The organism is Bacillus sp. S14(2024), assembly GCF_050473785.1.
GTDB classification, from domain to species: Bacteria; Bacillota; Bacilli; order Bacillales; family Bacillaceae_G; genus Bacillus_A; species Bacillus_A yunxiaonensis.
Genome location: NZ_JBFLUP010000006.1, coordinates 1,479,748 through 1,710,433, shown reverse-complemented (window position 1 = coordinate 1,710,433; position 230,686 = coordinate 1,479,748). Strand labels below are relative to the sequence as shown.

211 protein-coding genes, 6 pseudogenes, 1 riboswitch and 4 other annotated features (2 of these 222 running past the window's edge) are annotated in these 230,686 nt (G+C 36.9%); of the genes and pseudogenes, 22 read left to right on the top strand and 195 right to left on the bottom strand.

The genetic code is table 11. The annotated features are described in order from the left end of the window. The 3 genes and pseudogenes from AB1279_RS09080 to AB1279_RS09070 all read left to right on the top strand — a co-directional run. Nucleotides 1–383, top strand: the end of a protein-coding gene (locus AB1279_RS09080; protein WP_429758476.1) for an IS4 family transposase. Its footprint begins 1,048 nt before the window's first position; only the last 383 of its 1,431 coding nucleotides appear in the window; its start codon lies off the left edge, out of view; the stop codon is at nt 381–383. A 140-nt stretch (nt 384–523) separates the two neighbouring features. Further along, nucleotides 524–724, top strand: a pseudogene (locus AB1279_RS09075) (IS6 family transposase); the annotation flags it as partial. A gap of 140 nt (nt 725–864) precedes the next feature. Next, on the top strand, nt 865–963 hold the full coding sequence (locus AB1279_RS09070; RefSeq protein ID WP_350495082.1) for an IS3 family transposase: 99 nt from the start codon (nt 865–867) through the stop codon (nt 961–963). Nucleotides 964–1,010: 47 nt separating this feature from the next. Here AB1279_RS09070 and AB1279_RS09065 read toward each other — a convergent pair whose 3' ends face one another. From AB1279_RS09065 to AB1279_RS09045, 5 genes are all read right to left on the bottom strand, one after another. Continuing rightward, the gene (locus tag AB1279_RS09065; protein WP_429758475.1) at nt 1,011–2,837 is read right to left on the bottom strand and encodes an alpha/beta fold hydrolase; all 1,827 of its coding nucleotides are present in this window, start codon (nt 2,835–2,837) and stop codon (nt 1,011–1,013) included. 59 nt (nt 2,838–2,896) lie between these two features. Then, complete coding sequence (locus AB1279_RS09060) at nt 2,897–3,481, bottom strand: TetR/AcrR family transcriptional regulator (RefSeq protein ID WP_028402269.1); 585 nt, start codon at nt 3,479–3,481, stop codon at nt 2,897–2,899. A 397-nt stretch (nt 3,482–3,878) separates the two neighbouring features. Next, nucleotides 3,879–4,103 (bottom strand): hypothetical protein, encoded by a 225-nt coding sequence (locus AB1279_RS09055; RefSeq protein WP_028402268.1) that lies wholly within the window; start codon nt 4,101–4,103, stop codon nt 3,879–3,881. A 419-nt stretch (nt 4,104–4,522) separates the two neighbouring features. Next, complete coding sequence (locus AB1279_RS09050) at nt 4,523–5,665, bottom strand: MFS transporter (RefSeq protein WP_429758474.1); 1,143 nt, start codon at nt 5,663–5,665, stop codon at nt 4,523–4,525. 62 nt (nt 5,666–5,727) lie between these two features. Continuing rightward, nucleotides 5,728–6,324 (bottom strand): TetR/AcrR family transcriptional regulator, encoded by a 597-nt coding sequence (locus tag AB1279_RS09045; protein ID WP_429758473.1) that lies wholly within the window; start codon nt 6,322–6,324, stop codon nt 5,728–5,730. Nucleotides 6,325–6,765: 441 nt separating this feature from the next. Here AB1279_RS09045 and AB1279_RS09040 point away from each other — a divergent pair, with 441 nt between their 5' ends. Further along, nucleotides 6,766–8,196: an IS4 family transposase gene (locus tag AB1279_RS09040; RefSeq protein WP_429758472.1), complete on the top strand. Its 1,431-nt coding sequence runs from the start codon at nt 6,766–6,768 to the stop codon at nt 8,194–8,196. 888 nt (nt 8,197–9,084) lie between these two features. On the opposite strand, the gene AB1279_RS09035 is transcribed toward AB1279_RS09040, so the two are convergent. The 6 genes from AB1279_RS09035 to ald form a co-directional block, all read right to left on the bottom strand. Further along, nucleotides 9,085–9,525 carry a hypothetical protein gene (locus AB1279_RS09035; protein ID WP_429754450.1) on the bottom strand — a complete coding sequence of 147 codons (441 nt, stop codon included), beginning with the start codon at nt 9,523–9,525 and terminating at the stop codon, nt 9,085–9,087. Between the two features lie 18 nt (nt 9,526–9,543). Further along, the gene (locus tag AB1279_RS09030; RefSeq protein WP_016115601.1) at nt 9,544–9,894 is read right to left on the bottom strand and encodes an ASCH domain-containing protein; all 351 of its coding nucleotides are present in this window, start codon (nt 9,892–9,894) and stop codon (nt 9,544–9,546) included. Nucleotides 9,895–10,064: 170 nt separating this feature from the next. After that, nucleotides 10,065–11,297 carry a peptidase T gene (gene pepT / locus AB1279_RS09025; RefSeq protein ID WP_429758471.1) on the bottom strand — a complete coding sequence of 411 codons (1,233 nt, stop codon included), beginning with the start codon at nt 11,295–11,297 and terminating at the stop codon, nt 10,065–10,067. A gap of 147 nt (nt 11,298–11,444) precedes the next feature. Then, entirely contained in the window at nt 11,445–12,164 is a 720-nt protein-coding gene (locus AB1279_RS09020; RefSeq protein WP_429754259.1) for a YebC/PmpR family DNA-binding transcriptional regulator, read from the bottom strand. A 336-nt stretch (nt 12,165–12,500) separates the two neighbouring features. Then, the gene (tdcB, locus tag AB1279_RS09015) at nt 12,501–13,499 is read right to left on the bottom strand and encodes a bifunctional threonine ammonia-lyase/L-serine ammonia-lyase TdcB (RefSeq protein ID WP_429758469.1); all 999 of its coding nucleotides are present in this window, start codon (nt 13,497–13,499) and stop codon (nt 12,501–12,503) included. Beyond that, a complete protein-coding gene (ald, locus tag AB1279_RS09010; protein WP_429758468.1) occupies nt 13,496–14,608 on the bottom strand; it encodes an alanine dehydrogenase in 1,113 nt (370 codons plus the stop codon). The genes tdcB and ald overlap by 4 nt, the downstream gene beginning before the upstream one ends. A gap of 501 nt (nt 14,609–15,109) precedes the next feature. On the opposite strand from ald, the gene AB1279_RS09005 reads away from it, so the two are divergent. Both AB1279_RS09005 and AB1279_RS09000 read left to right on the top strand, forming a co-directional pair. Next, on the top strand, nt 15,110–16,459 hold the full coding sequence (locus AB1279_RS09005; RefSeq protein WP_429758467.1) for an APC family permease: 1,350 nt from the start codon (nt 15,110–15,112) through the stop codon (nt 16,457–16,459). A gap of 729 nt (nt 16,460–17,188) precedes the next feature. Next, on the top strand, nt 17,189–17,584 hold the full coding sequence (locus AB1279_RS09000; RefSeq protein WP_429758466.1) for a hypothetical protein: 396 nt from the start codon (nt 17,189–17,191) through the stop codon (nt 17,582–17,584). A 250-nt stretch (nt 17,585–17,834) separates the two neighbouring features. Here AB1279_RS09000 and AB1279_RS08995 read toward each other — a convergent pair whose 3' ends face one another. The 5 genes and pseudogenes from AB1279_RS08995 to AB1279_RS08975 all read right to left on the bottom strand — a co-directional run bounded on the left by AB1279_RS08995 (nt 17,835) and on the right by AB1279_RS08975 (nt 22,318). Next, entirely contained in the window at nt 17,835–18,218 is a 384-nt protein-coding gene (locus tag AB1279_RS08995; protein ID WP_429761327.1) for a methyl-accepting chemotaxis protein, read from the bottom strand. 153 nt (nt 18,219–18,371) lie between these two features. Continuing rightward, nucleotides 18,372–18,695, bottom strand: a pseudogene (locus tag AB1279_RS08990) (PAS domain-containing protein); the annotation flags it as partial. Nucleotides 18,696–18,973: 278 nt separating this feature from the next. Next, nucleotides 18,974–19,549 (bottom strand): DinB family protein, encoded by a 576-nt coding sequence (locus AB1279_RS08985; protein ID WP_429758465.1) that lies wholly within the window; start codon nt 19,547–19,549, stop codon nt 18,974–18,976. A 504-nt stretch (nt 19,550–20,053) separates the two neighbouring features. After that, a pseudogene (locus AB1279_RS08980) lies at nt 20,054–21,306 on the bottom strand (ATP-binding protein). A gap of 439 nt (nt 21,307–21,745) precedes the next feature. Next, nucleotides 21,746–22,318, bottom strand: a complete 573-nt coding sequence (locus tag AB1279_RS08975; RefSeq protein ID WP_429758464.1) for a hypothetical protein — start codon at nt 22,316–22,318, stop codon at nt 21,746–21,748. Between the two features lie 162 nt (nt 22,319–22,480). On the opposite strand from AB1279_RS08975, the gene AB1279_RS08970 reads away from it, so the two are divergent. Continuing rightward, complete coding sequence (locus AB1279_RS08970; protein WP_429758463.1) at nt 22,481–22,609, top strand: hypothetical protein; 129 nt, start codon at nt 22,481–22,483, stop codon at nt 22,607–22,609. A 59-nt stretch (nt 22,610–22,668) separates the two neighbouring features. On the opposite strand, the gene AB1279_RS08965 is transcribed toward AB1279_RS08970, so the two are convergent. The 6 genes and pseudogenes from AB1279_RS08965 to AB1279_RS08940 form a co-directional block, all read right to left on the bottom strand. Further along, the gene (locus AB1279_RS08965; protein WP_429758462.1) at nt 22,669–23,265 is read right to left on the bottom strand and encodes a hypothetical protein; all 597 of its coding nucleotides are present in this window, start codon (nt 23,263–23,265) and stop codon (nt 22,669–22,671) included. A gap of 344 nt (nt 23,266–23,609) precedes the next feature. Then, nucleotides 23,610–23,873 carry a hypothetical protein gene (locus AB1279_RS08960; RefSeq protein ID WP_429754249.1) on the bottom strand — a complete coding sequence of 88 codons (264 nt, stop codon included), beginning with the start codon at nt 23,871–23,873 and terminating at the stop codon, nt 23,610–23,612. 447 nt (nt 23,874–24,320) lie between these two features. Continuing rightward, the gene (locus AB1279_RS08955; RefSeq protein ID WP_429758461.1) at nt 24,321–25,523 is read right to left on the bottom strand and encodes an L-lactate MFS transporter; all 1,203 of its coding nucleotides are present in this window, start codon (nt 25,521–25,523) and stop codon (nt 24,321–24,323) included. Between the two features lie 137 nt (nt 25,524–25,660). Beyond that, on the bottom strand, nt 25,661–26,401 hold the full coding sequence (locus tag AB1279_RS08950; protein ID WP_429754449.1) for a LytR/AlgR family response regulator transcription factor: 741 nt from the start codon (nt 26,399–26,401) through the stop codon (nt 25,661–25,663). Continuing rightward, entirely contained in the window at nt 26,376–28,145 is a 1,770-nt protein-coding gene (locus tag AB1279_RS08945; protein WP_429758460.1) for a LytS/YhcK type 5TM receptor domain-containing protein, read from the bottom strand. Before AB1279_RS08945 ends, AB1279_RS08950 begins: the two co-directional genes overlap by 26 nt. Nucleotides 28,146–28,318: 173 nt before the next feature. Then, nucleotides 28,319–28,504 (bottom strand): annotated as a pseudogene (locus AB1279_RS08940) (transposase domain-containing protein); the annotation flags it as partial. A 415-nt stretch (nt 28,505–28,919) separates the two neighbouring features. On the opposite strand from AB1279_RS08940, the gene AB1279_RS08935 reads away from it, so the two are divergent. Further along, nucleotides 28,920–29,297, top strand: coding sequence for an enoyl-CoA hydratase (locus AB1279_RS08935; protein ID WP_336483061.1), 378 nt, complete (start codon nt 28,920–28,922; stop codon nt 29,295–29,297). Between the two features lie 230 nt (nt 29,298–29,527). Here the strand turns inward: AB1279_RS08935 and AB1279_RS08930 are convergent, their stop codons facing one another. From AB1279_RS08930 to AB1279_RS08880, 11 genes and pseudogenes are all read right to left on the bottom strand, one after another. After that, a complete protein-coding gene (locus tag AB1279_RS08930; protein ID WP_429758459.1) occupies nt 29,528–31,246 on the bottom strand; it encodes an NAD-dependent malic enzyme in 1,719 nt (572 codons plus the stop codon). Nucleotides 31,247–31,472: 226 nt separating this feature from the next. Next, entirely contained in the window at nt 31,473–32,441 is a 969-nt protein-coding gene (locus AB1279_RS08925; protein WP_377884013.1) for a 2-keto-3-deoxygluconate permease, read from the bottom strand. A gap of 253 nt (nt 32,442–32,694) precedes the next feature. Next, entirely contained in the window at nt 32,695–33,402 is a 708-nt protein-coding gene (locus AB1279_RS08920; RefSeq protein ID WP_429758458.1) for a response regulator, read from the bottom strand. Next, a complete protein-coding gene (dcuS, locus tag AB1279_RS08915) occupies nt 33,399–35,000 on the bottom strand; it encodes a DcuS/MalK family sensor histidine kinase (RefSeq protein ID WP_429758457.1) in 1,602 nt (533 codons plus the stop codon). The genes AB1279_RS08920 and dcuS overlap by 4 nt, the downstream gene beginning before the upstream one ends. A 904-nt stretch (nt 35,001–35,904) precedes the next feature. Beyond that, entirely contained in the window at nt 35,905–36,060 is a 156-nt protein-coding gene (locus tag AB1279_RS08910; RefSeq protein WP_429758456.1) for a hypothetical protein, read from the bottom strand. 815 nt (nt 36,061–36,875) lie between these two features. After that, a complete protein-coding gene (gene wrbA / locus AB1279_RS08905) occupies nt 36,876–37,487 on the bottom strand; it encodes an NAD(P)H:quinone oxidoreductase (protein ID WP_429758455.1) in 612 nt (203 codons plus the stop codon). Between the two features lie 118 nt (nt 37,488–37,605). Beyond that, nucleotides 37,606–38,217 (bottom strand): alpha/beta hydrolase, encoded by a 612-nt coding sequence (locus AB1279_RS08900; RefSeq protein WP_429758454.1) that lies wholly within the window; start codon nt 38,215–38,217, stop codon nt 37,606–37,608. Beyond that, nucleotides 38,217–39,164: a ring-cleaving dioxygenase gene (locus AB1279_RS08895; RefSeq protein WP_429758453.1), complete on the bottom strand. Its 948-nt coding sequence runs from the start codon at nt 39,162–39,164 to the stop codon at nt 38,217–38,219. Before AB1279_RS08895 ends, AB1279_RS08900 begins: the two co-directional genes overlap by 1 nt. A gap of 37 nt (nt 39,165–39,201) precedes the next feature. Further along, a pseudogene (locus tag AB1279_RS08890) lies at nt 39,202–39,801 on the bottom strand (flavin reductase family protein). 27 nt (nt 39,802–39,828) lie between these two features. After that, nucleotides 39,829–40,767 carry a ring-cleaving dioxygenase gene (locus AB1279_RS08885; protein ID WP_429758452.1) on the bottom strand — a complete coding sequence of 313 codons (939 nt, stop codon included), beginning with the start codon at nt 40,765–40,767 and terminating at the stop codon, nt 39,829–39,831. 302 nt (nt 40,768–41,069) lie between these two features. After that, complete coding sequence (locus tag AB1279_RS08880; RefSeq protein WP_253630182.1) at nt 41,070–41,513, bottom strand: MarR family winged helix-turn-helix transcriptional regulator; 444 nt, start codon at nt 41,511–41,513, stop codon at nt 41,070–41,072. 469 nt (nt 41,514–41,982) lie between these two features. Between AB1279_RS08880 and AB1279_RS08875 the strand changes: the two genes are divergently transcribed. Further along, entirely contained in the window at nt 41,983–42,423 is a 441-nt protein-coding gene (locus AB1279_RS08875; RefSeq protein ID WP_429758451.1) for a YaiI/YqxD family protein, read from the top strand. A gap of 250 nt (nt 42,424–42,673) precedes the next feature. Here AB1279_RS08875 and AB1279_RS08870 read toward each other — a convergent pair whose 3' ends face one another. Then, nucleotides 42,674–43,525 carry a helix-turn-helix transcriptional regulator gene (locus AB1279_RS08870; RefSeq protein WP_429758450.1) on the bottom strand — a complete coding sequence of 284 codons (852 nt, stop codon included), beginning with the start codon at nt 43,523–43,525 and terminating at the stop codon, nt 42,674–42,676. Between the two features lie 121 nt (nt 43,526–43,646). Between AB1279_RS08870 and fabF the strand changes: the two genes are divergently transcribed. Further along, nucleotides 43,647–44,882 (top strand): beta-ketoacyl-ACP synthase II, encoded by a 1,236-nt coding sequence (gene fabF / locus AB1279_RS08865; RefSeq protein WP_429758449.1) that lies wholly within the window; start codon nt 43,647–43,649, stop codon nt 44,880–44,882. Between the two features lie 583 nt (nt 44,883–45,465). Here fabF and mutL read toward each other — a convergent pair. From mutL to AB1279_RS08425, 88 genes are all read right to left on the bottom strand, one after another. After that, nucleotides 45,466–47,385 carry a DNA mismatch repair endonuclease MutL gene (gene mutL / locus AB1279_RS08860; protein ID WP_429758448.1) on the bottom strand — a complete coding sequence of 640 codons (1,920 nt, stop codon included), beginning with the start codon at nt 47,383–47,385 and terminating at the stop codon, nt 45,466–45,468. Between the two features lie 8 nt (nt 47,386–47,393). After that, a complete protein-coding gene (mutS, locus tag AB1279_RS08855; RefSeq protein ID WP_429758447.1) occupies nt 47,394–50,063 on the bottom strand; it encodes a DNA mismatch repair protein MutS in 2,670 nt (889 codons plus the stop codon). A 128-nt stretch (nt 50,064–50,191) separates the two neighbouring features. Beyond that, nucleotides 50,192–50,758 (bottom strand): outer spore coat protein CotE, encoded by a 567-nt coding sequence (gene cotE / locus AB1279_RS08850; protein WP_429754243.1) that lies wholly within the window; start codon nt 50,756–50,758, stop codon nt 50,192–50,194. Nucleotides 50,759–50,943: 185 nt separating this feature from the next. Further along, nucleotides 50,944–51,375, bottom strand: coding sequence for a RicAFT regulatory complex protein RicA family protein (locus tag AB1279_RS08845; protein WP_377884002.1), 432 nt, complete (start codon nt 51,373–51,375; stop codon nt 50,944–50,946). A 3-nt stretch (nt 51,376–51,378) separates the two neighbouring features. After that, a complete protein-coding gene (gene miaB, locus AB1279_RS08840; RefSeq protein WP_429758446.1) occupies nt 51,379–52,908 on the bottom strand; it encodes a tRNA (N6-isopentenyl adenosine(37)-C2)-methylthiotransferase MiaB in 1,530 nt (509 codons plus the stop codon). A 330-nt stretch (nt 52,909–53,238) separates the two neighbouring features. Continuing rightward, nucleotides 53,239–54,105, bottom strand: coding sequence for a 2-oxoacid:ferredoxin oxidoreductase subunit beta (locus AB1279_RS08835; protein WP_429758445.1), 867 nt, complete (start codon nt 54,103–54,105; stop codon nt 53,239–53,241). After that, nucleotides 54,092–55,849, bottom strand: a complete 1,758-nt coding sequence (locus AB1279_RS08830) for a 2-oxoacid:acceptor oxidoreductase subunit alpha (protein ID WP_429758444.1) — start codon at nt 55,847–55,849, stop codon at nt 54,092–54,094. The genes AB1279_RS08835 and AB1279_RS08830 overlap by 14 nt, the downstream gene beginning before the upstream one ends. A gap of 258 nt (nt 55,850–56,107) precedes the next feature. After that, nucleotides 56,108–57,031 carry a dipeptidase gene (locus AB1279_RS08825; protein WP_429758443.1) on the bottom strand — a complete coding sequence of 308 codons (924 nt, stop codon included), beginning with the start codon at nt 57,029–57,031 and terminating at the stop codon, nt 56,108–56,110. A 177-nt stretch (nt 57,032–57,208) separates the two neighbouring features. After that, on the bottom strand, nt 57,209–57,469 hold the full coding sequence (gene spoVS, locus AB1279_RS08820) for a stage V sporulation protein SpoVS (RefSeq protein ID WP_020059065.1): 261 nt from the start codon (nt 57,467–57,469) through the stop codon (nt 57,209–57,211). Between the two features lie 151 nt (nt 57,470–57,620). After that, nucleotides 57,621–58,415: a TIGR00282 family metallophosphoesterase gene (locus AB1279_RS08815; protein ID WP_429754238.1), complete on the bottom strand. Its 795-nt coding sequence runs from the start codon at nt 58,413–58,415 to the stop codon at nt 57,621–57,623. Between the two features lie 183 nt (nt 58,416–58,598). After that, nucleotides 58,599–60,161 (bottom strand): ribonuclease Y, encoded by a 1,563-nt coding sequence (gene rny, locus AB1279_RS08810; RefSeq protein ID WP_429758442.1) that lies wholly within the window; start codon nt 60,159–60,161, stop codon nt 58,599–58,601. A 318-nt stretch (nt 60,162–60,479) separates the two neighbouring features. Next, nucleotides 60,480–61,514, bottom strand: coding sequence for a recombinase RecA (recA, locus tag AB1279_RS08805; RefSeq protein ID WP_429758441.1), 1,035 nt, complete (start codon nt 61,512–61,514; stop codon nt 60,480–60,482). Between the two features lie 152 nt (nt 61,515–61,666). Further along, the gene (locus AB1279_RS08800; protein ID WP_429758440.1) at nt 61,667–62,905 is read right to left on the bottom strand and encodes a competence/damage-inducible protein A; all 1,239 of its coding nucleotides are present in this window, start codon (nt 62,903–62,905) and stop codon (nt 61,667–61,669) included. Nucleotides 62,906–62,926: 21 nt separating this feature from the next. Beyond that, a complete protein-coding gene (pgsA, locus tag AB1279_RS08795) occupies nt 62,927–63,505 on the bottom strand; it encodes a CDP-diacylglycerol--glycerol-3-phosphate 3-phosphatidyltransferase (protein WP_429754235.1) in 579 nt (192 codons plus the stop codon). 64 nt (nt 63,506–63,569) lie between these two features. Then, complete coding sequence (locus AB1279_RS08790; RefSeq protein ID WP_429758439.1) at nt 63,570–64,448, bottom strand: helix-turn-helix domain-containing protein; 879 nt, start codon at nt 64,446–64,448, stop codon at nt 63,570–63,572. A 21-nt stretch (nt 64,449–64,469) separates the two neighbouring features. Continuing rightward, nucleotides 64,470–65,255 (bottom strand): DUF3388 domain-containing protein, encoded by a 786-nt coding sequence (locus AB1279_RS08785; RefSeq protein ID WP_336483086.1) that lies wholly within the window; start codon nt 65,253–65,255, stop codon nt 64,470–64,472. Nucleotides 65,256–65,402: 147 nt separating this feature from the next. Continuing rightward, on the bottom strand, nt 65,403–65,651 hold the full coding sequence (locus AB1279_RS08780) for a DUF3243 domain-containing protein (protein ID WP_429754233.1): 249 nt from the start codon (nt 65,649–65,651) through the stop codon (nt 65,403–65,405). Between the two features lie 110 nt (nt 65,652–65,761). Continuing rightward, the gene (gene ymfI, locus AB1279_RS08775; RefSeq protein ID WP_429758438.1) at nt 65,762–66,475 is read right to left on the bottom strand and encodes an elongation factor P 5-aminopentanone reductase; all 714 of its coding nucleotides are present in this window, start codon (nt 66,473–66,475) and stop codon (nt 65,762–65,764) included. 21 nt (nt 66,476–66,496) lie between these two features. Continuing rightward, nucleotides 66,497–67,783, bottom strand: a complete 1,287-nt coding sequence (yfmH, locus tag AB1279_RS08770; protein WP_429758437.1) for an EF-P 5-aminopentanol modification-associated protein YfmH — start codon at nt 67,781–67,783, stop codon at nt 66,497–66,499. Nucleotide 67,784: 1 nt separating this feature from the next. Further along, complete coding sequence (gene yfmF, locus AB1279_RS08765; RefSeq protein WP_429758436.1) at nt 67,785–69,059, bottom strand: EF-P 5-aminopentanol modification-associated protein YfmF; 1,275 nt, start codon at nt 69,057–69,059, stop codon at nt 67,785–67,787. 124 nt (nt 69,060–69,183) lie between these two features. Next, complete coding sequence (locus AB1279_RS08760; RefSeq protein WP_429758435.1) at nt 69,184–70,143, bottom strand: ABC transporter permease; 960 nt, start codon at nt 70,141–70,143, stop codon at nt 69,184–69,186. Next, nucleotides 70,144–71,202: an ABC transporter permease gene (locus AB1279_RS08755; RefSeq protein ID WP_429758434.1), complete on the bottom strand. Its 1,059-nt coding sequence runs from the start codon at nt 71,200–71,202 to the stop codon at nt 70,144–70,146. Beyond that, complete coding sequence (locus AB1279_RS08750; RefSeq protein WP_429758433.1) at nt 71,195–72,727, bottom strand: ABC transporter ATP-binding protein; 1,533 nt, start codon at nt 72,725–72,727, stop codon at nt 71,195–71,197. The genes AB1279_RS08755 and AB1279_RS08750 overlap by 8 nt, the downstream gene beginning before the upstream one ends. Before the next feature lie 81 nt (nt 72,728–72,808). After that, a complete protein-coding gene (locus AB1279_RS08745; protein ID WP_429758432.1) occupies nt 72,809–73,891 on the bottom strand; it encodes a BMP family lipoprotein in 1,083 nt (360 codons plus the stop codon). Between the two features lie 87 nt (nt 73,892–73,978). Then, on the bottom strand, nt 73,979–74,704 hold the full coding sequence (locus tag AB1279_RS08740) for a GntR family transcriptional regulator (protein WP_429758431.1): 726 nt from the start codon (nt 74,702–74,704) through the stop codon (nt 73,979–73,981). Nucleotides 74,705–74,940: 236 nt separating this feature from the next. Beyond that, nucleotides 74,941–75,043: riboswitch (purine riboswitch) on the bottom strand. A gap of 369 nt (nt 75,044–75,412) precedes the next feature. Beyond that, nucleotides 75,413–77,782, bottom strand: a complete 2,370-nt coding sequence (locus AB1279_RS08735) for a DNA translocase FtsK (protein ID WP_429758430.1) — start codon at nt 77,780–77,782, stop codon at nt 75,413–75,415. Between the two features lie 359 nt (nt 77,783–78,141). Then, nucleotides 78,142–78,348 (bottom strand): YlzJ-like family protein, encoded by a 207-nt coding sequence (locus AB1279_RS08730; protein WP_429754226.1) that lies wholly within the window; start codon nt 78,346–78,348, stop codon nt 78,142–78,144. After that, complete coding sequence (locus tag AB1279_RS08725) at nt 78,345–79,094, bottom strand: ClpP family protease (protein ID WP_429754225.1); 750 nt, start codon at nt 79,092–79,094, stop codon at nt 78,345–78,347. Before AB1279_RS08725 ends, AB1279_RS08730 begins: the two co-directional genes overlap by 4 nt. A gap of 103 nt (nt 79,095–79,197) precedes the next feature. Further along, nucleotides 79,198–80,868: a ribonuclease J gene (locus AB1279_RS08720; protein ID WP_429754224.1), complete on the bottom strand. Its 1,671-nt coding sequence runs from the start codon at nt 80,866–80,868 to the stop codon at nt 79,198–79,200. A 498-nt stretch (nt 80,869–81,366) separates the two neighbouring features. Further along, on the bottom strand, nt 81,367–82,245 hold the full coding sequence (gene dapA / locus AB1279_RS08715; RefSeq protein WP_429754223.1) for a 4-hydroxy-tetrahydrodipicolinate synthase: 879 nt from the start codon (nt 82,243–82,245) through the stop codon (nt 81,367–81,369). A gap of 11 nt (nt 82,246–82,256) precedes the next feature. Further along, entirely contained in the window at nt 82,257–83,489 is a 1,233-nt protein-coding gene (gene dapG, locus AB1279_RS08710) for an aspartate kinase (protein ID WP_429758429.1), read from the bottom strand. Nucleotides 83,490–83,511: 22 nt separating this feature from the next. Further along, the gene (gene asd, locus AB1279_RS08705) at nt 83,512–84,558 is read right to left on the bottom strand and encodes an aspartate-semialdehyde dehydrogenase (protein WP_429758428.1); all 1,047 of its coding nucleotides are present in this window, start codon (nt 84,556–84,558) and stop codon (nt 83,512–83,514) included. A gap of 149 nt (nt 84,559–84,707) precedes the next feature. Beyond that, nucleotides 84,708–85,307: a dipicolinate synthase subunit B gene (locus AB1279_RS08700; RefSeq protein WP_429758427.1), complete on the bottom strand. Its 600-nt coding sequence runs from the start codon at nt 85,305–85,307 to the stop codon at nt 84,708–84,710. Continuing rightward, a complete protein-coding gene (gene dpaA / locus AB1279_RS08695) occupies nt 85,304–86,206 on the bottom strand; it encodes a dipicolinic acid synthetase subunit A (RefSeq protein WP_429754219.1) in 903 nt (300 codons plus the stop codon). The genes AB1279_RS08700 and dpaA overlap by 4 nt, the downstream gene beginning before the upstream one ends. 170 nt (nt 86,207–86,376) lie before the next feature. Beyond that, nucleotides 86,377–86,628: a YlmC/YmxH family sporulation protein gene (locus tag AB1279_RS08690; RefSeq protein WP_336483104.1), complete on the bottom strand. Its 252-nt coding sequence runs from the start codon at nt 86,626–86,628 to the stop codon at nt 86,377–86,379. 279 nt (nt 86,629–86,907) lie between these two features. Beyond that, the gene (locus AB1279_RS08685; RefSeq protein WP_429754218.1) at nt 86,908–88,152 is read right to left on the bottom strand and encodes a M16 family metallopeptidase; all 1,245 of its coding nucleotides are present in this window, start codon (nt 88,150–88,152) and stop codon (nt 86,908–86,910) included. An 88-nt stretch (nt 88,153–88,240) separates the two neighbouring features. Beyond that, nucleotides 88,241–89,140: a polysaccharide deacetylase family protein gene (locus tag AB1279_RS08680; RefSeq protein WP_429758426.1), complete on the bottom strand. Its 900-nt coding sequence runs from the start codon at nt 89,138–89,140 to the stop codon at nt 88,241–88,243. A gap of 273 nt (nt 89,141–89,413) precedes the next feature. Beyond that, nucleotides 89,414–91,564: a polyribonucleotide nucleotidyltransferase gene (gene pnp / locus AB1279_RS08675; RefSeq protein WP_429758425.1), complete on the bottom strand. Its 2,151-nt coding sequence runs from the start codon at nt 91,562–91,564 to the stop codon at nt 89,414–89,416. Between the two features lie 160 nt (nt 91,565–91,724). After that, the gene (rpsO, locus tag AB1279_RS08670) at nt 91,725–91,994 is read right to left on the bottom strand and encodes a 30S ribosomal protein S15 (RefSeq protein ID WP_090912790.1); all 270 of its coding nucleotides are present in this window, start codon (nt 91,992–91,994) and stop codon (nt 91,725–91,727) included. A 100-nt stretch (nt 91,995–92,094) separates the two neighbouring features. Continuing rightward, nucleotides 92,095–93,066 carry a bifunctional riboflavin kinase/FAD synthetase gene (ribF, locus tag AB1279_RS08665; protein ID WP_429758424.1) on the bottom strand — a complete coding sequence of 324 codons (972 nt, stop codon included), beginning with the start codon at nt 93,064–93,066 and terminating at the stop codon, nt 92,095–92,097. A 43-nt stretch (nt 93,067–93,109) separates the two neighbouring features. After that, entirely contained in the window at nt 93,110–94,033 is a 924-nt protein-coding gene (gene truB, locus AB1279_RS08660; RefSeq protein WP_429758423.1) for a tRNA pseudouridine(55) synthase TruB, read from the bottom strand. 77 nt (nt 94,034–94,110) lie between these two features. Then, on the bottom strand, nt 94,111–94,467 hold the full coding sequence (gene rbfA / locus AB1279_RS08655; RefSeq protein ID WP_429758422.1) for a 30S ribosome-binding factor RbfA: 357 nt from the start codon (nt 94,465–94,467) through the stop codon (nt 94,111–94,113). A 16-nt stretch (nt 94,468–94,483) separates the two neighbouring features. Then, complete coding sequence (locus AB1279_RS08650) at nt 94,484–94,765, bottom strand: DUF503 domain-containing protein (protein WP_429758421.1); 282 nt, start codon at nt 94,763–94,765, stop codon at nt 94,484–94,486. Further along, entirely contained in the window at nt 94,762–96,828 is a 2,067-nt protein-coding gene (infB, locus tag AB1279_RS08645) for a translation initiation factor IF-2 (protein ID WP_429758420.1), read from the bottom strand. Before infB ends, AB1279_RS08650 begins: the two co-directional genes overlap by 4 nt. Nucleotides 96,829–96,832: 4 nt before the next feature. Continuing rightward, nucleotides 96,833–97,144, bottom strand: coding sequence for a YlxQ family RNA-binding protein (locus AB1279_RS08640; RefSeq protein WP_020059149.1), 312 nt, complete (start codon nt 97,142–97,144; stop codon nt 96,833–96,835). Further along, the gene (gene rnpM, locus AB1279_RS08635; protein ID WP_020059150.1) at nt 97,145–97,417 is read right to left on the bottom strand and encodes an RNase P modulator RnpM; all 273 of its coding nucleotides are present in this window, start codon (nt 97,415–97,417) and stop codon (nt 97,145–97,147) included. 11 nt (nt 97,418–97,428) lie between these two features. Continuing rightward, nucleotides 97,429–98,529 carry a transcription termination factor NusA gene (gene nusA, locus AB1279_RS08630; protein WP_429754212.1) on the bottom strand — a complete coding sequence of 367 codons (1,101 nt, stop codon included), beginning with the start codon at nt 98,527–98,529 and terminating at the stop codon, nt 97,429–97,431. Nucleotides 98,530–98,546: 17 nt separating this feature from the next. Next, complete coding sequence (rimP, locus tag AB1279_RS08625; RefSeq protein WP_429758419.1) at nt 98,547–99,017, bottom strand: ribosome maturation factor RimP; 471 nt, start codon at nt 99,015–99,017, stop codon at nt 98,547–98,549. Between the two features lie 341 nt (nt 99,018–99,358). Next, nucleotides 99,359–103,660 (bottom strand): PolC-type DNA polymerase III, encoded by a 4,302-nt coding sequence (locus tag AB1279_RS08620; RefSeq protein WP_429758418.1) that lies wholly within the window; start codon nt 103,658–103,660, stop codon nt 99,359–99,361. Between the two features lie 82 nt (nt 103,661–103,742). After that, the gene (locus AB1279_RS08615; protein ID WP_429758417.1) at nt 103,743–105,440 is read right to left on the bottom strand and encodes a proline--tRNA ligase; all 1,698 of its coding nucleotides are present in this window, start codon (nt 105,438–105,440) and stop codon (nt 103,743–103,745) included. A gap of 15 nt (nt 105,441–105,455) precedes the next feature. Then, nucleotides 105,456–106,712, bottom strand: coding sequence for an RIP metalloprotease RseP (gene rseP / locus AB1279_RS08610; RefSeq protein ID WP_429758416.1), 1,257 nt, complete (start codon nt 106,710–106,712; stop codon nt 105,456–105,458). Nucleotides 106,713–106,730: 18 nt separating this feature from the next. After that, on the bottom strand, nt 106,731–107,873 hold the full coding sequence (gene dxr / locus AB1279_RS08605) for a 1-deoxy-D-xylulose-5-phosphate reductoisomerase (RefSeq protein ID WP_429758415.1): 1,143 nt from the start codon (nt 107,871–107,873) through the stop codon (nt 106,731–106,733). A gap of 23 nt (nt 107,874–107,896) precedes the next feature. Further along, a complete protein-coding gene (locus AB1279_RS08600; protein ID WP_429754206.1) occupies nt 107,897–108,685 on the bottom strand; it encodes a phosphatidate cytidylyltransferase in 789 nt (262 codons plus the stop codon). Nucleotides 108,686–108,702: 17 nt separating this feature from the next. Next, a complete protein-coding gene (locus AB1279_RS08595; protein WP_429758413.1) occupies nt 108,703–109,479 on the bottom strand; it encodes an isoprenyl transferase in 777 nt (258 codons plus the stop codon). A gap of 85 nt (nt 109,480–109,564) precedes the next feature. Next, nucleotides 109,565–110,122 (bottom strand): ribosome recycling factor, encoded by a 558-nt coding sequence (gene frr / locus AB1279_RS08590; protein WP_429754204.1) that lies wholly within the window; start codon nt 110,120–110,122, stop codon nt 109,565–109,567. 2 nt (nt 110,123–110,124) lie between these two features. Next, on the bottom strand, nt 110,125–110,847 hold the full coding sequence (gene pyrH, locus AB1279_RS08585) for a UMP kinase (RefSeq protein ID WP_154711805.1): 723 nt from the start codon (nt 110,845–110,847) through the stop codon (nt 110,125–110,127). Nucleotides 110,848–110,912: 65 nt separating this feature from the next. Next, on the bottom strand, nt 110,913–111,800 hold the full coding sequence (gene tsf, locus AB1279_RS08580; RefSeq protein WP_429754203.1) for a translation elongation factor Ts: 888 nt from the start codon (nt 111,798–111,800) through the stop codon (nt 110,913–110,915). Nucleotides 111,801–111,882: 82 nt separating this feature from the next. Next, nucleotides 111,883–112,584, bottom strand: a complete 702-nt coding sequence (gene rpsB, locus AB1279_RS08575; protein ID WP_090912758.1) for a 30S ribosomal protein S2 — start codon at nt 112,582–112,584, stop codon at nt 111,883–111,885. Nucleotides 112,585–112,934: 350 nt separating this feature from the next. Beyond that, the gene (gene codY / locus AB1279_RS08570) at nt 112,935–113,714 is read right to left on the bottom strand and encodes a GTP-sensing pleiotropic transcriptional regulator CodY (protein WP_020059163.1); all 780 of its coding nucleotides are present in this window, start codon (nt 113,712–113,714) and stop codon (nt 112,935–112,937) included. Between the two features lie 76 nt (nt 113,715–113,790). Then, nucleotides 113,791–115,188, bottom strand: a complete 1,398-nt coding sequence (gene hslU / locus AB1279_RS08565) for an ATP-dependent protease ATPase subunit HslU (RefSeq protein ID WP_429754202.1) — start codon at nt 115,186–115,188, stop codon at nt 113,791–113,793. 22 nt (nt 115,189–115,210) lie between these two features. After that, the gene (hslV, locus tag AB1279_RS08560) at nt 115,211–115,753 is read right to left on the bottom strand and encodes an ATP-dependent protease subunit HslV (RefSeq protein ID WP_336483120.1); all 543 of its coding nucleotides are present in this window, start codon (nt 115,751–115,753) and stop codon (nt 115,211–115,213) included. Nucleotides 115,754–115,796: 43 nt separating this feature from the next. Continuing rightward, nucleotides 115,797–116,702, bottom strand: coding sequence for a tyrosine recombinase XerC (gene xerC, locus AB1279_RS08555; protein WP_429758412.1), 906 nt, complete (start codon nt 116,700–116,702; stop codon nt 115,797–115,799). Nucleotides 116,703–116,767: 65 nt separating this feature from the next. Further along, nucleotides 116,768–118,072, bottom strand: a complete 1,305-nt coding sequence (gene trmFO / locus AB1279_RS08550) for an FADH(2)-oxidizing methylenetetrahydrofolate--tRNA-(uracil(54)-C(5))-methyltransferase TrmFO (protein WP_429758411.1) — start codon at nt 118,070–118,072, stop codon at nt 116,768–116,770. A 51-nt stretch (nt 118,073–118,123) separates the two neighbouring features. Continuing rightward, nucleotides 118,124–120,202, bottom strand: coding sequence for a type I DNA topoisomerase (gene topA, locus AB1279_RS08545; protein WP_429754199.1), 2,079 nt, complete (start codon nt 120,200–120,202; stop codon nt 118,124–118,126). 201 nt (nt 120,203–120,403) lie between these two features. Beyond that, nucleotides 120,404–121,276, bottom strand: a complete 873-nt coding sequence (gene dprA / locus AB1279_RS08540) for a DNA-processing protein DprA (RefSeq protein ID WP_429758410.1) — start codon at nt 121,274–121,276, stop codon at nt 120,404–120,406. 89 nt (nt 121,277–121,365) lie between these two features. Further along, nucleotides 121,366–122,268, bottom strand: coding sequence for a succinate--CoA ligase subunit alpha (sucD, locus tag AB1279_RS08535; protein ID WP_377883949.1), 903 nt, complete (start codon nt 122,266–122,268; stop codon nt 121,366–121,368). A 20-nt stretch (nt 122,269–122,288) separates the two neighbouring features. Then, the gene (gene sucC, locus AB1279_RS08530; protein ID WP_253630209.1) at nt 122,289–123,449 is read right to left on the bottom strand and encodes an ADP-forming succinate--CoA ligase subunit beta; all 1,161 of its coding nucleotides are present in this window, start codon (nt 123,447–123,449) and stop codon (nt 122,289–122,291) included. A gap of 192 nt (nt 123,450–123,641) precedes the next feature. After that, a complete protein-coding gene (locus tag AB1279_RS08525; RefSeq protein WP_429754195.1) occupies nt 123,642–124,418 on the bottom strand; it encodes a ribonuclease HII in 777 nt (258 codons plus the stop codon). Between the two features lie 307 nt (nt 124,419–124,725). After that, complete coding sequence (gene ylqF, locus AB1279_RS08520) at nt 124,726–125,589, bottom strand: ribosome biogenesis GTPase YlqF (protein ID WP_429754194.1); 864 nt, start codon at nt 125,587–125,589, stop codon at nt 124,726–124,728. Between the two features lie 22 nt (nt 125,590–125,611). Beyond that, nucleotides 125,612–126,163 (bottom strand): signal peptidase I, encoded by a 552-nt coding sequence (gene lepB / locus AB1279_RS08515; protein WP_429754193.1) that lies wholly within the window; start codon nt 126,161–126,163, stop codon nt 125,612–125,614. Nucleotides 126,164–126,261: 98 nt separating this feature from the next. Beyond that, nucleotides 126,262–126,606 carry a 50S ribosomal protein L19 gene (gene rplS, locus AB1279_RS08510; protein ID WP_035428999.1) on the bottom strand — a complete coding sequence of 115 codons (345 nt, stop codon included), beginning with the start codon at nt 126,604–126,606 and terminating at the stop codon, nt 126,262–126,264. A 142-nt stretch (nt 126,607–126,748) separates the two neighbouring features. Beyond that, nucleotides 126,749–127,483, bottom strand: coding sequence for a tRNA (guanosine(37)-N1)-methyltransferase TrmD (gene trmD, locus AB1279_RS08505; RefSeq protein WP_429758409.1), 735 nt, complete (start codon nt 127,481–127,483; stop codon nt 126,749–126,751). Beyond that, entirely contained in the window at nt 127,483–127,998 is a 516-nt protein-coding gene (gene rimM, locus AB1279_RS08500) for a ribosome maturation factor RimM (protein ID WP_336483129.1), read from the bottom strand. The genes trmD and rimM overlap by 1 nt, the downstream gene beginning before the upstream one ends. A 120-nt stretch (nt 127,999–128,118) precedes the next feature. Then, nucleotides 128,119–128,346 carry a KH domain-containing protein gene (locus AB1279_RS08495; protein WP_336483130.1) on the bottom strand — a complete coding sequence of 76 codons (228 nt, stop codon included), beginning with the start codon at nt 128,344–128,346 and terminating at the stop codon, nt 128,119–128,121. Nucleotides 128,347–128,360: 14 nt separating this feature from the next. Next, the gene (gene rpsP / locus AB1279_RS08490; RefSeq protein ID WP_090912726.1) at nt 128,361–128,633 is read right to left on the bottom strand and encodes a 30S ribosomal protein S16; all 273 of its coding nucleotides are present in this window, start codon (nt 128,631–128,633) and stop codon (nt 128,361–128,363) included. Nucleotides 128,634–128,734: 101 nt separating this feature from the next. Then, nucleotides 128,735–130,084, bottom strand: a complete 1,350-nt coding sequence (ffh, locus tag AB1279_RS08485) for a signal recognition particle protein (RefSeq protein WP_429754190.1) — start codon at nt 130,082–130,084, stop codon at nt 128,735–128,737. 12 nt (nt 130,085–130,096) lie between these two features. Beyond that, nucleotides 130,097–130,429, bottom strand: a complete 333-nt coding sequence (locus AB1279_RS08480; RefSeq protein WP_154711789.1) for a putative DNA-binding protein — start codon at nt 130,427–130,429, stop codon at nt 130,097–130,099. A 246-nt stretch (nt 130,430–130,675) separates the two neighbouring features. After that, nucleotides 130,676–131,665 carry a signal recognition particle-docking protein FtsY gene (gene ftsY, locus AB1279_RS08475; protein ID WP_429754189.1) on the bottom strand — a complete coding sequence of 330 codons (990 nt, stop codon included), beginning with the start codon at nt 131,663–131,665 and terminating at the stop codon, nt 130,676–130,678. A gap of 15 nt (nt 131,666–131,680) precedes the next feature. After that, on the bottom strand, nt 131,681–135,250 hold the full coding sequence (gene smc, locus AB1279_RS08470; protein ID WP_429758408.1) for a chromosome segregation protein SMC: 3,570 nt from the start codon (nt 135,248–135,250) through the stop codon (nt 131,681–131,683). A 54-nt stretch (nt 135,251–135,304) separates the two neighbouring features. Further along, nucleotides 135,305–136,042, bottom strand: a complete 738-nt coding sequence (rnc, locus tag AB1279_RS08465; RefSeq protein WP_429754187.1) for a ribonuclease III — start codon at nt 136,040–136,042, stop codon at nt 135,305–135,307. 60 nt (nt 136,043–136,102) lie between these two features. Beyond that, on the bottom strand, nt 136,103–136,336 hold the full coding sequence (acpP, locus tag AB1279_RS08460) for an acyl carrier protein (protein WP_098309669.1): 234 nt from the start codon (nt 136,334–136,336) through the stop codon (nt 136,103–136,105). A 154-nt stretch (nt 136,337–136,490) separates the two neighbouring features. Then, a complete protein-coding gene (fabG, locus tag AB1279_RS08455; RefSeq protein ID WP_429754186.1) occupies nt 136,491–137,234 on the bottom strand; it encodes a 3-oxoacyl-[acyl-carrier-protein] reductase in 744 nt (247 codons plus the stop codon). Beyond that, nucleotides 137,234–138,178 (bottom strand): ACP S-malonyltransferase, encoded by a 945-nt coding sequence (fabD, locus tag AB1279_RS08450; protein WP_336483136.1) that lies wholly within the window; start codon nt 138,176–138,178, stop codon nt 137,234–137,236. Before fabD ends, fabG begins: the two co-directional genes overlap by 1 nt. 15 nt (nt 138,179–138,193) lie before the next feature. Continuing rightward, entirely contained in the window at nt 138,194–139,186 is a 993-nt protein-coding gene (plsX, locus tag AB1279_RS08445; RefSeq protein ID WP_429758407.1) for a phosphate acyltransferase PlsX, read from the bottom strand. Beyond that, nucleotides 139,183–139,773, bottom strand: a complete 591-nt coding sequence (gene fapR, locus AB1279_RS08440) for a transcription factor FapR (RefSeq protein WP_336483138.1) — start codon at nt 139,771–139,773, stop codon at nt 139,183–139,185. The genes plsX and fapR overlap by 4 nt, the downstream gene beginning before the upstream one ends. Nucleotides 139,774–139,860: 87 nt before the next feature. Then, nucleotides 139,861–141,909: an ATP-dependent DNA helicase RecG gene (recG, locus tag AB1279_RS08435; RefSeq protein WP_429758406.1), complete on the bottom strand. Its 2,049-nt coding sequence runs from the start codon at nt 141,907–141,909 to the stop codon at nt 139,861–139,863. A gap of 738 nt (nt 141,910–142,647) precedes the next feature. Next, nucleotides 142,648–144,324, bottom strand: a complete 1,677-nt coding sequence (locus AB1279_RS08430; protein ID WP_429754183.1) for a DAK2 domain-containing protein — start codon at nt 144,322–144,324, stop codon at nt 142,648–142,650. A 22-nt stretch (nt 144,325–144,346) separates the two neighbouring features. Next, nucleotides 144,347–144,709, bottom strand: coding sequence for an Asp23/Gls24 family envelope stress response protein (locus AB1279_RS08425; protein ID WP_336483141.1), 363 nt, complete (start codon nt 144,707–144,709; stop codon nt 144,347–144,349). A 373-nt stretch (nt 144,710–145,082) separates the two neighbouring features. Here AB1279_RS08425 and rpmB point away from each other — a divergent pair, with 373 nt between their 5' ends. Further along, entirely contained in the window at nt 145,083–145,271 is a 189-nt protein-coding gene (rpmB, locus tag AB1279_RS08420; RefSeq protein ID WP_012094952.1) for a 50S ribosomal protein L28, read from the top strand. Between the two features lie 73 nt (nt 145,272–145,344). Here rpmB and spoVM read toward each other — a convergent pair whose 3' ends face one another. From spoVM to AB1279_RS08335, 17 genes are all read right to left on the bottom strand, one after another. Further along, entirely contained in the window at nt 145,345–145,425 is an 81-nt protein-coding gene (gene spoVM / locus AB1279_RS08415; protein WP_098309662.1) for a stage V sporulation protein SpoVM, read from the bottom strand. 65 nt (nt 145,426–145,490) lie between these two features. Continuing rightward, the gene (locus AB1279_RS08410; protein WP_429758405.1) at nt 145,491–146,132 is read right to left on the bottom strand and encodes a thiamine diphosphokinase; all 642 of its coding nucleotides are present in this window, start codon (nt 146,130–146,132) and stop codon (nt 145,491–145,493) included. A gap of 139 nt (nt 146,133–146,271) precedes the next feature. Continuing rightward, the gene (gene rpe / locus AB1279_RS08405) at nt 146,272–146,916 is read right to left on the bottom strand and encodes a ribulose-phosphate 3-epimerase (RefSeq protein WP_429761326.1); all 645 of its coding nucleotides are present in this window, start codon (nt 146,914–146,916) and stop codon (nt 146,272–146,274) included. 2 nt (nt 146,917–146,918) lie between these two features. Then, nucleotides 146,919–147,800, bottom strand: coding sequence for a ribosome small subunit-dependent GTPase A (gene rsgA, locus AB1279_RS08400; protein WP_429754180.1), 882 nt, complete (start codon nt 147,798–147,800; stop codon nt 146,919–146,921). A gap of 131 nt (nt 147,801–147,931) precedes the next feature. After that, entirely contained in the window at nt 147,932–149,902 is a 1,971-nt protein-coding gene (pknB, locus tag AB1279_RS08395; protein ID WP_429758404.1) for a Stk1 family PASTA domain-containing Ser/Thr kinase, read from the bottom strand. 8 nt (nt 149,903–149,910) lie between these two features. Next, nucleotides 149,911–150,663 carry a Stp1/IreP family PP2C-type Ser/Thr phosphatase gene (locus tag AB1279_RS08390; protein ID WP_429754177.1) on the bottom strand — a complete coding sequence of 251 codons (753 nt, stop codon included), beginning with the start codon at nt 150,661–150,663 and terminating at the stop codon, nt 149,911–149,913. A gap of 4 nt (nt 150,664–150,667) precedes the next feature. After that, nucleotides 150,668–151,756, bottom strand: a complete 1,089-nt coding sequence (gene rlmN / locus AB1279_RS08385) for a 23S rRNA (adenine(2503)-C(2))-methyltransferase RlmN (protein WP_429758403.1) — start codon at nt 151,754–151,756, stop codon at nt 150,668–150,670. Nucleotides 151,757–151,760: 4 nt separating this feature from the next. Continuing rightward, entirely contained in the window at nt 151,761–153,095 is a 1,335-nt protein-coding gene (rsmB, locus tag AB1279_RS08380) for a 16S rRNA (cytosine(967)-C(5))-methyltransferase RsmB (protein ID WP_429758402.1), read from the bottom strand. After that, a complete protein-coding gene (gene fmt, locus AB1279_RS08375) occupies nt 153,092–154,036 on the bottom strand; it encodes a methionyl-tRNA formyltransferase (protein ID WP_429758401.1) in 945 nt (314 codons plus the stop codon). Before fmt ends, rsmB begins: the two co-directional genes overlap by 4 nt. A 16-nt stretch (nt 154,037–154,052) precedes the next feature. After that, on the bottom strand, nt 154,053–154,529 hold the full coding sequence (def, locus tag AB1279_RS08370) for a peptide deformylase (protein ID WP_090912690.1): 477 nt from the start codon (nt 154,527–154,529) through the stop codon (nt 154,053–154,055). A 173-nt stretch (nt 154,530–154,702) separates the two neighbouring features. Beyond that, nucleotides 154,703–157,108 (bottom strand): primosomal protein N', encoded by a 2,406-nt coding sequence (priA, locus tag AB1279_RS08365; protein ID WP_429758400.1) that lies wholly within the window; start codon nt 157,106–157,108, stop codon nt 154,703–154,705. Continuing rightward, nucleotides 157,105–158,310, bottom strand: coding sequence for a bifunctional phosphopantothenoylcysteine decarboxylase/phosphopantothenate--cysteine ligase CoaBC (coaBC, locus tag AB1279_RS08360; protein WP_429758399.1), 1,206 nt, complete (start codon nt 158,308–158,310; stop codon nt 157,105–157,107). The genes priA and coaBC overlap by 4 nt, the downstream gene beginning before the upstream one ends. Before the next feature lie 469 nt (nt 158,311–158,779). Beyond that, the gene (gene rpoZ / locus AB1279_RS08355) at nt 158,780–158,992 is read right to left on the bottom strand and encodes a DNA-directed RNA polymerase subunit omega (protein ID WP_429754171.1); all 213 of its coding nucleotides are present in this window, start codon (nt 158,990–158,992) and stop codon (nt 158,780–158,782) included. A 1-nt stretch (nt 158,993) separates the two neighbouring features. Further along, nucleotides 158,994–159,611, bottom strand: a complete 618-nt coding sequence (gmk, locus tag AB1279_RS08350) for a guanylate kinase (RefSeq protein ID WP_377883924.1) — start codon at nt 159,609–159,611, stop codon at nt 158,994–158,996. Nucleotides 159,612–159,624: 13 nt separating this feature from the next. Continuing rightward, entirely contained in the window at nt 159,625–159,888 is a 264-nt protein-coding gene (gene remA / locus AB1279_RS08345; protein ID WP_020059206.1) for an extracellular matrix/biofilm regulator RemA, read from the bottom strand. 66 nt (nt 159,889–159,954) lie between these two features. Further along, nucleotides 159,955–160,830: a YicC/YloC family endoribonuclease gene (locus tag AB1279_RS08340; protein WP_429758398.1), complete on the bottom strand. Its 876-nt coding sequence runs from the start codon at nt 160,828–160,830 to the stop codon at nt 159,955–159,957. 97 nt (nt 160,831–160,927) lie between these two features. After that, nucleotides 160,928–163,648 carry a calcium-translocating P-type ATPase, SERCA-type gene (locus AB1279_RS08335; RefSeq protein WP_429758397.1) on the bottom strand — a complete coding sequence of 907 codons (2,721 nt, stop codon included), beginning with the start codon at nt 163,646–163,648 and terminating at the stop codon, nt 160,928–160,930. Between the two features lie 104 nt (nt 163,649–163,752). Here AB1279_RS08335 and AB1279_RS08330 point away from each other — a divergent pair, with 104 nt between their 5' ends. Both AB1279_RS08330 and AB1279_RS08325 read left to right on the top strand, forming a co-directional pair. Beyond that, nucleotides 163,753–165,462, top strand: a complete 1,710-nt coding sequence (locus AB1279_RS08330) for an Rqc2 family fibronectin-binding protein (RefSeq protein WP_429758396.1) — start codon at nt 163,753–163,755, stop codon at nt 165,460–165,462. A gap of 408 nt (nt 165,463–165,870) precedes the next feature. Next, the gene (locus tag AB1279_RS08325; RefSeq protein ID WP_429758395.1) at nt 165,871–166,938 is read left to right on the top strand and encodes a M24 family metallopeptidase; all 1,068 of its coding nucleotides are present in this window, start codon (nt 165,871–165,873) and stop codon (nt 166,936–166,938) included. A 262-nt stretch (nt 166,939–167,200) separates the two neighbouring features. On the opposite strand, the gene AB1279_RS08320 is transcribed toward AB1279_RS08325, so the two are convergent. Further along, nucleotides 167,201–167,713, bottom strand: coding sequence for a DinB family protein (locus tag AB1279_RS08320; RefSeq protein WP_429758394.1), 513 nt, complete (start codon nt 167,711–167,713; stop codon nt 167,201–167,203). Nucleotides 167,714–167,761: 48 nt separating this feature from the next. Continuing rightward, complete coding sequence (locus tag AB1279_RS08315) at nt 167,762–168,730, bottom strand: aldo/keto reductase (protein ID WP_429754165.1); 969 nt, start codon at nt 168,728–168,730, stop codon at nt 167,762–167,764. 150 nt (nt 168,731–168,880) lie between these two features. On the opposite strand from AB1279_RS08315, the gene AB1279_RS08310 reads away from it, so the two are divergent. Both AB1279_RS08310 and AB1279_RS08305 read left to right on the top strand, forming a co-directional pair. Next, nucleotides 168,881–169,546, top strand: a complete 666-nt coding sequence (locus AB1279_RS08310) for a TetR/AcrR family transcriptional regulator (protein ID WP_429758393.1) — start codon at nt 168,881–168,883, stop codon at nt 169,544–169,546. Nucleotides 169,547–169,832: 286 nt separating this feature from the next. Beyond that, nucleotides 169,833–170,363, top strand: a complete 531-nt coding sequence (locus AB1279_RS08305; RefSeq protein WP_429758392.1) for a DinB family protein — start codon at nt 169,833–169,835, stop codon at nt 170,361–170,363. 346 nt (nt 170,364–170,709) lie between these two features. Here the strand turns inward: AB1279_RS08305 and AB1279_RS08300 are convergent, their stop codons facing one another. Then, the gene (locus AB1279_RS08300) at nt 170,710–172,074 is read right to left on the bottom strand and encodes an amino acid permease (protein ID WP_429754161.1); all 1,365 of its coding nucleotides are present in this window, start codon (nt 172,072–172,074) and stop codon (nt 170,710–170,712) included. 236 nt (nt 172,075–172,310) lie between these two features. Further along, nucleotides 172,311–172,535: a binding site (T-box leader), on the bottom strand. A 47-nt stretch (nt 172,536–172,582) separates the two neighbouring features. Then, nucleotides 172,583–172,807, bottom strand: a binding site (T-box leader). A 47-nt stretch (nt 172,808–172,854) separates the two neighbouring features. Further along, nucleotides 172,855–173,079 (bottom strand) — a binding site (T-box leader). 263 nt (nt 173,080–173,342) lie between these two features. On the opposite strand from AB1279_RS08300, the gene AB1279_RS08295 reads away from it, so the two are divergent. The 3 genes from AB1279_RS08295 to AB1279_RS08285 are packed head-to-tail and all read left to right on the top strand — an operon-like array spanning nt 173,343 to nt 175,013. After that, nucleotides 173,343–174,017, top strand: a complete 675-nt coding sequence (locus AB1279_RS08295; protein ID WP_429754160.1) for an MOSC domain-containing protein — start codon at nt 173,343–173,345, stop codon at nt 174,015–174,017. 27 nt (nt 174,018–174,044) lie between these two features. Beyond that, a complete protein-coding gene (locus AB1279_RS08290; protein ID WP_429758391.1) occupies nt 174,045–174,299 on the top strand; it encodes a YbeF family protein in 255 nt (84 codons plus the stop codon). 33 nt (nt 174,300–174,332) lie between these two features. Further along, a complete protein-coding gene (locus AB1279_RS08285; RefSeq protein ID WP_429758390.1) occupies nt 174,333–175,013 on the top strand; it encodes an HAD family hydrolase in 681 nt (226 codons plus the stop codon). 45 nt (nt 175,014–175,058) lie between these two features. Here the strand turns inward: AB1279_RS08285 and pyrE are convergent, their stop codons facing one another. The 40 genes and pseudogenes from pyrE to AB1279_RS08085 form a co-directional block, all read right to left on the bottom strand. Beyond that, nucleotides 175,059–175,691: an orotate phosphoribosyltransferase gene (pyrE, locus tag AB1279_RS08280; RefSeq protein WP_429754158.1), complete on the bottom strand. Its 633-nt coding sequence runs from the start codon at nt 175,689–175,691 to the stop codon at nt 175,059–175,061. Continuing rightward, nucleotides 175,688–176,404 carry an orotidine-5'-phosphate decarboxylase gene (pyrF, locus tag AB1279_RS08275; RefSeq protein ID WP_429758389.1) on the bottom strand — a complete coding sequence of 239 codons (717 nt, stop codon included), beginning with the start codon at nt 176,402–176,404 and terminating at the stop codon, nt 175,688–175,690. Before pyrF ends, pyrE begins: the two co-directional genes overlap by 4 nt. After that, nucleotides 176,389–177,318, bottom strand: coding sequence for a dihydroorotate oxidase B catalytic subunit (pyrD, locus tag AB1279_RS08270; protein WP_429758388.1), 930 nt, complete (start codon nt 177,316–177,318; stop codon nt 176,389–176,391). The genes pyrF and pyrD overlap by 16 nt, the downstream gene beginning before the upstream one ends. Beyond that, on the bottom strand, nt 177,315–178,094 hold the full coding sequence (gene pyrK, locus AB1279_RS08265; RefSeq protein ID WP_429758387.1) for a dihydroorotate oxidase B electron transfer subunit: 780 nt from the start codon (nt 178,092–178,094) through the stop codon (nt 177,315–177,317). The genes pyrD and pyrK overlap by 4 nt, the downstream gene beginning before the upstream one ends. Continuing rightward, nucleotides 178,091–181,309, bottom strand: a complete 3,219-nt coding sequence (gene carB / locus AB1279_RS08260) for a carbamoyl-phosphate synthase large subunit (RefSeq protein ID WP_429758386.1) — start codon at nt 181,307–181,309, stop codon at nt 178,091–178,093. The genes pyrK and carB overlap by 4 nt, the downstream gene beginning before the upstream one ends. Next, nucleotides 181,294–182,391 carry a carbamoyl phosphate synthase small subunit gene (locus AB1279_RS08255; protein WP_429758385.1) on the bottom strand — a complete coding sequence of 366 codons (1,098 nt, stop codon included), beginning with the start codon at nt 182,389–182,391 and terminating at the stop codon, nt 181,294–181,296. Before AB1279_RS08255 ends, carB begins: the two co-directional genes overlap by 16 nt. After that, complete coding sequence (gene pyrC / locus AB1279_RS08250; protein WP_429758384.1) at nt 182,388–183,674, bottom strand: dihydroorotase; 1,287 nt, start codon at nt 183,672–183,674, stop codon at nt 182,388–182,390. Before pyrC ends, AB1279_RS08255 begins: the two co-directional genes overlap by 4 nt. Beyond that, nucleotides 183,658–184,572, bottom strand: a complete 915-nt coding sequence (gene pyrB, locus AB1279_RS08245) for an aspartate carbamoyltransferase (protein WP_429758383.1) — start codon at nt 184,570–184,572, stop codon at nt 183,658–183,660. Before pyrB ends, pyrC begins: the two co-directional genes overlap by 17 nt. A gap of 148 nt (nt 184,573–184,720) precedes the next feature. Beyond that, nucleotides 184,721–186,010 (bottom strand): solute carrier family 23 protein, encoded by a 1,290-nt coding sequence (locus tag AB1279_RS08240; protein WP_429758382.1) that lies wholly within the window; start codon nt 186,008–186,010, stop codon nt 184,721–184,723. 148 nt (nt 186,011–186,158) lie between these two features. Then, nucleotides 186,159–186,701, bottom strand: a complete 543-nt coding sequence (gene pyrR / locus AB1279_RS08235) for a bifunctional pyrimidine operon transcriptional regulator/uracil phosphoribosyltransferase (RefSeq protein WP_336483174.1) — start codon at nt 186,699–186,701, stop codon at nt 186,159–186,161. 199 nt (nt 186,702–186,900) lie between these two features. Further along, a complete protein-coding gene (locus tag AB1279_RS08230; protein WP_429758381.1) occupies nt 186,901–187,809 on the bottom strand; it encodes an RluA family pseudouridine synthase in 909 nt (302 codons plus the stop codon). A 3-nt stretch (nt 187,810–187,812) separates the two neighbouring features. Beyond that, nucleotides 187,813–188,271, bottom strand: coding sequence for a signal peptidase II (lspA, locus tag AB1279_RS08225; protein ID WP_336483176.1), 459 nt, complete (start codon nt 188,269–188,271; stop codon nt 187,813–187,815). Between the two features lie 121 nt (nt 188,272–188,392). Further along, nucleotides 188,393–188,725 carry a molecular chaperone DnaK gene (locus AB1279_RS08220; RefSeq protein ID WP_429758380.1) on the bottom strand — a complete coding sequence of 111 codons (333 nt, stop codon included), beginning with the start codon at nt 188,723–188,725 and terminating at the stop codon, nt 188,393–188,395. Between the two features lie 129 nt (nt 188,726–188,854). Continuing rightward, nucleotides 188,855–191,620, bottom strand: a complete 2,766-nt coding sequence (ileS, locus tag AB1279_RS08215; protein WP_429758379.1) for an isoleucine--tRNA ligase — start codon at nt 191,618–191,620, stop codon at nt 188,855–188,857. Between the two features lie 79 nt (nt 191,621–191,699). Further along, nucleotides 191,700–191,919, bottom strand: a binding site (T-box leader). 51 nt (nt 191,920–191,970) lie between these two features. Further along, nucleotides 191,971–192,477 (bottom strand): septum site-determining protein DivIVA, encoded by a 507-nt coding sequence (gene divIVA / locus AB1279_RS08210; protein WP_098305536.1) that lies wholly within the window; start codon nt 192,475–192,477, stop codon nt 191,971–191,973. Between the two features lie 93 nt (nt 192,478–192,570). Then, nucleotides 192,571–193,344, bottom strand: a complete 774-nt coding sequence (locus AB1279_RS08205) for an RNA-binding protein (RefSeq protein WP_429758378.1) — start codon at nt 193,342–193,344, stop codon at nt 192,571–192,573. Nucleotides 193,345–193,356: 12 nt separating this feature from the next. Beyond that, nucleotides 193,357–193,623: a YggT family protein gene (locus AB1279_RS08200; protein ID WP_336483181.1), complete on the bottom strand. Its 267-nt coding sequence runs from the start codon at nt 193,621–193,623 to the stop codon at nt 193,357–193,359. 6 nt (nt 193,624–193,629) lie between these two features. Next, the gene (locus tag AB1279_RS08195; protein WP_429754146.1) at nt 193,630–194,097 is read right to left on the bottom strand and encodes a cell division protein SepF; all 468 of its coding nucleotides are present in this window, start codon (nt 194,095–194,097) and stop codon (nt 193,630–193,632) included. Between the two features lie 19 nt (nt 194,098–194,116). Then, nucleotides 194,117–194,791: a YggS family pyridoxal phosphate-dependent enzyme gene (locus AB1279_RS08190; protein ID WP_429754145.1), complete on the bottom strand. Its 675-nt coding sequence runs from the start codon at nt 194,789–194,791 to the stop codon at nt 194,117–194,119. Between the two features lie 5 nt (nt 194,792–194,796). Beyond that, the gene (gene pgeF, locus AB1279_RS08185; protein ID WP_429758377.1) at nt 194,797–195,606 is read right to left on the bottom strand and encodes a peptidoglycan editing factor PgeF; all 810 of its coding nucleotides are present in this window, start codon (nt 195,604–195,606) and stop codon (nt 194,797–194,799) included. Nucleotides 195,607–195,721: 115 nt separating this feature from the next. Next, complete coding sequence (locus AB1279_RS08180; protein WP_429754143.1) at nt 195,722–196,000, bottom strand: YlmC/YmxH family sporulation protein; 279 nt, start codon at nt 195,998–196,000, stop codon at nt 195,722–195,724. A 191-nt stretch (nt 196,001–196,191) separates the two neighbouring features. Beyond that, nucleotides 196,192–196,971: an RNA polymerase sporulation sigma factor SigG gene (gene sigG, locus AB1279_RS08175; RefSeq protein WP_090914402.1), complete on the bottom strand. Its 780-nt coding sequence runs from the start codon at nt 196,969–196,971 to the stop codon at nt 196,192–196,194. A 194-nt stretch (nt 196,972–197,165) separates the two neighbouring features. Then, nucleotides 197,166–197,885 carry an RNA polymerase sporulation sigma factor SigE gene (sigE, locus tag AB1279_RS08170; protein WP_098305552.1) on the bottom strand — a complete coding sequence of 240 codons (720 nt, stop codon included), beginning with the start codon at nt 197,883–197,885 and terminating at the stop codon, nt 197,166–197,168. Between the two features lie 19 nt (nt 197,886–197,904). Further along, nucleotides 197,905–198,822: a sigma-E processing peptidase SpoIIGA gene (gene spoIIGA / locus AB1279_RS08165; protein ID WP_429758376.1), complete on the bottom strand. Its 918-nt coding sequence runs from the start codon at nt 198,820–198,822 to the stop codon at nt 197,905–197,907. Nucleotides 198,823–199,079: 257 nt separating this feature from the next. After that, nucleotides 199,080–200,228, bottom strand: coding sequence for a cell division protein FtsZ (gene ftsZ / locus AB1279_RS08160; RefSeq protein ID WP_098305556.1), 1,149 nt, complete (start codon nt 200,226–200,228; stop codon nt 199,080–199,082). A 39-nt stretch (nt 200,229–200,267) separates the two neighbouring features. Continuing rightward, the gene (ftsA, locus tag AB1279_RS08155; RefSeq protein ID WP_429754141.1) at nt 200,268–201,578 is read right to left on the bottom strand and encodes a cell division protein FtsA; all 1,311 of its coding nucleotides are present in this window, start codon (nt 201,576–201,578) and stop codon (nt 200,268–200,270) included. 150 nt (nt 201,579–201,728) lie between these two features. Beyond that, a pseudogene (locus AB1279_RS08150) lies at nt 201,729–201,892 on the bottom strand (DUF1290 domain-containing protein); the annotation flags it as partial. 91 nt (nt 201,893–201,983) lie between these two features. Beyond that, nucleotides 201,984–202,730, bottom strand: coding sequence for a cell division protein FtsQ/DivIB (locus AB1279_RS08145; protein ID WP_429754140.1), 747 nt, complete (start codon nt 202,728–202,730; stop codon nt 201,984–201,986). Nucleotides 202,731–202,828: 98 nt separating this feature from the next. Next, nucleotides 202,829–203,734, bottom strand: a complete 906-nt coding sequence (gene murB / locus AB1279_RS08140) for a UDP-N-acetylmuramate dehydrogenase (protein ID WP_429758375.1) — start codon at nt 203,732–203,734, stop codon at nt 202,829–202,831. Nucleotides 203,735–203,784: 50 nt separating this feature from the next. Beyond that, a complete protein-coding gene (murG, locus tag AB1279_RS08135; RefSeq protein ID WP_429758374.1) occupies nt 203,785–204,888 on the bottom strand; it encodes an undecaprenyldiphospho-muramoylpentapeptide beta-N-acetylglucosaminyltransferase in 1,104 nt (367 codons plus the stop codon). Between the two features lie 171 nt (nt 204,889–205,059). Then, on the bottom strand, nt 205,060–206,157 hold the full coding sequence (gene spoVE, locus AB1279_RS08130; protein WP_429754137.1) for a stage V sporulation protein E: 1,098 nt from the start codon (nt 206,155–206,157) through the stop codon (nt 205,060–205,062). A 271-nt stretch (nt 206,158–206,428) separates the two neighbouring features. Beyond that, nucleotides 206,429–207,781, bottom strand: coding sequence for a UDP-N-acetylmuramoyl-L-alanine--D-glutamate ligase (murD, locus tag AB1279_RS08125; protein WP_429758373.1), 1,353 nt, complete (start codon nt 207,779–207,781; stop codon nt 206,429–206,431). Next, nucleotides 207,782–208,753 carry a phospho-N-acetylmuramoyl-pentapeptide-transferase gene (gene mraY, locus AB1279_RS08120; RefSeq protein WP_336483194.1) on the bottom strand — a complete coding sequence of 324 codons (972 nt, stop codon included), beginning with the start codon at nt 208,751–208,753 and terminating at the stop codon, nt 207,782–207,784. It lies immediately after the preceding gene. A gap of 22 nt (nt 208,754–208,775) precedes the next feature. Continuing rightward, nucleotides 208,776–210,251 carry a UDP-N-acetylmuramoyl-L-alanyl-D-glutamate--2,6-diaminopimelate ligase gene (locus AB1279_RS08115; protein WP_429758372.1) on the bottom strand — a complete coding sequence of 492 codons (1,476 nt, stop codon included), beginning with the start codon at nt 210,249–210,251 and terminating at the stop codon, nt 208,776–208,778. Between the two features lie 162 nt (nt 210,252–210,413). Then, on the bottom strand, nt 210,414–212,327 hold the full coding sequence (locus tag AB1279_RS08110; RefSeq protein ID WP_429754134.1) for a stage V sporulation protein D: 1,914 nt from the start codon (nt 212,325–212,327) through the stop codon (nt 210,414–210,416). Between the two features lie 83 nt (nt 212,328–212,410). After that, nucleotides 212,411–214,573, bottom strand: a complete 2,163-nt coding sequence (locus tag AB1279_RS08105) for a penicillin-binding protein (protein ID WP_429758371.1) — start codon at nt 214,571–214,573, stop codon at nt 212,411–212,413. Nucleotides 214,574–214,594: 21 nt separating this feature from the next. Continuing rightward, a complete protein-coding gene (gene ftsL, locus AB1279_RS08100; RefSeq protein WP_429758370.1) occupies nt 214,595–214,951 on the bottom strand; it encodes a cell division protein FtsL in 357 nt (118 codons plus the stop codon). Nucleotides 214,952–214,966: 15 nt separating this feature from the next. Continuing rightward, nucleotides 214,967–215,899, bottom strand: a complete 933-nt coding sequence (gene rsmH, locus AB1279_RS08095) for a 16S rRNA (cytosine(1402)-N(4))-methyltransferase RsmH (RefSeq protein WP_336483249.1) — start codon at nt 215,897–215,899, stop codon at nt 214,967–214,969. 386 nt (nt 215,900–216,285) lie between these two features. Then, complete coding sequence (bshC, locus tag AB1279_RS08090) at nt 216,286–217,902, bottom strand: bacillithiol biosynthesis cysteine-adding enzyme BshC (RefSeq protein ID WP_429758369.1); 1,617 nt, start codon at nt 217,900–217,902, stop codon at nt 216,286–216,288. A gap of 78 nt (nt 217,903–217,980) precedes the next feature. Continuing rightward, nucleotides 217,981–218,862 carry a 2-dehydropantoate 2-reductase gene (locus tag AB1279_RS08085; protein WP_429758368.1) on the bottom strand — a complete coding sequence of 294 codons (882 nt, stop codon included), beginning with the start codon at nt 218,860–218,862 and terminating at the stop codon, nt 217,981–217,983. 316 nt (nt 218,863–219,178) lie between these two features. Between AB1279_RS08085 and AB1279_RS08080 the strand changes: the two genes are divergently transcribed. Further along, a complete protein-coding gene (locus AB1279_RS08080; protein WP_336483201.1) occupies nt 219,179–219,649 on the top strand; it encodes an N-acetyltransferase in 471 nt (156 codons plus the stop codon). A 29-nt stretch (nt 219,650–219,678) separates the two neighbouring features. Here the strand turns inward: AB1279_RS08080 and AB1279_RS08075 are convergent, their stop codons facing one another. From AB1279_RS08075 to AB1279_RS08065, 3 genes are all read right to left on the bottom strand, one after another. Further along, nucleotides 219,679–220,200, bottom strand: coding sequence for an RsfA family transcriptional regulator (locus tag AB1279_RS08075; RefSeq protein ID WP_429754129.1), 522 nt, complete (start codon nt 220,198–220,200; stop codon nt 219,679–219,681). A 130-nt stretch (nt 220,201–220,330) separates the two neighbouring features. Further along, on the bottom strand, nt 220,331–220,504 hold the full coding sequence (gene rpmF / locus AB1279_RS08070; protein WP_001984764.1) for a 50S ribosomal protein L32: 174 nt from the start codon (nt 220,502–220,504) through the stop codon (nt 220,331–220,333). Nucleotides 220,505–220,565: 61 nt separating this feature from the next. Next, the gene (locus AB1279_RS08065) at nt 220,566–221,066 is read right to left on the bottom strand and encodes a YceD family protein (RefSeq protein ID WP_429758367.1); all 501 of its coding nucleotides are present in this window, start codon (nt 221,064–221,066) and stop codon (nt 220,566–220,568) included. Nucleotides 221,067–221,219: 153 nt separating this feature from the next. Between AB1279_RS08065 and AB1279_RS08060 the strand changes: the two genes are divergently transcribed. Continuing rightward, nucleotides 221,220–222,461, top strand: a complete 1,242-nt coding sequence (locus tag AB1279_RS08060) for a nucleotidyltransferase (RefSeq protein ID WP_429761325.1) — start codon at nt 221,220–221,222, stop codon at nt 222,459–222,461. A 75-nt stretch (nt 222,462–222,536) separates the two neighbouring features. Here AB1279_RS08060 and AB1279_RS08055 read toward each other — a convergent pair whose 3' ends face one another. Together AB1279_RS08055 and AB1279_RS08050 are read right to left on the bottom strand one after the other, a co-directional pair. Continuing rightward, nucleotides 222,537–223,562 (bottom strand): SepM family pheromone-processing serine protease, encoded by a 1,026-nt coding sequence (locus tag AB1279_RS08055; protein WP_429754127.1) that lies wholly within the window; start codon nt 223,560–223,562, stop codon nt 222,537–222,539. Next, complete coding sequence (locus tag AB1279_RS08050; RefSeq protein ID WP_429758366.1) at nt 223,555–224,346, bottom strand: patatin-like phospholipase family protein; 792 nt, start codon at nt 224,344–224,346, stop codon at nt 223,555–223,557. The genes AB1279_RS08055 and AB1279_RS08050 overlap by 8 nt, the downstream gene beginning before the upstream one ends. A 107-nt stretch (nt 224,347–224,453) precedes the next feature. Here AB1279_RS08050 and ylbJ point away from each other — a divergent pair, with 107 nt between their 5' ends. Beyond that, nucleotides 224,454–225,686, top strand: a complete 1,233-nt coding sequence (ylbJ, locus tag AB1279_RS08045) for a sporulation integral membrane protein YlbJ (protein WP_429758365.1) — start codon at nt 224,454–224,456, stop codon at nt 225,684–225,686. Here ylbJ and coaD read toward each other — a convergent pair. Next, nucleotides 225,681–226,169: a pantetheine-phosphate adenylyltransferase gene (coaD, locus tag AB1279_RS08040; protein ID WP_336483207.1), complete on the bottom strand. Its 489-nt coding sequence runs from the start codon at nt 226,167–226,169 to the stop codon at nt 225,681–225,683. The two genes, ylbJ and coaD, sit on opposite strands and share 6 nt — an antisense overlap. Next, entirely contained in the window at nt 226,157–226,732 is a 576-nt protein-coding gene (gene rsmD, locus AB1279_RS08035) for a 16S rRNA (guanine(966)-N(2))-methyltransferase RsmD (protein WP_429754125.1), read from the bottom strand. Before rsmD ends, coaD begins: the two co-directional genes overlap by 13 nt. Nucleotides 226,733–227,170: 438 nt before the next feature. Between rsmD and AB1279_RS08030 the strand changes: the two genes are divergently transcribed. Further along, nucleotides 227,171–227,560, top strand: a complete 390-nt coding sequence (locus AB1279_RS08030) for a DUF7147 family protein (RefSeq protein WP_336483209.1) — start codon at nt 227,171–227,173, stop codon at nt 227,558–227,560. 80 nt (nt 227,561–227,640) lie between these two features. Here the strand turns inward: AB1279_RS08030 and AB1279_RS08025 are convergent, their stop codons facing one another. The 6 genes from AB1279_RS08025 to AB1279_RS08000 all read right to left on the bottom strand — a co-directional run. Continuing rightward, the gene (locus AB1279_RS08025; protein ID WP_154710709.1) at nt 227,641–227,916 is read right to left on the bottom strand and encodes a YlbG family protein; all 276 of its coding nucleotides are present in this window, start codon (nt 227,914–227,916) and stop codon (nt 227,641–227,643) included. A gap of 158 nt (nt 227,917–228,074) precedes the next feature. Continuing rightward, a complete protein-coding gene (locus AB1279_RS08020) occupies nt 228,075–228,527 on the bottom strand; it encodes a YlbF family regulator (RefSeq protein WP_429754124.1) in 453 nt (150 codons plus the stop codon). Between the two features lie 76 nt (nt 228,528–228,603). Then, nucleotides 228,604–229,176 (bottom strand): histidine phosphatase family protein, encoded by a 573-nt coding sequence (locus AB1279_RS08015; protein WP_429758364.1) that lies wholly within the window; start codon nt 229,174–229,176, stop codon nt 228,604–228,606. A gap of 85 nt (nt 229,177–229,261) precedes the next feature. Further along, nucleotides 229,262–229,507 (bottom strand): YlbE-like family protein, encoded by a 246-nt coding sequence (locus AB1279_RS08010; RefSeq protein WP_336483212.1) that lies wholly within the window; start codon nt 229,505–229,507, stop codon nt 229,262–229,264. A gap of 11 nt (nt 229,508–229,518) precedes the next feature. After that, complete coding sequence (locus tag AB1279_RS08005) at nt 229,519–229,932, bottom strand: YlbD family protein (RefSeq protein WP_336483213.1); 414 nt, start codon at nt 229,930–229,932, stop codon at nt 229,519–229,521. Nucleotides 229,933–230,019: 87 nt separating this feature from the next. Further along, nucleotides 230,020–230,686, bottom strand: the 3' portion of a protein-coding gene (locus AB1279_RS08000) for a CAP domain-containing protein (RefSeq protein WP_429758363.1). It continues 365 nt past the right edge of the window; only the last 667 of its 1,032 coding nucleotides appear in the window; the start codon falls outside the window, past its right edge; it ends in the stop codon at nt 230,020–230,022.

Below are 230,686 nucleotides of genomic sequence, written 5' to 3'. Positions count from 1 at the left end.
TTCTGTTTAAAACGTGGAAATCCCTCTTTGCCATTCATATGTGTAAAGAAGTGAAGCTGGAGCGTTTAGAGTGCCATATTTATGGGCAGCTCATACGTATTCTTATTTGTTCTTCCACTATGTTTCAAATGCGGGAGTTGCTCCTACGAAAAAAGAAAAAGGAGCTGAGCGAATATAAGGCGGTGTATATGATAAAAGACTATCTTCTTCTCTTACACAAAGCCATACAGCAAGATGCCGAGCATCTCACAAAGGTACTCCTTCGACTCTACTCACTTCTAGACAAGAACGGTCGAAAGTCTCACAGATATGAAAAGAAAACGGTCTTTGACATTTTTGGAATTGTGTACGAACGAAACGAGAAGATGAAACAAGTTGCATAATTTTTGAAAAGCACCAGATCTGGGGCTTTTTTGGTATGCTTATTTTTAGGAGGAATCAGGAATCTTATCTAAACATGAGCTTTTTAATTGTTGAATTATCCCCCAGTGGGTATAAAAGATATTCTTAGGTTGATGGGCATGTGGTGCTACCCCAGAAAGATATTATTTTAGTAGCTGTCGGCTACTACTGCCGTTTTTCTTTAGGTTATCGTGATGTATCTGAAATCCTGAAAGAACGTGGTATTTCAGTGCACCCAACAACCATCATGCGATGGATTCATGAATATGGCAATCCCATCTATCAAATTTGGAAAGTAAAAAATAAATCTGCACCTTATGAAACCATTCATGCCCTATATAAACAAAGGCGAAGTCTTCAAAGAGACTCCGCCTTTTCAACGTACAATGAACTTCAACAATTACTAGCTACTTCCTAAACATTGTTCTTCATTTACCAACCTGTTTATGCTTTTTTCAAACTTTGCAACAGAACCAGTTTAACCATCATCGTGTTCATGGAACTTTAGGTTATTTAAGTCCAGTTGAGTTCAGAAAACGAGCCCTTAAAAAAGCAGTCTGAATTTGTGTTGACAATCCACACCTCCATCAATACTATCAAAAGAACCTTTATACTGTTACAGCTTGAGAAATCCATTGAGCAGTTAGTTCAGGAGATTCAACAGGAAACTGATGACCGTACTGAATACGTGTAATATCCAAGTGTTCAAACTGCTTTGGGACATGATGATCTTTGTCCAAAGCTCCCCATAGTATCTTAATTTTCCTCTTATCCCATGTCTCGGGATTTAACTGAATGGATTTTGATATAGTTAAGCAAGACATGACCGTAGCGTTAGTTTTGCGTATACGGGGGGATTTTAAATCACGGACCACAGAATGAGCGTAATTACTCAATAACTGACTGGATGTTCTGAAGCTATTGGCTTGAAGTAGCTCTTTTTCCAAACGGGCGGGCTCCATATATTTTAGAACGAAACTTGTAATACGTCGAAATCTATATTTAGGTTGGATAGGATGCAGTACTGGCTGCAATAAAATGAGTTGTTTGATCAGTGAGGGCAGCCGTTCCATCACTTGAGCCGCAATCAATCCGCCAAATGAATGCCCCACTAATATAACGGGTCTGTTCAACTCAGTGATCATAGTGGAAATGCTCTCTACATAGCCTTCTAGCACAGAAGGATTATGGTGATAAGGGGTACGCCCAAATCCAGGTAAATCTACGAACCAAGTATTTAAACTGCTTAAAAATTGTGAGAGGGGCAAAAGGGCATCGGCATTGCTGAACGTCCCATGAAGAAAAATAATAGGCGTTTCATTCCTATCTTTCTCTAGCGAAACTAAGTTAGCCCTTCTTCGTTGACTAAAATCTTTCTGCTCATTTTGATTCAGGCCTAAATGATTTAACCGATAATCCAAATCACTAATGATAAAAGGGAGCGTGGACGGAACTACGAATGAATTTCTGCCGTTCCTTTGTTCTATTTCTAATTTACTGTAAACAGGGAATTCCGACTTAACAAGAAAACTCATGGATTCTTTAGGAATACCAAGCATCTTACCAGCACCCATTCTAAGTACAGTTTTCAATAACGGAAGCGGTATAGTTCCTAACGGCTTTGTTGTCTGCAATTCGTGTGCCATGAGTTTGATGAAAGTTCGGATCGACGGACTCTCTTGCTTAGAATCTAAAAGATAGTAGGTATTGCTTGATAACCCTTCTGTATTAGCAAGTTTTGAAATAAACGAAGCCACATGATCAATATGAACCATTGGTAACCAATAATCGTCGCCGCCTGGAACAAGCGGCATAAGATTTCGCCTTACGGCATCGACTAAGATACTAAGGCCTCCAATCTGTTCTGTTTTCCCTGAGAAGGAGTCTCCGACGATTACACTAGGATTAACAGTAGATAAGGGAATGCTCATGTTATGAAGAGATTTTCGTATATAAGAGTCGGCTAAAAACTTCATTTTTTCATAAGGCGGTTGATTGTCCAGCAAATGATCTAGATCCAACAATGCATTTTGTTCATGATAGGGACTCATAAAGCCTGCGACATGGATAAAATGCTTTAATTCTTTTGCAGCGTGGATATCCTGTGCTAGCCGAGCAAGGGATTTTGCAGGGGCGAGGAAAGACTGCTCAGCTTCACTGAGGTTCAACTCAATATTCATTGGACCTCCTGCATGAATAATTAGATCAGTTGCAAGTAATTGCTTGTAGCTGTCATCACTTAAACCTAATCGAGGCTGCGTTAGATCACCGATAACAGGAACAATGTTGTTCTGTTGATCGGGTGCCAGTTGATTGATGATGGTAAGAAGACGATTTTTTTGACGTACAAGTGCATAAATCTGATGCTGAGAAGCTAACTCAGCGATTAAATGACGTCCAATATAACCAGTTCCGCCGGTCATGAAGATATTCATAATAAAAACACTCCTTTATTATTTTATAGTACTAATTAGTACTAATATATCTAAAAATATTACTTTAGCATGGAAGCTAAAGCAGGAAATAAATTTTTGATCATATCTTGGTTGTTAGAAGCTTGAGCCAAGAAGAGAGCACCCTCAATAGAGGAGACAATCAACATAGCTGTTTGTTTAACGGGCAGCTCTTCCTTTAGTTCTTGTCGTGCAATCCCTTGGGCTAAAATCAATTCAACACCATGCAGCTGTTTTTCAAAAAAACTCTTGATTCTATCTCTAATTTCAACCGCGTCAATAGGCGTCTGTGTATACAGAGTCAGGAAAGGACAACCGCCAAGGTAGTTATTTTGTTCAATAGTATCGCTTAAAATGTGGAGTACCGCTTCTAATTTCTCCTGAACGGTGAGCTCAGTTTGAGACACAATATAATTAATTCGCTGCTCGTAATGTGCTATCAACTGATTAACAATAGCGAGCAGCAGCTCCTCCTTGCTCTTAAAATAATAATAAATGTTCGTTTTTGAAACTTTGCTACGTGCGACTATGTCGTCCATGCTTGTTGCCAGAAAACCTTTAGTAAGAAACAATGTAAAAGCGGATTGCAGAGCAATATCTTTATTACTAAGTGTATTTTTTTTCATATTAGTACTATACAGTACTACAAATGGAGAGTCAAGGGAATGATTGATGAAATGCATACAAATATAAAAATCACTATGGAGGTATCAATACTCCTAAAGAATTCCCCATAGAAGTACGAGCCTGGATAAATACTCAATCCGAATATATTGTGACCGAACTAAAAATTAGAGGCTTCCAGTCAAGTGTCACTTTAGGAAATAGATTTGATATTTCAATTTTCCGGTTAACAGACATAACCGGAAAACCATTATTCAGAGTACAAAGGGCATCGCCAGCATTTTAGAAAACCCCCACGCTAAGCAAAGAATAAAATAAGTCAGCTCATTTACATAATTATCGTTAGCGGAAGTTATTGCAAACCCTTCTCTTTATTTAGAAAGGGACTTACATCATTACTTATGTACAGCAATATGTAGCATCACTTACTGCATCTTTAGGAATATACAATTTACCGTCTTTTATTTCATATGGAATGTTATTTCTTTTTAGTTTAGTTGTGTCAACACTATTAGCAGTATCACCCCACTGTACTAACTTACCGCTATATTCTTTTTGACAAGCTACTAACATTAGGAGAATAACAAAACAGAAAAATAGATTTCTAAAACGATGTTTCTCCATAATAACCCTCCTCCCCTACGTATTTTACCATTGAAAATAAACAATTTCTGTAAAAAATGAATGTATATCGTATTCATGCTTGGTTAACATAACGTATCATTATCAACAGTAACCAAATCTCAGAAAGCCATTCATACCAAGAGTTTGCCAACTTTCTGTTCCCTTCTCTGTATGCAAGGTTTCATACATTACTGTCACAATAGCATTTGACAGTTCAGATTGTTCTCGTAGTCTGCATGAAATCCTGCATATCTTTAGCGTATAAAATCCGCGTTTTGCCGTCAGTACCCCATGCCCATCAAGCTAAAGTTTTATTACACCCCCAAAACGAAAAAACTTATTTATCGTTTTGGGGGTGACCTGTTTTCTTAGGTTGATGGGCATGTATGGTGACCCCATATAAAGAGATTTTAAACATCTTAATCTGCCTTTCCATTATGTAAATATGGGAATAATGAAATTACCCCAAGGATAGCTAAACAAGCTCCAATCCATAGCGGAGATACAAAACCATATCCTTTACTGATCCCAAGACCACCTAGTGACGAACCAATAACAATACCTAGCGTAATAAAAGAACTATGAACGGTATTTATCATTATTCCATTACTAGCTGTTTTCATCACCCTCGCAACCATAGCTGGATTCAATGCTACACCAGTTAAACCAATAAAAATCGTAGAAATAACTGCAATGTATTTATTCTCTGCACTTAAAGCAAATAAAGACAACGCTATGATTAATATAATTAATCCACCCATAAGTATTTTCATTGTAAATTTATCAGCGAACTTGCCAATTATTATATTCCCAATTACCGTCGCACTACCATAGAGAGCAAGTAAATATGGAATACTTGCACTTGAAAAGCCTGTGACATTTGTAAAGATAGGAGTGAAATAACTAAATGCTGCAAACGTACCACCAATAATGAACATACTTGTTACGTACGCTGCCCAAAGATGAATATTCTTAAATCGCAGAAGTTCGTCTTTCCAATTTAATTGCTCTTTATTTGAAGATGATGGTAACAACCGTTGAATCATAATCCCTGATATTAGCACAAGAACAGAAACAGCCCCAAAACTAATACGCCAGCCAAAATATTGCGAAATAACGGTTGTTATAGGTAAACCTAATACAGTTGCGAACATTAAACCTGCAAGTACAATTGATGCAGCTTTTCCCCTTGAATCAGAGTGAACCAATGTTGCAGAAAAGGAAATCGCAACTCCAAAAGCTGAAGCTGAAGCAATACCAGTTATAATACGTGAAATCATCATAATATCATAGTTCCAAGCAATAGCTCCGAGCGATTGACCAATTAAAAATACGAACATTAAAAACAATAATGCTTGTTTGCTGCGCATTCGTAAGAGGATTGCAGTTAAAATGGGGCCTCCTATTACCATTGCTCCTGCATAAGCTGAAATTAAATACCCAATAGATGATACAGAAACCTGGAATGCAAGAGCAAGTTCATTCATCATACCTGCAACCATAAATTCTGATGTAGTCATACAAAAGATTGCTAAAGCTAATAAATAAATAATCGATGGCATAAAAACACTCCTTATTCATTATTGTAATGATCGGTACAAAAATAGTGCGAAAAAAGAGCGCACTAAGCGCCACAAATAGACTCCATTGTTCCTTTGATAACTTGTTCAGATAACATCCGATTTTGCATCGATACATTAAGAACACGGAATCCGTAATAACTGCTTAAAAGCAGACTAGCTAATTCCTCAGCTGATTGCTTCTTTGAAATTTCACCTGTTTGCAATCCTTCCTCCATCACTGTTTCAATAGCTTTTTTAAGAAGTTCAACATGCTTCGAGAAAATTTCTTGTACCATTAAATCGTTTTTAGCACGTTCTATACTGGCATTAATCAATAAACATCCTTTTTGATCAATATTCTCAAAGTCTTCTTTCAATGCCCATTCAAAAAAATTACTTAATCGTTCTTTAACTGGAATTGGAGTATCTAACAATTTCTTTTGTTCCCTAATCCCAATTTCATGGTAGCGTTCTAATACTTGTTTATACAGTTCATGTTTACTACCGAAAGTATTGTATAAACTTCCTTTTCCAAGTCCTGTATCACTGCATAAATCTTGTGTAGAACACCCCTCATATCCTCTTAACCAAAATGTTTTCATTGCAACATCTACAATTGAGGAATAATCAAACTCTCGGGGTCTGCCGCGTTTATTCAATCGTATCCTCCTCTCATTTTAAAGATAACATTAATAGAATACTCTTTTTTGTACCGCGTGGTCAATAATTTTGTTTTATTGTTACTGTAAAATAAAATTTGATTATTTTAGATTACGAATAATTAAAAATAGCTCCCTTATTCAAATACAAGTCTTATTTGAATTAACAATTTCATCAATCTTTATTATTGATTATCAAACTTTGTTATAAATGATCAATCTATTTTACAAAGCCACAAAAAGACAAAATATAAATTGTTTAATTATTTGTTTTTCTACGTTTCCATAGGAAAAGTCGGGGAGCGAAACTCAGCCAAGGAGAAGTCGTTGGTCTAATTGGGGTTACCATACATCGCTATCAATCTAAGGTAAATTTGTATCCATATAACAAAAAAAACGCTATTCTTTTTGTAGAAAAATACAGAAAGGATGGCGTTTTGTATGACTCTATCGATTCAAGATGAGTTTCATTTATTCGCTGAAGAATTACAGCGATATCTATCCCCAAGCATCCTTCAACAGTTCGCACAGGAGACGGGTTTCGTAAAACGTAAAAGTAAATATGGCGCACGTGATTTGGCCGCTTTATGTATTTGGATTAGTCAACACGTAGCAAGCGATTCTCTTACTCGATTATGCAGTCAGCTTTATACAAATACAGCTACACTCATGAGCCCAGAAAGACTGAATCAACGCTTTAATCCAGCAGCTGTCGCATTTCTTCGAGAAGTGTTTACTTCCCTTCTCACACAAAAACTCTGTTCAAATCACTCACTTTCTACACACGTGATCTCTACTTTCAATCGTATCCGTATTCTAGATGCAACAGTGTTTCAACTACCTGATCAATTCGCTACTGACTATCAAGGTTCAGGTGGGAGTAGTAATAAGGCAGGCGTGAAAATCCAATTGGAATATGATTTACTTAGTGGTCAATTTCTTAACGTGCAGCTTGGACCGGGAAAGAATAATGATAAAACATACGGTACCATTTGCCTTGAAACCGTAGAAGCAGGCGATTTGTATTTACGTGATCTTGGTTACTTCGATTTAGGAGACTTACAAACCATTCATGATAAAGAGGCTTACTATATCTCACGGTTGAAGCTGAATACACGCATTTATACCAAGAACCCTGAACCAGAATACTTCAACAATGATACGTTAAAAAAGCAGACAGAATACATCCAGCTTGATATGACACAAATGATGTCTGATCTAATCCCTGGTGAAATGATAGAAATCCCTAAGGCATACATTGGCCAAAATCAGAAACTTCCAGCACGTGTTATTATCCATCGTTTAACCGATGATCAAACGCAAACACGTCTGAAAAACCAAGCGATACGTGAAAAGAAGAAAGGCATTGTCATGAAGGATAAAAGTAAACGTTTAATGGGCATGAATGTATATATCACGAACACGTCGCTAGAAGAAGTACCGACGAACTACGTGCATCCATTATATTCACTTCGTTGGCAGATTGAAATTTTGTTTAAAACGTGGAAGTCACTCTTTAAAATTGATGAATGTCAAAATATAAAAAGAGAACGCCTAGAGTGCCATTTATATGGACAACTCATCGGCATTCTCCTCTGTTCTTCTACGATGTTTCAAATGCGTCAGTTTCTGCTTGAAAAGAAAAAACAGGAGCTGAGTGAATACAAAGCGATTTATATGATTAAAGATTACTTTCCATTACTGTTTCAAGCGATAGCCGTTGGCACAGAAAAACTTTTAAAAATTCTGCATCGCCTTTATCAGCTGCTCAAAAAGAACGGTCGTAAATGTCATAGGTATAAGAAGGTGACCGTCTTTGATATTCTAGGGATTGTGTATAAAACGACGGTGAAGCATAGACAAGTTGCCTAGCGAAAAAATCACGTTTTAATAGGCTTCTTTAGCATGCCTACCTTTCTATAAATTACCAGATATGAAACAAGGATCGTTTCATATCTAGTAATTTACTTGGTTAGCTTGATGGGTATGCGTCAGTACCCCTTATTACGCTGTTAATACCTATGTTACAACCATTGCAAAAGGTAAGTATTGCTTTTCAAGAATACATCATATGCTTAATTGGAAATGAAATTGTATTGAAGGGAGTCATACCGTTATGCAGCGGATAAAATTTATGATTAAACAATTCCTAAAAGAGCCTTTGTGGTTTAAAATACTAATTTCTACAACTTTGCTTATTTCAATTATTTTTAGCAGTTCACTTTTTTCGAATAATGGTTATTTTCAAAGCTGTTCAAAATTAGCTGCGGCAATCTTTTTTTGTACATATGCTATTAAATTTAGGAGAAGTCTTGTAACTTCTGTCATCTTATTTACTTCAGCAGTTATATGTATTTTTCTATCCATCCTGGCAATATATAAGTGATTAATGTGGCGTTTGTTCAATAAGCCAATGTATAATAAACGCTCAGAGCTTTTATGCCCTGAGCAATTTTAATGCCAATTATTGTGTATCTTGTTAATTCAAAAGCTATGTTGTTGTAAACACCCTTTTTTGAAATTGTTGTTGTTGTATATGAGGTCATAGAGGAGTCTATATAATAAAAAAGTACATCACTCTTATTGAGCAATGTACCAATACATATATATAATGTGTAACATTATATATGACCTCTTATCTTTATGAATAAAGATAGATAATATCACTTATTTATTTTACAGAGTAGGCTTGTCCTTGTTCCATGTCGCCCGGCGAATTCAAACGGCAATCACACAAAACCGCTATTCGCCCTAGATTCATCACCCCTGCCACAACGCAGGCTTTGTCACCATGAACCATAACATCGCCATTAAAAGAACAATGTAAATCCAAACAGAACGCCGCAACAATTGAATCAAGGCGTCCTTGTCTTGGCCCGTTTCGCTGAATTTCCGAATGGTCGGCGAAAAGGCGCGGGCCAGGAAAAATAATGAACTCGCCATGAGAATAAGAGTCATCACTATCCAAGGGGTCTTCCAAGTCCAAGGGCCCGCCAGTACAAGCAGAACCCCGGATGCAACCAGCACATGCCCGGCATGCTTGGCCAGCCTGACCGAAAATCGGAATACATCCAGATAAGCCTGCCGCGCGTGGGTCTCTGAAGCCCGCAGTTTTTTGATGAGCGGAAGCAATACAAAAAACGGGCCGATGGATAAGATTACACTGAAAATATGTACATACAGAAGCAGTCGATACAACATGTCCATCCTTATATCACATTAACCTTCGATGGGACGGAACTCATGAACCCAAACTCTCATATTTGGCAGCCATGGCATGCCAGGGTGAAGAGACAGGATAGATTGCTTATATTCCTCCACATTCGCATAACCTTCTTGACGGGCATGCTCATCAGTCAATTCGCCAAGTGACTGCGAATAGACCTTCTCCACAACATACCGGTGACCTTGAAGCTCCATCACTTCCCCGACATCTGCATATCTCCCGTTGCGTCGAGTAGCCGTTTTCTGTCCTGCAAGCACTTTTTCAATGTCCTCCTGAATCGTGATAAGACGTTCAATCGTACATGTTTTTGGCGGTAAAGCGTTCGTTTCATTTTGGTTTGTCATCTGGGGCACTCTCCTTTTTTTATTTAAACATAGGCCTACTTTATCATATAAAGAAATTATTCTATATAGCAAGTTTCTACTTAATAGGGATAACAAACTTTCATACAATGTTTATACGATAAACACCAATAATTAATGGGAAAAAGCATTACTATCCGGGTTTATTTCTTTTAAGCTTTCTCTTCAAATAACCGTGCAATTTCGATAATAACTTGAACAGCTTTTTCCATATTATCTACAGAAATATATTCAAATTTACCGTGGTAATTTTCTCCGCCCGTAAAAATATTTGGTGTCGGCAGACCCATATATGATAATTGAGAACCATCTGTTCCACCGCGAATTGGTTGGATATTCGGCTCGATATCTAGATTTTTCATTGCTTCATAAGCAATATCAACAATTTCTTTCACTGGTTCAATTTTTTCAAGCATATTGTAATACTGATCATTCATCTCAAGAATGATATTTTCCTCACCATACTTCTCTTGCATCTGTTTTGTAATAGCTGTTATATTCTCTTTTCTAGTATTAAAATGAGCGCGGTCAAAATCACGAATAATATAGTTAGATTGACTTCGCTCAACATCACCATTTAGAGAAATAAGATGGTAGAAACCTTCATACCCCTCAGTATGTTCTGGTGCTTCTTCTACTGGTAGTTGTCTATGGAATTCCATTGCCAATTTGGTTGCATTGACCATTTTATTTTTAGCTGTACCAGGATGAGTGCTATTCCCTTTAAAAATTAGCTTAGCACCAGCAGCGTTAAAGCTTTCATATTCTAATCCACCTAGTGGACCTCCATCCATTGTATAAGCAAATGCAGCTCCGAAAGCCTCCACATCAAAGTGAGATGGACCACGACCAATCTCTTCATCAGGCGTAAATGCCACTCTAATTTTCCCGTGTTTAATTTGTGGGTTATGTAATAAATAATTCATTGCTGTCATAATTTCTGTAATTCCTGCTTTGTCATCTGCACCAAGAAGTGTTGTTCCATCAGTTGTAATTAATGTATGTCCTTTGTAAGATGGAAGCTCTGGGAATAATTCCGGCGTTAAAACAACACCAAGTTCCTTATTTAACGTAATTGCCTTACCATCAAAATTTTCATGAATTTGCGGCTTAATATTTTTCCCTGTAAAATCTGTAGCTGTATCCAAATGAGCTAAAAAACCGATTACAGGAACCTGCTTGTCCGTGTTAGCAGGAAGCGTTGCCATTACGTAGCCATTCTCATCCATCGTTACTTCTGATAATCCAATCGACTTCAACTCTTCTACTAGTTGTTTTGCAAACTCAATTTGGCCAGGTGTTGATGGTACAGTATGGCTTTCTGCATCAGATTGTGTATCCACCTGAACATATCTTGTAAAGCGCTCTATAATTTCCTGTTTCATTCTACTACACTCCTTTTTTATCCATCTTTATTTATTATAAGCCTTTATTACAAATTTTTTTATTTCTTTTGGCTTTATCTTTTATATTTCAATGAACACTCAAAAAAAGCAGACCTTTGTTATAAAAACAAGGTCTGCTTTCCTATATTATTCACCTAAATCAACATTGTGGTACACTTGTTGAACATCTTCTAAATCTTCTAATGCATCAATCATTTTCTCAAATTTCACTTGTGCATCTTCTGGAAGTGTTACTTCACTTTGTGCAAGCATTGTTAGTTCTGCAACTGTAAATTCAGTTATACCAGCATTTTTGAATGCCTCTTGCACTGCATGGAACTGGTCTGGCTCCGCATAAACGATAACAGATTCCTCTTCTTCTAAAATATCACGCACATCTACATCTGCTTCCATTAAGATTTCAAGTGCTTCGTCTGCTGTTTTACCTTCAAGACCAATTACAGCTGTTGCATCAAACATATACGCTACTGATCCGTTTACGCCCATGTTACCAGCATTTTTACTAAATGCAGCACGTACATCTGCTGCAGTACGATTTACGTTATTTGTTAATGTATCTACAATTACCATTGATCCATTTGGTCCGAATCCTTCATAACGAAGTTCATCATAATTTTCTTCTGAACCACCTTTTGCTTTTTCAATCGCACGATCAATAATTGTTTTCGGTACGTTATACGTTTTTGCACGCTCAAGTACCACTCTTAAAGTCTGATTGGATTCTGGATCTGGTTCACCTTGTTTTGCTGCTACATAAATTTCACGTCCAAATTTTGCATAGACGCGGCTTGTATTTGCATCTTTTGACGCTTTCTTGTCTTTAATATTGTTCCATTTACGGCCCATATTTCTTTCACTCTCTTTCAGCTTTGAATCTACATAAAAATAGTAATATGAAATATGCTACTTCTTCAACACTTTTTCAAACTAAATATAAAAAGTTCGTTATATTTCACATTACCGACAAACAATATGCATTGAAGAAGTCCTATTTATTTACCATATTGTATTATACCTCATTACAAGTTTAATAATCAAAAAAAGACAAATAGTTCTCATCCATAAATGTAAAAATATTGAACTATTACAACTACTATCGGTATATCCTTTTACGTAAAAGAGCTAAGAGATTCTCTCTTAGCTCTTCTCATATTCTATGAGCCTATCGCTCAGTTTCATTTTTTATTTTACTTCATTTGCAAAGAAATGCTCACATACACTAGAAATACGAGTTAAATCAACATTTCCACCAGAAATAATCGCTGCTACTTTTTTCCCTTTTATATATGGATCAACTTTACCTGCAAGAAGAGCAGCTGTCGCTAATGCTCCAGCACCTTCTACAACAGCTTTTCCACGTTGTAATAAATCTTTCATTGCTACTTCTAATTCATCTTCTGATACAGTTACAATGTCATCCACTAACCCTTCCACAATTTCAAAAGTTAAAGTTCCTGGAATTTTTACTGCGCATCCATCAGCGATAGTAGGTGCTTCATAATGCTCTACGATTTCACCTTTATCATACGAAGCTTTCATTCCATGAACATTATCAGCTTGCACACCAATTATATTGATAGAAGGATTAAAGGATTTAAGTGCTACCGCGATTCCGGCAATAATTCCGCCACCGCCAATTGGTACAAGGACTGTATCAACATCCCACATATCATCAAGAATGTCTAAGCCAATTGTTCCTTGACCTGCCATTACTTCTACATCATCATATGGATGTAAATATGTTTCTCCCGTTTCTTTTATAATTTCTTCACATTTTGCTTTTGCATCATCAAACGTATCACCATATAAAATGACTTCTGAACCATATCCTTTCGTTGCTTCAACTTTTGCTTTTGGAGCAGAAGTTGGCATCACAATTTTACTTTTAATTCCTAGTAAATGTGAAGATAGTGCAACACCTTGTGCATGATTTCCAGCTGAACAAGCAATAACTCCGCGAGCTTTTTCCTCATCTGTTAAATTAGAAATTTTATTAAATGCCCCGCGAAATTTAAACGATCCTGTTAATTGCATATTTTCTAATTTTAAATATATTTCCCCGCCTGTTTTGCTTGTTAAATAAAAAGATTTAACAAGGGGTGTTTTTCGAGCATTTCTATCAAGAACTTGTTTGGCTTTTTTTATATCAACAATGTTTAGCGGCAAGGTTTCGGTAATCATACTAACACCTCTTTCAATTGTTTATAATCTAATCCTAACGTTGTTCCTAAATTTTCATAGGTAATGGTTCCTTTATAAATATTGATACCGTGTACTAATGCCGGTTTATTTTGTAGAGTCTCTTCTAAACCATCGTTAGCAATCGCTAATAAATAATCGATGTTTCCATTCGCTAACGCCATAGTAGAAGTACGCGGTGTCGCTCCAGGCATATTTGGCACAGCATAGTGTATGACATCATGCTTAATAAATATAGGATCATTATGTGTTGTATAGTGATCAATCGTTTCAACCGTCCCGCCTTGATCGATTGCAATATCAACGATAACACTTCCTGGTTTCATAGACTGAACCATATACTCTTTCACAATTTTTGGTGGTCTAGACCCCGGAATTAAAATGGTTGAAATAAATAGGTCTGCATTTTTAATTGTTTTCTCTAAGTTTTCAGTATTAGATTCCATGATTTCAACTGGAGCATTTGCATATTTTTCTTGTAAATAAGTAATCTGTGCTTTGTTTAACTCTAAAATCGTTACATGGCAACCAATTCCAACAGCCATATCACAAGCATTAATTGCTGCATTACCGCCACCCAAAATGACAACATTACCAGCAGGAATACCATCTATTCCTGATAATAAAATACCTTCTCCTTGATGTTGTTTTTCTAAATAGTAAGCTCCCATAAATACTGCCCGGCGTCCAGCAATTGCACTCATCGGTTTTAATAACGTTAAAACTCCATTTTCACTAATTGTTTCTCCAGCAATAGCGGTTGTTCCCGCTTTTCTCATCGCTTCAACACACTCTTTTGAAGCTGCTAGATGTAAAAACCCCCAAACAATTAAATCTTTCTTAAAATATTTATACTCTTCCGCTAAAGGTTCTTTTACTTTTACTACCATATCAACATCCCAAGCTTGCTCTTGATTTACTAAAGTAGCACCTGCATTCGTATATTCTTCATTTGTATAACCTGATCCTACACCAGCATCTTTTTCTACTAAAACTTCATGTCCAGCTTTAATTAATTTCTGGGCATTTTCTGGTGTCATCCCAACACGTGCTTCACCTTTTTTAATCTCTTTTACTACGCCTATTTTCATGTTGACACATCCTTTTAAATGTAATATTCATTACATTATTTGTTATACGATCCAAATAAAATTGCGGAATATATTAAACGTTTCTATATTTCCTTATTTGTCTGAATCGCCTGTTTACACCTACAAGATAGCACTCAGAAAAATAATGAGTCAACATTTTGTGAAATAGTTCACAAAATGTTTTTATTTATTTTGAAATAATTTTTTTCGTTCAAATAAGCATTGAATCCGTTTTCAGCTTGTGCTAGACTTTGTCACGAGTAACATCTCTTTTGAATTCAAATGAAATGCAATTTTATTTTTTTACTTACTTTTGTGATTTTTTTCACATATGAACGTAGAAATACTTTGTAGTGATTTTTGTGAATTATATCACAAATAAAATTAAATTTTATCAATATAAAGCACTATTAAAAAAATGAGAGGATATACTATTTAAAATTGAGATAAAAATGAATTCATCAGAGAGTGCATGTATTTTTCCAAACAGGAGTGATAATTATGTCACAAGAACAACTAAAAAAAGAAATCGGCTTCTTTGCTGCATTAACCACTGTTATTGGTACCGTTATTGGAGCAGGTGTATTTTTTAAGCCTACTGCCTTATACGGTGTAACTGGAACAGCGAGTTTAGGCTTACTTGCATGGGTAATAGGTGGAATACTAACTGTTTGCGCAGGTTTAACTGCTGCTGAATTATCGGCAGCTATTCCTGAAACTGGTGGAATGATGGCATATTTAAAGCGTACTTATGGAAACTTAACTGCTTTCCTACTAGGCTGGGCACAAACAGTCATTTACTTCCCAGCTAATATTGCAGCACTTGCTATTATTTTTGGAACACAAGCAGTTAGTTTATTTGGATTAAATGCAAATGAACATAAAATGATGATTATTGGAATTGCTGTTGTTACCGCAACATTCGTAACCTTGATGAACTTCTTAGGCGCGAAAGCAGCCGGAGGAATTCAAACTGTATCGACTATATGTAAACTATTGCCTTTAGCCTTACTTATTATTTTTGGATTATTCCACAAAGGCGACGTAACTCTACAACTGTTTCCAGTTGAAGCAGGACCAGGTAAATCACTTATATCTGCACTTGGATCGGGCTTACTTGCAACAATGTTTGCTTATGATGGATGGATTCATGTAGGGAATATCGCTGGAGAAATGAAAAATCCCAAAAAAGACTTACCTAAAGCAATCGTAATCGGATTATCTACTGTCATGGTTGTTTACTTACTTATTAATATTGCTTTCCTTATGGTTATGTCTGCAACAGCACTTGCAGGAACTGATACACCTGCATCTGAAGTAGCGACAATTCTGTTTGGAGCAATGGGAGGAAAATTAGTTACAATCGGTATTTTAATTTCCGTATTTGGAACAATCAATGGATATATCATGACAGGAATGCGTATCCCTTATGCAATGGCATTAGAAAACAAACTACCTTTTAGTAAATGGTTTGCGACATTATCTAAAAATAGTCGAATCCCTTATAATTCTGGGTTATTTATCTTATTTGTTTCTATCATTATGATGGTTATCGGTGGATTCAATACCTTAACAGATATGTTAGTGTTTGTTATATGGATATTCTATACAATGACATTTATAGCGGTATTCATTTTACGTAAAAGGGAACCAGAACTTGTGCGTCCTTACAAAGTACCTCTATACCCTATTATACCAATGATATCTATTATAGGCGGATCATTTATCGTTATTAATACACTTTTCACACAAACGTTGCTAGCATTATGTGGTATCGGCTTAACTGCATTAGGTCTTCCGATTTATTTTGCAATGCGGAATAAACATGTTCAAATTAAAAATAGTAATTAGTAATAACTCAATAGTTCACTATTATATCAATTGTTTCTTATAGTGCAGACGTGTATTAGATTCTTACTCTAAATAGATGATGGATCTTAATACACGTTTCTTTTTTGTATATACAGTTAATTTTTTTATAAAAAATCCCCCACCTATGCAAATAATACAAACTCCTAATTCATATAACTATCATTCCATAATAGTGACACGGTATCCGATACCCATCAAATTAACATTTTAAAGTACCTCTAAATTATAAGTTTACTCCTGCTTCGGTTACCTATAAAAATCTAGTTCGTTTTTTCGTTTAGAGAACAAAGAATTTTTTAATTTGATGAGGACAGATATTGCTAATATTTGAACCAAAACATGCACTACATCTTATTTTTTATTCTTATAAAAATATTAAATTGGTCTGAATGAAATCTGAAAGTTTGTAAAGTCCTCCTAAATACATTTCAGTTCAACTCCAAAATATGCCATTTCATTTTCAGCTAATTTTCAGTTTCAATTCAGGTTCATCTCAGTTTTACATTCCATAATAGCCTCATAGAAATTCAAATAAACAATAGAGATTCTGAATACTAAAAAACTAATTTATATATGAAAATCAATATCCATTCAAAGATAACAGTGTTCTGAATGCTTAAACATTGTATAAACAGTGCACGAATAGAAAATAACCCTTAGAAATATTTAACTTAGCTAGACCTAAAAAAGAGAGGAGTAGAATGAATAATGAGTAGACATAACAAATATGCAATTTACAAAGGGAAAGAATATAGAATTGTTAAAATGGATGGTCACTTAAGATTAATTTCTAAAGATAAACAAGATGTCGAGAATGGGTTTCTTCCTTTTAAACTAAATTCAGATTTATACTATAAAAAAGTAAAAACAACCGATTTAGAAACAGCATATGATGTTATACCATTTGCACAGTATAAAGGAATTGAATTTCAAATAATAAGGGTAAATGAAGAAGAAGGAACCGTTTTACTATATTCCATTGATTCTAAAATAGGGCGTGAATTTGGAATGCACTCACATGTTGGGGAGAAATTCGAAAAATATGTGAAAACAGAAGAAGTTGTATTAGTCGAAAAGAAAAAAAAGATTTTGGGATTTATATGAACCATATAAAACAACTTAAATTAGGAAGTAGTACCCTATTCCAGTTTGAAATAACAGCTGAATTTTACTTAAAATTGAAAATTCAGCTTATCTTATAAAAATAGAGATAATACTAATTGGATGTTAGGATTACATTTTTCGTACAGCTAAATCGACTCTTTGCAAAATAGAAGTAATGCATCAACTATTTTAAATACCATCATTGCCCCAAAATAAATCTTAGCTCAATTACTTATCAAATTAAAATTTATTATAAAATTTCTACGAATTGCTTAGCCTGCCGATCTAGAGAACTTACCGATTCAGAAATAGATTCAAATTCATTAACTGTTTCATCAAGTAGCATTTTTCCTTCTTTCACACTTAACGAAACAGCCTCTATACGCTTTGACATTCGATTAATTTCTAATGTAATGCCTTCAACAGTGTTTTTAACTTCACCAATGGAAAGTGAAACTTTATCAGAAAGACTCCGTACTTCCTTAGCGACAACATTGAATCCTCTACCATACTCTCCTGCACGCGCCGCCTCAATTGCTGCATTTAAAGCCAACATATTTGTTTGTGCTGCAATATCTTGAATAGTTTTAACGATTCCTGATATTAAATTTGCTTGTTCATGAAGTTGAGACAAATTCGTTACGTTTTCATCAGATTCATGATTAATTTGCTGAATCTTACTGAGCAGAGCCAAACTTCTCTCTTTTCCAACTTCAGATTTTTGAGAAAGTGTTTCCGATAAAAATTGGACTTCCTTAGCTATACGTAAAATACTATTTTGTCTATTCGTTATATTTGTAGCAATTTTCGAAACTCCCGCCACTGTTTTCCCCTCATCCTTAAAAATAGGCATATATGTAGCTTCCAACCAAATTCGATTTCCTGCTGCATCCATACGTTCAATTTTATCTTGATAACTTTTTCCGTTTAACAAATCACGCCAAAACTCTTCATAACTAGGACTGTTAGTAAACTCAGGGAAGCAAAATTCTTTATGCAATTTTCCAACCATTTCAGTTGGTGAGTATCCCATCGTTCTTGCAAAAAGATCGTTAACATAAGCAACTCGACGATTAACGTTAAAGCGAATAATCGCAAGGTTTCGCTCCATCGCTTTCATAACTAAGCGATCTGATACCTCATCAGTGGATAAATTCTGTCTATCATTTATATCATTCATAATATACTCCCTTTCTCTTTTAGCCATAAGTCTCCTTGCGAAAAACCCTATCTTTATATAATCGTTATATCAAAAAAACACAATACCGTCTATAAATCTCCATGCCAATCAATTTAAGAATTCAACTAAAATGTATTTCTGTCTCATTGTTCTCCAGCAAGATAAACTATAACCTTTTCCTTTTCAAATATCAGCAATAAAAATATCTTCTATCTTGCACCCTCAGTAGCAAACTCTTTCATTATGTTACTATAATAGCTTTCAATGATTTTATAATGGTGTTCTTCATGTATTGCTAAAAGCTGAATAGCCTGAATTAAGTTAGGATAGTTGGCCATTGGATCAAAAAACACAAGATGTCCAGCAATGTCTTCTTCAATATTTATAACTAACTCTCTCAATTTATCCGTTTCATTTAACAGCAATCTCTTTAACTCTTCTTTATCCATAGTATGAATCACTTTTTTCGGTGGCACTAAAATGAAAGGCGCTTTCATCCCTCTTCCATGCTTTTCTTTATATTCTGCATAAATATCATGTATTTGATTAGCAAATGCTGTCTTCCTTCTCATTTTTGCATACGGAATAAGAACAAAAGAAAATTTTGTTGCAACTTTAACCATTCTTAAAATTAAATATAGATGATAAATATGCTCACCAATAGACCATTTTCCTTCTTTTTGATCCCATAGTTTATCATTTGAAATAAATTGTACTTTTTGAAAAAAACAATGCCGTTGCTGTCTTAATGTTTGGAAATGGTGTGTCATACTTTCAGATTTCATCTATTAACTCCCCCACTTTATTTCATAAAAATTACTCTAATGAAATCTATCTAAAAAGTAATTTTCTTATTTTTTCATTATTTTCATCAATGAAAAGTACATATGCAACATCTACTCTTTTCATATACACTTATACCAATAACCGATACTACTTATTCAACAATCCGGTCCGTTTGTTGAATAAGTATCTTCATAATCTCATGAATATTTTAACATAAATTTCCTAATCTCCATTATCTTTTACTCTTAATATCTAAATTAATAACATAAATCACATTTTAAATGTAAATATGACAACAGAAATCGTTAACGTGTTAACAGCACTACTATTTCGAATACTATTTTAATAGTTGAAATGCAATACACCCTTATAAAAATATAAAAATCGAGTATAAAATCTATGCGATTTCACACTCAATTTTCTATGCTATTTAGATTGTTTCTCTACTCTACGCTATAAAACAAAAATACTAATTGGTAACATTTCATCAACTTACTTTTGTATTAGCAAGGTATAATGATAGAAAAATGTGTTCCCATTCCTTTTTTACTCTTTATTTCTATATCTCCGTTTAATTCTTTAATGATGCTATAAGCGATCATAGTGCCAAGTCCTGTTCCTTTTTCTTTAGTTGAATAAAATGGCATTGCAATTCTTTTCATTTCTTGAGAAGACATTCCTACTCCTGAATCAATAATATCAATTACAATATTATTTTTTATTTTTTTTATATTAATTTGTAATACTCCACCATTTTGCATAGCTTCAATTCCGTTTTGTGCAATGTTGATTAAACATTGTTTTAGCTTTTCTGGATCAGAATTTATATATAGGGAATTTTCAATGTTACTTTTTATTTCAACATTGTGTGAAAGTGCAAATGGTAAAATTATATTTTTTACTTGATGAAAAAGCTGCTTAATATGTATTGATTCGTTTACTATGTTTTGCGGCTTTGTTAAAGATAAATAATTATTAATAATAAATTGTACTTTTTCCAGTTCAACTAACATAATTTCCGAGTAATTATTCTGAGTTGCTTTTGTGAGTTCATTTTTATGAAATAATTGAGTGAATCCATATACAGTAGTGATTGGATTATAGATTTCATGTGCAATAGATGCGGCCAAGTCGCTAATTAGACAAAATTTCTCTGCTCTTTGAATTTTTTCTTTCATCTTAAACTTTTCTATCATTCCTTCTACTAAATAAATAGATAATAATCCTGTGAAAATATTAATTATTATATAATTAGCTAATAATTTAATAAAACCAACTTCTATTTTACCAATTATTTCAATCTGATTTATTACAGCAAAAACTGAAAGAAAACTGGTACAAATTAAAATAAGTAGTATGTTGAATACTATTTTTTTCTTTCGAAATGAATGAGGAAAAACTTATGAAATATTGTAATAGTAATTATAATAATACCGTATATAACAACTGATGAAAAAAAACCAGTTCCACCTAAGTAAAATCTATATGAAAAATATACAATACTGATAAAAATTAGACTTCCTGTGTTTCCATATAGTACAACTAAAAGAATAGGAATAAAGCGCAGATCATAAATATACCCAGCGTGAAAATGAATCGGGAAGGTCATACAAAGAATAATTGCAATGGATGAAAGAAAAGAAATTAATATATTGTTACATGCTTTTTTTTCAGTTTTGTCTAACCAAAACACTTGATAACCAAGGATACAAATTATAATAATGAATGTATTTAATAGTAGTGTAGAGATCCACATCTTTTATCCCTCCCTAATTCTTTGTAAAAAAATGAAAGAAAAGGTAAAAAAGCACTTTTTCAAGTGCTTTTTTACTGCTTATTTAGAGTTGATGGTAAAAAACATTCTTTAAAGGGAAATACAAGAAGAAAGTAAATAACAATAACGACTCACAATTATACATTTTTGAATATTCTGTTAATTTTTAAAAGATATCACCACCTTTTGTGTGATTGCTTTTATACTAACATGAAAATCGTCATATTGCAACAAAAAATCTGAAAATTTAATATTTTTAGTCGTTTTTTGTATTAAATTGTAGAAAATTTCATTTTCTATATTTTTATATAGATTAACTACCGATAGCATTAATTTTGTAAATTAAAAGTCCCTTTATTTCTAAAAGGACTTTTCTAGGTTATTACAATTCTTGTTCGTTTAAAAAGATTTCTAACCAAATTTAAGACAACACCTGACACAACCTATTTATGAATATTCTACAAAGCTCTGCGAATATCCAACAGTAAAGAAAACTTAATATAAATATGAATGCAATAACCTTTGGATCCATAGTTGTATCAACCGTAGGACCTAAAACTGGAAAACGGAATACGTACAGATTTATCATAATCCCCACAAGTAAACATGCTGCTGAAAAAGAAACAACTGCAATTCTCCTCTTCAATTGTAAAAAAGCTACACTCAGCGCTACTCCTAATAAACCTGTTGTAAAGGGAAAGATAATAAGTTCACTCGGCTGGATAATAAATAAGAGGAAAATCGTAAGGATATAAGAAAGGATTCCTTGACGGATTGAAAAGTAAGTGGCTAAAAAAATGGGTAATGTTGCTAGACAACTAATCAGAAACCCTATCCCTGGCATAATACCCCCTGCTGATTGAAACATGGCAGCAAGTGTACTCAATAAGGCTGTGATTACCAACTGGGTTGCAAGTGCCATCTTTCTTACATGAAGAGAATCTGAACCTGTCTCTATTATCAGTTTACACCAATAACGAACAAACCGTTTCATGGAAACCCCTCCTCAAAATATCCCATTTGCCACTTCCTATAATATTCACTGCCTTATGTTTTATGCAGTATTACCTACTAGTCATGCTTTTCAATCACTTGGAATGAAAACTACTCTTCTATGAATAATTAAAAATAGAAGCTTTTTCTAAGGGGGGATACGATGTATCGTACTGATACAATTAAAAGAATTATTAAACCAGAAGATATTTTAGTCCCACCAGGATATAAAATCGAAGTGGTTGCTGAAAAGCTTACAACTCCTATTAATATAACGTTCACAGATCAATGAAGATAAACATCAATCTCTTAGGTTTAAAATCATTTATTAATTAAGGTGATAATCACTAACTAGTTTCTTATATTACTTGAAGGTTTTTCTCCATCACTAATTGCTTGAATCGATTCAATTTTTACATTGATTCTATTTGGTGATTCTATAATGTTACCAGTCGAATTACTATTCACTGTAACATTTTGCCCACTAATCGTAACTAGATCTTTGCCGATATGCATTATAAAACCTTTAATATGGATTTGATTTAAAAATAATGTGATACGTAAATGGACTAACTGGTAATCATATAAAAGTTCTCTAATTTCATTTGTTATTTCTTTCATATCACTAGACGAACTTTTTGGATAATGAGAAGATTCTTCAGTTAATACCAACTGTGAATTATCTTTTGTCAATATAAATCTTCGAGATTCTAATGAATCACCAAAAAGCTTTGGTAATTTTAATAAAACATTAGAAGCTTTTGGGGATTCTAATGGGTCACCAAAAGGCTTTGGTGGTTTTGATAATTCATTGGGGGATTTTTGAAATTCTAATGAATCATCAAAAGATGTTTGGGGTTCTAATGAAACAATAAGAGGAATAGGGTTTATGTCAAACAATCTAAATCTAGGTTTACTATTTTCTTGATTTGAGCATAACAGACACACTTAAACACCCCCTATAATGAAAAGGTTGTATTATATAATAAACACAAGCTGTGAAAAAGTGACAATAAAAGTATAAAAAAAACACCTAAAAATTGTGTACCATATTTATTACATGTAATAAAAAGTACTATTAATAGGTTGATTCATATATAATTTTATATTTTCTATTTAAATCAAGGTTTTATACTGTATTCATGTAAAGTTAAACTTCCATCAGCGGGGGTCTTACTGCCCATTAATATGGAATAAAATTTATGCTTTTTTATTTTGCATTTTCCTTAAACCACAAAAAAATGCACTGAGTGTTTAATAATCCCAGTGCATTTTTTGACGTTTATTTGCTATTATGCTCCTCGATCATCACTAACTGATAGAATGTCGCTAATTTTTACGCTAATTTGGTTTGGATTTTCAAGTGTTATACCAGAATCATTGCTTTCTACTTCAACGCCCTCTCCATTACCACGACGAAGAGTAACAAAGTTTTTTTCAATTCGAGTAATAAAACCTTCTACATGGAACGATGGTAAAAATAGTACCACCCTTGCTCCTACTAATTGAAATGCCCGTAACAATTCACGGATTTCATCTTCATGACGCTCTCCCATTTACAACTTCCTTTCTTTTATAAATTTAAAAAGTAGTGAAAAAGTCTTTGTAACTCAATTTATCACTACTCTTTACGATAGAATATGTTTAGGATTTAAAAATGGTAATGGACAATTTGGCAATTTGTTCTAGCACTATCGAATTTTATTGAAATCAGGTAATGAGCCATAGAGGGAGCAATCGTGCCGTAAAGCACAAAATAACTTACGGAAAATATAATAATATAGGTAATTTCATATAATTAAAGTAATCATTTTAATAGGTACACTTTACACTTCCTAACAAAAATACTTCTCCTATCCTATATAAAAATTCATTAATATATTAAATAAAAAAACAGATAGTTGCTCTTCAGCAATTATCTGTTTTTAATAGAACATTATTTAAATCATATTTTTGGAGTTACTTTACGTTTACTTTTAGAATGTAATAAAAATTTAAAATGCTCACGCTACGCTGCGATAATTTTCTTGTTTTTCTTTTTGCTGACTAGGTGGTCGAATTAAAATAGCGATAATAAATGATACGACACACAATGCGCCAATCACCATAAAAGTTGGTTTAAATCCACCTAGAAGTGCACCGATAAAGGAACCTGCGAGTGCTCCAAAACCAAAGCCTTGATACACGATTCCGTAGTTTTTACTATGATTTTTTAGACCGAAGAAATCACCAACAATGGCTGGGAAAATCGTGATATTTCCACCAAAACAAAAAGCAACACTTGCTACACAGGCGAAATAAATGCCATAATTTAACTTCATAAAACTAAGAACAAAGACAGACATAGCTATAACGACAAACGTTGCGGTAACAATTTTCAAACGGCCGATTTTATCTGACAACGGTCCCAAAATGATTCGGCCAAGCGTATTAAAAATCGCAACCATAGCGACCGCATTAGCTGCTGTTGCTGCGCTAAGTCCTACGAGTTGAACACCGATATCTTTAACCATCCCAATTAAGTATAAGCCACTCATACATGATGTAAATAGCATGCTAAATAACAGATAAACTTGTTTTGTACCTAGCATTTCTCTTGTTGTAAAGTCATGACTTTTTGTTTCATGAACTGTATCTTCTTCAGCGGCTTGATGAATAAGACAAGCGCCTACCACTATCATAACTGCAACAATTAAGCCCCAATATAAAAACGCTTGTGATACACCAACTGAAGCAATGAACTTTGCGTTAATGTATTTAAAAATTAGGCTACCCGTGCCATATGCGGAGACAGAAATACCAGCAATTAAACCTTTACGCTCTGGAAACCACTTTATTAAATTGGATAGTGAAGTAATATAGGCTGTACCATCTGCGTAACCTACAACAACTCCTGCTAGTACATAAAGCATTGGTAATGAGGACACTTGCGAACTAAGCATCAAGCCAATTCCTAAGGCTAATCCGGCTATCATAATGAGTTTACGAAGTCCCAATTTCTCTTGTAATTTACCCGCAAACAAAGTTGAAAATGCTAAAGAAAAGCTAGTGATTGAGAAGGTTATCGCAACAGCGTTAAGACTCCAGCCGTATTTACTCACTAAAGGTTGATTGAATAAGCTCCATGTATATATCGTTCCAAGTCCCATTTGGACAATGACTGTACCGAGGACAACAAGCCATGGATTAATAGATGAACGTTTCATACTATCCTTCCACCTCTTTCGATTTGATAGCTTTATTGTATAGGATGTAAATGATTGCGTAAGCACTTACAACACAGAGCGTCAAATATATGAAATCAGTTACAGAAAAAGAAGGATGAAATGCAAAAAGCTGCTTGTTAAATACGAAGCAGCTTCTTTAATTCTTTTGCATAAGTACGGCTTACAGGCACTTTTGAATCCTCTTTCATAATTAAATTATACGTAGAGTTAAACCACGGCTGGATTTCAGAAATATGATTTACATTTACGATAAAACTGCGATGTACACGCATAAAATTCATTTGTGGCAATTTCTTTTCTAATATAGCAAGCGTATCGTACGTCACATACGTATCACAAATCGTTTTCACAATTACTTTTCCGTCCAACAATCCAGCATATACGATATCTTCTATATTCACTAATACAATCGATTCATCAATCGGCAGCGCTAATTTTTCCATTCTGCTAGATACATCCGGCACATGTACTTCTTGTTTCTCCGCCATTTCATGCTGTTTTCGTTTTTTAAATTTCTTAATCGTTTGGACAATGCGCTCTTCGTCAAACGGCTTTAAAATATAATCTAAAGCATCTACTTCAAATGCCTGAATGGCATATTGATCATAGGCCGTTGCAAATACAATAGCAGGTGGCTTTTTCATCTTCTTTAGTATATTAGCAATTTCAAATCCATTATCATCCGACAACTGAATATCTAAAAAAACAAGATCCGGTTTACTTTCCATCAACTTCTCTAACGCTTCTTCTACGCTGTCTGCCTCATCGATTATATCGACCTCTTTCGTTCGATATAATAAATATTTTAATTCGTCCCGCGCCAACATTTCATCATCGACTACTAATATTTTCAATATCGCTGCCTCCTTTTCTTTGAATTGGAATCGTGAAGGAAACCTCCGTCCCTGTTTCCAGTTCACTGACGATATAAAGCGTTGTACCTTTTCCAAACAACCCTATTAACCGTTCATTAATATTATATAATGCTGTTCCCGTCCCTTTTTTTGACGATACAATTGCTTTTCCTAACCGCTCTAATCGCTTCGGCTCAATCCCTTGACCGTTATCTTTTACTTTGAAATGCACGCTGTTTTTCTTGGCATAAACATGAATTTCAACTTGGCATAGAGGCTGTTTTTTAGGAAATGCATGACGAAGAGCATTTTCTACTAATAATTGCAGCACAAACGGTGGCAGCAGAATAGTATGCAGTTCGTCTTCAATATACATTTTCACTTCATATTTATTCGGAAATCTTGCTTGTTCTAACGACAAATACGCATGCACATGATTTAATTCTTGTTCTAACGGAATGAGAAGCTGCCTTGCACCTTGTAAATTGCAGCGAAAATACACGCTTAGCTGTAACAATAATTTCCTTGCTTTCTCTACATCTGTACGACATAAAGCAGAGACTGTATTAATCGCATTAAAGAGAAAATGAGGGTTAATTTGCGCTTGCAGCGCTTTTATTTCCGCATCTTGCAATAATTTACTTTGCAGTTCTGCTTCTCCAAGTTCAAGCTGCGTTGAAAAGATTTTCGCTAATCCTTCTGCCAGCTCTTCCTCTACGGGACTTAATGAATTGGGATTTTTAAAATAAAGCTTTAACGTACCGATGGTCTTTCCACGAGATGTGAGTGGAATCACGATTGCCGCTTGTAATAAACACCCTTCATGCTGACAATTAATCCCTTCGCGCGACTTTGCTTTCATAATTTTCCCGGTCTTTAACACCTCTTTTGACAATTCAGTAATTAAGCTATGGGAAGGAATATGATGATCAGATCCTAATCCAACATGTGCTAATATTTTTTCTGTATCTGTTAAAGATACTGCATCTGTTCCTGTAAAGCGATGGATAATTTGTGCCACCTGCGTACATGATTCTTCCGTTAATCCTTGGCGAAAATACGGAAGCGTTTTATCAGCAATGCGCAATACTTTATGCGTTTGTAATGCCTTCGCATGTTCTTCTTGTCGTAAAATGGACTGAATCATTGACAATAGAATAAAACTTCCAAAACCATTTACGAGAATCATTGGGAGTGCAATTGTTTTCACAATGCTCCAGCCGTCATCAATTATGAAAAGAATCATAAGCATTTCCAGCGATACCATACAGATGCTAAGCACTGCAGAAAACTTAGGGGTTACAACGCGATTCTGTTTTTGATATAAATAGCCAATATAACCTGTCACAATCCCAGCTAAAATAGAAGAGATTGCACAGCTTACTGCAGTCGTTCCCCCTAGCACAAAACGATGAATACCAGCTATAAATCCTACTCCTATTCCAACAATTGGACCTCCAAGTAACCCGCTAATTCCAATTCCCATAATACGCGTATTCGCAATCGTACTAGAAGAAGAGACACCCTGTAGCCAGTTATCATTCATAATCGTATTACCAGAAATCTCAATCCCTGTGTAGTTGCTTACAATTGTAAACAATGAAAATATGCCAATTAACATAAAGCTACCTTTATAGCCATCTTGCTTATGTAGCAGCCAACGGAACGTCTTAATATGCGAAAGTAAATATCCTAAAATAACGATTAAACCAACGCGTTCAATCATCATCAATAATAAATCTCCCATTTTATGTCCATCCTTCATGTATTCACTTTATTTCATTCAATATATTACATGATTATGTTTAGACCGTAAATGTTAATAGAATCCAAAAAAAATACTATAAAGATTGATTTTAGAGTTACCTTTTGTTTACTTCACTTTTTTCGGTCTTTGCAACTAGATGGTAGATCCATTGGCTACAACAAGACTTTATCAATTTCCTCTTTATTATTTAAATCGATATTGGGGAGCGCTTCAAACAAATAACGAAGATAATGATAGGAGCTTAAATTGTTCTCTTTTGCGGTTTCAACCACACTATACATGATGGCACTTCCCCTAGCACCTCGTGGTGTATTTGAAAACATCCATTTTTTTCTCCCACCGATTTTTCGTTGAACAAATTGGATGCTTTTCTCTGATTAAACTTTCATTTTTCAAAGCGGATTACCATTTAAATTGACAGGTGTAAAAAGATAAAAAAAATTGTTTACTGAATAAAAAAGTTCTTTACTATATAGTAAAATCCTATGAAAGCTTAATGTAGATTTAAATAAAGTTGCGACGTTTTTCTTATTTAATAAACGGAATATAATAATTGAATTGCGCTACAAAAAAGAACGTCTGTATTATAGATTTATAATAAAATTTGATTAGAAATATTGGATAAGGTGGTTTGAATTATCTTCTTTTATAATGTCTCTGTATAATAAATACAAGAATACTTCGATGTTAGTTAACTGTGTATTCCAACTGTAAAATTAAGTGAATCATAAAATGTTTTGAGGAGGGGTATGGATGGAATTGCAAGTAGGCGAAAAAATCACCTTTGAGCGAACATTTACAAAAGAAGATGTTGTCTTATTTACAAAGGTATCTAAGGATCAGGGGATTCATCATGTTACACCAGATGAACAAGGACGATTTGTTGTACAAGGACTTTTAACATCAACACTCCCTACGAAAGTTGGCGGTGATTATAATGTATTGGCTCGTAAGATGGATTTTGAATTCTTACGCCCCGTCTTTAGTGGTGATACGATCCGTTGTGACGTAATTATTGAACAATTTGAACTGGATGAAAAAAATCGCACAAAAATTACTGCGGCATTTACATGTATGAATCAACTTGAAAAAGAAGTATTAAAAGGAAGTTTCTCAGGCATAATTCTTTAATCATTTATAAAAATATGTAGTATAACTTTTGACAGGGTTGAAAAATCAAATAAGATAAATGTGCAATTTTGTACTATAGAAACTTAAACAATCGATGTAATAATTCATGGAAGATTTCCCAAAAAAGGATTGGCCCATTTAATCTAGTTGATTACAAAAAATGCCTGTCACTGCCTGGAATACCGAAAGTTCGATCAATTACCAGAAGTACAGGCATTTTATTTAACTATTTAATATGCATAGGAATTAATCTTTGTCCAAATACCTACACTCTTAATTTCTTTATACTCAGGTTCCCACATAGCATCTTCAATAGCATTTTCAACATCTTGAATATCTATTCTTGCAATTCCTTCGTGTATTGCAGCATGGGCTACTTCAATGGCTACGTATTTTGAGACTTCATGAAGCTTTTCAATGGATGGCAGCAGGGATGCGCCTAATGTGCTGGTATCTGACATTTTGGCAACTGCATTTGCTGCTGCTGCGAACATTCCTTTTGAGATGATTTCAGCTTTTGCAACAATTGCTCCAAGTCCAAGCCCCGGGAATACAAATGCGTTGTTTGACTGACCGATTTCATAGGAAACACCTTTGTATTCTACATCGGCAAAGGGGCTGCCAGTCGCAATTAACGCCTTGCCATCTGTCCATTTGATTAGGTTTTCTGGCACTGCTTCAGCCAGCGCAGTCGGGTTGGACATTGGCATGATGATTGGACGTTCAACGTGCTTGGCCATCTCTTTTATAATATCCTCAGTGAAGGCACCAGCTTGTCCGGAAGTACCAATCAGAATGGTTGGTTTCACCCTTTGAACTACTTCCATTAATGAAATGATCCCTTCCTCATTCTTATCCCAGTCTTTAACTTCATCCACCTTTCTTATATAAGGCTTCTGGAAGTTCAGAACATCTGGTGTTTCATCTGTTAGTAGACCCCGATAGTCTACAGCCCAGAAACGATCATTGGCTTCTTCTCTGGTCGAGCCTTCTAGAACCATGGCATCTGCCATTTGGTCTGCGTTACCGATGCCGGCAGCCCCTGGTCCAAAGACAACAATGCGCTGGTCCTTCAGGGATTCTCCTGTTACTTTCAAAGCAGACATAATAGCAGCAAGAGTAACAGCACCTGTCCCCTGGATGTCATCGTTGAAGGTAAGGATTTTGTCACCGTATTTATCCAAGATTTTTCGCGCATTGACGTTGCCAAGGTCCTCCCAGTGAATGAGAACCTCTGGAAAGAACTTTCTTGCAGTCTGAATGAATAAATCAATGAATTGATCATAACGATCACCGCGGACACGTGCGAATTTGTTGCCGATATACATAGGATCTGCAATCAAAGCCTGATTGTTCGTGCCAACATCCATCACGATTGGCAGAACACGGCTTGGATCAATACCAGCTGCAGCCGTGTACACGGCAAGTTTACCAATCGCAATATTAATACCGCCTATCCCTTGGTCCCCAATACCAAGAATGCTTTCAGAGTCGGTAACGACGATTAAATCAATACCATTTTGGGGCTTTCCTAGATTATAAAATGCCTTTTCAATGCCCTCAGGATTATCAATGGAAAGATATAAGCCACCTGGGTGACGGTAGCTATGGGAGTATGACTGGATTGCATCACCGACAGTAGGAGTGTAGATGATAGGGAGCATTTCTGCCAGGTGTTCTTTCAAAAGACGATAAAACAAGATAACATTGCGGTTATATAAATCATAAAGCAGCCCGTTTTTAAACAGATTCGTCGTCTGCATCGAATATTGTTCATAGACCCTATTAACTTGTTCATCAAGGGTGAGTACTTGTGGCGGTAACAGACCTTCAAGTCCAAGGTCTTCTCTTTCCTCTTTCGTAAAAGCTGTTCCTTTATTCAAAAAAGGATTGGAGAGAACTTCCTTTCCTTTTATTGTAGTTATAATAACATTCTCAGGTACATTCATGGTGTTTCCTTCCTTCCATCTTAAAATAGCTATTCCGACAATACCGCAACCATGTTAATAAAATTTTCCTTATCCCACTAGTTTTTTTAACTTAATGGCCCTTTTTTGTAACTAAACAAAGCAGACAGTGAAACCGCTGACTGCTTTGTCTTTGTTTCTTTTTCAAATTGGCTTAAAAGCTTCAGAAGCATGATGGCTAGGATAACAGTAGATTTTTACTTTATTGTCATGCTGCCCCTGCAATTGGTTTTTTAGCTTTTTTCTTTTCGGACATTTTAAATGCATAATTAACAATAATCGGACAGACTATTGCAGATATTACACATGCAGCTGCAACTTGTGCAGTAGCTCCTGGTGCTATGTGAGCTAAGGATGGATCTGCTGCTGCAACAACAGCTGGTGTAGCTACAGCGTTCCCTGCTGTTGACCCTGTTGCTAAACCAACGATAGGATTTTCTTTAAATAACTTCAAAAGTAAGTAAGCTCCAATCCCAGTGAATGCGGCTATTAATCCTAGTAATATGCCAGGACCTCCCGCTTTTATAATAGTTGAAAGATTCATTCCTGCACCTAATGGGAATGAGAAGAATGGGATTAATAATAATTTACTGCTTCCAAGGAACTTTCTCATATCAGGATCAATATTTCCTAAAATCATTCCTATTACGATTGGAATTAATACTCCTACAAGTGTTTGAAAAGGAATTGTGGCAAGTCCGGATGCACCTAATGCAACTAATGTAAAAAATGGACCATCTTTTAAAGAAAATAAAGCATATGCGCCTACATCAGTTTCGTCACCATACGATGAAGCAAGAGATGCATATAATCCACCATTAGCATTTAATAACGCTGCAAGGATGGCTAATGGTGATAATCCTAGTACTCCGGCAGGCCCAAAAATCGCTGCTACAGTTAAACCTATACCAGCACCCACTATAAATTTTCCTGTTAATAATATTGCACCTTTTTTTATTGCCTTTGGTGCTAATTTAAAATTAATTTGTGAACCAATTAAAAACATGAAACATGCCAAAATGGTAGATGATGCTTCTTTACTAAATAATGCCGTTGTAAAACTTCCAATTTTTAAAAGTTGCGGGAAAAAGGTATTCGTTAATACTCCTAAAAAAAGTGGAACAACCATCATACCACCTGGAATTTTATCAAGCGTTTTCTTAATTGGAATTTGCATTTTTAACCCTCCTAAAGTAGTTTTTATAATCTCGAAAGGAATCCGTTATTTTACCAATTATTCCAATAATTAAAGAAAACGGTTCCAATAATTGAAGAAAACGGTTCCAATTTTCTTGCATCTTGTACTATGTTTTAATCTCCCTTTGTTTTGTTACATGTCTATCATATTCGGAAGGAACGCGTTTTCATAGTTTATGAAAGTTTAATAATCCTTTTTGTAAATAAAAAAAGTAAGCAGTTTCAAAAACTGCTTACAAAAAGTTTTTTATTAGGTGTTCCTTATATTGGTTATATTCATGCTGATACACAGGCCGTCCGATTGTTCCATAGATGACTTTGACTTCAAGTATTCCTAAGTCCTTTAGGAAGTTAAGGTACTTTCTTGCTGAAACCTTTGAAATGCCTACAACATTAGCTACTTCATCAGTGGAAAAAGGCCCCCGCTTCAACTCTTGAACCGCATCCCATATCTGCTTTAAGGTATCCTTGGTTAATCCCTTTGGGAGTTCCTCTGCGATTACGGCTTCTTCTCTGTGCAAAAGTAAGTGATCGAGCTCCTGCTGACTTACCGAATCCTGTTTATGAATTAACCGAGTTTGCTCAAGGTAGGCAGCAAGTGCAGCGTTAAACCGATCAAACTCGAAAGGCTTAATTAAATAGTCGACAACACCATACCTTAATGCCCTCTTAATTCGTTCAAGATCTGAGGCCGCTGAAATAATGATGACATCACTTTCAAGATCATTTTTCCGAAGGTACGATAACAGCTCCAGGCCCTGTTTTCCCGGCATAAAAATATCCAGAAGAATGAGCTGAATATCATTCTTTTCTAAAAGTTGGATGGCTTCAGCAACTGAATTGACTATTGCAACTAAACGGAACCCGTCAATTTTAGAAAGGTACTGCTTATTGATTTTCGCTACCATTGGGTCATCTTCAACAATCATTACATTAATCATTTCCATACATCCTCTTCTTTATAAGGTATATATACAGCAAAATTCGTTCCCTTTCCAGGCTTGGACGAAATAATCAGGTCCCCCTCCAGTCTTTCAATTGCCTGCGCCAACAGGTATAATCCGAACCCACGGTGATTTCCTTTCGTTGAAAATCCTTTATTCAATATTTTGTTTTGGAGTGAATTCGTCATTCCCACTCCTGTGTCTTTAACCTCTATTGTTAAAATATCCTCTGCGTAATCCAGTATAAGGTCGATTTTTTTGTTTGGACTGTCTGCAATTGCCTCCATTGCGTTATCGACGAGATTTCCAATTATCGTTATTAAATCATGTGTAATTTCCGAGTTGGCAGGCTTGGGAAGTGTATTTGCGCTATCAAATGAAAGTAAGGCCCCTGATTCTCTTGCAAAGCTTAGCTTGCCAATCAGAAACCCGGCAAGAACCGGATCTTGGACTTTTTTCGTTACAAAGCCCACTTCCGTTTCACGGTGGTTAACGACTTCACTTACATAGTTAGCAAGTGCATCGTATTGTTCAGTACGAACCAGACCAAGAATGACATGAAGTTTATTCATGAATTCATGAGTCTGAGCACGAAGAGCTTCCGCATAATTGCGTACACCTGTAAGCTGTTCAGCCAAAACTTGAACCTCGGTTTTATCACGGAATGTTGCGATTGCTCCCACCGGCTGATTTTGCACAATCACTGGTACCCTGTTTACCAGAATGGTAACCCCATGCACGTTCTGTTCTTGATCGAGCTCTGTCTCACCCGATTTGATAATGCGACTTAACCGGGTCTCTGGCAAATAATCTTCAATGTTCTTCCCTATAGGATTCTCTCCAAGTCCGGCTTTTTTAAAAAGCTTACTGGCTGTCCTGTTTACAAGTGTGATTTTCCCTTCTTGGTCGATGGCTATGATTCCCTCACGCACAGACTGAAGCATGGAACTACGTTCTTCAAGCAGCTTAGCAATAGCGATCGGTTCGAGTCCTAAAAGGATTTTTTTGATGTATCTTGCTAGGCACACTGCACCGATTACACCTATTAGGATTCCGATTAACGTTCCTATAACGACCGCCAGTCGTCCTTTCTGTACCGCCTTTGTAACGTTCTCTAAAGTAATTCCTACAGCAACCGCACCCACTTGTTTTCCCTGTGAATTTTTTATTGGAGTAAATGCCCGCATGGATCGACCGAGAGTCCCCTTTGAAATGGACACATACTCCTTTCCTTTAAGAACTGGCCCTTCATCTCCTCCCATGAAGGGCTTTCCAACCAATTCGGGGTCCGGATGGGATTGACGGATTCCTTTCATGTTCATAACAACAACGAAGTTGACATTGATCTTTTCTCTAATTTGATTACTAAAAACTTGGACATTTTTCTTGTTCGCTTTCCCTTCAAGGGCTTCAATCACTTGCGGACTAAGGGCTACCATCTTTGCAACATTGAGGGCCTTTTCTTTTTCTGTTTCTTCCACACTGGAAGTAATTCTTTTGCTTATTATTAAATCAGTTATTCCAAGTGATAATACGACGACAATGCAAACAAATATAATAATAATGGCTTGTAAACTAAGTTTGCCCTTTTTCATAATCTCCTCCAGGTATTATTAAAATTATAGTATGTATAAGACTTATCCCAAAAATGACAAAAGGCCGCTAAGCTCATAAAAAAGCTGTAAGCAGCCTTTATCATTAATCATTGAATTAGCAAAATGGCACCTGCCATAATTAAGGTGAGAACCGTTGCATTTTTTAAAATTGACAGTTGAACATCCTCCGCTCCCAATAAACCCCAGTAATAACATAGTAGGTGTGAAATTCAAAGATGTCGCCCCCGAACACACTTTCACTTCATAAAAAGAAATTTATCCAATTATATTGTAGTACTGGAAAATGGCAGGACACTTTTTGTAATTAAAAAAAGTGTTTGGGCAGGGAAATAAAACCAGTTTTCAAAAGCAAGGAATAGCTAAAAAAATTATAAAGTTTTTACTTGAGAACTTCCTTTCACTCCCTGATAAAACATCCCGCTATCACGGAAAACTCTCAAATTCCTTTTTCAAGTCCTGAAACAGAGGACCGCGTACTTTCACTTTCTTTTAAAATAGGTAAACAAGACGTTTTCTTCTGCCATCACAAAAACATAAGATGCTAGAAGGAGTGGTAATGAAATACTCAAAAAGTATAATTGGAGAGTGATTCAATGGAGTTAAGACCAGAACTTATAGTGGAAGTAGTTCCATTTGGTCCAGACCAAGAAACTATAAATTAATTAAGAACTATCTGTGGCAATCATCCTTCTATCCAATCATTTTTACGGGGAACCAGGCATCTGTTGCTCTCATTGGAATTGCTTGATCATGAGGATATTCCTGGGAACCAAGCCATAAACAGTCCAAAAAATTCTCAATCTAGACCTCCTAGTAATTTTCTAGCCACATACTATGACTACACCAATAATTGTACAGTATTAGCAACTGGATCCATTTATGATCAAGGACGCATCAGAAGTAAATCTTCAATTGTAATTCTCTCCATATTAGTTACTTTGTACTCGCTTATATAATCAGCAATGGATTGTTTTTCACTTTTAATATAACCATCTTCGATAGCCATTCCAATTAACAACGAATCAATTGACTTAGCCATTGAAAAGATGTATTAATAGTGCCCTTGTCATATCCGTTGTAATATTCTTCTATCACTACCTTATCATCGTGGACAATGATAAAAGACGTGGTGTTTGTTTCCTTTAGTAAGGTATCCAATGGCTTTGTTCTGCCTTTTCCTCTATACATATAGTCTATTGGCATGGTTTTTAAGGATTCATCCAGGTTGTATGTGTAATATTTATGGTACGGTTCGCCACCCTTGATACTAAATTTGCTCCTCAACAATCTGGCCCTTTAGTGGAGTAACTTTTTGCTACTCAACAGTTCCTTAATCCGCCTTTCAGTTCCGATCTTCTTTTCACCTTTCACTATAAATCCCCCCTTTTAGATAAACAGATTCAAAGGGGCAAAACATCGCATCTTTTTTATAAACACCGTGACTATATTTAAAAACGACACATAAATTTGATGATGAAGGTTGCTATACAGCAAAAGATAAAAAAGATCTTTACTCATTCGAGAATGTAATGATTAAGCAGTTTGCTAGTAAAGAACTTTTTTATATAAAGACAACACTGTGTTCAGGGAAAATTTATTTTGACTGGGAATTATTGATTTAATTCATTTTCAAACGCAGTCTAGATAATTTTTACCTTCAAAATTTTACCTATTTTTTATCTTTTAATTCCCCCATGTGTATATTATTTTTAATTTAAAATGCTATTAAATTATTTAAAATCATAATAGAAATTATACTAAATACCTTTAAATGTAGAGTGACAATAAAGTTGTTGCATTATAGAGAATTAAACTAAAAAAGCACCAATCTTAATTCTTGATTGGTGCTTTTTCTTATTGATTTGCTTTTTTAACCATATCGGCAACAGTTACTGTACGTTTTGCTTGATGTTTCACGGCTGCTTGTACATCTTCAATCATTTTTCCATCTTGACCAACAGTAACACTAGTACCATATGGGTTTCCACCTGCACCAAATGTTACTGGATCCGTATATCCAGGTGCAGCCACAATTGCTCCCCAATGATACATAGAAGTATATAATGATAAAATTGTTGCTTCTTGTCCACCATGAGAGTTTTGTGCAGAAGTCATCGCACTAACAACTTTATTTACAAGCTTCCCATTAAACCATAATCCACCTGTTGTATCTAAAAATTGTTTCATTTGTGCAGGCATATTCCCAAAACGAGTTGGTACACTGAAAATAATCGCATCTGCCCATTCTAAATCATTTAATGTTACCTCTGGTACATCCTTTGTTGCTTCAATATGAGATTTCCAAACCGGATTTCCTTCTATTACAGATTGTGGAGCTAATTCTGGTACTTTTAATACTTTTACTTCTGCACCAACTTCTTTTGCACCTTCCTCAGCCCACTTTGCTAGTTGATAGTTTGTTCCACCCATGCTGTAATAAATCACTGCTAATTTTACATTTTCCATTGTTTTCTTCTCCTTTATTGATGAATTTCCAAATAACTTGGATAAAATCCCCATTTCATTACACCTACCTATTTTTTCACTTTTTTCAAATTATACTCCATACCATAAAATCTTTTTATCACGCATTTAGAAAAGTACGATACCACTGAGCTGCTGCTTCTACTTCACTCGCAGTCAACTGATGCCCTCTATTTTCCCAATGTAATGATACATTTGCATTCGCCTTTTCTAATAACGTTTGTAATTCTGCCGATTCCATAGGTGAACAGATTGGATCATTTGTCCCAGCTACAATAAATACAGATTTATCTGATAAATCAGGAAGCTCTATTCCTCTTCTAGGTACCATAGGGTGATGAAGAATGGCACCTTTCAGTGCATTTTGATAATGGAATAATAAACTTGCTGCTATATTTGCGCCATTAGAATAACCAATTGCTACTATATTTTCTCTATCAAAGTCATATGTTTTTGCTGCTTCATCAAGAAATTCGTTTAATTCTTTAGTACGGAAAACAAGATCCTCTTCATCAAAAACGCCCTCTGCTAATCTTCGGAAGAAACGAGGCATTCCATTCTCCAATACATTTCCACGAACACTTAATACAGAAGCTTCTTCATCAATTCTGCCCGCAAGTGGTAATAAATCTAACTCATTCCCACCAGTACCATGAAGTAATAATAATGTTGGTTTTGTTAAATCCTTCCCTTTATGAAAAAAATGTTTCATTATTTATCCCCTTCCAAAACCCGCACCTCAATAGGAGGTAAGAGTTCTTCTAATTCTTCTCGTTTTTGGTCGAGCCAAGATGGTAACATAAGCCTTTCACCCAAATCCTCTTTCGATTCATCCACTGTAAAACCCGGTGGATCTGTTGCTATTTCGAATAAAATACCGCCTGCTTCATGAAAATAAAGAGCCTTAAAATAATTACGATCAAGAATTTCAGTCGGATAATATCCTTTTTCTTTAAGAATAGACCACCACTCTTGATGTTCTTCTTCATTTTTTGCACGCCATGCAATATGATGAACCGTTCCCGCTCCCATTAGCCCTCGGACTGAAGCACTTAATTTAATATCAATTGTATTTCCAATCTCTGCTTTTGACTGAAATCGTAAGAATTCATTCTCTTGTCCGATGTATTCTAATCCAAATACGTGCTCCAGCAATTGAGCTGTTTTATGCGGTTGTGCAGAATATAAAGTAGCGCCACTAAATCCCATAATCGCGTTTTCTATTCCAACTCCCCCAAAACTCCATGTATTTTGCGGACCACCATCTCGCTCCACAAGCTCAATTTGAAGGCCGTCCGGATCCTGAAATTGCAAACATGTTTCTCCAAAACGAACAGATGAAACATATTCAATATTGAATTTCCGCAAACGAGTCTCCCAAAATGACATAGACCCATTTGGTATCATATAACCGGTTACTCCAACCTGTCCTGTTCCAATTCGTCCTTTTAACTGTTTGGGCCATGGGAAGAATGTGATGACAGTTCCCGGTTCACCAGATTCATTCCCAAAGTACAAATGATACACTTCTGGTCGATCAAAATTGATTGTCTTTTTTACAAGTCTTAGCCCTAGAATGCCTGCATAAAAATCAATTGTCCGCTGTGCATCATTTACCATTGCAGAAATATGATGAATACCTGCTATTTTATTGGACATTATTCTCTCTCCATTTCATTATTAAGCTATATTCAAATTACTGAGGTCTTTCAATGGAAAAAATCTCACCTATTTTCGCATAATTATGGCCTGCTAATCGACTCACCGCTCCCAATCGCTTTGGATTGATTCTTCCCTTTTCATAAATTTCATTTTCAACATGAAATTGAACCACTTTTCCTATAATCAAATCACATCCAAGAGAATCAGAATCGCCTAATTCTAAAGAATGCTCTAATACACATTCCATTCGAACTTTAGCCTCTTGTATTCCTGGTACAGAAATCTTTTCACTTGCAATTGAAGTAAAACTTGCAAGTTCAATTTCACTTTGAGTAGGAGGCAGATTAGCAGCTGTTTTATTCACTCTATCTACATTTTATTCATCCACAATATGAACAACAAATTCCTTACTATCGAGAATATTTTTTGCTGTATCTTTTTGTCTCCCCTCTGACCGTTGAATCGCTAATGAAATCATTGATGGATTAGAGGAAACGATATTAAAGTAACTAAAAGGTGCACCATTCAAAATATGTTCCTTTGAAATTGTCGTAACAAAGGCAATCGGTCTTGGAATAATACTTCCTATAAGAAATTTATAATTTTCTCTTTCCGTATTTTTGGATGGATCGATAGCAAAGAAATCGTTCCCTTCGTGAAATTAGTCTAATTCTCTTACTTCAAACGGCAATAATACTTGTTCAATCTGTTTCCTATTCGGCTCATATTGTTCAGGTAACATGAGTTTCTCACCCATTGTTTCTTGTGATTCATCATGTGCGAATCCTGGAGGATCCGTTGCAATTTCAAATAAGATTTCGCCATGCTCTCTAAAGTAAATTGCATTAAAATAATTTCTATCTCTCACAGGTGTCACACCATATCCATAGCGTGAAACGTGTTCTCTCCAATCCAATTGATCTTGATCATCACTAGCTCTCCATGCGATATGGTGAACTGTACCTACACCCATTTGTCCACGTCCAATAGAAGTTAGTTTTAAATCAATGATATTTCCAATCTCAGCTGAGGAACGGAAGCGAACAAAATCTCCTTCTTCTCCAATTCGTTCTAATCCCATTACGTGTTCTAATAACTCTGCAGTTTTGCTAGGTTGAGCAGATAGCAGAATTGCTCCACCAAATCCCTTAATCGCAACTTCTGGTTTTACGTCTCCAAAAGTCCAATTATTTACTTCTCCTTCTTCTCTTTCAACAATCTCTAAATGCAAGCCGTGAGGATCGTCAAATTCTAAATACTGTTCTCCAAAGCGCTCCATTTTTGTATACGGAATATTGAACTTTTCCAATCTCTTTTCCCAAAACTCCATTGCACCTTTCGGAACAACGTAAGTAGTTACCCCTACTTGACCATCTCCAATGATTCCCTGACGAGCACCTGCCCACGGGAAAAATGTAATAATAGTCCCTGGTTTTCCTCCTTCATCACCAAAGTAAAGATGATATGTCCCTGGATCATCAAAGTTTACCGTTTGTTTTACTAAGCGTAACCCTAAAACCCCAGCATAAAAATCTACATTTTCTTGTGGGTGACCTACGATTGCTGTAATATGGTGAATCCCCATTGTTTTCTTATTCATTTTGTATACTCCTTTTTTATTTAGATATTTAAAAACTCTTTTAATGATTAAACATGGGTTATTTCCTTATTCCTTTTTATTCGTTACATTTAATCTTGGTTACAAGGCATAGTTAAATTCATATTGTAGATATTTATCTTCAATTCAATTATCTTTAATTCGAGATAATTAGCAGTAAAAATTCCAGTTACCTCTTAATTATATTAACCATTCAGACGAGTTATAAAAAGAATAACAATATATCCCCTTTATAGCTTGCTTAAACGTAATTTATCTCGAATTAGAGATAAATTACAAAAAAATTATAGCTTTTGAGCATAGTATCCTAGTTTTTTTAGCTGTTCAATCATTATCCTTTTTTCTTCAGGACTCAAACCGCCAAATATTTGTTGAATCGCCTCTTTGTGCTTAGGGAATATCCCTTCCATTAGTTTAATTCCTTCTAACGTAATGGCAGCATACGTAACACGGCGATCTTTAGGGCAAGGTCTTCGTACTAAAAGTTGTTTTTTTTCCAACTTATCAACAACGTACGTAATACTGCTACTTGCAAGTAATATTTTGTCACCAATTTTTTGTATAGGTTGATCCCCTTTACTAAATAGTAACTCAAGAACTGCAAATTCAGTAGGATTAAGTCCATAGCTTTTTATATCTTCTTCAATACGTTTTGTGACTGATTGCCCTGCACGTGAAAAAGTAACAAATAACTTGAGAGATAAATCTTCATTATTAATCCTATCCATAACATCAATTCCTTTTTAATTATCTCGAATTCGAGATAATATTATAACACTCAATGTTGGTTGTCAACCTTTTTTGATTTTTTCATAAAAATATTCATTTTCACCTGAATTGATAAAATACCGTATTAAAATATCACATTATTTTTCTTCTAAAGAAACTATTTTTAGGAAAAGATTATTCAAAACTCATTTAGAATTCTTTGATAGAAACGTCGCGACTTTATTATAAACATCACATCTTTTTTCAAAACATCGTGACTTTATTACAAAGCAACAGCTTTTTTCTATATTCAATTGAATCATCCTTTTATAAAAAAGTTTGATATTTTTTGTGTTCCTTGCTCAGTTAAAGCGCCCTTTAATAGAACAACTGTTTTTTAATGATTTTAGGTAAACCATCTTTATCGTTTGACAAAGGCTAAATTTGCCATTATCATCAACTCAAACTTATTTACGGGGAGAGGTTAAGATGAAAATTTATGTTGATGCAGATGCTTGTCCGGTAAAAGATATCATAATCTCTGAAGGTACGAATGCTGAAATTCCTGTTATCCTTGTTACTAGTTTTTCTCATTTTTCTAATGCGGAACAACCATCAGGAGTGGAAACCATTTATGTTGATTCTGGAGCAGATGCTGCGGATTATCGGATTATGAAATTAGCAGAAAAAGGAGATATAATCGTTACGCAAGATTATGGTCTTGCTTCGCTAGGTTTAGCAAAAGGGTGTGCGGTACTTCACCATAATGGGGCTAGCTATACAAATGAAAACATTGACCAATTATTACAAATACGTTATTTGAGTGCAATGGCTCGAAAAAGCGGAAAGCGTACAAAGGGGCCAAAACCATTTACATCAGAAGATAGGGAGAAATTTAAGGGGCTTTTTAAAAGAGCGATTTCACATTAAAAAAGAACCGTTCACTTTTAAGAAAAGCAACAGGTCAAGATAGGTGTAACCTTGGAATAAAGTTTGATTAAATTAACTTAATAAACCTTAATAAAAGAGGCAAATAGAAAAAGCGTGTTTTGAAAAATAGATTGATTAAAACACGCTTTTTCTATATTCAATTGAATTATCCTTTTATAAAAAAGTTTGATAATTTTTGTGTTCCTTGCTCAATTAAAGCGCCCTATAATGGAATAACGAAATTACTTTATTAATTTTTAACCGAAACCCTTTTCATTAATCGCTTTAATTTATTTTCTGTATCCGTTTCCTCTACTGGTGTATAGATACTGCACCGTAAATCCATATCACCTTGAACCTGAAGAGAAGTTAAATTAAACAACATTTTGCCTGCTTTAGCATGTCTGAATTCAATTATCATTTCTGGAGCCTTACTTACTTGACTTTCTTGCCATAAATCCTGAAATTCTGAATGTGAATAACTCATTTCTTTAATAAATTGGTTGTACCATTTATCGCCTAAATAATGTCCGTAATAGGTACGGAAAATAGCAAGAAAACCTTTAGCAAAATGTTCCCAATTGACGGCCAATGTTTTAAATTCTTTTCTTGTGAACACTAAACGAATCAAATTTCTTTGATCATTCGGTATTTGTTCAAAATCTAAAAAAACATGAGCAGCTGCAGGATTCCAGCCCACTATATGGCAATGTCGATCTGTAATGATAGTCGGACAATAGGTTAATTCAGTTAGTATTCGCTTTAAAGAAGGGCTAAGCTCTGATTGATTCTTTTTTTGATTTGTAATTTCTGATTTTGTCTCTAATGCCAGGTCATATAAGTAGTCTCTTTCATCATTATTTAATTGTAGAGCTGTAGAAATACAATCAAGTACGATTGAAGAAACTTTAATATCTCTTCCTTGCTCTAGCCATGTATACCAAGTGGTACTTACACCTGCTAATTGTGCAACCTCTTCTCTTCGTAATCCAGGTGTCCTTCTCCGGGTTCCGACAGGTAAACCAATAGACTCAGGCTTAATTTGGGCACGCTTAGCTTTTAAGAATGTCGACAAAGCTTCAAGCCTAGTTTTATTATTCATTTTTAAACTCCTTATCTTATCCATTTAACCTAGTAGTAATTATACCAGGATAAACTATCCCTTGTAATAGGATAAAAGAAATGTAAAATACAAGTAAATTATTGATTTGGAGGGATGAAAAATGGAAAGAGTTGTGATTACCGGTATGGGGGTAGTGTCTCCTATAGGAAACAACATCAAAACATTTTGGAACAATTTGATTAACGGGAAATCTGGTATATCCACTATTGATACATTTGATGTTACTAATCATAAGACAAAAATTGCAGGTATTGCCAAAGATTTTGATGCAGATGAAGTTTTAGGAAAGAACGAAGCTAGACGTTTAGATCGTTTTTCTCAATTTGCTTTGGCTGCAGCTGAACAAGCTTGGGTAGATTCTAAGTTAGACCTCGATCGTATAGATGTAGAAAGATTAGGCGTATATGTAGGTTCAGGTATAGGGGGAATTGAAACCTTGATTGAAAATATTGATGTGCTTAGACAGAAGGGGCCTAGAAGAGTTAGCCCGACCCTAGTACCTGCCATGATTTCTAATGCTGCTGCAGCACAAATTAGTATCAAGTGGAACGCAATGGGACCTTCTTTGTCGCCCGTTTCTGCTTGTGCAATTGGAAATACAGCTATTGGTGAAGCCTTTAGACTAATTCGTTCTGAAGAAGTTGACATTGTGTTCGCAGGTGGAACAGAGGCAGCTATAACAGACTTATCAATAGCAAGCTTTGGTAATGCTACAGCATTATCAAGAAGAAACGATGATCCCACTAAAGCTAGTCGTCCATTTGATGAAAATCGAGATGGATTTGTCATGTCAGAAGGATCTGGAATTCTAATCTTAGAATCTTTATCTCATGCTTTACGTAGAGAGGCAAAGATTTATGCAGAAGTCATTGGATATGGTGCAAGTTCAGACGCACACCATATCGTAGCTACGCATCCGGAAGGTAAAGGAGCCTATCTTGCAATGAAATCAGCTTTAAAAAATGCAAATATATCGCCTGAAGAAATTGATGTTATTAGTGCCCATGCAACAAGTACAAAAGTGGGAGACATCTCCGAAACGATGGCTATTAAGCAGCTGTTTGGTAAACAAGCTTATCAGATTCCAGTAACAGCTAATAAATCTATGCTCGGTCATATGTTAGGGGCAGCAGGCGGGGTTGAAGCAATTGCTTTAGCAATGAGTTTAAAGGAAGGTATAATTCCTCCAACAATTAACTTAAGAAATCCTGATCCATTATGTGATCTCGATTATGTACCATCTATTGCTCGCCAAGTGAAAATAAATACGGGTCTGTCTAACTCATTCGGTTTCGGAGGTCATAATGCGGCTATTGTTTTAAGGAAATACGAGTGAATAAACTATCTCTCGTAAATCTAACCGTTTCTTAAGGAAACGGTTAGATTTATTCCGTTAAATGGCCCGATTGTTGAATAAAGAAATACTCTACAAAATGGATCTTTTTATCAAACTTTTTTACAAATTATCAATCTTTATTTTAAATCAACAATAGGGTAGCTGAAGCAACTGTGATGTGAAATACAAAGTGACCAATTCAGGTAAGAAACGTTTATAAACCCCGTAGCGTATAAAAAAGCTTAAATGTGAACTGTTTTTATATAAGTTTTTTTATTTATAAAATACAATATTTAAAATTATATTTATTCAGTTAAAAAAGCCCCTATAACGGTGCTAATTATTTTACAAAATATTGATCTAATTCTGCTGCTAATCTATCGATTAACAAGAAAATATACTATTTTAATGAACTACATGCTACCCCTAACACAAAAAGAAGCGATTTGTTTTATCGCTTCTTTTTCTCTACCTAATATTTTATCAAAATAACAAGAAGAGAAATCTATTATGATATCTCCATTCTATTTTCCTTACTTATTTTCATTTCAGTAAAGATAATTTTTCCCCAAACACAAAAATCCTACATCACCCGCTTAAACATCTTCTCCAGTTCATACGTCGAATGGTGCACAAGTATAGGTCTACCGTGCGGACATGTATATGGATTTGTTGTTGTTCGCAATTCTTCTAGCAATGCAAAGATTTGATCGTTCGTTAAATATTGATTTGCTTTAATTGATGCCTTACAGCTCATCATAATAGCTGCTTCTTCGCGCAGTTTTTTGATATCAACTTTTTTCAATTTCAATACTTGCTGCATCATTTCATCAATGATTTCCATCTCTTGCCCTTTTGGAAACCATGTTGGATGTGAGCGTACAATGAACGATTGATGACCGAATTGTTCTAGGAATAATCCTACTTTTTTCAGTTCTTCTAGTTGTTCCTCTACTCGTAAAAATTCATTGAGTGATAGGTCAATTCTATATGGAACGAGTAATTCTTGTACCTCTGGTGCAACTTGTCCTACTTTGTCACGGAAATATTCATAATTGATACGCTCCTGAGCGGCATGTTGATCAATCATATATAACCCTTTATCATTTTGAGCAAAAATGTACGTACCGTGCATTTGTCCAATTGGATACAGGGGTGGTAAATCGTTTCCGTTCATTTCGATTTCTTGCATTTCTTCCAGTTCTTCTAACTCAAAGTCTTCCTTATTCTCTTCCCACTCATTCTCTTGTGGAAGTGGTTCTTCTACAATCGGCTTGGACGGTTGCCAATTATTTTCTTCTTTTACAAGAGATTGTGGCGGCTGCCATTCTTGTTTTGGTGGATTCCAAAGCAGCGGCTGTGACTTCGGTTTTTCCTCTGGCTCATCCATTCCACTTGGCAAAACGATATTTGGCATCAATGGTTCTTTCGTTTTTGTATGCTCAAACTGAAACTGTTCTTGGACACTTTCATCTTTTTCTTTTTTCTTTGTCGTAACACCGGCATCAGGAATGAGTTGAATTTTTTTAAATGCATCTTGTAATGCTTTTTCAATAAGTTGCAATAGTTCCTGTTCTTTACTAAAGCGAACCTCTAGTTTTGCCGGATGAACGTTCACATCAACTAACATTGGATCCATTTCAATTGATAAAAAGCCAATTGGATAACGTCCAACAGGTAACAATGTATGATAGCCTTGTTGCACTGCCTTCATTAGAACAAAATTCCGAACGTAACGACCATTTACAATTGTTGACATATAGTTACGAGATGCACGTGTTACTTCTGGTAACGTTACATAACCACGAATAATAAAGTCTAGCGATTCTGCTTCAATTGGAATTAGTTTTTTCGCAACTTGAATGCTGTAAATTGCAGCAAGAACTTGTCTTACATCACCATTTCCTGATGTATGAAGCAATTTTTTCTCATTGTGAAACAAACGCAATGAGACTTCTGGATGTGACAATGCAATGCGATATACAATATCCGTAATGTTTCCAAGCTCTGTATGAATTGTTTTCATGTATTTTAAGCGTGCTGGTGTGTTAAAAAACAAGTTTTGAACCGTTATATCTGTTCCTTTACGGCTCGCTGTTTTTTCTTGTTTCAAAATCTCGCCACCTTTAATAACAAGGTGTGTTCCTGGTGCATCCCCTGTACTCGTGATTAACTCTAATTCACTAACAGATGCAATACTCGGCAATGCCTCACCGCGAAAACCAAGCGTCCGAATACGAAACAAATCATTTTCATCTTTAATTTTACTTGTTGCATGTCGTTCAAAGGCAACGATACAATCTTCTTCAGCAATGCCATCTCCATTATCGATGATGCGAATTTTCGATAATCCAGCTTCTTCCAAGTGGATTTCAATAGATGTACTATTCGCATCGATGGAATTTTCGACAAGTTCTTTTACAACCGAAGCAGGTCGTTCTACTACTTCCCCTGCCGCAATTAAGTTAGAAAGTTGATCATCGAGTTTGCGAATTTTCCCCATCTACTTACTCATCCTTTCTTCAACTTTTTCTGTAAACGGTACAGTTCATTTAACGCTTCTAACGGTGTCATATCAAGTAAGTCAATTTTTTTAATTTGTGTTAATACCGCTGTTTCTTTTGAATCAAGTACAGGTTTGTCTTCTTTTTTCACTGGTTGTTCCGCTGCAAAGAAGGATAGCTGTGATTCTTCTTCCACTTCTTCTTGCGGCAGTGCCTCTAGTTCTTCTTTCACGACTACAGGTTCTTGTACGATTTCTTCTGGAACCTTGACTTCCGTTCGTTTCGGAATCGTAATTTCCTCTTGTCCTTCAAGCTGTGCTAATACTTCTTTAGCACGAGCGATTAAGCTATCTGGCAGCTCTGCAAGCTGAGCAACGTGAATACCGTAGCTCTTATCTGCTGCTCCTTCTTGAATTTTATGCAAGAACACAACTTTGCCGTTTTCCTCAATTGCTGAAACATGTACATTTTTAAGCTGATCTAAACTTTCTTCTAACACTGTTAATTCATGATAATGTGTTGAAAATAACGTTTTTGCACCAATTTGATCATGAATATGCTCAATGATTGCTTGCGCTAATGCCATACCGTCATACGTAGATGTACCACGGCCAATTTCATCAAATAAAATTAAGCTTCTTTCCGATGCATTCGCAATCGCGTTTTTTGCTTCTAACATTTCGACCATAAACGTACTTTGGCCTGAAATCAAATCATCAGCTGCCCCAATTCTCGTAAAAATTTGGTCAAACACAGGAAGTACAGCTTCTGCTGCTGGTACAAAACAACCGATTTGCGACATAACAGTAATCAATGCTAATTGACGCATATACGTACTTTTACCAGACATATTTGGACCAGTAATTAAAAAAACATCCATATTTTCAGGCATTATACAGTCATTTGGAACATATAACTTGCCGTTTAATACTTTTTCTACAACTGGATGACGACCATCTTTAATAAAGATTTCTCGTTTACTTGTTAATGTTGGTTTTACAAATTGCTCTTCTTCACTTACAGTTGCAAAGCTTTGAAGTACATCTAGCTCACTAATAATTTTTGCTAATTGCTGCAATTTCGGAATAAACACTTTTACTTCTTCGCGAAGAGCCGTGAATAAATCATATTCTAACTGAACGATTTTTTCCTCTGCTTCTAAAATCAACGTTTCTTTTTCTTTTAACTCATCTGTAATAAACCGCTCTGCATTCGCAAGTGTTTGTTTCCGTTCATAACGTCCTTCTGGAAGTGCAGCAAGGTTTGCTCTCGTAACCTCAATATAGTAACCAAAAATACGGTTGTAACCAATCTTTAATGATTTAATTCCTGTTATGTCACGCTCACGTTTTTCAAGCTCTGCAATCCACGTTTTTCCGTTTTTACTTACATAGCGATATTGGTCTAATTTCTCGCTATAACCGTCTTTTATAATGTCACCATCTTTTATAGAAAGCGGTGGATTTTCTTGAATACTTCTCTCTAATAACACTGTTAAACTTTCACATGGATCGGCACCTTGAATTAAGTTTGCAGCATAGGAATTATCTAAAAGACTAACTGCCTCTAAAATAGCCGGAACTTGCAATAAGGAACGCTTTAATTGCAGTAAATCACGCGCATTGACACTACCATATGCAACTTTTCCTGCTAAACGTTCTAAATCATACACTTCTTTTAGCTTTTCTTTCAAATCTTCACGTAAGAAGTAGTCATTCACAAATGTTTCAACCATTTCTAAACGTTCTTCAATTTTTTCTTTTTGGATGAGCGGACGTTCCATCCACTGTTTTAGCATGCGTCCCCCCATCGCTGTTTTCGTCTTATCTAACAACCATAATAAGGAACCTGTTTTTTCTTTTGTTCGAATGGTTTCCGTTAACTCTAAGTTACGTTTAGAGTGGACATCAATCTTCATAAATTGATTTGTATAATAAATTTCAACCGGTTGCAGGTGATCTAGTGAACGTTTTTGTGTTCGTAAAACATAGCTAAATAAACGTCCAACTGCTGCAATTAATTTTGTTTGCGTTACATTTTGAACGAGGTGCATAAGACTCTCTGGAACTTTCGTTTCTTCCTCATATGAAACTGTCATTTTCAATGTTGCTAACATCTTGTCCAATTCTTCCTTAGAGAACGTGGAAGATACGACAATTTCTTTCGCACCTGTTGCGTATACTTCTAGTAATACATCTTCAAGTGTTCCGGTTAACAATGTTACTGTATTTTGACCTGTCGTTAAGTCATTACAAGCCAATGCATATGAACCATCTTCAAAATGTGCTAGTGCTGCAAGAAAATTATTTTCCTTTTCATCTATTGTACGACCTTCCATCATCGTTCCTGGTGTAATTAACTGAACAACTTCGCGGCGCACAACACCTTTTGCTGTTTTTGGGTCTTCAACTTGTTCACAAATTGCTACTTTATATCCTTTTTCAATCAATTGTTCAATGTAGTTTTTCGCAGCGTGATACGGTACACCGCACATCGGAATCCGTTCGCTCCCGCCCCCATCGCGACTCGTTAATGTAATTTCAAGTTCATGTGCTGCTTTTACAGCATCCTCGAAGAACATTTCATAAAAATCGCCTAATCGAAAAAATAAAAAGGCATCTTGATAATCTGCCTTGATCTTTAAATATTGCTGCATCATCGGCGTGTACTGTGCCATTTTGATCCTCCATACGTCTTTCTTTTTCACTTTAAAAATATATTATAACACAATTATACACGAATGATTTTGAACCATCATCTGAAACACATAGAAAAAGCTAGGAAGAGGTTCTCCCTAGCTTCAACTCATTCTTCTTCCGCTTCTACGATAAAGTTCGGATCAAGTTCTTCAAACTCTTCATCATTCACTTCAATTTCATCTTCAACTTCAGCTTCAAATTGATCATCATCTTCTTGACAGCCCTCTGGATTCACACTCACACAAATTTTTGTTTCGCCCACGACTTCGGTTACAAATTCCCGTTCCACAGTGACAGCCATTTTATTTCCATTTGGTGAAATAACAGCTTCTAAACAATTTGGATGTTGTATGACACGTGCAATAATTTCTTGATCTTCCCCAGAAAAATTCTTATCACGATAGCCGATGTTCACATCATCTGTGTAATGTACGCGTTCTGTCACAACTTCTGTTTTCGTATTTTCTTCATACGAATACCATGTGTTAATATCGTAGAATCCTTCGATTTCTACATACTTCCCATTTTTCCTTGCTTCATATGCGTGGTTAATAACCCAGCACCCCAAAATACTTGTCGGGGGATGATTCGGTGCAACAGTGTGAGTTTCTTTCATATACTTACGGCCTTTGCCCACAACTGCTTTCGTAATAATCTCTCTAAATTCAGGCATACGAACCCCTCCTCAATGAATGTTCAATTCATTATATGCGGGACAAATGCGGAATGTGTTATTCTTTTTTTAAAATGACCTGTCCTGCTCATTATGTAACATGAGGCTTCTATTTTTCAGAAGAATAGAATACATAATTACCTGTTAAAATGAAACAAAAAGAGATGTCGAATCCGACATCTCTTTTAACAACCACACGTGCCTTTTTTATTCGCTACTTCAGCACCTGTTTCTCCTTTTAACACATCTCCACCAGTTGAAATTAAAATTTCATCTGTGACTGTGTTTGAAATTGTACTTGCAACAAGCTGCAATAAATCATTTACATATGTTTGAGAAGATTTGAACTGCTGTACAACTGGAATTTCATCCAGTTTATCTTGCAACGCATCAATTTCTGATTCTACTTTTTTTAGAGCTTCCCATTTCCCATAATGTTGTAGATTCACTGCTTGTTTTTGCAAAGCTTTAATTTCATCAATCGTACGCTTCACATTCTCATTTTTATGAATTTGCGCTTCTGCACGTTTAAAGAAATCTACTTCTTCTGTTTCAGAAATCATTTTTGCTAATTCTTTCGCTTGCTCTACAATTTCATCTTTTGTAAAGATTTTCATCTATTATTTCACCTCGATTGGCTCCTCAACCAATTCCCCGTTTAGAGACCAAGTTTTTGCTTCTGTTATTTTCACTTTTACAAGCTGACCGATTACAGATTTTGGAGCTACGAAGTTTACAAGCTTATTGGCACGTGTATAACCTGCAAGTACTTCAGGATTATTTTTACTTTCTCCATCAACAAGCACTTCAACAATTTGTCCTTCATACGTTTTATTCTTCTTCGCAGAAAATTCATTTACTAACGCATTTAAACGTTGCAAGCGTTCCTTTTTCACTTCCATCGGTACATTATCTACCATTTTTGCAGCTGGTGTACCTTCACGTGGTGAATAAATAAATGTATATGCGCTATCGAAACCTACTTCGCGATATAACGACATCGTTTCTTCAAATTGTTCATCTGTTTCATTTGGGAAACCGACAATAATATCAGTCGTTAATACTACATTTGGAATCGCTTCTTTAATTTTACGTACAAGTTCTAAATAATGCTCACGTGAATATTTACGTGCCATAATTTTCAACATATCCGTACTTCCAGATTGCACTGGTAAGTGAATGTGTTCAACTAAATTGCCGCCTTTTCCAAGTACTTCAATTAAATGGTCATCAAAGTCACGCGGATGACTTGTTGTAAAACGAATACGTGCTACGTCAATCTTACGAAGTTCATCCATAAGATTTCCTAAACCATATTCCATATCTTCAAAGTCTTTTCCGTATGCATTTACGTTTTGACCTAGTAGCGTAATTTCTTTATAACCATTTGCCGCTAAATGACGTACTTCTTTAATAATATCTTCAGGACGGCGGCTTCGCTCTTTACCACGAGTATACGGTACAATACAGTACGTGCAGAATTTGTCGCATCCGTACATAATGTTTACCCACGCTTTAATATCCCCGCGGCGTACTTTTGGAAGATTCTCAATGACATCTCCTTCTTTTGACCATACCTCAACAACTGTCGCTTTCGAGAACATAGCATCTTTTAAAATGTATGGTAAACGGTGAATGTTATGTGTACCAAATACCATATCTACATGCTGATGTTTTTGCATAATTTTGTTTACGACAGATTCCTCTTGTGACATACAACCGCATACACCAACTAAAAGATCAGGATTTCTTTGTTTTAAGGATTTTAAATGACCAAGTTCCCCGAATACTTTATTTTCAGCATTTTCACGAATAGCACATGTATTTAATAGAATCACATCTGCATCTTCTGTAGAGAATGTTGGTTCATATCCAAGAGCTGTAAAGATACCAGCCATTACTTCTGTGTCATGTTCATTCATTTGACATCCATAAGTACGGATATAAAACTTTCTTCCTGCACCAAAATTGCGAAACTCTTCTGGTAAGCCAAAATCACGTTCAATTTTAACTTCTTCTTTTCCGCGTTTTTTCGCATCCTTTAAAGAAGGTGGCTGATATACACTTTCAAAATATTTACTATAATCTTTTTCTGCTTTTTTAGTAGTTGAAGTTGCTTGTTGCCCTGCTAATCGTTGCTCTTCGTTCATGAATAATCTCCTTTCAACCTTACATATACACAGTTTTGATTTTTAGTTGTTGTTTATTTTGTCCTTATAAAAAAGCTTATCGCTTCATTCCTATACACATTATTATAGTATAAAGCGTTCAGTCAAATTAAACAATAGAGAGACCTTGCATTCATGAACGATTTTACTTGATACTAAAAGGAAGGGAAGAGCTCATATTTAATGTAACTCTTGTTTATTATTTTATCATTCTGAATTTTCTTAGTAAAGAAAGTATACCCCATCACGCAATCACTTTATCATAATTGTGCATTAGAAAAGGCTATCGAAATTTCGATAGCCTTTCATATATTACATAAACTCTGCTACAAGTTCATCAAACATTTTTTGGTCCATTTGCAAATCAGCATGAACTAATGGTTTTTCACTATATCCTTTTACAAGCTCTTGGTAAGAAGGCTGCTCTGTATTTTGATAAATTAAACCTGTTACTAAACCTTTGTTTTGCATTAATGTTTGCATAGCAACCATACGATTAGATGGATCATATCCTTCTACTTCGCTAAGTTTTGTTAAATTCTCTTTGAACCAATCATACGTATTTACCTTGTTGTATGTTACACATGGGCTAAATACGTTAATAAGTGAGAACCCTTTATGTTGAATACCAGCTTCAATTAGCTGTGTTAATTCTTTTAAATCACTAGAGAAACTTTGTGCCACAAACGTTGCCCCAGCAGTTAATGCCATTTCCATTACAGATAGCGCTGGCTCAATCGATCCTTGCGGCGTACTTTTCGTTTTAAAGCCCGCTTCACTACGTGGTGAAGTTTGCCCTTTCGTTAAACCGTAAATTTGGTTATCCATAACAATGTACGTAATATCAATATTACGACGAATAGAATGAATTGTATGTCCCATACCGATTGCAAAACCATCACCGTCACCACCAGATGCGATAACTGTTAAATCACGATTTGCCATTTTTACACCTTGTGCAATTGGAAGGGCACGTCCATGAATACTATGAACACCGTAAGAGTTAATATAACCAGAGATACGACCAGAGCAACCGATACCAGAAATCACCGCTAGTTCATCAGGATTTAAACCTACATTTGCAGCAGCACGCTGAATTGCTGCTTGTACTGAGAAGTCACCGCAACCTGGACACCAGTTTGGTTTTACACTATTCCGAAAGTCCTTAAATGTTGCCATTTAAAACAACCCCTTTTTTGCATTCGTTGTAAATTTCTTTTGGCAAGAATGGGTTTCCGTCATATTTCAACAGACTAGAAATTTTTTCACCATAGCCAAGATTCATCTTCATAATATTAGCAAGCTGTCCAGTTGCATTGTTTTCTACAACGACAACACGTTTTGCATCTTTCACAAGCGGCAGCATTTCAGCCGTTGGGAACGGATGAATTAAGCGAACATGAGCATGATTTACTTTTAATCCTTCTTGCTCTAAACGTTCCATCGCTTCTTCAATTGCACCACGAGTTGAGTTAAAGCCTACTAATAATACATCAGCGTCATCATATTTTGCATTTTTGTATACAGGGGTATTAAACTTGATATTCTCCATTTTACGGAAACGTTTGTCCATTTGTGCATTTCGGTTAAGTGCCGACTCAGATGGTTTACCTGTTTCATCGTGTTCTACTCCTGTTACATGGTGAATACCATTTTTCATACCAGGTACAACACGTTGTGAAATCCCATCTTCTGTTACTTCATAACGTTTGAAGTATGCTTTATTTTCACGCTCTGGCAACTCCGCCTGTAAATCAAGTTTACCGCGGCGAATTTCAACTTTTTCTAATTGAAGCGGTTCTACTGTTTGTTTACCTAAAGAAAGTTGTAAATCTGTTAAAAAGATTACAGGGACTTGATATTCTTCCGCTAAGTTAAATGCTTCTACAATATCATAGAACGCCTCTTCAGCAGTACTTGGTGCCATAACGATTTTCGGAATCTCACCATGCGTTCCGTAAATCATTGCCATTAAATCAGATTGTTCTTGTTTTGTTGGTAACCCTGTACTTGGTCCACCACGCTGTGTATCAACAATTACAAGAGGTGTTTCTGTAATTCCAGCTAATCCAATTGCTTCCATCATGAGTGATAAACCAGGACCTGCTGAAGCTGTTAATGTACGTACACCAGCATAGTTTGCACCAATTGCCATCGTACAAGCAGCAATTTCATCCTCAGTTTGAATTACAGTTCCTCCTACTTTTGGAAGCTTCTTAATTAAATATTCCATAATCTCAGAAGCAGGTGTAATTGGATAAGCAGACATAAAACGAGCACCGCCAGCTACTGCACCAAATGCGATTGCATCATTCCCAATCATAAACATACGTTTTTTTCCATCTGCTTTTTCAAGTTGCATCATATTTACTTTTTCACCGAGCAACTCTTTCATATATTGAGAGCCACGTTGAATTGCTTCCATGTTCTTCTGAACAACTTGCTCTCCTTTACGACCGAAAATTTCATCTACAACTTCTAAATACACTTTTTCATCTAGCCCTAATACCGCACTAGATGCTCCAACCGCAACCATGTTTTTCATTAAAGATGTACCTAGCTCAGAAGCGATATCCGTAAATGGAATTGCATATAAAAGTACATCCGTTCCTTCAGGAATGCTTGGATTGAATTTTGCATCTGCAACAACAATTCCACCAGGACGTAGTTCGTGGAAATTAAAATCAATAGTTTCTTGATCAAATGCAATTAAAATATCTAAATCATCTGATATCGCACGTACCTCTGTTGTACTTACGCGAATTTTATTGTTTGTATGCCCACCTTTAATTCGTGATGAAAAATGGCGATAACCATATAAATAATAACCTAGTCGGTTTAATGCAATACAGAAGATTTCTCCTGTACTTTCAATTCCTTCACCTTGTTGGCCCCCAACTTTCCATGAAAGTTGACTAATCATTTCCTACACCCCTTTAACTGCATACATTGTAGTGTATTTTTTTACAGTACTAGTTTAGCACTTTTTAAGACAAGAAACTACAATGGACACAAATTATACCTCTTCTGATTTCAGTAAATGTTTTGTATAATATTAATTCGTTTACAATTCTAGCTCTACCACAGTAAAATTGCAAGAATTTGATACAATTTTATTGTGTATTTTTCAAATTTTCTAATATTTATTCTTTCCTTCTATAATCTTTTATATAATAAAAACTTAGAATGAAATATGATGTATAAAATTACGATATATGAAATTGTTCACTTGCTCTTCTTTATATCGTTTTAATAGTTCATTTATGACATATTCATAATGTTCATACCGTTCTACATGTACCACTGTTTCTGTTATTCCATCAAAATCTGATCCAAATCCAACATTCTTTTCTCCACCAAGCATACATACATGCTCAACATGGCATAATATATCATCCACACAAACAGACTTGTTTGCTGCTAAAAACATCGGTACAAATGTTATCCCAATCATTCCATCTTTTTGGATCAATGCTTTTATTTGTTCATTCGTTAAGTTTCTTGGATGCGGACATAACTCGTAGCTATTCGAATGAGAAGCAACGGGATGATTTGCAAGTTCCATCACGTCCCAAAACCCTTTCTCTGACAGATGAGAAACATCTGTCCATATCTTGTAACGATTTAAATCTTCCACTACTTTTTCTCCAAACAGTGTTAGACCACCAGCTCGAGACTCTAACGCTCCAGCAGCAACTAAATTCGCGTAATTCCAAGTAAGTCCAATAGAACGAACACCCAGATAGTACAGCGTTTGTAGCTTTGTTAATTCTTTTCCAATTGCATCGCATCCTTCTAAAGTTAAAAGCGCTCCTATATCATCTGTACCTAATTGCTGAATATCTTCTTTTGTCCGAATCCATTTTATATTCGGCAGTGTCAAAATTTGTTCGTGAAATATATTTGCCATCTCTAATGCAACTGCAAATCGCTGTCCATATGGCACTTCTTCCGGCACATAAATGGCAAAACACTGAACACTGCCGGCCTTTTGTTTTAACTGATTGTACGTAATATGTAAAGAAGATTCATTTTGAAAGTTTTTTTTCCCTTTCCCCATCCATAACTGCCATAATACATCACAATGCGCATCAAAAATTTTCAAGATTCGTCATCCTTCCTTCTTGAGGTGGCATTATTTCCTATTATATTTTTACAGTTGGAAGTAAATCTCTTCTCACAAAAAATAATAAAGTGAAACTTCCATCAGTGAAGGAGCTTACTCCGCCCGTTAATATAGGATAAAAATGACCTGTTTGCAAATGCAAACAGGTCATCCAATTTAACGAGGCTCTACAATTAATTTAATTGCTGTGCGTTCTTCACCATCAATCATAATATCTGTGAAAGCTGGGATACAAATCAAGTCCACACCACTCGGCGCTACAAATCCTCTCGCAATTGCTACTGCCTTCACGGCTTGATTCAATGCACCTGCGCCGATTGCTTGCATTTCTGCTGAGCCACGCTCACGAATAACTCCAGCAAGTGCACCAGCTACAGAGTTAGGTACCGAAGTTGCTTTAACTTTTAATATTTCCATTGCACGTTTCCTCCTCGTTTCTTTAAAAAAGTATTAGCGATTGAATTCACTTTTAACTTATATTCACGAGCAATGGTTCATATTCCTGCTAAAACCCTGTGATTTTTCTAAAAAATTAAAATATATTTTCTTTTCTAATTTTTCTTGTTTTTTATTCAAAAAATGGCTGATCATCATTAATTAAGATACGATCAATTTTCTTAGCTTTTCCTGTATTTGGATCCACGTCAATTAAAACGGCACTTAACTGTGTTCTTCCATTCGTCACTTCAAATCGTACTGGAAGGTTTGTTAAAAATTTCTTCAGCACAGCTTCGCGTTCCATCCCTAAAATCCCATCATATGGACCTGTCATGCCAACATCTGTAATATAAGCTGTTCCCTCTGGCAAGATACGATTATCAGCAGTCGGAACATGTGTATGCGTTCCAACAACTGCTGTAGCGCGTCCATCTACATACCAGCCAAGTGCTTGTTTTTCACTCGTTGTTTCAGCATGAAAATCAACAAAAATAATGTTTGTACGCTTTTTCGCAATCTTAATCAATTCATCGACTTTACGGAATGGACAATCGATTGGCGGAAGGAATGTGCGGCCTTGTAAATTAATCACTGCAACTTCTATACCATTACAGTTTACAAAAATAAGTCCTTTTCCTGGTGTTCCTTCTGGAAAATTTGCTGGCCTTGCAAGATACTTTGCATCATCGATAAATTCAAAAACTTCGCGGTTATCCCATGCATGGTTTCCAAGTGTAACAGCCTGTGCACCGCACTCTAAAAAGTTACGATAAATTTTCTCTGTAATTCCACGTCCACCTGCAGCATTTTCTCCGTTAATAATTGTAACTGTAGGTGTATACTTTTTCTTTAATGCAGGCACGTAATCTTGAATCATTTTTCTTCCTGGTGAGCCTACTACATCCCCAACAAATAAAATTCTCATATTTCTTACCCTTTCTATCTATACATTCTTCGTAGTTTATGTTCCTAAGCTGTAAACTCAATTTATAAAAAATACAGATGTACTCTCATTATCTTTTTTCATAAATTGTTTCCGATTCTACAGGCTTTTCTATATTGTGTCCATTCCCGGCACAAAAAAATAAAGTGGTGTAACACCACCACTTTATTTTGCGTATTCAACTGCACGTGTTTCACGAATAACAGTAACTTTAATATGCCCTGGATAATCTAGTTCATTTTCAATACGTTTTCGAATGTCACGCGCTAAACGATGAGCCTCTAAATCATCAATTGTATCTGGTTTCACTAGGATACGAACTTCACGTCCAGCTTGAATTGCATAGGATTTCTCAACACCTTCATAAGACTCAGAAATCTCTTCAAGCTTTTCAAGACGACGAATGTAATTTTCAAGCGTCTCACTTCGTGCCCCAGGTCTTGCTGCTGACAGTGCATCCGCCGCTGCCACAAGAACTGCGATGATAGAAGTCGGTTCCGTATCACCATGATGAGATGCAATACTATTGATAACAACAGGATGCTCTTTATATTTTGTCGCAAGCTCAACACCAATTTCAACGTGGCTGCCTTCAACCTCATGGTCGATTGCTTTTCCGATGTCATGTAATAAGCCAGCACGACGAGCAAGTTTTTCGTCTTCACCTAGTTCAGCTGCCATTAGTCCAGCTAAATAAGCAACTTCCATAGAATGCTTTAAGACATTTTGACCGTAGCTTGTTCTAAATTTCAAACGACCTAAAATCTTAATTAAATCTGGATGTAACCCGTGTACTCCTACTTCAAAAGTCGTTTGTTCTCCAACTTCACGAATATACTCATCCACTTCACGTCTTGATTTTTCAACCATTTCTTCAATACGTGCCGGGTGAATACGTCCATCTTGTACAAGTTTATCAAGAGCAATACGAGCAGTTTCACGACGAATTGGGTCAAAGCCTGATAAGATTACCGCTTCTGGTGTATCATCGATGATTAAATCAATACCTGTTAACGTTTCTAGCGTACGAATATTACGACCTTCACGTCCGATAATACGTCCCTTCATCTCGTCATTTGGAAGATTTACAACTGAAACCGTAGTTTCAGCAACGTGATCAGCAGCACATCTTTGCATAGCTAAAGATAAAATCTCTTTCGCTTTCTTATCTGCTTCTTCTTTTGCACGTACTTCAGTTTCTTTTACCATAACAGCGATTTCATGCGAAATTTCATTTTCAACTTTTTCTAGGATAATGGCTCTTGCTTGCTCACGTGTTAGGCTAGAAATACGCTCTAATTCATCTTGCTGTTTTTGTACTAACTCTCCCACTTTGCTTTCCAAATCTTCAATCTGCTGTTGTCTTACTACAAGAGATTCCTCTTTCTTCTCTAACAATTGTTGACTTTTCTCAAGCGATTCGTCTTTTCGATCAAGGTTCTCTTCTTTTTGCATTAAACGATTTTCTTGTTTTTGTAACTCGCTTCTTCGGTCACGAATTTCTAATTCCGCTTCTGTACGAAGTGTATGAATTTCATCCTTTGCTTCTAACAGCGCTTCTTTTTTCAGTGCTTCTGCTTGACGATTTGCATCTTCTACAATACGCTTCGCTTCATTGGCCGCACCGTTAATCTTCGCTTCTGCAATGGACTTTCGAACAAAAAATCCAACAACTGCACTGACGATGGCCAGCAAAATGGAGATGAGTATCCAAACTACATTACTCATAATTTCACCTCCTCTTGCTATGAATGAAAAAAGACTGCATGGATGTACATTGTTTGCACTTGCAACGTACAGCAATGACTGTCGTCCCGCCTTTTCAAGGGACTTTCTTCATTTCACAATTAAAATAGACATATGCTTATTTCGGAAAGTATAAGTCCTATCCGAATGTTACTTCTCTTCTTGAGAAGAGTGTATCGTATATATTACAAGAAAAAATATACATTATCATTGTATCTACCGCTATTTTCATTGTCAAGCGTTGTCTACTTTTACTTTCTTTACCTCTGTAAAAAAATAAAAGACACGAAACCGTGTCTTTTAACCATCAAGAAGATTCATATCTTCTCCGCTTCCAGATGCCGCTTCTTCACCAATGCCATGATGCTCACGAATAAAGAATGCAATTTCATCTGTAACTTCTGGATTTTCTTTTAAAAATTGCTTCGCATTTTCACGCCCTTGTCCTAAGCGTTCTTCATTATAAGAGTACCAAGCTCCGCTCTTTTGAACGATATCAAGTTCAGAAGCCATATCTAAAATTTCGCCTTCTCTTGAAATTCCTTCTCCGTACATAATATCAACTTCTGCTACACGGAAAGGAGGTGCTACTTTATTTTTTACTACTTTCACTTTTGTTTTATTACCAACAATGTCATTGCCTTGCTTTAACTGCTCAGCACGACGCACTTCAAGACGTACTGTTGAATAGAATTTCAACGCACGACCACCTGGAGTTGTTTCTGGATTTCCAAACATAACTCCAACTTTTTCACGAATTTGGTTAATAAAGATTGCAATTGTTTTTGACTTATTAATCGCACCAGATAATTTACGAAGAGCTTGTGACATTAAACGCGCTTGTAAACCGACGTGAGAGTCACCCATTTCTCCCTCAATCTCCGCTTTTGGAACAAGTGCTGCTACAGAGTCAATAACAATAATATCAATTGCACCGCTTCGCACTAATGCCTCTGCAATTTCTAATCCTTGTTCTCCCGTGTCTGGCTGAGATAATAATAATTCATCAATATTAACACCTAGTTTTTGTGCATAAACAGGATCCATTGCATGTTCTGCATCAATAAACGCTGCTTGTCCACCTTGGCGTTGTACCTCTGCAATCGCATGTAAGGAAACTGTCGTTTTACCTGAACTTTCAGGTCCATAAATTTCAATAATACGGCCACGTGGATAACCACCCACTCCAAGGGCAACATCAAGTGCTAACGAACCACTTGGTACAGTAGAAATCTTTCGTTCCGCTTGCTCTCCTAGTTTCATAATAGAGCCTTTACCGAATTGTTTTTCTATTTGTTTTAACGCCATATCTAATGCCGCTTGACGATCACTCATTCAAAAATTCCTCCTTAACTTAAATGCTAATCTTATTATAATATCTTCTTTCCATTATGCCAACAAAAATCGAACGTTTATTCGATTTTTTTATTTTCCAGTAGACGAAAACCTGTATTCCTCCATATAAAATAATAGAAGCTAGAAGAGATTTATATCTCTTCTAGCTTCTTATACAGATGATAAAATCCATATTTGACAGTTCGTTCACGAATTTGCTGGCGACTTCCACTTAATGTAAGCGGTATAACAATCGTCGGCTGTTCATCCATTGCTAATCCAATAAATACTGTCCCAGGCTCTTTTCCTTCAGACGCCTCTGGCCCTGCTACTCCAGTAAAGCTAATTCCGATATTCGCTTGCATAAGTTTTTTTACATTTTCAGCAAGATAGCGAGCACATGATTCACTAACAGCTCCATCCGTTTGTAAAATCTCTTCTGGGACATGTAAAATATGTTGCTTTACGTTATTGCTGTAACAAATTACGCCTCCAGTAAACACAGAAGACGCACCAGCAACTTCAGTAATACGCTCACCAAATAATCCGCCTGTTAAACTTTCAGCACATGCAACCATCAAACCTTTTTGTTTTAACAACGTAATTGCTTTTTTATGAAGAAGATCTTGATTATATCCATAAAAAAATTGTCCTACCCTTTGTAAAATCAATTTTTCTATATCATTTATTAGCGTTTCAGCCTCTTTTGCATCATGATGCTTTGCAGTTAAACGAAGCGTTACTTCTCCTTCAGAAGCAAGGGGAGCAATCGTTGGATTCGTTTGAGCATCTATTAAGTCTTGAATCGTTGCCTCTAATTGTGATTCCCCAATTCCAAAGAATCGAAGAGTACGAGAATATAGATTCTCACCAGATGTAAAAGGAAGTAGCCAAGTTTCTACATAACTTGTATACATTGGATTCATTTCTTTAGGTGGTCCCGGAAGTAAAATATACACCTTGCTATCTTTGCATAATCCCATCCCTGGAGCCATTCCATGATCATTGGCAAACACAGTTGAGCCCTTTAAAACAAGAGCTTGTTTTTTATTATTTTCCGTAAACTCTCTTCCTGTTCGTTTATAATAGTCCGCAATTGAAGCGAGCGCTACTTCATCATATACAAGCTCTTCCTGCAGAGAAGAAGCAATTGTTTCTTTCGTTAAATCGTCTTTTGTTGGTCCTAATCCACCTGTAAAAATCAATATATCTGCACGTTTTTGAGCAATTTCAATTGCTTGACGCAAGCGATTATTGTTATCTCCTACAACAGTGTGATAGTATACATCAATTCCGATAGCTGCCAGCTTTTCTGATAAAAATTTGGCATTCGTATTCGCAATTTGTCCAAGCAATAACTCTGTACCAACCGCGATAATCTCTGCATTCATCTGCTATTCCCCCATAAGCCGTTATTTCGAATTGACAAAAACCTCTCTATTTTTCCAGAAATAATCCCATCCTGAAATAATCGTAAAAATAAGCGCAATCCATATTGAAATTTCTGCAATTGGAATATGAATTAAATTGAATGGAACATCATGCAACAAGTACGCAGAAATTGCAATGACTTGCATCCACATTTTAATTTTCCCAGGCATTTTTGCAGCCGACACTTCCCCAGTGCCAGCTAATACGAGACGCAAGCCTGTAACGGCAAATTCTCTACTAATAATAACAACTGCTATCCAAGTTGATACAAAATGTAAATCTACAAGCGTAATTAATGCTGCAGATACCAATAATTTATCCGCCAAAGGATCTAAAAATTTCCCTAGGTTCGTTACAAGATTATGTTTTCTTGCTAAATGCCCATCAATCCAATCTGTAGCAGAAGCAATAATAAAAACGATAGCTCCAGCTAAGTGTTGAATTGGCAATTCTACATCTCCAATTGTGTATGCACCCCAATCAAATGGAACGAGCATAATAATTAAAAATATAGGAATTAAGCAAATTCTTGATACAGTAATTTTATTTGGTAAATTCACAGCTATTCCTCCATCATGTCAAAAACGGTTTGTGCATTGAAAAAAGTCATCGGAACGATGACTATTATTGCGCAGGTTGTTCTCCTAAGTTTTTAATCACCCAAATTTGATGATACGTGTCTTCTGGCTTAATTGGGTAAGCAACAACTTGCCCATTAATTTTAATGTCAACATTTGGAGCACTACCAATGTTTAACCGCACAACATTTTTTGACCATAAATCCTGTTGTTGAGTTTGCCCTTCTGTTAAAGTACCCTTATAAAGTACATTATTATTTTCATCTTTAATATCTACATAACTTGTACCTTTTGCAGTAACTTCTAATTTGAATGCTTTGTTATTGCGAAGTTCCAATGTAGATACGTTATCTTTTGTCTCAACAAATTTAACCTCTTCTTGACCCGTAGCTGGTTGTTGTTGCTTCGGCTGTTGTTGCGTTTGTTGAGTTTCCCCTTCTTTCTTTTGATCAAGAGGTGAATTTTTCGCTTTCTCTACTTCTGTTTGTGCACTTTGCGCTTGTTTTACTTGGCCGCTGTCTTTGTTTGATACAAATCGGAAAACAAACCAAATTGCAACACCAATTGCAATGATAAGCACTGTAATTAAAATTTTAGGCATATGATCTGCAATCGGTGATGAAGTTGCTCTTTGTACAGTTTCCTGCGTTTTTTGTCCTCTTGAAATTTGCGGAACATCTTGAGAAGCTGACTGCGGTATCTCATGTTTATACTCTTCTAATACTGCCTCTCCATTAAGACCGACCGCTTCTGCATATTGCTTTATAAAGGCACGCGCGTAAAAATCCCCAGGCAATATACTGAAATTTCCTTCTTCGATACTAATCAAATAACGTTTTTGAATTTTCGTAACTTCTTGCAGCTGATCGATGGAAAAACCTTTCTGTTCTCGTGCTTCTTTCAGCTTTTGTCCTAATTCCGTCAATGCTAACACCTCAATATTTCTTTAAAAGTCAAACATGGAAAAATTATTTTGATTTCCTTGTTCAATTTCATCTACTAGGTTGTATTGAATTTCTTCATCGTAATCATTTCGTAACTCAATAATGTAATCAAAATCCTCAAGGGTATATTCTGACTGACTCACAAATATATCTGGATGCTCTACAACCTTTGTCGCTGGCAATCTCATAATTTCGCGAACAAGCTGCCAGTGCCGTTCATTTGCGCGCTTCGTTGAAACGATTCCATCTAAAATAAAGATATTATTATCATTATATTCATCTTCAATTAATTGACTACGCACCGTCTGTTTAATGAGAGTCGATGATACAAAAAGCCACCGTTTATTCGCACAAACACTCGCCGCAACAATAGACTCTGTTTTTCCAACACGCGGCATTCCGCGAATTCCAATTAATTTATGGCCTTCTTTTTTCATGAGTTCCGCCATAAAATCCACAAGCAAGCCTAGTTCATCACGAACGAAACGAAATGTTTTCTTATCATCCGCATCTCGCTGTATATACCTTCCATGTCGAACTGCTAACCGATCACGAAGCTTCGGTGAACGATATTTCGTTACGGTTATATTATCCATCGTATTTAGAATTGATTCAAGTCTAGAAATTTGTTCTTGATTATCACACATTAACAATAGTCCACGCCTAGCGTTGTCTACCCCATTAATTGTTACGATATTAATACCAAGCATACCGATTAACGAAGAAACGTCACCAAGCAAGCCAGGTCGGTTTTTATGTATTTCATACTCAAAATACCATTCAATCATTTGATGACACTCCCCTTGCTTACTTTACACCTACGTACTATATTATATGATTTTCCTCTAATAGGAAAGCGAAATGTATAATAGAACTCGATTTAATCTAGAGATTTTCAACATCGACAAAAAAGGGAGGATTCCTCCTCCCTTTTCTTACTTATGGTTTACCATTTTCACCATTAAGTTTGCGATTGTATGTTGCTCTTGCTCATCTGCAACTTTCCAAAGCTCCGCCAATAATTTTTCTTGGTCATTACGCGCTTCTACTTCATTTGCTAAATAATCACCAATGCGATAAGCCATGTCATTAATCGCTCCGCCATCTAGCCCTTTTCCTTGCGCTTGTTCTAAACGCTCTCCTAAAAAGCCTTTCCATTGTTCAAAGTTTTCTAATACTGACATTATTAAGCACCTCACTATAAAGTAATGGAGTCATGTTTACTATTTGCTATTATGTTCTTTTTTATGTATGAACAAAAAGCACAATACAATATTCCTCACTTTAGTAATTGTTAACAATGCCAGCCCCCATTAACCCCAATAATTTGACCTGTTATATAAGATGCTTGTGGAGAAATGACAAACGCTACCGTATTTGCAACTTCTTCTGCCATTCCTAATCGCCCAAGCGGAATTTCTTCTGCAATATCTTTCTTTTCCTCATCCGAAAACACACATAGCATCTCCGTTTCAATTGCACCAGGAGCAACAGCATTCACTCGTACACCGCTTAGTGCAACTTCTTTTGCCAAAGCTTTTACATACGAATTTTGCGCTCCTTTTACCATAGAATATAATACTTCACATGAAGCACCTATTTGTCCCCATATGGAGGAGATAATGACAATATTTCCACTTCGATTTCGAATCATTGAAGGCAGTGCAGATGAAACAAGTTTATATACATTTTTCACTTGCAGCTCCACCATCTCATTTAATTGTTCATTTGTAATGTCGGTCGTTAATCCAAAGATACTTTTTCCAGCTGCATATACTATAGTATCAATTGGATGATGAATTTGAGACCATAGACGCTCAGCACCATCCGCTTCTGATAAATTAGCTTGAATTGGAATAATACCTTCTAGTTCAAGCTGTAGCTCCAGAGCTTTATTTTCACTTCGGTTATAATGGACATATACCGTATACCCATCTTTCACTAACCGCCTTACAATTGCAGAACCGATTCCTCCGCTTCCCCCGGTAACTACTGCATATTTCTTCATTCTTTTCCTCTCTCTACTACATCATTTTTTCGGAAGAACTTGGCAAACACTTAACCGTTCTTCTTTTAAAAAGTCCTTCGCGACTGTTTGTAAATCTTCAACTGATAAACTTTCCAAAACAGATAATGCATCAAATAAACTGGAGCCATTAAATGCATAGCGTGTAAATTGATTTGCTATATATTCAGGTGAATTTAACGAACGTAAAAAACCACCTATTTTTTTCTTTTTCACACGTTCTAACGTTTCATCGCATAACTCATCATAATTTGTTTGCAATAAAATATTCGTGATTTGCTTTGCTAATTCATCCGGTTGTTTCGTATCTCCGCCAATCATTGCAAAACCGAAACTGCTTTCTTCTGTATAATCATACGAAAATGTATCATCAATTAAACCTTTATTATATAATGCTTCATAATGAGTAGAACCTTTTCCAAATAAATAATCTAACAGCAGGGTTAAAGCAATTTCTTGTTTCAGCAAATCTTTTCCTTCTTGCTTTAAGTCCTGTGTTTTCACACCAACTAAACATTTTGGTGTTTGTACTGGCATTGTAATAACCATTTTTTTCTCATTTACTTGTTCTGGCTCTTCATCAAAAGACCGAACAATTTCAGATTGAGCGGTATAATTTTTCTTCGCTTGATTCTCACGTACTAAATTCATTGTCTTCTCTGGATCAATAGAACCGACAATAAATAATAACATATTGCTCGGGTGATAAAATGTATGATAGCACTCATACAGTAAATCTTTCGTAATTTTGCTAATAGAATCAATTGTTCCTGCGATATCAATCTTTACAGGATGTTTTCTATATAAGCTGTCAATTAATCCAAAATATAAACGCCAATCAGCATTATCTTGGTACATTTGAATTTCTTGGCCAATAATTCCCTTTTCTTTCTCAACCGTTTGTTCAGAAAAGTACGGTTCTTGCACAAAATCCAATAATGTCTCTAGGTTTGTTTCAACGTTTGATGTGCAAGAAAATAAATATGCAGTTCTTGTAAAAGATGTGAATGCGTTTGAAGAAGCCCCTTGTTTACTAAATAATTGAAACGCATCATGGTCCTCTTTTTCAAATAATTTATGCTCTAAAAAATGTGCAATTCCATCCGGTACACGGAGCATCTCATCTTTTCCAAGCGGCACAAACATATTATCAATAGAACCATACTTTGTCGTAAATGTTGCATACGTTTTATTAAAACCTTGCTTCGGAAGGATATATACTTCTAAACCATTCGATAGTTTTTCGTAATATAACGTTTCTTTTAATTGTTCGTATACGATTTTTTCCATCTTAAACACCCTCCGTTCCATGTAAGAAGTAAATTGTATCTAGCTGAATATTATTAGCCACTTTAACGATTGCATCTTTCGTTACTCGTTCAATCCCTGTTAACCATTCTCCTACAGGGCGTTCATAATTTGCAATCACTTCATGATATAGAAGTTCTACAAGACCGCGCGGTGTATCAATTGTCTCTAAAATTTGATTTTTAATTACACTTTTTGTTTGTACGATTTCCTCATCAGTAAAATCACCATTTTGCATCGCTGTCATTTGTTCTTTAATGATCGTAACAGCTTTTTCATAATTTTTACCCTCAATTCCAGACATCACGAACAGAAGTCCTTTGTGACTTTCATAACGAGAAGCAGCATAGTATGCCAAACTGTTTTTCTCACGTACATTAACAAATAATTTTGAATGTGAAAAACCACCAAACAAACCATTGAATAACTGCAATGCAAAATAGTCTTCGTCACGATACGTAATATATGTGCGGTATCCAACATTTAATTTACTTTGTTTTAGTTCTTGTTTTTCTACAACTTCTTGTTCTTCTTCATTTTTCTTATGCAACAGTATATTTCTTTCTTTCACCTCACGTTTAGAAATAGAGAAATACTGTTTCACAAGGTCAAGAGCCCCCTCTTCAATATCACCTATAATATATAAATCCATTTCATCTTCTTCTAACACTTTTTTATAATATTGATACAGCGTTTCACTTGTAATAGCAGAAACACGTTCTTTTTGACCATTCGCACTTAATCGATATGGCTCTACTTTACACATCTCTTCAATAAGGCGTTCATTAGCATAACGCATTTTATCATCAAACGTAGATTCAATACGCTGCACAAGCGCACGTTTCTCACTTTCCACAACCGTTTGTAAAAAACCATTTCCTTCTGTTGCTGGTCTTAGTAAAATATCAGCAAGCATAGCAAGCGCTTTTTCAAAGAGCGGCGGCGCTTCTTGTAAATACGTTTCATTGGCAATGTCTATATAAATAGAAATAACATGATCTTCACCTTTTTTACTTACGTCTACTGCTAATGAAGAGCCATATAACTCCTCTAAATATTGACGAACACGAATAACAGATGGGTGTGTTTCTGTAGCACTTTGTAATACATAAGGAAGTAATGCCCGCTCTGTTACCGTTTCTTCGCATAACGGCGCCTTCAAACGCAATATAAATGTATTCGTTTTATACTTGTCTGTTGGAATCATATGTACGCGTAATCCACCTAATTCATGTGTTTCTTGTTTTATAAGTTCCATTGGTAAACCTCCTCTAAAAAGGAATTTTCTTCTTCAATATACAGTTTTCACAAAAGAAATTGCAACTTTTCTCCTGTATTAACGTTATTGTATGTAAAAAAACTCGCACTAATGTGCGAGCTTTTTATCGTTTTCCCTTTACATATGGTGTTCCAAGCGCTTTCGGTGCTTCAGAACGCCCAACAAAACCGACAAGTGCAAAAATTGTTAAAACATATGGTAATATCGTTAAAAAGACACTTGGAATTTGGTCTAAACCTGGGATTGTACCACCTGTAACGCCAAGTGACTGTGCAAATCCAAAAAATAACGCTGCACCTAGAGCCCCAATTGGATTCCATTTCCCAAAAATCATTGCTGCTAACGCTAAAAACCCTTGTCCTGTAATTGTAGCACCCGAAAAGTTATTTGAAATAGATGTTGCGAATACAGCACCGCCGACACCGGCAAACATACCTGATATACAAACTGCAACATAGCGCATTTTATATACGTTAATTCCCATTGTATCAGCTGCCATCGGATGCTCTCCAACTGCACGTAATCGCAATCCAAATGGCGTCTTATAAATGACGTACCAAACAACGAATGCTAAAATAATTGCAATATAAGAAGTTAATGGTACATCAGAAAAGAAAATTTTACCAATAACTGGAATGTCAGAAAGACCAGGAAGATCAATTTTTTCAATGCGGTATTTGATAAAATCAGTTTGACCTTTTCCGAAAATCTTTTTAATTGCAAACACTGTTACTCCTAATGATAAAAAGTTAATCGCTACTCCACTAACAACTTGATCGGCACGGAATGTAATCGATGCAACCGCATGAAGAAGTGCAAATACCCCTCCGCCAATTGCTGCAAAAATAAGCGCAATCCACGGCGTCATCGCTCCCCATGTATCCCCCATTAATAAAGTTGTAACAACACCAATAAATGCTCCAAACAACATTAAACCTTCTAATGCAATGTTAACAACCCCGGAACGCTCACTAAACACGCCGCCAAGCGCTGTAAAAATAAGAGGGGCTGCCGTATATAACGTACCTGTGACAAGAATGGCTAGAATATCTAGGAAACTCATTTATTTCCCCTCCTTGCTAAAACGAGAAAGTGCCCACCGTAAAACGTAGCTGCATGCTACAAAGAAAATAATACAAGCAACAATAACATTAATAAGTTCAGATGGAACATTCGCTTCAAAGTTCATTTGCGGTGCTGCACTTTTCAGCCCGCCAAATAAAAGCGCAGCTAATAGAATACCAAATGCATTATTTGCACCAAGAAGAGCAACAGCAATACCATCAAATCCTATTCCTGTAAAAGAAGACATCGCTGTCATACTTTGGAATGTTCCAAGTCCTTCCATCGCACCGCCAATTCCAGCAAACGCACCAGCAATTGTCATTGACAAAATAACATTACGCGACACTTTCATCCCTGCATATTTGGAGGCATGTTGGTTAAATCCAACTGATTTAAGCTCGTAACCTAATGTTGTACGATCTAATATAAACCACATAATAAATGCTACAACAATCGCGACAACGATTCCCCAGTGCAGGCGAGAACCGCCTGTTAAAGATGATAACCAAGAAGAAGCTAGAGACGCACTCGCTTGTATATCATACGACTTTTCATTTCCTTCATGTAAAAAACGTTTAATAATATCATAAGTTACATAAAGCGCGATATAGTTCATCATAATTGTAACGATAACTTCGTTCACCTTGTATTTCCCTTTTAAATATCCAGGAATAAACCCCCACAGTCCACCAGCAAGGGCTGCAACTAATATCGATAATGGAATATGTAGAAAGGCTGGCAGAGAAACAGCATAACCGAACCAAACAGCAGCGAGCCACCCAACTAATAATTGTCCTTCTACCCCGATATTAAACAAACCTGTACGAAACGCAAATGCTACCGATAAACCCGCAAGAACAAGTGGAATCATCGTTCGCAGTGTTTCTCCTATCGCACGTGGATTTCCAACCATTCCATCCCATAATGCAGCATAGCCGGCGATTGGATCGTATCCGGTCGTAATCATAACAATGGCTCCAACAAGTAAACCAAAAATAACGGATAATACAGGTACTAAAATATTAATCGTTCTCTCCGTTAAAAACTTTTTAGCCATTTGTATTCACCTTCTCTTTCTTCTTTCCCCCAGCCATTAATAGACCTAGCTGTTGTTCATTTGTTTCCTTCGCATTCACAATGTCCACAATTTTCCCTTCATAAATAACAGCGATGCGGTCACTTACATTTAAAATTTCGTCAAGCTCTAGCGAGAGTAATAGAACTGCTTTTCCTTTATCACGCTGTTCAATTAGCTTTTTATGAATAAATTCAATTGCCCCGACATCTAAACCGCGTGTTGGCTGTGCAGCAATCAATAAATCCGGATCACGGTCCACCTCACGAGCAATAATTGCCTTTTGCTGATTTCCTCCAGATAACGCCCGTGCCGGTGTATGCTCACTCGGTGTACGAACATCAAACTGTTGAATTAACGACTTTGCTTTTTCATATACCTTCGAAAAATTCAAAACACCTTTTTTGGAATATGGATTTTTATAATATGTTTGAAGTACCATATTATCTCCAATAGAAAAATCAAGAACGAGCCCATGTTTATGACGATCTTCTGGAATATGTCCAACGCCTTCTTCTGTAATGCGCCTAACCGGCCAATTCGTCACGTCCTTCTCTCTTAGCGTAATAGAGCCTGACTCAACTTTTCGTAAACCAGTAATCGCTTCTATTAATTCACTTTGTCCATTTCCATCGATTCCTGCAATACCAACAATCTCTCCTGCACGAACAGTTAAGTCAAGTCCTTTTACGGTAGGTAACTGACGTGCATCGTGCACAACAAGATTAGAAATCTTAAGTACATCTTCACGTGGTTTGGCGTCTGACTTTTCAGTTTTAAAACTCACTTGACGTCCGACCATCAATTCTGCAAGCTTGTTTTCATCTGTATTTGCAACGTCTACCGTACCAATTCCTTTTCCCTTACGAATAATTGTACAACGATTACACACTTCCATAATTTCTTTCAACTTATGTGTAATAAGAATAATAGATTTCCCTTCTTGTACAAGCTTTTTCATAATATGAATAAGCTCTTGAATCTCCTGCGGTGTTAATACAGCTGTAGGTTCATCAAAAATTAAAATCTCCGCCCCGCGATAGAGCGTTTTCAAAATTTCTACACGTTGTTGCATTCCAACAGAAATATCTTCTATTTTCGCATATGGGTCTACCGCTAATCCGTATTGCTCAGATAATTTTTTAATTTCTTTCGCCGCTTCATCAATAGCAATTTTACCGTTTTTCTTCGGTTCATTTCCTAGAATAATATTTTCTGTGACTGTAAAATTATGAACAAGCATAAAGTGCTGATGTACCATTCCAATCCCGAGGTCATTCGCCACATTCGGATTTGTAATTTTCACAGGCTGCCCTTTAATTTTAATTTCTCCTTGTTCTGGTTGATACAATCCAAACAAAACATTCATAAGTGTCGATTTTCCAGCACCATTTTCTCCAAGTAAAGCATGAATTTCTCCCTGTTTCACTTGCAGCGTGATATTATCATTCGCTACAATCCCCGGGAATACTTTTGTAATATTGTTCATTTCAATTACGTATTCCATACTATTCCTCCTTGACAGGACAAAGTTCTTTATATATACAAAGGTTAGTTCTAAGAACTAACCTTTGCTATTTCTCTAACATTATTTTTTAAGAGAAGCCTCGTATGTTTTATACTCTTCTGGAGTAGATGGTACTTTAATTTCACCGTTTATGATTTTCTTTTTATACTCTTCTACTTTTGTTAAAATCTCTGGATTTACTTTTTTCACGTTATCAGTTGTTTTTGCAATCCCGATACCGTCATCTTTTAAACCAAACTCTTCTGTTTTACCGCCTGTTAACTTGCCATCTTTTGCCTCTTGTGAAACTTTTTCTACTGCAACATCAACACGTTTTACCATTGAAGTTAATGTTACATTTTCTGGCATACCTTCTTGGTTTTGGTCACGGTCAACACCGATTACCCAAACATTTTCACCTTTTTTCTTACGGTTTTTCGCTTCTGTGAATACACCGTTACCAGTTGCACCAGATGCATGATAAATTACGTCAACGCCTTGGCCATACATTGCAGAAGCTAATACAGATCCTTTTTCTGGTTTATCAAATGCTTCAGCATATTGAGATACAACTTCAATGTTTGGATTTACAGCTTTCACTCCAGCTTTAAAACCAGTTTCAAACTTTTCAATTAACGGACTTTTTACACCACCGATAAAACCAACTTTATTTGATTTCGTTGTCATTGCTGCAACTACCCCAACAAGGAAAGAACCTTCATGGTCTTTAAATACAATGCTCGTTACATTCTTTTTATCCGCTACCGCATCAACAAGTGCGAATTGATTTTTCGGAAATTGGTCTGCTACTTTTTCAATTGATTTTTGCATTAAGAATCCAATTCCGAATGTTAAGTTGTAATTTGTTTCTGCAAACTTTGTTAAGTTAGGGATATAATCAGATTCCTTAGCAGATTGTAGGTAACGATACCCTTCGTTTTCTTTCAATTTACTATCTTTACCAAACTTCGTTAAACCTTCCCAAGCGGATTGGTTAAATGATTTATCATCTACTCCACCAACGTCTGTAACCATACCAACCTTAAAGTTCTTATTTTCTTTTCCCTCTTTTTTGTCACTTTCCTTATTCGTGTTACCACAAGCTCCTAAAATTGTGCTTGCTGCTAATGTTAATGATAATAAAATTCCAGCTTTTTTCTTCATAGTAAAATCCCCTCCCAAAATATGTATCTTTCATTTATATAACCATGTCCCCGTTCCCTTGCTGTCACCTCCCTAAAAGGAAACACTTTACATTCGTTTTCTTAACACATGAAAGCTAAATTTATCTGCTCGGAAATAGTTAATAGAATATAAAATCGGTTCATCATTTTGATCATAGTGCATTTGCTTTAGTACAAGTAGTGCTGTTTCTGGTTCACACTCTAAAATCGGTGATATTTTCGGATGATAACCAAGCGGTTCAATATGAGCAACAGCATACGTAATGCGTTTATTTGTGTTGTTATGAATAACCGTAAGCAATGATTCTTCTTTGTATTCTGATAAATCAGGAAGAACCTCTTTCGGCAGCTTATCAACACAATATACAACAGGTTCCCCATCTGCTGTACGAACGCGTTCAATCATAACTGTTTCAAAATCATCTTCACTATGAAATTTCTCTTTTTCTTCTTCTGTTAAATTACCTATTGATGATGATAAAAATACTGTACCTGGCGTTTTCCCTGCACTAGTAATCATATCTGTAATACTAGATAATTGTTCAATACCTGAAGAAAACAAAGGCTTTGCATTTACAAACGTCCCTACACCGTGCCTACGAATAACAACATTTTCTTCTTCTAAGATTCGAAGTGCTTCTCGCAATGTCGCTCTACTGACGCCTAACTCTTTTGCTAGATCAAATTCGGATGGTAGCTTTTGCTTCTCTTTATACACCCCGTTTTTAATCTTTTCTTTAATGTGGTCAATCACTCGTAAATACAAATGTCGACTATCTGACTTTACTGACATAAGACTCCCCTCGCACTTCACTTATTCGACCTCTGATGTAAGACCTCTTTTCTCTTTTTTCCACAATTACTATATCATGGATGCTCCTAAATAAAAATAAGAAAATTGAAATTTGTCGAATAAATTCTAATAGTTTTTTTAGGTGAAATTTTCTTTCTTCAACCTATAAAAAAAACTTTGTACACCTACATTTCTCATATGCTGAAAAAGTCAGGGACAAAGTTATAGTACACCTTGTATTTACACTTTTTCCTCATAGTCTAGCTAATTTATGGTTGCTAGGTAGAAACTTATGGACCTTATTTCCAAGATTATATGAGGTTTATTTTAATTCCGAAGTAATCGTACCACTTGATATGATTGCTGTCAATACAATCCAACAAAAAAATCGAACGTTGGAATTAAATAATATATAACCATTCGTATTCTCATCAAAACACGCCATCGGTAAGCGTTATCATTTTTATTTAATAAAGAAACCGACTAGAAGTATTTCTAATCGGTTTCTTTATCTCACATGAACAGGCAATTATCCCCCATTCATGGAATTTTCACTTTCCCCCGCACTAACTGGCAGTAAGCCCCCATCTCAAGATTTAGAGAAAACGAAGAAAATAGATGGAGAATAACTGCCCATAAGAGCCCGATTGGGCGGGCTTTCCATCAACGGGGAATAAAACCTTCCCTACTGATAGAAGTTTCACTTTATTACGAACTTTTCTCTTGAATATCTTTTACTAATACTTCACGGGGCTTACTTCCTTCATACGGCCCGACAACACCATTTATTTCCATCGCGTCAATTAAACGTGCTGCCCTTGTATACCCAATACGGAACCTCCGCTGCAACATCGAAACTGATGCTGTCTGCATATCGACAACAAGCTGAACTGCTTCATCATATAAGCTATCCTCTACTTCTTGTGTCGTTTCTGGTACATCTTGCGGGATCATATCCTCTTGGTACTGCGCTTTTTGCTGTGTAACAACATATTCTACTACTTTCTCTACTTCCTCATCCGATAGAAACGCTCCTTGCACACGAACCGGTTTAGAAGCACCAATTGGTACAAACAGCATATCACCGCGTCCTAATAATTTCTCTGCTCCCCCTGTATCAAGAATCGTTCTTGAATCAATTTGAGAAGAAACTGCAAAAGCAATTCGCGATGGAATATTCGCTTTAATAACACCAGTAATAACATCAACAGATGGACGCTGCGTTGCAATAATTAAATGAATACCTGCTGCACGCGCCATTTGTGCAAGACGCATAATCGCATCTTCTACATCTGAAGAAGCAACCATCATTAAATCCGCCAACTCGTCCACGATAACAACAATATATGGAAGCTCGGGTTGCTTCGCTTCGGATTGTTCGTTATGTTGCTTTATATACTCGTTATAGCCTTCAATATTACGCGTTCCACTATGAGCAAATAATTCGTAGCGACGTTCCATTTCACTGACAACTTTTTTTAGCGCCTGTGACGCTTTCTTCGGATCTGTTACAACAGGCGTTAATAAATGCGGAACACCATTGTATACATTTAACTCTACCATTTTCGGATCAATCATCATTAGTTTCACTTCGTGCGGCTTAGCACGCATTAAGATACTCGTAATAATTCCGTTTATACATACACTCTTTCCGCTACCAGTTGCTCCCGCTACAAGTAAATGAGGCATTTTATTCAGACGAGCTAGTACAGCTTCTCCTGTAATGTCACGCCCAAGTCCAATTAATAACTTTTCTTCTGGATGATTATTTGCTTTTGAATCTAACACTTCTCTTAACGTAACGATTGCAACTTCTGAATTTGGCACTTCAATCCCGATAGCTGATTTCCCCGGAATTGGGGCTTCAATTCGAATATCTTTTGCCGCTAAAGCTAATGCCAAATCATCACTTAAACTAACAATTTTACTTACTTTAACTCCCATGTCAGGATACACTTCATATTTTGTAACAGCTGGTCCTCTATGAACCTTTGTTACTTTCGCTTTCACACCGAAGCTTTGGAATGTTCGTTCCAACTTACGTGCATTTTCATAAATCGTTTCATTTTCATTGGTCACTTGCTTATTCTTCGGAAATTTTAATAGCTCTAAAGAAGGCAATTTATAATCTTTATTTTCAACATCTGAAAAATGCATTGGCGGTGCTGCTGTCTCTCCAGCAAGAGACTCAACAATTTTCCCGCCTTTCTTCTGCTTCGGCTGCTCCTCTTGCATAGGCAGAGATTCTTCTAGATTTGTTTCAGAAATAAGCGATTCATTTCTTATTGGATCTGGTGTTGCATAGTTTTCAGTAAAGTTTGATATAATTGGCGGCACTACATCAACCTCTTCTACACTCTCTTCTAACTCCGGTATTTCTTGCACATGACGTTCACTTCGCGTACGAGCAATCTTTTTCTTTTCTGTTTTTTCAGCAGCACGTTTTGTTTGCCACTCTTTGTAATCGCCTTGCATCGTTTCAAATTGCCCTCTGAGTATACGCCCAATCGGTGCAAGCACCTCGCCTATATGTTTATTTGTAATACATAGTACACCAAGTAAAATGAGAATCATTCCAATTATGTATGCGCCAACCTCATCAAATAAAAAGTAACATGTCGCAAACATAATAGCCCCAAACATTCCCCCGCCTAAATGAACCGTGTCGACTCCTTTTTTCATTTCATGAAAAAACAAATCTTTCGTAGTCACAATAACAGATGAACTTTGTACCGCTCCATCTTTTGTTAGGAGGTTGACTAGTGTAATATGACTAAACATGAGCACAGCTAATGTGATTAAATATATACCAATCAATCGTTTGTGCAATAAATTTGGCCACCCTCGTTTTATAACAAACGCTATAGAAAGAGCAATAACTCCGAGTACTCCAAGTATGTACCATTCCCCAAAGAAAAAGCGAAAAAATAGCACGAATGCTTTTCCGACAACACCTAGCTGCATAATTGTAATGATGGAGAGCGCAAAAAGAGTCAAACCGACGATTTCGTAGTACAAAGTTGGCTTTATGGTACGTCTTGCTTTTGTTTTCGTCCCTCTTTGCTTTTGTTTTGCCATTTCTTCACCTCAAATTCCAATTCAAAATATAACTTTTTGTAAAACAAGTGTAGTTTCCATCCCGCTCTATTGGCTGTAAATCTTCTTCACGTTATCTTACCAATGGATAATTTTAAACCAAATACAAATAAAGTAAAATCTCCATGAATGCAAGGTTTCATCCCTCACATCGTTAGCCCGAACAATCGAGATTTCACTGGAAATTATCCCGCTCCTATCTTCTTTGTTTTCTTAGAATCCTGAGGTAGATGATAATTTCACGCGAATAGCGGGATAAATTGAAGAAAGCAGCCTATACATGGCTGCTCCACCTTCTTGTTTTTTATATTATACCATAGCTCATAAACAAAATCCTGCTTTTACGAAAAGGATATTTTCTGCCCTGGCTCATATTGTAAAAAATGCTGGGGATCTGTACTTAATACACGTACAACAGAATAATCATTTTCATTCCCCATTTCAACAACCATATCAATACCATCTACATGTACAAGTTTCTGCCTTGTAAATTCTGTATGATCCATCGGATATATGAGTTGTTCTGGCATAATAGTATACAAAATCATTGTAATAACGCCCCGCTTTGTTCAGCTGATGCTTTTGCATCAATTAATTCATTTAATTTTTTGACCGCTTGACCAATTCCTCCAACATCATCAATTAAACCATACTTCACCGCATCTCCACCTACAACATTTGTACCAATATCTCTAGTCAAATTCCCTTTCGCAAACATTAACTCCTTAAAACGATCTTCCGTTACTTTTGAATGCTTTGTTACAAAACGAATGACACGCTCTTGCATCTTATCTAAATACTCAAATGTTTGCGGAACACCTATCACAAGGCCTGTAAGACGAATAGGATGAATCGTCATTGTTGCTGTTTCTGCAATGAATGAATAATCTGTTGATACAGCAATCGGCACACCAATTGAATGACCTCCACCAAGAACAATCGATACTGTTGGTTTTGAAAGAGAAGCAATCATTTCAGAAATCGCTAGACCCGCTTCTACATCTCCTCCAACTGTATTTAACAAAATTAATAGCCCCTCAATTTTAGGATTTTGTTCAATCGCTACAATTTGAGGAATTACATGTTCGTATTTCGTTGTTTTATTTTGCGGTGGCAATTGTACATGCCCTTCAATTTGCCCTACAATTGTTAAACAATGAATACGCGATTCATTTAATTGCGGAACATTTGTCTGTCCAAGTTGCTGAATTTTCTCTAACACAGACGCTTCTTTCGTTTCTTCTTTTGTCTCGGCCTCTTTTTCTTCATTTTTCATTTCATCACGCTCTACCATATCGAATCCCCTTTCTCACGTATACAACTATTATTTGTTAAGTTGTAAATTTCATTCGACAGAGGACAAAAGAAAAAGCCGCCTACAAATAGGCAGCCATCTCTTATACTTCCATGATAATTGGTAAAATCATCGGTTTTCTCTTTGTTTTTTCAAATAAAAATTGTCCGAGTAACTCACGAATATTTTGTTTTAACGTTGACCATTCAATAGAATATTCTTTAATAGATTGTTCTACAATTGTGCGTACAATATCAGTTGATTTTTCAATTAAAGCTTCTGACTCACGAACATAAACAAATCCTCGTGAAATGATTTCTGGGCCAGAAATAATCTTTTTCTCATCTTTTCCAAGCGTTACAACAACGACTAAAATACCATCTTGTGATAACATTTTACGATCACGTAAAACGATGTTTCCAACATCACCAACGCCTAATCCATCAATCAGCACATTTCCCGCTGGAACCTTACCGGCAGGTTTTGCCTCTCCAGCTGTGAAGGAAATCACTTCACCTTTTTCCGTGATAAAAATACGGTCTGAGTGAATACCAACATCTTGAGCTAAACGGGCATGCGCCTTTTGCATGCGGAATTCACCATGTACAGGCAAGAAATATTTCGGCTTCATTAAGTTCAACATTAGTTTCAATTCTTCTTGACTACCATGACCTGATACATGAACTTTCTTTTCACCGTAATACACTACATCAGCACCTGCTCTAAACAATAAATCAATTGTCCTTGAGACAGATGTTTCATTCCCTGGAATCGGCGATGCAGCAATAATAACCGTATCACCTTTACGAATTGCAATTTGTTTATGGGCTTGTCTTGCCATTCTAGAAAGAGCTGCCATTGGCTCACCTTGGCTACCAGTCGTTAAAATTGCTACCTTTTTCTCAGGATAATTATCAACATCCTGTAGTGAAATTAACATACCTTCTGGAATATTTAAATACCCTAGATTATTCGCAATATCAACAACTTTTACCATACTTCGTCCAACTACTGCTACTTTACGCCCAGTTTCATACGCTGCATCAAAAACTTGTTGAATACGATGAACGTTAGAAGCAAATGAAGCTACAATAATACGGCCCTCTGAATTATAAAATACTTTAGAAATCTCCAAACCAACTTCTCTCTCGGATCCAGTATAGCCAGGACGTTCTGCATTGGTACTATCAGATAATAAGCAAAGCACACCTTCATTTCCGATTTGCGCCATCTTCCCAATATCTGAACCATTATTTCCAATAGGAGTTTGGTCAAATTTAAAATCACCAGTATATACAATTGCACCTTGCGAAGTATGGAAGCAAACCCCTACTGCATCTGGAATACTGTGTGTCGTTTTAAAGAAGGAAACGGTCGTTGTGTCAAATTCTACCGTAGTATTAGAATCGATCGTTTTTAAATCCACACGACCTAACATACCCGCTTCTCCTAATTTTTCTTTCACAAGGCCATTCGTTAGCTTAGTTCCATAAACTGGAATATCCAATTTTCTTAACACATAGACAATACCACCAATATGATCTTCATGACCGTGTGTTAAAAATAGTCCTTTAACTCGCTCTTTATTTTCCACTAAATATGTAATATCAGGAATAACAATATCTATTCCAAACATCTCTTCTTCCGGAAACATAAGTCCCGCATCCACAATAAAAATTTCAGAATCAATTTCAACGCAGTACATATTTTTTCCTATTTCGCCCACTCCACCGAGAGCGAATACTTTTACAGTATCTATCTCTTTTTTCTTCATGTTGTTGCCTGGTTTAAAAATGTTGTAAAAACTGATCCCACTAACATTGTAGAGAAACCAGGGGAAACTCCACCATCATTTTTCAGCATCTAAAACGAAGGTCTTATCGCTATGCGATATCACGTTTTTTCGTTTTTAAACCAGGTTCCACCTCTCTTTCATTATATAAATCAAATATTTTATGTAATTTCATTTAAAATCCGATAATCCGTAAAGTTTTCCCATTTTTGCTAAGTGTACCCGTACAAAGCTACTTAGCCATATTATAACTGATACAAGAAATAGAACACAAGCTAAATTATAAGAAAGAAAAGAGAAGAATATGTATCAGATGATAAACTGAAGTCATTTCATCACTTCCTCTAAGTAATAAAGCGAAACTTTCATCTGTGGAGATTTTCTCTGTAGATAGGGGATTTTACACTGCCCTAAAGTAGTGAGATGGAGTAGGAAACATAAAAAAGTGACTTAGTACATTCCACTAAGCCACTTTTTCTATTAACGAGGAATAGATTGTATAACTTCAAGTAATTGCATTCTTTCTGCTTCAGTTAATGGTAGAAGAGGTAAACGAACAGAACCAACGTCTAATCCTACGATTTGCAGTGCCGTTTTGACAGGAGTCGGACTTGGTGCCATAAAGAGCGCATTCGTCACTCTTACTAACAATTGATGAAGCGTTTGTGCTGTTTTCATATCACCAGTTTGGAATGCTGCAATCATGTCTTGCATCTCATTACCAATTACATGCGATGCAACAGATACAATACCTTTCGCTCCAATCGCCATCGCTGGCAATGTTAAGCCATCATCGCCGCTGTATACAGCAAAACTATCATCAGTCTTTTCAATGATTTCTGTCATTGTTAATACATCGCCGCCTGCATCCTTAATTGCAACAATGTTTGGAATTTGCGATAAACGAACAACTGTGTCAACAGAAATTTGTACAATAGATCGGCCTGGAACATTGTATAACATAACCGGCAGTTTTGTACTTTCAGCAATTGTTTTAAAGTGCTGATACATACCTTCTTGGCTTGGTTTATTGTAATACGGTGCAACTAGCATAATTGCATCTACACCTACTTCTTCTGCTTTTTTCGTAAGCTCCGTAGAAGCATGTGTATTGTTGCTACCAGTTCCAGCAATTACAGGCACTCTTTTATCGACAACAGATACGACATGGCGATATAACGCTACCTTTTCTTCAGATGTTAATGTAGGAGACTCACCTGTTGTTCCACCTACAACAATCGCTGTTGTGCCGTTATCAATTAAATAATTTACCATTTTTGTTGTCTTTACAAAATCGATATTTCCATTTTTATCAAATGGTGTGACCATCGCCGTTGCAATTGTCCCAAAATCTATCATGGTCTCACTCCTTATAATTCCAGTTGCTTTTCTTTTGAAAGCTCAAATGCGCGATGAAGCGCATTTACAGCATCTACAAGTTTCTCTTCTTTAACAAGCACCCATATTGTTGTATGGCTATCTGCAGATTGTAATATTTGAACACCATTTTCAGCTAACGCTGTTACAATTTTTGCAGTAACTCCCGGAACACCTGCGATACCAGCTCCAACAATGGATACCTTCGCGCAGTGCTCAGTTACAATTGGATGATATCCAAGCTTATGCAGCACTTCAACAGCGCGACCTGCAACATCATCACTAACTGTGTACGCTACACCAGTAGGAGAAATGTTGATTAAATCTACGCTAATCTTTTCTTTTGCCATTTCTTTGAACACTTCTGTTTGTAAATCGTATGCCCCGTCCTTCGCCAACACTTTAATTTGCGTTACATTGGAAACATGAGCAATACCAGTTACAGGACGCTCTTGTACATCGCGACCTTTTGTTGCGCCATCATACGCTGCAATTAAAGTTCCTTCGCTATCAGAATATGTTGAACGCACACGCAGAGGTACTTTCGCATGCATCGCAATTTCAACTGCACGCGGATGAACAACTTTTGCACCTTGATATGCCATATTACAAATTTCATTATATGTTACATTTTCAAGGTGACGCGCATCTTTTACAATACGTGGATCAGCAGTCATCACACCTTCTACATCTGTAAAAATGTCAATATACTCAGCATGAAGTGCAACACCTAACGCTGACGCTGATGTATCACTACCCCCGCGCCCAAGTGTTGTCGTATCGCCCTCATTCGTTTGCCCTTGGAAACCCGTTACAACAATTACATCAAATTTTTCTAATTCCTTCAAAATACGCTGACAATCCATTTCAATAATCTTTGCATTTGTAAAGTCATCATTTGTAATGAATCCAGCTTGTGCACCGTTAAACGCTGCGGCCTTTACGCCATTTTCATTTAACATATTTGAAAACACAATTGCCGAAATTAACTCACCGCAAGATAATAGTAAGTCCTGTTCACGTTTTGAAATGAACGATTGTTTTTCATTTACAAGACTTAATAATGTATCCGTCGCATAAGGCTCACCTTTGCGGCCCATAGCAGATACAACAACTACAGATTTATAGCCTTCTTTTAATGATTTTTGAATGTGATGAAGAGCATGCTTTCGACCACTTTCATCACGCACAGATGTACCACCGAATTTTTGGACAATAATTTTCATTTTTGCACCTTCTTTTAGCCGTTTACACTAATTGTAATTTCACTAATCGTTCTGCAATTTGAACAGAGTTCCATGCAGCACCTTTTAATAAGTTATCAGATACGACCCAAAGATGGAATCCTTTATCATTGTTTAAATCTTTACGAATACGACCAACGAATACTTCGTTTTTACCAACTGCAGTTGCTGGCATTGGGTATACTTGTTCTGCTGGGTTATCTTGCAGTACAATTCCTTCTGCGTTCGCTAACAAATTACGCAGTTCTTCTACCGTTACACCTTCTTTTTCTACTTCAATGTAAACAGATTCAGAGTGACCTGATACAACTGGTAATCGTACACATGTTGCCGCTACTTCAAGTTCTGGCATATGCATAATTTTCTTCGTTTCATTAATCATTTTCATTTCTTCAAATGTAAAGCCATTATCTTCGAACTTATCAATTTGCGGAATCGCATTGAATGCAATCTGATAATGTTTTTCATCACCTTTTACAGGTAAAACATTTGCTTTTACTTCTTCACCGTTTAAAATAGCTTGTGATTGTTCATGAAGCTCTTCAATTGCAGCAGCACCTGCACCTGATACAGCTTGATATGTGGAAACGATTACTCGTTTTAAACCAAAGTGCTGACGAACTGGTTCGAGAGCAACTACCATTTGAATTGTAGAACAATTCGGATTTGCAATGATTCCGTTATGTTCTAATAAATCTTTTTCGTTTACTTCTGGTACAACAAGCGGAACATTTTCTGTCATGCGGAACGCACTAGTATTATCAACGACGATTGCACCGCGCTTTGCTGCTTCTGGTGCTAATTGTTTTGATACAGATCCACCCGCACTAAAGAGCGCAATATCCACTCCTTCAAAGCTTTCAGGAGTAGCCTCTTGCACGATTACTTCTTCTCCTTTAAATAAAAGCGTTTTGCCTGCAGAACGTTTAGATGAAAGTAACGTTAATTTTCCAATTGGAAAATCACGTTTCTCTAAAGTATTTAACATTTGTTCACCAACTGCGCCGGTTGCTCCAACTACAGCGACATGAAAAGATTTTTTCTTTTCCATCACTATGCCCCTTTCTAGGTACCAATCTTTCTATAGTTAGAATAAAAAGGAGTAACAAATACTCCTTCTAATTCTTAATAGAATTAATTTTATCATATTCTGAGATAAGAGTGATGGTTTCATGAAAAAAATTGTCTGTTTTTTGTTTGTTAATTCATGTATCTGAATTTTTCTACAACTACAGGTTGCAGTTGTTTCCCTTCCATCGCTTCAATCATTGTATCCTGCAACAATTCCATACGCGCTACCATAGAATTCGGTTTATTATGCGGTGCATCTTGCCCAAACGGTACAAAATAAATATTTTTTGTTGCCATCAGACGCATCATATTCACTCCGTTTAATCCGAGAGCATCATTTGTCGAAATAGCTAATACAACAGGTTTACCATTTCTTAATGTCGCTTTCGCTGCCATTAGTACAGGAGAATCTGTCATTGCATTTGCAAATTTACTCATCGTATTCCCTGTTAACGGCGCTATAACCATACAGTCCAGCGGAATTTTCGGACCAAGCGGCTCTGCTTTTACAATAGAGTCAATTACTTTATGACCTGTAATAGTTTCTATCTTTTCAATCCACTCTGCCCCTTCACCAAACCTCGTATTTGTCGTTTGCAATGTATACGATACAACAGGTAACACTTCAGCTCCTTCCGCAACAAGCTTCTCTAAATACGGCATAACTTCTGCATACGTACAATGCGAACCTGTTAATCCAAAACCAATTCGTTTGCCTTTCACACTCATTTTTTATTCTCCTTTCTCACTTCTATATCTGCCTTTAATAAATTAGAAAGGACATTCGCAAGAATTTGCCCGGCTGTTTTTGGTGCAACAATTCCTGGCAGTCCAGGTGCTAACAACGCTTTAATGCCTCGCTTTTCAGCATAGCGGAAATCTGTTCCGCCTGGTTTAGAAGCTAGATCGATAATTAATGTATGAGCTGGCATTTTTGAAATTACACTTGCCGTTACAATAAGGTGCGGAATTGTATTAATCACAATATCGACATCTTGCACCTCTTGATCTATATCTCGCATTTGAAATGGCGTAAATGTCATCTCTGAGATACGAGCGATATGTTCAGAGCGCCGGGCACCTACCTTCACTTTCGCTCCTAGCGACTGAAATGCTCTTGCTACGCTCATTCCAGTTCTCCCAAATCCCAATACCATTACCTTAGAGCCATGAATTGTATAATCTGTATGTTGAATGACCATCATAATAGTCCCTTCAACCGTTGGAATTGAATTATAAATTGCCACATCATCACGATCAAACAATTTGATAAGTTTTCGATTCGTAGAAGAAGCAATCGTATCTAAGTAAGTATTACTAATACCTGAATATATCGTAAAATGTGCTGGTGTTTTTTCAATTTGTTCTTTCGTAATAATTACTTTTTTATTAGAAAAAATTGTATCGATTTGTCCGTTTGCATCAGTTCCAGCTACTGGTAAAATGATGGCATCTAAAGAAGTAAAATCGAGATTCTGCATACTCTCTTTTGCTGCTCCTGTAAATCCATGATCAAGTTGATCAAAGCCTACTAATGAGAGTTTTGCATCAAGCTCAACTAGCTTACGAATAACTTCAAGCTGCCGTGCATCTCCTCCTATGACAGCAATATGGATATCAGTCAACATCCTTTACTTCACCTTCTTTTTCTCTCATTATAAGAAAAGCGCCTACTTTTTTCATTTTCCTCCACATCATATGTAATATACGAGTATAAGGTGATTGAAAAACAAAAAGTACGGATGATTTACATCTATGGATTCCTACAATAAAAAAAGACAACCATAATGGTCATCTTTTAAACAGAATCAGAATAATTAGCAAGATCAAAAATAATCATATCCTGCCCCACTTTTTTTATTCTACTCCACTCCACTCGTACTTCTTGTTGCCCTCGTTTGAATCCTCCCCATTTCCCGACAGGAATAATGAGCGCTTGAACCTTACCATCTTTCTCATCAATCTCTAAATCCGCATGTCCAAGTACTCCCATTCTTTCCGCACGTTGTAAATCAACAATTTCTTTCCCGCTTAGTTCACTTAATCGCATTCCATCCTCTCCTTATGTAGCATTCTAATTAAAAGGTTTCTTTTATCCGCTACTTTTGGGCAGTATGACTCCCCATCTCAAGATTAAGAGAAAGCAAAGAAGGTAGGTGAGGGATAACTGCTAGCCTTTCCATTAGTGGAGGATGAAGCCCCCTACTGATGGAAGTTTCACTTTATATTAAGTACCTATTCTAGTCTTGCAAAAAAAATGCCCACAAGTTTTGCCACCTTGTATAAAAAAACCGTTTCTCCTTAATAAGAAACGGTTTCATAGATATATTTATTTTGTTCTTATCCCTTTTGGAAGTTCTCCATTTGGACTAATAAGCGCTGCTGAAAACTCGTCTGTAAACATATTACGAATTAGCGTGTCTACATCCGCTTTTGTAACACTGTTTACACTTTCAATAATTTCATCTAAAGAGCGGTGTTTTTTCAACAGCAACTCATTTTTACCATTGCGGCTCATACGACTATTCGTACTTTCTAAGCTTAACATAAGATTTCCTTTTAGTTGCTCTTTACTGTTAAGTAACTCTTTTTCTGTGATTCCTTTATCTTTTAGTGCATCTAGTGTTTGTTGAATGGTTTCATATAATGTATCCAGCTGCTGACTACCCGTTCCTCCGTAAATTGTTAACATCCCTGTATCTTCATAAGAAGAATGATAAGAAAAGACAGAGTATGCTAACCCTCGTTGCTCACGTACTTCTTGGAACAGGCGGCTACTCATGCTGCCACCTAAAATATTATTTAATACAATTAAATTATAAATACTTTCGTCACCCATCTGTAATCCTTTAAATCCTAAACATAAATGCGCTTGTTCTGTTTCTTTTTTGCGCGCTACTTTATTTGGGTGAAAAATAGGGTTATGTACTTGTTCGCGATTTGTCGTTCCTTCATAATTCCCAAAATATTGTTCGACGATTTGAACAAAGGATTCGTCAATATTACCAGCGATGGAAACAACGACATTTTCTGGCGTATAATGATCTTTTATATATTGACGAAGCGTATCACCTGTAAATGTATCAAGGGTTTGTTCTGTTCCTAAAATCGGATATGCTAGCGGATGTGTTTCATACGTCGCTTTCGTTAGCATATCATGAACAATATCATCCGGTGTATCTTCATACATTTTAATTTCTTCGAGCACAACGTTCTTTTCTTTTTTCAATTCCTCTTCAACAAACGTTGAATTAAAGAACATATCCGCTAAAATATCAAGCGCATATTTCGCATGCTCATCTAATACTTTCGCATAGTAACATGTATATTCCTTTGATGTAAACGCATTAACCTGTCCGCCAATGCTATCGAAGGATTCTGCAATTTCTCTAGCACTACGTGTTTTCGTTCCTTTAAAAAACATGTGTTCTAAAAAGTGAGAAATCCCATTATTCTTTACATTTTCATTTCGTGATCCCGCATGAATCCATACTCCAATTGCAACAGAACGTACTGTTGGAATATTTTCCATTACGATTCTTACTCCATTTTTACACGTATATTTTTTGATCAAATGCCTTCCTCCTATTGACAAATTCTCTGTAAAAAGATTCTATTATATAATCATAACAAGTTTAACAGCGATTGTCATGCAAATGTGTTTAATCAATACGCTTTTCGTCTACTAAAGCAGATACGTCCCCTACCGTATACCCTTTCTCTTTCAGCTTTGAAATCAATGTATCCAGTGATTCTGCTGAAGAAGAAGTAGGATGCATTAAAATAATGGCACCAGGATGTACTTTACTTAACACTCGTTGTAGCAATACGTGCGGTTCTGGCCGTTTCCAATCAATTGTATCTACCGTCCACATAATGGTTCCCATTTTTAATTTTGCAGCAGTATGCACAACATCATCGCGAAAACTCCCACTTGGCGGTGCAAACCAGCGTACCTTTTGATTCGTTGCTGCTTCAATGACTTGATTTGTTTTTTGTAATTGTTCATAAATCGCATCAACCGATAAAGTTTTCATATCAGGATGCGTATATGAGTGATTTCCCACTTCCTGATTTGCATCTGCAATCATTTTTGCAAAACGTAAATTTTCCTTTACCCATCTTCCCTCAAGAAAAAAAGTTGCTTTAACTTGATGTTTTTGCAGTACTTCTAACATCCGAGAAAGATATTCGTTCCCCCAAGCAACATTAATAGTAAGGGCAACCATTTTTTTGCTTGGATTTCCTCTATAAATAGGAGCAGGAGATAAATCTGTTAAATGTACTTGAGGTGATACTTCCCGATATACCAACTGTTTCTCATCGAAACTCCCCTTCCTCTTCATGTTATCATAGGAAGCTCTTATATCTACTTCTTTTCCATTGTAACCTGGCGTTGCTTTCCATATTTTATCAATACATGCATTTTGTGCTGGAATCTTATACCCTTCAGCTTTTTCTTCAATTTCTTCGTACAAACGGTCTTTTGCATATGATATATGGGAAACATGCTGAGCAGAGAACAATAATATAACGATAAGTAAAATAATGCGAGTTTTCATAAAAATACCCTCCAATAAAATGAAACTTCTATCATTAGGCGTGACCTACATCCGCCACTGCTATTTAGCCCGATCTCACTTCTTCTCTTCCCCTAAATACTGAGACGGATTTACTTCTCGTTAAAGCAGAATAGTAAAAATCTCCTTTTTCTTTTCATTGTTAATTTAAACGTTCTCGCTAAAACTATACTCTGTTATATACAAAAAAACCTTGAGATATATCTCAAGGCTTTATACATAGTAAAAAAGCCAAGGAGTTCCTTGGCTTTTCGTTTATTCTTGTTCCTGTTCTTGTTTTTGCTCTTGTTCTTGCTTTGCCGCTTCTTTTTCTTGCTCTTCTTTAAGCAGTACTTTTCTAGACAAGTTTACACGACCTTGTTTGTCAATCTCGATAACTTTTACTGAAATCTCATCACCGATTTTCACAACATCTTCTACTTTGCCTACACGCTCAAGTGCTAGTTCAGAGATATGAACAAGACCGTCTTTACCACTAAATAATTCAACAAAAGCACCGAATTTTTCAATTCGTTTTACTTTTCCTAAGTAAATTTCACCTACTTGTACTTCACGAACGATATCTTCAATAATTTTCTTCGCTTTTTCGTTCATTTCTTGATCAACAGATGAAATAAAGACTGTACCATCTTGTTCAATATCAATTTTCACGCCTGTTTCTTCAATAATCTTGTTAATTTGTTTACCACTTGGTCCAATAACATCACGGATTTTATCCGGATTAATTGTCATTGTAATAATTTTTGGAGCATACGCAGATAACTCAGTACGCGGCTCAGCAATAACAGATAGCATATGATCTAGAATATGCATGCGTCCAACTTTTGCTTGTTGCAATGCTTCTTCTAAAATTTCACGAGATAAGCCTTCAATTTTAATATCCATTTGAAGTGCTGTTACACCTTTAGCTGTACCTGCTACTTTAAAGTCCATATCACCTAAGTGATCTTCCATACCTTGAATATCTGTTAAAATTGTGTAGTGTTCACCAGACTTCACAAGTCCCATTGCAATACCAGCAACTGGCGCTTTCAGTGGTACACCAGCATCCATCATCGCTAAAGTACTACCACAAATACTTGCTTGTGAAGTAGAACCATTCGATTCTAAAACTTCAGATACAAGACGAACTGTATACGGGAAGTCCTTTTCAGATGGAATAACAGGTTCAAGAGCACGTTCACCTAATGCACCGTGACCGATTTCACGACGACCTGGTCCACGCATTGGTCTTGTTTCTCCAACACTAAAGGACGGGAAGTTATAATGATGCATAAAACGTTTTGATTCTTCTACACCAAGACCATCTAAAATTTGCACATCGCCTAATGCACCTAATGTACAAATACTTAATGCTTGTGTTTGTCCACGTGTAAATAGACCTGAACCGTGCGTACGAGATAAAATACCTACCTCTGATGCTAAAGGACGAATTTCATCACCTTTACGTCCATCTGGGCGGATTTTTTCAACTGTAATAAGACGACGTACTTCTTCTTTTACAATTTTATATAAAATCTCATTTACTTGTCCTAATGTTTCAGCATCAGCTTCTTGTGCCTCATAATGCTCAATAACACGTTTTTTCACTTTATTAATTGCATCTTCACGTGCATGTTTTTCGTGCACTTGAATTGCTGAATGCATATCTTGTTCTGCCATTTCACGTACAACTTGATCAAGTTCAGCATCCACTTCATAAAGTTGTACTTCTGTTTTCTCTTTACCTACAGCTTGTACAATCTCTTCTTGGAAAGCAATTAGACGTTTAATTTCTTCATGACCAAACATAATTGCTTCTAACATCGTTTCTTCAGGCACTTGATCTGCCCCTGCTTCTACCATGTTAATTGCGTCTTTCGTACCAGCTACAACAAGATGGATATCACTTTTCTCTTGTTGTTCTACTGTTGGATTAATAATGAATTCGCCGTCAATACGACCAACTGTTGCACCCGCGATTGGACCTTCAAATGGGATATCTGAAATCGATAACGCTAATGAAGAACCAAGCATAGCTGCCATCTCAGAAGAACAATCTTGATCAACACTCATTACAATGCTGACAACTTGTACTTCATTACGGAAACCATCTGCGAAAAGCGGACGAATTGGTCGGTCAATTAAACGACTTGCTAAAATTGCTTTTTCGCTCGGACGGCCTTCACGTTTAATAAAACCGCCTGGAATTTTCCCTACTGCATATAAACGCTCTTCATAGTTTACTGTAAGTGGAAAAAAGTCTACATTTTTTGCCTCTTTTGATGCAGTTGCTGTAGATAGAACCGCTGTATCGCCATATCTTACTAATACTGCTCCGTTCGCTTGTTTTGCAAGCTGACCTGTTTCAATTGTTAGCTGACGACCAGCCAAATCTATCGAGAAGACTTGCTTTTCGTGACTCATTTAAGTACCCCTCTCAATTTAAAATATTCAGTTCTTCTATGTAAATGAATAATATATCACAATATCCTTCCTCTAGTATTACCGAAAATTCAGTAAGCTATCAAGAGTCAAAGATATATTTTTACCTAACAAAAAAGCGGGAATATTCCCGCTTTTTTGACTATCGACGTAATCCAAGCTTTGTGATTAGTTCACGGTAGCGAGTGATGTCTGTGTTACGAAGGTAAGTAAGTAAGTTACGACGTTTACCAACCATCTTTAAAAGACCGCGACGTGAATGATGATCTTTCTTGTGAGTACGTAAGTGCTCATTTAGAGTGTTAATTTGCTCTGTTAGGACAGCAACTTGAACCTCTGGAGAACCAGTATCAGTCTCATGAGTTCTAAATTGTGCAATGATTTCATTTTTACGCTCTTGTGTTAAAGCCATCCTATTTCACCTCCTAAGTAATATATCCCCAATTACCTAGCAAACGTCGGTGAGTCGTAATGCCAAGCAATGGTTATTTTAAAGTACATAAGATAGAATACTACTTTTCATTCGAAAAAGCAAGTATATTATTTGCACGGTTAAAATAATCTTCTGCTACTTTTTTATCTTTTGCAATTTGTGCAACTAATTCATCAATACCATTAAATTTCTTTTCTTCGCGAATTCGCATATGCCACTCTACAACAACAGACTCATCATATATATCACGCTGAAATTCAAATAGATGTACTTCAATAGAAAGCTGCTTTTCACTTTCCTTAAAAGTCGGTTTATATCCGATATTACATACACCTTCATGCCACTCATCACTTACTTTCATTCGAACGGCGTATACACCAACAGGTGGCAAAAGATAGTCATCATTTAGAGCAATATTTGCTGTCGGAAAACCAATTTGGCGTCCGCGCTTATCTCCATGAACAACTGTTCCTTCAACAGTATATGGTCTGCCTAAAATAGATGGTATTTGTTCCATTTCTCCATTGCGAATATGTTTTCGCAATAATGTGGAACTTACTTTTTCTTCTTGAAATTCTACTTTTTCAATCACGGTTTGTGTAAACTCCCCTCTTGCATGAAATGGCAAAGTTTCCATCGTCCCTTTTCCTAAACGTCCATACGAATAATCAAAGCCTGCTACAACATGCTGTACATTCAGCCCAATGATATAATCATCTACAAATTGTTGTGGCAATAAATTTGCAAATGCTTCGTCAAATTTCACAACATATAAAATATCAATTCCTAAACTTGCAATTACTTTTTCTTTACTTCGTAAAGGCGTAATATACTCTACATGCGCTTCCTTTTTCCCTAATACAACAGACGGATGCGGATGAAAAGTCATAACAGCACTTTTAAACCCTCGTTCTTCCGCTACCTTTTTTGCAGTATGAATGACACGTTGATGACCTAAGTGAATACCATCAAAATACCCTAATGCCATTACAGTAGGCTCTATTTCCGCTTTGTTTAATGCATGAGGATGAGTTAAATGAATGAGTTTCACGCTTGAATTCACCTTTTTCTATAATAATCCTTCTAATTATTCATTATAGCTGTAATTCTTGATTATTCACAAGTACTTTCATCGGTTTCAACATCCCTGGACGTTTTGGATGATGCTCATAAATCGCTAAACAGCGGTTATTTTCATCAAAGACTGTAATAAATGGCGCTGTCAATTGCTCTTTATTTGGTAAGAACATACCATTCTTTACTTTTTCTGCTTGTTCTTCATTAACAATTATTTTCGGAAACTTATGTAATGCTTCATCAATGGAAATAAAGATAGATTCCACTGTTCCATTTTGCACGTGTTGCTCAATTTCTTCAAATGATATGCAATCATCTAAGTGAAACTCTCCTGATGCTGTTCGTACAAGATCTGACATATGCGCCGGGAATCCAAGCTTTTCACCAATCATCACAGCTAATGTTCTTACGTATGTGCCTTTACTACAAGTCACTCGAAAACGGAAGGAAATTGTTGCCCCCTCAAACACTTCACGGTCATCAAGTAATGTGAATTCATGAATCGTAATGGTACGAACCGGACGCTCTACTTCTATTCCTGCCCTTGCGTATTCATATAATTTCTTTCCATTTACTTTTACAGCAGAGTACATCGGTGGTACTTGTTCAAGTGTTCCTGTTAAATTCTCCAATACGGATTCTACTTCTTTACGTGTAATCATACGATTTACATCCTGTTTTTCTACAATTTCACCCGAAGCATCTTCTGTAGTCGTCGAAAAGCCCAGCGTAACTTCGCCCTCATATGTTTTTGTTTCACTCGTTAAAAACTGAGCGATTTTTGTAGCACGTCCTACACAAATCGGTAATACACCTGTCACATCCGGATCTAAAGTTCCTGTATGCCCTATGCGTTTCTCTCTTAATATTTTTCTTAACTTAAATACGCAATCATGCGATGTCATTCCTTTTGGTTTATGTAATAACACTACACCTTCCATATGTTCACCTCATTGTTATACTTTTGTATGTCAAATTTACTTCAGATTGAAAAAATGGATAGACAAATGTCTATCCATTATTCTTCACGTTTATCTTCTTTATTAATTTCATGTAAAAGCGTATCAATTCGATGACCATATCCAATCGATTCATCAAATTCAAAGGAGATTTCAGGTGTTTTACGAAGACGAATACGTTGTCCAATTTCGGAACGAATAAAACCTTTCGCCTTTGCTAAGCCTTTTAACGTATTTTCCCTCTGCTCTTCGTCTCCTAAAACAGAAATATATACTTTAGCAATTTGTAAATCTCCACTTACTTGTACATCTGTTACTGTCACAAATCCAACACGTGGGTCTTTAATTTTACGACTAATAATGTCGCCTAATTCTTTTTTCATTTGTTCGCCCACACGGTTTGCACGTAATTTCATAACCATTTCACCTCATTCAATACCATTCCACTTGTGTTATCGTACGCTCAATTTCAGGAAATGAATCAATATACTCAAGTACGCGATTTATTTCTTTTTCGCAGATAACACGATTTGAGGATACGGAAACAATCGCAATTTCTGCACGTTGCCATACATCCTGGTGTCCCACTTCTGAAACAGATACATTGTAACGCTGTTTCACACGAGTTAAAACACGCTGTAAAATTGCTCGTTTCTCTTTTAAAGAATGCACATCATAAATCATACATTCGAATGAGAGTGAAGCGATAATCATCGCTTCACTTCTTCCATAATGTACGCTTCAATAATGTCCCCTTCTTTAAGATCATTATACTTCTCAATTGTAATACCGCACTCATAGTTTTGTGCAACTTCTTTTACATCATCTTTAAAACGTTTTAACGTATCAAGTTGTCCTTCATAAATTACTACGCCATCACGAATAATACGTACACCGCTATCACGTGTAATTTTACCGTCTGTTACATAACATCCTGCAATTGTTCCAACTTTTGTTACTTTAAACGTTTGACGAACTTCAGCTTGACCAATTACTTTTTCTACGAATTCAGGATCTAGCATACCTTGCATTGCTGCCTCAATCTCTTCAATCACTTTATAAATGATGCGGTGTAAACGAATATCAACATTTTCTAATTCAGCTGTACGTTTCGCGTTTACATCAGGACGTACGTTAAATCCGATTACAATTGCATTTGATGCAGAAGCTAAAATAATATCAGATTCTGTAATTGCACCTACGCCAGTATGGATGATTTTCACTTTTACGCCTTCAACATCAATTTTACGAAGTGATGCTGCCATTGCTTCTACAGAACCTTGTACGTCCGCTTTCACAATTAGGTTAATTTCTTTTACATCGCCTTCTTGAATTTGTTGGAATAAATCTTCAAGGCTTAGTTTAGATTTTTCACCGCGCTGTGCAAGCAATGCTTGTTGTGCACGTGATTCACCAATTTGACGTGCTTTCTTCTCGTCAGCAAATGCCATAAAGCGATCGCCAGCTTGTGGTACTTCGTTTAAGCCTGTAATTTCAACAGGAGTAGACGGACCAGCAACTTTTACACGACGACCAATATCATTTACCATCGCACGAACACGGCCGAATGATGTACCAACAACGATTGGGTCTCCTACTCGAAGTGTACCGTTTTGAACAAGTAATGTCGCGATTGTTCCTTTACCTTTATCAAGCTGTGCTTCGATTACTGTACCAGTTGCATAGCGATTTGGATTTGCCTTATATTCTTCTACTTCACTTACAAGAAGAATCATTTCTAATAAGTTGTCAATTCCTTCGCCTTTAATCGCAGCAATCGGTACGAAAATTGTATCGCCGCCCCAAGCTTCTGGAACTAACTCATATTCAGTTAACTCTTGCATTACACGGTCTGGATTTGCTGATGGTTTATCCATTTTATTCACAGCAACGATAATTGGTACTCCCGCTGCTTTTGCGTGGTTAATCGCTTCAACTGTTTGTGGCATAACACCGTCATCAGCTGCTACAACTAGAATTGTAATATCCGTAACTTGCGCACCGCGTGCACGCATTGTTGTAAACGCTGCGTGACCTGGTGTATCTAGGAACGTAATTTTTTTGTCGTTTACTTCAACTTGGTATGCACCAATATGCTGTGTAATTCCGCCCGCTTCACCAGCAGTTACTTTTGAATTACGAATAGAGTCAAGTAATGTTGTTTTACCATGGTCAACGTGTCCCATAATTGTAACAACAGCCGGACGTTCTTTTAAGTTTTCTTCATCGTCTTGCTCATCCATAAATGTTTCAAATTCTGTTTCACTAACAATTACTTCTTCTTCTACTTCAATACCGTAATCACCAGCAATTAGCTCAATTGTATCTTTGTCTAAATCTTGGTTAATTGTTGCCATGATTCCAAGCATAAAGAGCTTTTTAATAATTTCAGACGGCTCTTTGCTTAATTTTTTTGCAAGTTCGCTTACAGTAAGCGAACCAGAGAAAGTAACTTTATCTGGCGTTTCTACCGTTTGCGTTTGTTGTCTTCCAGCAAAGTTCTCTTGACGTTTGTCTTGATTCCCTTTACCTTTTTTCTTATTCTTATTGCTGTTCTTTTTGCTACGAACAACTTTTTCCTCTACTTCAAACTCATCTGCAACAGAAGTTTTTTCTGCTCCATCATTATATTGATTATCTAACTTGTTTACTACTTCATCATCTAACATCGCCATATGATTAGAAACCTCGATATTCATTTCTTTTAGTTTTGTAATAATATCTTTACTTGAGATATTGTGTTTTTTTGCATATTCATATACTCGAATTTTACTCATACCTTCACCCCCGGTAAGTTGTATCGAGCATGCTAAGCAGCTTCTTAGCAAAGCCGTCATCTAACACCGCTACAACGACTCGTTCTTCTCTCCCAATCGCATGCCCTAACTCTTGTCGATTTTCGACTTTTCTCATTGGTACGTTGTAGAACGTTGTTTTGTCCGTAATACGCTTTGTTGTATTTGCTGACGCATCTTCAGAAAGCAATACGAGCTTTGCTTTACCGCCTCGAACTTCTTTTAAAACAAGCTCTTCACCCGATATAATCTTTCGAGCCCGATTAGCTAGCCCTAAAAACGATTTCCAATTGGACACTTACTTCGACTCCTTCTCAACAAGCTCGATTAGCTCTTCATAAAGAGAGTCATCAATTTTCGCTTTTAGGTGATGTTCCAAGACATTCTTCTTTTTCGCCTGAGAAATACATTCTTTATCTTTCGATAAGTATGCACCGCGTCCTGACTGTTTGCCTGTTAAATCAATAGACACGACTCCCTCTTTGGAACGAACAATGCGAATGAGCTCGCGTTTTGATTTCATCTCTTGTGTTACAACACATTTTCGTAACGGAACTTTTCGATTGCTCACGTTCATCACCTCTATTCGATTTCGTCTTCAGGAGAATCGAATGCGATCATCATATCTTCTTCTGTTAAAAGTCCTATTTGTTTCGCATCAGACTCACTTTTAATATCAATTTTCCAGCCAGTTAACTTCGCTGCAAGTCGTGCATTTTGACCACGCTTACCAATCGCTAAAGAAAGTTGATGATCTGGAACAATGACAGTAGTTGCCTTTTCTTCTTCGTTTACAAGCACTTTTACAACTTGTGATGGGCTCAATGCATTTGCTACATATTCAACTGGATCATTTGACCAGCGAACAATATCAATTTTTTCACCTTTTAGCTCATCTACGATGCGTTGTACACGCTGTCCTTTCGGCCCTACACAAGAGCCTACTGGATCTACATCTATGTTTTCAGAGTACACAGAGATTTTAGAACGATCTCCAGCTTCACGTGCTACAGAACGAATTTCTACAGTTCCATCATAAATCTCTGGCACTTCAATTTCAAACAGACGCTTTAAAAGACCTGGATGTGTGCGAGATACATAAATTTGCGGTCCTTTTGTTGTTTTCTCTACTTTTGTAATGAAAACACGAATGCGATCATGCGGTTTATATTGTTCGTTTGGCATTTGCTCACTTACAGGTAAAAGTGCTTCTACTTTTCCTAAACTTACATAAATAAAGCGAGCATCTTGACGTTGTACAATACCAACCATAATGTCTTCTTCACGATCGCTAAACTCAGAATAAATAACGCCACGCTCTGCCTCGCGTACACGTTGCGTTACAACTTGTTTTGCTGTTTGCGCTGCAATGCGTCCGAAATCTTTTGGCGTAACTTCAATTTCTAGTACGTCGCCCTCTTGATAGTTCGGATTAATTTGTCTTGCTTTTTCAACAGAAATTTCAAGACGTGGATCAAATACATTTTCCACTACATCTTTACGCGCTAGTACTTGAATAGATCCAACTTCAGGATTGAAGCTAACGCGAACATTTTGCGCTTGGTTAAAATTTCGTTTATAAGCAGAGATTAAAGCTGCTTCAATAGCATCAATAATAATATCTTTGCTTATACCTTTTTCTTGTTCTAATACGAGCAAAGCATCTAACAACTCAGTGCTCATGAAGATCCCCCTTCTTACTAAAACGTAACTGCAAGTCGCGCATTGGCAACTTTATCCATCGGAATTTGGATTTCTTTTTTACGTGTTTTAATTGTTAATAGTAATGTGATTGTTGTTCCATCGTACGCGAGTAGTTTTCCTTCAAACATTTTCTCACCATCGATTGGCTCATACGTTTTAATCGCAACTTGTTTTCCAACTGCTTGCTGAAAATCTTTTTCTTTCTTTAATGGACGTTCCGCTCCTGGAGAGGATACATCTAAAAAGTAAAGATGAGGAATTGGATCCTCTTTATCTAAAGCTTCACTTAATCGCTCACTTACCGCACCGCATTCCTCAATATCTACTCCTGAATCAGAGTCAATGGATACGCGTAAAAACCAATCTTTTCCTTCTTTCACATACTCTACATCTACAAGCTCAAGACCAAGCTCTTCGACAATTGGCTGCGCAAGTGCTTCAACAACTTCTGTAACTTTCTTATCCATAAACAGCCTCCTTTCTGCCGCCATGTACCGTTTGAAAGATTTCACTCTGCGTATAGTTAACCAACGCAGCTTGTATATTCTTTCTCGTTAGCTAACAAAAGCCCTTGCCAATAAGCAGGGAATATCTGTCTTAGTATTACCAAATTTAAGAAGTAAAACTTGTAACAAAATATGTATATACGACAGAAGCGCCTCATCTATCGTCTTGGCGCAGAAACATAGATAGTAACACGAAAGAGTGGGTTTCCCCACTCTTTTTTTAAAAAAATATACATGACATGGTTATCTCGCTTACTAGTATATCATAGCAACCATGGTTTTGCAAAGACTTTTCCTACCTATTAGAACAGTGACAGCTGGTTTTGATCTGGTAGTTCTCCTAAACAACCTTGACTGTCTAAATACTCAATAATTGTTTTTGAAATCTTACTGCGCTGCTGTAAATCCTCTTTGGATAAGAATTCACCATTTTCACGTGCTGCTACGATATTTAGCGCAGCATTTGTACCGAGGCCAGGTATTGCATTAAATGGTGGAATTAATGTATTCCCATCAATAATAAAATCAGTTGCACTAGAGCGATATAAATCAACCTTTTGGAATGAATAACCACGTTCACACATTTCTAATGTCATCTCTAATACTGTTAGTAAACTTTTCTCTTTCGGCGATGCATCTAATCCTTTTTGCGTAATTTCATCAATTTTAGCACGAATGGACGCTGAACCTTTTACCATCGCATCTAAATCAAAATCGTCTGCACGAACAGTAAAATATGCTGCGTAGAATAAGAGTGCGAAATGCACTTTGAAATATGCGATACGTACAGCCATTAGGACATATGCCGCCGCATGGGCTTTTGGGAACATGTACTTAATCTTTTTACATGAATCAATATACCATCCCGGCACATTATTATTGCGCATTTCCTCTTCCCACTCCGGAGGCACACCTTTCCCCTTACGTACAGATTCCATAATTTTAAACGCTAAAGATGGTTCTAAACCTTGGTAAATTAAATATACCATAATATCATCACGACAACCGATTACTTCACTCAGTGTACATGTACCATCATAGATTAACTCATTTGCGTTTCCAAGCCATACATCTGTACCGTGAGATAATCCGGAAATTTGGACAAGCTCGGAGAATGTCGTTGGCTTCGTTTCTTCTAACATTTGACGAACGAATTTTGTACCGAATTCCGGGATACCAAGTGTCCCTGTTTTACAGTTAATTTGCTCTTCTGTTACGCCAAGCGATTCTGTACCTGAGAAAATTTTCATTACTTCTGGATCATCAGTCGGTATTGTCTTTGGATCAACTCCACTCAAATCTTGCAACATACGGATTACTGTCGGATCGTCGTGTCCAAGTATATCAAGTTTTAATAAGTTATCATGGATGGAATGAAAGTCAAAATGTGTTGTTCTCCATTCCGCATCTAAAGAATCTGCTGGATATTGAATAGGTGTAAAATCAAAGACGTCCATGTAATCTGGTACTACAATAATACCACCTGGATGCTGTCCTGTCGTCCGCTTAACACCCGTACAACCCGCTACAAGGCGATCAACTTCTGCGCCTCGAATCGTTAAATTATGATCTGATGCATAGCCTTTCACATAACCATACGCTGTTTTTTCAGCAACTGTACCAATTGTTCCGGCACGATATACATTATCTTCACCAAACAGCACTTTCGTATAGTTATGAGCGCGAGGCTGATATTCTCCCGAGAAGTTTAAATCAATATCGGGAACTTTATCTCCTTTAAAACCTAGGAACGTTTCGAACGGAATATCATGACCATCTTTTTTATATGCAGTTCCGCAGTTTGGACAATCTTTATCAGGTAAATCAAATCCAGAACCGACCGACCCATCATTAAAAAACTGTGAATGTTTACAATTTGGACAAACATAATGCGGTGGCAAAGGATTTACCTCTGTGATCTCCATCATTGTCGCAACAAATGACGAACCAACCGAACCACGTGAACCAACAAGATAGCCATCAACAAGAGATTTCTTTACTAACTTATGTGAAATTAAATAAATAACAGCAAATCCATGTCCAATGATACTTTTCAATTCTTTTTCCAAACGGGCTTCTACAATTTCTGGGAGCTCATCCCCGTAAATACTCCGCGCCATTTCGTAACTCATATCCCGCGTTTCATCGTCTGCACCTTCAATTTTTGGAGTGTAAAGGTCATCTTTTACAGGCTTTACTTCACCGATCATCGATGCAACTTTTTGCGTATTTGTTACAACAATTTCTTTTGCTTTCTCTTCTCCTAAGAAGGAGAAGCAATCTAGCATTTCATCTGTTGTTCGGAAATACACAGGCGGTAATGAATGGCGATTCAATGGATTTGCTCCACCTTGCGAACTTACTAAAATTTTACGATACATTGCATCTTCAGGATTTAGATAATGTACATTTCCTGTTGCAACAACAGGCTTGTCTAACGTCTCTCCTAACTTTACTAGGTTAGAAATAATTGTCTTTAATTGACCCTCATCACGAACGAGCTCAAGCTCCACCAAATGTCGTAACACTTCTGGAGGCATAACCTCAATGTAGTCATAAAACTGTGCAACTTCCTCTACTTCTTCTGGTGCCTTTTGCATCATTGCTTCAAATACTTCACCTTTATCGCAAGCTGTACCAACTAATATACCTTCACGATACTTCTTTAATAAAGAGCGCGGAATACGCGGTACACGGTAGAAGTATTGAAGATGCGCGTAAGAAACAAGTTTATATAAGTTCTTCAGCCCTTCATCCGACGTTGCAAGTAGTGTCACATGACTTGGACGTCCACGTTTATACGCATCACCTTGTCCCATACTGTCATTTAACTGATCGTGATATTCAAATCCCTTTTCGATTACACTTTTTAGCATTTTCACAAGCAAATAACCAGTTGCTTCTGTATCATAAATGGCACGGTGATGTTGCGTTAATTCAATATCCAGCTTTTTACACAACGTATTTAAACGATGATTTTTCATCTCTGGAAATAAGAAACGAGCTAACTCTAACGTATCGATAACTGGGTTTTTCGTTTTTTCTAAACCGCTTTTCTTAAACCCAACATTTAAGAATCCCATATCAAAGCTCGCATTATGGGCTACAAGTGTATGATTACCAATCCATTGTTCAAACTTTTTAAACACTTCTTCTACTTCTGGTGCATCCGTTAGCATATCATCTGTTATACCCGTTAATTCAATGATTGTTGCTGATAACGGCTGATGTGGATTTGCAAAGGATTCAAAACGATCGATAATTTCTCCGCCTTTTATTTTCACAGCAGCAAGCTCAATAACCGTATCATATACAGCTGATAACCCTGTCGTCTCAACGTCGAATACAACATATGTCTCATCAGCAAGTAGTCGATGTTCTTCATTATACGCAATTGGTACACCATCATTAACAAGGTTCGCCTCTACACCAAAAATCACTTTAATTCCTGCTTTTTTCCCAGCAGAATACGCTTCAGGAAAAGATTGCGCAACAGCATGGTCTGTCACGGCTACTGCTTCATGTCCCCATTTTGCCGCTTGACTCACAAGTGTAGATGCAGATGTTACAGCATCCATTTGGCTCATAGGCGTATGCATATGAAGCTCTACCCTTTTTTCTCCTTCAGGTGCTTTATCTTTCCGAGACGGTCCTGTTATTTCATTAATATCGTTTGCAATCATGACTAAATCTCGAACAAATGTATCATTTTGAACAGATCCACGCGCTTTTACCCACATTCCTTTTTTCAACGATTGTAGAAGCGGAATATCTTCTTTATCGCGTGAGAACATTTTAATCATAATGGAATCGGTATAATCAGTTATCTTTAATGTCAATAACGTACGTCCGCTTCGCAGTTCTTTCGTTTCAACATCAAATACATAACCTTGTACTGTTTTTCTTCTTTCCTCATCTTGAATTTCACGAAGCGATGTAATTTCTTCATCAGGCTTAATGAGATAACCGAGTACAATCGGCCCCTCGTGTACAACATCACTTTCTTCCGCTTGTTTCTTGGCCATTTCTTCCATGGCTTGTATAACACGCTGTCGATCCTCTTGCTGTGTTTGTTCACGAAACTTTTGAACTTCCTCTTCATTTTGTTTTATATTTGTTTCTAGCTGAAAACGAGGAAATCCAAAAACTTCATATTGGTCTCCGACTGACTTCGCAATATTTTTCTTTAGCGCCGTAGATTCTAAATCATTATTCACATCAAGTAACAACTTCACTCCGTTTACATGTGGAAGTTGCTTTTTTAAATACGCAAACATAGGCGAGAAAGTAATTCGATCTGTACAGATCGGCCAATACGCCTTGACCTCTTCTTCCGTAAATTGCTTATTCTCTGTTTCTAGTGAAAATGACGTTTTTGCAATATGAGAAAATGACTGCTTAAGCTGTGTTTCAAGCAATTCATATAATTCTGTTGGTAAAATACGTGGTACTTGTAGATCAAAATGCCAACTCTTATTTGCTTTATCAACAACTAACCTTTGAATGCCACCACCTTGTAAATATTGATTAATAAGGTCTTCAGGCATTTGTAACTGTTGGAGCAAAATTTGAAATCGCTCTTGTTGTTCATTTGTTAATGACATAAGCAACCTCCTTCCATCTGCTATTATAAATTGAAACGTTCCACAAAGAAAGAGAAGGTACCTCACCTGGAGGTACCTCTTCTTATTTTAAAATATTAGCAATGTATGTGTGAAGTTCTTCCACTTTCACTTCTGCAGATTCATTTGTTGCACGTACTTTTACTTCAACAATGCCTTCATCGGCTTTTTTACCAACTGTTACTCGAACTGGAAGACCGAATAAATCTGCATCAGCAAATTTTACGCCTGCACGTTCCGCACGGTCATCTAATAATACTTCATATCCTTGCTCTTGTAATGAATTGTAGATATTTTCACCGACTTCACGCTGTGCATCAGATTTCATATTTACCGGAATCACATGTACATGAAATGGCGCAACTGCCTTTGGCCAAACTAAGCCATTCTCATCGTTAAATTGCTCAGCAATCGCCGCAACTGTACGAGATACACCAATTCCGTAGCAACCCATAATGATCGGTTGTGTTTTACCGTTTTCGTCCAAGAATGTCGCATTCATAGATTCACTATAGCGTGTACCAAGTTTAAATACATGTCCCACTTCAATACCGCGAGCAAAGCGAATTGTTCCCTTGCCATCTGGAGAAAGATCTCCTTCTTGGATGAAGCGTAAATCTGTATATTGGCTTACTTTAAAGTCACGTTCTGGGTTTACATTCACGTAATGGAAGCCTTCTTCATTTGCTCCGCAACATCCATTTACGATAGCTTGTACAGCATGATCAGCAATTACTTCTACTCCTGTTACATCAATTGGACCTAAAGAACCGACTTCACAGTTTAATAATTTTTTTACTTCTTCATGAGATGCAAGTTCGACAACAGAAGCACCGTATAGGTTTTTCACCTTAACATCGTTCACTTCATGGTCTCCGCGAACAAGAACAACAATAAATTTCTCGTCTGCTTTAAAGACCATAGACTTAATACAATTTGATGCCTCGATATTTAAGAACGCAGATACTTCTTCAATTGATTTTTGATCTGGCGTTGCAACTTTTTCAAGTGTTTTTTCTACCTCATCGCTCTTTTCATAAGAAGCAATAACAGGTGCCATCTCAATATTTGCAGCATAATCAGATGTATCAGAATATGCAATTGTATCTTCTCCTACATCTGATAACACCATAAATTCATGTGTATCTTTTCCACCCATTGCTCCAGAGTCAGCGATAACAGCACGGAAGTTTAAACCACAGCGCACAAAAATATTAGAGTAAGCTTGGAAAAGACGGTTATACACTTCATCTAAACTCTCTTGCGTTGCATGGAAGGAATATGCATCCTTCATTAAAAACTCTCTTCCGCGTAACAAACCAAAACGCGGCCTTTGTTCATCGCGGAATTTTGTTTGAATTTGATAAAGTGTTAAAGGTAATTTTTTATATGACTTAATTTCGTCACGTACAAGATCAGTAATAACTTCTTCATGTGTTGCTCCTAGAGCGAACTCACGATTATTTCGATCGTTCATACGCATTAATTCTGAACCATATGAATACCAGCGTCCAGATTCTTGCCATAATTCAGCTGCCTGAAGAGCTGGCATTAATAATTCTACAGCACCAGCTTTCTCCATTTCTTCACGAACAATACGTTCTACTTTATGCAACACTTTCAGACCAAGCGGCAAAAAGCTATATATACCTGAAGCATTTTGACGCATAAATCCTGCGCGTAGTAGAAGCTGATGGCTTTTAATTTCCGCATCAGCTGGTACTTCACGCAATGTAGGACTAAATATTATACTTTGTTTCATTCTATAGCACCTCTTTTATAAGAAAAACTTCCGTATATCGTTCCATGTTACGACTAACATCAGTAACATTAATAAAGCAAAACCAATAAAGTGAACCATTCCTTCTTTTTGACGGTCAATCGGTTTCCCGCGGAGCGCTTCAATTAAGAAGAAGAAAAGGCGTCCTCCATCTAATGCAGGAACAGGTAATAAGTTAAACAAACCAAGATTTATACTTAGAACAGCTGTTAAGCTAAGAACACGAATCGTACCATATTCTACAACTTGGCCTGTTAAGTTGTAAATCCCTACTGGGCCAGATAAGTCGTTAATCGAAAAATGTCCTGTAACGAGCTGAACAAGGGAAACAAAAATAAGTTTTGTCCATCTGTATGTTTCATCAAATCCCGCTTTAATAGAACCAAACAGGGACTTCTCAACAGGCGATTGTACCCCGAGTCTACCAACCGTAACATTGCCCTCTTTTTCAGCAGCAGGCGTAACTTGTATCGTCATTTTTTTACTATCACGAGTTACATCCATCTTAATTTCTTTTCCTGGATTTTCACGAACGATATTTACTACATCTTGCCAACTATTTGTCGGTTTATTATTAATTGACGAAATTTTATCATCTTCATGTAATCCAGCTTTCTGTGCCACGCTACCAGATACCACTTTTCCAATTATCGGTTTATCCACAGGAATCCCTTGTATAAAACCAATCATAACAAATATAACGAAAGCAAGAACAAAGTTCATTGCAGGACCTGCAAAAATAGCAAGCGCTCGTTGTCCTAACGTTTTTGAGCCAAATTGTCGATTATACGGCGCAATCTGCGTTTCCTCTCCTGCTGAAACATAACGAGCTTTCTCGTGAATCCGAAATGTTTGTAAATCTTCTTCGTACTCTTCATATCCAGATATGATTAACTTGTGTTCCAAGTCAGCTTGTTCCACTTCAATAACACGAACATTTGGATATTTTTCACGATTATCCAAAACAATTTTCGTAACCTCTTCTTTTTCGTTTAAAACAAGTCCAACTTTTGTACCAGGTTTTAGTTCAATGGTTTCTGGATCCTCCCCAGCCATTCGTACATAACCACCAAGCGGAAGTAAACGAACTGTATAAACTGTTTCATTTTTTTCAAACGAGAACAATTTTGGACCAAAACCAATGGCAAATTCACGACACAAAATACCAGCACGTTTGGCAAAGTACAAATGTCCAAGTTCATGGAAAAACACGAGTGCACCGAAAATTAAAATAAAGACAATCGCTGTATTCAAGTTCCATAACCACCTTTGCTAAATTTGTTCCATCACAAATCGTCTTGTGGCAGCATCGATTTCCTGAATTTCTTCTAAGCTTGGACGCGCAATGACATTGTGATGGTGCATTGCTTTTTCAATGAGGTCTTCTACTGTTAAGAAACTGATTTTCTTTTGCAGAAAAGCTTCTACAGCGGCTTCATTAGCTGCATTCATCACAGTTGGCATACTTCCTCCCATTTTCCCAGCTTCATATGCAAATTGAAGACAGCGGAAACGTTCCATATCCATTGTTTGAAAATGTAATGTTCCAATTTCCCATAAATTCAGCTGTTTAGCGTTTGGAAGCGAAAAACGATCAGGGTAAGTAAGTGCATATTGAATTGGAACACGCATATCTGGTGTACCAAGCTGCGCCATTACACTGCGATCTTCAAACTCAACCATTGAGTGAATGATACTTTCTTTATGTAATACAACATCGATTTGCTCATAAGGGATATTAAAAAGCCAATGCGCTTCAATAACCTCTAATCCCTTATTCATCATTGTAGCAGAATCAATGGTAATTTTCGAACCCATAGACCAGTTTGGATGACGAAGTGCATCTTCTACTGTTACATGTTGAAGTTCATTCCTCGTTTTATCTCGGAAACTTCCACCTGATGCTGTCAATATTAATCGAGAAATACGCTTCTCATTTTCTCCGTTTAAACATTGAAAAATAGCAGAGTGTTCACTATCTACAGGAAGTAAAGATACGTTATGCTTTTCTGCAGCTTCCATAACTAAATGCCCTGCTGTTACTAATGTTTCTTTATTTGCAATTGCAATCGTTTTTTTCGCCTCAATTGCTCGTAACGTCGGTAGTAATCCGACACTACCAACAACAGCGTTTACAAGTATTTCTGCATCCGGATGAAGTGCAACTTCAAGCAGCCCTTCATCTCCATATACAATTTTCGTATTTCCACAAACTGTTTGTAATCGCCAAGCATCTTCCTTTTGTTGTACAGACACAATCTCAGGAGAAAATTCTTGAATGATTTGCTGAGCAAACTCAATGTTTCTCCCCACAGAAAAAGCAACGAGACGGAATTGGTCTTGGTGCGAGCGCAATACATCTAATGTTTGCGTTCCAATTGATCCACTTGCACCTAATAAACTAATGGTTTTCATTACTCCAACTCCTCGTTCGTTCATTAAATGAAATGTAAGAAATGTAATAATGGTAATACAAATAACCAGCTATCAGTTCGATCGAGAATACCACCGTGTCCTGGTAAGATTGTACCCGAATCTTTTACACCATAATGACGTTTAAATGCCGACTCTACTAAGTCTCCGATTTGACCAAATACCGATATTGCAATGGTAACTGCAATAAGAACAGCTATATTCGAATGAACCGGTAAAAATACATTATACACAAGAGCGACAACAATTCCACATAAAATACCGCCGATAGAACCTTCTATCGTTTTATTTGGACTAATTTCTGGCCAAAGCTTTCGTTTCCCGATCGCTTTTCCAATAAAGTAAGCCCCGGAATCCGTTGCCCAAATCACAAACAATGCATAAAATACATATTGAATTCCTGCAAGACGAGTTTCATTCAAATAAAAGAAACCCATCGCAACATAAGTTGTTGCCATCAATAAAAACGCAGCATTGTCAAAAGTAAATGTATTCTTAGAAAGGACAGTATATGATAAAAGTAATAAAACAATTACAAATGTAATTTCTACTTTTGTTAAACCAATTGTTTCAAATACACCCGTTACATTACTTGGAACTAAAATAGTCCAAAGCAATAATGCTGCTAAAACTGTAGGCATAGAGATAACCGTTAGTTTATTCATTCGAATTAATTCATATAATCCAACGGAAGCTAATGCATACACTAAAATTGTAAAAGGCACGCCACCGTAAAATACGATGGGAATGAACAGCGCGGCAGCAATCACTCCAGTAATTATTCTCTGTTTCACTACCAAACCCTCTCTTTCTACACGCCTCCAAATCTGCGACCTCTATTTTGGAAGTCAGTAATGGACTGTAATAAATGTTCTTCTGTAAAATCCGGCCAATTTACATCAGTAAACCACAATTCTGTATAAGCAATTTGCCACAGCATAAAATTACTAATACGGATTTCACCACTTGTTCGGATTAGTAAATCAGGATCAGGCAATGTTCTTGTCATTAAGTACGAAGAAATAGTATCTTCTGTTATTTCTGTAGAACGAAGTTTTCCTTCTTCACTATCCTTAACCATATTTTGCACAGCAGATACAATTTCATCACGACTTCCATAGTTTAACGCAAAATTTAAGATTAATCCCGTGTTATCTTTCGTATCCTCAATCGCTTTTTCCATCGCTCTGCGCGTATGAGTTGGAAGGCGATCCTTTTGTCCTATGACACGTACTTGTACATTTTCTTCAATAAGCTCTGGCAAAAATGTACCTAAAAATTCTTCAGGAAGTTTCATTAAATAATCCACTTCTAATTTTGGTCTTTTCCAGTTCTCTGTAGAAAAGGCGTAAAGAGTCAGTACTTTGACACCGAGTTTACTAGCAAACTTCGTAATTTTCTTTACGACTTGCATTCCTTCATGATGACCTGCAATGCGAGGCATCGCCCTTCTTTTTGCCCATCTTCCATTACCATCCATAATGATTGCAATATGCGCTGGGATTTCTCCTTTTTTTGCTTCTTCTACGAGATGATCAAACGACGCGATCTTATTGCCTTTAAAAAAAGGAAGTTTTCTAAACATCATTCAAACCCTCCAACGAGCAGACATATGCCTAAAAGTGTAAAAAGACCCCCTTAAGAAGAGGGTCATATTTGCGAAAGCTTCGCGATTACACTTCCATAATTTCTTTTTCTTTGTTTTTTGTAACATCGTCAACTTTTGCGATATATTTATCTGTTTCTTTTTGGATATCTTCTGTATATCCTCTTAAATCATCTTCTGTAATGTCGCCGTTTTTCTCAAGTTTTTTCAATTCATCGTTTGCATCACGACGAACGTTGCGAACAGCTACTTTTGCATCTTCAGAATATTTTTTCACAACTTTCACAAGTTCACGACGACGTTCTTCTGTTAATGCAGGGAATGCAATACGAATAACAGTACCATCATTAGAAGGATTTAATCCTAAATCAGCTTTTAAAATTGCTTTTTCAATATCACCGATAGATGTCTTATCGTATGGCTGAATAACTAGCAAACGTGCTTCAGGAACTGTGATGTTTGCTAATTGTACAACCGGAGTTGGTGCACCGTAGTAATCTACTTGTACTTTATCTAATACAGAAGCACTTGCACGACCTGCACGAACTGTTGAAAGTTCACGAGAATATGCTGCAACTGCTTTTTCCATTTTCTCTTTTGCATTGCTTAACACTTGTTGTCCCATTATTATTTCCCCCTCACAATTGTTCCAATATTTTCGCCCAGAACGGCACGTTTAATGTTTCCTTCTTCCATGATAGAGAATACAATTAACGGAATATCATTATCCATACATAAAGAAGAAGCTGTAGAATCCATTACACCCAAGCCTTCTTTTAAGACGTCTAAATATGTAAGTGATTCGTATTTTGTTGCTGTTTCATCAATTGTTGGATCCGCACTATATACGCCATCTACATTATTTTTCGCCATTAAAATAACATCTGCCTCAATCTCAGCTGCACGTAGTGCTGCTGTTGTATCGGTAGAGAAGTAAGGGTTACCTGTACCTGCTGCAAAAATTACAACACGTTTCTTCTCTAAGTGACGATTTGCTTTACGACGAATGTAAGGTTCCGCTACTTGGCGCATTTCAATAGAAGTTTGCACTCGTGTTTGAACTCCTAAATTCTCTAAGCTGTCTTGAAGAGCTAAAGAATTCATTACCGTTGCTAACATTCCCATATAGTCAGCCGTTGCACGATCCATTCCCATTTCGCTACCAATCTTACCGCGCCAAATGTTACCACCGCCAACAACAACTGCAACTTCTACGTCTAACTCAGCAATTTCTTTCACTTGCTCAGCAACAGATTTAATAACAGACGGATTAATTCCAAATCCTTTATCTCCAGCTAAAGCTTCACCGCTTAGCTTTAATACTACACGATTATATTTTGGCTTACTCATAATGAACCTCCATTGCCTACATCTTTATTTTAAAAAAGGGAACACAATGTGTCCCCCAATCTTTATTAGTTGCTGCCTTTTACTTGGTTCATTACTTCTTCAGCAAAGTTGTCTTGACGCTTTTCAATACCTTCACCAACAGCGTAGCGAACGAATCCTTTTAATGTGCCGCCTTTAGACTCAACGAACTGACGAACTTTCATATCAGGATTTTTAACGAATGCTTGGTCAAGTAAGCAAATCTCTTCGAAGAATTTACCTAGGCGACCTTCAACCATCTTAGCAACGATTTTTTCAGGCTTGCCTTCGTTTAAAGCTTGTTGTGTTAATACTTGACGCTCATGCTCAACTTCTTCAGCTGTTACAGCATCGCGGTCGATGTATTTAGGGTTAACTGCTGCAATGTGCATTGCTACATCTTTAGCAGCCGCTTCATCTGTAGAACCTTCAAGAACTGCTAATACACCAATGCGTCCACCCATGTGTAGGTAAGCACCGAATGCATCTGCATCAGTTTTTGATACGATTTCAAAACGACGAAGTGTAAGTTTTTCACCAATTTTAGCGATTGCTTCGTTGATGTGCTCTTCTACTGTTTTGCCGTTTGCAATTGTTTGAGCCATTGCTTCTTCAATGTTAGCAGGTTTGTTAGCTAATAAGTGAGCAGCTAATTCTTTAATTAATGTTTGGAAACCTTCGTTTTTCGCAACGAAATCAGTTTCAGAGTTTAATTCTAAAATTAAACCGTCGTTACCGTTTGTTTCGATGAAAGTTAAACCTTCAGCAGCGATGCGGTCTGCTTTTTTAGCAGCTTTTGCAATACCTTTTTCACGTAAGAAATCAATTGCTTTCTCCATGTCGCCGTTAGTTTCTGTTAAAGCTTTTTTGCAGTCCATCATACCTGCGCCAGTTTTTTCACGAAGTTCTTTTACCATTTGTGCAGTGATTGCCATACTTTTCATCCTCCTAAAATATGTATTTATACCTTAAAAAAGGTGATAAAAGGCCGAACCCCTTATCACCTTTCCAAATTTGTTACGCAGTAACAGTTTCTTCACCTTGTTTTGCTTCAAGGATCGCGTCTGCCATTTTAGATGTAAGAAGTTTTACAGCACGAATTGCATCATCGTTTGCTGGAATTACGTGATCGATTTCGTCTGGATCACAGTTTGTATCAACGATACCGATGATTGGAATGTTTAATTTGCGTGCTTCAGCAACTGCGATACGCTCTTTACGAGGGTCTACTACGAATAATGCATCTGGAAGACCTTTCATATCTTTAATGCCGCCTAAGAATTTTTCAAGACGCTCTAATTCTTTCTTAAGTTGTACAACTTCTTTCTTAGGAAGTACTTCGAAAGTGCCATCTTCTTGCATTCTTTCGATGTCTTTAAGGCGTTTAATACGCTTTTGAATTGTTTGGAAGTTTGTTAACGTACCACCTAACCAACGTTGGTTAACGAAGTACATACCAGCGCGAGTTGCTTCTTCTTTAATAGCATCTTGTGCTTGTTTTTTTGTACCTACGAATAATACGTTACCGCCGTTAGCAGCGATGTCTCTCATTACGTTGAATGCTTCTTCAACTTTTTTCACAGTTTTTTGTAAGTCGATGATGTAGATACCGTTACGCTCTGTGAAAATGTAACGTTTCATTTTTGGGTTCCAACGACGAGTTTGATGTCCGAAGTGAACACCAGCTTCAAGCAATTGCTTCATAGAAATTACTGACATAATTTAGTTCCTCCTAAATGGTTTTTGATATCCTCCGTTCACTTCATCTTTAAGCGAAACTACAAGCGTAGCACCAACACTTAAATCAATGAACGTGTGTACTTTGTACTGACACCACTGACAACTATATCACAACAAAATATCACAATCAAGTCGAAAATACATACATTATGAAACTTTCTTTTCAGTTACTTATTTTTACTATCGAATCATATTACAGTATTGCCATTCTCCCTTATTTTTAAGCTATTTTAATAATAAAACGTTCCTCTCATTAAGATTTTTTTCTGCTGAGCACATTAAAAAAGAGCTCTTCTGCACAATACAGAAGAGCTCTTTTTCTCTTAACATTAGTTTGTTTTTAATTTTGCAAGTTCATGTAAAAATTTATCATTCAATACTTTAATGTATGTTCCTTTCATACCTAAAGAACGAGATTCGATTACACCAGCACTTTCTAACTTACGAAGTGCGTTTACGATTACAGAACGTGTAATACCTACACGATCAGCAATTTTACTTGCAACAAGCAATCCTTCTGTTCCATTTAACTCTTCAAAAATATGCTCAATTGCTTCTAGTTCACTGTATGATAATGAGCTAATTGCCATTTGTACAACCGCTTTACTACGTGCTTCTTCTTCAATTTCTTCTGCTTTTTCACGTAGAATTTCCATACCTACTACCGTAGAACTATATTCAGCAAGAATTAAATCATCATCTAAGAATTCTTGACCAAGACGCGCTAATACTAATGTACCTAGACGCTCACCGCCACCAACGATTGGTACGATTGTTGTTAAACCTTGACCAAACAACTCTCTGTTTTCTACAGGGAACGCTGTATACTCACTGTTTACTTCTAAGTTTGGAGATGTTTCAGTTACATTGAATAAGTTCTTTGTATATTCTTCTGGGAACTGACGCTCAGCAAGCATTTGTTTCATGCGCTCGTTTTCGATTTGCTGGTGGATTGCATATCCTAATAATTTTCCGCGACGACTTACAATAAACACGTTCGCTTCGATTACTTCACACATCGTGTCAGCCATTTCTCTAAAGTTTACTGGTTTACCTGCTGCGCTCTGTAATAACGCATTCAGCTTTCTTGTTTTTGCTAATAATTCCATTTCAAAATTTCCTCCTACATATTATTCACATAATTTTAATCACTTGGAAACTAGGGCGAGTCACCTGATGATACTATTACAAAATAAACTGGCTCACATCTTTATTTTTAGCAATCGTCGCTAACTTTTCCTCTACATACTGAGGTGTTATCGTTACCTTTTCTAACGTAATTTCAGATGCTTCAAACGATAAATCTTCAAGAAGTTTTTCCATGATAGTATGAAGCCTTCTTGCTCCAATATTATCTGTGTCTTGATTGACTTGATAGGCAATCTCGGCAATCTTACGAATAGCTTCGTCAGAAAATTCAATTTCTATACCTTCCGTTTCCAATAATGCTATATATTGTTTTACTAAAGCATTATCTGGCTCTACAAGAATTTTTATAAAATCGTCTGCTGACAATTTCGTTAATTCTACTCGAATCGGGAATCTTCCTTGTAGTTCTGGAATTAAATCTGACGGCTTTGACATATGAAAAGCGCCCGCTGCGATAAATAAAACGTAATCCGTTCTTATCGGTCCATACTTTGTCACAACAGTCGATCCTTCCACAATTGGTAAGATATCCCGCTGTACGCCTTCACGTGATACATCAACGCTATTCGATTGTTTACCAGCAATTTTGTCAATCTCATCAATAAAAATAATACCAAGCTGTTCAGCACGATAAACAGCCTCTTGTGTAACTTCATCCATATCAATTAAGCGCTGTGCCTCTTCATTTGTCAAGACTTTTCTCGCTTCTTTTACAGAAAGTTTACGTTTCTTCGTCTTTTTCGGCATAAAACTTCCAAGCGCATCTTGAAAATTCATGCCCATTTGTTCCATTCCTGTACCTTGAAGCATATCAAACATAGATGATTGTTGTTCTGTCACTTCGATTGTAATCGCTTCATCTTCTAGTAAACCTGCAGCAAGCTGCTTTTCTACTTCTTTTCGTTTCTGTTCAATTTCCCGCTCATCCTGCTGTTCCGATACTGAAGTTGTATTTTGATTTTGATACCCACCAAATAACATTTCTAACGGATTTTTAAATCCTGATTCTTTTTGTTTATGCGGTACTAAAATTTCAACAATTCGCTGATTTGCTTGCTCTTCCGCTTTATCCTTAACATGAACCATTTTCTCTTCTTTCACAATTCGAACAGAAGTTTCCACAAGATCACGAATCATAGATTCAACATCACGGCCAACATAACCTACTTCTGTAAATTTTGTCGCCTCTACTTTAATAAAAGGAGCACCTACGAGCTTTGCAATTCGTCTCGCCACTTCTGTTTTCCCGACCCCAGTCGGCCCAATCATTAAAATGTTTTTGGGTGCAATTTCATCGCGAAGTTCTTCCGCTAATTTACTGCGGCGATAACGATTCCGGAGCGCCACTGCAACCGCTTTCTTCGCGTCTTTTTGACCAATAATATATTGATCTAGCTTCTCTACAATTTGTCGCGGAGTAAAATGTAAATGCATATAAAATGCCTCCCTTACAGTTCTACAATTCTTCCACAATAATATTTTCGTTCGTATATACACAAATATTACTAGCGATTTCTAAACTTGCTTTCGCAATGTCTCTTGCTTTAAAATGATCACCTGCATGCTGTTTTAAAGCACGCCCTGCTGCAAGTGCATAATGCCCACCAGATCCAATCGCTAAAATGCCATCATCAGGTTCAATCACTTCACCTGTTCCTGAAACTAGTAATAGCGTACTTTTGTCCATAACGATTAACATTGCCTCTAATTGGCGAAGCATTTTATCTCCCCGCCACTGCTTTGCCATTTCTACAGCAGCTCGCTGCAAATTACCGTTGTATTCTTCAAGCTTCCCTTCGAACATTTCAAAAAGCGTAAAAGCATCTGCGACAGAACCCGCAAAACCAGCTAACACTTTACCGTGAAATAACTTTCGCACTTTACGAGCTGTATGCTTCATAACAACAGCATTTCCAAGCGTAACTTGCCCGTCACCAGCCATTGCACATTCTCCATTATGGTGAATTGCAAATATCGTTGTAGCATGGAAATTTCCCATAGAAAAAACTCCTTTATTTGTTTTTATAGCTTCTAAAAGCAATTTATGCGCGAGGATGATGCATCATGTAAACAGAACGTAACCTTTCCTTTGAGACATGCGTATAAATTTGTGTTGCCGATAAATTTTCATGTCCTAATAGCTCTTGTACAGTTCGTAAGTCTGCCCCTTCATTTAACATATGAGTCGCAAATGTATGTCTTAACATATGTGGGCTTATATGCATTGTAAGGGAAGTTTTTTTTATTAGTTCATTTAAAATATATCGAACACCCCGATCTGTTAACGGTGTACCTTTCGCATTTAAAAACACCATTTGGGAGTGTTTCTCCGATTTTTTCTCTAATCGTTTTCTCCCATTTTCTATGTAGGTTAGTAAAGCATCTTGTGCATAACTCCCAAAGGGAACATAACGCTGTTTCTTTCCTTTCCCCATCACCAAAATCGTCCCAATTGAAAAATCAATATCGGTAAGTTGAAGATTCACACATTCACTGACACGAATACCCGTCGCATACATGAGCTCCAATAAAGCTTGATCTCGCTGCCCTAACGGTTTGGCAGTATCGGAAACTTCAAATAACCGCTCTAATTCTTCGGCGTACAAAAATTTTGGGATTGACCACTCTTTTTTAGGGAGTGACGCAAGTGCAAATGGATTATCTTCTCTATATCCTTCACGCATCAAAAAACGGTACAGACTTCGTAAACTCGAGATTTTGCGCGCTACAGATTTTCTTGCTAACTTTTCATTATGCAAAGTGGTTAAATATAAACGAACATCAACGTACGTAATATCCGCAAAAGAGGAAATACCTTCTCGCTTCATAAATTGCACAAAATGTTCTAAATCATTCTGATAACTTTCAATTGTATATTTTGAATAATTTCTTTCAATTTGTAAATATCCGACGAATAATTGTAACATTTTATTCACATGTTCATCCATACTCTTCACCTCAATAAAGGCTACTAAATCGTATCACAATTTAGTAGCCTTTGCAAGAAATTTAACTAAATATTTACAAAATTTTGAATTGTTTCTAAAGCGCGATTTGCATACGCTTCATTACGTTCTTGCTTCTTCTTAATTTTCTTTTCTAGCGGTGCAAACAATCCGAAATTTGCGTTCATCGGTTGGAAGTTTTTCACATTCGTTGTTGTGATGTAATTCGCCATACTCCCCATTGCTGTTACTGGCGGTAGAACAACCGGCTCTTCACCTTTCACAAGGCGAGCTGCATTTATACCTGCCAACAAGCCTGAAGCGGCTGATTCTACATAACCCTCTACTCCAGTCATTTGTCCAGCAAAGAATAAATCATTTCGATTTTTATATTGGTATGTTGGACGCAGTAGTTTTGGCGAATTAATAAATGTATTACGATGCATCACACCGTAACGCACAATCTCTGCATTTTCTAATCCAGGAATTAGTTGTAACACTTCTTTTTGTGGTCCCCACTTTAAGTGAGTTTGGAAACCAACAATATTGTATAATGTTCCCGCCGCATCATCTTGACGTAATTGAACAACCGCATATGGCGTTTTCCCTGTTTTCGGATCTTCTAATCCAACTGGTTTCATTGGTCCAAACAGCAATGTTTGTCGCCCACGGTTTGCCATTACTTCTACAGGCATGCACCCTTCAAAGAAAACTTCCTTCTCGAACTCTTTTAATGGCACTGTTTCTGCAGCAATTAACGCATCATAAAAACGGTTAAATTCTTCTTCTGTCATCGGACAGTTTAAATATGCTGCTTCACCTTTATCATAGCGAGATTTTAAATAGACTTTCTCCATATCAATGCTATCTTTTTCCACAATAGGTGCTGCCGCATCATAGAAGTAAAAATAGTCCTCACCCGTTAGTTCTTTTAGTTGTGCTGATAGCGCTGGTGAAGTAAGCGGCCCTGTTGCAATTACAGTAGGTCCTACTGGAATTTCTGTAATTTCCTCATTCATTACCGTTACGTTCGGATGATTTTTCACATATTCTGTTACTTTCGCCGCAAATTCATGACGGTCTACAGCTAAAGCACCACCCGCCGGTACAGAACACTCATCTGCTGCACGAATAATAACAGAATCCATACGGCGCATCTCTTCTTTAATTACCCCAACCGCATTTGTTAATGTATTCGCACGAAGCGAGTTACTGCATACAAGCTCAGCAAATTTATCTGTATGATGAGCTGGTGTTTGTTTTACTGGTCTCATTTCATATAATCTTACTTGAACGCCACGTTTTGCAATCTGGTAAGCTGCTTCGCTTCCTGCAAGACCTGCACCAATTACATTTACTACTTGTGTTGTCATTTGTCTCACCTTTCTTTTTTCATTTCCCGAAAAAAATGTGAGCTGGTAGGCTCACATTTGTTGTTCTTCTTCATAATCACAAGAAATACACTGTACTTGAACGCCTTTTTTCAACTTCTTCTCAACAAGCATCCCTTCACACTTTGGACATTTCCGGCCAATTGGCTTATCCCAAGAAACAAAGTCGCACTCAGGATATGTGCCGCAGCCGTAAAAAAGACGTTTCTTTTTATTACTTCGACGCTCAATAATTTGTCCTTCGTTACACTTCGGACATGTAACACCGATTTCTTTAACAATCGGTTTTGTATTTCGGCAATCTGGGAAATTAGAACAAGCCATAAATTTTCCGAATTTACCCATTTTGAAGACCATTGGGTTACCGCACAGCTCACAATCTTCTCCGGCAGGCTCATCTTTAATTTCTATTTCGCGCATTTCTTTCTCCGCTTTCTCTAAACGCGGTTCAAACTCTTTGTAGAAATCATCAACAATTTGTACCCAATTTGCTTTTCCCTCTTCTACTTCATCAAGATTTTGCTCCATATTAGCTGTAAACTCGATATTAATAATTTCTGGGAAAAACTCTAAAATAAGTTCAATTACAATTTCGCCAAGCTCAGTCGGAATAAATCTCTTATTGTCTAACCCTACATATCCACGTTTTTGAATCGTTTCTAGCGTCGGTACATATGTAGATGGTCTACCAATTCCAAGTTCCTCTAACGTTTTTACTAAACGCGCCTCTGTATAACGTGGTGGTGGCTGAGTGAAATGTTGTTTCGGTTCGACATCTTTAGAAAAAACTGTTTCTCCTATGTCCAACTTAGGTAACATTCTATCCTTCTCTTCAGCTCCATCATCTTTTGCTTCCACATATACTTTCATAAATCCTGGGAATTTCACAACAGATCCATTCGCACGAAATTGAACAGAATTGTTTATCAATGTAGCTGTAACGGTATCCATTATAGCAGATGCCATCTGACTTGCAACAAATCGCTCCCAAATCAGTTTGTATAAACGATATTGGTCACGGCTCAAACAGCTTTTTAATTCATCTGGTTTACGCAAAACAGATGAAGGGCGAATCGCTTCATGCGCATCTTGTGCATTTGCATTTTTCGACTCTTTCTTTTTTTGTGTCCCTATGTAGTCTGCCCCAAATGCTTCTTCAATATAAGAACGTGCTTCTTGCTGCGCTGTTTCTGAAATTCTCGTTGAATCTGTTCTCATATATGTAATTAATCCGACCGTTCCTTGCTTTCCAATGTCAATTCCTTCATAAAGCTGCTGTGCAAGCATCATCGTTTTCTTTGCTCGCATATTTAACTTTCTCGCAGCTTCTTGTTGCAGAGAAGATGTCGTAAATGGTAATGCAGGATTACGTTTTCGTTCTTTTTTCGTTACACTTTCAACTGAAAATGCATTCCCTTGCATTTTTTCAATAACTTCATTTACTTGCTGTTCATTTGTTAACTCTACTTTTTCCCCGTTTATTCCATAGAAGGATGCTTCAAACGTCTCTTTTCCTTTTACAAATTCAGTTTTAATCGTCCAGAATTCTTCTGGTATAAACGCTTGAATTTCTTTTTCGCGCTCTATAATTAAGCGTACTGCAACAGACTGCACACGGCCTGCACTTAATCCTTTTTTTACTTTCTTCCATAATAAAGGACTAATGTTATAACCGACAAGTCGGTCAAGCACGCGTCTTGCTTGCTGCGCATCCACTAAATCCATATTAATCGCACGAGGATGTTTAAAAGATTCTTTAATGGCATCTTTTGTAATTTCATTGAATACAACACGGCAATCTGATTCTACATCTACATTCAGCGTATTAGCTAAATGCCAAGCAATCGCTTCTCCTTCGCGATCTGGATCGGCTGCGAGATAGACTTTTTTTGCTTTTTTTGCCGCTGTCTTCAAATCTTTTAAAACAGGCCCTTTACCACGAATGGTAATATATTTGGGAGTAAAATTATTTTTCACTTCTATTCCCATTTGGCTTTTAGGTAAATCGCGAACATGGCCCATAGACGCGACTACTTTGTATTTTTTCCCTAAATATTTTTCAATCGTTTTCGCCTTAGAAGGCGACTCCACGATTACAAGGTAATCTGACATGCTAGTGCCTCCTTAAGAGGTGGATTCAAGTCTTCATCTTCACTTACACAGATGCTCCTTCCTCAAAGTTCCTAAAACTTTTTGGATGGATTATTGACTAATATTATTGATTTCCCTCATTTTTGTCAATCAACAATGAATATAACATACAGTGACAATCTACTATTTGTCAATAATTGTTTAATAAAAACATGAAATATACTAGCAATTTGAAAGTTCTTCTATCACATCTTTGGCACATTGAACTAATTTCGCCCCTTGCTGGATGAGCTGATTCGTTCCAATTGCACTCTCAATATAGTTGGGTCCCGGCAAAGCAAACACTTCTCTATTTTGTTCTAAAGCAAAGTCCGCTGTAATAAGAGAACCACTCCGAGCTTTCGCTTCTACTACGAGAACACCTTGACAAAGTCCACTTATAATACGATTTCGCCTCGGAAAATACCATTTTTGCGGTGCATAATGCGGGGGATACTCCGTTACAAGTACGATTTGTTCTTTCCATTTTTCATAAAAAGATTGATTCTTCTTTGGATACATATATTGTAAGCCGTGTCCTAATACTGCAATTGTCGCAAAACGGTGCTCTACGGCAATTTCATGCGCAATTGTATCAATGCCACTTGCAAGCCCACTCACAATTAACCATTCATTTTTCATAAGCGGTTGTAAAATAGATTGTATGTTGCCTTTTCCATATAAAGACGGGTTTCTCGTCCCAACAACAGCTATTTTTTTTGCCTGTTGTAGCAATTCTTTTTTTCCCTTTCCATATAAAACAAACGGAGGATCAGGAATTTCGCGCAATAAATTCGGATAGTCATCATCCCATATCGTTATATAAAAAATGTGTTCATCTTGTAATTTTTGAATACAGAAAGAAGGATGTGTTTTTTGAAGATAACAAAAAAGTGCAGAGGCTTTTTGCATAGACAGCCCAAGATATTTTTCAATTTGAGGAACTTGAAAGGAATAAATGTCAGTTAACTGAGGATCGATATAAAGTAAACGCCGGAGTACTTTCCACTGATCCGCCAAACAGTAGTGAAGATGTAACAATCTCTCACGTTTCATATTTATTCTCCTTACCCATAATTAATATTATGTAAACAATGAAAGGTATAAAAGACACCCTCTTTTACAGAAGGTGTCTTTCTAAACTATTAATAATTTTTACAAGTTTCAAATAAACCTTTTTCTTTTAAAACAGAAATTAAAGTTTCACCCATAACAGCTGGTGTTTCAGCAACTTTAATACCACATGCTTCCATTGTTTTGATTTTTTCAGCAGCTGTACCTTTACCACCAGAAATAATCGCACCAGCATGGCCCATGCGTTTTCCTGGAGGTGCTGTTTGACCACCGATAAAGCCAACAACAGGTTTCGTCATGTTCGCTTTTACCCACTCAGCAGCTTCTTCTTCTGCTGTTCCACCAATTTCACCAATCATAATAACAGCATGTGTTTCTTCATCTTCGTTGAATGCTTTTAATGCATCGATGAAGTTTGTACCATTTACAGGGTCACCACCGATACCAACTGCTGTTGATTGGCCGATTCCTTCTTGTGTTAATTGATGTACAGCTTCATATGTTAACGTACCTGAACGAGATACGATACCTACATGACCTTTTTTATGAATGTATCCTGGCATAATACCAATCTTACACTCATCTGGCGTAATAACACCTGGGCAGTTTGGTCCAAGAAGACGTGTTTTCTTACCTTCCATGTATTTCTTAACATTTACCATGTCTAATACAGGGATACCCTCTGTAATACATACTACTAAATCAAGCTCCGCATCAACAGCTTCCATAATTGCATCAGCAGCAAAAGCAGGTGGAACGTACACAACAGAAGCGTTTGCACCCGTTGCTTTTACAGCGTCTTCTACTGTATTAAATACTGGTACACCTTCGATTTCAGTACCACCTTTACCAGGCGTTACACCACCGACGATTTTTGTACCATATTCAATCATTTGTTTTGTATGGAATAAACCTTGAGAACCTGTAATACCTTGTACAATAACTTTTGTATCTTTATTAACTAATACGCTCATTTCTTCTCCCCCGCTTTCTATTAGCCTACTAGTGAAACAATTTTTTGTGCACCGTCTGCCATAGATTCTGCTGCAACAATATTTAAACCAGATTCATTTAAAATTTTCTTTCCTAATTCCACATTTGTACCTTCAAGACGAACTACAAGCGGTAATTCAAGGCCCACTTGTTTCGTTGCTTCGATAACACCTTCTGCAATTACATCACATTTCATAATTCCACCGAAAATGTTAACAAAAATACCTTTTACATTTTTGTCAGAAAGAATAATTTTGAAAGCTTCTGTAACTTTTTCAGCTGTAGCGCCGCCACCAACATCTAAGAAGTTAGCTGGGTCACCGCTATAGTGTTTAATGATATCCATCGTTGCCATCGCTAGTCCAGCACCGTTTACCATACAACCGATATTTCCATCTAATGAAATGTAGTTTAAGTCATATTTAGAAGCTTCCACTTCTTTTGGATCTTCTTCATCAAGATCACGAAGTTCTAAAATATCTTTATGACGATATAAAGCATTAGAATCGAAGTTTAATTTTGCATCTAACGCCATAACTTTTCCGTCGCCTGTTGTAACAAGCGGGTTAATTTCTGCGATAGAGCAATCTTTTTCAATAAACGCACGGTATAAGCCCATCATAAACTTCACAGCTTGTCCAACAAGCTCATTTGGAATATTGATATTAAATGCAATACGACGCGCTTGGAAGCCTTGTAAACCTACCGCTGGATCAATATATTCTTTAAAGATTTTTTCTGGTGTTTTCTCTGCTACTTCTTCAATTTCTGTGCCGCCTTCTTCAGACGCCATTAATACAACTTGAGAAGTTGCACGATCTAATACAAGACCAACATAATATTCTTTTTTAATGTCGCATCCTTCTTCGATAAGTAAGCGCTTTACTTCTTTACCTTCAGGACCTGTTTGATGAGTTACAAGCGTTTTCCCCAGAATTTCCTCTGCATATGTACGAACTTCATCTAAGTTCTTCGCTACTTTTACACCGCCGGCTTTGCCGCGTCCGCCAGCATGAATTTGTGCTTTTACTACACATACACTCGTTCCTAATTCTTTCGCTGCTTCTACAGCTTCTTCTACTGTAAAGGCAACCTTCCCGTTCGGAACGCTTACCCCATAGTTTCTAAGGACTTCTTTCCCCTGATACTCGTGGATATTCATGGTCCCATCCTCCCCTATTTTCCTGTTTTACTCGAAAAGTTTTTTAATGTTTTTAAACACTACATTAGTCATTGTATAAAATGATTGCCACGCTGTCTACAATAAAGTGTCAGAAAACTGAAATCGCTTTATTCTTTTTTTAAAAATAGTAATGTTAATATACAAAAATAAAAAAATAAGCTGTAGATTAGCTTATTTTTTTATCATATCTTTAATTGGAGCAAACGATTTTCGATGTTCATCTAACACACCGTAAGTTTCAATCGCCTGTAAATGCTGTTTCGTTCCATAACCCATATGTTGCTCAAATCCATACTGCGGATATCGTTTTCCAAGCTCCTTCATCATACGATCACGCGTTACTTTCGCAATTACAGATGCAGCCGAAATAGAAATGCTTTTCGCATCTCCTTTAATAATAGACGTTTGAGGAATTGAAGTAGGAAGTTCCATCGCATCAATTAGTAAATGTTCTGGCGTACAAGATAAATTTGCAACAGCATCTAACATCGCTTGTTTCGTCGCTTGGTAAATATTTATTTCATCAATTACATTAGGTGGGATAATCCCAATCCCGATTGCTAATGCCTTCTCTTGAATTTCATCATAAAACCGCTCACGCTTCGCCTCACTCAACTTTTTCGAATCATTTAAACCTGGTATATAGAAATCCTCCGGAAGCACAACAGCAGCAGTAACAACAGGTCCTGCTAACGGTCCTCTTCCCACTTCATCAATACCCGCAATAGATACAATTCCTTTTTGACGGAGCGCACTTTCATAAATCGACATCTCAATAAATTTTTGTTTTTCTTTTTCTTTATCCCCTTTTTGTTTTTTCCATTTTGTAATGAGTCTTTGCACACCTTTTCGTTCGTCTTCTAATAACATAACAAAACGCTCGTCGTCTTCTTGTACAACTTCTTGTAATAGAGCTTCTATTTCTTGAATTGTTTGTTTTTTAGACATACGCAGTTCCTCCTCCAAATAAGAAAAGGCGTGCAAAAGCGCGCCTTTTCTTTCCCGTTTAACAAGTAGCAAGCCTTATCTCTGTATTCAGCAGAATGAAAGACACCGAGCTTAAAATAACTACCAGTAAAAATTCAATGAATGCAACGAACCAACTAGAAGTCCGGCTTTATGCCGCTTCCCCCACCTCAAATTTCAGAGAGTAGCCAAGATGATAGGTGAGGACTAACTGCTGGTATGTGCCCGATTGGTGAGAGCTTTCCATCAGCGGAGGATGAAGACAATTCCAACTGATAGAAGTTTCACTTTACGCTTCTTCTATTGTTTCTTCTGGTGTTTCAAAGGTCATTTTCCCAAGTTTACCACCACGAAGCTCACGAAGAACAAGTTCTGATGTTTTGTCATAATCAACAAGTCCCCCACCCATTAAACAGCCTCTATTCTTTCCAATTGCGTCAAATAATTCCACAATATCTTCTGGAATGTCATTTAACTTATAACGCTCTTTCAAACGTTCTGGGTACTGTTTCTCCATAAATCGAAGTGCATATACAGCCACATCTTGTAAATTTAAAATCGAATCTTTAATTGCACCAGTCGTTGCAAGACGAAGTCCAACCATTTCATCTTCAAATTTCGGCCACAAAATACCCGGTGTATCTAGTAATTCCATTTCTTTTCCTACTTTAATCCACTGCTGTGCAGTCGTTACACCCGGACGATCGCCTGTTTTTGCAATATTTTTCTTTGCTAATTTATTAATTAATGTTGATTTTCCAACATTCGGAATACCAACAATTAAAGCGCGAATTGCTCGCGGTTTAATACCTTTTGCAACCATCTTATCAAATTTTTCTTTCACAAGCTCCTTACATGCTGCTGTAATTTCTTTCATACCTTGTCCAGCTTGTGCATTAATAGAAATTGCTTTATGACCTTTTTCCTCAAAATACGCAATCCATGCCTTTGTTACACGATCATCTGCCATATCTGCTTTATTTAAAACGACTAGCCTTGGCTTATGCGTAATAATTTCATCAATCATCGGATTTCGTGATGATAATGGCAATCTTGCATCAACAAGTTCAATTACAACATCAATTAATTTTAACTTTTCTGTTACTTGTCGCCTTGCTTTGGCCATATGACCTGGAAACCATTGAATTACCATATTTCCACCTTCTTTTCTACGTTCATTTTACAATACGAGCATCTTTTAATGGCCAATATAACATATTAGCTTTCCCAATCACTTGGTCCATTGAAACTGTTCCAATTGTACGACTATCTTTACTAAAACGGCGATTGTCTCCTAATACAAATAATTGCCCTTTTGGAACTGTTGTCTTCCCTGTAATTTCTTCAAGCTTAAAATCATATGTTAGAGGACCTTCAGAAAGCTGCTTTTTTTCCTCATCTAAATACGGCTCTTTATACGGCTTTCCGTTAATATAGAGTGTGTCATTTCGATATTCTACCTGATCACCCGGCAAACCAATAACACGTTTAATGTAATCTTTATCTTCCGTTGCTTGAAACACAATAATATCAAAGCGTTTCGGTTCTCCAATGTGGTACCCAATTTTGTTGACAATCATTCGATCACGATCATGAAGAGTTGGTGACATAGATACACCATCTACAAGAATCGGGGCAAAGAAAAACTGTCTAATAACCCAAGCTAAAACAACAGCGATCAAAATGGCTTTTATCCATTCCCAAAGCGTACTTTTTTGTTTCGTCATGCGGTTCCCCTCCACAATTATGTAAGCTGTTTGTATACGAGCAATATACAGCCAGATTGGAAAAAGGGAGCTTGCAAATACAAGCTCCCATACATGTCTTATCGAATTTCTTTAATACGTGCTTTTTTACCGCGAAGGTTGCGTAAGTAGTATAACTTAGCACGACGTACTTTACCACGGCGAAGTACTTCGATTTTCGCGATTCTTGGCGTGTGAACTGGGAATGTACGTTCAACACCTACACCGTAAGAAATCTTACGAACTGTGAATGTTTCGCTAATTCCGCCACCACGACGTTTAATTACAACACCTTCAAAAATCTGAATTCTCTCACGAGTACCCTCTACTACTTTTACGTGTACACGTAAAGTGTCACCAGGACGGAATGAAGGTAAATCAGTTTTTAATTGATTTTTTGTAATTTCTGCGATTAATTGTTGCATATTCAATTCTCTCCTTCCAAACAGATGCTCATGCAAAGTCATTTCATAAATTGCAGCGGAACACCGTTGTTAACGGCTACTCTCTATAAGTAGCACAAGTGTTATAATAGCATATTGCTCGTTCTGTTGCAATAGCATTTTTTTACTTCTCTTCTTTAAATTCTGCTAACCATTTTTCTTCTTGTTTTGATAAACTACGTTCCTCTAATAAGTCAGGACGGCGCATATACGTGCGGCGAAGTGATTCTTTATGACGCCATTCTTCAATATATTTATGATTACCAGATATAAGTACATCCGGTACTTTCATTCCACGAAAATCCGCTGGTCTTGTATAATGCGGGTGCTCGAGTAAGCCTGTACTAAATGAATCTTCTATTTGCGATTGCTGATTTCCTAGGACATCAGGCAATAGACGGACAACACTATCTGTAATAACCATAGATGCCAGCTCTCCGCCTGTTAATACATAATCTCCTATTGAAATTTCATCTGTTACAAGATGCTCGCGAACACGCTCATCATACCCTTCATAATGACCACAAATAAAAATTACATGTTCTTCTTGCGCTAACTCTTCAGCTTTCTTTTGCGTAAAACGCTCTCCTTGCGGACACATTAACACAACACGTGGTTTACGCTCTGTTTCCTTCGTAAGCTGTTCTACCGCATCAAAAATCGGCTGTGGTGTCAACACCATTCCAGCTCCCCCGCCATACGGATAATCATCGACACTATTATGTTTATTAGTTGAATAATCACGAAAGTTTACAACTCTTAGCTGTACAGCTTCTTTTTCTTGTGCTTTTCTCAATATAGAAGAACCAAAAACACCCGTAAACATTTCTGGAAACAATGTTAAAATATCGATTTTCATTACAGTAATCCTTCCATTACTTGAATGGTTACAAGCTTTTCATCAATGTTTACTTGTAAGACAACTTCCTCGATATATGGGATTAAAACATCTTGGCCTTTTGGTTGTTTGATGACCCAAACGTCGTTTGCGCCAGGAGAAAGAATTTCTTTAATCGTACCAATTGTTTCTCCGTCTTCCGTTACAACGGTACAACCAATAATTTCGTGATAATAATATTCTCCTTCAGGCAATTCTCCAAGCTGCTCCTCTGGGACTTTTAATAAAGAGCCTTTCAATTGCTCTACTTCATTTATATTGTTATAACCTTCAAATGTCAGTAAATCAAAAGATTTATGCTGACGATGAGAAGTTACCTTTACAGCTAGTGGCTCAGCCACTTTCTCTTGCCATATGTATAATATGTTTCCTACTTTATAGCGCTCTTCCGGAAAATCTGTCCGAGAGATTACACGTACCTCTCCTTTAACACCTTGAGTATTTACAATTTTCCCTACATTAAACCATTTTGTCATAAACAGCACGTCACCCCTGTTTGTTATATGTCGTTAGCATCTCCATTCTCTTTGCTGAAGATGCGATTTATCTTAAAATGTTAAAAAAGGGTGAGGAACAGATCCTCGCCCTTTTTATGCTTATTGAATTTCCAGCGTTACTTTCTCATTTTGATGATGTCCCGCTGCATATAAGATCGTTCGAATTGCTTTTGCAACTCGCCCTTGTTTCCCAATGACTTTACCCACATCCTCAGGATGTACGATTAATCGATACTTCATCTCTCCGTTGTACAGTTCCTGTGTAACCTTTACATCTTCAGGATGATCCACAAGGGGTTTAACAATTGTTTCGATTAACCCTGTCATAGCCATTGTTCGAATTACTTACCTTGTTTAGATAAGTGGAATTTCTCCATGATACCTTGTTTAGAGAACAGGTTACGAACTGTATCAGATGGTTTCGCACCGTTTCCTAACCATTTTAATGCTGCTTCTTCGTTGATTTTAACTTCAGCTGGTTGAGCAACTGGATTGTAAGTTCCGATTTCCTCGATGAAACGTCCGTCACGAGGAGAACGAGAATCTGCAACAACTACACGATAGAAAGGAGATTTTTTAGCTCCCATACGTTTTAAACGAATTTTAACTGCCATTTATAAAGCACCTCCGAATATATTTCACACAGATAATAATATTAGCAAAAAGAGTGACCCTTTGTAAAGTATTTTTTCTTAACAGAGCCATCTTTTTTTCCTTACATAAATGGAAACTTCAAGCCGCCTAGTCCTTTTTTCTTACCTTTTTGCATACCAGACATCGTTTTCATCATCTTTTTCATATCTTCAAATTGTTTCAAAAGACGATTGATCTCTTGTACAGTTGTACCGCTACCTTTAGCGATACGTTTCTTACGACTGGCGTTAATCATTTCCGGTTGTTCACGCTCTAATTTCGTCATTGAGCGAATAATCGCTTCAATGTGTCCAATTTGCTTTTCGTCAACTTGAACATTTTTTAATCCCTTAATTTTCCCGGCACCAGGAAGCATATTAAGAAGTTCATCAAGCGGTCCCAATTGACGCACTTGTCCTAATTGCTCTAGAAAATCATCCAACGTAAAGGAAAGTGTACGCATTTTTTGCTCAAGTTCTCTTGCTTTTTCTTCATCAACTGTCGCCTGCGCCTTTTCAATTAACGTTAGAACATCACCCATACCTAAAATACGAGATGCCATACGTTCTGGGTGGAATACCTCTAATGCATCTAATTTCTCACCCATACCAGCAAATTTAATCGGTGTGTTTGTAACAGCTTTAATAGATAGTGCTGCACCTCCGCGCGTATCACCATCTAATTTTGTTAATACGACACCTGTTAAACCAAGCTGTTCATGGAAGCTTTGAGCCACATTTACCGCATCTTGTCCTGTCATTGCATCAACAACAAGGAAAATTTCATCCGGATTGGCTACTTCTTTAACTTGTGCTAATTCAGCCATGAGCTCCTCATCAATATGCAGACGACCTGCTGTATCAATCAGAACATAATCATGGTGATCTTCTTTAGCTTTCGCAATCGCTTGCTTTGCAATTTCAACAGGACTTACCTTATCTCCTAAAGAGAAAACTGGCATATCCAATTGCTTACCAAGTGTTTCAAGCTGTTTAATTGCTGCTGGGCGATAAATATCAGCCGCGACCAACATCGGTTTACGATTATGCTTTTTACGAAGCAAATTCGCAAGCTTACCTGTTGTCGTCGTTTTACCTGCACCCTGCAAACCAACCATCATAATAACAGTTGGCGGACGGTTAGAGACAGCAATTTTACTTTGCTCTCCACCCATTAATTCTGTAAGTTCTTCCTGTACTACTTTAATAACTTGCTGTCCAGGTGTTAAACTTTTCATTACATCTTGTCCGACAGCACGTTCAGACACACGCTTAACAAAATCTTTTACTACTTTAAAGTTAACGTCTGCCTCTAAAAGAGCAAGACGAACTTCTCTCATCATTTCTTTTACGTCGGCTTCAGTTACTTTCCCTTTGCCGCGAATTTTTTGCATTGTCTGTTGAAGTCGGTCGGCTAATCCTTCAAATGCCATATTGCCGCCCTCCTAATCTAAATTTTCGATAGCTTCAACAACTTGTTTCACTTGTTCATCTACATGCTCTTCTTCGCTGATTAGCTGCTTTAACTTTTCAACAAGTTGCTGCCTTTCTTGAAACTTTTGAAGTAACAATAACTTTTCTTCATATTCTTCAAGCATCGCTTCTGTCCGTTTAATGTTATCATACACTGCTTGGCGGCTCACTTCAAATTCTTCTGCAATTTCACCAAGCGAGAGATCATCAAGATAGTAAAGTGACATATAACTTCTTTGTTTTGGCGTTAACAACGAATGATAAAAATCAAATAAATAATTCATTCTCGTCGTTTTTTCGAGCATGTTGAATCACCCTTTGTTAAGTGAATTACCTTTACATGAATTAGTTTACATGGAGTAGAAAAGAGTGTCAAGTTTTTTTCTTAACATCTTATTTTAATTTAAAAAGAAGAAGCGGCAAGCACCGCCTCTTCTTTTTTTACCACATACCTACCAAAAACATTTCCTACTTAGATATACGTAAGAGCATGGAGGAATTCAGCAAACTATTAGTAACATATAAAGTCTCTCACTAATGAAAACCTTACTTTATTCTACTTCTGTTTCTACAAAGTCTGCAAATAGTCCATATACATATTGTTCTGGGTTAAATTCTTGCAAGTCATCCATTTTTTCTCCAAGGCCGACAAACTTCACCGGTACATCCATCTCATTACGAATTGCTAATACGATTCCACCTTTAGCAGTTCCATCTAATTTCGTCAGTACAATTCCTGTTACATTTGTCGCCTCGCGGAATGTTTTTGCTTGACTTAAACCATTTTGTCCAGTTGTCGCATCAATAACAAGTAACACTTCATGAGGAGCACCTGGAATTTCACGCTCAATTACTCGTTTTACTTTCTCTAACTCTTTCATTAAATTGACTTTGTTTTGCAAACGACCTGCTGTATCGCATAATAAAACATCAACTTTTCGCGATTTTGCGGCCTGAATTGCATCGTACATAACAGCTGCCGGATCAGAACCTGATCCTTGTTTAATTACATCTACACCAACACGTTCGCCCCATACTTCTAGCTGTTCAATCGCTCCGGCACGGAATGTATCACCCGCCGCCAATAATACAGACTTGCCGTCTGCTTTAAATTTATGAGCCATCTTTCCAATTGTTGTTGTTTTCCCAACACCATTTACCCCAACAAATAAAATAACCGTCAATGTGTTATCTTGTACATTTAATTCATTATTAAAATTACCATCGCCTTTGTAAATCTCAACTAATTTTTCAGAGATAACAGCTTGTACTTCTCTTGGGTCCTGGATATTACGACGTTTCACTTCATCTCTTAATTGGTCAATTAATTCCATTACTGTGGACACACCCACATCCGCACCAATTAAGATTTCTTCTAACTCTTCGAAGAAATCTTCATCAACCTTGCGATAACGATATACTAAGTCATTTACCTTTTCAGCAAAAGAGTTTCTCGTTTTCTCTAAACCGTGTTTAAACTTTTCTGTTACTGTATCTGTTTGCTTTGAAATTTTTTCTTTTAATTTTTTAAAAAAGCTCATTCTTTCCCATCCTCTCTATTCACTTGTCACAACTTCTGCTCCGTCATCTAAACGAACAGATACAAGCTTGGAAACACCAGATTCCTGCATCGTTACACCATATAGTACATCTGATTCTTCCATCGTTCCTTTTCGATGTGTAATGACTATAAATTGTGTTTCATCACTAAACTTTCTCAAGTACTGCGCAAAACGAGCAACGTTCGCTTCATCCAGCGCTGCTTCGACCTCATCAAGTACACAAAACGGTACAGGACGAACCTTTAAAATACTAAACAGTAATGCAATAGCTGTTAATGCTCGTTCTCCTCCAGAAAGAAGACCTAAATTTTGCAACTTCTTTCCTGGTGGCTGTGCAACAATATCAATTCCTGTATTTAATAAATCCTGCGGGTTCGTCATAACTAAATCCGCTCGCCCTCCGCCAAATAATTCACTAAACACAAGCTGGAATTCTGTACGAATTGCTTGGAACGTATACGAAAAGCGTTTTTTCATTTCCTCATCCATCTCATCAATTACTTGATGCAGTGTTGTTTTCGCCTCTTCCAAATCATCACGCTGCTCTAGCAAGAACGTATGACGCTCAGATACGCGCTCGTATTCATCAATCGAACCTAAGTTTACTGTTCCAAGTTCTTCAATGGATAATTTAATTAATTTCACTTTTTTACGAGCTTCATCACCAGACATTGTCATCGTATACTTTTGTTTCGCAGCTTCGAAAGAAATGGTATATGTTTCTTGTAAGTGCTGCAAGCGATTTTCTAACTCCACGTCTAAACGATTGATTTTTACTTCTTCATCTTTTAATACATCGAGCAAATATTTATGTTGACGTTTCGCTTCTTTTACTTCTAAATCTAAATATTCTAGTCGCCCTTGTAAATCAAGACGCTGCTCACGGCGTGAACTAATTAGTTCGACTGTTTGATTTCGATCGTGGGTTTTCTTTTGAATCATACTTGTAATTTGCTCTTCGCCACTGGAATTCGATGTCATTTCTTGTTTCAAGAATGCTAAATCTTCTTTTGTCTTTATAAGATTCTTTTTTGTCTCATCTTGTTCTTTCATGAAGCGGTCTACTGTCTCTTTTTGATTTGATAATTGTTGTTGCTTTTCAGCTGCTTGTACTTTTAACTCCGTAATTTCTGTCTGCACTTTTTCTTTCGAAGAATGTTGCTCACTCTTTTGCTTCGTTAATTCTTTAATTGTTGTATCAAGTTGCATAATTTTTTCTTGCAGCTCAGTAAGCGTTTCTTCTAGCTCTGTTTTCCGCCCTTGTATCTTCACTTGATCTTGCAAAAATCCTTCTAGCTCTAAATCATAAATAGATAAGCGCTCATTAATACGATGCTCTTCTAGTTCTAGCTGATTAATCTCTTCCTTGCATTTTTGTTCATCTACACGCTTTTCATCGACACTTTGTCGAATTTCTTTCATCTGCACTTCTTTTTCTTGTATTTCTTGTTTTAGCGCTTTGACGTAGCTTTCTAATTTTGCCGTCTTTTCTTCCATATCTGCCAACTTTTCATTCCACTCTTCTAATTCACGTTGACGTCCTAATAGAGAGGAATTCGTTTGCTTCACGGCACCACCCGTCATTGACCCCCCCGGATTTACAAGGTCACCTTCTAATGTAACAATGCGATAACGATATTGTAGCTGCTTTGCTAATTCATTCGCTCCTTTTAAATCATGAGCAACAATTACCGTACCTAATAAATTTGTAATAACATTTTCATATTTATTATTGTACTGCACAAGCTCTGATGCTACTCCTATAAATGATGCGTGCTGATTTACAATACGAAGTTGCTCTGCATTAAGTGCTCTCCCTTTAATTACACTTTGCGGTAAAAAGGTCGCACGTCCATGGCGATTTTGCTTTAAAAATGCAATTGCTCGGCGCGCATGTTCTTCTGTTTGTACAACAATATGCTGCATTGCTGCTCCAAGCGCAATTTCCATTGCCACTTCGTATTTTTTCGGCACAGTCAGAAGTTCTGCAACTGCACCTTCAATACCATGCAACTGGCTATCACGTGCCTTTAATACTTCACGAACTCCTTGATAAAATCCCGAATAATCCACTTGCATTTCTTCAAGCATTTCTTTACGAGAACGAGCTTGTTGAACATATTGATATGCTTGGTACAACTTGCTCTCATTTTCGCTATATTGTTCTTTACATTTCCCAAGTGCAATGTCCGTTTGCTGCATACTTGACAGCAGATTTGTAATTTGCTCTTTTATATGTTCATATTTTTCAACGAACGTTGATTTTTTCTGCGCAATTTCTATGCGCATCTGCACATATTTTTCATTTTCTTCGTCAAGACGCTGATTTTTGAAATCTCTTTGTTTAAATTGTTCCTCTAACATAGAAAGTTCATTTCGGTAACTTGCCTGTTGATTTAAAAGTTCAATATAATCACCTTTTAAATACTCGATTTGCTCATCTAAATTTTGTACATATGTAGACAACAATCTTTCACTATCATGCAGTTTCTGTTCTAACTCTTTCACATGATTTGTTAATTTCATTAATTCGTCAGTTCCTTGCACAACACTTCCTTCATATGCAGAAACCTTGTCTGTTAATTCATGAATGAGTGCTTCTAACTGTGCACAATGCGTTGTCGCATTGTGCTTTCTTTCTTTCAGCAGCTCACGTTGCCCTTCTAATTTTTCAAGTTCTTTACTAGAAAGAAGAAGAACCTCTTGCAAAGATTGAACAGATTCATCAATGGCTTGTACGTTTCCACGCACTTCTTCTAAATCCGCTTCATTTTTTTGAAGATGTGCTGATAATTTCACTTCTTCATCTTTGTTATGTTTAAATTGCTCGCGAAGCGCTTCCCATTTTTCATGTAACTCTTCAATTTCATATACAATTAATGCCGCTTCAACTTTTTCTAATTCTTCTTTTTTCTCAAGATAATCTTTTGCAATAGAAGCTTGTCTTTCAAGAGGTTCAACTTGAGCACTCAATTCATGAATAATATCTTCTACACGATTTAAATTATCTTGTGTCTCCGCTAATTTCCCTTCCGCTTTCTTTTTACGAATTTTATATTTCAGTACACCAGCTGCTTCTTCAAAAACACTACGGCGGTCTTCTGATTTACTACTTAAAATCTCTTCTACTTTCCCCTGGCTGATAATAGAAAATGCTTCACGTCCCATACCAGAGTCCATAAATAAATCTACAATATCTTTTAAACGACAAGATTGTTTGTTAATCAGAAAATCACTATCGCCTGAACGATATACTCGTCTTGTTACACTTACTTCGTTATATTCAATCGGCAAACGCTGATCCTCATTATTTAATGTTAATGTTACCTCAGCAACATTCAACGCTTTACGTGTATCACTGCCTGAAAAAATAATATCTTCCATTTTCGCACCGCGCAGCGACTTTACAGATTGCTCACCAAGTACCCAACGAATGGCATCTGTAATGTTACTTTTTCCACTTCCATTTGGACCTACTACAGATGTTACACCTGGTACAAAGTCAATCGATACACGTTCTGCAAAAGATTTAAATCCTGCTATCTCTAACCGTTTTAAAAACACGAAAGACCTTCCCCCTTTATGCACAAGGAATCCCCCTAAGTATAAGGGGGATTCCTATGAATGCTCTTTTAATTTTTCTAACGCTTCTTGGGCGGCATGTTGTTCTGCCTCTTTCTTAGACTTTCCACTTCCAAGTCCTAATGCTTCGCCGTTTAATGTAACACGCGATACAAACTCTCGATTATGGGCTGGTCCTTTTTCTTGCAAAATTTGATACTCTATATTACCGCTACCATCACGCTGAATTAATTCTTGTAGTTGACTCTTAAAATCCATCACATGAGAAAAAGCACCTTCATTAATTTTCGGATAAACAACTGCTTTTAAAAATCCCCATACCTTGTCTAAACCTTGGTCCAAGTAAAGTGCCCCAATAAACGCTTCAAAGACATCCGCTAATAACGCTGGACGTTCGCGACCTCCTGTCATTTCTTCCCCTTTTCCTAAAAGGACAAGATTACCAAATGATAGCTCATTCGCAAAACGAACAAGAGAAGGTTCACATACGATAGCCGCGCGAAGTTTTGTTAATTCTCCCTCGCTCATTGTCGGATATTTTTGAAACAAATATTGCGAAACCGTCAGTTCTAATACCGCATCACCAAGAAATTCAAGACGCTCATTATCTTCATGTGGCTTTTTCCGATGCTCATTCACATACGATGAATGCGTAAATGCCTGAATCAACAATTTTTCATTTGTAAATGTAATACCTATTTTCGCTTGAAACTTTTTAAAAGCCTCGCGATATTTCGCTTCATACTTCTTATCTCTATACTTTCTGTACGGCATAGGTCCCTCCAGATATATATGCTGAGAAAGCCCCGTATATAAACGGGACTTCATCAAGCATTATAGATGACTCTCTATGTAAGTCACAGCATCGCCAACAGTAGCAATTTTTTCTGCTTCCTCATCAGAAATTTCCATTTCAAACTCATCTTCTAGTTGCATTACAAGTTCTACTACATCTAGAGAATCAGCACCTAAATCTTCTTTAAAGTTTGCAGCTGTTGTTACCTCTGTTTCGTCTACTCCTAGACGATCAACGATAATTTTCGTTACACGCTCTAAAACGTCTGCCATATTCATTCACCTCCTTTAAAGAGTATTGACAATCAATCACTTTTTAATTTTATTTATAGATTAGATCACTATTTTTCCGATCTTCTCAAGCCATTATATTTAATATTGTACAGAAAAGCTAGATGAAATCAACCTATTTCTGTAGTTTTTCCTTTTACATCACCATACCGCCGTCAACATGAAGTGTTTGTCCAGTGATATAACGACTCGCATCTGATGCTAAAAATGCTACAGCATTTGAAATATCTTCTGCTTCTCCAAATTTTGCAATCGGGATTAATTTTAGCATTTCATTCTTCACATCTTCTGCTAATACATCTGTCATATCTGTTACAATAAATCCAGGAGCAATTGCATTTACTGTAATATTACGACTTGCTAGCTCTTTTGCTGAAGTTTTTGTTAACCCAATTACACCTGCTTTTGCTGCAACGTAGTTTGCTTGACCCGGGTTTCCAGTAACCCCAACAACAGAGGCGATATTAATAATACGACCATGGCGTTGACGCATCATATAGCGAGATACAGCTTTTGTACATAAAAAGACACCTTTTAAGTTTGTATCAATAACAGCATCCCATTCTTCTTCTTTCATACGCATTAGTAAATTGTCTTTCGTAATACCAGCGTTATTTACAAGAATATCAATTTGACCAAATGTATCAACTGTTTGTTTTACCATATCAGTCACTTCTTCGCTACTAGCAACATTTGCTTTTACTGCAATTGCTTCTGATCCTAATTTTTTAATCTCATCCACAACTTCATTTGCTTTTAATTCGTTTCCTGCATAGTTTACAACTACTTTCGCACCTTGTTTTGCTAAATCTAATGCAATTGCACGACCGATTCCGCGAGATGCTCCCGTTACTAATGCGACTTTATCTTTTAATAACATTAGCCTTCTCCTCTCAGTTTTGAAATGGTATCCTTCATCGTCTCTTCATCATATATCGCATATACTTTCGCAGATGGAGCGATTGATTTCATAAGACCAGCTAAAACCTTTCCAGGCCCAATTTCAATAAATGTATCCACACCAAGTTCTACCATCCGTTCAATGGATGGGTACCATAATACAGGGGAATAGAGTTGTTCAATTAATTTTTCTTGAATATCCTCTTTACGAGTAATACAATCTGCTGTTACATTTGCAACAACGGGAACCTTCACATCTTGAATTGAAATTTCATTTAACACACCGCGAAACTTCTCAGCCGCTGGTTTCATAAGCGATGAATGAAACGGACCGCTAACGCGTAATGGAATTGCGCGTTTTGCACCATTTTCTTTCGCTCTTTCTGAAGCCAATTCCACACCTTGCTTCGTTCCAGAAATGACAATTTGCTTCGTGCTGTTCATATTCGCAACTTGTACAGCATATCCTTCCTGTGTCACCTCTTCGGTCACCTGCTTTAACATATCTGGATCCGCTCCCAGAATAGCTGCCATTGCACCTTCGCCATTTGGCACAGCTTCTTCCATGTACTCACCGCGTTTTCTTACAGCGTATACCCCATCTTCAAATGACATAGCACCCGCTGCTACCAGTGCACTATACTCACCTAAACTATGTCCTGCAACATAGTCAGGTTTAATCTCATACTGCTCCAATGCCTTTAAAATTGCAATACTTGTCGTTAATAATGCTGGCTGTGCATTTGTTGTTAACGTCAACGTTTCTTGAGGCCCCTCAAAAATAAGTGATGAAAGAGAATCTTTTAAAATTTCATCAGCCTGATGAAATACTTTCGCAACCTCTTCATGACTTTCTGCTAATTGTTTTCCCATTCCAACTGCCTGTGAACCTTGTCCTGGAAAAAGAAATGCCAGTTTTCCCATTTCAAACCCTCCTCATTATTGAAGCGGCTCCTCCTCTATTACACTCGTAATAGTAGGAATAACTTCCTTCGCTACCATTTCTCTAGTTTGACGAATCGCACTAAAAATCGATTGGTCATTGGAGGAACCGTGCGCTTTGATGACAGGAGCTTTCAATCCAAATAAAGCCGCTCCTCCATACTCTGAATAATCCATTTTATCTTTTAACACCATAAGCTTTGGTTTTAATACCGCCGCCGCTAGTTTACTTGTAAACGAACTCATCAATTGCTCTTTTAGCATCGAGAATAATGCAAGTGCAGTACCCTCTAACGTTTTAAGGGCAACATTTCCGGTAAATCCATCACAAACAACCACATCAGCTACGCCGTTTAATAAGTCTCGTGATTCTACATTTCCAACAAAGTTAATCGGTGCATCTTTTAACATTGCAAAAACTTGTTTAGAAAGCTCGTTTCCTTTTCCATCCTCAGTTCCAACATTTAAAAGACCTACGCGAGGATTAGCAATTCCTCTCACTTTCTCTGCATACACAGATCCCATTACAGCATATTGGTATAAATGGATCGCTTTTGCATCAACGTTTGCTCCAACATCTAACATAACAAAGCCTTTACCGTCTACTGTTGGCATAGTAGGAGAAAGAGCAGGGCGTTCAATCCCTTCTATACGTCCAATTACAAATAATCCAGCTGCCATAAGAGCCCCCGTATTCCCTGCGGAAATACAAGCATCAGCTGCACCTTCTTTTACTTGTTGCGCAGCAAGTACCATGGAAGCTTGTTTTTTGCGACGTACTGCTCGTACCGGCTCATCTGTCCCTTCGATTACTTCATCTGTATGCAGTACAGTAATACGCTCTTCACTTGTTAAATACTTACGAATTTCGTCTTCTTTTCCTACTAATGTAATATGTAAATCTGAATATTGTTTAATTGCCTTCATTGCTCCGAGTACGACAGATTTTGGCGCATGATCGCCGCCCATTGCATCTATTACGATTCTCATAAGTTGTTACCTTCCTCACTATAATTACTAGATCGATACATTTCAAAAGTGCCTTTAAAAACAAGTTCATCTCCGACAAAACTTTGCACTTTTACAACCGTCCGTCCTTTATCATTCTCCACATCTTCAACACGCGCTTTTGCAACAACACGCTCTCCTAATTTTACAGGACGAATATATCGAATGGTGGACTTTGCAGTTAAAGCTAGTTCTTCATCAATAACAGCAACAGCTAATGAGTTCGCTTGTGCAAATAAATGATGCCCACGAGCAATTTGATTACGTTTAAAGACATGTTCTACCTTCACTTCAAAAATTGAAATCGCATGTCTATCTAATTCTATATCAATAATTTCTCCTACCACTTCATCAAGCGGTAAGGATTTTACATCTTCTTCATGTTGTTTCGTTGCTACATGTTTAATTCGTTCTCGCAATTCCGGAATCGAAAGTTCCATACGATCGAGACGAATCGTTTGAATACTCACTTGAAATTGTTCAGCTAATTCTTCATCCGTAATAAACGGATTTGCTTCTATTGTATGTTGTAACAACTCTTGTCTTTCTTTTTTCCTTCTTTTTTTCATTCCGCACCATCCATTTTTATGACTAGGTACTAACAGTAGTATATAAGCATTAAATACAGAATGCAACATTTTTTTGTTTCTTCCGCTTTAATCCAGCTTTTCTCCTTGAAAAACACCTGACTTCTCTAAATATTTCCGTAGCATTTCATACTGCCCACTTTGCCAAAATGCAGTTGAATCCACAAGTAAAGCAGCATCTTGCCTAGCTGTTTCTAATGCTCGATAATCATGTACCATATCAGCTACTTTAAATTCAGGTAAACCACTTTGTTTACTTCCAAAGAAATCTCCAGGACCACGCAGCTCCAAATCTTTTTCTGATAACACAAAGCCATCATTTGTCTCTGTCATAATACGCATGCGCTCTTTTCCCGTTTCTGATTTCGGATCAGCAATTAAAATACAATAAGATTGTTCACTTCCACGCCCTACACGACCACGAAGTTGATGAAGTTGTGATAATCCAAAACGTTCCGCATCATAAATAACCATTGTCGTTGCATTCGGTACGTTCACACCAACTTCTACAACTGTTGTCGAAATGAGAATTTGCACTTTATTTTCACTAAATTGTTGCATTACTTCATCTTTCTCCTGAGAAGAAAGGCGTCCATGCATTAATCCAACTTGAAATTTCCCTTGATAATGATGAGTCAGCATACTATGCAAATCAATTGCATTTTGCACATCCAGTTTCTCTGATTCTTCAATTAGCGGACAAATGACATATGCTTGTCGTCCTTTTTTCACTTCTTTCTCAACAAATCCAAGAACACGCTCAAACATATCGTGTTTCGCCCAGTACGTTTCAATTACTTTACGACCTGCCGGCATCTCATCAATAATTGATACATCCATTTCACCAAACGCAGTAATCGCCAATGTACGAGGAATTGGTGTTGCCGTCATAAATAAAACATCTGGACTTTCACCTTTCTCTCTCAAAACCCGGCGCTGCGCTACACCAAAACGATGTTGTTCGTCCGTAATAACAAGTCCAAGCCTATGAAATATGACTTCATCTTGAATTAAAGCATGCGTTCCAACAAGAATATCAATCTCTCCTTGTTCTAGTCTAGCTAATACCTCACGACGACGCGCTCCCTTTACAGAACTTGTTAATAATTCAATATTCATATTAAAATGAGCAAACGTAGATACGAGCGATTGATAATGTTGCTCAGCCAAAATTTCTGTCGGTACCATTAATGCTCCTTGATACCCAGCTAATTTCGCCGCATATAAAGCAATGGCAGCAACTACCGTTTTCCCCGAACCTACATCCCCTTGTAGTAAGCGATTCATCCGATACGGTGACTGCAAATCTTTCATAATTTCCAAAACTACACGATGTTGCGCATTCGTTAAAGGAAAAGGAAGTGCACCTATAAACTCTTCTAGCAACTCAAGAGAGACATCTTTTTTTATCCCTTTTGAACTTTCTCGTTCCATTTTACGAAGTGCTTGCATTTTCAATTGGAACAAGAAAAATTCTTCATATACAAAGCGCCGGCGCGCCTGTTTCATATCTTCTTGTCCACTAGGAAAATGCAAGGCATATAGCGCTTCGTAACGAGATAATAATTTATAACGAGACAACAGCCCATCTGGCAGTACTTCTTTCACAAAAGAACCGTATTCTTTAAATGCTTGTGCAATAAAGCGCCGCATCTGTTTTACCGTCAATTTCCCTTTAACCGAATATACCGGTTCTACTTCTTGTTGACGGACAACAGGACCAAAGTGCAGTTCAGATACCGAGATTGTTTGACGATGTTGATCCCATTTCCCAGTTATCGTTATTGTTTCATCAATATTTAATTTCTGCTTATAGTACGGTCTATTAAAGCATACGGCTGTAACTAAATAACGCCCAACGAGAACACGTACAGTGAGACGAGATTTCTTCTTTCCATAATACTGCAACAACGGCGCACTATGTACTTTACCTTCCACCGTTACACGTTCTTCGTGCTTAACTTCAGCTAAATCTTTCATCGCATAATCTTCGTATCTATATGGAAAATGCTCTAGTAAATCAGAAACCGTAAAAATCCCCATCTCATTTAATAATACAGCTGTTTCTTCTCCAATTCCTTTCACATCCGTAATCGGAACTTGCACAACTTCATTCAAGATCTTCACGCTCCGTTAAATCTTATTCCTAACTCTTCACATACAATACGTATCTTCTTTCCTTGTACGTTATATCATCATAATGACTACATATCTCCATTCGCATTTTAAATACGCAATCTCTACCTCTCCTATTCTACCATAGCATCAGTAAAGCGGAACAGTCGTTTCCCCCTTATCTAGCCGCATATACCAATCCAAATTCCAGCTATCCATTTCTATTTCTTACCATTTTATTCATATATAGCACTAATTATAAAGCGGCATTTCCATCAACGGGGTCTTACTGCCCGCGCATAGCAGGATAAAGTGAAACTTCCATCAGCGGGGAGGAGGGTGCTTCATTCCCCACTGATGGAAAGCTCTCACCAATCGGACTTTTACGGGCAGTTAGCCCACACCTATCTTCTGTAGAAAAGCGGAAGCGGTTCGCCCAGAATCGCAGGACGCCCACGCCCAAGGCAGAGAGGTGCCTTTTGCCTCGTCCGAGGGGGCGAAACGACCGGAGATTCTAGCCGCTAGAGCTAGACAGCGATTTTCTCCGAATCTTGAGGTGGGAGCTTACTGCCCGTTCATGCGGGATAAACAAGAAAGAGAGCCTCACTGCATTAGCTAGTAAGGCCCTCTCATTATTTATATTGTCTCACCCTATGCAGAGCAATCCCATTTTCGAAGGAGATACGCTACATACAAAGTTCGATCAGCGGAGCTAACCACTAACAGGGATGAAGTTTCACTTTATTCGACAGAAAAAATGAAGGAATATATAGGTTGATTTCCGTTATGAACCTCTACCTCTACATCTTCAAATTTTTCTTCTACAAATGCTACCAATGCAGCTACCTCTTCTTCCGATGCATCTTCACCTTGTAAAACCGTTAAGATTTCTGCATCTTCATCAAGCATATTTTCTAACAGCTTTTTCGCAGCTTCTAATTTCTTTGCATCCGTTGATACAATCTTCCCATCGGCAATGCACATGAAATCATCTTTATGAATTGTTACACCATCAATCTCTGTATCACGAACCGCATACGTAATTTGGCCTGTCTTCACATGAGTAAGCGCCTCATTCATATTTGCTGCATTTTCTTCCAGCGTTCCTACTGGATTGAATGCTAGCATAGCTGCCATACCTTGCGGAACTGTTTTCGAACGAACAACGATTACCTCTTGGTTCAATACAGAAGCAGCTTGTTCTGCAGCCATTACAATATTACCGTTGTTTGGTAAAATAATAACTTTTTCTGCATTTGCTTCTTCAATTGCTTTTACAATATCCTCTGTACTTGGATTCATCGTTTGACCGCCTTCAATAACTACCGTCGCGCCGATGCTTTCAAACAATTCTTTAATACCAGATCCCATCGCTACCGTTACGATTCCGTAAGGCTGCTTCTCTGCAGATTGTTTCACTTCTTCATGCATCACTGCAGGTTCATCTAATAAAGCAGTATGTTGTTCACGCATATTTTCTACTTTAATATTAATTAGGCTACCATAACGTTGTCCGTAGTTCATTGCATCTCCAGGATGCTCTGCATGAATGTGAACTTTCACGATTTCATCATCAGATACAACCAGCAATGAATCACCGTACACGCTAATATCTTCACGGAATTTTTGCTCAGAGAAGTTATGTTCTTTCATCTTCTCTTCGTCTAGTTTGACCATAAATTCTGTACAGTAGCCATATGTGATATCTTCTGTACTCAATTGGCTTTGTACACTACGGTGATGTTCTGCACGTACCATTTCATTCATAGATGGTTGCGCTGGCTCATCAGAAGTAATTGTTTCACCTTTTAACTCAGCTAAAAAGCCTTCATACACAACAACAAGGCCTTTACCACCGCTATCTACAACACCAACTTGCTTTAATACAGGTAATAAATCCGGCGTACGATTTAAAGATGCGTTCGCCTCTTTCACAACTTCTTCCATAAACAAAACAAAGTCGCGTTGTTTTTTCGCAACTGTGACTGCATGTTTACTCGTTTCTCTTGCAACAGTTAAAATCGTTCCTTCAATCGGTTTCATAACTGCTTTATATGCAGTTTCTACACCAGCTTCTAAAGCATCAGCAAAGTCAACTGTTGTTAACGTTTCTTTTTGCTCAATAGATTTTGAGAAACCACGGAAAAGCTGAGATAAAATTACGCCAGAATTCCCACGTGCTCCCATTAATAATCCTTTCGCTAGGCTCACTCCGACTTTCCCAGCATGCTCAGAAGGATTTCTCTTTACTTCTCGCGCTCCTGAAGTCATCGATAAATTCATGTTTGTACCGGTATCGCCATCTGGAACTGGAAAAACGTTTAAAGCATCAACTAGCTTGACGTTATTTGTTAAATTATTTGCCCCTTGCAGAATCATTTGGGCTAAACGCTTCCCATCAATTTTTTGAATTGACACAGATTTTCCTCCTTAATGCACATTACAAGTTTGTTACTTTTACTCCTTGCACGTAGATGTTTACAGAATCTACTGCTAGTCCTACTGTTTGATCTAATGTATACTTCACTTTCGTTTGAACATTGTGTGCTACCTCTGAAATTTTTGTACCATAGCTCACGATAATATACATGTCAATATGTACTTCATCATTCTCTTTACGAACAATAACGCCTCTTGTGAAATTTTCTTTTCGTAAGATTTCTGTTAATCCATCTTTTAATTGATTTTTTGACGCCATACCAACGATGCCGTAGCAATCTACTGCAGCGCCTCCAGCAATTGTTGCAATTACATCTGTACTAATATCAATTTGACCGAACTTTGTTTTGATTTCAATTGACATCTCGTTTCCCCCTTTAGAAATGGTGAAAGTGAGCTAGACTACTTTAATTACTATCATATAATCTTTTCAAAAAAAATTCCAACGTTCTTTACTTTTGCTCTCGTATTTATAGAATAATATAGCACTTCTTTTTATGATGAGCACAATAGTCCATTTTTATTATACAACACATATCCCTATAATATGTCAAGTGATTTTTCTTGATTTCCGCTTTTCTTACATATAGTGTCAAGTAATTTTTCTTGATTTCTTTCTTATACACTGTTGCATTCTCTTTTTAGTTGTGTTAAATTATAGTAGTGTTTTTAGCATCGCATAAAAGACTAACATTGAAAATTACGTAGGTTACGGTAGTTAAGGGAGGGAAATATAGATGGCTCGTGTTTGTGCTATTACTGGAAGAAAAGCTCGTTCTGGTAACTCTCGTTCTCACGCAATGAACGCTACAAAACGTAAATGGGGCGCTAACCTTCAAAAAGTTCGCGTACGCATTAACGGTAAAGTTCAACGTGTTTACGTTTCTGCTAGAGCATTAAAATCTGGCAAAATCGAACGTGTTTAATAATAAAAAAGAGAGCCTTTTGGCTCTTTTTTTATTATCCTCATGAAAAAAGCACCGGTAACAGGTGCTTTTTTTATTCCTTTTTAAAGGTATTCAACACCGCGCGAACAATTCCACCAAGAAATTTCGGCAACTTAATTGTATAAAATCTCATGGTTTCCCTCCTAATCCCCATTACTCCACTTGTTTACTATATGACGTAGCAACAAAAGTAGTTCTTCAATCAGTGCTTCTTATCACCATTAATATGCCAGAAGTAAATGAAAAAGTACCTTTTTCCGCAACGAGTTCATTACTAATACAAAGTGTTGATCCCCATTCTATCGTTTTATCTGTAAGAGGATATTTAAAACCGCGAAGAGTAATTCCCGATACTATTTCTGTAACAGGAACAAAAGATAGGTAAGGAAATGATGAATTTTCTTCTATTGTATATGTACCTGATTCTTTAACAAAAATTTCATTTTTATAATCTACAATGCTCATGTTCACATTTGCTCGTAAGGCCTTTAGTAGCATTTGAGTGTTTGCTAAACTATGATCCAATCTTCCACCTGTTGCACCAAAAATACGAATTTGTTCTGGTTCTTGCTCTAAAGCCCAATTAATTGCAATCTCTAAATCCGTTTGATCCTTTTCTTTCGGTACAATATGCAAGTCTTCTTTTTGTTTTTGCATCCATACTAACTCTTCTTCTGTAACAGAATCATAATCACCAAAAGCTACTTGTGGTGTTATTCCAAGCTGTAACAAACGATATACTCCTCGATCAACAGCTGCCCATACAACCTCTTCACTCTCATATTTTGAAAAATCTGCCCAACACTCTACTGGACCTCCAGCTAAAATATGAATAATCATGTTCTCTCTCCTTCTATAGAAAAAAGGCAATCTACCAATAGCTAGATTACCTTTTCCTTTAACCATTTTACCTATCTACAGACTCATTTTCATCCCGCTATTTGCGGGCAGTAAAACCCCCACTGATGGAAGTTTCACTTTATCCACGAATAGCCGCAATCGCTGCCCCGCGATCTTTTTGATTGTATACAGCGGACCCTGCAACGAGAACATTAGCTCCTGCTTCTACACATAATTTCGCGGTTTCTATATTAACGCCGCCATCAACTTCAATCTCTACTTGTAAATTGCGTTCACGAACCATGTCAGCAACTTGTTTAATTTTTGGTAATACAGCATGAATGAACTTTTGACCACCAAAGCCTGGGTTTACCGTCATAAGTAACACCATATCTATATCTCCTAATACATGCTCAATCATTGAAACTGGTGTATGTGGATTTAAAACAACACCCGCTTTAATACCATGCGACTTGATTAATTGAATCGTACGATGTAAATGCGGACACGCTTCTACGTGTACTGTAATAATATCCGCTCCTGCTTTTGCAAAAGTAGGAATGTACTGATCCGGATTTTCAATCATCAGATGAACATCTAATGGTAAAGAAGTAATGGGACGAATTGCTTCTACAATCAGCGGACCAATTGTAATATTTGGAACAAAATGCCCGTCCATTACATCGACATGTATGTAATCCGCTCCGCCTTTTTCTACATCTTTAATTTCTTCTCCCAATCTTGAAAAGTCTGCTGATAAAATCGATGGTGCAATTTTAATCATCATTAATACCTCGGCTTTCTATCTCTAATTTCTTCAACGAATTGCATGTAGTGCTCATAACGATAGCGTGTAATGCCACCTTCTTCTACAGCATCTTTTACCGCACACTTCGGCTCAGAAAGATGTGTACAACCTCTAAATTTACAGTATTGACTCTGTTCTTTCAATTCTGGAAAACAATATGTGAGATCTTCTACTTCTATATCGATAAAATCCAGCGAACTAAACCCAGGTGTATCTGCAACAAGGCCGCTTCCTACTTCAATTAATTCCACATGTCTTGTCGTATGCTTACCTCGCCCTAAATGAGCTGAAATTCCACTCGTTTTTAACGCTAAATCTGGACGTAATACGTTTAAAAGAGAAGATTTCCCTACACCAGATTGACCCGCTACAACAGAAACACAACCTTGTAAAAACGGCTTTAATACTTCTATGCTCTCTGAAGTTGTCGTTGAAGTAAATACCACATCGTAACCAATTGCAATGTAATCCCGTGCATACGATTCAATTGTTTCACGTGTTTTCTCATCTATTAAATCCATCTTACTGATACAAATAATGGGTTTAATATTATGAAACTCGATTAAAACTAAAAAACGGTCTAATAACAATGGATTAAACTCTGGTTCTACTGCAGAAAATACAAGCAGCGCTTGATCAACGTTCGCAATCGGCGGGCGCACAAGTTCATTTTTTCGCTCTAATATTTCTAGAACATATCCTTCGCTCGGATTTTCAGCTTGGAATACGACTTGATCGCCAACAAGCGGTGTAATTTTATGTTTACGGAATACACCACGTCCTCGGCACTGCGTTACCCCCTCTTCATGCTGCACATAGTAGAATCCACTTAAAGCTTTTATAATTTTCCCTTCTGGCATACATTCTCTCCTTCATTTATCTTGTTCTAAAGAACATAAAAAACCAATTTCTTTTTATAGATATTCATAATAGACTTTAGAACGAGATTCGTTCAACTCACCATTTATAAGTTCCTAACGTGAGTTTCACTTTACCCTGTTGGATACAGAACTTCTTTTTCGATTAACGTCGTTCCGTCACGAACAATTTTATAACGCCCTTTTTTTCCTTCTTGAATAACAAACTCAAGAGAAATTGTCGTAGACTCTGTTATCGTTCTCGTTTCAAACGGCTTATCCATAGTATTCTGCATATCTTCTTTATATATTTCAATTGTTTGTGGTTTTTTCTCTCCAGTTGCCGATGCTTGATACTCGATTGGGATATTGTCGACTTTTACAGTTTTTGTCGGCTTTTCTTTAGGTCCATCAGAGACAACAATTGTTACTTTTGTCCCTTCTTTTAAGTTCGTATCTGGCTTTGGTGATTGCGAAATAACAAGCCCTTTATCAACTGTATTTGAATACTCTCTCTTTATTTCTGGCACAAGCTTTTTATCGTTTAAATAGCTATTCACACTATTTTCTGTCCAACCAGAAAAATCAACAAGTCGAATTTGTTTCGGCCCCTTACTAATCCACACTTTTATTTCTTGTTCTTCCTCGACAATAGATTGTCCTGCTTCAGGAATTTGTTCTACAATTTCATCTTTCGGCTTTTCGCTTTCAATATAATAAGGTACAACGCCCTTATATTGAGTTAATTCATCTTTAATCTGATTATATTCTTTCCCAATTAAATTAGGCATTTTTTTCTTTTGTTTTCCACCTGATTGAAAAATCGTGATTTTTGTATTCTCTCTCACAATCCGTCCTGCCGCTGGATTTGTTTTAATGGCCTTACCTTCTTCCACTTCATCTGTATATACAACTTGCGGTGTCGTCAATTCGAACCCTTTATCAACAAGTGTATTGACAGCTTTTTCATAGGTCATACCAGACACATCCGGCACTTTGACTTCCTTTGGAATAAAGAAACCTGGAATAACTGTCACTGCCAATATTCCACACACAACTAAAAATATGAAAGTCGTAAGTAAAATTTTGAGCCATCGATTGCTTTTCTTTTTTTGTTGTTCTTCTTGTTTTACTTCATTTTGCTGCTTTTCTTCTTTCGAATTTCCAGATAAAACAATCGTTTCTTCGCTATTTGTATTTATCAATTGCTCCTGCTGAATGATAGGAATTGCCTTTGTTGCTTCCATATCTTCAGGTATATGGAAAGGTTGTTCATTTATTCGTTCTGGATATAATGCTGTTTCAATATCACGTTTCATTGCATTAGCAGATTGATAGCGATGAAATGGATCTTTCGTTGTTGCTTTCAAAATAATATTTTCTACACTTTGCGGAATATCAGGATTCCATCTTTTCGGAGATGGTGTTTCATTTTGCAAATGTTTAAGAGCAATAGAAACAGCAGATTCTCCAGAAAACGGCGGCCTTCCTGTTAATAGCTCAAACATCACAATTCCAAGTGAATAAATATCTGATTGCTTATTGGCAACACCGCCTCTTGCCTGCTCAGGAGATAAATAATGAACAGAACCAAGAACAGAATTTGTATGTGTAATCGTCGTTGCGCTTGTCGCTGTTGCAATACCAAAGTCTGTGACCTTTACAACACCATCACTTCGAATTAAAATATTATGAGGCTTAATATCACGGTGAACAATTTCAAAATGATGCGCATGAGCCATCGCAGCAGTTAATTGTTCCATAATATCAAGCGCTTCTCCTACAGGAAGAAGACCTCGCTGTTGTATGTATTGCTTTAACGTTTGACCAGGCACATATTCCATAACAAGATAATAAATTCCATCTTCTTCTCCGACATCATACATATTAACAATATTTGGATGAGATAACGTTGTGACCGATTGAGCTTCTCGATGGAAACGCTTAATAAACTCCTCGTTATTTGAATAATCAAGGCGTAACATCTTTACAGCTACATCACGATCAAGTATGTCATCATGCGCCAAATATACATTGGCCATTCCCCCGCCACCAATCATTTTAAGCAGTTTGTAACGGTCATTTAGGCGTCTTCCAATCATCACGTTGTAATTCACCTACTTTCGTTCGCCGAATCCGCATAATCAATAATGACAAGAGTAATGTTATCTTCGCCGCCAAGGTCATTTGCAAGCTGCACAAGTTGTTCACTTTTTGTTTGCAAAAGTTCATCAGATTGTAAAACCTCTTTCATACGGCTCATTGCAACTTTATTAGATAACCCATCGGAACAGAGCAACAACTGATCTCCATCTTCTAATACTAAAGTTTTCACATCTAATATAACGGTTTCTTCCGTACCAAGTGCTCTTAATAAAACATTTTTTCGTGGATGATATTCAGCATCTTCTTTTGAAATTTCTCCATGTCGAACGAGTTCATTTACAAGGGAATGATCTTCGGTTATAAGTGACATATAATCATCCGATAACATATAACAGCGACTATCTCCAATATGGCCAATTGTAACAAAAGTAGCTGTGCATATAGCCGCAACAATTGTTGTCCCCATTCCACTACATTCTGGATGTTCCCCAGAATATTTGTATACACGTTCATTAATAATTTGAGCATGATTATGTAACCATTGTTCTGCTTTTTTAGGCGTATCCATATTATACGTTTGTTCCCAATAGTCATGGAACAATTGGATTGCCATCGAGCTGGCAACATCGCCCGCTCGATGACCTCCCATTCCATCTGCTACAACCGCTAAAACAGCTCCATCTAGATTATGAAATACTCCTGCACTATCTTCATTATGTTGACGAACTTTTCCTTTATCTGATAGAAACACGGTTTTCATCATCTCACCTCGTCTCTTCTTTGCGCTCCTTTGCACGCAATTGACCGCAGGCTGCATCAATATCATGACCTTGTTCACGACGAATCGTTACGTTAACACCACGATCTTTTAATGTTTTTTCAAACAAGAAAATTTGTTCGCGCGGTGTTCTTACATAATCGCGTTCTGGTACATAGTTAACTGGAATTAAGTTAACATGACATTTCACACCTTTTAACAGCTGAGCTAATTCCTCAGCATGTTCGACTTGGTCATTTTCTCCTCCAAATAAGCCATATTCAAATGAAACACGGCGTCCAGTTTTCTCGATGTAATATTTGATAGCTTCCATTAAATCCGGTAGCTTGTATGCCCGGTTAATTGGCATTAATTTTGAACGCAGCTCTGTATTTGGAGCATGTAAAGAAATCGCAAAGTTAATTTGTATATTTTCTTCAGCAAACTTATAAATTTTCGGGATAATTCCACTTGTTGATACAGTCATATGACGCGCTCCAATGTGAAGCCCTTTTTCATGATTCACGATACGTAAAAACGCCATTAAGCTGTCATAATTATCAAACGGTTCTCCGATTCCCATAACAACAAGAGAGCTTACACGCTCATCTGTATTATCTAGCTCACGTTGTACTTCGACAACTTGTGCAACAATCTCACCAGCTTCTAAATTGCGTTTTAAGCCGCCAAGTGTTGATGCGCAAAACGTACAGCCAATTCGGCAACCAACTTGTGTTGTTACACAAATTGAATTTCCATAATCATGGCGCATTAATACCGTTTCAATAGAATACCCATCATGCAATTGGAATAAGAATTTAATTGTTCCATCTGAAGATGTTTGCTTTACCAATGTTTTTAAAGTTGTAATATCAAAGGAATTCGACAATTTTTCACGCAATCCTTTAGAAAGGTTTGACATATCCTCAAAAGTTGTTACACGTTTTTTATATAGCCAATCAAAAATTTGACCCGCACGGAACTTAGGTTCTCCTTGTTCTTTTAGCCATTGTTCCATATCATGAAGCTGCAGGGAATAAATAGACGGTTTTTTTGTTTCTAATTCTTTTTTTTGTTTTTTTACAGTTGTTTCCATGATGCTACACCTTCTTTCTTAAACAAGCGATATAAAATCCATCCGTCGCAAAGTAATGCGGTAAAATTTGCACTCCACCTTCTACTACATACGGATGCACGTCTTTTGGCAATCGTTCTTTCATTGTTGTATCCCACTCAAATTCAGGGTGTGATTGCAAAAACAGCTCTACCACTTGTTCATTTTCTACTTTTTCAATTGTACACGTACTATAAACAAGGCGTCCTCCCTTTTTCAACAAAGGAGCTACCTTTTCTAAAATAGATAGTTGAATATTTGCAAGTCTTTCACTATCTTCTTTTTGTTTTCCAATTTTAATATCTGGTTTACGGCGAATTACACCAAATCCAGAGCACGGAGCATCCACTAATACTTTATCAAAACTCTCTTGTTCAAAATGTTCTTGTACTTTCCGGGCATCGAGCGCTTTCGCTTCTACATTTTCTAATTGAAGACGCTTTGCTTGTTGCTGAATTAAACGCACTTTGTGTGGATGTAAATCAAGAGAGATGACTTTCCCTGTTCCTTGCAAGCGTTCTGCAATATGCGTTGTTTTCCCACCAGGAGCAGCGCAACTATCAAGAATAATATCTCCCGCTTCCGGATTAAGTGCACGAGCCACAAGCATGGAACTTTCATCTTGGATAGACAACAATCCTTCTTGAAATGCTTTTGTATGAGCTACATTTCCTTTTTCTATTTGAATTGCATCTTCTGACAAATCACCATATTTTGCTTGAATTCCTTCTGTTTCTAGCATTTGAAGCGCCTCTTCTACAGATGCTTTCGCCACATTCACTCGAGCGGTTGGAACTGGTGGAAGTAAGTTTACTTCACACATTTTTTGTGCCGTTTCGATTCCGTATGCTTCTACCCATTCTTTTACAAGCCATTCTGGATGACCTGTCGCAATTGCAAGGCGTTTTTCAGGACTTTTAATCTCATCTAACGATGGAACACCTTCACGCTGAATAGAACGGAGTACTCCGTTCACAAGACCTGCAATTCCTTTATGTCCACGGCGCTTTGCGATTTCAACCGCTTCATGAATTGCCGCTCGCTCTGGAACACGATCTAAATATAACATTTGATACAAAGATAAGCGAAGTAGCACTTTTACCCACAGTTCAATTTTTTTCCGCAAAAACGGCTGTAAATAGTAATCAAGTGTATCACGTCTTTGAATTGTTCCATATACAATTTCTGTTAACAATCCAACATCTTTTTTATCAATATTGCTTTTTTCAATAAGATTGTTCAAAAGCAAGTTACTGTATGCACCGCTTTTTTCAACTTGTAATAAACCGTCAAGAGCTAATTCACGAACGTTTTGTTTCATGCGTCTACTCCTAACTTCGTACCAATTTCAGGCTTTGTTCCACGCAAAAATTGTGAACAGCTCATGCGCTTTTTACCAGATGGTTGCAACTCGGTAATTTTAATTGCCGTTTTATTTCCTGTTGCCACAATAAAACCATCTTCTTCAACTGCTATAATTGTTCCCGCTTCGGCTTGCTCCTTTACAGAAACCTTTTCTCCCCACCATACTTTTACAACTTGTCCTGCTAAAATCGTATAAGCAACTGGCCATGGATTTAAACCACGAATATGATTGTAAATCTCTTCACCTGTTTTCATCCAATCAATCTTTTCTTGCTCACGTTTAATATTATAAGCAAATGTTGCTTCATCTTCATTTTGTTTAATTGGTTTCAGCTTTCCTTCTATTAACAGCGGAACAGTTGTCGATAATAAGTGCGCTCCAGCCTCACTTAATTTATCAAATAATGAACCAGTTGTTTCACGTTCTTCAATTTCTACTTCTACTTGCGTTAAAATATCACCGGCATCTAATTTTTCAACCATATACATAATCGTAATACCTGTCTTTTCTTTTCCTTGCATGATGGAATAATGAATAGGTGCACCACCGCGAAGTTCTGGGAGTAATGAAGCATGGACATTAATACATCCGTACTTCGGTGCTTCTAAAATTTCGTTTGGTACAATTTGTCCGAACGCAGCTGTTACAATTAAATCCGGCTCTAGCGCCAACACCTTTTCATATTCATCTTTTTCACGAATTTTTAACGGTTGTAACACCGGAATACCATGTTTTTCTGCTTCAACTTTAACAGGTGTTGGTGTCATAATCTTTTTTCTACCTACTGGACGATCCGGCTGTGTCACAACACCAATCACATCATATCCATCTTCAATAAGACGACGAAGCACCGGCACTGAAAAGTCCGGTGTTCCCATAAATACAACTTTCACCATTCACAAAACTCTCCTTTTACATCTCTTCTAATTCGTTTTCTTCATAATATCGCGTTACCTTAGATGTAAATAATACACCGTGTAAATGATCGATTTCATGTTGAATTGCACGAGCTAAAAATCCGTCTGCTTCTAGTAAAAATACTTTTCCACGGCGATTTTGAGCACGTACTTTAATATACTCGGCACGTGTTACATCACCAAAAAGCCCCGGAAAACTTAAGCAACCTTCGGGACCTACTTGTTCACCACGTTGTTCCAAAATAACAGGATTAATCAACTCAATTTTCCCGTTATCATCATCAATGTCTACAACAGCAACCTGCAAACTTACACCAACTTGCGGTGCTGCTAAACCAACACCATCTGCGATCAACATTGTTTCGTGCATGTCTTTTAACAGTTTCACTAACTTTTTATCAAAGTTTATAACACGTTCACACGGCGTTTCTAATACTTCATTTGGATGTTTTACAATTTCTAACGTTGCCATACTTCTCTCCCTCTCAACATACAATGAGATTCAAATAAAGGTGCATCTTCTTATCCTGCTACTCGAAGGCGATAAGAGTCCAGTTGGTGAGATCTTTCCACAAGTAGTGAAATAAAGCCTCCCACTTGTATAAGTTTCACTTTATTTTATCCATTTACCTCTGAATTTGACTGCTACATTAACATGGTTGGATTAAAATCAATTGAGATTTGCAAGTCTTTCTGCATTTCTGCCTGATAATGTTCATTTACCATTTTGAGCACGTACTTTAAGTTTGGTTCCCGTTTGTATTTTATCATGCATTGATAGCGATATCTATCTTTTATACGAGGAATTGCTGAAGCAACCGGACCTAAAATCATCGTTTGCTGGGCACAATGTTGTCGCAAGAAACCAACAATTTTCTCTGTTACCTGCACCGCTTTTAATAATTCCGGATGGGATACTGTAACTAGTGCCACATAATAATATGGTGGATATTGCCGAATTTTCCTCATATACATCTCGCGTTCAAAGAACGTATCATACTGCTGCTGTTTCGCTAATTCTACACTATAATGTTCGGGTGTATATGTTTGAATAACGACTTCACCTGGAAGTTCATGACGTCCAGCCCGACCGCTCACTTGTGTTAAAAGCTGATATGTTTTTTCACTCGCCCTGAAATCCGGCAAATGCAGCATCGTATCTGCTGTTAATACACCTACAAGTGTTATATTTGGAAAATCAAGACCTTTGGCAATCATTTGTGTTCCAAGTAAAATATCTGCCTCTCCTGCACCAAATGATTTCAGGAGCTTTTCATGCATCCCTTTACGACTTGTCGTATCAACATCCATTCGAATGACACGCGCCTCAGGGAACAACTTTGTAATTTCTTCTTCAACCTTTTGTGTTCCTGTTCCAAAGAAGCGGATATAGGAACTATTACAAGCGGGGCAAGCATTTGGTAAATTTTCCTCATAACTGCAATAATGACATTTCAAGCGATTATTCATCCTGTGATATGTAAGTGAAATATCACAGTGTGGGCATTGTACTACATAGCCACAATCACGACACATGACAAATGTTGAATGGCCCCTTCTATTTAAAAAGAGTACCATTTGTTCCTTTTTCTCTAACCGATCCGCCATTTTCTCATGAAGAAGCTGAGAAAACATAGAACGATTCCCGGCACGAAGTTCTTCTCTCATATCAATAATCTCAACTGCCGGCAAATCCCTTTCATTCATACGCTTTGTCATTGTAAGCAGCTCATATACACCTTTTTTTGCGCGAGCAAACGATTCTAGTGTAGGTGTAGCACTTCCTAATACGACGGGACAATTGTGATATTCTCCCCGCCGAATTGCAACAGTACGTGCATGGTAGCGTGGATTGTCCTCTTGTTTGTAACTCGATTCATGTTCTTCATCAATTATAATAATTCCTAAATTCTCAAATGGTGCAAAAATTGCTGAACGGGCCCCTACAACTACTTTGACTTCTTTCCGCAAGATTTTACGCCATTCATCATATTTTTCCCCAACAGACAATGCGCTATGAAGAACTGCAACTTGCGAGCCAAAACGCCCTTTAAAACGATCCACCATTTGCGGCGTTAATGAAATTTCAGGTACAAGTACAATGGCTTCTTTTCCTTTTCTAAGCACTTCTTCAATTGACTGTAAATAAACTTCTGTTTTTCCGCTCCCTGTTACACCGTACAGTAAAAACGTCTCATGCTTTTCTTTTGTAATGGAAGTTAAAATCGGTGTAATGACTTGTTGTTGCTCTTCTGTAAGCGGCAATGGTTTTGTGCGCTCAAAAGCAGCATCATCATACGGATTTCGATACACTTCCACATATTTTTCAGCTAACAAACCTTTTTTCACAAGAGATTTAATGGGAGCATCCGTCATTTGTAATTCTTCCAATACTATTTTTAACGGTACAGACCGATAGTGTTCCATAAAATAATACAATACATCTTGCTGCTTTTTACTCTTTAGATGAAAGGCCGCTTCCTCTAATTCTTCGTAAGGCAAAACAGGTTGAATCATTTTTTGTTTTTTCTTTTGCGCCTTATCCTTTACTTCATAAACAACTTCTACAGTCCCTTTCGCAATTTCTGTTTGCACTGCACGGTACAACTGTGGTTGTTCATCTAGCACATTCCAATCGATGCTTTCTTTTCCCTGAAAGAGCAATTTCACATTGGCCGCTACGTCTTCCGGTCGATGAAGACGTAGCTGTTTTTTATATGTCGCTTTAATTGCTGTTGGCAACATAACTTGGAACGCTGAAATTTTGAAGCAAAGTGTTTCTTCTGTAAGCCAACTTCCAAGCTGTAGTAATTCCTCATTTAATACAGGTGTTACATCTAATAATTCATGCAACGTTTTCAACTTATTTACATCTACATCTACTGTATCTTTTATCCCGATGACAAATCCTTGTAATTTTCGCGGTCCAAATGGAACAACAACTCGCATACCCGTTTGAACAAGATCTTCCCAACGCTGAGGAATAATATAATCGAATGGCCTATCCGTTTGCCTTGCTGGAACATCGACAATTACACTTGCAAATTTCATGCATAATCCTCTTCCAACATTGTTTCAACTTGTAGTAAAATCTCTCTCGCTACTTCCTGCTTTGCTAGTAGCGGCAATTCAATCATGGCGCCATTTCGTTTATACATTGTCACAATATTTGTATCCGTACCAAATCCTGCACCTTCTGCTTTTACATCATTAGCAACAATCATATCAGCATTTTTCTCACGTAATTTTTTCGTTGCATACTCTTTAACGTTTGTTGTTTCTGCTGCAAAGCCAATGAGTAATTGATGCTCTTTTTGTTCACCTAATGTTTTAAGAATATCTATCGTGCGTTCAAGTTCAATAACCGTATCGCCATTTTTCTTTTTCATTTTTTCATCATAAACGATTTTCGGCCGATAATCTGCAACGGCTGCTGTTTTGATGACAACATCCATACTAGAATAATGATGTAAAACTGCCTCTAGCATATCTTGCGCTGATTGTACTTGTATTGTGCTTACATTCACAGGTGGCGTTAGCGCCGTTGGACCAGAAACAAGAATGACCTCTGCTCCAAGACTTGCCGCAACTTCGGCAAGCGCATAGCCCATTTTTCCAGATGAGAAATTTGTCATAAAACGAACTGGATCAATCTTCTCACGTGTTGGTCCTGCCGTCACTAGTATCCGTTTTCCTTGAAGTGGCTTCCCTTGTGAAAAATGTACTTCTAACATTTCTACAATGTTTTCTGGTTCTTCTAACCGACCTTTCGCAACATATCCACAAGCTAAAAAGCCTTCTCCAGGCTCAATAAATGTATAACCTAATTTTTTTAATGTTTGCATGTTTTTTTGAACAACTGGATTTTCGTACATATGAACATTCATCGCAGGTGCAATCCACACTGGAGCTGTTGTTGCAAGAAGCGTCGTTGAAATCATATCATCTGCAAGACCATTTGCGAATTTACCAATAATGTTTGCTGTCGCTGGTGCAACAAGGACAACATCAGCCCAATCTGCTAAATCAATATGAGCAATGACTGCTGAATCTTTTTCATCAAATGTATCTGTATATACATCATGGCGAGAAAGCGCTTGAAATGTAAGCGGTGTAACAAACTTCATTGCCGATTCACTCATTATTACTTTCACAAGCGCACCTGCCTGTGTTAATTTACTTGTTAGCGCAGCTGCTTTAAAAACAGCAATGCCTCCTGTAACACATAAAAGTATTTTTTTCCCTTTTAGCATAGGTCTCGTCCTCTTTCTTTCATGAAACTTAGTCCTATTCGAACTTCAAATTATTCATAATCACAAACATACAATTAAAGTGAAACTTCCATCAGTGTGATTTTTTCTTCATCCCCACTGATGGAAAGCTTTCACCAATCGGGTTCTTACGGGCAGTTATTTCCCACCTATCTTCTTTAGAAAAGCGGAAGCGGCTCGCTCAAAATCGCAGGACGCCCGCGCCCAAGGCAGAGATGCACTTTTTGCCTCGTCCGAGGGGGTGAAACGACTGGAGATTCTAGCGGCTAGAGCTGGACAACGATTCTCTCACTCTTGAGGCGGGAGCCTTACTGCCCAAAAGCAGCAGGATAAAAGTTGCCGCTCTCCTCCATCCTATATCGTAAAAAAATAACAACCTACTTGTAAATAGGTTGTTACTGTTACATAGAAAAGTATAGTATCTATGCCTCTATTTGTCGAAAAGAAAGCTTTATTTTTGGTTGTTATCTTCACTTGGTTCGTAGTTTAATAATTGTGCATTAATCTCTTCTAATGCTTTTCCTACACACTTATGAGATACTGGTTGCTCAACACCACAATCGTTATGCTCTTGCATTTCACGAGCACGCTTTGCAGCTACTGTAACTAGCGTATATTTAGAATCAATTTTTTGTAACAATGAATCAATAGATGGGTTTAACATATTATATTTCCTCCGTCATTTCTTTATAGTATTTTGCTACTCGCTCACGGCGACAATGTTCACCTATCACAATTGCCTTAATACGTTCGCAAGCAAGTTCCACTTCATCATTTTCTACTACGTAGTCATAAGCATCCATCATTTCGATTTCTTCTTTTGCTACTGTCAAACGATTTTGAATTACTTCTTCTGTTTCTGTACCGCGACCAACAATACGGTTTTTCAGTTCCGATAAACTTGGAGGAGCTAAAAAGATAAATACTCCTTCTGGAAAAGCTTTCTTTACTTGAATCGCACCTTGCACTTCGATTTCTAAGAAAACATCTTTCCCTTGCTGCAATGTTTGTTCTACATAATCGATTGGTGTTCCGTAATAGTTCCCAACAAATTCCGCCCATTCAAGCAGTTTATTGTTACGAATCATCTCTTCAAATTCTTCTCTCGTTTTAAAGAAATAATCAACACCATCTACTTCTCCTTCACGCGGTTTACGCGTTGTTACAGAAATAGAATACTGTAAATTTGTATCTTCTTGACTGAACAATTCCTTTCGAACTGTTCCTTTTCCAACACCAGAAGGCCCTGAAAGAACAATGAGCAACCCTCTTCTACTTCTCATATATATGTTAAACCTACCCTTCGTCACTTAAATCTTCTTTATTATTTAATCGATGAGCAATCGTCTCCGGTTGTATTGGACTTAATACAATATGTCCATCATCCATAACAATAACTGCTCGTGTTTTTCGACCATAAGTAGCATCAAGCAGCACATTTTGTTCGCGAGCTTCCTGTACTAATCTTTTAATCGGTGCTGATTCCGGACTTACAATGGAAATAATTCGATGTGCAGATACGATATTTCCATATCCAATATTTAAAAACCGCATGGCCATAGTTTGCGCCTCCTAGTAAGTCTATCCGATTTCTCCGTCTCGTATAACTTCGTATACAATTGACAACTACTCAATATTTTGTACTTGTTCACGAATTTTTTCAAGATTATTTTTCATTTCAACAACATATTTTGAAATTGTTAAGTCATTTGCTTTCGAACCAATTGTATTTATTTCACGATGCATCTCTTGTACAATAAAGTCCATCTTTCTTCCAACCGGTTCTGTACTTTGCAGCGCCTCTTGAAATTGTTCTAAATGACTTTGCAGACGAACTAACTCTTCATGAATATCACAGCGGTCTGCAAACACCGCTATTTCTGTAAGTAATCGTTGTTCCTCTAATTCTTGATTATGTAATTCTTTCAAACGGTTCTCCAAACGCTCACGATATTTTTGAATGACTGACGGCGCATAGGGAACAATGGCATGCATGCACGTGTGAATTTCTTGCAAACGATGCTCCAAATCTTTATGTAGTCGTTCTCCTTCACCATCACGCATCGTTTTTAACATACTAGCTGCGCGGCGAACCGCTTCATACAAACTATGTTCAAACGTTTCATTTACATTCTCAACCTCTTCAATTGCTGTCACTTCTGGCATAGCAATAAGCTGCTGCAATGTAATCGAATCCTGTAATTGAAATTTATCCTTCGCTTCTTCCATAATGAGCTTATATTGCTCTAAAAGGGACCAGTCCACTCGTAATTTCCGTTCAACGAGCCCTTCCCCTTCAACAATAATCGATACTTCAATACGTCCGCGGCCAACTTGTTCTGCAATTAATTTGCGGATTTTATCCTCGAACACCATCATTTGCTTCGGAAGACGAATATTCATCTCTAAAAAGCGATGATTGACCGACTTCATTTCTACTGTAATTTGAAACGCATCATTTTCTACTTTTGCGCGTCCAAACCCTGTCATACTCGAAATCATTTTATCACATCCAAGCCATGATCTTACTCAATGAAAAAGGTAATAGAGACTCTACTCTACTACCTTTTGAAATTATATCATACTTTTATCTCATTTACTATTTCAAGTTTACACCTCTTTTATATACAATTGGTTTCTTCTTTTCAGACTTTCCGGTTAGTAAAGATCCCACTAATAAGAATGTTGGAATAGAAGAAAGCCCAACAATCAAGAGCCAATCTCTCGCTTGAATTGGCATAGTACTAAAAATCGGCTGCAATGGCGGATAATAAATCACGACTAACATTAGTAAAATCGAAATAAGCACCGCTCCTACTAAGTACATATTTCCAAATGGATTACGGTGAAATACAGAATGCTCACTGCGGCAATCAAACACATGAATAAGCTGAGCTAAAACAAGTGTTGCAAACGCAACTGTTTGCGCATACTTTAATTCATTTGGATTTTGATTGTGCGCAATAATGAATGCTAATAGTGTCATAACACCGATTAAAAAACCGCGGCTAACAATTTTCCATGCAAGTCCTCTCGCAAATACCCCTTCTTTCGGGTGGCGCGGTTTCCTACGCATAACATCACCTTCTGGTGCATCAAGTCCGAGAGCCATTGCCGGTAAACCATCTGTTACTAAATTCACCCATAATATTTGAATTGGTACGAGCGGCAATGGTAATGCTAATATCATTGCAAATAACATAACTAAAATTTCCCCAACATTTGATGCTAATAAATAACGAATAAACTTCCGAATATTTTCGTAAATATTTCTTCCTTCTTTAATTGCTGCTTTTATAGTAGCGAAGTTATCGTCTAATAACACAAGAGATGATGCCTCTTTTGCAACATCTGTCCCAGTAATCCCCATTGCCACACCAATATCAGCTGCTTTTATAGCAGGCGCATCGTTTACACCATCACCAGTCATTGCCACAATATGATCTTTATTTTGCAGCGCCTTCACAATTTTCAATTTATGTTCCGGAGAAACACGTGCAAAGACATATGTTTCGTCTACAATATCTTCCAATTCTTCAACCGACATATTTGCGAGTTCAATACCTTCCACAACGCGGCCACCAGGTGGTAAAATCCCAAGCTGTTCAGCAATAGCCATTGCTGTTACTTTATGGTCTCCTGTAATCATAATTGTTTTGATGCCTGCATCTCTACATTCTTGCACCGCTCGCTTTACTTCCGGTCTTGGAGGATCAATCATTCCTTGCAGCCCAATAAACATTAAATCTCTTTCTGCTTCTTGTTCACTTTGAATATGATCAGCTGTTTTTAACGGTTTAAAAGCAACTGCAATTGTACGAAGTGCTTGACTTCCTAAATGATAAATCGCTGTTTGCACTTCGTTTCTATACAATTCTGTGAATGGCTGCTGTTTATTTCCCCATAAAATGGTTTGACTCATTTTTAATAAAACATCGGGTGCTCCCTTTGTTATCACAAATTTTTTACCTGCTTTGTCACGAACAATTACACTCATCATTTTCCGCGTTGAATCAAACGGAAACTCGTGAATGACCTCAAATTGATCCTTTATCCCTTCTCTTGAAATACCAGCCTTCATCGCTGCTGCAACGAGTGCACCTTCTGTCGGATCACCGTCTAATACATACGTTTTTTTCTTTTTTACAATATTTGCGTTGTTACATAAGCATCCAAATGTGAGAAGCTGATATAAAGAGCGAACCGCTGTCGGATTTATTTTCTTATCACCTTTCAGAAATTCACCTTTTGGTTCATAGCCTTGCCCCGTTATATTCCACATCTCACCACTCGACCATACATGTGTAACCATCATTTTATTTTGCGTCATTGTCCCTGTTTTGTCTGAACAAATGACAGATGCACATCCTAATGTTTCAACCGCAGGCAGCTTTCTTACAATTGCTTTTTTCTTAATCATACGCTGAACACCAAGTGAGAGTGCTACTGTCACAATGGCTGGCAATCCTTCAGGAATCGCTGCAACAGCAAGCGAAACACCCGCTAAAAACATATGATATATTTCATTCCCTTGATAAACACCAACCAACACAACGAGTGCCGTTAAAGTTAATGCAACGACAATTAAAATTTTTCCAAGCTGCTCAAGTCTTCGCTGCAGCGGCGTTTCATTTTGCTCCGCATTTTGCAGCATGTTTGCAATTTGTCCCATTGCTGTATTCATTCCTGTTCCAATAACAACTCCAATGCCGGATCCCCTTGTAATCATCGTTCCCATGAACGCCATATTTGTTTGATCACCAATAGAAACATCCACTCCATGCAGAACATCAATTTTCTTTTGTACCGGCACGGATTCTCCTGTTAATGCTGACTCTTCAATATATAGACTCGAAGCTTCAATGAGACGCACATCAGCACCGATACGATCCCCGCTTGAAAATTTAATAATATCTCCAAGCACAAGACCTTTCGAAGGAATTTTCATCCACTTTCCATTTCGAAGTACAATTACTTGCGGGGCGGCAAGCTCTTTTAATGCTTCCAACGATTTTTCTGCTTTTCTCTCTTGAAAGAAACCAAGGATTCCATTGATAATGACAATTGCAACAATAGCAATTGCATCAACATATTCTCCTAAAAAAGCAGAAATAATTGTTGCTCCAAACAAAACAAGTACCATAAAATCTTTAAATTGTGCTAAGAACACAACAAGTGCAGAAGGCCGTTTTGCTTCTTGGAGTTCGTTTGGGCCAATTTTTTTCAGCCGAATTTCCACCTCTTGCTCCGTCAATCCTGTTTTTACATTTGTATTCGTTCGCTCTTCAACTTCATGTGCACGCAGTTCATACCAATTCATCTCGCCACCTACCTCCTGATTGCAGACATGCTCTAATGAAAGCTTATTCAGCCTCGTCCGAAAAAATGCTATAATTAACTTTTAGTGAGAAAGGAGTGTTCAAAGTGGCATTCGATGGATTATTTACAAGAGCGATCACACATGAAATTGCAAATTCTCTTCAAACAGGAAGAATTTCAAAAATATATCAACCGTCAAAATATGAAATTTTGTTACATATTCGGGCATACGGAAAAAATCAAAAACTACTTCTTTCCGCACACCCAACGTACGCGCGTATGCATCTTACAACACAAAATTATGATTCTCCTGCATTACCGCCAATGTTTTGCATGCTTCTTCGTAAACATTTAGAAGGTGGATTTGTTGAGAAGATTGAACAAATTGATTTGGAGCGGATTATTCAAATTACGATTCGCAGCCGTAATGAAATTGGTGATGAATCATTAAAAACATTAATTATTGAAATCATGGGGCGTCATAGCAATATCATTTTAGTAGACTCCAAAACAAATATAATTTTGGATAGCCTAAAACACGTTTCCTTAGCGGTAAACCGGCACCGTACTGTATATGCTGGAGCTGAATATATTGCACCGCCAACGCAACAGAAAATCAATCCACTGCAAATTGAAAGGCAAGAAGAATTTATTAGACCACTCGACTTTTTAGTAGGAAATATGGATAAGCAACTCGTAGGAGCTTTTACAGGGATCTCTCCATTATTTGCAAAAGAAGTGGTTGCAAAGGCTGGTATGGTCAATGAACTTGCATTATCCGAAGCATTTTTCACATTACAAAAACCGTTGCTACAGCATCAGTATACGCCTTCGATGATGGTTGCTAATGGGAAAGAATTCTTTTATTTATTCCCACTTTCACACTTAAAAGGTGAAGAGAAAGCATTCTCATCTGTAAGCGAATTACTAGATCGGTTCTTCTTCGGTAAAGCAGAACGCGACCGAGTGAAACAACAGGCCCATGATTTAGAACGTTTTATGCAAAATGAAAAAACAAAAAACGAAAAAAAATTAATTAAATTGCAAAAGACTTTAGAAGACGCAAGTAAAGCAGATAAATATCAATTATTTGGCGAATTGCTTACAGCCAATATGTATGCAGTGAAAAAAGGCGACAAAGAAGTTGAGGTTATCAATTACTATGATGAAAATAATGGAACTGTAAAGATTACCCTAGATCCATTACGCACACCATCAGAAAATGCACAGCGTTATTTCCAAAAATATCAAAAAGCAAAAAATTCTGTAGCAATCGTTGAAGAACAAATCGAAAAAACAAATGAAGAAATACGATACTTTGATAGCTTACTACAGCAAATGGAAGCTGCTTCTTCTAAAGATATTGAAGAAATTCGTGAAGAACTAGCCGAAGAAGGATATATGCGTAATCGCAAGGCGAAAAACACAAAAAAGAAACCATCAAAACCTGTATTAGATAAATATATCGCAAGTGATGGAACTGAAATTTTAGTCGGGAAAAATAACAAACAAAACGACTATTTAACAAATAAACTCGCACGCCGTGATGAAATTTGGCTTCATACGAAAGACATTCCAGGCTCACACGTAGTCATCCGTTCATTAGAGCCAAGCGATGAAACATTAGTTGAAGCGGCAAAGCTGGCTGCTTACTTTAGTAAAGCAAAAGAATCTAGCTCTGTTCCAGTCGATTATACAAAAATTCGTCATGTGAAAAAGCCGAGTGGAGCGAAGCTTGGATTTGTTACATATGATAATCAACAAACAGTATATGTTACACCAGATGCAGATACTGTGATGAAATTAAAGGTTTAAAATACGAAGAGATGATTATGGTATGTAACGAACCGTAATCATCTCTTTTTCGTTCATTTTTCACTATTTACTTCTTCATAAAATACGTTATCTTTTCCCGCTATACCTTTCAAAAAAAGTAATTTTCCAATAAAAAATAAGCAACCGCTCACGAAACACACTAGTGAATTTTAATATTCCATTGAACATTTATAATACTCTAAAACTGTTTAAAAAAATTTACACAATCATTTTTAATGTCAAATAATATAGACACAAAATAGTCTTGTGTGTCTATATTATTTGACATCAATAAAAAAAGCTTCCCTCTACATCTTAAGGTGCGGCTCTTACCGCCCGCAAATAGCGGGATAAAAAATATTGGCACCTTTATTGCTTTATATAAGGAGATGAAAGGGAGGAATTAAAATGGTTTCAAGAATCAAGAAAATACAAGAACAGCTACATCGATACGAAATAGACGGATTACTGATTACAAAAAAAGAAAATCGCCGATATGCAACTGGATTTACAGGTACTGCTGGAGTTGTCTTAATCTCTCCTACAAATGCAGTATTTATTACAGATTTCCGTTATACAGATCAAGCGAAAGCACAAGTACACGAAGCAGAAATCATTATGCATAAAGGCAATATAGAACAAGAAATTGCAGCGCAAGTAGACAGATTACAAATAAACAAATTAGGTGTAGAAGAAAATAATATGACGCTGAAACAATATACAGCGTTAAAAAATTATATAAATATCGAACTTGTTCATGTAAATGAAATAATAGAAACAATTCGTACCGTGAAGGAAGAGTCCGAAATTGAAATGATTAAAATTGCAGCTCGCATCGCGGATGATGCCTTTCAACATATTACAACTTTCCTAAAACCCGGTGTATCTGAATGGGATATAAGAGATGAATTAGAATTTTTCATACGAAAGCAAGGTGCTTCCTCTTCATCATTTAACATTATCGTAGCTTCCGGTACTCGCTCTTCTCTCCCGCATGGGGTAGCTACAAGTAAAATCATTGAAGATGGGGATATTGTTACATTAGATTTTGGTGCACTTTATAACGGATATTGTTCTGATTTAACACGGACTGTTGCAATTGGCAGTTGTTCTGAGGAATTTGTAAAGATTTACAACATTGTACTTGAAGCTTTAAAACGCGGCACTGAAGCAATTCGCCCAGGTGAATCCGCAAAGACGATTGATGATGTTACAAGAAATTACATTACTGAACATGGCTACGGTGAATACTTCGGTCATTCAACAGGCCATGGCGTTGGATTAGAACTTCATGAACCTCTTAGATTATCAAAAGATAGTACAGACACACTGCTAGAAGGAATGGTTGTTACCGTAGAACCAGGTATTTATATCCCGAATTGGGGTGGTTGTAGAATTGAAGATGATATTGTCATTACGAAAACTGGTTATGAAGTGATTACACACGCTAATAGAGAACTTATTGTTCTGGGGTAAAGCAAAACTTTGAATAGTGGGGGTTTCTTCACTCCACTATTCATGAAATCTGATCAATCGAACTTTTACGGACTTCCTCACCTATCTTCTTTTTTTGCATAACTTTGAGATGGTCGATTACTATTAGGGAAAATAATCATAAAAAATAACAGGCATCTTTCAATATAAAGAAGCCTGTTATTTTTGTTCCATACCAACAAATCATCAGAATCCATTTTCTTTCACTATGACTTAGTGAGAAGAGCTATATTCTTTTGTTTTCTTAAATTGGATAACCGCCACTAGGTGGAGGCCACGCCTCAAATAAACGACGCAGCAATACAATTTCCCCCAAATGATAACTATTATGCGAAGCAATATTACGTAACGTATCCGCCCGCGTTACATCTGGATACTGCGCTAAAGGCTCATCAAGTTTTGTAGTTTGAGCAATTGTACAAGCAGTATCGATTCCCGCTAGAAATTGTCTTATAATCTCCGCCCATTCTTCTTGATTTTTCGCCATATTTTCAACTGGCCAACTCTCCTTCACGTGCGCTGGAAGTTGTGGTTTTTCTCCATGTAAACCACGTAAGAGGAATTCTTGCCAATACTTCATATGCATCACTAGTTGGTAGATGGAATACGGAATGTTTTCTACTTGTTTTCCTGATAGTTTCCAATCAATATCTGCAATTGCATTTTTAATCGGAATATGCCCACGTTCTCCCCGTAATGATTTTACTAACGTTCTAGCAAATGATTCATTGATCAAATGATTGCTTTCTGTATGCACATCATCCCATCCTTTTCCTTTTCAATTAATTATTATAGATTACCAATCTTAATATCGATTACCAAACGTATCACCAATAGGTGCAATCGTATTTAAGTATGCTAGTTCTTCTTTTGTTAAAGTTATTTCAAGAGCCGCTACGTTTTGCTCCAAATACTTCACTCGCTTTGTACCTGGAATTGGTACGATTCCTTCACCTTGTGCAACGACCCAAGCAAGCGCTAATTGTGCAGGCGTACATTCTTTCTCTAATGCAAGCTGTTTAATTCCTTCAACAATTTTCATATTAGAAGCAAATGCATCTTCTGAAAAGCGTGGATTATAGTATCTCCAATCATCAGGTGTTAATTGATCACGGCTTGTTAAATTCCCCGTTAAAAATCCGCGGCCAAGTGGACTATATGGAACAAATCCAACGCCTAATTCACGACAACCATGTAAAATATCTTTCTCTGGATCGCGAGACCAAAGAGAATATTCAGTTTGAACAGCTGAAATTGGATGAATTGCATGAGCTGTTTTTAATTGCTCACCTGTTACTTCAGATAGTCCGATATAACGTACTTTTCCTTCTTGCACTAACTTTGCCATCGCACCTACAGTTTCTTCAATTGGTGTATTGGGATCAACGCGATGTAAATAATATAAGTCGATGTAATCGGTCCCTAATCTTCTTAAACTTGCTTCACATGCTTCCTTCACATATTGAGGCGAACCGTTGTATCCTAACGCTTTTGTTGCATTTCGCAGTGCTCCAAACTTCGTTGCAATTTTCACATCATGCCGAAATCCCCTTAATGCTTTCCCTACTAGTTTTTCATTTGTTCCCATTCCCTCTTCATCATATCCATAAATATCAGCCGTATCGAACATTGTAATTCCAAGCTCGAGAGCGCGATGAATTGTTTTGGTCGCTTCTATCTCATCTGTCTGACCATAAAATTCAGACATTCCCATACAACCTAATCCCATTTCCGATACTTCTAATCCTTGTGAACCTAACTTCTTCTTTTTCATAAGTTCGCCTTCTTTCGAAAAGATAATGTAAAAAGAGAGTAACATACAATCGAAAACAAGTAAACTATTTTTACATTTTTAGTTTAATTAGTTTAATTTGTATAAATTCATAAATTTATTTATAATAAATGGATTGCAAGGAGGGTTGTTATGTTAAATAAAAATATTGATAATCAAGTAGAAATGAGAAAACAGCTCATTTTCAAATTATTACCGATCGTAAAAAAACAAGGAATAAGCCCGTTACGAACAGATGATATTGCTCGTTATATGGATATTAGTAAAGCAACTATGTACAAATACTTCTCATCAAAAGAAGAGATTATCCAATACATCGTCAAAATATATGCCGAATATATTACTAGTATTGATCAAACTATTTTTGAAGAAACAGTTCCGTTTGGAGAGCGATTTCAAAAAACATTTGAACAATCATTACTCATCTCTTTTTACATATCTGATGCCTTTCTATCAGATTTAAAACATAATGCTTCAGTACTATATGAACAAATCATACAAGCTCAAAACGAACGAAATAATCAATTAAAAAAATTCTATGAGGAGCATATAGAAAAAGAAGTGTTCAACGCTATAAATCCAACACTCATTCTGATCCAAGACGATGTACTACTACGGAAGTTCTTTGAACCTACAATCTTAATTCAAAACAATATGACTTTATATCAAGCACTCTTTGATTATTACATGCTTAAAAAGCATCAAGTCATCCACCATGAATATAGAAATAATGTAGATGATGAAAAAATGAAATCAACGATACAATACATCGTGCAAAAAGTATCGAATTATATATAGAACGAACATCAACTAACACTTGTTTCGTCTGAAGTGAACACGAATACACGAAAAAAACACCTCTATAATTCATACTAAAAATACGAATTATAGAGGTGCTTTCGCTTTATCTCGCTATTTGCGGGCAGTAAGACCCCCATCTCAAGATTCAGAGAAAACGAAGAAAATAGTCTCGAGATGAAGCCCCTACTGATCGAAGTCTCACTTTATTTTATATAAAAACAGGAATCTCCTCCTATTTCGAGAACTAAATTAAAAGGTTGTATTTCATAACAGGAGGATTGTAATGGAAAATTTATTTTTAATTGATAAGATTGACGGATTAAGCGATGATTTTTCTAAACTTGTTTCTATGATGAACTATGCACGCTTCTCGACACTACGTGCTGTTCAAGATTTAACAATTGAAGAATTAGACTATTTATATGATGAAAACGCAAATTCAATTGGTATGCTTCTATATCACATGGCGGCTATTGAATTTTATTATCAAATTCATACGTTCGAAGACAGAGAACCAACAGAGGAAGAACTAGAACGCTGGTTACCAGGCGTTGAACTAGGGAATCTTGGTCGCCAACAAATTAAAAACCAATCATTAGACTTCTACATTAACACATTACAAGAAGTACGCAATAAAACCATCGCCACATTCCAATCCCTTCCAAACGAATGGTTATTTAAAACAACTCCATTTTGGGAAGGTAAGCCAGCAAATAATTATTTTAAATGGTTTCATGTGTTTGAAGATGAATTGAGTCATCGTGGACAAATTCGAATTATTAAAAAGATGCAACAAGCTCATTCCGTAAAATAATATACAAAAAGATGTATTACTGTATACGTGAAGTAGTACATCTTTTTATTATGACTTTGATTTATCCCGCTACTTTTTAGCAATACGATTCCGATTGGTGAGAGCTTTCCATCAGTGGAGAATGAAGCCCCCATTGATGGAAGTTTCACTTTCTTTCATTTAAGTAAAAGACATTTTTATTTCGGTAAATGAAATTATATACTTTTTTTTGCCCCAGATTCACACTCTTTATCTTCAAATATGACAGAGCACACCTATTCAATAGAAGCGTGCTCTGATGGTTATTGGATTAATGTCCCTACTCTATCAAGTTTTAAAATAGGCTATACTTATTGCCCTCATGAATTTAACTTATATGCTTTAATTGTGTGTCTTCTTTCTTTCTATTCCGTCCTTTAAGTAAAGCAAAACCAATTAAAATTGCTAAAGTTGTAAAACAAACCACTGTTCCGACTGAAATTCCATTACTAAACGTTGAACCTATGAAAATAATACATAATCCCACGATTCCAATAATAGTCGTAGTTGGAAAAAAACTCATTTTAAAATTAGGCATTGTTGAATAATTAGGACGTAATTTAAGTTGTGCAAAGCAAATACTTAGCCAAAGCAATAACATTGTAAATCCTGGAATTGTCATCATTGTTCCAATAATACTATCTGGAGCAAAGAATGCTAGCCCTGCACCTATCAATAATAATAAGCCATTCAAAAAGATTGCAATAATTGGTGCACCTGATTTCGCAGTTTTTTTCAATATTTTTGGAGCTTCTCCTTTTTCAGCTAACGCAACCATTGTTCTAGAAGTAGCAAAAACTCCTGAATTCGCAGCTGAAAGAACTGCAGTTAATAAAACAAAATTCATGATATGTGCAACACCTGGGATACCAATGGCATTCATTACTTGTATAAATGGACTTTCATTTCCTGCAACTTGATTCCAAGGTATTAATCCAGCAATAATTGTAATGGGCAAGATATAAAATATGATAACGCGCCAAACAACACCCTTTATCACTTTAGGTAAAACCTTTTCAACGTCTTTTGTTTCAGAAATTGCTACCCCTATTAACTCAGATCCTCCAAATGAGAACATTACAATAAAACAAGCACTAAATACCCCTTTAATACCATTTGGAAAGAATCCCCCATGACCAAATAAATGTTCCGTTGGTGTCGATGGAGCAAAACTCGTTAGTCCGAATAAGACTGCTCCACCTAAAAGGATGAATAATACCAGTGCTAGAATTTTTATACTAGCAAACCAAAATTCCATTTCGCCATAGAATTTTACCTGAAAGCTGTTAATCCCCACAACTAAAAGCGCACAAATAGCACTTAATAACCAAAGAGGTACATTTGAAAACCAAAATTGTAAAAAAGAGCCTGCCGCTAATATTTCTACAATTGTAACAAGTGTCCAGTTAATCCAGTATAGCCATCCAACTACAAATGATACATGAAATCCAAAAGCCTTATGAACTAAATGTTGAACATTATGATTTGGATAAACAACAGCCATTTCAGCTAAAGCCACCATAACAATCATCATTAATAATCCACCAAGTAAGTACGAAACAATTACACCAGGCCCGGCAATCCCTAGAGTATCTCCACTCCCTTTGAAAATGCCCGTACCAATCATTCCCGCTAACGCTAAAAATTGAACATGTCTAGGTAATAACTCTTTTTTTAAGCCATCTTTCTTCATTCTTTTTTCCTCTTTCTGTTCCTAATTTTTTTAATTGTTTTGCAAGTAATGTTACATAGTAATAGCCATCTTCCATGGCTATTCACCTCCTTTACAACACTATTTTGACTCGGTTTTATCTAAATCAAATTTTTAAAAATAAAGGCCTATAAGCCTCCTAAAAACATAATCATCAATCCTTCATTTAGATACTTCTACTTTTAAAAGCAAATAAAAAATCCCTACTGAAATTAATCAGTAGGGACGATTTTATTCGCGGTACCACCCTAATTATTGACAAACTTTATATGTCAATCTCTTCATTTTCTATAACGGCTCTTCACCGTCTTCCCCTTACAATTCGCTCGAAGAAGATGCTCCTGGACTGTAATTCATGCTGTTCTTTGTACTGACTTACACCAACCGCCAGCTCTCTTTAACAGGGAGAACATACACTACTTTATTCCATTCATCGCTTATCTATTATTTAGTTGTTATGAAAATACAAAAATCCCTACTGAAATTAATCAGTAGGGACGATTTTATTCGCGGTACCACCCTAATTATTGACAAACTTTATATGCCAATCTCTTCATTCTCTATAACGGCTCTTCACCGTCTTCCCCTTACAATTTGCTCGAAGAAGATGCTCCTGGACTGTAATTCATGCTGTTCTTTGTACTGACTTACACCAACCGTCAGCTCTCTTTAACAGGGAGAACATACACTACTTTATTCCATTCATCGCTTATCTATTATTTAGTTGTTATGAAAATACAAAAATCCCTACTGAAATTAATCAGTAGGGACGATTTTATTCGCGGTACCACCCTAATTATTGACAAACTTTATATGTCAATCTCTTCATTCTCTATAACGGCTCTTCACCGTCTTCCCCTTACAATTCGCTCGAAGAAGATGCTCCTGGACTGTAATTCATGCTGTTCTTTGTACTGACTTACACCAACCGCCAGCTCTCTTTAACAGGGAGAACATACACTACTTTATTCCATTCATCGCTTATCTTATTTACTTATAAAGTATCTTATAATAAATGTAACAAAAAATCAATATTTTTTATTCCTGTAATTTTCTGTTAACAATAGCTACTTTTTCGGGTTATTATCAGGCTCATTGTAACAACGATTGTAGTGATGTTTCTCTTGTACTCCATTCTCAAACATAGTTTCTCATCAAAGCTATGTTTGAGAATACTACATGAAATCCGTAATTCTCCAGATTATATATGGTAATATAAACCATATATATAACAGAAGGGTGCGATACTTATGCCACACATCATTTCCCTCAATATCGGAACACCGCAAAAATTACAGTTTCAAGGGAAAGAAATTGAAACAGGTCTGTTTAAAGAAAGTGTTAATAAACCTTTATATTTATCATTACTCAACTTTGAAGGGGATGGGCAAGCGGATTTGAAACACCACGGCGGTAAAGATAAAGCTGTTTGTGTATATGCATTTGAACATTATCCATATTGGGAAAAAGAGTTATCACAACAGCTTCCATATGGAGCATTTGGAGAAAATTTAACAATTACAGGATTACTAGAATCTGATGTATGTATTGGCAATATATATAAAATAGGAGAAGCATTCGTACAAGTAACGCAGCCAAGACAACCTTGTTATAAGCTAGCATATCGCTATCATAGAAAAGATTTCCCGCTTCTTGTTCAAAACACAGGCTTCACTGGTTTTTACGTACGAGTATTAGAAGAAGGAACCGTTTCCCCTTCTGATGAAATTAAACGAATAGAACAAAATGAACATCATATAACAATTGCCTTCGCAAATGAAATGATGCACCATGATAAACATAATATAGAAGGAATACAAAGCATATTAGCAGTTGATTCTTTATCAGAAAGCTGGCGTAATACATTTACGAAGCGATTAGAGGGAAAAGAAACGAGTGCAGAAAAACGTTTAACAGGAAAATAACAAACTTATAGGAAAAGAGGACAGCGCGTGAGTGAAGTTATATTCACATTATTTATTTGTCCGTTACTTGTCTTTATTTTTTCTGTTATGGGTACACGAATTACAAAGACGTATTATATAATGCCTATTATTACATTTGCGATTTTTCTTATTGTAGCAGTAACATTATTTAATCGATCATTTTTCTTTTGGGTAGGGATGTATAGTATTTTTTCGTTTCTTGTTTCTTATATGACGCTATTATTTGTAAAAGGAAATAAGGAGGTAGATAAAAAGCAATAATCGTATTACATTTTAAGTTAAGGAGCATTATCCATGATTTTCTTTGATATTGACGGCACTTTACTTGATTATGAGTTTGCTGAAAAAAATGGTATCCTTGATTTTTTCCGTGAGCATAATCACATTTTTTTGGGTGAGGAACTCGAAGCTAGCAAACTATGGAACCAACTTTCAGAACAATATTTTAATCAATTTTTATCCAATAAATTATCGTTTCAGGAACAACAAAGATTACGAATGATAGACCTTTTCCAAACGTACGGTATTCATTTAACTCATGAAGAAGCTGATCAAAAATTCAAGCTATATTTAACCTTATATGAAGAAAATTGGACAGTATATGAAGACGTAATCGATGTTCTAAATACTTTAAAACAAAAAGGTTACTCATTAGGTATTATTAGTAATGGAGACTATGATCAGCAAATTGAAAAACTACGTCGTTTATATATCTTACATTATTTCAATCTCATTATCGCTTCTAGTGAAATAGGTGTGGCAAAACCTAATATAACCATCTTTCAAGTAGCTAGTATAAAAGCGAAACGTCCACTTCAAGATTGCTATTACATTGGTGATCGATTAGAAACTGATGCCCTCAGCAGTAAAAAGGCTGGGATGCATGGAATATGGCTAAATCGTAGTGAAAAAACACAATGCCGTGATGTTCCTGTTATAGACACCCTATACGAATTACTAAATATAATTGCATAAAAAAACACGACCGAGTTTCCCCCCACGGTCGTGTTTTCTTTATTATTATGCTGTAATCCAAGCCTCATCAGCTGGGTTTTTGCGCCATTCTTGTAGTTTTTTCGTTTCTGCTTCACCAATCATACCTTTTTCTGCTGCTACTTCTGTAAGTGCACTGTAGTCGCTTAAAGAGTATGATGCAACGTTTGCTGCTGCTAATTTTTCTTTTCCTGCTTCAAGTTCGTATGTGAAGATTGATACGATTCCTAATACTTCACAGCCTGCTTCGCGAAGTGCCTCTACACAAGTAATTGCACTGCCACCAGTTGAAATTAAATCTTCTACTACAACAACTTTTTGGCCTTTTTCTGCTTTACCTTCGATTTGGTTTCCTTTACCATGACCTTTTGCTTTACTGCGTACATAACACATTGGTAAGTTCATACGATCGCTTACCCAAGCAGCATGTGCAATACCTGCTGTCGCTGTTCCTGCAATAACCTCAACAGCCCCGAAGTGTGTTTGAATTAATTCTTCTAACCCTGCTGCAATTGCTTGACGTACTTCTGGGTATGATAATGTTAAACGATTATCACAATAAATTGGTGATTTCATTCCAGAAGACCATGTAAATGGATCATTGGGTTGTAAAAATACTGCTCCAATATCTAATAAATGAGATGCGATTTGTTTTTTCATACTGTTACACCCTCCCACTGTTCTTTTACAATTTGATACGCTGCGCGCGGATTTTCTGCTTTTGTAATACTACGTCCTACTACGATATAACTAGAGCCTAGTTCACGCGCACGTTTAGGCGTCGCTACGCGTACTTGGTCATTTACATCATCACTTGCAAGACGAATCCCCGGTGTTACTGTTACGAAAGCATCTCCGCATACTTCACGCAATTTTGGTACTTCCAGCGTTGAACAAACAACGCCGTCCAGACCGCTTTCTTTCGTTAATTTCGCATAATGAGCAACCGCTTCTTCTAACGTTTTCTCAATGCCGATCTCTTTTTTCATTACTTCTTCCGATGTACTTGTTAGTTGTGTAACTGCAATACAAATCGGTCTCTCTTTTCCTTCTTTCTTACCTTCCTCTAATCCCTCAAGCGCCGCTTTCATCATACTGCTTCCCCCAGCAGCATGAACGTTTACCATATCAACATCTAAACTAGCTAAATTACGCATCGCGCTTTTCACTGTGTTCGGAATATCATGAAGCTTCAAATCTAAAAAGATTTGATGTCCTTTTTCTTTTAGGTACGTAATAATCGCAGGTCCCTCTTTGTAAAACAGTTCCATACCAACTTTGACAAATAATCGTTCCCCTTCAAAGTGACTTAAAAACTGTTCTACCTCTGCTTTACCTGGAAAATCCAGTGCAACAATTAAAGATTGTGACATGTTTGCTTCCAGCTCCTTCCTTGACATTCCGAAATGTGTTCAAATCCTAATTCATCTAAAAGTGCTGGTAATTCTTCAATAATTGTTGGACATACAAATGGGTCAACGAAGTTTGCTGTTCCAACTGCTACTGCACTTGCACCAGCGTAGAAGAACTCAATTACATCTTCCGCTGATTCAATACCACCCATTCCGATAATTGGAATGTTCACAGCTTGACTCACTTCGTGCACCATACGAATTGCCACCGGCTTAATCGCTGGTCCAGATAGTCCACCTGTACGGTTTGCTAAAATTGGTTTTGCTGTTTTTAAATCTAAACGCATGCCAAGCAATGTATTAATCATCGTTAATCCGTCCGCACCAGCGTTTTCAATTGCTTTTGCAATCTCCACAATGTTTGCCACGTTCGGTGACAATTTCACATATACCGGCACTTCAGAAACCTCTTTTACTCGCTTCGTTAAATCAGCAGCAATCTCTGGGACTGTACCAAAAGCGATACCACCCGTTTTTACGTTTGGACAAGAAATATTTAATTCTAGCGCATGAACATTTGGTGCTTTCGAAATTTTCTTTGCTACTGCTACATAATCCTCAGCTTGTGAGCCCGCAACGTTCGCAATAATCGGAAGATCGAATTGCTCTAACCATGGTAATTCAGACGTCATTACCTTCTCTAACCCCGGGTTTTGAAGCCCGATTGCATTTAGCATTCCGCCTGGTGTTTCGGCAACACGAGGTGTTGGATTTCCATAACGAGGTTGTTCCGTTGTTGCTTTAATCATGATTGATCCAAGTACACTTAAATCATAAAACTGCGCATACTCACGACCAAACCCGAAGCAACCAGATGCTGGGATAATTGGATTCTTTAATGATAATCCTGGTAATTCAACTTGCAATCTGTTCATAGTACAACCTCCCCGATTGGAAATACTGGTCCGTCACTACACACCTTCTTGTAAGAATGTCCACTTGGATCTTCTTGCAAGTGGCATACACATGCGAAACACGCTCCAATACCACAACCCATACGTTCCTCTAGTGAAATGTAGGCTTTTTTCTCTTTATAGCGGCCTTCTAATGCACGAAGCATTGCTAAAGGTCCACATGAGTATAAAATGTCAAAGTCAATTCCATACGTATCGATTACATCTGTTACAAATCCTTTTGTACCATGTGTACCGTCGACTGTTGCAACATACGTATCGCCAAGCTCTGCAAATTTCTCTTCATAGAAGACAACATCTTTTGTTTGGAAACCTAAGATGTGAATGACACGTACTCCTTTTGCAACAAGGCGTTGTGATAACTCATAAAGTGGTGGCACACCAATTCCGCCTCCTACTAAAAGAGCCGTTTGTCCTGCTTCTGCTTCTTCTACAGGAAATCCATGGCCTAGTGGTCCTAATACGTCTACAAGTTCACCTTGTTTTTTCTTTGCTAATGTTTTTGTTCCTTGTCCTTCCGCACGATATAGCATTGTAAATTCGTTATTTTCTTGATCAACATTACAAATACTAATTGGGCGGCGCAGCAGAGGCGCAATGCCTTCTGCTACTTTAATGTGTACAAACTGCCCTGGTTCGTTCATTTGCTGTACAAGATCACCTTGAAGCACTAGTTCATAAATATTTTTTGCGATTTCTTTTTGGTTAACGACGATCATATTTTGCTTTTGCATCATGCACGTACCACCTCGTGACGCTCAGTTGGCGCAAATTCTTTCATTGCGTGAGCTGAAAATGTCATGGATTCTAGTACACGTAAGATTGCTCTTGTTGTATCTAGTGATGTTAAGCATGCTACTCCATTTTCTACAGATTCACGGCGAATACGGAAACCATCACGCGCTGGCTGTTTTCCTTTTGTTAATGTATTGATAACAAACTGTGCTTTTCCTTGACGGATAATATCAAGTAAGTTGTAGTCTTCAGAATCAATTTTGTTTACAACTTGCACCGGAATGTTTTGCTCTGTTAACGATTGTGCTGTTCCTGCTGTTGCTAATAAGTTATAGCCGATTTCATGGAAGCGTTTTGCAATTTCCATCGCTTCTTCTTTATCTTTATCCGCCACAGTAATGATTACTGATCCGTGCGTTGGAATGTTAATTCCAGAAGCAACTAGCCCTTTGTATAATGCTTTTTCAAGTGTTAGGTCTTTACCCATTACTTCCCCTGTTGATTTCATTTCAGGCCCTAATGTTGTATCAACAGAACGTAGTTTTGCAAATGAGAATACTGGAGCTTTTACATACACTTCATTCTCTTCTGGGTGATAGCCAGTTCCATATCCTTGTTCTACAAGATTTTGACCTAAAATAACTTTTGTTGCGATATTCGCCATCGGTACACCTGTAATTTTACTTAAGAATGGTACTGTACGGCTCGCACGTGGGTTTACCTCAATTACATACACTTCATCTTTGAATACTACAAACTGGATATTTAATAATCCAACAATGTTTAATCCTCTTCCAAGTGCAATTGTATTTTCAATAATTTGTTCTTTCAGTTTTGCAGATAAGCTTTGCGGTGGGTATACTCCAATTGAGTCACCAGAGTGAACACCTGCGCGTTCAATATGTTCCATAATACCTGGAATGAACACATTTTCACCGTCTGAAATTGCATCTACTTCAATTTCTTTACCAACCATATAGCGGTCAATTAGTACCGGATGATCTGCATGAACTTTAACTGCATTTTTCATGTAGTGCAGTAGTTCTTCTTGACGATATACGATTTCCATCGCACGTCCACCTAGTACGTAAGATGGTCTTACTAATACCGGGTAACCAATTTCTTCAGCGATTGCTACCGCTTGTTCTACAGTTGTTGCTGTTTTACCAACTGGCTGCGGGATACCAAGCTGTGTTAATGCAGCTTCGAATTTATCACGATCTTCTGCACGGTCTAAATCTTCAAGCGATGTTCCTAAAATTTTCACACCGCGTTCTTCTAATTTCGCCGCTAAGTTAATTGCCGTTTGTCCACCGAACTGAACGATAACACCTTCTGGCTGTTCTAAATCAATGATGTGCATTACATCTTCGATTGTTAATGGTTCAAAGTATAATTTGTCAGAAATACTGAAGTCTGTTGAAACTGTTTCTGGGTTATTGTTAATGATAATTGCTTCATATCCAGCTTCTTTAATTGCCCATACAGAGTGAACTGTTGCGTAGTCAAACTCAACACCTTGACCGATACGGATTGGACCAGATCCTAGTACAACTACACTCTTACGATCTGTTACAATTGATTCGTTTTCATCAGCGTATGTGCTGTAGTAATACGGTGTTGCAGATTCAAACTCTGCCGCACAAGTATCTACCATTTTAAATACCGGCGTCATATTGTTTTCTTTACGTGTTTCATAAATTTCACGCTCTGTTTTGTTCCAAGCAGCTGCGATGTAATGATCACTGAAGCCCATTTCTTTTGCTTCTTGCAGCACTTCCATATCGCCTACATGGTTTTTAACTTTACGTTCCATGTTTACGATGTTTTCAACTTTTTGTAAGAAGAAGAAGTCCATTTCACACCATGCATTAATTTCTTCTTTCGTTACACCTTGACGAATTGCTTCTGCTACAACGAACAGACGCTCATCATCTGCTTTAATAATACGTTTTTTCATCGTTTCTTTATCAAGCTCTTTTAAGTGATCTAACTCTAGGTGATAAATACCAAGCTCTAAAGAACGAACCGCTTTTAATAATGATTCCTCTAAGTTACGTCCGATTGACATAACCTCACCAGTTGCCTTCATCTGTGTACCAAGCGTTCTATTCGCTGATTCAAACTTATCAAATGGCCAACGTGGAATTTTTGAAACAACATAGTCTAATGCTGGCTCGAAACAAGCGTATGTTTTTTGTGTTACTGGGTTTACAATTTCGTCTAATGTTAAGCCGACTGCAATTTTCGCTGCTAATTTCGCAATTGGATATCCAGTTGCTTTAGATGCTAGTGCAGATGAACGACTTACACGTGGGTTTACTTCGATTACATAGTATTGGAAGCTATGTGGATCAAGTGCAAGCTGAACGTTACATCCACCTTCAATTCCTAATGCACGAATAATTCTTAATGATGTGTTACGTAACATTTGATATTCACGGTCACTTAACGTTTGGCTCGGTGCTACAACGATAGAATCACCTGTGTGAACTCCAACTGGATCAATATTTTCCATGTTACATACTACGATTGCGTTATCATTTGAATCACGCATTACTTCATATTCAATTTCCTTACAGCCAGCAATACTTTTCTCTAATAAACATTGTGTTACTGGGCTATGTTTTAAACCACTTGTTACGATTTCAATTAACTCTTCTTCGTTATGGCAAATACCGCCGCCCGTTCCCCCTAATGTGAATGCTGGACGAACGATTACTGGATAACCGATTTCTTTTACAAACTCATATGCTTCATCAAGGTTATGAATAATTTCACTTGGTGGTGTTGGTTCATTTAAATCTTGCATTAATGTACGGAATAAATCACGATCTTCCGCTTGCTCAATTGCTGATAATTTCGTTCCTAAAATTTCAACTCCGCACTCTTCTAGTACGCCTGATTTTGCAAGTTCAACAGCCATATTTAGTCCCGTTTGTCCGCCTAGTGTCGGCAGGATTGCATCTGGGCGTTCTTTACGAATAATACGGCTTACGAATTCTAATGTTAATGGCTCAATGTATACTTTATCTGCTGTTGCAGTATCTGTCATAATTGTTGCTGGGTTAGAGTTAACAAGGATTACTTTGTAACCTTCCTCTTTAAGAGATTGACAAGCTTGTGTACCAGAGTAATCAAACTCCGCTGCTTGCCCAATTACAATTGGTCCTGATCCGATTACTAAAATTGTGTTAATGTCTAGGCGTTTTGGCATAACTCTTCCCCTTCTTTCTTGAAGTTTTCAATCATTGTTAAGAAATCTTCGAATAAATCATTTGCATCTTCTGGCCCTGCTGAAGCTTCTGGATGGTATTGTACTGTAAATGCTGGGAACTTCGTATGACGAAGACCTTCTACTGTTCCATCATTTAAAGCTACATGTGTAATTTCAAGATCTGTACTTTTAACTGACTCTTCTTCTACTGCGTAACCATGGTTTTGAGAAGTAATGGCTACTTTTCCAGTTGCAAGATGCTTTACTGGATGATTTAAACCACGGTGACCGAATTTTAACTTGCTTGTATTTGCACCAGATGCTAGAGCGAACAATTGATGTCCAAGGCAAATCCCGAATAATGGTACTTTTCCGATAATGCCTTTTAGCATTTCAATTGCTTCTGGTACATCTTTTGGATCCCCAGGTCCATTACTTAACATAATTCCATCTGGGCTAAGGCGTAAAATCTCTTCAGCCGTTGTATTGTAAGGTACAACAATTACATCACAGTCACGTTTATTTAGTTCTCGTAAAATGCCATGCTTCATACCGAAGTCTACAAGTACAACGCGATGGCCACGGCCTGGACTTGGATATGGATCTTTTGTTGATACGCGTTTCACATGATCTGTAAAGACTGTCGCTTTTAATTGGCTAACGATGTACTCTACATCCGCATCCATGTCGCAAAGACGTCCGCGTAAAGTTCCATATTGACGAATTTTTCGTGTTAATTTTCTTGTATCAATTCCTGCTAATCCTGGAATGTTTCTTTCTTTTAAATACTCATCTAACGAAATTTCATTACGGAAGTTAGATGGGTGATCACAAATTTCGTTTACTATTAAACCATTTACAGATGGATGAATTGATTCAAAATCATCACGATTAATACCGTAATTTCCGATTAATGGATACGTAAATGTTACGATTTGATCACAATATGATGGATCAGATAATGTCTCTTGATATCCCGTCATCCCTGTTGTAAATACGACTTCACCTGATTTTTCAATTTCTCCGCCGAAGCCTTTTCCAATTAATACTGTTCCATCTTCTAAGATAAGCTGTCTTTTCATACTAATGCACTCTCCTTTTGCCATGCGATCTTACCGCTAACTAATGTCATAACCGGCCATCCTTGGCACTTCCAACCTGCAAATGGCGTATTTTTTCCTTTTGATAAGAATGTTGCTGGGTCAATCTCTTCTTCTTGTTCTAAATCAATAATTGTAATATCAGCTGCTCTTCCTTCTTGCAGTCGGCCTGCTTCTAAACCGAATGTGTCAGCTGGTTTTTCTGTTAAGAATTGAATTAACTGTTCTAATGTGATAATTCCCTTTTTCACAAGGTTTGTATATAGTAATGGGAATGCTGTTTCAAAACCAGTAATTCCAAATGGCGCTCTTTCAATACCTTGTGCTTTTTCTTCTGCTGCATGCGGTGCATGATCTGTTGCAATTATATCGATTGTTCCATCTAGTAATCCTTCAATTAATGCTTCATGGTCTTCTTTTCCTCGAAGCGGTGGGTTCATTTTAAAGTTTGGATCAACCGATGGGATATCATCTTCACATAGTACTAAGTGATGCGGTGTTACTTCTGCTGTTACTTTAATTCCAGCACGCTTTGCATCACGAATCACACGTACAGATCCTTTTGTACTTACGTGACATACGTGATAGTGACAACCTGCTGCTTCTGCAAGTAATATGTCCCGGGCAATATGTACAGATTCACATACTGATGGGATACCGTTTAAGCCGTGCTTCTCAGAAAACTTCCCTTCATGTACACAACCTTTATTAATAAGCGTATTTTCTTCACAGTGTGCAACAACTGCCATATTTAATTTTGCTGCACGCTTCATCGCTGCCAGCATCATGCTTGCATCTTGTACGCCTACGCCATCATCAGTAAACGCGAATGCTCCAAGTTCTTTTAATGTTTCAAAGTCTGTCATTTTAGAACCTGCCTGGCGTACTGTAATCGCTCCATATGGTAATACATTTACATGTGCTTTTTCTTTAATTCGTTTTTGCAAGTCTTCCATATGTTCTCTGCTGTCTGGTACTGGACGTGTATTTGGCATTGCGCAAATTGTTGTAAATCCACCTTTTGCTGCTGCAAGTGTACCTGTTTCAATTGTTTCTTTATGCTCACCACCTGGTTCACGAAGATGAACGTGTACATCTACTAATCCAGGTGCAATTAATTTTCCGTTTACATCGATTACTTCAGCATGATCTGCCGTAATATTTTCTGCTACTTTCGCAATTTTACCGTCTTGTACGAGAAGATCTGTTGCTACGATTTTTCCTTCTTCATTCAAATAACGTCCATTTTTAAACAAATAGTTCATGTTTCATTCCTCCTAATACATTTGGTAATGCGCGTTTTAGTACAGCCATTCTTACGTAAACTCCGTTTTCCATCTGTTTGAATATGCGTGAACGCTCACACTCTACGAGTTCACTTGCAATTTCTACATCACGATTTACAGGAGCTGGATGCATAATAATACTTCCTTGTTTCATACGCTTTTCTCGTTCAATTGTTAATCCGTGCTGCTCATGATACTGTTTCATGATATCTGTTTCATAATGATCATGACGTTCATGTTGCACACGAAGTAACATCATCACATCAACTTCTGGAACAAGCTCATCTAAACTTTTGTATGTTCCAAATGTGTTCGTTTCATCTTTCCACTCTTCAGGGCTAGCAAAGTAAATCGTTGCTCCTAGTTTTGTTAAAGCTTCAGCATTAGAACGTGCTACTCGGCTATGGCGAATATCTCCAACAATCGCAATCTTTAATCCTTCAAATCTTCCAAACTCTTGTTTAATTGTTAGAAGATCTAGAAGACATTGCGTTGGATGATTTCCACATCCATCTCCAGCATTCAAGATTGGAATGTTTACTTGATCCTTTAGCTCATCGAAGTAGCGATCTTGTTGATGGCGGATGACTACTGCTTTTGTTCCGATTGATTCGAGTGTTCTTATCGTATCGTATAGTGTTTCTCCTTTTTGTACGCTAGAAGACTCTGCTGAGAAGTTCAGAACATCAAGCCCTAATCGCTTCTCTGCTACTTCAAAGCTAAAACGTGTTCTCGTACTATTCTCAAAGAATAAGTTTGCAACAAACGTTTGCTCTGTCGTTCTTATTCCTTTTCCACTCGCGAAATCTTCTGCATCTTTTAGGATTTCTGAAATCTCCTGCTCCGATAATTCACTCATCGTTAACAAATGGTTCATTGTCATCCCTCATCTTTCTGATTTTTATCTTAACACCTTTGTATTTATATAACAATAACTGCATAAAAATACCCTAGCCATTTGAGACTAGGGTGTAACAAACTACACACCCTTTTCCGTCTCACAGGACTGAATTAAAAGGTTGCCTTTATGAAGCAATTTGCTTTGATTGTTTTTGTTGTTTTTGTTTCAGTTCAGGTAGTACTAAGTTTAGGATTACCCCTACAATTGCTGCAAGAGCCATACCTTCTACTTGGAAAGATTGACCGATATGAAGCACTGCGCCGCCAATGCCGATTACAAGTATAACTGACGCAATCATTAAGTTCCGTTTATCACCTAAATCTGTTTTCTCATCTACCATCATGCGTAAACCGCTTGATGCGATAACACCGAATAATAAGATTGATACACCACCCATAACTGGTGTCGGGATTGAGTGGATAAGCGCTGAGATTTTACCAATGAATCCGAACATGATTGCAAATATTGCTGATCCGACGAATAAATATACACTGTATGCTCTTGTAATTGCAAGCACCCCAATATTTTCACCGTATGTCGTATTTGGCGGTCCTCCAATGAGTGAAGCAATAAATGTTGCAATTCCATCTCCCATAATAGAACGATGTAAACCTGGCTTTTCAATTAAATCCCTGTTCACAACATTTCCAAGTACAATTTGATGTCCAATATGTTCTGAAACTGTAACGACTGCAACAGGTACCATTATTAATACTATTTTCAACGAAAATTCTGGTGTATATGTGACAAATGGTACTACGAAATCCGGTACATCAAACCATTTCGCTTCTATTACTGGTTTCAAATCGACTAAGCCTTGGAAGTAAGCAAAGATGTAACCGCCTATGATTCCTATTAAAACTGGTATGATGCCTATGAATCCTCTTCCAAAGATTGAGCAGATGATTGTAATTGCTAATGTGACAAGTGCAACTGAAAAGTGTGTAAAGCTATACTTTCCATCTGCATTATTCATTGCCATATCAACTGCTGTATGTGCAAGCCCAAGTCCAATTACCATAACAACTGGACCAACTACGATTGGCGGCAAGAGATTCATAATCCAACCGGATCCAGATTTTTTAATCGCAAGTGCAATCAACATATAGACAAATCCTGCCAGCATTCCGCCCAGCATTGCTGCTCCTGGGCCGCCTGCTGCTTTTGCTGTAATAATTGGTGCAATGAATGCAAATGATGATCCGAGATAAGCTGGAACTTGCCCTTTCGTGATTAGCAGGAATGCTAACGTTCCTATTCCGCTCGAGATTAGAGCAACTGCTGGACTTAGTCCAGTTAAAAATGGAACAAGCACCGTTGCTCCGAACATAGCAAATAAATGTTGTATACTTAGCAATAACCATTTTCCTGGTTTCGGTACTTCATGAATGTCTAACACTGGCTTTTGCTCCATTATTATCTCCTCCTCCAATGTTGAAAACTTGCAATAAAAAAACTCTTTGCGCCCTATGCACAAAGAGTCCTATACTTTCGTATGTCAAATTAGACATATGAAAGCCAAGACCCTTTGGCAGCCTCACAGGACTACATTTAAAAGGGCTTTATTTTTCGTATATGCTTACTCGATCTTGTTTGTCTGTTTCTTGAAGTCCTACTTCAATACGTTCTTCGCTCGATGTTGGAATGTTTTTTCCTACATAATCAGCGCGAATTGGTAGTTCACGGTGACCTCTATCTACAAGAACAGCTAACTGGATTTGCGATGGTCTACCGATATCCATTAATGCATCCATGGCAGCTCTTACTGTTCTTCCTGTATATAATACGTCATCAACAAGGATAACTTTTTTATTTGTAATGTCAACAGGAATATCTGAACCTTTTACAAGCGGCTCTTTATCTTTAGATTGCAGCGTCAAATCATCACGATATAATGTAATGTCTAATTCACCAACTGCCATCTCTTTCCCTTCAATTTGACTAATTCGTTCCGCTAAGCGCTGTGCGATAAAAATACCGCGTGTTTTAATCCCAACTAGAACACAATTTTCAACACCCTTATTACGTTCTACAATTTCGTGACTAATGCGTGTTAAAGCGCGGCGAATCATTTGATCATCTAGTACCACTGCTTTTTCTTTCACGTTCTTCACCTCCAGGCTTTTTTCTTGCATGAGAGGAATGGTATAAAAAAATCCTCTCGTCGTGTGCGAGAGGATTTTTTGAAAAAGGGTATACGTACCCTAAGTATTTCAAACCGTTACCTTCTCAACCTCACGGGGCTGTGTTAAAGGACTTATTCAACTGCTGTTATTATTGCAGTTTTTATAACGATTGTCAATATTATTTTCGCAATTCATCCAAAAGATCTGCAAAAATTTGTGGAATTGGTGCTTCAAATTCTAAATATTCACCTGTGCGCGGGTGAACGAAACCTAAAATACCTGCATGTAATGCTTGACCATTTATATCAAGTGTTTTCTTTGGACCATATTTGGGGTCACCTGCAAGTGGGTACCCAATATATTTCATATGTACACGAATTTGATGCGTACGACCTGTTTCCAGTTGACATTCCACATGAGTGAAATTATTAAAACGTTCTAATACACGGAAATGAGTGACAGCATGTTTTCCATTTTCCTCAACAGTCATACTTTGACGGTCTTGTTTATCGCGTCCAATTGGCGCATCAACCGTTCCTTTATCATGCGGAATAACACCATGAACAATCGCTTGATAGCGTCTTGTTACTGTTTTTGCCACAAGCTGATTTACAAGTGCTTCATGTGCCATATCATTTTTTGCCACCATCAATAATCCAGACGTATCTTTATCAATGCGGTGCACAATTCCTGGGCGCATTACACCGTTAATACCCGATAAATCTTTACAGTGATACATTAAACCGTTCACTAGCGTACCGCTCGTATGACCTGGCGCAGGGTGTACAACCATGCCACGCGGCTTGTTTACGACAAGTACATCACTATCCTCATAATAAATCTCTAAATTCATATCTTCTGGAAGAATATCTAATGACTCTGGTTCTGGAATGGTAACTGTAATTTCATCATTTGTTTTTACTTTATAGTTCCCTTTGATGTCTTTTCCATTTACGGTTACAACACCATCTTTAATCCATTGTTGTACTTGTGAACGCGACCATTCATTGTTCACCCCTGCAACAAATTTATCAATCCGTTCGTTTTTTTGCTCTTCTGTAACTGTTACTTGCACTACTTCGCTCATTATTTACTCCTTTGTTTTCTTTCCTTCTAGTAATGTTTGAATAATAATTAACATAACACCAACACATAATGCCGAATCTGCAATGTTAAATACCGGGAAGTTGTATGAGAAAATATACGTATGAATAAAATCAACAACTTCTTTTCGGAATACACGATCAATAAAATTACCAATTGCTCCGCCTAGAATAAGTCCAAGCGAAATGCCGAGAAGCTTGTCTGTCTTTGCATATTTTTGCATATAAATCACAATAAAAATAACAAAGATGACTGTGATAACATAAAAGAACCACATTCTATTTTCTAAAATGCCCCATGCAGCCCCAGTATTACGGTGAGACGTTATGTATAGCACATTATCAATAATCGGAATGCTCTGGCCATACTCCATTTCCTTTACGATAATCCATTTTGATACTTGATCAATGACAATCACAAATAATGCTATCAAATAATATATCATTTTCGTTTCCCCCACAATGACAGTGTACCTCAAAATTTTAGCATAGCTGCTATGTTTTCACAATGAAGCATCGCATGGGAGCATAAAATAAAATGAAATAGGTAATATAATATTGTTGTCTTTAAATTGTTTTTACTTTTTCATAAAAACATTCATAAACTGTACGTGCTGTTGGCATAGCCTTTAATTGTCTAAGCGTCATTCTTTGCCCTGTTTCTTCACAAATCCCATACATACCAATTTCCATTTTCAAAAGTGCTCGCTCTACATCTTTTAAATCTTCTCTCATATCATGCAATAATAATTTATTTTTCCCATTAGTATTATCTATACCTAAAAATTCCTGTCCAAATTCTACATCATACGCATACGTCTCTTCCTTTGCTAGTCGCTCCTGTAGTTCTCGTTGCATCAATTGCAGCTCTTCTTGAATCTCCATGTATGTGTCAGTCACAAGCGCGTCCCTCCCGGCTGGAATGTATCGTTAGTTTATCCGAAAAGCACGCGATTACCGCACACACATTTTTCCTTCCAAGGAAGAAAAAATCGACTGCATATAAGGCAGTCGATTTTCCTCATTTCATTATTTTACATAATGTTCTTTTACAACTTCTCCACAGCGTTCACATAATGTTGGATGGTCTGCATTACTTCCTACTGTTTCAGATACAACCCAACAACGTTCACACGTTTCACCAGTTGCTTGTGCTACAACGACAGCTGTATGTTCATATTTCGGTGCATCAGCTGGCGCTTCTTCCATCGTTCCACCAAGTTTATACTCAGAGACAATAAACAACTGTTTTAAATCTTCGCTAATAGACTCTAACATTTGTTTCATTTCTGCAGTTGGGAATAGGGTAATGCTCGCATTTAACGATTTACCAATTACTTTCTCATTACGTGCCACTTCTAACGCTTTTAATACATCATCGCGAAGTGTCATAAATGCATCCCATTTTACTTTTAACTCTTCAGCGCCTTCTACTTCTACAGCTTCCGGCATATCAGTTAACTGAACGCTTTCTTCTACTACACCAGGAACATATGGCCATACTTCATCCGCTGTATGAGGTAAAATTGGCGTTACAAGTTTTGTTAATGCAACAAGAACATCATACAGTACCGTTTGAATTGCACGGCGATCATGGTTATTTTCTGCTTCGATATATAAAATATCTTTTGCAAAATCTAAATAGAATGAACTTAAATCAATTGTACAGAAGTTGTGAATCGCATGATATACAGCTGCAAATTCATACGTTTCATAAGCATCTTTTACTTTCACAATTAAGTCGTTTAATTTCACTAACATGTAGCGGTCTACTTCACGAAGTTCTGCAGCTGGTACCACATCTTTACTTGGATCAAAATCAGCTAAGTTTCCTAATAAGAAGCGGAATGTATTACGAATTTTACGATATACTTCTGCTACTTGTTTTAAGATATCATCAGAAATACGTACATCAGATTGATAATCAACTGATGATACCCATAAACGTAAAATATCGCCGCCTAATTGATCCATAATCTTCTTCGGCACAACAATGTTTCCAATAGATTTACTCATTTTACGACCTTCACCATCGAGTACGAAGCCGTGACTTAAGACACCTTTATACGGTGCTTTACCTGTTACCGCAACTGCTGTTGATAATGAAGAGTTAAACCAACCGCGATATTGGTCAGATCCTTCTAAATATAAATCAGCTGGACGTTGCAGATCATCACGCTCTTCTAATACAGCTTGATGAGAAGAACCAGAATCAAACCATACATCCATAATGTCCGTTTCTTTACGGAATTCGCCATTTGGGCTAGATCGATGTGTAAAGCCTTCTGGTAATAAGTCTTTCGCTTCACGTTCAAACCATACGTTCGAACCATGTTCACGGAATAAGGCTGCTACATGATTAATCGTTTCATCTGTAATGATTGGATCACCGTTTTCTGCATAGAATACAGGAATCGGAACACCCCACGCACGTTGACGAGAAATACACCAATCACCGCGGTCACGAACCATATTATGAAGGCGTGTTTCACCCCATGCTGGTACCCATTTTGTTTCCTCTACAGCTTGTAATAATTCACTGCGGAACGCTTCAATAGATGCAAACCATTGTGCAGTTGCGCGGAAAATAATTGGTTGTTTCGTTCTCCAGTCATGTGGATAAGAATGCGTAATAAATGTTAATTTTAATAATGCACCAACCTCTTCTAATTTTTCCGTGATTGGTTTATTTGCTTTATCGTAGAATAACCCTTCAAATCCAGGTGCTTCACTTGTTAATACACCTTTATCATCAACTGGACAAAGAACTTCTAATCCATATTGTTTCCCAACAAGGAAGTCATCTTCCCCGTGTCCTGGTGCTGTATGTACACAACCTGTACCAGCATCTGTTGTAACGTGCTCACCAAGCATAACGAGAGAATCACGGTCATAGAATGGATGCTTAGCTACTGTATACTCAAGTTCGCTACCCTTTACTGTTTTTACAACCTCTGCATTTTCCCACTCTAATGTTTTTGAAACTGTTTCAAATAGCTCAGAAGCAATGATATATTTTGCATCATCTACTTTTACAATGCTGTATTCAAGTTCTGGATGAACAGAAATACCTAAGTTAGCTGGCAATGTCCAAGGTGTTGTTGTCCAAATGATGAACTTCTCGTCGCCTTCTAAAACATTTTTTCCATCTTTAACAGGGAATGCTACATAAATAGATGCAGATTTTTTATCTTTATATTCTATTTCCGCTTCTGCTAATGCAGATTCACTTGTCGGAGACCAGTAAACAGGTTTTTGTCCTTTATAGATGTAGCCCTTTTTCGCCATTTCACCAAATACTTTAATTTGCTGTGCTTCGTACGCTGGCTCTAATGTAATGTATGGGTTATCCCAATCACCACGTACACCTAAACGTTTAAATTGCTCACGCTGACGGCTTACTTGCTCATATGCGTATTCTTCACAAAGTTTACGGAACTCAGCAACTGTCATCTCTTTACGCTTAACACCTTTATTTGTTAAAGCTTGCTCGATTGGTAATCCATGCGTATCCCAACCTGGTACATATGGTGCTGAAAAACCATTCATTGATTTATAGCGCACAATAAAATCTTTTAATACTTTATTTAAAGCATGTCCCATATGAATGTCACCATTCGCATATGGAGGTCCATCATGTAGTACGAATAGCGGACGCCCTTTTGTACGTTCTTGTACTTTTTCATAAATGTTTATTTCCGCCCATTTTTCTTGCATTACAGGCTCACGTTTCGGTAGATTTCCGCGCATTGGAAATTCTGTTTTTGGCATTAATAAAGTATCTTTGTAATCCATGCTTAATTCCTCCTTAAATATATAAAAAAAGACATTTTTTCTAAATAAATGGAATAAAAAAGAGACCTTCTCATCCCCAAAAAGGGACGAGAAGGTCTCCCGCGGTACCACCCTAGTAGACTACTACATATAGCAATCCTCTTTATATTCTTAACGCGAATACACGCCTCTGCTTACTTTATTGTTCAGCGAGGAACTCCAGGGTGATATTCCCATTCTCTCCTTATCCTGAGCTTCCACCGTCCTCAGTTCGCTATATAAGGTATGAAAAAAGTACTTATCCCTATCTTCGTTTTTCTAAAAATTTATGTTGTATAAAATTATATGTAATAATAAGAAAAACGTCAAGCTTACACTGTTTCTTCTTTCTTAAGAAGCTCATCTACTTCTTCTTCCAACTCGATTAGCTTGTCCCAATCATCATTGTTTAGCATTTCAAGCTGTGCTTCTATTAGCATACGGAAACGTGTACGGAACACTTTCGCTTGCTTTTTCAATTCTTCAATATCAAATGCCACTTTTCTTGATTTTACTAACGCTTCGTTAATAATACGGTCCGCATTTTTCTCTGCTTCACGAACAATTAACTTTGCTTCTTTTTGTGCATTACGTTTTACTTCTTCTGCTGCTTCTTGCGCTACAACAATAGATTTATTTAATGTATCCTCAATATTGGAGAAATGTTCTAATTTCCCTTCTAGTTGTGCAACCTTTTCTTCTAACGCTTTCTTCTCACGAATTACTAATTCATAATCTTTAATGACTTGATCAAGAAATTCATTTACTTGATCCTCATCGTAGCCGCGAAAGCCACGACTAAATTCTTTATTATGAATATCTAACGGTGTTAACGGCACAAACGCCACCTCCAAGTAGGTTATCTAAAATTTCCTTTTTTAATTATATCTTTTCTTCGACAAAATAGGAGATTTTCCTTCTAAAAAAAGAAATCATTTTAAGATTCCATACAAAATTCTCCATTTATCGCGTTTTGTTTTTCCATCAACAGTGAGTAATTTACTCCTACCATAACCTCTGACAGAAAATACATCTCCCGGAAAGCAGTCATAAGCAGATTGCTCAACTACTTTCCAATTTACTTTCACAAGACCGTTTTTAATAAACGGCTGTGCTTTCTGACGAGATATATGAAACATTTCTGCTATCAATACATCTAATCGAAGCGACGAAACAGTTCCCGATTTCTCGTCCCACTGTTCTTGTATATGTAATACGTTTTCCAATAACACAGGTGCCAAAGACACTTTTGTTCTTCCAATCGATTGTAAATTCATTTTTATATACGAAACAACTTCTTTTGCAACTACAATTTGGGCACGATTTTCTTGGAGCCAAATATCTCCGCATTTTTCTCTCTTTAACCCAAGAGACATAAATGCCCCTAATATTTGACGATGTTCCAGCGTGTAAAATTTAGAAGGATAGTCAATTTCTAATACTTCTACTTGAAACTCTTCTTCATTCGGCATAAGATAGTTTGGATAAATTAACGCCCGTTTTCTTTCTGCATTAGGAGTAGCTCCATAAAATTGAAACATAGCATCTCCTTGATGTCCAACAATCATAGAAACAATCTGTTGTTCACGCGGGTCAAGAAAATCAGTCAGTTTCACTTGATGATATTCTTCTGCCGCTTGCTTCCATTCTAACACTTTATCAACGAAAACCGTTTCTTCAGGTCTAAAATGTTCATAGATGCTCATGTATATATCCTCTTACCTCACAAAAAATTCAAATACACGGATCAATCCTGAACTAGCTAAGCGTAGTACAATGATCGCTACGATTGGAGAAATATCGATTACTCCAATCGGTGGGATAAACCTCCGGAATGGTTCTAAATATGGCTCGCAAATACGGGCAAGGAAATCACCAAACGTCGACTCTCTTGCTCCCGGAACCCAAGATAGTAGGATATAGATAATAAGCGCCCAGGAATAAATTTGTATTACATAGAGCAATATTTGTAAAATCATTGTCATGGCGTATTACCACCTTTTTATATTTGTATCTTCCTCTTCACCGAACAATTCAGAAATTGCTCCAACAATGTCCACATTATCAGGTGTACATATAAATGTTTTTGGACCTAATTTTTGAATGTCTCCGCCTATTGCATATACAGTGCCGCTTAGAAAATCCACGATACGTAATGCTTGATCTGTAGACATGCGCTGTAAATTAATCACAACCGCACGGCGACCTTTTAAATGATCTGCAATACCCTGTGCCTCTGAATACGTACGTGGCTCTAATAAAACAACTTTTGAAGGGTGTTTTGCTGTTTCAATACTTACCACGTTTTGTTTCGGTTGTACCTTTGTAAGCGGAATATCCTGTTCCTGTTCCGGTTCCTGCTGTTTTTTCATTTCTTTTTGCTCCTTTTCATAAGCATAGTGTGCTTCTCGCTCTTCTGGTGTGTCAAAAAAGAAGTACTTTACTTTTGACCAACTCATAATAAGATTCTCCTTCCTTCTATTCTTTTCCTACTAAAATCGTCCCCAAACGAATAAATGTAGCACCTTCTTCAATTGCAATTGTATAATCATTTGACATTCCCATTGATAACTCCGTACATGGAGCATATGTTAGCTTTAAATCTTGTACTTGCTTTTGCAGTTTACGCAACATTTGAAAACAACTACGAATTTGCATTTCATCATCCGTGTAAGGTGCCATTGTCATAAGTCCAACAACCTCAATCTTATCCAACTGTTGTAAATTGTGAATAAACTCAATTGTTTCATCTATAGCTATTCCTTGTTTGGACTCTTCCTCCGAAGTTTTCACTTGTACAAAGCAGCGAATTGGTTTAGTTGCTCTTTTTTGAATTTCTTTTGCAAGTGAAAGACGATCAAGTGAGTGTAAATAATCAATTTCATTTACAATCTCTTTTACTTTTCTAGACTGCAACGAACCGATAAAATGCCACGTTGCTTTGTTTCCAAAGTACTCATATTTCTGCAAAAATCCTTCATTACGATTTTCACCAAGATGTATAAGCCCGGCTTGTAACACCTCATTTGTTTTTTCAATGCCTACTGTTTTTGTAACAGCAACAAGTGTAATTTCATCTAAAGATCTATTCACCCGTTGACATGCTTTTTCTACTTCTTGTTGAACGTATATTAAATTTTCTTGTACTGTCACTATTTTCACTCCTCCTTAAAGCCGATAAAACTAAGCATTCTTCCCGTCTTTCCATGATCGCGACGATGTGAGAAAAATAATTGCGTTTCACAGCTTGTACAAAGAGATGACATGATAATATGCTCTTCTTTAATCCCAGCTTGTAAACAAAGCAAACGATTTATTTCTTTTAAATCAATTGCATATTGTCCATCAGAAATCATTTCATATGGAACGGAACCATGAACCACTTGTTTAGCTGCAGATAACACACGTTCATCAACAACATAACAACACGCACCAATAGACGGTCCGATAGCAACATGTATATCATCAAGTGATACACCTTCGTCTTTCCATTTTCTAATCATTTCACTTGCAATTCCCTTTACGGTTCCTTTCCAGCCAGCATGTGCAAGTCCAATCATTTTATAAGATGGGGAATAGAAGTATAATGGAACACAATCCGCATAACAAGATGTTAATAACACGTCAGTATCTGTCGTATATATGCCATCTGTATTCGAGATACCATCTTCATAGGAAAAGACCCCTTTTCCCTTCTCTTGCTTGCCTACTTTTGCAACATGATAGTCATGAACCTGTTCAGAGCAAATCCAATTTTCTAATGAAACATGTAATTTTTCTGCTAAAAGACGTCGATTTTCATGAACATCTTCCACTTTGTCATGGACGTGTAATCCTAAATTCATTGTATGAAACGATCCGGTACTCACTCCGCCTTCTTTTGTCGTAAATCCAGCTATGATGGGCCCCAGTTGTTCCCACGCTTGTAAATGTAACATATCGTCCTTATATGTAAATGGTTCTCTCATAAAAAGGCTCCTTATAATAAAATAACATAAAAAGTATGGTACTTCCTGTCTATTTTACCATACTTTTATTTTTCCATAATGACAACATTAAAAAAAGAGGAATTTGTAACATTCTTTAAGAAATTGTCGGTGTTTGTATTGTTTCTGTAATTGTATTCGCATGATCTGCTCGAACTAAGATAACATCTTCTCCTATTTTCACAATTTGTCTCCAAGGAATGACAAATTCTTCTTCTTTTCCAAATAACCCTAGCATTTTTCCTTGTTTTGTAATAATAACTGCTTGAATCTTTCCCGTCTTCATATCGATATCGATATCTCCAATATTTCCAAGTTTCTTCCCATCTGACACATTGACAACATCTTTCATTTGAAATTCTGAAATACGTATCATTGCTATCCTCTCCTTTGTTTCATACTTAACTGATAATCACAATTTCACCGCAAAGCATAAACAAAGTGACACTCCATTACCCTTCACGTACAAAGTCTTTTCTATATAGCCATTATATGAACACATCACCCTCCCTATGAGCAGAATCTCCCTTTAAAACTATAAAAGGTCTCATCATAAATGATGAGACCTTAGCCTTGAATTGTTTTATTCATTTGTTTAATTGCTGATTTTTCAAGACGTGACACTTGCGCTTGAGAAATCCCAATTTCCTCCGCTACTTCCATTTGTGTTTTTCCTTGAAAGAAACGCTTGCGAATAATCATCTTTTCTCGTTCATTTAATCGCTTCATTCCCTCTTTTAATGCAAGTTCTTCGACCCATTGCTCGTCCCTTTGTTTATCATCACTTAGCTGATCCATCACAAAAATCGGATCCCCACCATCATTGTATATCGGCTCAAATAATGAAACTGGATCTTGAATCGCATCAAGTGCAAACACAATTTCTTCGTGCGTCACATCAAGTACCTTTGCTATATCCATCGCTGTTGGCTCTTTTGAATTCTCAGCAATAAGCTTCTCTCGTACTTGCAATGCTTTATACGCAATATCACGCAATGAACGCGAGACGCGTATCGGGTTATTATCACGCAAATATCTTCGAATTTCTCCAATAATCATTGGTACAGCATACGTTGAAAATTTAACATTTTGGCTTAGGTCAAAGTTATCAATGGATTTCATAAGTCCTATGCAGCCAACTTGAAATAAATCATCAACAAACTCCCCTCTGTTGTTAAATCTTTGGATGACGCTCAGTACAAGACGTAAGTTTCCGTTTACTAGTTTCTCCCTTGCGCTTATATCGCCGCTTTGCATTTCTCGAAATAGCCGTCGCATTTCTTCATTTTTTAGTACTGGAAGTTTAGATGTATCAACACCGCAAATTTCTACTTTGTTTCTCGTCAAAGTGTTCCCTCCTATCGGGAGTTGCTGTACAGTGTAAAGTATCTCCTTTGGAGGGAATTTTATGCATATATTCATTTATCCCGCATCACTAAATCCAACGATTGCTTTTCTAAAATGTAACTTACATTACTCATAAAAAAGCAATCGATCAAGCGCTTTAAATAAAAAACGTATTTGCTAGAAGATGCTTATCTTCATACCATTTTGTTAAATTCTTTACGAAGCCTTTTAATAATCCGTTTTTCTAAACGCGAAATATAAGACTGTGAAATACCAAGCATATCTGCAACATCCTTTTGCGTTTTTTCTTCTCCGCCATCTAATCCAAAACGAAGTTCCATAATTTGCTTCTCTCGATCATTTAATTGATGCAATGCTTTCATCAGTAAATGGCGGTCAACAGTTGCTTCCAAATCTTTTGTAATAATATCTTCATCCGTTCCAAGAACATCTGATAGCAATAATTCATTTCCGTCCCAATCAATATTAAGAGGCTCATCAAATGATACTTCTGAACGATTTTTATTATTTCTTCGCAAATGCATTAAAATTTCATTTTCAATACACCTTGAAGCATATGTTGCAAGTTTAATTTTCTTTTCTGGATTAAATGTATTAACTGCTTTAATTAAACCAATGGTTCCAATACTAATCAGGTCCTCAATATTGATTCCTGTATTTTCAAATTTTCTAGCAATGTATACAACAAGACGTAAATTACGTTCAATTAAAAGCGATCGTGCCGTTTCATCTCCCTTTGGCAGTTTTTGCAGTAATATCTCCTCTTCTTCTTTTGTTAATGGAGGCGGCAGTGCTTCACTTCCACCAATATAATAAATTTCATCGGTCTTAATTCCAAGTTTTAGTAATAATTTATACCAAAGATAAGTTAAACGAAATTTTAATTTCAACATAAAATTCCTCCCTTTTGTATTAAGCAATTGTCACTTCTTGAGACAATAACATTTTTGGATGTAAAATACATTGATACTCACCATTTGGTGATAGTTGCTGTGTATTCAAACCAATTAATACTTTATTTACGGTAACTGTAGTGCCTTCATGATAAACTCGTACAATGTCAGGTTTAATTGCCCATAAAAATTGTTGATTAACACCTACAGCACGATAAGGAATCAACCTCAAACGCGTTGCCCACTGTGATTCTTCATCTGGTATATATGGAATTGCTGTTTTCATTTGAACTTGCTCTATTAACCACTTTGGAAGCACATGTTCTAAAGAAGAAATAGGTATAATCATAACTGGTGTTTTTGTAAGTGGGTCATACAATTGATTTCCACTATCAATCAATCCATCTAGTTGAATATCATTTATATCAATTTTGATATCTACTTTCACAATTTGCTCATAATGGATTTTTGTCACTTCTACATCTGCAATTCTCTTTTTAGAAAAATAGTACATAATCGGAAAACCAATCATAACAAACACCCAACTTACAGGATCACCATATGAAATGGATTTTGTAGAAACAAGTCCATTGACCATGTCATTTGTTTGAAGAAAAAAGTGCGCTCCAACAAGGCCGCCTCCTACCATAAATGTTACAAAATAAAACGTTAAAACGGTCTGTAAAAATGTACGAAAACGAATAAAACCAAATGCGGTATAAACAATGAGGAATGAATATAATAATTTCATCACAGGATGTGTCATCACAGACGCTAACGGTGTGAATGCAAAAATAACAATTGTTGAACCGATACATGCGCCAAGTGCAAGTCTCCACCTTTTTACTTTTCGCTTTAAAACAATTGCTGTTAATAAAAGTAAAAGGAAATCAATGCAGACGTTTAATAACCAAATAATATCGGCGTAAACGACCAAACGGTTCACCTCTTTTTTATAAAGTTTAGACTAGTATAATGCATATCCTATGGAAAAGTGTGTCAATTGACGGAAGGGATTTTTTGTTATTTTGAAGCTTTCAGGAATAATTTGTCGTGTGAAAAAAATACAAATTATTCCTGAAATCCTGAATAGAAAAGATTTTTAGGCATAAAAAAAAGGCCTAAACAGGCCTTCTTTTTATTTAAAATCAAAATATTTAACTGACTATTAGTCACGGTAAAATTTCAATTCAATTATCGTCTGCGACGGTTACGTAAAAATGCTGGAATGTCAATGTCATCTACATCTGCACTACGTTCATTTACAACCGGCTCTTCGCGCTTTACTTCACGCTTTATTTCACGTTGTTTAACTGGTTGTACTGGCTGTTGCACATTTTTAGTAGTCGCGGTAGGACGAATAATCGGCTTTGGTGGCTGCATTGAAATGCTATCATCAAAACCTGTTGCAATCACTGTTACAACGATTTCATCTTTTAAGCTCTCATTAATTACAGAACCAAAGATCATATTTACTTCTTGGTCTGAAGCTGAAGCTACAATATCTGCTGCTTCTTGTACTTCATATAAACTTAAGTTTGTGCCACCTGTAATATTCATAATAACACCTTGTGCACCATCAATAGATGTTTCTAGCAATGGACTAGAAATCGCACGTTTTGCAGCTTCCGCAGCGCGGTTTTCACCAGTTCCCACACCAATACCCATTAATGCAGAACCTTTATTAGACATAATTGTTTTTACATCTGCAAAGTCTAAGTTAATTAAACCTGGTGTAGCAATTAAGTCAGAAATGCCTTGAACACCTTGACGTAATACGTTATCCGCTTCACGGAATGCTTCCAGCATCGGTGTATTTTTATCAACGATTTCTAACAAACGGTCATTTGGAATTACGATTAATGTATCTACATTTTCTTTAAATGCCGCGATACCAGATGCAGCTTGCGTTGCACGCTTACGGCCTTCAAATGTAAATGGACGTGTTACAACACCAACTGTTAGTGCTCCTAACTCCTTTGCAACTTGTGCGATAACTGGAGCTGCACCAGTCCCAGTTCCTCCGCCCATACCAGCTGTTACGAAAACCATATCCGCTCCGCGAAGTGCTTCTTGGATTTGCTCTTTACTTTCTTCAGCAGCTTTTTTCCCTACCTCAGGGTTTGCACCAGCACCAAGCCCGCGCGTTAATTTGCCGCCAATTTGCATTCTTGTTTCAGCTTTTGATAAATTTAAAGCTTGTGCATCTGTGTTTACTGCAATAAAGTCTACACCTTGTACACCATGCTCAATCATACGATTGACAGCATTGTTTCCGCCGCCGCCAACACCGATAACTTTTATATTTGCCATTTGATCTTGAGTAGTATCAAACTCTAACATGTCGAAATCCCCCTAGAACCTCATTTTTCGCGCTTAAATCTATTCCCATAAATATCGGAATACACGCTTCACTTTTGACATCATTCGTTCATTATTATTACTATTGTTATTGTTATTGTCATTACGTGGCTTTTGCTTTACAGGTTGTTGCACTGCAGCAGGTACTGGTGCATGTTGTAATTCATAGCTTTCTTGCTTCTCCTGAACACTTTTTCCTCGTAACTTCGCTTTTTGATAAGCATTTTTAATAAGTCCAACACCAATCGTATATTGTGGTTCGCGTACACCAATATAATCCGGCGTCGCAATACGAACATTTTGATGCAGAATATCGTAGGCAAGATCAAGAATACCTGACATCGAAACAACACCGCCAGTAAGTACATATCCAGCCGGCAACTGTTTCACACCAAGCTTTTGTACCTCATCTTGTACAAACATAAGAATTTCCTCTACACGAGCTTCAATGATATCTGATAGCTCTACTTGAGAATATTGCTCTGTTTGATCACTGCCCATAATTGAAACAGTAAATAATTCTTCCTCAGATGCTGTATCATAAAAAGCATGTCCATATTTTAGTTTAATTTGATCGGCATTTTCCGTTGATGTTTTCAATCCAATGGCTATATCTTTTGTAATATGATCTCCGCCAATTGGTAATATGCTTGCCGTTTGTAATTCTCCATCTTGGAAAATTGACAACGTTGTTGAACCTCCACCGATGTCAACGAGAGCAACACCTCGGTTTTTTTCATCACTTGACAAAGCAACTGTTGATGCCGCTAATGGTTGAAGACAAATATCAATTATTTCAAGACCCGCTTTTTCTACACATCGAAGCAAATTATGTAACAATGTTCTCGAGCCTGTAATTAATGTGCCTTCCATTTCTAAACGTACACCAATCATTCCGCGCGGATCATTAATTTCATCGAGACCGTCTACGATAAATTGTCGAGGTACCACATCAATAAATTCACGCTCTGGTGCAATTGACACAACTTGCGCTGCATCAAGTACACGAAGCACATCTTCGTTTCCGATTTCACGATCTTCATTTGAAACAGCGACTACTCCATGACAAGGAAGAAGCTGTACTTGATTTGCGTTTACACCTACAACAACACGTTCAATGTGTATCCCTACCATACGTTCAGCTTGTTCAATCGCCTTTTTAATCGATTGCACAGTCTCATCTATGTCAACAATGGAGCCTTTTTTCAAACCATTTGACTTTACATTTCCAACACCAATAATGTTTAAAGCGTCATTGACCATCTCGCCAATGATGACTTTAACATTGGATGTACCGATGTCAAGACTAACGTATATTTCATTGCTGTTCATTCTTTGGCACCTCCTTCTTTATTTATACCACAAAATTCAATATATGGAACAACAATCGTTGTTTTACTATGTTATAAGAAAAATATTCAACGTATTTATGTGTTTCCCTTTTTTAACGGTATATTTTTCTTATTTTTATTTGGCACTCATTCATTTTTCTAACAGTAATATGTAAATCACTGCTATAATTTGAAACAATCTTACCCGACTACAAAGATTGCTGCCAAATATAAGTCTACACCAAGATGTACTCCTAGAAAAGCTAAACTTACAGCTAAGATTATATTAAAAAAGAAAATAGAGAAAAATATGACTTAATTACATAATTTCTAAGAGTAAGTTTCTATCTTTCCTAAAAACAACTATTTTACAGTTAAAATATCCGCTTTATTACACCCTTATTGATTAATTCAGATATTCCGTATATGCTCCTACTTCTAAATGAATAATTGCCTTTTTATCTGGTGATAAGTTTTTAATAATAAGAGGATAAGCTTCCATTCGTTTTGCAAAATCTTGAATAACTGTACTTACTTCATATCCCTCATTCATATATAATGTAAGATGATCTGCATACAAATCTGTTGGCTTATAATGAATTTCAGAAATAGATCGAAGAACAGTTGGTGTTAATTTTTCTAATTCAGCAATCAATTCTTTCATTTTCTTTTCTTCAAATGGAACGAAAATCGGTGCGGCAATTGGCAATTTCCCATTCGGAAGAGCATCTAGTGACTTTCCATTTTCTAAAAGCGGATACAGTTTTCCTTCTTTATTAATGTAGCCAATTGTCACATACTCCTCAACATCAATAACAATTTGATTTGGAAATTGTTTCTTTACATGAGCCTCTTTAATCTCTTTTTGCTTCTTTAAATTTGTTTCTGCTTGCTGAGTCATTACACGAAAATAGCTTGTTTTATATGTAATGCCCGCTTGCTCCATTATTTGTTCATCCGTCATATAGTGATTGCCGTGAACCGTAATTTTCTTTATATTGCTAAGCGGAGATCGAAAATAGATTAAAAAAAGCACCAATAAAAATAAAATCGATACATATAAAATTAATCGTTTATTTACCTGTTTCTTCTTCTTTTGATTTTTTAATTTTGGTACACGATCTTGTAGTTTAATAACTTTACTATTCTTCATGTACGATCCCCCTATGTAACATAAAGAACGGCATGTTATGCATGCCGTTCTTCTCTTTCTATTATATCATAAATGACAATGCACGGGACAAACAACTATTATCTTCCAATAATCTCTACTTCTGTATGCATATCAACAGCAAATTGTTCTTTAATTGTTTTCTTCACAAAAGCAATTAAATCAAGAACATCTTGCGCAGAAGCAGTACCTGTATTAACAATAAAGTTCCCATGCATTTCAGAAATTTTCGCACCACCAATTTGATAACCGCGTAATCCAGCCTTTTCAACTAAATTACCAGCATAGTTTGGTAGTGGATTTCTAAAAATACTGCCTGCACATGGGTGATTCCAGGGTTGTGTATCACGGCGATAATCTTTATTCTTTTGCATAATCGCGATAATGTCTTCACGATTACCTGCTTTTAATTGTAACTCCGCCTCTAATACAATACCAGGACGCTTCTTTTGTAAAATAGATGTGCGATAGGAAAATTTTAGCTCTTCTTTCGTTAGCCATTCAATCGTTCCATCTTCAAACATAACACGAGCTCTCGTTAAAATTTCAGACATATCCGATTTATGAGCACCTGCATTCATATATACAGCTCCGCCTACGCTTCCAGGAATACCACTAGCAAACTCTAATCCAGCTAATCCTTGGCGGCTTAATAAAGTTGACAACTTAACGAGAGAATATCCTCCACCTACTCGTACAGTAACACCATCTACTTCTAAATGATCTAGTCCTTCTCCTAATCGAATCACAACTCCTTCAATGCCTTTATCCGATACGAGAAGATTGGAACCACGACCAATTGCAGTCCATTTTGTCCCATGCTTTTTCACAAGCTTTATCGATTTTTCCACACCTTCAACGCTACTTGGAACCACTAAAATATCCGCTGGACCACCTATTTTCATAGTTGTATAGCGAGCCAGCGATTCATTTTCCAATACTTTTCCTACCTGTGCTTCCATAAGTTCTTTTGCTAATTGTTTCATGATGCTCTCCCCCATATTAAGTCTCCTTATTACAGTAGTATGCAGGGCATTCACCTAACGTTATTTTCTACAAGTTTTTTCATAACTTCGAACAGCTTGTTTGCTGCATCCGGAATTCCTAATTGCCTTGCAGCTAGTTTCATATTTTGTAGTTTCTGTACATCTAGTAAAATTTCATCAATATTACCAATAAGCGTTTCACCTGTTAAATCTTTTTCAAGAAGCATTTTTGCTGCCCCTTTATCAACAACAGAAAGAGCATTTTTCTCTTGGTGATTGTTGGTTACATAAGGACTCGGAATTAAAATACTTGGTTTCCCTAAAGCTGTTAGCTCCGCTAAAGTTGTAGCACCCGCACGCGAAACAACAAGATCTACCCCAGTAAGTACTTCTGGCATATTATCAATAAACGGCTTAATAATAACATTCTGCGGATTTCCCTTTTGTTTCACAGCTTCCATTACTTTATCATAATGTACTTCACCCGTAACGTACAATACGTCATAATTTTTATTACCAAATTGTTCAATTGCTTCTAAAAATGCATCATTAATCGGTCTAGCGCCTCGGCTTCCTCCAAAAATTAACACTGATTTTTTTGAAAGAGATAACCCTACGGAACGCTTGCCTTTCATACCATTTTGGTTCATTACTTCCGAAGCACGAGGATTTCCTGTCATCACAACTTTATTTTGCGGAAAATGTTCTGCTGCCGCATCAAAACAAACTGCTACTTTATTCACGTAGCGACTCAAAAATTTATTTGTTACACCAGGTACACTATTTTGTTCATGCACAACTGCTGGAATACCAAGTTTGGCAGCTGCATATACAACTGGACCACATACATAACCACCTGTTCCAATTACAACATCTGGATTAAAACGGCGAATATAACGTTTACTATCTTGTACACCTTTTACAAAACGCATCACCGTTTTCACATTATCAACTGATAATTTCCGTTTAAATCCGCTAATAACAATGGATTGAAATGGAATGCCGGCTTTGCGAACAATTTTACTTTCCAAACCATTTTCCGTACCAATATATAAAAATCTCGCTTCAGGATGAATTTTTTTGATTTCTCGAATTAACGCAAGAGCTGGATAAATATGCCCACCTGTTCCGCCACCGCTGACTAATACTCGCACTGCCTGTTCCTCCGCTTCTTTTTCCTATTATCCCGCTGCTCACGGGCAGTAAAAGTCTGATTGATTCAACTAAACCTTACTGATAGAAGTTTCACTTTATGTATGCCATTCATATACCAATCGCTTTGTTTCCGTTTTCACATATGAAAAACCCTGTCATAAAAACAGGGTTTAGTAGCGAGAATGACGACTTATATTTAGTAATACTCCAATCGCCATCAACATAAGGGTCAAGCTAGACCCACCATAACTTAAAAATGGCAAGGTAATTCCTGTAACTGGCATTAATCCAGTTACAACGCCAATGTTAATCATCACTTGAATCGCAATCATCGCCACAATCCCGACTGCTAAAAAAGTACCGTATAAGTCTGGCGCTCCTAACGCTACGCGAATCCCACGCCATAACAACAGACTAAATAATAATAACACAAACGAACCACCAATAAAACCTAATTCTTCGGATAGAATCGCAAAAATAAAGTCTGTTTGCGGCTCTGGTAAGTAAAAGAATTTTTGTCTACTTTGTCCAAGACCAAGTCCAAATAATCCCCCCGGTCCGATTGCAAGTAGCGATTGAATAATCTGAAATCCACTACCAAGCGGATCCGACCATGGATCTAAATATGATGTAATACGCTTTATTCGATACGGTGCTGATGCAATAAGCCCAACAAATCCTCCAACTCCAATTAACCCTAACATTGCAAAATGAAAAATACGTGCTCCCGAAACAAAAATCATAACAACACAAGTTCCAACCATTACGGTTCCTGTTCCCAAATCGGGTTGTAACATAATCATACCAAATGCAACAAACACGAAGCTAAGCGCAGGAAGTAACCCTCGTTTAAAAGACGTAATCATTTTTTGATTTTCCGATAAAAATTTCGCTAAAAAAATAATCATCGCAAACTTCATAAACTCTGAAGGCTGAATAGAGAATGCCCCTACACCAATCCAGCTTCGAGCCCCGCCTCGTACTAGTCCAATTCCAGGAATTAAAACTAAAATAAGGAGAACAAAACAAATAAGCAAAATCACTTTGGAGTATGTACGCCACACCCAATAATCAATCTTCATAATAAAAAACATAGCAACGACACCGAGCCCAGCAAATAACAATTGACGTTTTGCAAAAAAGAATGAATCCCCCATTTTATACGAAGCCCATACAGCACTAGCACTGTATACCATCACCATTCCTACTGTCAAAAGCAACAATGTCACAATAATAAGAATAAAATCAGGAGTCTTCTTTGTTGGCAATGAGCATCACCTCTTTGAAAGCAGCTTTTCGTTCGCCATACTTTTTCACAAATGAAGCAGCATTATCTAGCTACTTGCAGACAGTATGACTCCCACCTCAAGATCGCAGGAAATCAAAGAAGATAGGTGTGAGATAACTACCTGTAAGAACCCGATTGATGAAAGCTTTTCATCAATCGGAGACGAAGCAAAACCCCTCTAATAAAAGGTTCACTTTATCTACCTATAAAAGAATCATCAGTAGGAACAATCCACTGATGATTCTTTCACTTTATACTAGCTTATGCACAGCTTGTATAAACATGTCTCCTCTTTCTTCAAATGTTTTAAATTGGTCCCAGCTTGCACATGCAGGAGATAAAAGAATCACGTCTCCCTCTTCTGAAAGAGCATATGCTTCTTGTACCGCTTGTTCCACATTATCGACACGTTTAATAACTTTCATTCCAGCCTTTTCTGCAGCTTTAACAAGCTTAGGTGCAGTTTGTCCAAATGTAAATAGCGCCTTCACATGCCCGAAGTATGGGATTAAATCATCAAATTCATTACCGCGATCTAACCCACCAGCTAATAAAATTACTGGCTGTGTAAATGCAGACAATGCCTTTTCTGTCGCCAACATATTTGTTGCTTTTGAATCATTATAAAACTTACGATTTCCAATCGTTGTTACATACTCTAAACGATGCTTTACACCTGTAAAACGTTTTAAGACTGCTATAATCGCTTCGTTAGCAACCCCCATAAGCTTTGCAATGCTCATAGCAGCTAATATATTTTCTAAATTATGTTTACCTGGTAATACGATATCTTGAATATCAATAACTTTTTCACCTTTAAAGTAAAGAGCACCATCTTTTACACAAGCGCCGTCTTCAATCATTTTTGACGTAGAAAAGTACACTTTTTGTCCTTTACTTTGCTCAGCCAGCATCATTACATCTTCATCATCAGCATTAATAATACTGTAATCATTTTCAGTTTGATTTCTAAAGATATTCGCTTTTGCTAAACCATATTCTTTCTTTGTCCCATGATAATCTAAGTGTGCTTCAAATAAGTTTAAAAGCACCGCAATCCTCGGTTGAAACGTTTCAATACCCATTAATTGAAAAGAAGACAGTTCTGTTACAATCGCTTGCTGCTCAGTTACATCTTGTGCAACTTCACATGCTACCGTACCGATATTTCCAGCAATAACAGGCTGTTTTTCCCCTTCTTTTAACATTTCAAATGTTAATGTTGTTGTCGTTGTTTTTCCGTTAGATCCTGTAATTCCAATAAACGGTGCTTCCGAAATACGATATGCTAATTCTACTTCTGTTACAATCGGAATATTTTTTTCTTTTGCCGCTACAAGTAACGGGTTAGAATACGGAATCCCAGGATTTTTTACAACAAGAGAAATATTTTTTTCTAATAATTCTAAGGGATGACCGCCACATACAACTTCCATTCCTTGACCTTGCAACTCTGTCGCTAACGGATTTTCAGCTAGCGGCTTGCTATCATTTACAATTACATTTGCTCCAAGTTTCTTTAATAAAATGGCTGCAGCATAACCGCTTTTTGCCATACCTAATACAAGAATATTTTTATTTTGATAGTCAGTTATCGTTTTCAATTACATCCACACCCCGATATAAATTCCTAACACTGCAAATAAAAGCCCTACTGACCAGAATGTTACAACCACTCGCCATTCTGACCAACCGCATAATTCATAATGGTGATGAAGCGGACTCATTTTGAATACACGCTTTCCCCTTGTTTTAAACGAAACAACTTGAATAATAACAGAAAGTGTTTCAATAACAAACATTCCACCAATGATGACTAATAATAATTCTGTTTTAGTTAAAATTGAAACAGCAGCTAAAGCACCACCAAGTGCTAAAGATCCTGTATCTCCCATAAATACTTTTGCTGGATGAGCATTAAATACTAAAAATCCTAACACCGCTCCAACAACTGCCATACAAAAAATAGCAATTGTGTACTGCTCGTGAGCAAAAGCAATAATGCTATACGCACCAAATGCAATTGCGGCTGTTCCTGCTAATAATCCATCTAAACCATCTGTTAAGTTAACTGCGTTTGAAGCTCCTATTAACATAAAGAGAACAAGAACAAAGTACGCCCAGTGTAAGTCAAACTTAATTTCCGTTCCTGGAATATTTAAATGTGTGTCAAATCCTTGTCCCTTTGCAATAATAAAGAAAGCTACTGCAATAATAAATTGTCCTATCAATTTTTGTTTTGATGTCAAACCAAGATTTCTTTTTTTAACAACTTTAATGTAATCATCAAGAAATCCGATTAAACCATAACCAAATGTAACAAGAAGCAATAAATATGTCTCAGCGCTCTTTTGAAACTTAAACATCATAATAATAGACGTAATCATAACTGAAATAAAAATAACAATTCCGCCCATGGTTGGTGTTCCTGATTTCTTTTGATGTGACTTCGGACCTTCATCACGAATACTCTGTCCAAACTTTAAACGGCGTAAAAATGGAATGAAAATTGGTGACAACGCAACTGAAATTAAAAAGGCCACCCCAACTGTAATTAATAATCCTTGTTCAAGCATATTTAGTCCCCCTCTCTTGTTGCTATTCTTTCATGCTTAAACGTTGTGCAATTGCCTCCCCAGCAACTTCACGATCGTCAAAATGATGTACTTCTGTACCAATAATTTGATACGTTTCATGACCTTTACCTGCAATTACAATAATATCGCCAGCTTTCGCCTCGGCAACGGCATGAAAAATTGCTTCTTTACGATCAACAATCACTTCATAATTATTTCCTTTTATACCTTCTATCATATCATCAAGAATGGCTTGAGGCTGTTCGCTGCGTGGATTATCTGATGTATAGATTGCATGCGTTGCATACTGAGATGCGACCCTCGCCATAATTGGTCGTTTCGTACGGTCTCGATCCCCACCGCAACCAACGAGACAATACACATTTCCTTTTGCAAATTGTTTCGTTGTTATCAATACATTTTCTAAACTATCCGGTGTATGTGCATAATCAACAATGACTGTAAAATCTTGACCTCTGTCAACAACTTCAAAACGCCCAGGTACACCTTTCAATTCTTGCAAAACATCAATAATCGTTTGCAATGCTACACCAGAAACGATACATGCTGCAGTTGCAGCTAATACATTATAGACATTAAATTTTCCAATTAACTTCATCGTAATCTTGATGCTTTCATTAGGAGTTACAAGCGTAAAAGTCGTGCCAGCACTTGTCATCTCAATATTTTTCGCCATTACATCACTTTTCGTATCAATACCATACGTAATCACTGTCGCTGCCGTACTTTTCATATAATCTGTTGCTGCAGCATCGTCATTGTTTAATACAGCATATTTTACACGATTATGATTGTAGCTATTACCAAGTTGTGCAAATAATAAGCCCTTTGCATGTTTATACTCTTCCATCGTTTTATGATAATCTAAATGATCTTGCGTTAAATTCGTAAACACTGCTACATCATAGTCACATCCATGTACTCTACCAAGGTGCAATGCGTGTGAAGATACTTCCATAACAGCACTATTTACATTTTGTTCAATCATTTTATGGAACGTCTTTTGTAATGTTAATGCATCTGGTGTTGTGTTTTTCACTTCAAACGTTTCGTCACCTATTTTCATATTAATTGTTCCAATTAATCCTGTTTTATGTCCATGCGCACGCATAATTTCGTTCATTATATGCGATGTTGTTGTCTTTCCATTTGTACCTGTAATTCCAATTAAATGTAACTTTTGTGTTGGCTGCCCATAAAAATAATCAGCTAACACCGCTAAAGAACGTACTGTATCTTTAACAAGTACAACTGGAACGTCAACATCAATTGGTCTTTCCGCAACAATAGCAGCCGCACCTTGCGCGGCTGCTTGCTTAGCAAATTCATGGCTGTCAACCGTGAAACCTTTTATACATACAAATAAACTTCCATTTGTCACTTTACGCGAATCCGCTTCAATAGATGTAATTTCCGGATTTTCTTTTGGAACAACCGGAAAACCATGCAAACTTGATACGAGTGTATGCAACTTCATTTCTTTAAACCCTCTCTACTCTTTTATTTATCTCTTATAAATGGATAGTTTCAAAGAACTCCATACATAAGAGCATAATTTATTAATTAACAGGCAGTGAGAAACAAGTGTCTCACTGCGAGTTAGTTGAATGTTATTATATCGTAAATAAGCACTTCATACTTAATGAAAGTATATGCGAACCTTTGATCCTGCTTTTACTTTCGTGCCGGGCTTTGGAGATTGTTCGACCACTTTGTCTCCTTCGCCGCTAGCATCCAATTGTAAATCAACAAGTTGATTTTGTAATTCCTTTCGATCCATGCCTACTACATTAGGAACTTCTATTAAAGGCGTCTCATCCCAAGCTAATTTCTTTTCAATTTGTCCTTTTCTAGGCTCTACTCCCATCACTGGCAAGACATCACGAAGAATATTCCCAACAATTGGTGCAGCTACAACTCCGCCAAATTGTGTAATCCCCTTTGGATTATCTACAGCAACATACACAACAACTTGCGGATTATCTGCTGGTGCAAACCCAATAAACGATACAATATAGTTGTTATCCAAATACTTCCCATCTTTTACTTTTTGGGCTGTACCAGTCTTTCCTCCAACACGATAACCATCAATATAAGCTCCTTTACCCGAACCCTTTGCAACAACATTTTCAAGTGCATAACGTACTTTTTCAGATGTTTCCTTGGAAATAACTTGTCTCTTTGCTACGGGCGTTTTTTTACTGATCACTTTATTCGTAGTCGGATCAATAAATTCTTTCGCTATATATGGCTGATATAACGTGCCGCCGTTTACAGCAGCAGCTACTGCCGCAACTTGTTGAATAGGGGTAACAGACACCCCTTGACCAAATGCTGTCGTCGCTTGTTCAACAGGTCCTACTTTTTTTAAATCAAATAAAATTCCTTTACCTTCTCCTTGTAAATCAATACCCGTTTTTTGACCAAATCCAAAATCACGAATATATTGAAACAGCTTTTCTTTTCCTAAACGTTCTCCAAGCTCTATAAAACCTGGGTTACAAGAGTTTTGAACAACCTCTAAAAATGTTTGGCTACCGTGCCCCCCTGCTTTCCAGCAACGTAATCTTGCACCGCCAACTTCTGCTGCTCCATCATCATAAAACGTATCTTTCTCCAAGTCTACTAATTTTTCATTTAAAGCAGCTGCAAGTGTAATAATTTTAAATGTGGACCCTGGTTCATATGTACTCCATACAGGGAGATTTCGGTTAAATACTTCCGGTGAAACACTTCTGAAATCTGCTGGATCAAAACTTGGACGGCTAGACATACCTAAAATCTCACCATTATTTGGGTTCATAGCAATTGCTATCATTCCATCTGGATGATACGTCGAATCCGCAATATTTAATTCTCTCTCCATAATCGTCTGAATACGTGAATCGATTGTTAACTTTAAATCCAAGCCATCTCCAGGTTCTTTATAATCATCACCAATGTTCGGCATACGTTGTCCTTTCGCATCTGCAAAAAAACGTACATATCCTTTATCACCATTTAATTCTTTGTCATAATATGACTCCAGTCCCATAAGACCTTGGTTATCACTCCCAGCAAATCCAAGTACATGCGATAGATATTTTCCAAACGGATAATATCGAATTGAATCTTCAGCAATGTATACCCCTTTTAAACTTAAAGCCCTAACTTCTTTTGCCTTGTCATGAGAAATTTTCCGCCCACCTTTGTCTAATCTGACTATGGACTCTTTTTTCGTAAGACGCTGATAAATTTCTTCTTTCGACACACCTAAAACTGCAGCTAATTTCTCTGCAGTCTCTGCTGGTTTTTCAATTTGCCTCGGTACCACAAAGACAGTTGGTGCACTTTTATTTGTTGCGAGCTCTACACCATTTCGATCTACAATTTTTCCTCTCTCAGGTTCAAATGTAATATTACGGCTCCATGAATCTTTCGCACGATTTGTTAACATATTTCCAAGAAAAAACTGCACATATCCAAGACGAATATCGATAATGGTAAAAATCAGTATACCAGATATAAGCACAAAAATAAGTCGTTTTCTTACTGTTACATTCGATACACGCATATTGGAACAAGCCTCCTTTACGCTTAACTTGTTCCAATATATGCTTGTACTTATTTAATTAGAACACGACCACTTCTCCTATATTAAGTGCCGGCTTTTTTGTCCGGCTCCGTCTCCGCTTCTTGCTGCGGTTCAAGGGGCGGAACAAGTTTTACTTCCAGCGGCGTTTTCTCTTTTAATGGGGCACCTTCAGCAATACTTTGCTCGGTTACATATCCTGTACCTGAAAGTTTCAAATCTAGATTTAATGTTTTCGCTAAATTCATCACATCACGAAGTGCCCAACCATTAATATTCGGCATTTTCGGTTGATCTCCTACTAAGAATATTCGATCGCCCGTTAATGTTTTTTCACCCGCTTTTGGCACTTGCTGTTTGACCGTTCCTTCTCCCAATATAACAGGTCGGAACTTCGCCTTTTCTAATATTCCCTTTGCTTCTTCCATCGTTTTGCCTGCTACATCTGGAACAGCGGCTTGCTGCTGTTTTACTTGTTTTTGCACATCTTTTACTTCATTCGGTTTAATCTTTAAATACTCCAAACTATTTTTCGTTACAGATTTAAATATTTCAGCTAACGGTTGTGCACCATTTTCAGTGTCTTTTAATTTAGGCTGCTTAATTGCTAAATATACCACAAGCTGCGGATCATCTATTGGTGCCATACCAAGGAATGAGAAAATATAATTTTGTTTCCCTGTCATATACCCACCGTTTCCATCCGGAATTTGTGCTGTTCCGGTTTTACCACCAACAGAATAGCCATCAAGTTTATACGCCGTTCCCGTTCCTTTCGGCGATGTTACAACTCGTTCTAACAATTGCCTTACTTGTGCTGCAGTCTCTTTTGTAACTGGTTTCCCTACCTCTTCTGGATGATTTTGCTTAACAACTTTATCATTCAATTGATCTTCAATTCGATCAACCACATAAGGTTTCATCATTTTCCCGTCGTTAGCAATTGCAGTAGCCGCTTGCACAAGTTGAATTGGAGTTACAGTAGAACCTTGTCCAAATGCCGTTGTTACTTGCTGAATTTGCTTATCAAATAAAATTCTATTTTTACCTTCTCCAGGCAAATCAATTCCTGTCTGTTGATCTAAGTGAAATTTATGAATATATTGATGGAAACGATCAGGTCCTAGCTTTTCATTTCCTAAAATAGCGAAAGCAACGTTTGATGAACGCTCAACACCTTCATCAAACGTAATCGAGCCCCATCCTGCACCGTTATTATGATCTCTAATTTCCGAATTCCCTACTTTGTACTTACCCGATTGATAATACTCTTGACCATTGTATACACCTTCATTAATCGCAGCCGCTAACGTAAAGATTTTCATTGTCGAACCCGGTTCATACGCATTAGCAATCGGATCATTTAAATAGTTTTTAATTTCTGGTTTATTTGGATCAAAACTTGGTCTACTAGACATCGCTAAAATTTTCCCTGTTTTTGGATCCGCTACAACTCCAATTAACATTGATGGATCATAATGTTTTTCTGCTTCTGCCATCGCATCTTCTAGAAAACTTTGAATGCGTTGGTCAATTGTTAAATATACATTATCTCCATTTTTAGGAGGCTTCACATCACTTTTTTTATCATCTAGTGAGACACCTTTCGTATCACCTGTATACGTCATACTTCCGTTAGAAGCACGTAAATATTTATCTAAACTTTGTTCAAGACCGAACTGCCCTACTCCAATTCCTTGATCATTTGGCTTAGCATATCCAAGTACATAAGAAGCAAAATCTCCGTTCGGATATACCCTTGCTTTTTCTGTAATGAAAGAAATTCCTTTTATATCCAAACTTTTAATTTGTTCCATCTGTTCTTTTGTTAAATTTTTTCCAATTGACCCGAACTCTACTTGTGTCAGGTCTTTATTTAAGTACTTCAAAATTTCTTCTTTACTTACATCAAGTACTTTCGATATTTTCGCCGCAGCATCTTCTTTGTCTTTTATATGATTTTGTCCTTTTAAAGCAGCGACCATCTTATATGAATTTGTATCTTGAGCAAGTACATAACCATTTTGATCATATATGGTTCCTCGATTTGCCTCGAGCACCCCATTTTTATTATGTTTTTGCTGTGCAATTGTCTCTAAATCTACTCCATGCACTGTTTTCGTGGTTTGAATATAAAGAAAGCGGGCTAACAACAGAAAAAAGAGCAGGAGAAAAACCTTGATGAAGAACCCTGCTCCTTTGTTGGTATGAAATTTACGTGTATTCATCTCTTCTTCACACCTATTGTATTAATTTAAGCCTTTTACATTATTCGCATTAATTTCAAGCCCATGTTTTTTTGCAATTTCTGCAATGCGATCATAACGTGTTAGCTTTTCAGTTTCAGCCTGTAATTCTTGATTTATTTTTTGTTGTTTTGTAATTGTGCTTTCCATTTCTGTTACTTTAGCATCAGCTTCATATAACGCCGCTTTATTACCAATAAATGCTACACATGCATATAATAAAAAGCCAATAAATACAACGTACAATAATTTTTCAATTCTTGTAATTTTTGTTTTCACACCTGGCTGTATTACTTGCTGCGGAGCTTGAGATTGTACTTCTACTTGCTGCTTTTTATACTTAACGGCTAAATTTGTCATACCTCTCTCTCCTTTTTATAATTTTTCAGCAATTCGTAGTTTTGAAGAACGTGCTCGATTATTTTCTTCTAATTCCACATCAGAAGGTAAAATTGGCTTTCTTGTAATTAGCTTCAATTTCGGTTTATATTCATCGGGAATAATTGGTAATCCTGGTGGAAGCTGAGGTGTTGTACTATGTTTTTTAAATGTCACTTTACAAATGCGATCTTCCAATGAATGGAATGTAATAACACTAATTCGCCCACCTGTTTTTGTTATATCAATCGCCGCTTCCAACGCTTCCTCAAATACTTTTAATTCATCATTAACTGCAATACGAATTGCCTGGAATACTCTCTTTGCAGGATGCCCACCAGTCCGACGTGCCGGAGCTGGAATCCCTTCTTTAATCAATTCCACTAACTCTCCAGTTGTTTCAATTGGCTTTGTCTCACGGTACGCTTCAATTTTCCTTGCAATTTGCTTCGAAAATTTTTCTTCACCATATTGAAAAAAGATTCTTACAAGTTGTTCATATGACCAACTATTTACAACGTCATATGCTGTTAACGGAGCATCTTGATCCATGCGCATGTCAAGCGGAGCATCGTGATGATAACTAAATCCACGTTCTGGTGTATCTAATTGCGGGGAAGAAACACCTAAATCAAATAAAATACCGTCTACTTCTGTAATTCCTAATTCATATAATCTTTCTTTCAAATAGCGAAAGTTACTTTTTACAGTTATAAATTGGCCGTTATAAGAAGAGAATTTTTCTTTTGCATTTTGGATTGCAATCTCATCTTGATCAAATGCAATTAGTCTTCCTTCTTCGGAAAGTTGAGATAGTAAATAAGCACTATGACCTCCACCTCCTAGCGTACAATCTACATATGTACCGTTTGGTTTAATTTCTAAGCCATCTACTGTTTCTTTTAAAAGCACTGTTACGTGTTTAAACATTGTTGCACCTACTTTTTGCAAAATAATCCTCTTGACGCATCTTTTTATCCCGCTTTAACAGTCAATCCGCAAAATTATGAGGAATTGAGATAACTGCCCCTAAGAGTCTGATTGGTATAGCTGACAATTAGCAGGAACACAACTCCCTACTAATGGTAATGTCACCTTATTATATACTAAATTTTATCATCTTTTGCGGGAAAATACATAAAAACATGTCGAAAAAGATAATAATCTACTTTCGTTTTGTTTCATTTTGTCAAAAAAAGTACTGTTCTTCAAAAAAAAGAGCACTCTCAACTTTTACACGTTAAAATTTACAAATAAAATTGTTTTACAGATAATTCCACGAAATAAAAAAAAATCCTGCTCTTAAGAGCAAGATTTTATAATTTTATAATATGCTGTTTTCCAGTCCAACTAAAAGTTTGCTTCATAACTCGTTCCACAAAATCAAGTCCATAAACATTTAAGTAATAACAAATATTCCATACTCGTTCTTGCGGTGCATATAGAGGTTGTAAAGAATTTTCAATTCGACGAAATTTATTAAGCTGCACTTCATGTTTTCTCTCAAAATCCACCTGAAGTGTTCGCTCTAACAATTCAAGTTGTTGCATAATTTTCAACTCATTTTTCTTTGCAAAATCTCGCAGACCTGGATTTACTTTTTGTACAAATTGTTGTAAAGATGTATGAATCGCTCCAATTTGCTCCGCTGCATGAGTAAATTGATCGTCTATCGGCTCTTCAACTTGCATAGATAGCCACTTTTCTCGGAGTGCAGTAATACCTTTATTGAACACTTCACTTTCCTGCAGCTGCAAATCTTGTAAATCAGTTTCGATATCGCGCGCTAAATAGCTAATTGTCAAACGCGGCACAACTGGTGGCATTTGGAAATCCATCACATGAAACACTTGTTGTAGTTCGCTCCAATACGCAATTTCTCCTGGCCCACCAATAAATGCGAGCGTAGGGAAAACATATTCTTGCATAAGCGGTCTTGTTACAACATTGTTACTAAATTGTTCAGGGTGACTCTCTATTCTTTCTAGGAGCTCCTCATACGAAAATGAATACATCCCCTCTTTACAGATGAAACGGCCCTCTTCTTCTTCTAACAGCAGACGCTCTCCATTGATGTTCATAAAAATATGAACAGCATTCTGTTTTGTTTCAATAATCGGTTTATATCCTTGCTCACGTAACACACGTTGCTGATCGTTAAGTCCTTCTTGCACATTTTTATAGCGTGCTAATATTTCTTTGAAAAAGGGCACTTCCATAGTTCGAAGGATTGAGTGATGAGAATCTACAAGAATTAAACCTGATTGTGTAAATAACTTTGTAATAAGATGCGCAAAGAAATCAACATATGTCCGCGATTGCTGTAAACATTCATCTACAAAATGCAATACATCCTTTGTATATTTTGTTTCTGGATATGTTTTAAATATTTCTTCTATCCATCGTTTACAATCCTCAATGGAAATCTCCATTTCAGAAGCACTCGCTTTATATGGATGACGCTCGTGAAAAATTGTCTTTTTCACCTTTCCATTTTTCGTAACGAAAGCATGGTTAATTTCATCAATGTCATGATCTTCTCCAGCAATCCAAAAAACAGGAACAACCCGTACCCCCAGCGATGCTTCCTTTTCCTTTGCAAGTTGTAAAATAGATATAATTTTATGAATTGTATAAAGAGGCCCAGTTAATAACCCTGCTTGTTGCCCCCCAATAACAACATATGTATCGTCCTCTAACAAAGCATGGATATTTTGAAGTGTTTTTTCTCCCGCATTCAATTCTTGATTATATTGCAATAAATGTGATACTAACTCTTGCCTTGGATACTGTCTATTTCGTAAATCATGTATACGTCTTACAAAGCCCTCTTCCGTTATCGGATAATCAAAGCATTCTTGAATCTCTTTTTTATGTTTCAAATAGTCCCCAACAACGCCTTGAAGTGGGACAGAGATTTCTTTTATCTCCATATACTTCTTCCTTTCATATCCTGATCTCTCACCAACCAAATTGTAGTCAATGTTCGTTATAAAAGCAAAGAATATCTCTTATCTTTCTAATCCTTTTATAGAATGATACAAAAAGGAGAGCGTCGGAACTGATTTTTGATACTGTTCTGCCTCCCGAATTAAATAACCAATAATTGCATCAATTTCTGTTTTTCTATTATTCTGTACATCCGTTAACATAGATGAAGTATTATGAGCCGTATTTTCACATACTGTACATACACGTTCCCAATACTCATCACATTTTGAATCACCTACAATTTCCATCACTTCCGAAAACACTTGCTTCATCACTTTGTAAAACGATGGATTTGTTAATAACTCACCATTTTGGACACCAAACAACGCAGTTAAGGGATTAATGCATGCATTAACGACAAGTTTATAAAGCATTGTTTGTTTCCAATCTTTTTCAATCACTAACGGAAATTGACTGGAAGAGAATACAGCAAATAGAGATTCAAATTGTTCCTCTTTTCCATGTATAAGCCCAAATTTCGTACTGCCTATTCCAGTATGATGGACGGTGCTAACATTTTCTTTTTTCGCCCCGTGCTCTACAATCCCTACCGCAACACCGGCACTTTGAATCTGCTGTAATACATGAAGATGTCCCATTCCATTCTGCAAGAAAATAAGCCGGTTTGCCGCTTGCAAATACGGCCATATCCCTTCCAAATGATATTGCTTCACAGCGACAAATATATAATCATGTGTTTTGTTATTTATAGTCTCTAAAGGACTTACAAACGGATATACAGTTTCTCTTGCACCGTTGTGCACACACGTAATCCCACACTCGTTCAATCGCTCAGCTTGTTCTATTGTTCGGGTATATAGTGTAACAGTCTGCTGATTTTTTTCTAAATAAAATGCAAAAAGGAGCCCGATTGCTCCCGGTCCAACTATACCAATCTCCATCTACAAAGGCCCCCATTTTTATCCCGCTATTCACGGATAGTATACCCCACATCTTAAGGTTCAGAAGAAGCGAAGGCGATATACTGAGGATAACTGTCCGTAAAAGCCCAATTATCGAAAGATTTTCATCAGTAGGAAAGAAACCCCACTCATGAAAGTTTTACTTTATATTTTATAGAATAATTTTAGCAAACTTTTCAAAAAAATTCTGAAAGAATTATCTCTTTTCTTCATAAAAATGAAAAAATGCGTTATAATACTATTATAAATATTTATACTTTTCTTTTTTTTTACACCTAGAAAAGGATGTGATTACATGCACTTTCCCAAAGTTGAGCGCTTGCTCATCAATTATAAAACGTTAGAAGAATTTAAAAAGTTTAAAGGTTGCGGTGCTGAAGAATTATCTATGTTGGAAGATTTACAAGCAAATATCATCGAAAATGATAGTGAATCTCCTTTTTATGGAATTTATTACGGCGGCTCTCTTATAGCACGCATGAGCTTGTATACGAAACAACAGTCCGTTAATAATTTGTTTACTGGACCTTATGTAGAACTTTTTAAACTTGAAGTGTTACCAACATTCCAAAAACAAGGATTTGGTAAGATGCTGGTCAATTACGCAAAACAATTGCACCTTCCTATCAAAACAATTGCTCGCGTACAATCTGCCGATTTCTGGGAAAAATTACACTTCGAAAAGGTAACTATTGATGATGGAGATTTTTACATCTGGCATCCAAACGCAAATTTGAATGCGGTTACAAATAGTGAATCTGCTTAAAAATAAAAACAGCTGTAATTCAGCTGTTTTTATTTTGATGTTTTTTCAAGTATTCCTTTTTCCCGTTTTCTCTCTTTTTCGGAAGGCTCTAATACCATTGCACTTCTTTTTCTGTCAATATAATCAAATAAAGTGCGATACTCTTCTTCATACAACGACAACTGCTGCAAAAGCCCCTCTTTTTCCTTTTGCAACACTTCAATCTTTTTATATAAATCCGTCTTTTCTTCTTCTGCTTTATATCTTTGTAAAAAAACAATTACATCTTCTAATGTTAATGAAAGAGAATTTATTTTCTCTTTCTTTTGTTCTTGCACTTCATTATTTTCAGTTTTCCTCATTCGCTTTGCTTCTTCAATACGTTCTTTATATTGTTTACGCACGTAAGAATTCCAGCGAAATCCACAAGCAGCAGGTGTACGTGATAAATGTCTTCCTACTTCTTTGAAGGCAGAAAGTTGCGTTCCCCCTTCACGAATATGCCGGAGCACTACTTCTGCCAGAAGTAAATCTTCGTCATCAGTCCATGCATCTTGTCTTGTTGTTGCCATCTCTCTAGTCCTCCTTATGCATTTTTTATTAAACATATGCAGTTACTAGAAAAGATAGAAGAATAACATGTAAAGAAAAAGTTAAAAAAAATAAACGCAGAAGGTTTCCCTTCTGCGTTTATTTTCGCAATTACTTGCTGATTACTTCTTTACCTTTGTAAGTACCGCATGCTTTACATACACGGTGAGCTAATTTCGCTTCACCACAGCTTGGGCACTCTACCATACCAGGTACTGATAATTTGAAATGCGTACGACGCTTTCTTTTTACTGTTTTAGAAGTTCTTCTAAAAGGTACAGCCATTCTTCCCACCTCCTTAAAAGAGAAAGTTATTTTCATACGAAGGCCTGAACCGGTCTTCTGGTTATTTGTCAAAAAACTTCGCAAGTCCTGCTAATCTTGGATCAACAGGCTTTTCTTCGCTTTTTTCCGAAATCACTTGCCAGTCTCGACCTTGCATCGGTGCTCCTTCAGAAACATCCTCACTGAAAATTTGCATTGGAATCTCCAATAGTATATTTTCCTTAATTACAGGGAGTAAGTCAAGTACTTCTCCTTCTAAGTAATGAAAATCTGCTTCGGTTTCGTAATCTTCTTTCGAAACTAAGAACACCTCAGTTGTTTCAATGTCAAATGGTAATGTTACATCTACTAACGTTCTAGAACATGGTAACACCATGCTTCCTGTTATATGTAGATGGAACGTAAATTTGTTGGAGCCAAAATCAACTCTACCTGTCACATGAACAGGAGTAATGTCTCGAACATCTTTCTCAACATTTTTCAGCTCACTTACATCTACCATCTCATCCAACGTTAGTCCTTTATGTCGATATTTGTTCAATTCATGGATGGACCATTTCATATCATATCACCTCAAGGCAACAAACAAAATTATAGCTAGCTGTTGTATATTTGTCAATATTTTTTCTTTACACTATAATGGAGTCATTATAGGAAATAATATATAGATTATCATGTTTTAGGAAAAGATGCTACACTGAAAGGAGAGATTATTATAAAAGCTAGCGGCATTATTGTTGAATATAATCCGTTTCACAACGGTCATGCTTATCATGTGCAACAAACCCAAAAGTTAACAAATGCCGATATAATTATTGCTGTTATGAGCGGATCCTTTTTACAGCGAGGAGAGCCAGCCCTAGTTTCAAAATGGGCGCGAACACAAATGGCATTAGCAAACGGAATAGATATTGTCGTTGAACTTCCTTATGCCTTTGCAACACAAAAAGCTGAAACATTTGCAAACGGTGCTATTTCGATATTAAATGCTCTTCACGTCTCTGAAATTTGCTTTGGAAGCGAAAGTGGTAATATCGAACATTTCCACAATACAATTACGATACACCAGTCTGAGCAGGATTTATTTAATCAGCTTGTACAACAATACATAAAAACTGGAATGAGTTATGCAAAAGCCACTTCTGAGGCATTTTCATCCTTACAAAAAAACGTAGCTACTATTGATGTCTCAGAGCCAAATAATATTTTAGGACTCCATTACACAAAAGCAATTATTGAGCAAAAAAGTTCAATGAAAGCAAGTACAATTAAGCGTTTTGCTTCGCATTACCATGATGAAACATTTCAAGATGAACGAATTGCCAGTGCTACGAGCATACGTAAACAATTATTTCATGAACAGAAAACTTTTTCAGCAATTGCTCCATTTGTTCCAAACATAACAAAGCTACTTTTAGAGCAATATAAACATTCCTATCACCTACTACATAACTGGGAACATTATTTTCACTTACTAAAATATAAACTCTTAACAATGTCCCCCTCTCAATTACAACGTATATATGAAGTAGAGGAAGGATTGGAGCATCGGATTTTGTCTTCTATTCGGGAAGCAACTTCATTCACGATATTTATGAAAGCATTAAAAACAAAACGTTACACATGGACACGACTGCAGCGTATTTGTACTCATATTTTAACAAATACAACGAAAGAAGAGATGCAAAAAGCTCACATAGAACAGCACGCACAATATATCCGTTTACTCGGCATGTCCCAGAAAGGACAAACATATATATCCAGTATGAAAAAACAAATAACTCTTCCTTTGCTTTCTCATACAAAAACGTTACAGCATCCCCTTCTAGATATAGATCGAAAAGCAAGCGCTGTTTATTACTCTATCTTACAAGAGCCCCTTTGCGGTGAAATGATAAAGCGTGATATAACGCAGCATCCGATTCGGTATGACGAAACGCAACGTGTGTTTTTATAAAGTGAAACTTTCATCCGGTAGGTCTTACTACCTGCAAGTAGCATAATAAAAAAATCCTCTCTTAAACGAGAGGATTTACTTTTTTTCTGGCATTTTGTTCAAATATGCTATTGCATCATCTAACGTATCCACAGGTATAATCTTCATTTTTGTATTTATATCTTTAGCTGTTTTCACTGCTTCTTTATAATTTGAATTCTTTGCTCCCTTCTCATTTGGAGCAAAGAATACTTCTGCACCTGCATTATTAGCGGCAACTACTTTTTGAGAAATACCTCCAATTGGCCCGATTTCTCCTTTTTCATTTATTGTTCCAGTCCCAGCTATTTCGTGTCCTTTTGTTATATCTTCTTTTACAAGCTGATTATAAATCTCTAATGTAAACATAAGCCCAGCAGAAGGTCCTCCAATTTTATGCGCATCAATTTTCACGTTAGGACTTACTGTAAGTTTCTTATCCGTAATAATAGAAATCCCAATGCCGGCACGACTTTTATCTTCCGGAATTGGCTTTAGTACAAATTTGTCTTCTTTCTCATTCTTTTCACGCACATACTTAATACTTACTTCATCATTTTGTTTTTTTGTTTTCATGTACGCAATAAACTGCTCTGCTGTTTGAAATGGTTGTCCATCTACAGCAACAATACGATCGCCAAGCTTTAACTTCTCAGCAGCCGGCATACCATCTGCAAGTCCTACTACGAGTACCCCTTGATTTTCAAACGAAACAGGGTAGTTTGCTCGTTTATATGCATTATAAATTGCCGCATCTTGCGAATCTTTCATTGCATACACTTGGCGAAATTGATACTCTTCATCACTTTCACCTTTTTGTAAAATTTCTTCTGTTTTTAAAATTTCAGCATACTTGTTAAATTTAGCAGAAAGAAAGTTAACAACATTTGCTCGTCCCATTGAAACCGTAACGAGCATAAAATCACCCTTCTCTTTATTCCCTCCTTCAACTTGTACGTACGGCTCTAATTTCTCTGCCATACCTGGCTTTGTAATATAGTATGGCAGAGGAACAAACACAATCAACATTGCAACTATAACTCCAATAAGTAATGCATATAAATACCGAAACTTTTTAAACATCTTTTTTCTCCTTCCACTGTTCAATCAACGTATAAATTGTTTGAATATGCCGCTGCGCTTCTTCTTCTCCAACACGAATAATATCTTCTATATTCGTAAAGGCCCGTGAACTAAATTGTTCTACAGCTGGATGCATCATAAGATCTGATGCAATTTGTCTATTTACTACAAGTTCATGCTGCATAATTTCAATACTTTGCATAATGACATCATAAATAGATGTAACTTCTCCATTGACCTTAATAGGGGATACATCAACGGCAATGACAATATCAGCCCCTAATTTTTTCACTACTGATACTGGAATACGATCAATCACTCCCCCATCAACTAGTAGCCTTCCATTTATTTTCTCTGGAACAAATATACCGGGTACAGAAATACTCGCCCTGACAGCATCTGCAATAGAACCTTGTGTAAAGATAACCTTTTCACCATTTAGAATATCAGTTGCTACAACCGCTGTCGGGATATCCAGTTCTTCTAATTTTTTATTATATGTAAACATTTTAATCATATCCTTCACACGTTTGCCAGTAATAAACCCCATTTTAGGTACAGTGAAGTCCAAATAGTATTTTCGCTTAAATACTGTTGCTAAACGATACAAACGGTCCACGTTACTTCCTGCAGCATAAAACGTACCTATTAGTGCTCCCATACTGCTCCCAGCAATCATATGAATGGGTATCCCCGCCTCTCTTAACACTTTAATAACACCTACATGTGCAAACCCTTTCGCACCGCCTGACCCAAGTGCTAATCCAATTTTTGGCTCTCTCATCTTCTTCACCCTCAAAATTTTTTCACTCTCTTTTTATACTTATGGTCTAATTTCACCATGTATCCTCGTATACTGAAATGAACATTTGGGACAAAGGGGGATACAAAATGTACGAAAAATGGAAAACCGGCTTTCTCACCATATCGGTAACTTTTTTTACAGTTTCTCTCGTACTCCACCCCCAAGCGGCACTACAATCATCTATTCGAGGGTTAAATATATGGTGGGAGGTTGTCTTTCCTTCATTACTACCTTTTTTTATTATTGCAGAACTTCTAATTGGACTAGGGATTGTAAAGTTCATCGGCGTGTTATTAGAACCCCTTATGCGTCCACTCTTTCGTGTACCTGGTATCGGAGGATTTGTATGGGCAATGGGGATGGCCTCTGGCTTTCCTGCTGGTGCAAAATTAAGTGCTCGGTTACGCCAGGAGAATCAACTTACACAAATTGAAGCAGAGCGCCTTGTGTCTTTCACAAACTCTTCTAATCCATTATTTATTTTTGGCGCTGTAGCAATTGGTTTCTTTGACAATCCAAAACTAGGACTTATTTTAGCAGCTGCCCATTATGTCAGTAACTTCACAGTTGGACTGCTCATGCGCTTTTACCAAGATAGACACACACAAACAAAAACGAAGAAACATTCAACGCCCATTCCATTGCGGCACGCCTTTTCCGTTCTTCATAAAACTCGATTACAAGAAAAACGCCCCATCGGCAAATTAATCGGTGACGCTATTACTTCTTCAATTCAAACATTACTTATGATTGGCGGGTTTATTATTTTATTCTCTGTTTTCAATAAAATGCTAACTGTTTTTCATATTACAACTTTCCTTGCTCTTATTATGAAACAAATATTAATTGTATTTCAACTTTCGCCTTACTTTAGTTTCCCTATTTTGTCTGGTCTTTTTGAAATGACACTCGGGAGCCAAATGATTAGTCAAACAGAGCACACTTCTATTTTACAACAAGCCATGATGACAAGTTTCGTTTTAGCATTTAGCGGTCTTTCAATTCAAGCTCAAGTTGCCAGTATTTTAGCAGAAACAGACATTCGTTTTAAACCATATTTTATCGCACGAATTATTCAAAGTATCCTTGCTCCAATCTATACATATATATTTTGGGGACCACTTTATGAAAGATTACATTCTTTTTCACCTACCCAATATGATATACCAGTCTTTTTATCTGAACAATCTACCCTGCTAACAAAAGGATGGGCCTTACTAGTTACATATGGTCCAATCTTTACACTGTTTTGTTTATATTTATATGTTATGTTACTATTCATGCGTTTTATCAATAGCAAAAAACCCCGTTCATCATAACGGGGTTTGAAACTTCTCTTTTAAGGCACGTTCTACAATTGGCGGAACGAGTCCAGCGACATTACCACCATAACGCGCTACTTCTTTTACAATACTTGAGCTTAAAAAGGAATATTGATTATTTGTCATAATAAAAAATGTTTCTACATTCTCTTCTAATTTACGATTCATGGATGTAATTTGCATTTCATATTCAAAATCAGATACGGCGCGCAAACCACGTAAAATCGCATTTGCATTACGCATCCTCGCATACTCTACTAATAAACCACTGTGTGAATCAACTTTTACATTCGGAATATCTTTTGTTGCCTCGCGAATTAATTCTAAACGCTCTTCTACCGTAAAAAGTGGTGTCTTTGATGAATTATTTAAAACAACAACATATACTTCTTCAAAGACTTTTGCCCCTCTCTTAATAATATCTAAATGTCCAAGCGTAATCGGATCAAAACTTCCCGAAGAAATTGCTATGCTTGCCATTCGGTCCCCTCACCTTCATACTTATAAATCGAAATCGCTGTAATACCATAGTTTTCAGCTCTCACCTTCACAAGTCTTCCAATTGTTTCAGGTAATTCTACATCTACCCCATGTTCTGACATAACAATTCCGTTTTCTTTCAACAGACCATGTTGATCCATTATACTAATTAAAGAGACAATCTTTTGATCCTTATACGGCGGATCTAATAGTACAAGATCGAATGATATTTCACGTTTCATAAGCGCCTTTACAGCACGTTCCGCATCATTTCTATATACTTCAGCTTGCGCTTCTAACCTGCAACTTTCTAAATTTTGATGGATAACCTTTATAGCCTTTCCATCGCGGTCAACAAAAATAGCTTTATCTATCCCTCTACTAAGAGCCTCAATACCAAGACCACCGCTTCCTCCAAACAAATCAAGGGCTAAACCACCTTCAAAATAAGGACCGATAATATTAAAAATGGCTTCTTTCACCTTGTCTGTAGTCGGGCGCGTTGTATTACCTGGTACAGCTTTTAAAGGATGACCTTTACACTTTCCTGAAACTACTCTCATAATTTGTCACTACCTTTATCTCTTTCTAACAGATTGTTCATATAAATCATTCTTGCGCAAGCTCAATGTTACCTACTACTCGCGGACAGTAAGACTTCCATTAACGGAAGCTTCACTTTATGTATATTCATCTTTTTTATCCTATCATAAAACATATGAAAGAAAAATAAAAAGCAAAAGAGAAATTTTAATTTTACAATGTATATCTTTATATAGTTTGGACATAAATAAGGATAACAACATCACCTTCGATGTTGTTGCCAACCGCGGAGAAGACTTACGTTTCCCCATAAGTTCTTCCTCCGGTTTCTCCTCTCCCTTTGCCTTCTTACTAGTCATACTAGTGTAAGAAGGGCCCTGCTTCGGCAGGGTTTTTTCTTTGCCTTCTTTTCATTTCAAAAATGAAATGATACAGTAAAAGAAGAAGGAGGGAAAGACATGATTCAACGTTTTATTCAACTAGGTGAAGGTTACTCCGATTTATATGAATTACTAGAAATCGCAAAGGCAAACCAACACCGTGTATCTCATATGTTACAATTCCACACACTAAAAGATAATAAATCAGTTTGTTCTCTTGCTGTTGTTCTACATCCAACAGCAGTAGGCAATTTTCAGCCACTATACATATGTCTAGAAGGAATTCCTGTGGAAAAAGATAAACAAAGCAAACGCATTGCCTTGTTTGAAAATACCGCTTCAGAAATTGGTAAACAAGTCGTTTCTTTCACAGTCAAACCATCGACAATGTTTCCAGAAAAAGAATTATATTTCAACCATCTCATTGGTATATTGCGAATGAACCATTTCATCCCGCCAATGCAATAAAGTGAAATTTCCACTAAGAAAATCTCACTAGTTCTACATGCAAATAATACAAGAAAAACCCACCAAATTTTGGTGGGTTTTTAATCAATCTTATTATAATCATATTCTTTTGCACGATCTGGCCTAGAATTTTCAAACTCCGTTTTTAAAAATGGGCGATAAGATGGCTCTACCTTTTTTACAAACGGAAGCTTATTTAATTTTTGCATCATATGTTCCAATTGCTCCATATCACAATACACAACGGCATATTTAAACCGCTTCGATATGTAATGAATGTTTCCGTATTTCCTTAAAATTTTAGCGTGTTTTAAGGAATGTAGATAGACAATCATACTTTGTCGTTGCCCAAACATAATTTTCTCCTTTTATATAATTTCATTCTTTCTATTTTACAAACACACACAGAAATTTATAACTTTACATACAAGTCCTGATCAGTTTTTCAAACACCAAAGGATATTAGTGGGGTTTTTGTATCTATTTTCTTCTATATCCTAAAAAACGGGGCAAATCACCCCGTTTTTTTGCACCCACAGCTACCACCAGAACCACAACCTCCTCCACATCCCCCTGCATCAAAGAACGGGTTCCCTGTTGGAACTTTAATAGAAGTTGAGATTTCCATCCCAATCACTGTACTGACTTCATCTAATAGCTTTTGCAATTCATTTTCTGCTTTTTTAAAAGCAGCTATCACTTCATGCAAATCTACCGCCCGTTTCAATTCTCGCATTTGCGCAGAAACTGAAGTAAAATCCGGATGATATTTCCCAAAACGCTGCACTTCTTCATATCGTTCCTTCAGAGCTATAAACTGTTTAATTAACGTTTGTGCTTCTTGATTTTGCTGCAATGCATGATGGCATTCGCGATAACGCTCAGCTATATCTGAACAAACAACTGCTTTCGCTAATTGTTCGGCTTCATCTAGAATCATTACGCTCTCTAGCGTCGCTAGTATCATAAGAGACACCTCCGAATACTAATCATATCACATTTATAACGGAACTACTAACTTTGCATTCCCACTTAAAAACAACTTATAAAGAGATATGTTCTGCAATATTATATCTTAATACGGTCCATTTTCCTTTTGATTGTTTCACATAGCTCATACATGCATTTTTTAAAGACGTTTTAAACGTAATTTCACCTGGAACAATCGCATGAAGAATCGCTTTAATAGCATGAGAGTGCGCAACAATAATAATTCGTTTCCCATCATACTGACAAGCAACATCTTTTAATGCAGAAAAACAACGCTCTACAATTTCTTCCTCTGTTTCCATGCCCTCGACATTCCCATCAGCAATGAGCTGCCTTACTTCATCAACTGGTTTCCCTGATACTGCACCAAAATCGCGTTCTATAAAACGTTCATCAAGATGAATTGTATTTATCCCAATCGCATCAGCAATTGTTTGTGCCGTTTCGTGCGCTCTCACTAAAGGACTGCTAATGATTACATCCCATGTTCCAGATCGTAATACTTCTGCACTCTGCGCTGCTTGTTGTTTTCCAATCTCATTCAAAGGAATGTCTTCTCTCCCTTGAATAATCTCTTGAAAATTCCAATCAGTTTGTCCATGTCGTACTAAACAAATTTCCGTCATGCTGTAACTCCTTTTTCCAGAATTCTTTTTTATTGTAACAAAAGTTTCGCATGACGGACACAGTTTTTACTTCCAATTAATCAACTTAATCAACGTTTTGCTGTTTCATATATTGAAACATATCTATCATTAGAGAAGCAACCGATAACTGGTTTTGAAACTTAGCTACCTTGTCTGGAATTGTCTTTTTAAAATATTGCATAGCTGCCAGTTCAAATGATTCCTTTTCACTTGGATTTCTAGAAAGTTTCCGATACCAATACGGCTGCTCCCGAATATATTTCTGTAAATCTTCATTCGATCTCACAAATTCGATGAGTTCTTTTCTCATCACTTTTCCTCCTAATCTTTTTGAAAGAAAAACGGATTATTTTCCGAATTACGCTGCTGTTTTGGTGCTCGGTTCCCTTGAAACTGTTGAATAACTTGCTGCACGCTTCCAAGTGCAGTGGTCATATTTGCTAAATGTTGCTGCACCTGGTCCACATCTAACTTTTTAAAAAACGATACCATTTGCCCCATAAAGTCCTCAGACTTTTCTCCGCGATCTTCTTGTACAGAAGGAGGAATAGTCTCCCCGTTCACTTTGTAATGATTCCATACATCATCTTGTTCTCCAAGTAAATACCACTCTTCATAAAATTGTTGCCACGATTTCTTTCCATTTCGAACGTCATGAACCATCTTTGGATGCTGGCGTACAAACTCTTTGAATTGTTGAATAGAAGGATGTAAATCTCCTTTCACCGCTGTCATTACAATCACCTCACCAGATGTATCTTCTACTATATTGTAAGAAAAAAAAGGCGCATGGTTCGCCTATTTTTAGGCAATTCATACACCTTACTTTTGAATAAAATTTTGCGTATAAAATTTATCATACACTCCAATTCCTAAATCAGTGAATTGTTCGTTTAGTAAATTCTTTCGATGTCCCTCACTATTTAACCATCCTTGCACTGCTGCAATTCCATCACCATACTGGGCTGCGATGTTTTCTCCCGCTAGTTGGAATGATACATTTCCTTTTTGCAAACGATCCCCTAAAGTGCCAAATGAAGGTGAGTCATGCGAAAAATAATTGTTATCTTTCATATCTTTACTATGTTCATATGCTACTACCGCCGTTTGTTGATCCCATACTAATAATGGAAGGTGGTAACTACTACGAATTACATTTGTCAAATCTAAAATTTGTTGTGCATTTCCTTGTTCAACTTGCTTCACTTGCTCTGGCGATAATGGTTGTGGATTCGTTAATTCCCCAGAAGATACAATTTGATATGGCCTTTGTTTTATTAACGTTTCATCATCCATATAACGAACACCGACAAGCTTATGTGTAAAATGATCAAAATATAATTGCGCCCACCCTTCTTCCATAGAAACAAGTGGTTGTTCTGCTACTTCAACATCAGACAATTCAAATTGATAACTGTTTTTCCCCATTCTAAGTGAAATTTCATATGAAAACGGATTCCTTTTATAAACATCTTCATATCTTTCACCG

Coding starts and splice junctions, on each gene's coding strand:
- fapR (WP_336483138.1), bottom strand. CDS start 139,773: ATGAAAAAAAGAAGGAAAAAAGAAAGACAAGAGTTGTTACAACATACA.
- recA (WP_429758441.1), bottom strand. CDS start 61,514: ATGAGTGATCGTCAAGCGGCATTAGATATGGCGTTAAAACAAATAGAA.
- AB1279_RS08240 (WP_429758382.1), bottom strand. CDS start 186,010: ATGGAGCAAAAGCCAGTGTTAGACATTCATGAAGTACCGAAACCAGGA.
- AB1279_RS08740 (WP_429758431.1), bottom strand. CDS start 74,704: ATGTCAGTAAAGTCAGATAGTCGACATTTGTATTTACGAGTGATTGAC.
- AB1279_RS08970 (WP_429758463.1), top strand. CDS start 22,481: ATGTATCGTACTGATACAATTAAAAGAATTATTAAACCAGAAGATATT.
- AB1279_RS08010 (WP_336483212.1), bottom strand. CDS start 229,507: ATGAGAAAAGAACTCATCGAATTTGTGAGATCGAATGAAGATTTACAG.
- pyrB (WP_429758383.1), bottom strand. CDS start 184,572: ATGAACCATTTGTTAACGATGAGTGAATTATCGGAGCAGGAGATTTCA.
- AB1279_RS08425 (WP_336483141.1), bottom strand. CDS start 144,709: ATGTCAATTGAAATCAAAACAAAGTTCGGTCAAATTGATATTAGTACA.
- AB1279_RS08780 (WP_429754233.1), bottom strand. CDS start 65,651: ATGTCAGTATTAGAAAACTTTGAACAATGGAAAGGCTTTTTAGGAGAG.
- lspA (WP_336483176.1), bottom strand. CDS start 188,271: ATGATATATTATTTGATAGCATTATTTGTGATTGTCATTGATCAAGTA.
- AB1279_RS09055 (WP_028402268.1), bottom strand. CDS start 4,103: ATGGAGAAACATCGTTTTAGAAATCTATTTTTCTGTTTTGTTATTCTC.
- AB1279_RS08065 (WP_429758367.1), bottom strand. CDS start 221,066: ATGAAATGGTCCATCCATGAATTGAACAAATATCGACATAAAGGACTA.
- AB1279_RS08735 (WP_429758430.1), bottom strand. CDS start 77,782: ATGGCAAAACAAAAGCAAAGAGGGACGAAAACAAAAGCAAGACGTACC.
- gmk (WP_377883924.1), bottom strand. CDS start 159,611: ATGAGAAGTAGAAGAGGGTTGCTCATTGTTCTTTCAGGGCCTTCTGGT.
- AB1279_RS08895 (WP_429758453.1), bottom strand. CDS start 39,164: ATGTCCAATAAAATAGCAGGTATTCATCATATTTCTGCAATGGTAAAT.
- trmD (WP_429758409.1), bottom strand. CDS start 127,483: ATGAAAATCGATATTTTAACATTGTTTCCAGAAATGTTTACGGGTGTT.
- mutS (WP_429758447.1), bottom strand. CDS start 50,063: ATGGCACAGTACACGCCGATGATGCAGCAATATTTAAAGATCAAGGCA.
- rpmB (WP_012094952.1), top strand. CDS start 145,083: ATGGCTCGTGTTTGTGCTATTACTGGAAGAAAAGCTCGTTCTGGTAAC.
- spoVS (WP_020059065.1), bottom strand. CDS start 57,469: ATGGAAATATTAAAAGTTAAAGCAACTTCGGTACCTAACTCTGTAGCT.
- nusA (WP_429754212.1), bottom strand. CDS start 98,529: ATGAGCACTGAGTTGTTAGATGCTTTGCTCGTATTAGAACAAGAAAAA.
- AB1279_RS08085 (WP_429758368.1), bottom strand. CDS start 218,862: ATGGAGATTGGTATAGTTGGACCGGGAGCAATCGGGCTCCTTTTTGCA.
- AB1279_RS09030 (WP_016115601.1), bottom strand. CDS start 9,894: ATGACAAACCAAAATGAAACGAACGCTTTACCGCCAAAAACATGTACG.
- AB1279_RS08285 (WP_429758390.1), top strand. CDS start 174,333: ATGATTTTCTTTGATATTGACGGCACTTTACTTGATTATGAGTTTGCT.
- AB1279_RS08880 (WP_253630182.1), bottom strand. CDS start 41,513: ATGGATAGGATTAATAATGAAGATTTATCTCTCAAGTTATTTGTTACT.
- carB (WP_429758386.1), bottom strand. CDS start 181,309: ATGCCAAAACGCCTAGACATTAACACAATTTTAGTAATCGGATCAGGA.
- rpe (WP_429761326.1), bottom strand. CDS start 146,916: ATGATTAAAATTGCACCATCGATTTTATCAGCAGACTTTTCAAGATTG.
- AB1279_RS08680 (WP_429758426.1), bottom strand. CDS start 89,140: ATGAAAACTCGCATTATTTTACTTATCGTTATATTATTGTTCTCTGCT.
- AB1279_RS09065 (WP_429758475.1), bottom strand. CDS start 2,837: ATGAATATCTTCATGACCGGCGGAACTGGTTATATTGGACGTCATTTA.
- dapG (WP_429758429.1), bottom strand. CDS start 83,489: ATGAAAATTATTGTCCAAAAATTCGGTGGTACATCTGTGCGTGATGAA.
- codY (WP_020059163.1), bottom strand. CDS start 113,714: ATGGAATTATTAGCAAAAACAAGAAAGCTGAATGCGTTATTACAGAGC.
- pyrH (WP_154711805.1), bottom strand. CDS start 110,847: ATGAGTAAGCCAAAATATAATCGTGTAGTATTAAAGCTAAGCGGTGAA.
- AB1279_RS08200 (WP_336483181.1), bottom strand. CDS start 193,623: ATGACAATGATTTTACAAATATTGCTCTATGTAATACAAATTTATTCC.
- fmt (WP_429758401.1), bottom strand. CDS start 154,036: ATGGTGAAAGTTGTATTTATGGGAACACCGGACTTTTCAGTGCCGGTG.
- AB1279_RS08230 (WP_429758381.1), bottom strand. CDS start 187,809: ATGAGCGAAGTAGTGCAAGTAACAGTTACAGAAGAGCAAAAAAACGAA.
- rnc (WP_429754187.1), bottom strand. CDS start 136,042: ATGCCGTACAGAAAGTATAGAGATAAGAAGTATGAAGCGAAATATCGC.
- dapA (WP_429754223.1), bottom strand. CDS start 82,245: ATGATAGATTTTGGGACAATTGCAACGGCGATGGTCACACCATTTGAT.
- AB1279_RS08390 (WP_429754177.1), bottom strand. CDS start 150,663: ATGAAAACCGTGTTTCTATCAGATAAAGGAAAAGTTCGTCAACATAAT.
- AB1279_RS08145 (WP_429754140.1), bottom strand. CDS start 202,730: ATGAAGAATAGTAAAGTTATTAAACTACAAGATCGTGTACCAAAATTA.
- ymfI (WP_429758438.1), bottom strand. CDS start 66,475: ATGAAGAAATATGCAGTAGTTACCGGGGGAAGCGGAGGAATCGGTTCT.
- trmFO (WP_429758411.1), bottom strand. CDS start 118,072: ATGACAACACAAGTAGTAAATGTAATTGGTGCAGGTCTTGCAGGAAGC.
- AB1279_RS09020 (WP_429754259.1), bottom strand. CDS start 12,164: ATGGGCCGTAAATGGAACAATATTAAAGACAAGAAAGCGTCAAAAGAT.
- fabG (WP_429754186.1), bottom strand. CDS start 137,234: ATGTTATTAAAAGATAAAGTCGCATTAGTAACGGGAGCATCTCGCGGA.
- ffh (WP_429754190.1), bottom strand. CDS start 130,084: ATGGCATTTGAAGGATTAGCCGACCGACTTCAACAGACAATGCAAAAA.
- coaD (WP_336483207.1), bottom strand. CDS start 226,169: ATGGCAAGCATAGCAATTTCTTCGGGAAGTTTTGATCCGATTACGCTT.
- rsgA (WP_429754180.1), bottom strand. CDS start 147,800: ATGCCAGAAGGGAAAATTATAAAAGCTTTAAGTGGATTCTACTATGTG.
- fabD (WP_336483136.1), bottom strand. CDS start 138,178: ATGGGAAAACTGGCATTTCTTTTTCCAGGACAAGGTTCACAGGCAGTT.
- AB1279_RS08005 (WP_336483213.1), bottom strand. CDS start 229,932: ATGACAGCGGTGAAAGGAGATTTACATCCTTCTATTCAACAATTCAAA.
- tsf (WP_429754203.1), bottom strand. CDS start 111,800: ATGGCAATCACTGCACAAATGGTAAAAGAACTTCGTGAAAAAACTGGC.
- AB1279_RS08480 (WP_154711789.1), bottom strand. CDS start 130,429: ATGCTCGAAAAAACGACGAGAATGAATTATTTATTTGATTTTTATCAT.
- plsX (WP_429758407.1), bottom strand. CDS start 139,186: ATGAGAATCGTAATAGATGCAATGGGCGGCGATCATGCGCCAAAATCT.
- AB1279_RS09000 (WP_429758466.1), top strand. CDS start 17,189: ATGAGTAGACATAACAAATATGCAATTTACAAAGGGAAAGAATATAGA.
- AB1279_RS08255 (WP_429758385.1), bottom strand. CDS start 182,391: ATGAAAAGACAGCTTATCTTAGAAGATGGAACAGTATTAATTGGAAAA.
- AB1279_RS09040 (WP_429758472.1), top strand. CDS start 6,766: ATGACTCTATCGATTCAAGATGAGTTTCATTTATTCGCTGAAGAATTA.
- AB1279_RS08325 (WP_429758395.1), top strand. CDS start 165,871: ATGGTTTCAAGAATCAAGAAAATACAAGAACAGCTACATCGATACGAA.
- AB1279_RS08830 (WP_429758444.1), bottom strand. CDS start 55,849: ATGATTAGTCAACTTTCATGGAAAGTTGGGGGCCAACAAGGTGAAGGA.
- remA (WP_020059206.1), bottom strand. CDS start 159,888: ATGGCCATGCGGTTTTTAAATATTGGATATGGAAATATCGTATCTGCA.
- AB1279_RS08975 (WP_429758464.1), bottom strand. CDS start 22,318: ATGAAACGGTTTGTTCGTTATTGGTGTAAACTGATAATAGAGACAGGT.
- AB1279_RS08885 (WP_429758452.1), bottom strand. CDS start 40,767: ATGAATAAGAAAACAATGGGGATTCACCATATTACAGCAATCGTAGGT.
- lepB (WP_429754193.1), bottom strand. CDS start 126,163: ATGACGAAACAAAAAAGTACGCTTTGGGAATGGATAAAAGCCATTTTG.
- acpP (WP_098309669.1), bottom strand. CDS start 136,336: ATGGCAGACGTTTTAGAGCGTGTAACGAAAATTATCGTTGATCGTCTA.
- AB1279_RS08205 (WP_429758378.1), bottom strand. CDS start 193,344: ATGAGCATCTATGAACATTTTAGACCTGAAGAAACGGTTTTCGTTGAT.
- spoVM (WP_098309662.1), bottom strand. CDS start 145,425: ATGAGATTTTATACAATTAAGTTGCCGAAATTTCTTGGTGGAATTGTT.
- AB1279_RS08050 (WP_429758366.1), bottom strand. CDS start 224,346: ATGAGAGAGCCAAAAATTGGATTAGCACTTGGGTCAGGCGGTGCGAAA.
- yfmF (WP_429758436.1), bottom strand. CDS start 69,059: ATGGAACTTATAAAACAAGAAACACATGAATTAGGTGGATTACGCGTA.
- AB1279_RS08690 (WP_336483104.1), bottom strand. CDS start 86,628: ATGCGATTAAGTGAACTAAGCGGGAAAGAAATTGTTGATTTACAACGT.
- AB1279_RS08930 (WP_429758459.1), bottom strand. CDS start 31,246: ATGAATGTACCTGAGAATGTTATTATAACTACAATAAAAGGAAAGGAA.
- AB1279_RS08080 (WP_336483201.1), top strand. CDS start 219,179: ATGCACTTTCCCAAAGTTGAGCGCTTGCTCATCAATTATAAAACGTTA.
- asd (WP_429758428.1), bottom strand. CDS start 84,558: ATGGAAAAGAAAAAATCTTTTCATGTCGCTGTAGTTGGAGCAACCGGC.
- AB1279_RS08055 (WP_429754127.1), bottom strand. CDS start 223,562: ATGTTTAAAAAGTTTCGGTATTTATATGCATTACTTATTGGAGTTATA.
- ftsZ (WP_098305556.1), bottom strand. CDS start 200,228: ATGTTAGAGTTTGATACTACTCAAGATCAAATGGCAAATATAAAAGTT.
- fabF (WP_429758449.1), top strand. CDS start 43,647: ATGGAAAGAGTTGTGATTACCGGTATGGGGGTAGTGTCTCCTATAGGA.
- AB1279_RS08300 (WP_429754161.1), bottom strand. CDS start 172,074: ATGAAGAAAGATGGCTTAAAAAAAGAGTTATTACCTAGACATGTTCAA.
- rimP (WP_429758419.1), bottom strand. CDS start 99,017: ATGGATAAGAAAGTTACAGAAGTTGTTGAAGCACTTGCGCAGCCAATT.
- rbfA (WP_429758422.1), bottom strand. CDS start 94,467: ATGAAATTACGTGCAAACCGTGTGGGCGAACAAATGAAAAAAGAATTA.
- AB1279_RS08750 (WP_429758433.1), bottom strand. CDS start 72,727: ATGGAATACGTAATTGAAATGAACAATATTACAAAAGTATTCCCGGGG.
- AB1279_RS08310 (WP_429758393.1), top strand. CDS start 168,881: ATGTTAAATAAAAATATTGATAATCAAGTAGAAATGAGAAAACAGCTC.
- pyrK (WP_429758387.1), bottom strand. CDS start 178,094: ATGATGCAAAAGCAAAATATGATCGTCGTTAACCAAAAAGAAATCGCA.
- AB1279_RS08955 (WP_429758461.1), bottom strand. CDS start 25,523: ATGAAACGTTCATCTATTAATCCATGGCTTGTTGTCCTCGGTACAGTC.
- AB1279_RS08945 (WP_429758460.1), bottom strand. CDS start 28,145: ATGGGAGATTTATTATTGATGATGATTGAACGCGTTGGTTTAATCGTT.
- AB1279_RS09005 (WP_429758467.1), top strand. CDS start 15,110: ATGTCACAAGAACAACTAAAAAAAGAAATCGGCTTCTTTGCTGCATTA.
- rsmD (WP_429754125.1), bottom strand. CDS start 226,732: ATGAGAGTAGTTTCAGGAAAGTGTAAAGGTCATCCTTTAAAAGCTGTA.
- xerC (WP_429758412.1), bottom strand. CDS start 116,702: ATGGATGAACATGTGAATAAAATGTTACAATTATTCGTCGGATATTTA.
- mraY (WP_336483194.1), bottom strand. CDS start 208,753: ATGCTTGAACAAGGATTATTAATTACAGTTGGGGTGGCCTTTTTAATT.
- AB1279_RS08315 (WP_429754165.1), bottom strand. CDS start 168,730: ATGAAAAAGAAGAAGTTAGGTTCACAAGGATTAGAAGTATCGGAAATG.
- wrbA (WP_429758455.1), bottom strand. CDS start 37,487: ATGGAAAATGTAAAATTAGCAGTGATTTATTACAGCATGGGTGGAACA.
- pnp (WP_429758425.1), bottom strand. CDS start 91,564: ATGAGTCACGAAAAGCAAGTCTTCTCGATAGATTTGGCTGGTCGTCAG.
- coaBC (WP_429758399.1), bottom strand. CDS start 158,310: ATGCTAAAAGGGAAAAAAATACTTTTATGTGTTACAGGAGGCATTGCT.
- AB1279_RS08935 (WP_336483061.1), top strand. CDS start 28,920: ATGGAATTGCAAGTAGGCGAAAAAATCACCTTTGAGCGAACATTTACA.
- sucD (WP_377883949.1), bottom strand. CDS start 122,268: ATGAGCGTATTAGTTAATAAAGATACAAAAGTTATTGTACAAGGTATT.
- AB1279_RS08075 (WP_429754129.1), bottom strand. CDS start 220,200: ATGGCAACAACAAGACAAGATGCATGGACTGATGACGAAGATTTACTT.
- dpaA (WP_429754219.1), bottom strand. CDS start 86,206: ATGTTGACTGATATCCATATTGCTGTCATAGGAGGAGATGCACGGCAG.
- AB1279_RS09050 (WP_429758474.1), bottom strand. CDS start 5,665: ATGCCATCGATTATTTATTTATTAGCTTTAGCAATCTTTTGTATGACT.
- AB1279_RS08180 (WP_429754143.1), bottom strand. CDS start 196,000: ATGATACGTATTTCAGAATTTCAAATGAAAGATGTTGTCAATGTGTCA.
- rpmF (WP_001984764.1), bottom strand. CDS start 220,504: ATGGCTGTACCTTTTAGAAGAACTTCTAAAACAGTAAAAAGAAAGCGT.
- topA (WP_429754199.1), bottom strand. CDS start 120,202: ATGTCAGATTACCTTGTAATCGTGGAGTCGCCTTCTAAGGCGAAAACG.
- rplS (WP_035428999.1), bottom strand. CDS start 126,606: ATGCAACAATTAATCGCAGAAATTACAAAAAATCAATTAAAAACTGAT.
- AB1279_RS08925 (WP_377884013.1), bottom strand. CDS start 32,441: ATGCAAATTCCAATTAAGAAAACGCTTGATAAAATTCCAGGTGGTATG.
- rpsP (WP_090912726.1), bottom strand. CDS start 128,633: ATGGCAGTTAAAATTCGTTTAAAACGTATGGGAGCTAAAAAATCTCCT.
- AB1279_RS08650 (WP_429758421.1), bottom strand. CDS start 94,765: ATGATTATCGCTTCACTCTCATTCGAATGTATGATTTATGATGTGCAT.
- AB1279_RS08960 (WP_429754249.1), bottom strand. CDS start 23,873: ATGGGAGAGCGTCATGAAGATGAAATCCGTGAATTGTTACGGGCATTT.
- AB1279_RS08615 (WP_429758417.1), bottom strand. CDS start 105,440: ATGAAACAAAGTATAATATTTAGTCCTACATTGCGTGAAGTACCAGCT.
- AB1279_RS08725 (WP_429754225.1), bottom strand. CDS start 79,094: ATGGTAGAGCGTGATGAAATGAAAAATGAAGAAAAAGAGGCCGAGACA.
- AB1279_RS08800 (WP_429758440.1), bottom strand. CDS start 62,905: ATGAATGCAGAGATTATCGCGGTTGGTACAGAGTTATTGCTTGGACAA.
- rpsO (WP_090912790.1), bottom strand. CDS start 91,994: ATGGCTTTAACACAAGAGCGTAAAAATGAAATCATTGCACAATTTAGA.
- ylbJ (WP_429758365.1), top strand. CDS start 224,454: ATGTACGAAAAATGGAAAACCGGCTTTCTCACCATATCGGTAACTTTT.
- rpoZ (WP_429754171.1), bottom strand. CDS start 158,992: ATGTTAAACCCATCTATTGATTCATTGTTACAAAAAATTGATTCTAAA.
- sucC (WP_253630209.1), bottom strand. CDS start 123,449: ATGAATATCCACGAGTATCAGGGGAAAGAAGTCCTTAGAAACTATGGG.
- yfmH (WP_429758437.1), bottom strand. CDS start 67,783: ATGGAAAAAATCGTATACGAACAATTAAAAGAAACGTTATATTACGAA.
- pyrD (WP_429758388.1), bottom strand. CDS start 177,318: ATGAACAGATTGCAAGTTGAATTACCAGGATTATCATTAAAGAATCCA.
- AB1279_RS08785 (WP_336483086.1), bottom strand. CDS start 65,255: ATGATTGAATGGTATTTTGAGTATGAAATACATAAAAACCGACCTGGC.
- AB1279_RS08020 (WP_429754124.1), bottom strand. CDS start 228,527: ATGATACTAGCGACGCTAGAGAGCGTAATGATTCTAGATGAAGCCGAA.
- rlmN (WP_429758403.1), bottom strand. CDS start 151,756: ATGGAAACAACTGTAAAAAAACAAAAAAAAGAATTAGAAACAAAAAAA.
- ftsA (WP_429754141.1), bottom strand. CDS start 201,578: ATGAACAGCAATGAAATATACGTTAGTCTTGACATCGGTACATCCAAT.
- rimM (WP_336483129.1), bottom strand. CDS start 127,998: ATGACAAAATGGTTTAATGTAGGGAAAATTGTAAATACTCAAGGTGTT.
- AB1279_RS08815 (WP_429754238.1), bottom strand. CDS start 58,415: ATGAGAATTTTATTTGTTGGGGATGTAGTAGGCTCACCAGGAAGAAAA.
- AB1279_RS08620 (WP_429758418.1), bottom strand. CDS start 103,660: ATGTCATTAACAAATGAACAACAAGAGCGATTTCAAATTTTGCTCCAA.
- AB1279_RS08730 (WP_429754226.1), bottom strand. CDS start 78,348: ATGATTTTGTATACTATTATGCCAGAACAACTCATATATCCGATGGAT.
- AB1279_RS08525 (WP_429754195.1), bottom strand. CDS start 124,418: ATGTCTAAAAAACAAACAATTCAAGAAATAGAAGCTCTATTACAAGAA.
- pgeF (WP_429758377.1), bottom strand. CDS start 195,606: ATGAGAGAACCATTTACATATAAGGACGATATGTTACATTTACAAGCG.
- ftsL (WP_429758370.1), bottom strand. CDS start 214,951: ATGACAAATTTAGCCGTTAAGTATAAAAAGCAGCAAGTAGAAGTACAA.
- AB1279_RS08985 (WP_429758465.1), bottom strand. CDS start 19,549: ATGAAATCTGAAAGTATGACACACCATTTCCAAACATTAAGACAGCAA.
- ylqF (WP_429754194.1), bottom strand. CDS start 125,589: ATGGTAATTCAATGGTTTCCAGGTCATATGGCCAAAGCAAGGCGACAA.
- dxr (WP_429758415.1), bottom strand. CDS start 107,873: ATGAAAACCATTAGTTTATTAGGTGCAAGTGGATCAATTGGAACGCAA.
- AB1279_RS08495 (WP_336483130.1), bottom strand. CDS start 128,346: ATGACAGGGTTAATCGAAACAATTGTTAAACCCCTTGTGGATCATCCT.
- tdcB (WP_429758469.1), bottom strand. CDS start 13,499: ATGATTACCGAAACCTTGCCGCTAAACATTGTTGATATAAAAAAAGCC.
- hslU (WP_429754202.1), bottom strand. CDS start 115,188: ATGCATTTACATTTTACTCCGCGACAAATTGTAGAGAAGCTAGATCAA.
- AB1279_RS08105 (WP_429758371.1), bottom strand. CDS start 214,573: ATGAATACACGTAAATTTCATACCAACAAAGGAGCAGGGTTCTTCATC.
- AB1279_RS08870 (WP_429758450.1), bottom strand. CDS start 43,525: ATGAATAATAAAACTAGGCTTGAAGCTTTGTCGACATTCTTAAAAGCT.
- AB1279_RS08720 (WP_429754224.1), bottom strand. CDS start 80,868: ATGAAGAAAAAAGAGATAGATACTGTAAAAGTATTCGCTCTCGGTGGA.
- AB1279_RS08835 (WP_429758445.1), bottom strand. CDS start 54,105: ATGGCAACATTTAAGGACTTTCGGAATAGTGTAAAACCAAACTGGTGT.
- AB1279_RS08305 (WP_429758392.1), top strand. CDS start 169,833: ATGGAAAATTTATTTTTAATTGATAAGATTGACGGATTAAGCGATGAT.
- AB1279_RS08030 (WP_336483209.1), top strand. CDS start 227,171: ATGATTCAACGTTTTATTCAACTAGGTGAAGGTTACTCCGATTTATAT.
- AB1279_RS08700 (WP_429758427.1), bottom strand. CDS start 85,307: ATGAGTGTGAAAGGCAAACGAATTGGTTTTGGATTAACAGGTTCGCAT.
- AB1279_RS08110 (WP_429754134.1), bottom strand. CDS start 212,327: ATGCGTGTATCGAATGTAACAGTAAGAAAACGACTTATTTTTGTGCTT.
- rpsB (WP_090912758.1), bottom strand. CDS start 112,584: ATGTCAGTAATTTCTATGAAGCAATTGCTTGAAGCTGGTGTTCACTTC.
- rsmB (WP_429758402.1), bottom strand. CDS start 153,095: ATGAAACAAAACGTTCGTGAATTAGCTCTTGACGGTTTATTACAAGTT.
- infB (WP_429758420.1), bottom strand. CDS start 96,828: ATGAGTAAAATTCGAGTATATGAATATGCAAAAAAACACAATATCTCA.
- pyrC (WP_429758384.1), bottom strand. CDS start 183,674: ATGAACTATTTGTTTAAAAATGGACGTTATTTGAATGAAGAAGGAAAA.
- pyrE (WP_429754158.1), bottom strand. CDS start 175,691: ATGAAAAAACAAATCGCATCTCATTTATTAGATATTGGAGCAGTATTT.
- dcuS (WP_429758457.1), bottom strand. CDS start 35,000: ATGAAAAAGGGCAAACTTAGTTTACAAGCCATTATTATTATATTTGTT.
- AB1279_RS08115 (WP_429758372.1), bottom strand. CDS start 210,251: ATGAAGTTGCATACACTCGTATCAAGTTTGCATGGTTTTCCGGTTGTT.
- AB1279_RS08410 (WP_429758405.1), bottom strand. CDS start 146,132: ATGATTATTCATATTTTAGCTGGAGGTCCAGTAGAGTGTTGGGCAGAT.
- cotE (WP_429754243.1), bottom strand. CDS start 50,758: ATGCCTGAATTTAGAGAGATTATTACGAAAGCAGTTGTGGGCAAAGGC.
- AB1279_RS08875 (WP_429758451.1), top strand. CDS start 41,983: ATGAAAATTTATGTTGATGCAGATGCTTGTCCGGTAAAAGATATCATA.
- sigE (WP_098305552.1), bottom strand. CDS start 197,885: ATGTTGAAATTAAAATTTCGTTTAACTTATCTTTGGTATAAATTATTA.
- ald (WP_429758468.1), bottom strand. CDS start 14,608: ATGAAAATAGGCGTAGTAAAAGAGATTAAAAAAGGTGAAGCACGTGTT.
- ileS (WP_429758379.1), bottom strand. CDS start 191,620: ATGGATTACAAAGATACTTTATTAATGCCAAAAACAGAATTTCCAATG.
- murB (WP_429758375.1), bottom strand. CDS start 203,734: ATGAAACAATTAGCAAAAGAACTTATGGAAGCACAGGTAGGAAAAGTA.
- AB1279_RS08340 (WP_429758398.1), bottom strand. CDS start 160,830: ATGATTTCGAGTATGACAGGGTTTGGACGCGCAAAAGTAGAAAATGAT.
- mutL (WP_429758448.1), bottom strand. CDS start 47,385: ATGGGGAAAATTCGCAAACTCGATGATCAACTTTCTAACTTAATTGCG.
- AB1279_RS08015 (WP_429758364.1), bottom strand. CDS start 229,176: ATGACGGAAATTTGTTTAGTACGACATGGACAAACTGATTGGAATTTT.
- AB1279_RS09060 (WP_028402269.1), bottom strand. CDS start 3,481: ATGAAAAAAAATACACTTAGTAATAAAGATATTGCTCTGCAATCCGCT.
- AB1279_RS08295 (WP_429754160.1), top strand. CDS start 173,343: ATGCCACACATCATTTCCCTCAATATCGGAACACCGCAAAAATTACAG.
- hslV (WP_336483120.1), bottom strand. CDS start 115,753: ATGGGAAATTTCCATGCTACAACGATATTTGCAATTCACCATAATGGA.
- AB1279_RS08920 (WP_429758458.1), bottom strand. CDS start 33,402: ATGATTAATGTAATGATTGTTGAAGATGACCCAATGGTAGCGAAAATC.
- truB (WP_429758423.1), bottom strand. CDS start 94,033: ATGGAAGGTGTAGTGTTATTACATAAACCAAAAGGAATGACATCGCAT.
- AB1279_RS08900 (WP_429758454.1), bottom strand. CDS start 38,217: ATGAAACATTTTTTTCATAAAGGGAAGGATTTAACAAAACCAACATTA.
- AB1279_RS08755 (WP_429758434.1), bottom strand. CDS start 71,202: ATGGCTAAAAAGTTTTTAACGGAGAGAACGATTAATATTTTAGTACCT.
- AB1279_RS08195 (WP_429754146.1), bottom strand. CDS start 194,097: ATGAGTTGGTCAAAAGTAAAGTACTTCTTTTTTGACACACCAGAAGAG.
- frr (WP_429754204.1), bottom strand. CDS start 110,122: ATGGGACAACAAGTGTTAAGCAATGCAAAAGAGAAAATGGAAAAAGCA.
- AB1279_RS09035 (WP_429754450.1), bottom strand. CDS start 9,525: ATGTTGTATCGACTGCTTCTGTATGTACATATTTTCAGTGTAATCTTA.
- ftsY (WP_429754189.1), bottom strand. CDS start 131,665: ATGAGCTTTTTTAAAAAATTAAAAGAAAAAATTTCAAAGCAAACAGAT.
- AB1279_RS08910 (WP_429758456.1), bottom strand. CDS start 36,060: ATGGCTAAGTCAATTGATTCGTTGTTAATTGGAATGGCTATCGAAGAT.
- pyrF (WP_429758389.1), bottom strand. CDS start 176,404: ATGTCACAATCTTTAATTGTTGCACTGGATTTTCCAGGTAAAGCAGAG.
- AB1279_RS08745 (WP_429758432.1), bottom strand. CDS start 73,891: ATGAAGAAAAAAGCTGGAATTTTATTATCATTAACATTAGCAGCAAGC.
- priA (WP_429758400.1), bottom strand. CDS start 157,108: ATGAAATTTGCAAGTGTAATTGTCGATGTTCCAGCAAGGCAAACGGAT.
- rny (WP_429758442.1), bottom strand. CDS start 60,161: ATGAGTAATGTAGTTTGGATACTCATCTCCATTTTGCTGGCCATCGTC.
- def (WP_090912690.1), bottom strand. CDS start 154,529: ATGGCAACGTTAGAAATTGTAAAACATCCAAATGAAGTATTAGAAACG.
- AB1279_RS08845 (WP_377884002.1), bottom strand. CDS start 51,375: ATGAAAATCTTTACAAAAGATGAAATTGTAGAGCAAGCGAAAGAATTA.
- dprA (WP_429758410.1), bottom strand. CDS start 121,276: ATGAAACGTGAGAGATTGTTACATCTTCACTACTGTTTGGCGGATCAG.
- AB1279_RS08025 (WP_154710709.1), bottom strand. CDS start 227,916: ATGTTTGGGCAACGACAAAGTATGATTGTCTATCTACATTCCTTAAAA.
- pepT (WP_429758471.1), bottom strand. CDS start 11,297: ATGAAACAGGAAATTATAGAGCGCTTTACAAGATATGTTCAGGTGGAT.
- AB1279_RS08760 (WP_429758435.1), bottom strand. CDS start 70,143: ATGAGTTTCCTAGATATTCTAGCCATTCTTGTCACAGGTACGTTATAT.
- rsmH (WP_336483249.1), bottom strand. CDS start 215,899: ATGTTTAAACACGTAACAGTGCTTTTAAAAGAAACAGTAGATGGCTTA.
- AB1279_RS08595 (WP_429758413.1), bottom strand. CDS start 109,479: ATGATGTTTAGAAAACTTCCTTTTTTTAAAGGCAATAAGATCGCGTCG.
- bshC (WP_429758369.1), bottom strand. CDS start 217,902: ATGGAGATAAAAGAAATCTCTGTCCCACTTCAAGGCGTTGTTGGGGAC.
- miaB (WP_429758446.1), bottom strand. CDS start 52,908: ATGAACGAAGAGCAACGATTAGCAGGGCAACAAGCAACTTCAACTACT.
- AB1279_RS08335 (WP_429758397.1), bottom strand. CDS start 163,648: ATGAATTGGTATGAACTGCGTGCACATGAAGTTGAAGAGCGAACGAAT.